The organism is Pseudomonas putida, assembly GCA_041071465.1.
GTDB classification, from domain to species: Bacteria; Pseudomonadota; Gammaproteobacteria; order Pseudomonadales; family Pseudomonadaceae; genus Aquipseudomonas; species Aquipseudomonas putida_P.
The window spans coordinates 519,045-749,730 of the sequence record CP163498.1 but is presented as its reverse complement, the minus strand read 5'-3'; the positions used below and the strand labels follow the sequence as shown (position 1 = coordinate 749,730).

198 protein-coding genes, 5 tRNA genes and 26 pseudogenes (2 of these 229 only partly in view) are annotated in these 230,686 nt (G+C 60.6%); 95 read left to right on the top strand and 134 right to left on the bottom strand.

From position 1 onward, the window contains the following. Positions 1-234, bottom strand: the start of a protein-coding gene (gene rimO, locus AB5975_03490) for a 30S ribosomal protein S12 methylthiotransferase RimO (protein ID XDR20998.1). 1,098 nt of this gene lie to the left of the window's left edge; 234 of the gene's 1,332 nt are visible here — the first part of the coding sequence; its start codon is at positions 232-234; its stop codon lies beyond the left edge, outside the window. 235 nt (positions 235-469) lie between these two features. Here rimO and AB5975_03485 point away from each other — a divergent pair, with 235 nt between their 5' ends. Further along, a complete protein-coding gene (locus AB5975_03485) occupies positions 470-2,380 on the top strand; it encodes a potassium transporter Kup (protein ID XDR20997.1) in 1,911 nt (636 codons plus the stop codon). Between the two features lie 34 nt (positions 2,381-2,414). Here the strand turns inward: AB5975_03485 and AB5975_03480 are convergent, their stop codons facing one another. From AB5975_03480 to AB5975_03460, 5 genes and pseudogenes are all read right to left on the bottom strand, one after another. Next, a complete protein-coding gene (locus tag AB5975_03480) occupies positions 2,415-3,707 on the bottom strand; it encodes a virulence factor family protein (GenBank protein XDR20996.1) in 1,293 nt (430 codons plus the stop codon). Next, a pseudogene (mprF, locus tag AB5975_03475) lies at positions 3,707-6,348 on the bottom strand (bifunctional lysylphosphatidylglycerol flippase/synthetase MprF). Before mprF ends, AB5975_03480 begins: the two are co-directional and overlap by 1 nt. Positions 6,349-6,609: 261 nt before the next feature. After that, positions 6,610-6,686 (bottom strand) — tRNA-Met (locus tag AB5975_03470). A gap of 133 nt (positions 6,687-6,819) precedes the next feature. Continuing rightward, positions 6,820-6,896: transfer RNA gene (locus tag AB5975_03465), tRNA-Met, on the bottom strand. A gap of 133 nt (positions 6,897-7,029) precedes the next feature. Beyond that, positions 7,030-7,106 (bottom strand) — tRNA-Met (locus AB5975_03460). Between the two features lie 221 nt (positions 7,107-7,327). Here AB5975_03460 and dinB point away from each other — a divergent pair. Beyond that, a pseudogene (dinB, locus tag AB5975_03455) lies at positions 7,328-8,384 on the top strand (DNA polymerase IV). 26 nt (positions 8,385-8,410) lie between these two features. Here the strand turns inward: dinB and AB5975_03450 are convergent. The 3 genes from AB5975_03450 to AB5975_03440 all read right to left on the bottom strand — a co-directional run bounded on the left by AB5975_03450 (position 8,411) and on the right by AB5975_03440 (position 12,544). Then, positions 8,411-9,364 carry a hypothetical protein gene (locus AB5975_03450; protein XDR20995.1) on the bottom strand — a complete coding sequence of 318 codons (954 nt, stop codon included), beginning with the start codon at positions 9,362-9,364 and terminating at the stop codon, positions 8,411-8,413. A 20-nt stretch (positions 9,365-9,384) separates the two neighbouring features. Next, positions 9,385-11,100: a proline--tRNA ligase gene (locus tag AB5975_03445; GenBank protein XDR20994.1), complete on the bottom strand. Its 1,716-nt coding sequence runs from the start codon at positions 11,098-11,100 to the stop codon at positions 9,385-9,387. A 160-nt stretch (positions 11,101-11,260) separates the two neighbouring features. Beyond that, positions 11,261-12,544: an OprD family porin gene (locus AB5975_03440; GenBank protein ID XDR20993.1), complete on the bottom strand. Its 1,284-nt coding sequence runs from the start codon at positions 12,542-12,544 to the stop codon at positions 11,261-11,263. A gap of 691 nt (positions 12,545-13,235) precedes the next feature. Here AB5975_03440 and AB5975_03435 point away from each other — a divergent pair. After that, positions 13,236-13,655 carry an HIT family protein gene (locus AB5975_03435; GenBank protein ID XDR20992.1) on the top strand — a complete coding sequence of 140 codons (420 nt, stop codon included), beginning with the start codon at positions 13,236-13,238 and terminating at the stop codon, positions 13,653-13,655. 1 nt (position 13,656) lies between these two features. After that, entirely contained in the window at positions 13,657-13,863 is a 207-nt protein-coding gene (locus AB5975_03430; protein XDR20991.1) for a SlyX family protein, read from the top strand. A 61-nt stretch (positions 13,864-13,924) separates the two neighbouring features. Here AB5975_03430 and AB5975_03425 read toward each other — a convergent pair whose 3' ends face one another. Further along, positions 13,925-14,518 (bottom strand): cold shock domain-containing protein membrane protein, encoded by a 594-nt coding sequence (locus AB5975_03425; protein ID XDR20990.1) that lies wholly within the window; start codon positions 14,516-14,518, stop codon positions 13,925-13,927. A gap of 281 nt (positions 14,519-14,799) precedes the next feature. On the opposite strand from AB5975_03425, the gene AB5975_03420 reads away from it, so the two are divergent. The 18 genes and pseudogenes from AB5975_03420 (at position 14,800) to AB5975_03335 (ending at position 28,371) form a co-directional block, all read left to right on the top strand. Then, positions 14,800-15,273 (top strand): Dps family protein, encoded by a 474-nt coding sequence (locus AB5975_03420; GenBank protein XDR20989.1) that lies wholly within the window; start codon positions 14,800-14,802, stop codon positions 15,271-15,273. Positions 15,274-15,410: 137 nt separating this feature from the next. Beyond that, the gene (locus tag AB5975_03415) at positions 15,411-15,740 is read left to right on the top strand and encodes a ribbon-helix-helix domain-containing protein (protein ID XDR20988.1); all 330 of its coding nucleotides are present in this window, start codon (positions 15,411-15,413) and stop codon (positions 15,738-15,740) included. 92 nt (positions 15,741-15,832) lie between these two features. Further along, entirely contained in the window at positions 15,833-16,054 is a 222-nt protein-coding gene (locus AB5975_03410; protein XDR20987.1) for an FmdB family zinc ribbon protein, read from the top strand. Between the two features lie 93 nt (positions 16,055-16,147). Then, the gene (gene aspS, locus AB5975_03405) at positions 16,148-17,923 is read left to right on the top strand and encodes an aspartate--tRNA ligase (protein XDR20986.1); all 1,776 of its coding nucleotides are present in this window, start codon (positions 16,148-16,150) and stop codon (positions 17,921-17,923) included. 114 nt (positions 17,924-18,037) lie between these two features. Next, positions 18,038-18,784: a YebC/PmpR family DNA-binding transcriptional regulator gene (locus AB5975_03400; protein XDR20985.1), complete on the top strand. Its 747-nt coding sequence runs from the start codon at positions 18,038-18,040 to the stop codon at positions 18,782-18,784. A gap of 126 nt (positions 18,785-18,910) precedes the next feature. Beyond that, positions 18,911-19,434, top strand: a pseudogene (ruvC, locus tag AB5975_03395) (crossover junction endodeoxyribonuclease RuvC). Positions 19,435-19,543: 109 nt separating this feature from the next. Beyond that, positions 19,544-20,161: a Holliday junction branch migration protein RuvA gene (ruvA, locus tag AB5975_03390; GenBank protein ID XDR20984.1), complete on the top strand. Its 618-nt coding sequence runs from the start codon at positions 19,544-19,546 to the stop codon at positions 20,159-20,161. Beyond that, complete coding sequence (gene ruvB, locus AB5975_03385) at positions 20,158-21,204, top strand: Holliday junction branch migration DNA helicase RuvB (protein XDR20983.1); 1,047 nt, start codon at positions 20,158-20,160, stop codon at positions 21,202-21,204. Before ruvA ends, ruvB begins: the two co-directional genes overlap by 4 nt. A gap of 125 nt (positions 21,205-21,329) precedes the next feature. Beyond that, on the top strand, positions 21,330-21,794 hold the full coding sequence (ybgC, locus tag AB5975_03380) for a tol-pal system-associated acyl-CoA thioesterase (protein ID XDR20982.1): 465 nt from the start codon (positions 21,330-21,332) through the stop codon (positions 21,792-21,794). Continuing rightward, positions 21,784-22,478, top strand: a pseudogene (gene tolQ / locus AB5975_03375) (protein TolQ). Before ybgC ends, tolQ begins: the two are co-directional and overlap by 11 nt. 14 nt (positions 22,479-22,492) lie before the next feature. Further along, positions 22,493-22,945, top strand: a complete 453-nt coding sequence (gene tolR / locus AB5975_03370; GenBank protein XDR20981.1) for a protein TolR — start codon at positions 22,493-22,495, stop codon at positions 22,943-22,945. Further along, positions 22,945-24,062, top strand: a pseudogene (gene tolA, locus AB5975_03365) (cell envelope integrity protein TolA). The gene tolR and the pseudogene tolA overlap by 1 nt, the downstream one beginning before the upstream one ends. Before the next feature lie 26 nt (positions 24,063-24,088). Beyond that, entirely contained in the window at positions 24,089-25,360 is a 1,272-nt protein-coding gene (gene tolB / locus AB5975_03360) for a Tol-Pal system beta propeller repeat protein TolB (protein ID XDR22913.1), read from the top strand. A 54-nt stretch (positions 25,361-25,414) separates the two neighbouring features. Continuing rightward, entirely contained in the window at positions 25,415-25,915 is a 501-nt protein-coding gene (pal, locus tag AB5975_03355; GenBank protein ID XDR20980.1) for a peptidoglycan-associated lipoprotein Pal, read from the top strand. 6 nt (positions 25,916-25,921) lie between these two features. After that, positions 25,922-26,728, top strand: a complete 807-nt coding sequence (ybgF, locus tag AB5975_03350; GenBank protein ID XDR20979.1) for a tol-pal system protein YbgF — start codon at positions 25,922-25,924, stop codon at positions 26,726-26,728. 167 nt (positions 26,729-26,895) lie between these two features. Next, a pseudogene (gene queE, locus AB5975_03345) lies at positions 26,896-27,542 on the top strand (7-carboxy-7-deazaguanine synthase QueE). Further along, positions 27,542-28,246, top strand: coding sequence for a 7-cyano-7-deazaguanine synthase QueC (gene queC / locus AB5975_03340; GenBank protein XDR22912.1), 705 nt, complete (start codon positions 27,542-27,544; stop codon positions 28,244-28,246). Before queE ends, queC begins: the two are co-directional and overlap by 1 nt. A 49-nt stretch (positions 28,247-28,295) precedes the next feature. Next, positions 28,296-28,371: transfer RNA gene (locus AB5975_03335), tRNA-Lys, on the top strand. Positions 28,372-28,707: 336 nt separating this feature from the next. On the opposite strand, the gene xerC is transcribed toward AB5975_03335, so the two are convergent. The 5 genes from xerC to AB5975_03310 form a co-directional block, all read right to left on the bottom strand. Next, positions 28,708-29,961: a tyrosine recombinase XerC gene (xerC, locus tag AB5975_03330; GenBank protein XDR20978.1), complete on the bottom strand. Its 1,254-nt coding sequence runs from the start codon at positions 29,959-29,961 to the stop codon at positions 28,708-28,710. Further along, positions 29,958-31,853, bottom strand: a complete 1,896-nt coding sequence (gene mobH / locus AB5975_03325; protein ID XDR20977.1) for a MobH family relaxase — start codon at positions 31,851-31,853, stop codon at positions 29,958-29,960. The genes xerC and mobH overlap by 4 nt, the downstream gene beginning before the upstream one ends. Positions 31,854-31,967: 114 nt before the next feature. Then, entirely contained in the window at positions 31,968-32,894 is a 927-nt protein-coding gene (locus AB5975_03320; protein ID XDR20976.1) for a hypothetical protein, read from the bottom strand. 113 nt (positions 32,895-33,007) lie between these two features. Then, the gene (locus tag AB5975_03315; GenBank protein XDR22911.1) at positions 33,008-33,352 is read right to left on the bottom strand and encodes a type II toxin-antitoxin system RelE/ParE family toxin; all 345 of its coding nucleotides are present in this window, start codon (positions 33,350-33,352) and stop codon (positions 33,008-33,010) included. A 13-nt stretch (positions 33,353-33,365) separates the two neighbouring features. Further along, the gene (locus AB5975_03310; protein XDR20975.1) at positions 33,366-33,647 is read right to left on the bottom strand and encodes a type II toxin-antitoxin system ParD family antitoxin; all 282 of its coding nucleotides are present in this window, start codon (positions 33,645-33,647) and stop codon (positions 33,366-33,368) included. 113 nt (positions 33,648-33,760) lie between these two features. On the opposite strand from AB5975_03310, the gene AB5975_03305 reads away from it, so the two are divergent. Then, the gene (locus tag AB5975_03305; protein XDR20974.1) at positions 33,761-34,111 is read left to right on the top strand and encodes a hypothetical protein; all 351 of its coding nucleotides are present in this window, start codon (positions 33,761-33,763) and stop codon (positions 34,109-34,111) included. 39 nt (positions 34,112-34,150) lie between these two features. Here the strand turns inward: AB5975_03305 and AB5975_03300 are convergent, their stop codons facing one another. Genes AB5975_03300 through AB5975_03280 form a run of 5 tightly spaced genes read right to left on the bottom strand, consistent with a single transcriptional unit; the run spans position 34,151 to position 38,733 of the window. Beyond that, positions 34,151-35,680, bottom strand: a complete 1,530-nt coding sequence (locus AB5975_03300) for a conjugal transfer protein TraG N-terminal domain-containing protein (protein XDR20973.1) — start codon at positions 35,678-35,680, stop codon at positions 34,151-34,153. Then, positions 35,677-36,033 carry a hypothetical protein gene (locus AB5975_03295; GenBank protein XDR20972.1) on the bottom strand — a complete coding sequence of 119 codons (357 nt, stop codon included), beginning with the start codon at positions 36,031-36,033 and terminating at the stop codon, positions 35,677-35,679. The genes AB5975_03300 and AB5975_03295 overlap by 4 nt, the downstream gene beginning before the upstream one ends. A 2-nt stretch (positions 36,034-36,035) precedes the next feature. Then, positions 36,036-37,358: an integrating conjugative element protein gene (locus tag AB5975_03290; protein ID XDR22910.1), complete on the bottom strand. Its 1,323-nt coding sequence runs from the start codon at positions 37,356-37,358 to the stop codon at positions 36,036-36,038. A gap of 59 nt (positions 37,359-37,417) precedes the next feature. Next, on the bottom strand, positions 37,418-38,353 hold the full coding sequence (locus AB5975_03285) for a TIGR03756 family integrating conjugative element protein (GenBank protein ID XDR20971.1): 936 nt from the start codon (positions 38,351-38,353) through the stop codon (positions 37,418-37,420). Next, positions 38,353-38,733 (bottom strand): TIGR03757 family integrating conjugative element protein, encoded by a 381-nt coding sequence (locus tag AB5975_03280; GenBank protein XDR20970.1) that lies wholly within the window; start codon positions 38,731-38,733, stop codon positions 38,353-38,355. Before AB5975_03280 ends, AB5975_03285 begins: the two co-directional genes overlap by 1 nt. A 230-nt stretch (positions 38,734-38,963) precedes the next feature. Here AB5975_03280 and AB5975_03275 point away from each other — a divergent pair, with 230 nt between their 5' ends. Both AB5975_03275 and AB5975_03270 read left to right on the top strand, forming a co-directional pair. Then, positions 38,964-39,245, top strand: a complete 282-nt coding sequence (locus tag AB5975_03275; protein XDR20969.1) for a hypothetical protein — start codon at positions 38,964-38,966, stop codon at positions 39,243-39,245. A gap of 67 nt (positions 39,246-39,312) precedes the next feature. Beyond that, the gene (locus AB5975_03270; GenBank protein ID XDR20968.1) at positions 39,313-39,537 is read left to right on the top strand and encodes a hypothetical protein; all 225 of its coding nucleotides are present in this window, start codon (positions 39,313-39,315) and stop codon (positions 39,535-39,537) included. A gap of 316 nt (positions 39,538-39,853) precedes the next feature. Here AB5975_03270 and AB5975_03265 read toward each other — a convergent pair whose 3' ends face one another. The 23 genes and pseudogenes from AB5975_03265 to umuC form a co-directional block, all read right to left on the bottom strand. Beyond that, on the bottom strand, positions 39,854-40,177 hold the full coding sequence (locus AB5975_03265) for a hypothetical protein (protein XDR20967.1): 324 nt from the start codon (positions 40,175-40,177) through the stop codon (positions 39,854-39,856). A gap of 8 nt (positions 40,178-40,185) precedes the next feature. Continuing rightward, positions 40,186-40,830, bottom strand: a complete 645-nt coding sequence (locus AB5975_03260) for a DsbA family protein (protein ID XDR20966.1) — start codon at positions 40,828-40,830, stop codon at positions 40,186-40,188. Beyond that, the gene (locus tag AB5975_03255) at positions 40,823-41,128 is read right to left on the bottom strand and encodes a hypothetical protein (protein ID XDR20965.1); all 306 of its coding nucleotides are present in this window, start codon (positions 41,126-41,128) and stop codon (positions 40,823-40,825) included. Before AB5975_03255 ends, AB5975_03260 begins: the two co-directional genes overlap by 8 nt. Next, positions 41,125-43,941, bottom strand: a complete 2,817-nt coding sequence (locus AB5975_03250) for a conjugative transfer ATPase (protein XDR22909.1) — start codon at positions 43,939-43,941, stop codon at positions 41,125-41,127. The genes AB5975_03255 and AB5975_03250 overlap by 4 nt, the downstream gene beginning before the upstream one ends. Positions 43,942-44,117: 176 nt before the next feature. Then, positions 44,118-44,567 (bottom strand): TIGR03751 family conjugal transfer lipoprotein, encoded by a 450-nt coding sequence (locus AB5975_03245; protein XDR20964.1) that lies wholly within the window; start codon positions 44,565-44,567, stop codon positions 44,118-44,120. After that, positions 44,545-45,882: a TIGR03752 family integrating conjugative element protein gene (locus tag AB5975_03240; GenBank protein XDR20963.1), complete on the bottom strand. Its 1,338-nt coding sequence runs from the start codon at positions 45,880-45,882 to the stop codon at positions 44,545-44,547. Before AB5975_03240 ends, AB5975_03245 begins: the two co-directional genes overlap by 23 nt. Before the next feature lie 140 nt (positions 45,883-46,022). After that, a complete protein-coding gene (locus tag AB5975_03235; GenBank protein ID XDR20962.1) occupies positions 46,023-46,919 on the bottom strand; it encodes a TIGR03749 family integrating conjugative element protein in 897 nt (298 codons plus the stop codon). Further along, positions 46,916-47,564 (bottom strand): annotated as a pseudogene (locus AB5975_03230) (PFL_4703 family integrating conjugative element protein). Before AB5975_03230 ends, AB5975_03235 begins: the two are co-directional and overlap by 4 nt. Before the next feature lie 8 nt (positions 47,565-47,572). After that, positions 47,573-47,956, bottom strand: a complete 384-nt coding sequence (locus AB5975_03225) for a TIGR03750 family conjugal transfer protein (protein XDR20961.1) — start codon at positions 47,954-47,956, stop codon at positions 47,573-47,575. A gap of 13 nt (positions 47,957-47,969) precedes the next feature. Beyond that, positions 47,970-48,269 (bottom strand): TIGR03745 family integrating conjugative element membrane protein, encoded by a 300-nt coding sequence (locus AB5975_03220; protein XDR22908.1) that lies wholly within the window; start codon positions 48,267-48,269, stop codon positions 47,970-47,972. 66 nt (positions 48,270-48,335) lie between these two features. Then, positions 48,336-48,575 carry a TIGR03758 family integrating conjugative element protein gene (locus AB5975_03215; GenBank protein XDR20960.1) on the bottom strand — a complete coding sequence of 80 codons (240 nt, stop codon included), beginning with the start codon at positions 48,573-48,575 and terminating at the stop codon, positions 48,336-48,338. After that, complete coding sequence (locus tag AB5975_03210) at positions 48,572-48,889, bottom strand: RAQPRD family integrative conjugative element protein (protein ID XDR22907.1); 318 nt, start codon at positions 48,887-48,889, stop codon at positions 48,572-48,574. The genes AB5975_03215 and AB5975_03210 overlap by 4 nt, the downstream gene beginning before the upstream one ends. A 503-nt stretch (positions 48,890-49,392) precedes the next feature. After that, positions 49,393-49,701 (bottom strand): hypothetical protein, encoded by a 309-nt coding sequence (locus tag AB5975_03205; protein ID XDR20959.1) that lies wholly within the window; start codon positions 49,699-49,701, stop codon positions 49,393-49,395. A gap of 18 nt (positions 49,702-49,719) precedes the next feature. Beyond that, entirely contained in the window at positions 49,720-51,189 is a 1,470-nt protein-coding gene (locus AB5975_03200) for a UvrD-helicase domain-containing protein (GenBank protein XDR20958.1), read from the bottom strand. 11 nt (positions 51,190-51,200) lie between these two features. Continuing rightward, positions 51,201-51,950, bottom strand: a complete 750-nt coding sequence (locus tag AB5975_03195) for a TIGR03747 family integrating conjugative element membrane protein (protein ID XDR20957.1) — start codon at positions 51,948-51,950, stop codon at positions 51,201-51,203. A 10-nt stretch (positions 51,951-51,960) separates the two neighbouring features. Then, positions 51,961-54,177: a type IV conjugative transfer system coupling protein TraD gene (gene traD / locus AB5975_03190; protein XDR20956.1), complete on the bottom strand. Its 2,217-nt coding sequence runs from the start codon at positions 54,175-54,177 to the stop codon at positions 51,961-51,963. Position 54,178: 1 nt separating this feature from the next. Beyond that, positions 54,179-54,349: a hypothetical protein gene (locus tag AB5975_03185; GenBank protein ID XDR20955.1), complete on the bottom strand. Its 171-nt coding sequence runs from the start codon at positions 54,347-54,349 to the stop codon at positions 54,179-54,181. A gap of 83 nt (positions 54,350-54,432) precedes the next feature. Further along, the gene (locus tag AB5975_03180; protein ID XDR20954.1) at positions 54,433-54,963 is read right to left on the bottom strand and encodes an integrating conjugative element protein; all 531 of its coding nucleotides are present in this window, start codon (positions 54,961-54,963) and stop codon (positions 54,433-54,435) included. Continuing rightward, on the bottom strand, positions 54,960-55,520 hold the full coding sequence (locus tag AB5975_03175; protein ID XDR20953.1) for a lytic transglycosylase domain-containing protein: 561 nt from the start codon (positions 55,518-55,520) through the stop codon (positions 54,960-54,962). Before AB5975_03175 ends, AB5975_03180 begins: the two co-directional genes overlap by 4 nt. Further along, positions 55,505-56,263, bottom strand: coding sequence for a TIGR03759 family integrating conjugative element protein (locus AB5975_03170; GenBank protein ID XDR20952.1), 759 nt, complete (start codon positions 56,261-56,263; stop codon positions 55,505-55,507). The genes AB5975_03175 and AB5975_03170 overlap by 16 nt, the downstream gene beginning before the upstream one ends. A 10-nt stretch (positions 56,264-56,273) precedes the next feature. Beyond that, on the bottom strand, positions 56,274-56,969 hold the full coding sequence (locus AB5975_03165; GenBank protein XDR20951.1) for a methyl-accepting chemotaxis protein: 696 nt from the start codon (positions 56,967-56,969) through the stop codon (positions 56,274-56,276). A gap of 263 nt (positions 56,970-57,232) precedes the next feature. Then, positions 57,233-58,339, bottom strand: a complete 1,107-nt coding sequence (locus tag AB5975_03160; protein ID XDR20950.1) for an SEC-C domain-containing protein — start codon at positions 58,337-58,339, stop codon at positions 57,233-57,235. Between the two features lie 133 nt (positions 58,340-58,472). Then, positions 58,473-59,640: pseudogene (gene umuC, locus AB5975_03155) on the bottom strand (translesion error-prone DNA polymerase V subunit UmuC). Between the two features lie 448 nt (positions 59,641-60,088). On the opposite strand from umuC, the gene AB5975_03150 reads away from it, so the two are divergent. From AB5975_03150 to AB5975_03140, 3 genes are read left to right on the top strand one after another with little or no spacing between them, the layout of a single operon-like run. Next, positions 60,089-61,576, top strand: coding sequence for a SulP family inorganic anion transporter (locus AB5975_03150; GenBank protein ID XDR22906.1), 1,488 nt, complete (start codon positions 60,089-60,091; stop codon positions 61,574-61,576). A 14-nt stretch (positions 61,577-61,590) separates the two neighbouring features. Beyond that, the gene (locus AB5975_03145) at positions 61,591-62,442 is read left to right on the top strand and encodes a universal stress protein (protein XDR20949.1); all 852 of its coding nucleotides are present in this window, start codon (positions 61,591-61,593) and stop codon (positions 62,440-62,442) included. A gap of 5 nt (positions 62,443-62,447) precedes the next feature. Further along, complete coding sequence (locus tag AB5975_03140) at positions 62,448-62,801, top strand: TraR/DksA family transcriptional regulator (protein ID XDR20948.1); 354 nt, start codon at positions 62,448-62,450, stop codon at positions 62,799-62,801. A gap of 162 nt (positions 62,802-62,963) precedes the next feature. Here the strand turns inward: AB5975_03140 and AB5975_03135 are convergent, their stop codons facing one another. The 6 genes and pseudogenes from AB5975_03135 to AB5975_03110 all read right to left on the bottom strand — a co-directional run bounded on the left by AB5975_03135 (position 62,964) and on the right by AB5975_03110 (position 67,845). Then, entirely contained in the window at positions 62,964-63,947 is a 984-nt protein-coding gene (locus tag AB5975_03135) for an IS5 family transposase (GenBank protein ID XDR20947.1), read from the bottom strand. A gap of 161 nt (positions 63,948-64,108) precedes the next feature. Beyond that, the gene (locus AB5975_03130; GenBank protein ID XDR20946.1) at positions 64,109-65,716 is read right to left on the bottom strand and encodes a hypothetical protein; all 1,608 of its coding nucleotides are present in this window, start codon (positions 65,714-65,716) and stop codon (positions 64,109-64,111) included. A gap of 10 nt (positions 65,717-65,726) precedes the next feature. Next, positions 65,727-66,884 (bottom strand): tyrosine-type recombinase/integrase, encoded by a 1,158-nt coding sequence (locus tag AB5975_03125; GenBank protein XDR20945.1) that lies wholly within the window; start codon positions 66,882-66,884, stop codon positions 65,727-65,729. Positions 66,885-67,003: 119 nt separating this feature from the next. Then, positions 67,004-67,135 (bottom strand): annotated as a pseudogene (locus tag AB5975_03120) (hypothetical protein). After that, on the bottom strand, positions 67,116-67,550 hold the full coding sequence (locus AB5975_03115) for a LexA family protein (GenBank protein XDR20944.1): 435 nt from the start codon (positions 67,548-67,550) through the stop codon (positions 67,116-67,118). Before AB5975_03115 ends, AB5975_03120 begins: the two are co-directional and overlap by 20 nt. A gap of 58 nt (positions 67,551-67,608) precedes the next feature. Then, positions 67,609-67,845 (bottom strand): hypothetical protein, encoded by a 237-nt coding sequence (locus tag AB5975_03110; protein XDR20943.1) that lies wholly within the window; start codon positions 67,843-67,845, stop codon positions 67,609-67,611. A 427-nt stretch (positions 67,846-68,272) separates the two neighbouring features. Here AB5975_03110 and phnC point away from each other — a divergent pair, with 427 nt between their 5' ends. From phnC to AB5975_03065, 9 genes and pseudogenes are all read left to right on the top strand, one after another. Next, entirely contained in the window at positions 68,273-69,100 is an 828-nt protein-coding gene (phnC, locus tag AB5975_03105) for a phosphonate ABC transporter ATP-binding protein (GenBank protein ID XDR20942.1), read from the top strand. Next, positions 69,097-69,960, top strand: a complete 864-nt coding sequence (gene phnD, locus AB5975_03100; protein XDR20941.1) for a phosphate/phosphite/phosphonate ABC transporter substrate-binding protein — start codon at positions 69,097-69,099, stop codon at positions 69,958-69,960. The genes phnC and phnD overlap by 4 nt, the downstream gene beginning before the upstream one ends. An 8-nt stretch (positions 69,961-69,968) precedes the next feature. After that, on the top strand, positions 69,969-70,796 hold the full coding sequence (phnE, locus tag AB5975_03095) for a phosphonate ABC transporter, permease protein PhnE (protein XDR20940.1): 828 nt from the start codon (positions 69,969-69,971) through the stop codon (positions 70,794-70,796). An 8-nt stretch (positions 70,797-70,804) separates the two neighbouring features. Further along, a complete protein-coding gene (ptxD, locus tag AB5975_03090; protein ID XDR20939.1) occupies positions 70,805-71,815 on the top strand; it encodes a phosphonate dehydrogenase PtxD in 1,011 nt (336 codons plus the stop codon). Continuing rightward, positions 71,809-72,678 (top strand): LysR family transcriptional regulator, encoded by an 870-nt coding sequence (locus AB5975_03085; GenBank protein XDR20938.1) that lies wholly within the window; start codon positions 71,809-71,811, stop codon positions 72,676-72,678. Before ptxD ends, AB5975_03085 begins: the two co-directional genes overlap by 7 nt. A gap of 107 nt (positions 72,679-72,785) precedes the next feature. Then, positions 72,786-73,094, top strand: a pseudogene (locus AB5975_03080) (IS5/IS1182 family transposase). Position 73,095: 1 nt separating this feature from the next. Beyond that, positions 73,096-73,562 (top strand): annotated as a pseudogene (locus tag AB5975_03075) (methyltransferase domain-containing protein). A gap of 73 nt (positions 73,563-73,635) precedes the next feature. After that, entirely contained in the window at positions 73,636-73,995 is a 360-nt protein-coding gene (locus AB5975_03070; GenBank protein XDR20937.1) for an MBL fold metallo-hydrolase, read from the top strand. Further along, a complete protein-coding gene (locus tag AB5975_03065; protein XDR20936.1) occupies positions 73,898-75,019 on the top strand; it encodes a rhodanese-like domain-containing protein in 1,122 nt (373 codons plus the stop codon). Before AB5975_03070 ends, AB5975_03065 begins: the two co-directional genes overlap by 98 nt. A 163-nt stretch (positions 75,020-75,182) precedes the next feature. Here AB5975_03065 and AB5975_03060 read toward each other — a convergent pair whose 3' ends face one another. From AB5975_03060 to AB5975_03025, 8 genes and pseudogenes are all read right to left on the bottom strand, one after another. Continuing rightward, positions 75,183-75,638 carry a 2Fe-2S iron-sulfur cluster-binding protein gene (locus tag AB5975_03060; GenBank protein ID XDR20935.1) on the bottom strand — a complete coding sequence of 152 codons (456 nt, stop codon included), beginning with the start codon at positions 75,636-75,638 and terminating at the stop codon, positions 75,183-75,185. Between the two features lie 116 nt (positions 75,639-75,754). After that, complete coding sequence (locus tag AB5975_03055) at positions 75,755-78,721, bottom strand: Tn3-like element TnAs1 family transposase (protein XDR20934.1); 2,967 nt, start codon at positions 78,719-78,721, stop codon at positions 75,755-75,757. A gap of 3 nt (positions 78,722-78,724) precedes the next feature. Continuing rightward, positions 78,725-79,285: a recombinase family protein gene (locus tag AB5975_03050; protein ID XDR20933.1), complete on the bottom strand. Its 561-nt coding sequence runs from the start codon at positions 79,283-79,285 to the stop codon at positions 78,725-78,727. 285 nt (positions 79,286-79,570) lie between these two features. Further along, positions 79,571-80,137, bottom strand: coding sequence for an OsmC family protein (locus AB5975_03045; protein XDR20932.1), 567 nt, complete (start codon positions 80,135-80,137; stop codon positions 79,571-79,573). 14 nt (positions 80,138-80,151) lie between these two features. Beyond that, positions 80,152-80,927, bottom strand: a pseudogene (locus AB5975_03040) (SDR family NAD(P)-dependent oxidoreductase). Between the two features lie 59 nt (positions 80,928-80,986). After that, complete coding sequence (locus AB5975_03035) at positions 80,987-81,571, bottom strand: TetR/AcrR family transcriptional regulator (protein XDR20931.1); 585 nt, start codon at positions 81,569-81,571, stop codon at positions 80,987-80,989. Further along, positions 81,568-82,248 carry a cupin domain-containing protein gene (locus AB5975_03030; protein XDR20930.1) on the bottom strand — a complete coding sequence of 227 codons (681 nt, stop codon included), beginning with the start codon at positions 82,246-82,248 and terminating at the stop codon, positions 81,568-81,570. Before AB5975_03030 ends, AB5975_03035 begins: the two co-directional genes overlap by 4 nt. A gap of 36 nt (positions 82,249-82,284) precedes the next feature. Then, the gene (locus AB5975_03025) at positions 82,285-82,716 is read right to left on the bottom strand and encodes a LexA family protein (GenBank protein XDR20929.1); all 432 of its coding nucleotides are present in this window, start codon (positions 82,714-82,716) and stop codon (positions 82,285-82,287) included. A 106-nt stretch (positions 82,717-82,822) separates the two neighbouring features. On the opposite strand from AB5975_03025, the gene AB5975_03020 reads away from it, so the two are divergent. The 3 genes from AB5975_03020 to AB5975_03010 are packed head-to-tail and all read left to right on the top strand — an operon-like array spanning position 82,823 to position 85,256. Next, a complete protein-coding gene (locus AB5975_03020) occupies positions 82,823-83,509 on the top strand; it encodes an SOS response-associated peptidase family protein (GenBank protein XDR22905.1) in 687 nt (228 codons plus the stop codon). Positions 83,510-83,566: 57 nt separating this feature from the next. Further along, positions 83,567-84,355 carry a hypothetical protein gene (locus AB5975_03015; GenBank protein XDR20928.1) on the top strand — a complete coding sequence of 263 codons (789 nt, stop codon included), beginning with the start codon at positions 83,567-83,569 and terminating at the stop codon, positions 84,353-84,355. Next, positions 84,300-85,256 (top strand): hypothetical protein, encoded by a 957-nt coding sequence (locus AB5975_03010; GenBank protein ID XDR20927.1) that lies wholly within the window; start codon positions 84,300-84,302, stop codon positions 85,254-85,256. The genes AB5975_03015 and AB5975_03010 overlap by 56 nt, the downstream gene beginning before the upstream one ends. Positions 85,257-85,680: 424 nt before the next feature. Here the strand turns inward: AB5975_03010 and AB5975_03005 are convergent, their stop codons facing one another. From AB5975_03005 to pilM, 14 genes are all read right to left on the bottom strand, one after another. Continuing rightward, on the bottom strand, positions 85,681-87,930 hold the full coding sequence (locus AB5975_03005) for an SNF2-related protein (protein XDR20926.1): 2,250 nt from the start codon (positions 87,928-87,930) through the stop codon (positions 85,681-85,683). Between the two features lie 98 nt (positions 87,931-88,028). Further along, positions 88,029-89,468, bottom strand: a complete 1,440-nt coding sequence (locus tag AB5975_03000; protein XDR20925.1) for a DUF6094 domain-containing protein — start codon at positions 89,466-89,468, stop codon at positions 88,029-88,031. Between the two features lie 32 nt (positions 89,469-89,500). After that, the gene (locus AB5975_02995; protein ID XDR22904.1) at positions 89,501-90,100 is read right to left on the bottom strand and encodes a hypothetical protein; all 600 of its coding nucleotides are present in this window, start codon (positions 90,098-90,100) and stop codon (positions 89,501-89,503) included. A gap of 60 nt (positions 90,101-90,160) precedes the next feature. Further along, entirely contained in the window at positions 90,161-90,415 is a 255-nt protein-coding gene (locus AB5975_02990; protein XDR20924.1) for a hypothetical protein, read from the bottom strand. Positions 90,416-90,507: 92 nt separating this feature from the next. Next, a complete protein-coding gene (locus tag AB5975_02985) occupies positions 90,508-91,113 on the bottom strand; it encodes a DUF3275 family protein (protein ID XDR20923.1) in 606 nt (201 codons plus the stop codon). A 60-nt stretch (positions 91,114-91,173) separates the two neighbouring features. After that, positions 91,174-91,584, bottom strand: a complete 411-nt coding sequence (locus tag AB5975_02980; GenBank protein ID XDR20922.1) for a hypothetical protein — start codon at positions 91,582-91,584, stop codon at positions 91,174-91,176. Positions 91,585-91,652: 68 nt separating this feature from the next. Continuing rightward, on the bottom strand, positions 91,653-91,973 hold the full coding sequence (locus tag AB5975_02975; GenBank protein ID XDR20921.1) for a hypothetical protein: 321 nt from the start codon (positions 91,971-91,973) through the stop codon (positions 91,653-91,655). 306 nt (positions 91,974-92,279) lie between these two features. Beyond that, entirely contained in the window at positions 92,280-92,630 is a 351-nt protein-coding gene (locus tag AB5975_02970; GenBank protein ID XDR20920.1) for a hypothetical protein, read from the bottom strand. Between the two features lie 231 nt (positions 92,631-92,861). Further along, a complete protein-coding gene (locus AB5975_02965; protein ID XDR20919.1) occupies positions 92,862-93,287 on the bottom strand; it encodes a hypothetical protein in 426 nt (141 codons plus the stop codon). Between the two features lie 75 nt (positions 93,288-93,362). Then, a complete protein-coding gene (locus AB5975_02960; protein ID XDR20918.1) occupies positions 93,363-93,521 on the bottom strand; it encodes a hypothetical protein in 159 nt (52 codons plus the stop codon). A 53-nt stretch (positions 93,522-93,574) separates the two neighbouring features. Next, positions 93,575-94,147 carry an STY4534 family ICE replication protein gene (locus AB5975_02955; GenBank protein XDR20917.1) on the bottom strand — a complete coding sequence of 191 codons (573 nt, stop codon included), beginning with the start codon at positions 94,145-94,147 and terminating at the stop codon, positions 93,575-93,577. A gap of 324 nt (positions 94,148-94,471) precedes the next feature. Continuing rightward, positions 94,472-94,597, bottom strand: a complete 126-nt coding sequence (locus AB5975_02950; GenBank protein XDR20916.1) for a hypothetical protein — start codon at positions 94,595-94,597, stop codon at positions 94,472-94,474. A 249-nt stretch (positions 94,598-94,846) separates the two neighbouring features. Further along, entirely contained in the window at positions 94,847-95,197 is a 351-nt protein-coding gene (locus AB5975_02945; GenBank protein ID XDR20915.1) for a hypothetical protein, read from the bottom strand. Positions 95,198-96,093: 896 nt separating this feature from the next. Beyond that, positions 96,094-96,534, bottom strand: a complete 441-nt coding sequence (pilM, locus tag AB5975_02940) for a type IV pilus biogenesis protein PilM (protein XDR20914.1) — start codon at positions 96,532-96,534, stop codon at positions 96,094-96,096. A gap of 152 nt (positions 96,535-96,686) precedes the next feature. Here pilM and AB5975_02935 point away from each other — a divergent pair, with 152 nt between their 5' ends. The 3 genes from AB5975_02935 (at position 96,687) to AB5975_02925 (ending at position 99,060) form a co-directional block, all read left to right on the top strand. Beyond that, positions 96,687-96,917: a helix-turn-helix domain-containing protein gene (locus AB5975_02935; GenBank protein ID XDR20913.1), complete on the top strand. Its 231-nt coding sequence runs from the start codon at positions 96,687-96,689 to the stop codon at positions 96,915-96,917. Beyond that, positions 96,892-98,052 carry a tyrosine-type recombinase/integrase gene (locus AB5975_02930; protein ID XDR20912.1) on the top strand — a complete coding sequence of 387 codons (1,161 nt, stop codon included), beginning with the start codon at positions 96,892-96,894 and terminating at the stop codon, positions 98,050-98,052. Before AB5975_02935 ends, AB5975_02930 begins: the two co-directional genes overlap by 26 nt. Before the next feature lie 765 nt (positions 98,053-98,817). Next, positions 98,818-99,060: a hypothetical protein gene (locus AB5975_02925; protein XDR20911.1), complete on the top strand. Its 243-nt coding sequence runs from the start codon at positions 98,818-98,820 to the stop codon at positions 99,058-99,060. Positions 99,061-99,644: 584 nt separating this feature from the next. Here AB5975_02925 and pilV read toward each other — a convergent pair. From pilV to AB5975_02875, 10 genes and pseudogenes are all read right to left on the bottom strand, one after another. After that, the gene (gene pilV / locus AB5975_02920; GenBank protein XDR20910.1) at positions 99,645-100,907 is read right to left on the bottom strand and encodes a shufflon system plasmid conjugative transfer pilus tip adhesin PilV; all 1,263 of its coding nucleotides are present in this window, start codon (positions 100,905-100,907) and stop codon (positions 99,645-99,647) included. After that, positions 100,897-101,841, bottom strand: a complete 945-nt coding sequence (locus AB5975_02915; protein XDR20909.1) for an ATPase, T2SS/T4P/T4SS family — start codon at positions 101,839-101,841, stop codon at positions 100,897-100,899. The genes pilV and AB5975_02915 overlap by 11 nt, the downstream gene beginning before the upstream one ends. An 11-nt stretch (positions 101,842-101,852) precedes the next feature. After that, the gene (locus AB5975_02910; GenBank protein ID XDR20908.1) at positions 101,853-102,368 is read right to left on the bottom strand and encodes a type 4 pilus major pilin; all 516 of its coding nucleotides are present in this window, start codon (positions 102,366-102,368) and stop codon (positions 101,853-101,855) included. 22 nt (positions 102,369-102,390) lie between these two features. Next, a pseudogene (locus tag AB5975_02905) lies at positions 102,391-103,556 on the bottom strand (type II secretion system F family protein). Continuing rightward, on the bottom strand, positions 103,549-104,679 hold the full coding sequence (locus AB5975_02900) for a GspE/PulE family protein (GenBank protein XDR22903.1): 1,131 nt from the start codon (positions 104,677-104,679) through the stop codon (positions 103,549-103,551). Before AB5975_02900 ends, AB5975_02905 begins: the two are co-directional and overlap by 8 nt. Next, a complete protein-coding gene (locus tag AB5975_02895) occupies positions 104,622-105,086 on the bottom strand; it encodes a hypothetical protein (protein ID XDR20907.1) in 465 nt (154 codons plus the stop codon). Before AB5975_02895 ends, AB5975_02900 begins: the two co-directional genes overlap by 58 nt. Positions 105,087-105,098: 12 nt before the next feature. Beyond that, positions 105,099-105,416: a type IV pilus biogenesis protein PilP gene (pilP, locus tag AB5975_02890; GenBank protein XDR20906.1), complete on the bottom strand. Its 318-nt coding sequence runs from the start codon at positions 105,414-105,416 to the stop codon at positions 105,099-105,101. A 188-nt stretch (positions 105,417-105,604) separates the two neighbouring features. Beyond that, on the bottom strand, positions 105,605-106,930 hold the full coding sequence (gene pilO2, locus AB5975_02885) for a type 4b pilus protein PilO2 (protein XDR20905.1): 1,326 nt from the start codon (positions 106,928-106,930) through the stop codon (positions 105,605-105,607). A 12-nt stretch (positions 106,931-106,942) separates the two neighbouring features. Further along, positions 106,943-108,658, bottom strand: coding sequence for a PilN family type IVB pilus formation outer membrane protein (locus AB5975_02880; GenBank protein ID XDR20904.1), 1,716 nt, complete (start codon positions 108,656-108,658; stop codon positions 106,943-106,945). Then, a pseudogene (locus AB5975_02875) lies at positions 108,655-109,793 on the bottom strand (TcpQ domain-containing protein). The gene AB5975_02880 and the pseudogene AB5975_02875 overlap by 4 nt, the downstream one beginning before the upstream one ends. A 276-nt stretch (positions 109,794-110,069) precedes the next feature. Here AB5975_02875 and AB5975_02870 point away from each other — a divergent pair. Continuing rightward, positions 110,070-110,720 carry a hypothetical protein gene (locus tag AB5975_02870; protein XDR20903.1) on the top strand — a complete coding sequence of 217 codons (651 nt, stop codon included), beginning with the start codon at positions 110,070-110,072 and terminating at the stop codon, positions 110,718-110,720. A 140-nt stretch (positions 110,721-110,860) separates the two neighbouring features. On the opposite strand, the gene AB5975_02865 is transcribed toward AB5975_02870, so the two are convergent. The 8 genes from AB5975_02865 to AB5975_02830 form a co-directional block, all read right to left on the bottom strand. Continuing rightward, complete coding sequence (locus AB5975_02865) at positions 110,861-112,825, bottom strand: DEAD/DEAH box helicase (protein XDR20902.1); 1,965 nt, start codon at positions 112,823-112,825, stop codon at positions 110,861-110,863. A gap of 436 nt (positions 112,826-113,261) precedes the next feature. Continuing rightward, a complete protein-coding gene (locus AB5975_02860; protein ID XDR20901.1) occupies positions 113,262-115,172 on the bottom strand; it encodes a type IA DNA topoisomerase in 1,911 nt (636 codons plus the stop codon). Between the two features lie 149 nt (positions 115,173-115,321). Beyond that, positions 115,322-116,317, bottom strand: coding sequence for an Abi family protein (locus tag AB5975_02855; GenBank protein ID XDR20900.1), 996 nt, complete (start codon positions 116,315-116,317; stop codon positions 115,322-115,324). Between the two features lie 169 nt (positions 116,318-116,486). Next, entirely contained in the window at positions 116,487-116,684 is a 198-nt protein-coding gene (locus AB5975_02850) for a CrpP family ICE-associated protein (protein ID XDR20899.1), read from the bottom strand. 421 nt (positions 116,685-117,105) lie between these two features. Further along, a complete protein-coding gene (locus tag AB5975_02845; GenBank protein XDR20898.1) occupies positions 117,106-117,492 on the bottom strand; it encodes a hypothetical protein in 387 nt (128 codons plus the stop codon). Positions 117,493-117,688: 196 nt separating this feature from the next. Beyond that, positions 117,689-118,201: a single-stranded DNA-binding protein gene (locus AB5975_02840; GenBank protein ID XDR20897.1), complete on the bottom strand. Its 513-nt coding sequence runs from the start codon at positions 118,199-118,201 to the stop codon at positions 117,689-117,691. A gap of 13 nt (positions 118,202-118,214) precedes the next feature. Further along, the gene (locus tag AB5975_02835; GenBank protein ID XDR20896.1) at positions 118,215-118,730 is read right to left on the bottom strand and encodes a DUF3158 family protein; all 516 of its coding nucleotides are present in this window, start codon (positions 118,728-118,730) and stop codon (positions 118,215-118,217) included. 26 nt (positions 118,731-118,756) lie between these two features. Next, complete coding sequence (locus AB5975_02830) at positions 118,757-119,482, bottom strand: PFL_4669 family integrating conjugative element protein (GenBank protein ID XDR20895.1); 726 nt, start codon at positions 119,480-119,482, stop codon at positions 118,757-118,759. A gap of 314 nt (positions 119,483-119,796) precedes the next feature. Between AB5975_02830 and AB5975_02825 the strand changes: the two genes are divergently transcribed. Both AB5975_02825 and AB5975_02820 read left to right on the top strand, forming a co-directional pair. Then, positions 119,797-120,156, top strand: a complete 360-nt coding sequence (locus AB5975_02825; GenBank protein XDR20894.1) for a hypothetical protein — start codon at positions 119,797-119,799, stop codon at positions 120,154-120,156. After that, positions 120,111-120,479 (top strand): hypothetical protein, encoded by a 369-nt coding sequence (locus AB5975_02820; GenBank protein ID XDR23066.1) that lies wholly within the window; start codon positions 120,111-120,113, stop codon positions 120,477-120,479. Before AB5975_02825 ends, AB5975_02820 begins: the two co-directional genes overlap by 46 nt. On the opposite strand, the gene AB5975_02815 is transcribed toward AB5975_02820, so the two are convergent. The 17 genes and pseudogenes from AB5975_02815 to AB5975_02735 form a co-directional block, all read right to left on the bottom strand. Then, entirely contained in the window at positions 120,433-120,882 is a 450-nt protein-coding gene (locus AB5975_02815; GenBank protein XDR22902.1) for an A24 family peptidase, read from the bottom strand. The two genes, AB5975_02820 and AB5975_02815, sit on opposite strands and share 47 nt — an antisense overlap. A 262-nt stretch (positions 120,883-121,144) precedes the next feature. Next, positions 121,145-122,443: an STY4528 family pathogenicity island replication protein gene (locus tag AB5975_02810; GenBank protein XDR20893.1), complete on the bottom strand. Its 1,299-nt coding sequence runs from the start codon at positions 122,441-122,443 to the stop codon at positions 121,145-121,147. Beyond that, positions 122,440-123,135 (bottom strand): DUF2857 domain-containing protein, encoded by a 696-nt coding sequence (locus AB5975_02805; protein ID XDR20892.1) that lies wholly within the window; start codon positions 123,133-123,135, stop codon positions 122,440-122,442. The genes AB5975_02810 and AB5975_02805 overlap by 4 nt, the downstream gene beginning before the upstream one ends. Before the next feature lie 32 nt (positions 123,136-123,167). Continuing rightward, a complete protein-coding gene (locus AB5975_02800; GenBank protein ID XDR20891.1) occupies positions 123,168-124,880 on the bottom strand; it encodes a ParB family protein in 1,713 nt (570 codons plus the stop codon). Position 124,881: 1 nt separating this feature from the next. Beyond that, on the bottom strand, positions 124,882-125,229 hold the full coding sequence (locus AB5975_02795; GenBank protein XDR20890.1) for an Arc family DNA-binding protein: 348 nt from the start codon (positions 125,227-125,229) through the stop codon (positions 124,882-124,884). Positions 125,230-125,240: 11 nt separating this feature from the next. Continuing rightward, entirely contained in the window at positions 125,241-126,245 is a 1,005-nt protein-coding gene (yejK, locus tag AB5975_02790) for a nucleoid-associated protein YejK (protein ID XDR20889.1), read from the bottom strand. Beyond that, the gene (locus AB5975_02785) at positions 126,245-126,478 is read right to left on the bottom strand and encodes a hypothetical protein (protein ID XDR20888.1); all 234 of its coding nucleotides are present in this window, start codon (positions 126,476-126,478) and stop codon (positions 126,245-126,247) included. Before AB5975_02785 ends, yejK begins: the two co-directional genes overlap by 1 nt. After that, positions 126,471-126,998, bottom strand: a complete 528-nt coding sequence (locus AB5975_02780; GenBank protein XDR20887.1) for a hypothetical protein — start codon at positions 126,996-126,998, stop codon at positions 126,471-126,473. The genes AB5975_02785 and AB5975_02780 overlap by 8 nt, the downstream gene beginning before the upstream one ends. Before the next feature lie 174 nt (positions 126,999-127,172). Continuing rightward, complete coding sequence (gene dnaB / locus AB5975_02775; GenBank protein XDR20886.1) at positions 127,173-128,519, bottom strand: replicative DNA helicase; 1,347 nt, start codon at positions 128,517-128,519, stop codon at positions 127,173-127,175. Beyond that, positions 128,516-129,214, bottom strand: a complete 699-nt coding sequence (locus AB5975_02770; GenBank protein XDR20885.1) for a DUF2786 domain-containing protein — start codon at positions 129,212-129,214, stop codon at positions 128,516-128,518. The genes dnaB and AB5975_02770 overlap by 4 nt, the downstream gene beginning before the upstream one ends. Further along, positions 129,214-129,459 carry a hypothetical protein gene (locus tag AB5975_02765; GenBank protein ID XDR20884.1) on the bottom strand — a complete coding sequence of 82 codons (246 nt, stop codon included), beginning with the start codon at positions 129,457-129,459 and terminating at the stop codon, positions 129,214-129,216. The genes AB5975_02770 and AB5975_02765 overlap by 1 nt, the downstream gene beginning before the upstream one ends. Then, positions 129,456-129,983, bottom strand: coding sequence for a hypothetical protein (locus AB5975_02760; GenBank protein XDR20883.1), 528 nt, complete (start codon positions 129,981-129,983; stop codon positions 129,456-129,458). Before AB5975_02760 ends, AB5975_02765 begins: the two co-directional genes overlap by 4 nt. Continuing rightward, positions 129,980-130,738, bottom strand: coding sequence for a hypothetical protein (locus AB5975_02755; protein ID XDR20882.1), 759 nt, complete (start codon positions 130,736-130,738; stop codon positions 129,980-129,982). Before AB5975_02755 ends, AB5975_02760 begins: the two co-directional genes overlap by 4 nt. Position 130,739: 1 nt before the next feature. After that, positions 130,740-131,616 (bottom strand): annotated as a pseudogene (locus AB5975_02750) (ParA family protein). A 223-nt stretch (positions 131,617-131,839) separates the two neighbouring features. Continuing rightward, positions 131,840-132,799 (bottom strand): cation diffusion facilitator family transporter, encoded by a 960-nt coding sequence (locus tag AB5975_02745; GenBank protein XDR20881.1) that lies wholly within the window; start codon positions 132,797-132,799, stop codon positions 131,840-131,842. Between the two features lie 82 nt (positions 132,800-132,881). Further along, positions 132,882-134,949, bottom strand: a pseudogene (gene mcpU, locus AB5975_02740) (methyl-accepting chemotaxis protein McpU). A gap of 66 nt (positions 134,950-135,015) precedes the next feature. Then, a complete protein-coding gene (locus AB5975_02735; protein ID XDR20880.1) occupies positions 135,016-136,368 on the bottom strand; it encodes an APC family permease in 1,353 nt (450 codons plus the stop codon). A 444-nt stretch (positions 136,369-136,812) separates the two neighbouring features. On the opposite strand from AB5975_02735, the gene AB5975_02730 reads away from it, so the two are divergent. Then, positions 136,813-138,321: a YdgA family protein gene (locus tag AB5975_02730; GenBank protein ID XDR20879.1), complete on the top strand. Its 1,509-nt coding sequence runs from the start codon at positions 136,813-136,815 to the stop codon at positions 138,319-138,321. A gap of 235 nt (positions 138,322-138,556) precedes the next feature. Beyond that, the gene (gene nadA, locus AB5975_02725) at positions 138,557-139,615 is read left to right on the top strand and encodes a quinolinate synthase NadA (GenBank protein ID XDR20878.1); all 1,059 of its coding nucleotides are present in this window, start codon (positions 138,557-138,559) and stop codon (positions 139,613-139,615) included. A gap of 30 nt (positions 139,616-139,645) precedes the next feature. Here nadA and AB5975_02720 read toward each other — a convergent pair whose 3' ends face one another. Beyond that, on the bottom strand, positions 139,646-141,082 hold the full coding sequence (locus AB5975_02720) for a M48 family metalloprotease (GenBank protein ID XDR20877.1): 1,437 nt from the start codon (positions 141,080-141,082) through the stop codon (positions 139,646-139,648). A 121-nt stretch (positions 141,083-141,203) separates the two neighbouring features. On the opposite strand from AB5975_02720, the gene AB5975_02715 reads away from it, so the two are divergent. Together AB5975_02715 and AB5975_02710 are read left to right on the top strand one after the other, a co-directional pair. Further along, the gene (locus AB5975_02715; protein XDR20876.1) at positions 141,204-141,443 is read left to right on the top strand and encodes a sulfurtransferase TusA family protein; all 240 of its coding nucleotides are present in this window, start codon (positions 141,204-141,206) and stop codon (positions 141,441-141,443) included. 20 nt (positions 141,444-141,463) lie between these two features. After that, entirely contained in the window at positions 141,464-142,534 is a 1,071-nt protein-coding gene (locus tag AB5975_02710; GenBank protein XDR20875.1) for an AI-2E family transporter, read from the top strand. 35 nt (positions 142,535-142,569) lie between these two features. On the opposite strand, the gene AB5975_02705 is transcribed toward AB5975_02710, so the two are convergent. Together AB5975_02705 and AB5975_02700 are read right to left on the bottom strand one after the other, a co-directional pair. Beyond that, positions 142,570-143,043 (bottom strand): peroxiredoxin, encoded by a 474-nt coding sequence (locus tag AB5975_02705; protein XDR20874.1) that lies wholly within the window; start codon positions 143,041-143,043, stop codon positions 142,570-142,572. Positions 143,044-143,054: 11 nt separating this feature from the next. After that, the gene (locus AB5975_02700) at positions 143,055-143,615 is read right to left on the bottom strand and encodes a glycine cleavage system protein R (protein ID XDR20873.1); all 561 of its coding nucleotides are present in this window, start codon (positions 143,613-143,615) and stop codon (positions 143,055-143,057) included. Between the two features lie 259 nt (positions 143,616-143,874). Here AB5975_02700 and dapA point away from each other — a divergent pair, with 259 nt between their 5' ends. The 8 genes and pseudogenes from dapA (at position 143,875) to AB5975_02660 (ending at position 152,025) form a co-directional block, all read left to right on the top strand. Beyond that, positions 143,875-144,762, top strand: a complete 888-nt coding sequence (gene dapA / locus AB5975_02695) for a 4-hydroxy-tetrahydrodipicolinate synthase (protein XDR20872.1) — start codon at positions 143,875-143,877, stop codon at positions 144,760-144,762. Positions 144,763-144,777: 15 nt separating this feature from the next. Further along, positions 144,778-145,899, top strand: coding sequence for an outer membrane protein assembly factor BamC (bamC, locus tag AB5975_02690; GenBank protein XDR20871.1), 1,122 nt, complete (start codon positions 144,778-144,780; stop codon positions 145,897-145,899). Further along, positions 145,900-146,657 (top strand): annotated as a pseudogene (locus AB5975_02685) (MBL fold metallo-hydrolase). 30 nt (positions 146,658-146,687) lie between these two features. Further along, the gene (gene purC / locus AB5975_02680; protein ID XDR20870.1) at positions 146,688-147,398 is read left to right on the top strand and encodes a phosphoribosylaminoimidazolesuccinocarboxamide synthase; all 711 of its coding nucleotides are present in this window, start codon (positions 146,688-146,690) and stop codon (positions 147,396-147,398) included. Positions 147,399-147,489: 91 nt separating this feature from the next. Continuing rightward, positions 147,490-147,579, top strand: a tRNA-Ser gene (locus tag AB5975_02675). A gap of 468 nt (positions 147,580-148,047) precedes the next feature. Next, a complete protein-coding gene (locus tag AB5975_02670; GenBank protein XDR20869.1) occupies positions 148,048-148,908 on the top strand; it encodes an SH3 domain-containing protein in 861 nt (286 codons plus the stop codon). An 8-nt stretch (positions 148,909-148,916) separates the two neighbouring features. Next, positions 148,917-150,806 (top strand): hypothetical protein, encoded by a 1,890-nt coding sequence (locus tag AB5975_02665; GenBank protein ID XDR20868.1) that lies wholly within the window; start codon positions 148,917-148,919, stop codon positions 150,804-150,806. A gap of 10 nt (positions 150,807-150,816) precedes the next feature. Continuing rightward, positions 150,817-152,025 carry a hypothetical protein gene (locus tag AB5975_02660; GenBank protein ID XDR20867.1) on the top strand — a complete coding sequence of 403 codons (1,209 nt, stop codon included), beginning with the start codon at positions 150,817-150,819 and terminating at the stop codon, positions 152,023-152,025. Positions 152,026-152,127: 102 nt separating this feature from the next. Here the strand turns inward: AB5975_02660 and AB5975_02655 are convergent, their stop codons facing one another. Then, complete coding sequence (locus AB5975_02655; GenBank protein ID XDR20866.1) at positions 152,128-152,745, bottom strand: LysE family transporter; 618 nt, start codon at positions 152,743-152,745, stop codon at positions 152,128-152,130. Between the two features lie 188 nt (positions 152,746-152,933). Here AB5975_02655 and AB5975_02650 point away from each other — a divergent pair, with 188 nt between their 5' ends. The 4 genes and pseudogenes from AB5975_02650 (at position 152,934) to AB5975_02635 (ending at position 156,528) form a co-directional block, all read left to right on the top strand. Further along, positions 152,934-153,125 (top strand): YhfL family protein, encoded by a 192-nt coding sequence (locus AB5975_02650; GenBank protein XDR20865.1) that lies wholly within the window; start codon positions 152,934-152,936, stop codon positions 153,123-153,125. Between the two features lie 326 nt (positions 153,126-153,451). Then, complete coding sequence (gene mqo, locus AB5975_02645; protein ID XDR20864.1) at positions 153,452-155,089, top strand: malate dehydrogenase (quinone); 1,638 nt, start codon at positions 153,452-153,454, stop codon at positions 155,087-155,089. A 174-nt stretch (positions 155,090-155,263) separates the two neighbouring features. Continuing rightward, positions 155,264-155,907: pseudogene (locus AB5975_02640) on the top strand (hypothetical protein). Further along, positions 155,907-156,528, top strand: a pseudogene (locus AB5975_02635) (helix-turn-helix transcriptional regulator). Before AB5975_02640 ends, AB5975_02635 begins: the two co-directional pseudogenes overlap by 1 nt. Positions 156,529-156,532: 4 nt before the next feature. Here AB5975_02635 and AB5975_02630 read toward each other — a convergent pair. Beyond that, a pseudogene (locus AB5975_02630) lies at positions 156,533-156,867 on the bottom strand (ArsR/SmtB family transcription factor). Between the two features lie 49 nt (positions 156,868-156,916). On the opposite strand from AB5975_02630, the gene xenA reads away from it, so the two are divergent. Further along, positions 156,917-158,008: a xenobiotic reductase XenA gene (gene xenA, locus AB5975_02625; protein XDR20863.1), complete on the top strand. Its 1,092-nt coding sequence runs from the start codon at positions 156,917-156,919 to the stop codon at positions 158,006-158,008. A 33-nt stretch (positions 158,009-158,041) separates the two neighbouring features. On the opposite strand, the gene AB5975_02620 is transcribed toward xenA, so the two are convergent. The 5 genes from AB5975_02620 to AB5975_02600 all read right to left on the bottom strand — a co-directional run bounded on the left by AB5975_02620 (position 158,042) and on the right by AB5975_02600 (position 164,517). Continuing rightward, complete coding sequence (locus AB5975_02620; protein ID XDR20862.1) at positions 158,042-159,289, bottom strand: NAD(P)/FAD-dependent oxidoreductase; 1,248 nt, start codon at positions 159,287-159,289, stop codon at positions 158,042-158,044. Between the two features lie 2 nt (positions 159,290-159,291). Then, positions 159,292-160,869 carry an aldehyde dehydrogenase (NADP(+)) gene (locus AB5975_02615; protein ID XDR20861.1) on the bottom strand — a complete coding sequence of 526 codons (1,578 nt, stop codon included), beginning with the start codon at positions 160,867-160,869 and terminating at the stop codon, positions 159,292-159,294. Positions 160,870-160,962: 93 nt separating this feature from the next. Continuing rightward, positions 160,963-161,910, bottom strand: coding sequence for a dihydrodipicolinate synthase family protein (locus tag AB5975_02610; protein ID XDR20860.1), 948 nt, complete (start codon positions 161,908-161,910; stop codon positions 160,963-160,965). A gap of 43 nt (positions 161,911-161,953) precedes the next feature. Beyond that, the gene (locus AB5975_02605) at positions 161,954-162,880 is read right to left on the bottom strand and encodes a 4-hydroxyproline epimerase (protein ID XDR20859.1); all 927 of its coding nucleotides are present in this window, start codon (positions 162,878-162,880) and stop codon (positions 161,954-161,956) included. A 23-nt stretch (positions 162,881-162,903) separates the two neighbouring features. Then, positions 162,904-164,517, bottom strand: a complete 1,614-nt coding sequence (locus AB5975_02600) for an APC family permease (GenBank protein XDR20858.1) — start codon at positions 164,515-164,517, stop codon at positions 162,904-162,906. Between the two features lie 260 nt (positions 164,518-164,777). Here AB5975_02600 and AB5975_02595 point away from each other — a divergent pair, with 260 nt between their 5' ends. After that, positions 164,778-165,560: a helix-turn-helix domain-containing protein gene (locus AB5975_02595; GenBank protein ID XDR20857.1), complete on the top strand. Its 783-nt coding sequence runs from the start codon at positions 164,778-164,780 to the stop codon at positions 165,558-165,560. On the opposite strand, the gene AB5975_02590 is transcribed toward AB5975_02595, so the two are convergent. Beyond that, positions 165,548-166,435 (bottom strand): LysR family transcriptional regulator, encoded by an 888-nt coding sequence (locus AB5975_02590; protein ID XDR22901.1) that lies wholly within the window; start codon positions 166,433-166,435, stop codon positions 165,548-165,550. The two genes, AB5975_02595 and AB5975_02590, sit on opposite strands and share 13 nt — an antisense overlap. 141 nt (positions 166,436-166,576) lie before the next feature. On the opposite strand from AB5975_02590, the gene moaB reads away from it, so the two are divergent. Beyond that, positions 166,577-167,116 (top strand): molybdenum cofactor biosynthesis protein B, encoded by a 540-nt coding sequence (gene moaB / locus AB5975_02585; GenBank protein XDR20856.1) that lies wholly within the window; start codon positions 166,577-166,579, stop codon positions 167,114-167,116. Positions 167,117-167,128: 12 nt separating this feature from the next. Here moaB and AB5975_02580 read toward each other — a convergent pair whose 3' ends face one another. Both AB5975_02580 and moaA read right to left on the bottom strand, forming a co-directional pair. After that, on the bottom strand, positions 167,129-168,028 hold the full coding sequence (locus AB5975_02580; protein XDR20855.1) for a bestrophin family protein: 900 nt from the start codon (positions 168,026-168,028) through the stop codon (positions 167,129-167,131). 20 nt (positions 168,029-168,048) lie between these two features. After that, entirely contained in the window at positions 168,049-169,053 is a 1,005-nt protein-coding gene (gene moaA / locus AB5975_02575) for a GTP 3',8-cyclase MoaA (GenBank protein XDR20854.1), read from the bottom strand. A 224-nt stretch (positions 169,054-169,277) separates the two neighbouring features. Here moaA and AB5975_02570 point away from each other — a divergent pair, with 224 nt between their 5' ends. Beyond that, positions 169,278-171,608, top strand: a complete 2,331-nt coding sequence (locus AB5975_02570) for an FdhF/YdeP family oxidoreductase (protein XDR20853.1) — start codon at positions 169,278-169,280, stop codon at positions 171,606-171,608. Between the two features lie 56 nt (positions 171,609-171,664). Here AB5975_02570 and AB5975_02565 read toward each other — a convergent pair. After that, positions 171,665-172,125: pseudogene (locus AB5975_02565) on the bottom strand (Lrp/AsnC family transcriptional regulator). A 92-nt stretch (positions 172,126-172,217) separates the two neighbouring features. Between AB5975_02565 and AB5975_02560 the strand changes: the two are divergent. Continuing rightward, positions 172,218-173,399, top strand: a complete 1,182-nt coding sequence (locus AB5975_02560; protein ID XDR22900.1) for a PLP-dependent aspartate aminotransferase family protein — start codon at positions 172,218-172,220, stop codon at positions 173,397-173,399. 123 nt (positions 173,400-173,522) lie between these two features. On the opposite strand, the gene AB5975_02555 is transcribed toward AB5975_02560, so the two are convergent. Further along, on the bottom strand, positions 173,523-173,759 hold the full coding sequence (locus AB5975_02555; GenBank protein ID XDR20852.1) for a YdcH family protein: 237 nt from the start codon (positions 173,757-173,759) through the stop codon (positions 173,523-173,525). Positions 173,760-174,012: 253 nt separating this feature from the next. Between AB5975_02555 and AB5975_02550 the strand changes: the two genes are divergently transcribed. From AB5975_02550 to AB5975_02535, 4 genes are all read left to right on the top strand, one after another. Then, positions 174,013-175,650: a phosphoethanolamine transferase gene (locus tag AB5975_02550; GenBank protein ID XDR20851.1), complete on the top strand. Its 1,638-nt coding sequence runs from the start codon at positions 174,013-174,015 to the stop codon at positions 175,648-175,650. A gap of 139 nt (positions 175,651-175,789) precedes the next feature. Continuing rightward, positions 175,790-176,923 carry a ribonuclease D gene (rnd, locus tag AB5975_02545; GenBank protein ID XDR20850.1) on the top strand — a complete coding sequence of 378 codons (1,134 nt, stop codon included), beginning with the start codon at positions 175,790-175,792 and terminating at the stop codon, positions 176,921-176,923. Further along, on the top strand, positions 176,920-177,213 hold the full coding sequence (locus AB5975_02540; protein ID XDR20849.1) for a YcgL domain-containing protein: 294 nt from the start codon (positions 176,920-176,922) through the stop codon (positions 177,211-177,213). Before rnd ends, AB5975_02540 begins: the two co-directional genes overlap by 4 nt. A gap of 2 nt (positions 177,214-177,215) precedes the next feature. After that, a complete protein-coding gene (locus AB5975_02535) occupies positions 177,216-178,148 on the top strand; it encodes a D-2-hydroxyacid dehydrogenase (GenBank protein ID XDR20848.1) in 933 nt (310 codons plus the stop codon). Positions 178,149-178,206: 58 nt separating this feature from the next. On the opposite strand, the gene AB5975_02530 is transcribed toward AB5975_02535, so the two are convergent. Further along, positions 178,207-178,800 carry a nitroreductase family protein gene (locus AB5975_02530; GenBank protein ID XDR20847.1) on the bottom strand — a complete coding sequence of 198 codons (594 nt, stop codon included), beginning with the start codon at positions 178,798-178,800 and terminating at the stop codon, positions 178,207-178,209. A gap of 144 nt (positions 178,801-178,944) precedes the next feature. Here AB5975_02530 and AB5975_02525 point away from each other — a divergent pair, with 144 nt between their 5' ends. Together AB5975_02525 and AB5975_02520 are read left to right on the top strand one after the other, a co-directional pair. After that, the gene (locus AB5975_02525) at positions 178,945-179,394 is read left to right on the top strand and encodes a YcgN family cysteine cluster protein (protein XDR20846.1); all 450 of its coding nucleotides are present in this window, start codon (positions 178,945-178,947) and stop codon (positions 179,392-179,394) included. A 41-nt stretch (positions 179,395-179,435) separates the two neighbouring features. Next, positions 179,436-180,644 carry a hypothetical protein gene (locus tag AB5975_02520; protein ID XDR20845.1) on the top strand — a complete coding sequence of 403 codons (1,209 nt, stop codon included), beginning with the start codon at positions 179,436-179,438 and terminating at the stop codon, positions 180,642-180,644. A 70-nt stretch (positions 180,645-180,714) separates the two neighbouring features. On the opposite strand, the gene AB5975_02515 is transcribed toward AB5975_02520, so the two are convergent. Next, complete coding sequence (locus AB5975_02515) at positions 180,715-181,053, bottom strand: YgaP-like transmembrane domain (protein XDR20844.1); 339 nt, start codon at positions 181,051-181,053, stop codon at positions 180,715-180,717. Between the two features lie 229 nt (positions 181,054-181,282). Here AB5975_02515 and gabP point away from each other — a divergent pair, with 229 nt between their 5' ends. The 6 genes and pseudogenes from gabP (at position 181,283) to AB5975_02485 (ending at position 188,977) form a co-directional block, all read left to right on the top strand. Continuing rightward, on the top strand, positions 181,283-182,680 hold the full coding sequence (gene gabP / locus AB5975_02510; protein ID XDR20843.1) for a GABA permease: 1,398 nt from the start codon (positions 181,283-181,285) through the stop codon (positions 182,678-182,680). A 294-nt stretch (positions 182,681-182,974) separates the two neighbouring features. Then, positions 182,975-183,691 carry a GntR family transcriptional regulator gene (locus AB5975_02505; GenBank protein ID XDR20842.1) on the top strand — a complete coding sequence of 239 codons (717 nt, stop codon included), beginning with the start codon at positions 182,975-182,977 and terminating at the stop codon, positions 183,689-183,691. A gap of 62 nt (positions 183,692-183,753) precedes the next feature. Beyond that, the gene (locus AB5975_02500; protein XDR20841.1) at positions 183,754-185,073 is read left to right on the top strand and encodes an NAD(P)/FAD-dependent oxidoreductase; all 1,320 of its coding nucleotides are present in this window, start codon (positions 183,754-183,756) and stop codon (positions 185,071-185,073) included. Positions 185,074-185,256: 183 nt separating this feature from the next. Beyond that, positions 185,257-186,585: an MFS transporter gene (locus AB5975_02495; protein ID XDR20840.1), complete on the top strand. Its 1,329-nt coding sequence runs from the start codon at positions 185,257-185,259 to the stop codon at positions 186,583-186,585. A 73-nt stretch (positions 186,586-186,658) separates the two neighbouring features. After that, positions 186,659-187,552: a dihydrodipicolinate synthase family protein gene (locus AB5975_02490; protein ID XDR20839.1), complete on the top strand. Its 894-nt coding sequence runs from the start codon at positions 186,659-186,661 to the stop codon at positions 187,550-187,552. Positions 187,553-187,565: 13 nt separating this feature from the next. Further along, positions 187,566-188,977: pseudogene (locus AB5975_02485) on the top strand (aldehyde dehydrogenase). Positions 188,978-189,130: 153 nt separating this feature from the next. Here AB5975_02485 and AB5975_02480 read toward each other — a convergent pair. Then, on the bottom strand, positions 189,131-189,601 hold the full coding sequence (locus tag AB5975_02480) for an RNA methyltransferase (GenBank protein ID XDR20838.1): 471 nt from the start codon (positions 189,599-189,601) through the stop codon (positions 189,131-189,133). A gap of 71 nt (positions 189,602-189,672) precedes the next feature. Continuing rightward, positions 189,673-190,044, bottom strand: a complete 372-nt coding sequence (locus AB5975_02475; protein XDR20837.1) for a YajD family HNH nuclease — start codon at positions 190,042-190,044, stop codon at positions 189,673-189,675. 132 nt (positions 190,045-190,176) lie between these two features. Between AB5975_02475 and AB5975_02470 the strand changes: the two genes are divergently transcribed. Continuing rightward, positions 190,177-190,455, top strand: a complete 279-nt coding sequence (locus tag AB5975_02470; GenBank protein XDR20836.1) for a hypothetical protein — start codon at positions 190,177-190,179, stop codon at positions 190,453-190,455. A gap of 141 nt (positions 190,456-190,596) precedes the next feature. Here AB5975_02470 and AB5975_02465 read toward each other — a convergent pair whose 3' ends face one another. After that, positions 190,597-192,639, bottom strand: a complete 2,043-nt coding sequence (locus AB5975_02465) for a S9 family peptidase (GenBank protein XDR20835.1) — start codon at positions 192,637-192,639, stop codon at positions 190,597-190,599. Between the two features lie 92 nt (positions 192,640-192,731). On the opposite strand from AB5975_02465, the gene AB5975_02460 reads away from it, so the two are divergent. From AB5975_02460 to AB5975_02450, 3 genes are read left to right on the top strand one after another with little or no spacing between them, the layout of a single operon-like run. Next, a complete protein-coding gene (locus tag AB5975_02460; GenBank protein ID XDR20834.1) occupies positions 192,732-193,229 on the top strand; it encodes an MFS transporter in 498 nt (165 codons plus the stop codon). A 14-nt stretch (positions 193,230-193,243) separates the two neighbouring features. Next, complete coding sequence (locus AB5975_02455) at positions 193,244-194,017, top strand: class II glutamine amidotransferase (GenBank protein XDR20833.1); 774 nt, start codon at positions 193,244-193,246, stop codon at positions 194,015-194,017. A gap of 9 nt (positions 194,018-194,026) precedes the next feature. Continuing rightward, positions 194,027-194,548 carry a DUF2937 family protein gene (locus AB5975_02450; protein XDR20832.1) on the top strand — a complete coding sequence of 174 codons (522 nt, stop codon included), beginning with the start codon at positions 194,027-194,029 and terminating at the stop codon, positions 194,546-194,548. Between the two features lie 174 nt (positions 194,549-194,722). On the opposite strand, the gene AB5975_02445 is transcribed toward AB5975_02450, so the two are convergent. Beyond that, a complete protein-coding gene (locus tag AB5975_02445) occupies positions 194,723-195,244 on the bottom strand; it encodes a hypothetical protein (GenBank protein XDR20831.1) in 522 nt (173 codons plus the stop codon). Between the two features lie 209 nt (positions 195,245-195,453). Further along, complete coding sequence (locus AB5975_02440) at positions 195,454-196,365, bottom strand: LysR family transcriptional regulator (GenBank protein XDR20830.1); 912 nt, start codon at positions 196,363-196,365, stop codon at positions 195,454-195,456. Positions 196,366-196,495: 130 nt separating this feature from the next. Here AB5975_02440 and AB5975_02435 point away from each other — a divergent pair, with 130 nt between their 5' ends. The 4 genes from AB5975_02435 to AB5975_02420 are packed head-to-tail and all read left to right on the top strand — an operon-like array spanning position 196,496 to position 200,168. Beyond that, the gene (locus tag AB5975_02435) at positions 196,496-197,782 is read left to right on the top strand and encodes an MFS transporter (protein ID XDR20829.1); all 1,287 of its coding nucleotides are present in this window, start codon (positions 196,496-196,498) and stop codon (positions 197,780-197,782) included. A gap of 9 nt (positions 197,783-197,791) precedes the next feature. Further along, complete coding sequence (locus tag AB5975_02430; protein ID XDR20828.1) at positions 197,792-198,571, top strand: 5-oxoprolinase subunit PxpA; 780 nt, start codon at positions 197,792-197,794, stop codon at positions 198,569-198,571. Beyond that, positions 198,568-199,254 carry a 5-oxoprolinase subunit PxpB gene (gene pxpB / locus AB5975_02425; protein ID XDR20827.1) on the top strand — a complete coding sequence of 229 codons (687 nt, stop codon included), beginning with the start codon at positions 198,568-198,570 and terminating at the stop codon, positions 199,252-199,254. The genes AB5975_02430 and pxpB overlap by 4 nt, the downstream gene beginning before the upstream one ends. Further along, entirely contained in the window at positions 199,251-200,168 is a 918-nt protein-coding gene (locus tag AB5975_02420) for a biotin-dependent carboxyltransferase family protein (protein ID XDR20826.1), read from the top strand. The genes pxpB and AB5975_02420 overlap by 4 nt, the downstream gene beginning before the upstream one ends. Before the next feature lie 51 nt (positions 200,169-200,219). Here the strand turns inward: AB5975_02420 and AB5975_02415 are convergent. The 3 genes and pseudogenes from AB5975_02415 to AB5975_02405 all read right to left on the bottom strand — a co-directional run bounded on the left by AB5975_02415 (position 200,220) and on the right by AB5975_02405 (position 203,559). Beyond that, positions 200,220-201,397, bottom strand: a pseudogene (locus AB5975_02415) (VWA domain-containing protein). Between the two features lie 13 nt (positions 201,398-201,410). Then, positions 201,411-202,256 (bottom strand): AAA family ATPase, encoded by an 846-nt coding sequence (locus AB5975_02410; protein ID XDR20825.1) that lies wholly within the window; start codon positions 202,254-202,256, stop codon positions 201,411-201,413. 229 nt (positions 202,257-202,485) lie between these two features. Further along, positions 202,486-203,559 carry a DUF748 domain-containing protein gene (locus AB5975_02405; GenBank protein ID XDR20824.1) on the bottom strand — a complete coding sequence of 358 codons (1,074 nt, stop codon included), beginning with the start codon at positions 203,557-203,559 and terminating at the stop codon, positions 202,486-202,488. A gap of 135 nt (positions 203,560-203,694) precedes the next feature. On the opposite strand from AB5975_02405, the gene cysK reads away from it, so the two are divergent. Both cysK and AB5975_02395 read left to right on the top strand, forming a co-directional pair. After that, positions 203,695-204,669 carry a cysteine synthase A gene (gene cysK, locus AB5975_02400; protein ID XDR20823.1) on the top strand — a complete coding sequence of 325 codons (975 nt, stop codon included), beginning with the start codon at positions 203,695-203,697 and terminating at the stop codon, positions 204,667-204,669. 173 nt (positions 204,670-204,842) lie between these two features. Then, positions 204,843-205,778 (top strand): aspartyl/asparaginyl beta-hydroxylase domain-containing protein, encoded by a 936-nt coding sequence (locus tag AB5975_02395; GenBank protein XDR20822.1) that lies wholly within the window; start codon positions 204,843-204,845, stop codon positions 205,776-205,778. 53 nt (positions 205,779-205,831) lie between these two features. On the opposite strand, the gene AB5975_02390 is transcribed toward AB5975_02395, so the two are convergent. From AB5975_02390 to azu, 3 genes and pseudogenes are all read right to left on the bottom strand, one after another. Further along, positions 205,832-206,989 (bottom strand): ATP-binding protein, encoded by a 1,158-nt coding sequence (locus AB5975_02390; GenBank protein XDR20821.1) that lies wholly within the window; start codon positions 206,987-206,989, stop codon positions 205,832-205,834. 155 nt (positions 206,990-207,144) lie between these two features. Then, positions 207,145-208,796 (bottom strand): annotated as a pseudogene (locus AB5975_02385) (cyclic peptide export ABC transporter). A gap of 36 nt (positions 208,797-208,832) precedes the next feature. After that, positions 208,833-209,282, bottom strand: a complete 450-nt coding sequence (gene azu / locus AB5975_02380; protein XDR20820.1) for an azurin — start codon at positions 209,280-209,282, stop codon at positions 208,833-208,835. Between the two features lie 181 nt (positions 209,283-209,463). Between azu and AB5975_02375 the strand changes: the two are divergent. From AB5975_02375 to AB5975_02350, 6 genes and pseudogenes are all read left to right on the top strand, one after another. Beyond that, positions 209,464-210,446: pseudogene (locus tag AB5975_02375) on the top strand (TauD/TfdA family dioxygenase). 355 nt (positions 210,447-210,801) lie between these two features. Continuing rightward, positions 210,802-216,690: pseudogene (locus tag AB5975_02370) on the top strand (condensation domain-containing protein). A gap of 29 nt (positions 216,691-216,719) precedes the next feature. Then, the gene (locus AB5975_02365; GenBank protein ID XDR22899.1) at positions 216,720-217,094 is read left to right on the top strand and encodes a phosphopantetheine-binding protein; all 375 of its coding nucleotides are present in this window, start codon (positions 216,720-216,722) and stop codon (positions 217,092-217,094) included. A gap of 1 nt (position 217,095) precedes the next feature. Continuing rightward, complete coding sequence (locus AB5975_02360; protein ID XDR20819.1) at positions 217,096-224,916, top strand: non-ribosomal peptide synthetase; 7,821 nt, start codon at positions 217,096-217,098, stop codon at positions 224,914-224,916. A 1-nt stretch (position 224,917) separates the two neighbouring features. Next, positions 224,918-228,220, top strand: a complete 3,303-nt coding sequence (locus AB5975_02355) for an amino acid adenylation domain-containing protein (protein XDR20818.1) — start codon at positions 224,918-224,920, stop codon at positions 228,218-228,220. Positions 228,221-228,273: 53 nt separating this feature from the next. Beyond that, positions 228,274-230,686, top strand: the beginning of a protein-coding gene (locus AB5975_02350; protein ID XDR20817.1) for a non-ribosomal peptide synthetase. 9,416 nt of this gene lie beyond the right edge of the window; only the first 2,413 of its 11,829 coding nucleotides appear in the window; its start codon is at positions 228,274-228,276; its stop codon lies off the right edge, out of view.

Genomic DNA, 230,686 nt, shown 5'->3' with positions numbered 1-230,686 from the left:
GATGACCTTGCCGTTTTCCTTGATCGCTTCGCCGATCACTTCCAGCGACTCGGCCTTGGCGCTGTCGATGAAGCCGCAGGTGTTGACCACCACAACGTCGGCGTCCTCGTAGGTGGGCACGACTTCATAGCCTTCCATGCGCAGCTGGGTCAGGATGCGCTCGGAATCGACCAGGGCTTTTGGGCAACCCAGGCTTACGAAACCTACCTTGGGGGTGGCGGGCGTGGTGGACATGACTAACCTCGGTATTGAATGCAGGTCGCCCGGCCGGAATCGCGGGCGATCTTGACGGGCGCTTTGGGCGCCTCTGATCAAAAAGTGCGCAATTCTAGCGAGCGCAAGAGCGCTTGACCAGCAGAAATACGACGAACGCTGCGCTATGCTTCGCGCCGTTGCGCCAGCGTACCTTCATGGGCCTGGTAGCAGAGTGATTACCAAGGGCCGTGATGGCCGTGTGCGGGAGTGGTCGATGGTTCAGGCAAGCAGTCACGCTGAGGGCGGGCACGAGGGCAAGCAGGGGGCAGCCCGGTCGCTGGGCCTGCTCGTGGCGGCGGTCGGGGTGGTTTATGGCGATATCGGCACCAGCCCGTTGTATACCCTCAAGGAAGTTTTTACCGGCGGTTATGGGGTGCCGGTCAACCATGATGGTGTGTTGGGGATCCTGTCGCTGATCCTGTGGTCGCTGCTGTGGGTGGTTTCGTTCAAGTACGTGATGTTCATCCTGCGCGCCGACAACCAGGGCGAGGGCGGCACCATGGCCCTGACCGCGCTGGCGCGACGGGCCACGGCGGCCTATCCGCGGCTGCGCACGCTGATGGTGATTTGCGGGTTGATCGGCGCTTCGTTGTTTTATGGCGACAGCATGATCACCCCGGCAGTATCGGTGCTGTCGGCAGTGGAGGGCATGGGCCTGGCGTTTGACGGTATCGACCATTGGGTAGTGCCGATTTCGCTGGTGGTACTGGTGGCACTGTTCCTGGTGCAGAAGCACGGTACCGAGACGATCGGCAAACTGTTCGGCCCGATCATGGTCACCTGGTTCGTGGTGCTGGGCGCGCTCGGTGTGCATGGCATCTCGCAGAGCCCGGAAGTGCTCAAGGCCTTCAACCCAGGCTGGGCGGTGAACTTCTTCGTGGTGCACCCCGGCATGGGCGTGGCCATTCTCGGCGCGGTGGTGCTGGCGCTGACCGGTGCCGAGGCGCTGTACGCCGACATGGGGCATTTTGGCCGCAAGCCGATCGCCCGGGCCTGGTTCATCCTGGTGCTACCCGCGCTGGTGCTCAACTATTTCGGCCAGGGTGCACTGCTGCTGCAAAACCCGGAGGCAGCACGTAACCCCTTCTACCTGCTGGCACCGAGCTGGGCGCTGTTGCCGTTGGTCGGGTTGGCCACGATGGCCACGGTGATTGCCTCGCAGGCGGTCATTTCCGGGGCGTTTTCCCTGACTCGCCAGGCCATTCAGCTGGGTTACATCCCGCGCATGCAGATCCAGCACACCTCCAGCGACGAACAGGGGCAAATTTACATCGGCGCGGTGAACTGGACGCTGATGGTGGGTGTTGTGTTGCTGGTGATCGGCTTCGAGTCGTCAGGCGCTCTGGCTGCGGCCTACGGGGTGGCGGTGACCGGTACCATGCTGATGACCACCATCCTGGTGTCGGCGGTGATGCTGCTGCTGTGGAAGTGGCCGCCGGTGCTCGCCGTGCCGCTGCTGGTGGGCTTCCTGTTCGTCGACGGGCTGTTCTTCGCCGCCAACGTGCCGAAAATCGTCCAGGGCGGCGCCTTCCCGGTGTTGGCTGGCGGTGTACTGTTCCTGCTGATGAGCACCTGGAAGCGTGGCAAGCAGATTCTGGTGGAGCGCATCGACGAAGGCGCACTGCCGTTGCCGCTGTTCATCAGCAGTATCCGCATTCAGCCGCCGCACCGGGTTGAAGGCACGGCGGTATTCCTGACCGCACGTTCCGATGCCGTGCCGCATGCACTGTTGCACAACATGCTGCACAACCAGGTGCTGCACAGCCAGGTGGTGCTGTTGACCGTGGTCAGCGAAGACCAGCCACGGGTACCAGAGCATGAGCGTTTCGAGGTAGAGGCCTACGGCGACGGATTCTTCCGTGTGTTGCTGCACTTCGGTTTCATGGATGAGCCGGACGTGCCGGCGGCGTTGAAGCTGTGTCATCTGGATGACCTGGACTTCACGCCGATGCGCACCACCTACTTCCTCAGCCGCGAGACGGTGATCGCGTCGCGGCTGGAAGGGATGTCGCGCTGGCGAGGCAACCTGTTTGCGTTCCTGTTGAAGAATGCCAACGGCAACCTGCGCTTCTTCAACCTGCCACTCAACCGAGTGATCGAGCTGGGAACTCAGGTCGAGATCTGAATGCCAAGGGGCCGCAAAGCGGCCCCAATCATTGTCAGTTCTGCTCAGCCACGCTCGATTTGCCCTGGCGGGTCTCGATCTCGCCAATCAGGCGTTTGGCCAGCGCCGGGTAATTTTCGTCGAAGTGGTGCCCCCCTGGCAGTTTCAGGCGTTCACCTACTGCGGTCTTCTCCGTGCAGCCACTCTCGTCGGTTTCCTCGACGCCATACACACACACCACCTTGGATGCTGGCAGCTTGGCCATTTCCGGCCCGGTTGGCGCTTCCTGACCTTCCTTGCCCAGCCAGCCCTCGACCTCGATCTCGAAGCTGCCACTGCGGGCAAACGCCAGCAACATCACGGCATCGATGCGCTGTTGGTCTTCTGGTGGCAGGCGGTTGTAGATGGCTGGCAACACGTCAGCACCGAATGAATAACCCGTCAGCACGAAGCGCTTGGTACCCCATTTCTGCCGGTAGTGCTGCATCAGTTCGGACAGGTCGGCGGCGCTTTGCTCCGGAGTCTTGTGCTGCCAGTAGTAGCGCAGCGTGTCGATGCCCACCACCGGGTAGCCCAGCTTGGCCATTTCCCCGGCCACGTCGCGGTCGAGGTCGCGCCAGCCACCATCACCGGAGAGGAACAGGGTGACCGTGTCGGTGGTCTGCCCAGCCGGTACCTCGACCACCGGGATGGCCAGGGCATTGCCGTCGTGGCCGACCAGGGCTTGGGTCAGTTGCGCCTTGAGCACTTGTGGCAGGTGGATGTCGTAGTCGCTGATGCTGGTTTCGGCATTGGCCTGGTCGCGCACGAAGGCGGCGCTGGCGTCATCCGGGTTGTCGTTCCAGGCGACACTCCAGTGGCCATGGGCAGCCGATTTAGGCAGCGGTGCCTGGCAGCCGGGTTGTTCGACGGTGAAGTCCACGGAAATTGCCCGGGCCTTGTCATCGTTCTGGCTGGCCAGCCAGCGCCAGGCCTGGGCGGCGCCAGGGCCGATACCGGCTACCAGCGTCGGTTTTTCTGGTAGCGCGGCAAGGGCCTGATCCATGACCTGTTGCTGCTTGCTGCAGTCGTTAGGCGGCAAGATCACCTGCACCAGCTGGGCTTCGCCGGCTTGGCTCAGGTCCAGCAGTTGCTTGTCTGTCAGTGCCTGATCCTGTGGCACGCCGATGGCCACCCGGGCCTTGGGGTGCACGCCTGGGGTAGCCCGGGTGATGCTGGTGTCATTGATGCTCAATTGCTCAAGGCGCGCCTCGGGGGCCGGGCGCGTCCACAGCCAGAACGCCAGCGCACCACCCAGGGCGGCCAGCAGCAAGGGAACCAGCAGGTACAGCCAAAAGCGTCGGGTCATCAACGTTTCACCAATCCAGTCAGGCCGCCTGCGATCAGGGCGGCGGTGTCGGCCAGTGCCACCAGCGGGTCGAGCCCGGCCGGCACGGCCATGTAGCGGGGTTCCCAATCCGGTTGGAATTTGTCCTTGAAGCGGCGAAGCCCCTGGAAGTTGTAAAGCTGCTCGCCACGGCGGAACACCATTGAGCCCAAACGCTGGGTCAAAGGCGCGCCACGCCGTGGTTGCAGGCCGGACAGCGGTACCATGCCCAGGCTGAAACGCCCGTAGTCATGGCTTTTGTAATGCAGGATCAAGCCAATCATCATGAATTCCATGGTCAGCTTTGGCGCCTCGGGGTGCGCACGCATCAGGTCGAGGCTGGCCAGTTCGTTGCCATGGGTTTCCAGCAGGTTGGCGAAAGCCACCGGGCGCCCCTGGAAGCGGATCAGTGCTATGCGGAAATGCTGCAGGTAGTCCGGGCTGAAGCGCCCCAGCGAGAAGCCTTTCTCGCGCACGTTCTTGCCGCCGAGCCAGGCATCGGAAATTTCCTTCAACTCAGCCAGCGGGGCGTGGCCGGGTTCATGGATTTCCAGGGTCAAGCCATCGCGCCCGCCGCGGTTCCAGGTGTAGCGCAGGTCTTTCATCTCCTTGCCCTTGGCTTCAAGGTCGAAGCGGCGCAAGTCGACCCGGGCTTCCTCGCCCAACTTCAGGGCGGTCAGGCCGATGTCCATGTAGAACGGCAGGTTTTCCGCACGTACCTGGTAGAACACCGGCCGGGCGTGGTGCAGGTCGCACAGGTCGCGGAACTGCCAGATCATCTCGGCGCGTTCCTGAGCCGGGCCGATCGGGTCGTACAGCGCCACCAGGCTGCGGCCGCGCCGGGCGTACATGAGGAATGCATTGTCACGCGGGTGGAACAGCAATGCCTTGTCGCCGGTCAGTGCCAGGCCGCCGTCGGGCTGATCGGAGGCCAGCAGGATACGGTTGGCGCGTTGCAGCTCTTCTTCATCGGGCAGGTGGATCACTGGCGGCGCGGTGCGCAGCAGCCAAGTCAGCGCCACGGCAGCCAGCAGCAATGCACTGCCCATGGCGGCGCGCAGGCCCCGCGGGGCGTCGGCATCGAGGGTGAACTGCCACCACAGCTGATGGCTGTAGGGCACATCCTGGTAGGCGAACAGCAGCAGCCACACCGATGCACCTACCGCACAGGCGCTGGCCACCAGGAACACCGGCGAGAAGGGGAGTTCCAGCAGACGGCTGGGGCGGTAGAACGAGCGACGGAACAGGGCGAGCAGGGTGGCGGTGAAGGTCAGCAGGCTGGCCTCTTCCCAATCAAAGCCCTTCAGCAGTGACAGCAGGGCGCCGACCAGCAACAGCACGGTGGTCAGCAGCCAGGCGGCGGACAGGCGCCTGCGCAAGCCCTGTGCCAGCAGCAGGCACAGCACGCCGATCAGGCTGGCGCCGAAATGCGAGGCATCGATCAGCCGGTGCGGGACCAAAAAGCCCATGTGCTCCAGGCGCGTGTCGATCTCGGTGTGGCACCCGAAAACAGCAGCACCACGCCAGACAGGAACACCAGGATCGACAGGATCGGTGCGGCCAGCCCCGAGGCGGCCTTGATGGCCTGTTGCGCGAACAGCAGGCGTCGGGCTTCATTGGCCAACAGCAGCACACAGGCCAGCAGCAGTGGCAGGACCACATAGATCAGCCGGTACAGCAGCAGGGCAGCCGCCAGCGGTGCGGCACCGAGCTGGTCGGCAAAGGCCGCCAACAAAATCGCTTCGAACACCCCGACGCCGCCCGGTACGTGGCTGAGCACACCCGCAGCCAGGGCCAGCAGGTACACCAGCACGAATGCGCCGAAAGGGGGCGCTTCGGGCAGCAGCAGGTACAGCACGGTGGCGGCCGCCGCCACATCCAGCGCGGTGATCAGCAGTTGCAGGGCGGCCAGGCGAGCATCAGGCAGGCGAAGTGTACGCCGGCCCAGTTGAACGAGCAGGTTGTTGGCCAGCGGTTGCTCGGCCAGCCGTCGACGGTATAAGCCAATGACCAGTAAGACGGACGCTATCAGCACCGCGCTGGCGATACCTGCCAGCAGCCCGGGCGCCAACCCCAGTGCAGTCGAAGCCGCCGGCAGGTTGCTCAAGGTCGCCAAAGCGGCCAAGGGCGGCAGCGCGCAGCCCAGTGACAGGCTGGCAAACACGGTCATGCGGGCGACTTCGCCAGCACCAAGCCCCTGGCGTGCATACAGGCGGTAGCGAACCGAGCCGCCGGATAACATCGACAGGCCGATGGCGTTACCGATGGCAAAGGCGCTGAAACCGCCCAGTACCAGGCTGCGTGCTGGCAGCTTCACGCCGGCATATCGGCTGGCCGACCACTCGTAGCCCAGCAGAATCACGAAGCCGACAACCGTTGCCAGCAAGGCACCCAGCAAAGACTGGGTTGGCACGCTGAGCATGGCATCGTGCAAGGCATAGATGTCCAGCTCGCTGAGCAAGTGGCGGCAGGCGATCAAGGCCATGGTGAACAGCAACAGGGTCACGACCAGGCCAATGGGCTGGCGGTAGCGACTCAGGCGCTCAAGCAAAGGCAGACGCTGCACGGCACCGGGCAGCGCCGAGGCGAGCGGCACCGGAGGTTCGGGATTGTGCGAAGTCATGAACAACCCCGGGCGAGTTGCGCGAGGTAAAGGAAAGGTGCGGCCAAGTGGAAGTCCCTTAGGAAAACGTATCCAATGTTACTCCGGCCTCATGCGCTTTCAGCGGCCTGGCAGGGTTAAAGATAGTTCATCCTGGGCACAACGCATCAAGCCTGCGGGTTGGCTTGAAGGGAGGGGGAAACGAGGCGACGAATAACAGGGAGGCATAAAGCAACAAACCCCGCGCTGCTGTTACACAGGCGGGGTTTGTTCTGACGAATATGGTTGCGGGAGCCGGATTTGAACCGACGACCTTCGGGTTATGAGCCCGACGAGCTACCAGGCTGCTCCATCCCGCGTCAGAGGTGCGCATTCTACAGCTTGCTGGTTGGGTGTCAAGCGCCAAGCGTTGATTTTACGAAGTTTTTCGCAAACACTTTTTCGCGGACAAAGAAAAAGGCCACTGTGTAAACAGTGGCCTTTTCTTGAATCTGGTTGCGGGAGCCGGATTTGAACCGACGACCTTCGGGTTATGAGCCCGACGAGCTACCAGGCTGCTCCATCCCGCGTCAGTGGGGCGGATTCTACAGCTTGTGGGGGTATGTCAAGCGCTAAGCTTTGATTTCTCGAGATTTTTTCGAAAACGCTTTTCAGCGGGCAAAGAAAAAGGCCACTGCGTTAACAGTGGCCTTTTCTCGAATCTGGTTGCGGGAGCCGGATTTGAACCGACGACCTTCGGGTTATGAGCCCGACGAGCTACCAGGCTGCTCCATCCCGCGCCTGTGAGATCGAATTCTACGGATTTACTTCCTGGTGTCAAGCAATTGTTTTGGAAAAAGCTTTTTTGTTCAAACCCTTAGCGCTTGAGAACAGTATTCGGCACAGGCGCGGCGGGGCTTTCAGGCCGATTATCGTGTGGCGATGCGGGTGAGCTGTTTCAGTGCAGGGTGCATGCGATACTATCTGTATGAATTTACAGTGCTGACGGTCGTCCATGTCCTTGCGCAAGATCATCCACGTCGACTGCGATTGCTTCTACGCCGCGATCGAAATGCGTGACGACCCGCGCCTGGCCGGGCGGCCCATGGCGGTGGGGGCTCGCCCGATCATCGTGGGGTAATTGCCACCTGCAATTATGAAGCGCGTGCCTATGGGTACGCTCGGCCATGTCGTCGCGGCATGCGCTGAAGCTGTGCCCCGATCTGTTGATCGTAAAGCCGCGCTTTGAAGCCTACCGTGAGGCCTCGCGGGAAATTCACAGCATTTTTCGCGACTACACAGAGCTGATCGAGCCTTTGTCGCTGGACGAAGCTTACCTGGATGTAAGCGACAGCCAGTGGTATTCGGGCAGTGCCACGCGCATCGCCGAGGACATTCGCCGGCGTGTTGCCCGCACCCTGCATATCACCGTGTCGGCGGGGGTGGCGCCGAACAAGTTTCTGGCCAAGATCGCCAGTGACTGGCGTAAGCCCAATGGGTTGTTCGTGATTACCCCGGCTGAAGTGGAGGCGTTCGTTGCAGCCTTGCCGGTGGCCAGGTTGCATGGGGTGGGCAAGGTGACGGCCGACAAGCTGACGCGACTGGGTATCGAAACCTGTCTGGAGTTGCGTGAGTGGTCACGGCTAGCGCTGGTGCGCGAGTTTGGCAGTTTTGGTGAGCGATTGTGGGGGCTGGCGCGGGGTATCGATGAGCGTGCGGTACACAACGACAGCCGACGCCAGTCGGTCAGCGTGGAAAACACCTACGACACCGACCTTCCAGACCTGGCCAGTTGTCTGGCGCGGCTGCCAGAGCTGCTGGATAGCCTGAACGAACGTATTGCCCGCATGGACAACAGTTACCGGCCGGACAAACCGTTCGTTAAGGTCAAGTTTCATGACTTCAGCCAGACCACCATGGAACAGGCGGGGGCGGGCCGGGACCTGGAGAGTTATCGGCAGTTGCTGGGGCAGGCGTTCGCCCGAGGTAGCAAGCCGGTGCGCTTGCTAGGGGTAGGGGTGAGGTTGCGCGACTTGCGCGGGGCGCATGAACAGCTGGAGCTGTTCCCACCTAAATGAATGGGGCTGCAACGCAGCCCCATTTGTTATTGCACGCCTGGATCGGCCACCAACCGGCCGGTGGCCTTGGTCAGCGACTGCAGAAACTCCTGCTGCAGCTCTGGATCGTTGCGGGTCAGCTCGATCAGGCTCTGCTCCATTTCGCTGGCCTCCTCTTCAAGGCCCAGCTCGGACAGGCGCTTGACCCGATGTACCCACTGACCGACATCGTCATCTTCGAGGTCATCGAAGATCAGCTCATGAGCCTCGAGCAGCTTGTTGCGCAGGGTGGCACTGACCAGCAGGCTGGCATCACCTCGCACAGCATTGTCTTCGTCGAGTACCTGAAGGTGCAGGGTGCCGACGTGGTTGAGGTTCTGCTCGGAAAACGGGCTGTCGAGCAGGTTCAGGCGCAGTACGCCATTTCTGTCGGTGGTCAGCTCGTGGGTCATCTTGCCGGCCTTGACCTCGACCAGGCGTTCGCTCCAGGGCACGCTGGTAGATTCCTCGCGCTGGCTTTTCTGCACTTCGCTGATCCCCGCCAGGTTCTGCTGCGCACGGCCGTTGGAAGGCACGTTCATGAACGGGTTGAGCCCGTCCACGCCGTAGCTGAGCCAGTCGTGGGTGATGCTTTGCGGCAGATTGCCCAAGGTGAAGACATTGACCACGTTGGCGCCGACACCAGCCACCACGGCCACTGCACCCAGCGGGATCTCATAGATCTCCCGCCAGGGCTGGTAAGGCGTATAGCGGTCATAGCGACGGGTGACTTCGAACTCGGTGACCTCGAAGCGCTTCTGCTCATGCACGCGCACACGTCGCTGCGGGAGCTCCATCACCTTCGGCTCGCCGACATCGATCTGCAGGGTGTGCTCGAGCAGTTTGCGCTCGACGCGCTCCTCATGGTCGCTGCGCTGGGACATCTGATTGGCGCAACCGCTGACGAGCAGGGCGCCGCACAGTGCGGCGCCCCCCAGGGTAAAGGTACTTCGCTTGAACATGATCACTCGTGCATTGGTTATCAGCGGCGAACGCGGGCCTGCAGGAAGGTCAGCACTTCATTGAGCGGCAGCGCCTGGGCGTCCTGCTCGGTGCGGTGCTTGTACTCCAGGTTGCCGTCGGCCAGGCCGCGATCGCTGACGACGATGCGGTGCGGGATGCCGATCAGCTCCATGTCGGCAAACTTGATGCCTGGGCTGGTCTTCTTGTCGCGGTCGTCCAGCAGCACTTCGAAGCCTGCGGCGGTCAGTTCGGCGTAAAGCTTGTCGGTTGCCTCGCGGACCACGTCGGTTTCATAACGCAGGGGTACCAGGGCAATCTGGAATGGCGCCAGGGCGTCGTTCCAGATGATGCCCTTGTCGTCATAGCTCTGCTCGATGGCAGCTGCGACCACACGGGACACACCGATGCCGTAGCAACCCATCGACAGAACGACCGGTTTGCCGTTCTCGCCCAGTACCTGGCACTTCAGTGCTTCGCTGTACTTGGTGCCGAGCTGGAAGATGTGGCCCACTTCGATACCGCGCTTGATCACCAGGGTACCCTGGCCGTCCGGGCTCGGGTCGCCTTCAACCACGTTACGCAGGTCGGCGACCTGTGGAACCGGCAGGTCACGCTCCCAGTTCACGCCGAAGTAGTGTTTGTCGTCGATGTTGGCGCCAATGCCGAAGTCGCTCATCAGTGCAACCGAACGGTCGATCACCACTTCCAGCGGCAGGTTCAGCGGGCCGAGCGAGCCGGCGCCGGCACCGATGGCGTCGCGCAGTTCGGCGTCGGTGGCCATGACCAGCGGGTCGGCAACCTGCTCCAGCTTGGCGGCCTTGATTTCGTTCAGCTCGTGGTCGCCACGTACCACCAGGGCCACCAGCTTGCCTTCCTCGGCGCCGCGTACGATCAAGGTCTTGACGGTTTTCTCGATCGCCAGGCCGTGGTTTTCCACCAGTTGGGCGATGGTCTTGGCGTCTGGAGTGTCGACCAGGCGCAGTTCCTCGGTAGGGGCTGGGCGCACGGTTTCACGTGGGATGGCCTCGGCCTTTTCGATGTTGGCGGCGTAATCGGAGCTGTCGCTGAAGATCACGTCGTCTTCGCCAGACTCGGCCAGCACGTGGAACTCGTGCGAGTAGCTGCCGCCGATCGAGCCGGTGTCGGCCTGTACAGGCCGGAAGTCCAAGCCCAGGCGGGTGAACACGTTGCTGTACGCCTGGTGCATGCGGTCGTAGGTTTCCTGCAGGGAAGCCTGGTCGGCATGGAACGAGTAGGCGTCCTTCATGATGAATTCACGGCCACGCATCAAGCCGAAGCGTGGGCGGATCTCGTCACGGAACTTGGTCTGGATCTGGTACATGTTGAGCGGCAGCTGTTTATAGCTGGACAGCTCGTTACGGGCCAGATCGGTGATCACTTCTTCGTGGGTAGGGCCGACGCAGAAGTCGCGCTGGTGGCGATCCTTCAGGCGCAGCAGCTCAGGGCCATACTGCTCCCAGCGACCGGATTCCTGCCACAGTTCGGCGGGCTGGATGCTCGGCATCAGCACTTCCAGGGCGCCGGCGGCGTTCATTTCCTCACGCACCACGGCCTCGACCTTGCGCATTACCCGCAGGCCCATCGGCAGCCAGGTGTACAGGCCGGAGGCCAGTTTGCGGATCATGCCGGCACGCAGCATGAGCTGATGGCTGATGACCACTGCGTCGGCAGGGGTTTCTTTCTGGGTGGCGAGCAAATATTGACTGGTGCGCATGGTTAGCCGTGTCGATTGCCTAAGACGTTGAAATAGCCCCGCATTGTACGGGGGTGAAACGAAGGCGTACAGGATGCCCCAGGGCGTGGCACTTGTCAGCCAAGAAAAAGCCCGGCGTGATCGCCGGGCTTTTTCAAGTGCGGGGCACTGCAAGCCAGGCTTACAGGATGCTCAGCGGGTACTCCACGATCAGACGCAGTTCGTCGATCGATGGGGAGCCGTAGTACACGCCATCGCCCGAACGGTAGGTGGCCTGACGTACGCGGAAGCTCAGGTCCTTGGCCGGGCCGCTTTGCATCACGTACTTGACGTCGATGTCGCGTTCCCATTCCTTACCGTCGTCGGTGGTGCGGGTGGAGGCACCGGTACCGCGCACGTAACGGGTCATGAAGGTCAGGCCTGGTACGCCGAACTCGGCGAAGTTCAGGTCATAGCGCGCTTGCCAGGATTTTTCGTCTTCGGCGTTGAAGTCGGAACGGGCAACCGAGTTGGCCAGGAAGATCGTGCCGCCACCGTCCACGCCGTAGGCATAGTCACCGTCGCCGCTGACTTTCTGGTAGGCCAGGGTGAAGGTGTGTGCGCCAATGTTGTAGGCGGCCGAGAGGCTGGCTGCAATGTTGTCCAGTTCGTTGCTGCCGTCGGACTTGCTGACGAATGCGCCGGTCAGGTTGTCGCCGATCGACTTGGTGTCGTAAATGTTGAAGTCGAACACCAGGCCTTGCTTGTCGCTGATCGGCAGCGCCCAGTTGATGTTACCGTACCACTTGCGGAAGTGGTCTTCGACACGCGAGTAGTAAACGCTGGTGCTGAGGTTTTCGGTGATGGCGTAGGTGCCACCAAAGACGTTGGCCTCGGTCAGGTTCAGGCTGTCGTGGTAAGTCTGAGCCTGTGCGTTCAGCGCGGTGAAGTGACCGGCATGCAGGGTCAGGCCATCGATTTCGTTGCTGGTGATCAGGCCGCCTTCGGCAACTTCCGGCAGCAGTCGGCTGTCGTCGGTAGCCAGTACTGGCAGTGCGGTGAACTGGTCGCCGAACTTCAGCACGGTGTTGGAAATGCGCATTTTCACTGCGCCGCCGCCTTCGGAGTAGTCATCCTGCGAGCGACCGTCGGAGCCTTCCGGGAACAGGCCGGTGCCGGCACGGCCTTTGCCGCTGTCCAGCTTGATGCCGAGCATGCCGATGGCGTCGACGCCGAAGCCGACGGTACCTTGGGTGAAGCCCGACTCGAAGGTGCCGAGGAAGCCGAGGCCGGTTTCTTCAACGCGGCTCTGGGAGCCAGACGGGACGTTGCGGAAGTCTCGGCTGAAGTACAGCATGCGGGTTTTGACGTTCAGCTTGCTGTCTTCAATGAAACCTTTGGACTCGTCTTGTGCCGAGGCCATTGCCAACTGCGAGGTCCCTGCCGCAACGGCCAGGGCGATCATGCTCCACTTCATCACGCGCATCGTGATTTGCTCCTTTGGTTTTTAGGAAGAGTACCGCTGCGTCCATGTGTTTTAGTTATATGGGGCAGCTCTTTCTTTTTATGTCGGCGAAAATGTATAGCACGCTGACTGTTGTTGGCGATATGGCTATAAGCACTCTTTGCGGAACTTTTTCGCCATGTCGCTTTTAGATATTTCCATGTCGCAAATCACGCCCCGGTTTAAGGGCCGTACAACGCCAGCGCTGTTCCTGTCACCGTAACAAATCGGTAACTACCGATTCTGGTTGAGGAAACTCCCTGGTAACCAATGCCGCTGTTGTTATTTGTCGCGTACACCTGCCGTTGCAGATGTCGTGCCGACTTGGCGTGAAGTGAATGCAACAAGCGTGCTCAAAATTCACAACACTTCATGAAATTTTCACAAAACCTGCTACCGAGGGTCGGAAAGTGCCGTAAATACGGGCCGAAGGCGGGTTGATGAGATATTGGAGTCGAGAATCATTAAAATTTAAAAAGCTGTCATGAAAGTCAATGTGTTACCGCAACTTGTTCATCCAGAGTCGTTTGTGGGGTGGCAAGTGTGGGAAGGGCGGACAGGCGGCCTCATTTTGGTGCGAAAAGTAGCGCTGTGTTACCGGGAATGTGCAAGGTATCCTTGCAGGCCTGTTTTCCGCTCGATGCGGGATGGTTTTGCCTGAAGGAGATATGCCGTGTTCGTCCTCGATTCACGTTTGCAGCAGGATTCCCTGGTGCTGGGGGAGTTTGCGCTGTGCCAGTTGCTGCTGAGCAAGGATGCCAATTACCCATGGTTCATCCTGGTGCCCAAGCGCGCCGGCATCAGCGAACTGTTCGAGCTGGATGCGGCAGAGCAGCAACAGTTGTGGCAGGAAACCACCGTGTTGGCCGAAGCGCTGAAGACCAGCTACGGCGCTGACAAGATGAACGTGGCAACGTTGGGCAATGTGGTCAGCCAGCTGCATATGCATGTGATCGTGCGCCGGCGCGACGATGCTGCCTGGCCGGCCCCGGTTTGGGGCAAGTGCCCGTCGGTGGCGTACACCGATGATCAGCTGCAAGCCGTTCGCCAGCGCCTGCGCGGGCTGCAATTGGCTGGTTACCAGGAGGCCTGAAATGACACTGGAAATGCGTATGGTGGAACTGGAAACCCGTCAGGCGTTTCAGGATGACACTATTCAGGCACTGAATGACGTGGTCGTCGAGCAAGGGCGGGTGATTGACCGGCTGCAATTGCAGATGGCCGAGCTGATCAAGCGTCATGAAGAGATGGTTGGCCAGTACGGCAGCGAAGGGGAAGAGGCGCCGCCGCCGCATTACTGACTACTGCTTGGGCATGCTCTCCGTGAGAGCGGGCAAGCCCGCGCTCACGGAGAAGGCGGCGTCAGCGTCGGGTTACTGCAACCACGTCTTCGGCCTGCAGGCCCTTGTCGCGGTGCATCACCGAAAACTCCACACGCTGGCCTTCGACCAGGATGCGGTGGCCCTCACCGCGAATGGCGCGAAAGTGCACGAAGATGTCATCACCCGAATCGCGGGAGATGAAACCGAAGCCTTTCGACGTGTTGAACCACTTGACGGTGCCGGTATCACGGCTGCCGACATCTTGTGCCGCGTGTTGGCTGCTGCGCGCTTTACGCGGGGTGCGGGCAAAGCCCACGGCCAGGTGCAGGGCTACGGCCAGCACCGCACAGACCAGGGCAGCCAGGTTGCCCATTTCCGGGCGAGCCAGCAACGTCAGGGTCTGCAGTACCACGGCTACCACCAGCAGGGCGCAGGCTAGATGCTGCAGCTGTTGTCGCGCGCCGCGGTAGTACAGTGGCACGACCGGGGCCAGTACCAGGTTGAGCAGGCCGAGCAGCGCCAGGTAGACCGCGTCGGGTTGCTGCAGGAAGGGTGTCGCATCGGTTTTCAGGCTGGGTATGAGCGATAGCAGCAAAGCTGCCACGCCCGTCACCAGATGGACGATCTTGAACATGGGGTTGGCTCACAGTTGATAAGGCCGATCACAGGAAGAGCTGGTAGCACGGTGCGCATGAGGTGTAGAGCGCGAACACGTGACAGGCCAGCCTATGCACCCGGCAATGACAGTCCGCACGGGTGGCACCGTGCCTATTTAACAGTAAAGCCGCAGCCTACTCAAACCGCAGGCCGCCCGGCGGGCGATGTGTTGCGCCATGTCACATGCGGCATGCGCCAAGTGTTGCTACAGTGGTCGGCGCCCGCTTGAGTCTCAAGCCTTATGGAAAGGGGAACTTCATGGCAATCGATATCGGTATCAGTGAAGAAGATCGCAAGTCCATCGTCGATGGGCTGTCCCGTCTGTTGTCGGATACCTATGTGCTGTATCTGAAAACCCATAACTTTCACTGGAACGTCACCGGTCCGTCGTTCCGCACCCTGCATTTGATGTTCGAAGAGCAGTACAACGAACTGGCGCTGGCAGTCGATTCGATCGCCGAGCGCATCCGTGCCCTGGGCTTCCCGGCGCCGGGGTCGTATGCATTCTACGCGCGGCACTCGTCGATCAAGGAGGAGGAAGGCGTGCCCCCTGCGGACGAAATGATCCGTCAGCTGGTGCAGGGTCAGGAGGCCGTGGTGCGTACTGCGCGCAGTATTTTCCCGGTGGTGGACAAAGTCAGTGACGAGCCGACCGCCGACTTGCTGACCCAGCGCATGCAAGTGCACGAGAAAACCGCCTGGATGCTGCGGGTGCTGCTCGACGGCAAGTAACGGCCATCGTGCAAAAGCCCTGGTCGGCATGCCCGGCCGGGGTCTAGAGGTTGTGCAGGAAGATTTTGCCGCTGCTTTAAGCTCGCGCATCAGCGCTTCATAGGTCGCCTGGTACCTGTGACGAGGAAGTGTGGCGCATGATGCAAGCGAGCAAACGTAGTATTGGCCAGGGGAGTTGGCCCGCAAAACAATGCATCGATCCGTTCAAGGCGGATTTCGACATGTTGCAGGCCCAGCCGGTGTCGCGCTCGGTGCGGCTCAACGGCTTTTCCACGTGTCTGCGCCTGGAGGCCGTCTACTGGGGTATCCTGGAGCGCATCGCCGCTGCCAACCGCTGCTCGGTCAGTGCCGTGTTGTCCTACGTGGACCGCGAAGTGCACCTGCGCCAGGGTGGGGTGCGCAACTTCAGCGGGCTGATCCGGGTCATCTGCGTGGCGTGGCTTCTGAACCCGCCAAGTGCGCGCTGATCGCCTGGCGGGCTGCGCAGTGCTTGCTAACCATATATAATCCCGCTTTTTGCTGCCCCGGCAGCCAGCGTTGTGGTTGACGAGAGACACCCATGCCCCTTTATGACTATCAATGTGCGTCCTGCGAGCACCGCATGGAAGTGCTGCAGAAGATCAGCGCCGCGCCGCTGGTCGATTGCCCGGCCTGCCAGGCGCCGGCACTGAAAAAGCTGCTGTCGGTGCCAGGCTTCCGCCTGAGCGGTAATGGTTGGTACGAAACCGACTTCAAGACCGGGGCGAAAAAGAATCTGGCAGGCGGCGACAAGGCCGACTGAGTTGAATGCTGTGACCGGGTCTTGCAGTATTAGCCCTCCGGGCGGCCAAGGCCTCCACCGAATACACGAATCACGAGAAGCGAAACCACCATCATGATGCGCAGCCATTATTGCGGCCAACTGAACGAGAGCCTGGACGGCCAGGAAGTCACCCTTTGCGGCTGGGTCCATCGTCGCCGCGACCACGGCGGGGTGATCTTCCTCGACATCCGTGACCGCGAAGGCATGGCCCAGGTCGTGTTCGACCCTGATCGCGCCGAAACCTTCGCCGCTGCCGACCGTGTGCGCAGCGAATACGTCGTGCAGATCACCGGCAAGGTCCGCAAGCGCCCTGACGGTGCGGTGAATGCCAACATGGCGTCTGGTGCAATCGAGATCCTCGGCTACCAGCTGAACGTGCTCAACGAAGCAGAAACCCCGCCGTTCCCGCTGAACGAATACTCCGACGTCGGCGAGGAAACCCGCCTGCGTTACCGCTTCATCGATCTGCGTCGCCCGGAAATGGCCGACAAGCTGCGCCTGCGCTCGCGCATCACCAGCAGCATTCGTCGCTTCCTCGACGAAAATGGTTTCCTCGACGTCGAAACCCCGATCCTCACCCGTGCTACCCCGGAAGGTGCGCGTGACTACCTGGTGCCAAGCCGTACCCACGCCGGTAGCTTCTTCGCTCTGCCGCAGTCGCCACAGCTGTTCAAGCAGCTGCTGATGGTCGCCGGTTTCGACCGCTACTACCAGATCGCCAAGTGCTTCCGTGACGAGGACCTGCGGGCCGACCGCCAGCCGGAATTCACCCAGATCGACATCGAGACCAGCTTCCTCGATGAAAGCGAGATCATGGGCTTGACCGAAAGCATGATCCGCAAGCTGTTCAAGGAAGTGCTGGACCTGGAGTTCGGCGAATTCCCGCACATGACCTTCGAAGAGGCCATGCGCCGCTATGGCTCCGACAAGCCAGACCTGCGTAACCCGCTGGAACTGGTCGACGTTGCCGACCAGTTGAAGGATGTCGACTTCAAAGTATTCGCCGGCCCGGCCAACGATCCGAAGTGCCGCGTTACCGCCCTGCGTCTGCCAGGCGGTGCGAGCATGCCGCGCAGCAAGATCGACGAGTACACCAAGTTCGTCGGCATTTACGGTGCCAAGGGCCTGGCCTACATCAAGGTCAACGAGCGTGCCAAGGGCGTCGAAGGCCTGCAGTCGCCGATCGTCAAGAACATCCCTGAAGCCAACCTCAACAACATCCTCGACCGCGTGGGTGCTGTAGATGGCGACATCGTGTTCTTCGGCGCCGACAAGTTCAAGGTGGTCAGCGAAGCCCTGGGCGCGCTGCGTATCCGCCTGGGTCACGACTTCGAGCTGCTGACCTGCGAGTGGGCACCGATGTGGGTCGTCGACTTCCCGATGTTCGAAGAGAACGAAGACGGTAGCTTCACCGCGCTGCACCACCCGTTTACCGCGCCCAAGTGCACCCCGGAAGAGCTGGAGGCCAACCCGGCCACGGCCCTGTCCCGTGCCTACGACATGGTCCTGAACGGCACCGAGCTGGGTGGCGGCTCGATCCGTATCCACCGTAAAGAGATGCAACAGGCGGTATTCCGCCTGCTGGGTATCGAGGCAGAAGAACAGGAAGAGAAGTTCGGCTTCCTGCTCGACGCCCTGAAATTCGGCGCACCGCCCCACGGCGGCCTGGCCTTCGGCCTGGACCGCCTGGTCATGCTGATGACCGGCGCCCAGTCGATCCGTGAAGTGATCGCGTTCCCGAAAACCCAGAGCGCTGCATGCGTCATGACCCAGGCCCCTGGCCTGGTCGACGCCAAGGCCCTGCGCGAGCTGCACATCCGACTGCGCGAACAGACCAAGGTCGAGTAAGCAGTCCCCGGGCGCATCCATATGGATGCGCCTTTGCGTTTCGGCGCAGGTATTCTCCCGTCCCGCCCCGTCATGGGGCGGGGCTGTTTGTGATTCAAAGGATTCGGAGTCGTTATGGCTGGTCATTCCAAGTGGGCGAACATCAAGCACCGCAAAGAGCGCCAGGATGCCAAGAGAGGCAAGGTCTTCACCAAGTGGATCCGTGAGCTGACGGTAGCTGCCAAGCAAGGCGGCCCTGACCCGGCATCCAACCCGCGCTTGCGCCTGGCGCTGGACAAGGCGCTGGGCGCCAACATGAGTCGCGACATCATCGACCGCGCCGTGGCCCGTGGCGCTGGCACCAATGAAAGCGACAACGTCGAAGAGCTCAGCTACGAAGGTTACGGCCCCGGTGGCGTGGCGATCATGGTCGAAGCCATGACCGACAACCGCAACCGTACTGCCGCCGCCGTGCGCCATGCCTTTACCAAGTGCGGTGGCAACCTGGGCACCGACGGTTCGGTGGCCTACCTGTTCGAGCGCAAGGGGCAGATCAGCTTTGCCCCGGGCGTTGAAGAAGACGCGTTGATGGAAGCGGCAATGGAGGCCGATGCCGACGACGTGGTGGCCAACGATGACGGCTCGTTCGAGGTGTTCACTTCGTTCAATAGCTTCTATGCCGTGCGTAACGCGCTGGAAGAGGCTGGCTTCAAGGCCGCTGACGCGGAAATCGTCATGCAGCCGACCACCAGCGCCGAACTTGACCAGGACGGTGCGGAAAAGGTGCTCAAGCTGATCGACATGCTCGAAGACCTGGACGACGTGCAGAACGTCTACTCCAACGCCCAGATTTCCGATGAGATCATGGATAACCTCGGCTAAGGTTGTTTCGTTCGCCTTGAGGGTTTATTCGCGGGCAAGCCCGCTCCTACAGGGACTGCGAGGTCTTTGTAGGGGCGGGCTTGCCCGCGAATAGACCGGTGAAATTGGTAAAACTCCGCAGGTGTTATGACTCTGATTCTTGGTATCGACCCCGGTTCGCGCATCACCGGTTACGGTGTGGTCCGTCAGACCGCCCGTGGTTGCGAGTACGTGGCATCGGGTTGTATCCGCACCGGCAGCGGCGAGCTGCACGAGCGGCTGCAGATTGTTTTTCGGGGTGTCAGTGAAATCATCGCCCAGCACGGCCCGGTGACCATGGGTATCGAGCGGGTGTTCATGGCCCGCAACGCCGATTCGGCGCTAAAGCTCGGCCAGGCCCGTGGCGCGGCCATCGTCGCCGCCGCCGAGGCCGGCCTGGAAATCGCCGAATACAGCGCCACCCAGGTCAAGCAGGCCGTGGCCGGCACGGGTGGGGCCACAAGGAGCAGGTGATGATGATGGTCATGCACCTGCTGAAATTGACGCAAAAGCCACAGATCGATGCCTCCGATGCCCTGGCCATCGCCCTGTGCCACGCTCACACCCGTTCCAGCTTGGTACCACATGGCCTGGCCACGGCACGGCGACGCGGCGGGCGCTTGCGTCTGTAGGCGCTTCATGCGCTGATACATATTTTGTTTGGGTGATGCGTTCACCCGCTGCATTTGCTGATAGGGTTGAGCGGTCTTTGACCGGCTCCCCGAGAGGAAGGATCGGAACGTGATTGGACGTTTGCGCGGCACCCTGGCGGAAAAACAGCCGCCGCACCTGATTATCGACGTCAACGGCGTGGGATACGAACTGGAAGTTCCCATGACCACGCTGTACCGTCTGCCCAAGGTGGGCGAAGCCGTCACCGTGCATACCCACCTGGTCGTGCGCGAAGACGCCCACCTGCTCTATGGCTTTGCCGAAAAGCGCGAGCGCGAGTTGTTCCGCGAGCTGATCCGCCTGAACGGCGTGGGGCCGAAGCTGGCCCTGGCGCTGATGTCCGGGCTGGAAGTGGACGAACTGGTGCGCTGCGTGCAAGCCCAGGACACCTCGGCCCTGGTGCGCGTGCCCGGTGTTGGCAAAAAAACCGCCGAACGCTTGCTGGTCGAGCTCAAGGACCGCTTCAAAGCCTGGGAGACGTCACCGGCCATGTTCACCCTGGTGTCCGACGGGCCGTTGCCGGTCGCCAGCGAGTCCAGCGCCGAGGCCGATGCGGTCAGTGCCCTGGTCTCGCTCGGCTACAAGCCGCAGGAAGCCAGCAAGGCAATCGCTGCGATCAAGGACAAGGCCGGCTTGAGCAGTGAAGAACTGATCCGCCGCAGCCTGAAAGGGATGATAACCAAGTGATCGAAGCCGACCGCCTGATCGCCGCCAGTGGCCGCGACCGCGAAGAGGTCCAGGACCGTGCGATTCGCCCGCTGAGCCTGGACGATTATATCGGCCAGCCGGTGGTGCGCGAGCAGATGGCGCTGTTCATCCAGGCGGCGCGTGGCCGCAGCGAGTCGCTCGATCACACGCTGATCTTTGGCCCGCCAGGCCTGGGCAAGACCACCCTGGCCAACATCATCGCCCATGAAATGGGCGTGTCGGTGAAGAGCACCTCGGGGCCTATTCTGGAACGCCCTGGCGACCTGGCAGCCATGCTGACCAACCTCGAGCCGCACGATGTGCTGTTCATCGACGAAATCCATCGGCTGTCGCCGGTCGTCGAAGAGGTGTTGTACCCGGCCATGGAGGATTTCCAGCTCGACATCATGATTGGCGAAGGCCCGGCGGCGCGTTCGATCAAGCTGGACCTGCCACCGTTCACCCTGGTGGGCGCTACCACCCGTGCCGGCATGCTCACCAACCCGTTGCGTGACCGCTTCGGTATCGTCCAGCGCCTGGAGTTCTACAGCGACAAGGACCTGGCCACCATCGTCAGCCGTTCGGCCAACATCCTTGGCCTGGCCATCGAAGACCTCGGCGCCTACGAGATCGCTCGCCGCGCTCGGGGTACGCCGCGTATCGCCAACCGCCTGCTGCGCCGGGTACGCGACTACGCCGAAGTACGCGGCAAGGGCCAGATCACCAAGGCCGTGGCCGACATGGCGCTGAACCTGCTGGACGTGGACGAGCGTGGTTTCGATCATTCCGACCGCCGCCTGCTGTTGACCATGATCGAAAAATTCGATGGCGGCCCGGTGGGCGTGGACAACCTGGCCGCGGCCATCAGCGAAGAGCGTCATACCATCGAGGATGTGCTTGAGCCGTACCTGATCCAGCAGGGCTACATCATGCGTACGCCGCGCGGCCGCGTGGTCACCCGGCATGCCTACCTGCACTTTGGCCTGAATATTCCCGGGCGCTTGGGGGAGGGTGGTGATTTTTCCGAGCCAGGCGATGAATGACAGATCGAAAGCGACTTTTCGTGGTCCTACCGCTGGCATGCCCAAAGTGCGCTGGCAATAAGACATCAATGAAGAAAAAACAGTTGCCACAGCGGATTGGCAAGCTGAGGAGTAAGCACTAGAGTATGCGCGCGCAAAATCAGCTCGAACCGTTCGCACACCGTTGTCGCGTCTATTACGAAGATACCGATGCGGGCGGCGTGGTGTATTACGTCAACTACCTGAAATTCATGGAGCGCGCGCGCACCGAACGCCTGCGGCACCTGGGCTTTTCCCAGTCGCAACTGGCCGAAGACAACCTGCTGTTCGTGGTTCATTCCAGCGAAGCGCGGTATCACGCGCCGGCGCGGCTTGATGACGAACTGCGGGTGACCGCGCAAGTACTTGAACTCAATCGCGCCAGCTTGCGCTTCGTGCAGCAGGTCTGGCGGGAAAAGGATGACACGCTGCTTTGCGAAGGGCAGTTCCTGGTGGCCGCCGTGCGCGCCGACACTTTCAAACCCCAGCCATACCCCCCCAGCTGCGCGAAGCCTTTATGGCGGACGGCTCGGGTAATCAATCGAATGCAGGAGAATAAGCGTGGAAGCTAACGTCGTCGACCATACCTCCATGTGGAGTCTGGTCAGCAATGCCAGCGTGGTGGTACAGCTGGTAATGCTGACCCTGGTGGCCGCCTCGGTCACCTCATGGATCATGATCTTCCAGCGCAGCACCATGCTGCGCGCCGGTCGTCGTGCGCTGGATGCCTTCGAGGAGCGCTTCTGGTCGGGCATCGACCTGTCCAAGCTGTACCGCCAGGCAGGCAGCAACCCAGACCCGGACTCTGGCGTGGAGCAGGTGTTCCGTGCCGGCTTCAAGGAGTTCTCGCGCCTGCGCCAGCAACCGGGCGTTGACCCGGACGCGGTGATGGAAGGCGTTGGCCGTGCCATGCGCGTGGCCATTTCTCGCGAGGAAGAAAAACTCGAACAGAGCCTGCCGTTCCTGGCCACCGTTGGTTCCACCAGCCCGTACATCGGCCTGTTCGGTACCGTATGGGGCATCATGAACTCCTTCCGCGGCCTGGCCAGCGCCCAGCAAGCCACCCTGGCCACAGTCGCCCAGGTATCGCCGAAGCGCTGATCGCCACCGCCATCGGCCTGTTCGCAGCGATCCCGGCGGTCATCGCCTACAACCGTTTCGCCGCGCGCAGTGAAGTGCTGATCGGTCGTTACTACACCTTCGCCGACGAGTTCCAGGCGATCCTGCACCGCAAAGTGCACACCAGCGAAGAGTAATCAGGTAGAAGCCCATGGCCCGAGTTCGCCACAAACGCAAGCCCGTCGCCGAGATGAACGTGGTGCCCTACATCGACGTGATGCTGGTGCTGCTGGTCATCTTCATGGTGACGGCGCCCATGCTCAACCAGGGCGTGAAGGTCGACCTGCCCAAGGTTTCCAGCGAAGCCTTGCCGCAGGACAACAACGTCCAGATCCTCACCATCTCCATCAAGGCCGATAAAACCTACTACTGGAACCTTGGCAGCGAAGTCGATACCGACAAGCAGATGGACAAGGCCATGACCTTGCCTGACATGACCAATGCAGTGACCAAGATCATTGCTGCCGGCCGTGACCAGGGCAAGCAAACCCAGGTGTTCATTCGTGGCGACAAGGCTGTCGACTATGGCGCGGTCATGGGTGCCATGGGCGGGTTGCAGAAGGCCGGTGTCGGTAACGTTGGCCTGATTACCGAGGCGCCCTGATGCAACAGCGAGAGCCATCCGCCTCGGAAAGCTACTTCTGGCCCAGTGTCTGGGCCATCGGCCTGCATGTGCTGGTGTTCGCCCTGCTGTTCGTCAGTTTTGCCATGACGCCTGAGCTGCCGCCTTCCAAGCCGATCGTTCAGGCTACCCTGTACCAGCTCAAGTCCAAGAGCCAGGCGACCACCCAGACCAATCAGAAGATTGCCGGGGAAGCGAAGAAAACCGCTTCGCGCCAGACCGAAGTCGAGCAGTTGGAGCAGAAGAAGGTCGAGCAGGAAGCAGTGAAGGCTGCGGAACAAAAGAAAGCCGACGCTGCTCAAAAGGCCGAGGAGGCCCGCGAAGCCGCCGAGGCGAAAAAAGCCGAAGAAGCTGCCAAGGCCGCAGAAGCCGCCAAGGCTGCCGAAGCCAAGAAAGCTGCCGAAGCCAAGAAGGCCGACGAGGCGAAGAAGGCTGCCGAGAAGCAGCAGGCCGACATCGCCAAGAAGAAGGCCGAGGACGAAGCCAAGAAAAAAGCCGAAGAAGAGGCCAAGAAAGAGGCCGCTGAAGAGGCGAAGAACAAGCCGCCGAGGACGCCAAGAAAAAGGCAGCCGAGGAGGCCAAGAAGAAAGCAGCCGAGGACGCCAAGAAGAAGGCGGCGGCCGAGGACGCTAAGAAGAAGGCAGCTGAAGAGGCCAAGAAAAAGGCCGCTGCAGACGCCCAGAAAAAGAAGGCACAGGAAGCGGCCCGCAAGGCGGCAGAAGACAAGAAAGCCCAGGCCCTGGCCGAGCTGTTGTCCGACACCACCGAGCGGCAGCAGGCGCTGGCCGACGAGCAGGGTGACCAGGTGGCCGGCGACTTCGACGACCTGATCCGCATGCGCGCGGCCGAGGGCTGGGCGCGTCCGCCTTCCGCGCGCAAGGGCATGACGGTGGTCCTGCAGATCAACATGTTGCCGGACGGTACCATCACCAGTGTCAGCGTGGCCCGTTCCAGTGGTGACGGCCCGTATGACAGTTCGGCGGTGGCTGCGGTGAAGAACATTGGTCGTTTGACCGAGATGCAGGGTATGAAGCCGAGCGATTTCAACCAATATCGTTCGTTCAAGATGACATTTACACCTGAGGATCTAGCGTTGTGATTAAACGTCTGAGAGGACTGCTGGTCATGCTGTGCTGCGTGGCAGGCATGGCGGTGGCAGAGGAAAAGAACATCCTGGTCACCAGTGGCAGTGACCGGGCTACACCCATCGCGGTAGTGCCGTTCGGCCTGCAGGGCGGCAGCGTGCTGCCCGAAGACATCGCCGACATCATCGGCAACGACCTGCGCAACTCCGGTTACTACTCGCCGATTCCGCGGCAGAACATGATCAGCCAGCCGTCGCAGGCCAGCGAAGTGATCTTCCGTGACTGGAAAGCGCTGGGTGCCCAGTACGTGATGGTCGGCAGCATCGTGCCGTCGGGCGGTCGCCTGCAGGTGCAGTACGCGCTGTTCAACGTCGCCACCGAGCAGCAAGTGCTGACCGGTAGCGTGGCGGGCAGCACCGACCAGCTGCGCGACATGGCGCACTACATTGCCGACCAGTCGTTCGAGAAGCTCACCGGCATCAAGGGGGCGTTCTCTACCCGCATGCTGTACGTGACGGCCGAGCGCTTCTCCACCAACAACACCCGTTACACCCTGCAGCGTTCGGACTACGACGGTGCGCGTGCGGTAACCCTGCTGCAGTCGCGTGAACCAATCCTGTCGCCGCGCTTTGCGCCGGATGGCAAGCGTATCGCCTACGTTTCGTTCGAGCAGAAGCGCCCGCGTATCTTCATTCAGAACATCGATACCGGTCGCCGCGAGCAGGTGACCAACTTCGAAGGCCTGAACGGCGCGCCAGCCTGGTCGCCGGACGGTTCGCGCCTGGCGTTCGTGCTGTCCAAGGACGGCAACCCGGACATCTACGTGATGAATGTGGCTTCGCGCCAGATCAGCCGTGTGACTGCCGGCCCAGGTATCAATACCGAGCCGTTCTGGGGTAAGGATGGCAACACCCTTTACTTCACTTCCGACCGTGGCGGCAAACCGCAGATCTATAAACAGTCGGTCAGTGGTGGCGGTGCCGAGCGTGTAACGTTCGTGGGTAACTACAACGCCAACCCGAAACTTTCGGCAGACGAAAAGACCCTGGTGATGATCCATCGCCAACAGGGCTTTACCAACTTCAAAGTGGCGGCACAGGACTTGCAGCGCGGAAGTGTAAAGATTCTGTCTGAAACAAGTCTTGATGAGTCTCCCACTGTCGCGCCAAACGGCACCATGCTAATCTACGCCACCCGCCAGCAGGGCCGGGGAGTCTTGATGCTCGTGTCGCTTAATGGCCGCGTGAGGCTCCCACTTCCTACCGCTCAAGGCGAAGTCAGAGAACCGTCCTGGTCCCCTTACCTGAACTGATTGCGGCGTAATACGTTTTGCTTAACACACTGGGGTTTCATTAGGAGTTTCACGATGGAAATGCTGAAGTTTGGTAAATTTGCTGCGCTGGCTCTGGCCATGGCTGTAGCTGTAGGTTGCTCCTCGAAGGGCGGTGATAACGCAGGCGAAGGCGCTGCTGTAGATCCTAACGCTGGCTACGGTGCCAACACTGGCGCTGTTGACGGTTCCCTGAGCGAAGAAGCCGCCCTGCGCGCAATCACCACCTTCTACTTCGAATACGACAGCTCGGACCTGAAGCCAGAAGCCATGCGCGCTCTGGACGTTCACGCCAAGGACCTGAAGTCCAACGGCAACCGCGTTGTTCTGGAAGGCAACACCGACGAGCGCGGCACCCGCGAGTACAACATGGCTCTGGGTGAGCGTCGTGCGAAAGCCGTTCAGCGCTACCTGGTTCTGCAGGGCGTTTCCCCTGCTCAGCTGGAACTGGTTTCCTACGGCGAAGAGCGTCCAGTTGCCACCGGCAACGACGAGCAGTCCTGGGCTCAGAACCGTCGCGTAGAACTGCGTAAGTAAGTTCTTATGCGTATGTGCCGCCGTGTAGTAACCGTCCTCGCACTCAGCCTGCCGCTCGCGGCCTGGGCTGAGGTCCCTGTAGTAGATGACAACGCAGGCAGCTATCCGCCTGCGGGTTATGGCACGAGCGGCGCCTATGCCGGGTCAGGGGCTTCGGCCCCTGCCTCTGCACAGGGCCAGCTGTTCATGCAGCTGCAACAGATGCAGGATCAGCTTTCCCGCCAGCAAGGCATCATCGAAGAGCTGCAAAACGATGTGTCGCGCATGAAGCAGGAAAACCTGGAGCGTTACCAGGACCTGGACCGTCGCATCAACAGTGGCGCTGCGCCTGCCGCAACCCCTGACAATTCCACCGGTGGTGGTGCGTCCAATGCCGCCCCGGATGCAGCAGCAGGTGCTGCTGCGCAACAACCGGCCGCCAGTAGCGAGCCCGGTGATCCGGCGAAAGAAAAGCTTTACTACGATGCTGCTTTCGACCTGATCAAACAGAAAGACTTCGACAAGGCCAGCCAGGCGTTCAACGCATTCCTGCGCAAGTACCCAAACAGCCAGTACGCCGGCAACGCGCAGTACTGGTTGGGTGAAGTGAACCTGGCCAAGGGTGACCTGCCAGGCGCAAGCCAGGCCTTCGCTCAAGTAAGTCAGAAGTATCCGAAGCACAGCAAGGTGCCCGATTCACTGTACAAACTGGCCGATGTCGAGCGCCGTATGGGGCATACCGACAAGGTCAAGGGCATCCTGCAGCAGGTTATTACCCAGTACCCCGGCACCTCGGCCGCGCAACTGGCTCAGCGTGACCTGCAGAAGCTCTGAGTGTCGTAGTTGCACCGCTCTCAAGAAACCCGCGCCAGTCGCGGGTTTTTTCGTTAGAATCACTGCCCTTTTTTCGTAAACACGCTGCTGCGGATAACGCTATGTCGAGTCCGCAACAGTGCCTGAGGAGGCGGGCAGCCTGTTTAGCTGTCACGCCCGTGGCGAGCATGCAAGACACATTACGCATCACCGAAGTCTTTTACTCTTTGCAGGGTGAAACGCGAACGGCTGGGTTGCCCACCGTATTCGTGCGCCTCACAGGTTGCCCCTGCGCTGCCAGTACTGCGACAGTGCCTATGCCTTCAGTGGCGGTACCCTTCGCACCCTCGATTCGATCCTTGAGCAGGTGGCCGGTTTCAAACCGCGCTACGTCTGTGTCACCGGTGGTGAGCCATTGGCCCAGCCCAACGCCCTGCCGTTACTGCAGCGGCTGTGTGATGCCGGGTACGAAGTGTCGCTGGAAACCAGCGGTGCGTTGGACATTACCGGTACCGACACCCGCGTCAGCCGTGTGGTCGACCTGAAAACCCCAGGTTCCGAAGAATCGCACCGTAACCGCTACGAGAACATCGAGCAGCTGACCCGTAACGACCAGGTCAAGTTCGTCATCTGTTCCCGCGAGGACTACGACTGGGCAGTTTCCAAGCTGATCCAGTACAACCTTTCCGAGCGTGCGGGTGAGGTGTTGTTCTCGCCGAGCCACCACCAGGTGAAAGCCAGCGACCTGGCGGACTGGATCGTTGCCGACAACCTGCCCGTGCGCTTCCAGCTGCAGCTGCACAAGCTGCTGTGGAACGACGAACCCGGACGTTGATTGAGGAGCACCTACACATGATCGATAAACGCGCAGTAATCCTGTTGTCCGGGGGCCTGGACTCGGCCACCGTAGTTGCCATGGCCAAGGCCGAAGGCTACAGCTGCTACACCATGAGCTTCGATTACGGCCAGCGCCATCGTGCCGAGTTGAATGCCGCTGCCCGCGTGGCCCGTGACCTGGGAGTGGTGGAGCACAAGGTGATCGGGCTGAACCTTGACGGCATTGGCGGTTCGGCGTTGACCGACAGCAACATCGATGTGCCGGAAGCCCCAAGTGAGGGCATCCCGGTCACTTATGTGCCAGCGCGCAACACCGTGTTCCTTTCGCTTGCCCTGGGCTGGGCCGAAGTGTTGGAGGCGCGTGATATTTTCATTGGCGTCAATGCCGTGGATTACTCCGGCTACCCGGATTGCCGCCCCGAGTTCGTCGAAGCCTTCGAGCGCATGGCAAACCTGGCGACCAAAGCCGGTGTAGAGGGGCAGGGTTTCCGCATCCAGGCGCCGCTGCAGAACATGAGCAAGGCGCAGATCGTGCAGGCCGGTATGGCCCGCGGTGTGGATTACAGCCTGACCGTTTCCTGCTACCAGGCCGATGATGACGGCCGTGCCTGTGGCAAATGCGACAGCTGCCGCCTGCGCGCCGACGGCTTCAAGGCCGCCGGTGTCGAAGACCCAACGCGGTATTTTTCAAAGGTTTTTTGATGGGGTGTTGATTTCTCGTTAGAAATCAGTATTATACGCGCCATCAAATGGGTCGTTAGCTCAGTTGGTAGAGCAGTTGGCTTTTAACCAATTGGTCGTAGGTTCGAATCCTACACGACCCACCATTATTCACAGCGGTTCGTGAGTGCTGAGAGGGGGCTTGCCACAGCCATGTCTAGTCTTGCAGCCGTCTGGAGCGAACCTTAGGCTCGCTTCGGCGTGATGTCAATATGGAATAGCCCGCCACTTATGGCGGGCTTTTTCGTTCCTGGGCCAAAAAACTCAATGACTTAGGGGATTTGCGGGCTGCTCACCTCCGCGAAACCTCGCTTCGCGACGTCTCCAAAACACGCGCAGCCAAAGGCATGGCGCCAGTTTCCTAGCACCAGTGACCTGGAACAGTTATGTGCTATCTGCCCTGCTTCAGCTAACCATGTAGTGGCTCATTGCCATTCGTCGGTTCAGAACTTCGGGGAGGCACGGGCGTTGTACACAGTGCCTGCGACAGCAGAATGAGATCGAGCAAAAGGTGTAGACCCTGTTGTCGATGCCATCAGGCTGAACAGAAGGCTTGGTTGAAAGAGATCTTCGGGCGGTAGCAAAGCACTGGCACAGCTCTGCCTGAACTCAATCAGCAGACGTTCTGGTGCCGAGCAGCCACCTCCTTGATCATCTTCTTCGATCGTTATTCGTCGACCAGGCTCTGTGCGGGTACCGCTTTCACCAGGACGCGAATTTGGTGCACTACATTCATCCACCCGACGTACAAGCCTCAATGCCCCCTGCTGCATGCTGCGCTCGTGCAGTACGTCTCGCATGTGGTCATAGTCGGCTTCGATGTAGCTCATAGTGGTTGCGATGTTCGAATGGTTCAGCAGGTTCTTGGTCAGGTGGATGTTTCTTTCCGGCTGCTTCATCAGATCGGTTGCAAGCGTGTGCCTGAACCGGTGCGGAGTCATCCGCACCCCGAGCCTGATGATCAGCTTCTTGTACATCGCCTCGACCTGGTCCGAGTTCATTTCATGCCGCTTGTAATGGCGGGAGAAACGATTGACGTTGAACAGCTGGTCATCGGCGGCAAAGCCCGCTCGACGAGCTTCATCGACGAGGCGCTGAATGTGCGGCGCTAGCCCATCCATGATGGGAATGCGAAACTCGCGGTGTGTTTTTTCGGTTTCGCCGCGGACGAGAACCAGCCGTCGATCCCAGTCCACATCCTTGAGCCGGATGCATAGCAGTGCATTCAGCCGTATGCCGGTGTAGTAGAACATCTCGAAAGTTGCCAGCCAGAACCACGCTGGTGTGATTCTGGCCCGGTCCCCAGTCGACTCCTCCTGGTCAGCAAGACTTCTGAGCCACCGCCTTGCACGGACGATCGCTTCGCCGGCAATGATTTTGCTCTGTCGCTTCGGTGCAATTACCGTCGTCTTCTTGAATGGGTTCACATCGGTGTTGGGAAGAATCCCGTACTCGATGCCGTACCCCCATATTGTTCGGAGGTGATTGGAGTAAGTGTTCCAGCTGCGCTTCGACAGACCTCCTTCAATCAGCTTGTTCCTTAAGGCAAGGACGTCCCGTCGATCGATGGTCTCCACATCAACAGCGTTACCGAAGTTCTTTTCCAGCTTCTTCATTGCCGCGCCGTAGATTTTCGCGCTGGCAGGCCGGAGGTCGTGATCGACGAGGTATTCCCGGAGCAATTTCTGGGGCGTCATTCAGCGGCCCCTTCCGTCACTCGTCGCAAGCTTGGGTTGTTCAGGGGCTGCTCAGCAAAGATCAGCTTCGGATCAAGAAGCAAGTAGCCCCTCAGCTGCGTGGTCTTCCGTGGGCCTACTACATCGTAGGTCCAGATGTTCAGCTGCTTGCTGGTTTTCTGGTGGCTCTTCTCTTTCTCAAATGCGCGTTGTACATGCTGCCAGGCCGCTGTCCCCGGTTTACCGACGATCCTCTCAAGCTCCGGGTGCTCAAGCACATATCGCTTGAAGATCCCAGGGGTAACGAGCATTGCTGTGTCGTCGACGGTGTGAATCAGGGCCTTGGTATCGTTGATGATCAATTTGTGGGAGGCGACCCCGGCTTTGAGCCAGGCGATGAAAGCTCCTCCCAGCGAACTACTCGTAGGCATGGTGGTGACATCTTTTATTGCAGCATTCCTTGCTGTGGCTGCTAGAGAATCGTCAGCCGGCTCTACCTCTTCGAGTCCTTGCTGAGGAGGGGAGGCGGCTGCTGAGCCTGGGCTAGCACTTAGCTCTTCTGATGGCGCAGTGATATTACTATACAGTGACAGTAATTCTTCGCGCTCAGATGATCGGATCCCTTCGGTTGGAGTTGGCTGGACTAGGGCTCGAGGTCGTGCCGGCGGTTGAGTTGCATCGCCCGAGGGGGCGACTGGCTCATCCGGTACCGCACAGACGGTTTCCGCACTGGTGCCCGCCTGCGCGACTGTCTCCGGTTCCTGGTCCAGGGTGAGGCTGCCACCGTATAGAGGGGGGCGTTCGTCCGGATTCGGCCAGACGAGTACCGGCGAGACCTTTAAGAAGGTGAAGCTGTTCTTCCAACCGCGGCCGTTATCGATGGTGGCTTTCCAGATCGCCTTATCCTGGGCATTGGTCTGGATGATTGCCTGGTCCTGCAGCATGTTGAAGAACGGAGCATTGGAGGTTGGCACTCCCTCAATACCCTGGGTCAGCAAGTATGCCCGGAGCTGGTCTGCTGCTGGCTTACTCACCAGCCAAAGCGCATCTTGCGTCAGCCAACCATCTGCCGGTCCATCTGGCTGATTGAGCTTGAGTTTTTCTCGCACCAGGAATCGCAGACCGTCGGCCAGTTGTCGCTGCAGCGATTGCTTTGGGGCCGCCAGCGCGCGTTCAGGATTGCCTCCCAGTTGCTGGGCAACGGAAGCTTTATCCGCCTGGATCACCATTTCGCCGAGGATGCCGGCGTGCTCGTACTGGCCGGCGAGAAGGTAGATCAGTTGCTTCCATAATTCAGGGAAACCGCTGAGCCAGTCCAGGATTCCGGTGTCCAGGACTTGCATGTACACAAGAGCTGAAGCAGCCCCGTGCAGTTGGTACTCCCTACCTTTCACATACTTGAACCGGTAGGGGCGGTTGATCGGGCCGTGCCATGGGTGCCATGCGCGGCCATCTTCGAGCTCGACGCGGAGGTCAACAGCGATCTTCCCCAAGTCGTGTAGCAACGCGCCGTAGGCGGCCGCTGCAGTCCAGGCTTCTGCTTGAGCGGATTGGGACTCCGGTGGAGCGCCTATTGGCAGAAGGTGCGTCTGCCGGATCTTTAGGGCATAGGCCACGATCTCCAGGCCGTGGTCCAGGAGTCCGCCAAGGTGGGCATGGTGATGGTTTTCAGAGGCAGGGAGCAGCTGCACCAGCTCAGCGTAGCGCTCGAGCGGTTTAAGGTAGAGGGTATTGAACTGAGCTCGTGAGAGCGAAGCCCGGCGCCAGATGTTCTCCAGGAGCTGCTGACGGAGTGGGCTCTGCAGGAGAGCAGTAGCCTTCGCCGGCAGATGGAAGCCCTGTGGTGAGGCTTCTGGTGTTGGTTTAGCCGGTTTGCGGCTCAACCAGGAGAGGAGTTGCATAGGGTGCTCCATGGGGTGTGCATGGAGCGGGCTTTTCTCTTAATGCCAAGATGGCATCAACGGTAAAGCGAATTCCGAGGGGAACGGATTTCTTGGCAGATGGCCATCATTCGGGAGGGTAGAGGGTCACGTTGTCCCCTCTACGACGATGGTGTGCCCGGAGCTACCCAGCCCAAATTCGTTTCTTGAGCCATTAAACGTTCCAGATGGTGTGTTAAAAGTGAAATTTTCAAATATTACGTATTGATAGACGTTGAAGCCCGAACCGTAAAGGCCATCCTTTCCTCTTGGATACTCTTTGAATTGAACATTGTTGTACTCGGGTTTCAGTAGGCTAACAAATGCTTTTTCGGCATCTGCTATAGTGCGCGAGCTATTAATATCCAAAACCATGTCATCCATTTCATCCTCAGGCGCCCATGTCTGAATAATAAGTGGATCAATGTCGAAGAAGAATAATACGATTTCGTCTGAAACTCGATTCGATGGGGTTGGGTAGCGAATCTGTTCTTCTGTAAGGATCTCAACACGACCTTGATGAGCTTTATTTAGCAGTCGCTCGAAACTATCCTGCTTGTTTGCTATCCCAACATAAAGTAGGTCGTAGTTGCAAACAATGGCGTGATTGTTGAATCCTTGTAAGTTTGGGTTCCCCCTAGATTTTTCCCAGTATACTGAATCGGGGGTATACCAGGTGTGTGAGTGCATCTTCTCACCAGGACCTGGACGGTTGTGTCCGATCTGAATTATTTGGTCGTCCCAGGCCGCATGTACCGCTCCCCCAAGGGGTACATTTGCTTGCAGATTAATATAGCCCCAGTCAACTGTCTCTCCTGCTAACTTAATTTCTATCCGGGCAATGTCATTTACTGTGTCGACGATTCGTACATCGCCAAACTCTGTCCGTGGCCTAGCCCCGATCATGTATAACTTGCTACGTTTAAGCTTTGCGGCGAAAGCTGCATTTGCTTCGTCTCTAAAGTCCTTGCTCATGCTGTTTATGAACGGGGGGTGTACCGTCGCAAGGCGGACCATTTTCCCTAAGAAACTCATCGACTAACTCCTTGACGCCCTTTCAGTTTTTGGGCCCTTTCAGGTAAGGCTTTTACCCTTGTGATCCATTCCATTATCCATTCAAGCCCATTTTCTGTTGAGCCATTTACCCTTTACTGCTGATGCAGGTGTTTCAAATTCTGTGCGACCTCCATAGCATCGTGGAGGACTCGTAGTATCTCAACGATTTGATCTGTCCCAGCTCGGTAGAACACGATATGTCGAGGTCTAATCACGCGGCCGTCAGTCATCTGCAGCACGTTGAATGACAGATGCAGGCTACGAAGGCCCGGGGAAAGCTCATCACGCATTTTGCTGTCTACCGGCGTCGGCTGTTCAGCTAGGGCGAGGAACGTCTGCTGTAGCAGGTCTTGATACCGACTCCTGACGGACTGACCGAGCCTCACCTCAGTGAAGCGAAGCGTATCGGCGATGTCGATGCATGCCTGGGGGGACATGCGAACCATGGCCCTACTCATGCTTTTCGCCCGCCAGTCTTCCAAGATTATTGAGGTAGGCTGCCAGATTGGCCGGATCGATTTCATCGTATTGGCCTGCTTCGACCTGCATGATGCCCACTGATGTTGCGTTGCGCAGCGCTTCGAGTCTGGCTGCCTCAGCTGCTTCATGCTCAAGCAGCATCCGGATGCCTGCACGCACGACCTCGCTGAAGTTCTGGTAACGACCCGTGCTGACTAGGTCATCAATGGACTGCTCCATTGGCTGTGGAACGACGACATTGTGGGTGGCCATGGATGTGAACCTGATGAGTGGTGATGGCGTTTTATGCCATACCCCTTGCGAAAATGCCAAAGCTGTCGTATATCTGATGGCAAGATGCTCTCATAGGGCAAGGAGATTGAATCATGACTGCAGCCGCCAAACACTCGATTGCCTTCCGCTTAGGCCGGGCCCTGGGAGGTGTGGCGCGCTTCTGCATGCATGACTTGAATCCGACAGTCCGTTGGGTTAAGCGGGTAGTCCTCGCCATGGTAATTGCGCTCATTTTAGCCAACTCGATAAGCTGGCTTATGTCGGTGCTGCTGACGGTCATTTCACTTGCTCTCGGCCTGTACGCACTTTCCAAAGCTGACCTGGATAAGGTTGATATGTTCTCCGAGGATAAAGAAGCCCCCTATGGTCGGGACGGAGTTATGGGCTGCCCTCTCAATATGTGGGGCGAGCGTACTGACGGTCTTGATCGGGATCTTCCTTGAAAAGCTTGGTCTCAGTAAAGGACCAAGCTTTTATCAACGCTACTGCCCACCGATTGACTTCACTGCCTTCTGAGCCATTTGTCCCCCTTCGCTGCCAGCTTTTCCTACAGCGTCGGTTCCTTTGGTTAGACCGTTAAGGATCGTCCCTGTTTGCACTCCAGCCCAGCCGAGAGCAACTATCCAGAAGGTCGGGAGGATGATGAACATCGAACCCATGACGAAGTTCAGAATCGCGTCTTGAGTGGTGGTGTTCAAGCCCATCACTGGATCAAAGGATAGGTGTGGTGAGCCCGAACCATACAAAACGTCGATGATTGTGCTGTCGACCCATCTTGCCAGTTGGAACCAAAAGTCTACAAATATTAACGCGAACATTGTTACTGACATGGTCATGGCAACTTTCAGTTGATACGCACCGATTATCAGCACCAGTGGAATGCTGATGACCATGGCCATCTTGAGGAAGGCCACTACCATCGGTAAGGCTTGGCGCACCATGTCCATCGCCGGGAAGAAGGCCAGCGACCCGACGGCGACCCCCAATGTTCCGCCTGCACGTGCAAGGCCGTTCCAGACGGTTCCATCGACCTGTCCACCATAATCGGTGTAGACGTCGCCGTTGACCTGGCTAGAAGGCGACACGAGCTGGCGAATCATCGAGTCGGTGACTTCCTCCTGGGACAGCCACTTTGCCCACCCGAGGAACTGGTTCAGCAAACTAGGATCGACTTGGGCTTTCAGTCGGTCCCGCAGGCCGATGTTCCCGTCAGACCACCACTGTTTGCAAGTGGGATACCCACCACCACCGGTAACCTGGGGCATGCCATCATCTCGTTTCGTGTCATACGGCCAGGATGTACGGGGTGTTCTGGAGTAATCCGTGTCGTAGTAACCAGCCGTGTTCAGCAGGTAGTGGGACCCGATCCAGTTCAGGTCCTGTAGGGCCTTCTGGTCTTTGGCGATCGACCCAATGTCGGGCTGACGCATGAACAGGCGCGCGCGGGAAGGGCCGAAGCAATCATGGGTGAAGTCTGCCACCTCCTGCGCGAGCAGAGGATTGCCGATCCTCATCGCGTCGACCTCCATGCGCATTTGCCTGAGATCTGTACCGCAGGGGATTGCTGCAACAGCGCCGCTATTCAACCCCTTGGACAGCGCGTGTACGAGCGCCCACCACACCGGCACCTTCGCGCTCTTGCCGGCCAACGAGCTGAAGGTGGTGTTCCAGCCTGTCTCCGAGGGCGCCGGCGTCAGTACCTGGCACTGCTTCCCTCGCGCCTGGTCGAACTGCAGAGTGTCAAATCCCACGGAGATGGCTGGCACAGCACACAGTGAAACAACCACATACCCAACGTACAGCTGGGTTTCAATGCGAGCCAGGGACAGCACCCCCTTGTTGCCCTCGTCAGCGCCTTCTCCTCGGACTTTGATCCACTCACGGGCCACGATGATGATAAAGGGCAGGGCGAAAAGGCCCGTGTCCGAAATCATGTCCCAGATCCCGTTGTTGATGATCCACCCTACCAGGGTGAGGTAATACTCGAGGTAGTCGTTCGTATAGAGCGTCATAGGACCTCCGACCAGGTGATTGGCGCCTTCGAGATCTCGATGATCACGAACAACAGGAGTACCAGGAACTCGATCCGCTGAACCCCCTTGGACGACTGATCTTCGTCGCTCCCAGGCAGACGCGCCTTGAGCTTCACCCACGCGAAGACGATGCTGCCATAGAGGGCGAGTCGCCATAGCAACAGTGGCAGGTAATTGCCCTCACGCCACTTCAACCAGGTGTCGAACACGCCCAGATGATTGACCGCGATGACGCCGAGCAACACGCTCAGCAACAGCATCACCACGCTCAATAACACGCCTCCCAGGAGGACTTTGAGGGGGTGGGCTTTTTTCTCGACATCTTCCGCCATGGTCACTCCTTGCCGGCAGGCTTCTGCAGCTGAATCAGGCGATCCTGTTCAGGCGCCGCTTCGTAGATCGAGCGGGAACTTTCGGCGCGCGACTTGCTGCGCTCGATGATCTTCATCGGAGAGTTGTTGGCGAGCTGCTGCCGCATGTCGAGCTCGGTCTTGAGGTTGGTGATGAGTTGCTGAAGCGTGTCGACCTGGCCGAGTGTGGCCTCAACGGCGAGCTTGTTCGCATTCACGTTGGGTTCCTTGCTGCCTGTAATCAGCATGCGCTGCAGCAGCAGACCTTTCTCCAGGACATCAGCCAAGGCGACCTCGGATGCCAGGCGGGAGGCCAACACCGCCTGATCCCGCTCGTCACGAAGGGCAGTAACTACGCCGCGGGTAATGGGGAGGGAGTCACTGCTTGCTTCACGCAGCTTCTCGGAGGTGATCTGGGTCCCGGGCTTCAAGAGCTCCTGCAGGGCCGCGAGCTTCTTGTCGTATGTTTCCTGGATCAGCGGGGTCAAGCCCACACCCGGAGTCGATGTAGTCGTGCATCCTTCACAGGTCTGTAGCTGCTGTTCACCCAGGACCCGGTTTGCGAACTGGGCGGCTTCGGCCGGAGACTCCCAACTGCCGCATACCAGTCCATTGGAGCAGCTGGACTGCGGGATGCTCGAGGTGTCCTGAGCTGCGCGATTGTTGAGGAGGTTGTAGCCTGCTTTGGCAACATCCCCAACCACTTTGATGGGCTGCTGCCCATTGCCACCGGCCTGTTTACCGCCGACCCAAGTCACGCCGTTCGATCCTGGTGCTTGCTCGACCTTGTCGACCACTGCCACGGCATCGTTGCTCGATGCCAGGGCTTGCCCCATCTTCTGACCTTCGGCAACCTTGCCCCACCCCATCTGGCCGCCGGCAATGTCGGCCATCCGTTCGGCCATCGCCCTGCAGGTTCCCTTCGATCGGTCGTAGTCGAGGCGCGCCTGCAGGATCCCGTTGGTCAGCAGGTTGTAGAGGGCGGGATTTGCCCGCTGCAGGATCAGTGCCGGCAACGACGTGACAGCGCCGGTCGCGTTCTGGATGACGCTGCCCATGATCTGTTGGAAGCCCTGTGTTGCGCCGTTCAGCTGGTTCTGCAGGGTGTTGCTGAGGTCCATGTTTCCGCAGACCAGGTTGTTCTGCCAGCCGGCGCCGACGGTGATGCTTTCCATCTGGCCAGCGCTGCCCATCTGGACAGCGCTGCCGCCGCCGATACTGTAGAGCACGTCGTCCCCGATCACGCTGCCCTGGGACTCCACCTTGATTGGGTCGGCGGCCTCAGCCATACACCAGGTACTGCCCATGCCAGTAGCGAGAATGATGGCGATGGTAAATTTGTTCATATAGCTCTCCAGGTCTTATCTCATTGGAAGTCAGTGCTTCCCAGGAAGGTCTGGCCTTTGCGCTGGCAGCATGAATAGGGCCGCCACAGGGCCCAGGCATAGGCTTCGTCGACTGCATCGGCATTCGGGCCAGGGGAGGGGAACACGGCGCAGGTAGGGCTGATGGTTGGCGTCAGCTCCTGCCACTTGCCTGTGCTGGCATCACCTTCTTTCAGTTCCCCGGCAGGCCAGTAGCCAGGCTCCGGCAGGGAGCGCATAGGCAGGTATACGTGGGGTTGTCCTACCCGCGTCGTGATGTCACCGGCACGCTGGGCGATGACTGCACCGGCCTTGAAGTCGTCGACCTGGTGGATGAACCCGCTCCGTGGGTAGACGCTCCCCCACATGTCGGCCGAGAGAAGTCCACCGACCTCCCGCATGCCGGGGATCAGGGCCTCTGGATAGACGGATTCGGGAACCCCGTACCGCCATGCGAGGGTGTCCAGGGTGCTGAGCATGTAGGGCACGTAGGGGGTCGTCGCGCCGTGGCAGGAATAGCCAAAAGAGCTTACAAATCGGCTGAATACCGCAGCTCCAGGGTGGCCGATGACGTCAGCCTCCTTGAACTTGGTGATGTTGTTCTCGGCGTTGTGGTTGGTAGTCCCATCATTACCGGCTTGCGCCGTCGCATTCGGCGCCCCCATGGGGCTTACCTCTGTCCACGGATTCCCCCCTGTGTTGGCATAGGCGGATACCACTGCGTCCGGAATGTAGTGCCGGACTTTGGTTGAGGTTTTGACCGTGCAGCCAACGGGTGTGCAGAGCAGCCAGTAGCAGATGCCGACTACTTTGTATTCCAAGCAGGTAGGCGAGGTGGTGGAGGCGAGAATCGCCGCTGAGCTGATGGCCGCGTAGGCTGAGAAAGGTAGCGCCGAGGTTAGAAGCCCAGCCAAGGTGAGTCGCGAGATTCGTCTCATCATCGTCCCCTTGCCTGGTTGATTGCCTGAATGGCAGCAGCCACGTCGGGTTGGCCGTAGATCACAAACCGGCGATCGACAACGACTGCCGGCACCTTCGAGACCCCAACACTCCAGGCATCGGCATTGCCCTGCTGAGCGGCAGCTAGCTGTTGCATAAGGGCAGCTCCGGCCGGCGTGCCCATTAGTTGCCTAGCGGCGAGCGCGGCTTGGTGCGGGTTGGGTGGTAGCTTCCTGGACAACTGCTCCTCGATGCGCTGTTGATCATCGAGCTTGATGACACGCACATCTGCCGGTACGGAGGTGAGTGGGTGCGCCGCGTCTGTGATGGCCCAGGTCTCGGCATGCGCGGTACCGGTGGCCAGCGCGGCGACGAACAACGGGATCACTCGCGATGAAGGCGGGGGATATTGAACATGAGGCTGCACCTGAAGTGGGGACGGGTACAGGAAAACGGATCGGCCCGCCAGGCGCAGTAGGAAATAGATATCTGACGGTACTTGGATTTCTCGGTGAATCCCCACACGGGCGTAAGCGAGGCGTTTTCGGTCTGGCAGACTCGTTGAGGTGACTCCATACTGCCCGGATCAGCACTTACACTGGAACGGACATGCGCAAAAGAGGACAAGTATTCTGGGAGTGGGCGGATCCCGATCTGCACTTCAGGAACTTCGATGAGCGGATGGCCGACGGCTCCCTCATTAACATTCAGGTGCGGGTCTCTCGCGAGCACCTGACTCAGCTATTTCTCGGTATCTATGCTCTGGATGGAAAGCTTTTGCTCGAAGAGGGCCATATGGACTGCAAAGGGCAGACTATGACGGCTGCGATGACCTGGGCCCTTAAACGCGCTCATTCTTGGATTGAGAGCGATAAACTCGCCAACCGATAAGCGGTTGATGGCGCTCAGGTGGCACTGGAGTATTTTCTATACCGGTTTGACGCAAGGAGGCAGGCTGGTGAAGGACGCCATACCCACCAACCAAGAAGTGGCGGCCATTCTTGGGATTGATGAGGCATCGGTTGAGAAGTTTCGGCAGGAGACCCATCGCCTGCAGGATGGCGCGTGGCTGGTGCAGTTTGCCTATTGGATGCCTCAGGAACTGCGTCAGGGTCTCACCGGTAGTTTCACGCTGACCATCACACTTCCTCCAGATCCTCATGATCGTCGAGAGCGTGAGTGAGTTGTGGGTATCCGGTCGCTGATGCCCAAGTCACTGCGGCGGATGATCGGTTTCGAAGTATTACTGCCTCCATGACATCCCGCTGCAGTTCACAAATATCGTTGTTGAGTTGCGTCACGGAGGCCGACAAGCCGACGGCATCGTGTGAGTCGGATAGCTGCTGATAGAGCTTTTCAAGTTGAACACTCAAAAAGCTGTGTCTACTGGCGAAACCTTGTAGTTCCATCATCCCGTTCACCTCCACAATCACACCGACAGAGACTGGGCGAAGGGAAGTCCGTTCCCCTCGGATCTCAGGTCGTTACAAGAATGTGAACTAGTCGAACCATTCCTCGTCACCTGGATCAAGTTCTTCCAGGTTCATATCGAGCTGCAGCTCGATCACGGTCCCGGGCGCTGGGGCATACCAGTCGACTATTACGAACCGACCTTTGCCTGTGGTCGCGTCATAGTCCATGAGCACGCAGTCGTCGTTCCACTCCTGGAGAGCCCAGCTCAGCTCATCGTGTGAGGGGAATTCTTCCCCGGTCGACTCAAGCTGAAACCATCCATGGCCAGAGCCTGCGCTTGGGAAGAACCTGCTTGGTAGATTGCTTTCTTCGTCATTATTGTCGATGCGGGAGACCGTGATCTTGATCATTACCCTGGCTACTCCTTGCTCGCAGTGGCCTGGGCTGCGAGGTCATCCACGACCGACAGCAGTGTGGCGCTATCCACGGGACCTTCCAGGCGCATGCTGTGCCCCGTCAAACTGTCGGTGACCTCGATCGTAGGGGTAGCGGCAATGCCCCGGCCCTTGGCCACAGCCAATTGCTGTTCAATGGCTGCTCGGATATCCAGTCTTGTCCTCGCGCAAGTGGAAAGACCTTCTGCAGAGATGCCAGGTACCTCCAACTCATCAGCGAGCCCCTGGCCATTGCCACGTGTGCGCAGCAGGACCTGGTCGATCGCTTCCCAGAACGCCGAAGCCCCGCCCAATGAACCCGCGCATTGAACGAGCCTTGCCTCTGATACTGCTGCAGGGCCATGACTATCGAGAGGGAAGTGATGCCAAGCGAGCTTCACGTTCTCTTGCTCGCTCACCCATCGCTTCAGTTGTGGCGTGTATGCCCTGCAGTATGGGCATTCCAGATCGGCGTACTCCGTGATCACCCAGCGGGCACTGGACGGACCGAAATACCAGGTCTCATCGGCGGGGCGTGCGCTGTTGTTCTTTGCCAGCAGCCAGCCAGCGCCGAGGCCAGTGATCGCGATGATGCCGACCACGATGAGTTTGAGCCTGTTCTTACGCATGCTCATCCCCCCGAGCATGAGGGGGGACCTCAGGCTGGCCGAGCTTCTGCAGGGCGGCCTGTAGATCGTGAATGGCTCCGTCAGGCTGAGGGTGCTCCTTCAGCCACTCATCCAACACGGACTGAACCAGCGGAATGATGTCGCGACGATCGAGGGCGTTATTTTTGATCTGTTGCAGCTCGTCAATGAGCACTGGTGCGCAAACCGACAATGACTGGAGTGTGTCGTGCCCGGGCTCTTTGAGCAGCTGGGTCAGGCTATCAATGATGTTCTGGGTCAGGGTATTCATGACTCTCATGCCACGCGCTCCACGGCCTTCTTTGATTCGGGTAAGGTGATGGGATAGGGAGTGATACCGCGTTTGTGGTCCAGGTCCGCGGCCACCTGCAGTGCTGCGTGTAGCTCATCGCAGCCGAGCGCCTGCATGGTTTCGTAACGCTGCCGCTTTTCTTCTGGCTCGGTCATGGCCAGAGCAAGGCACAGGCTGGGTGGCACCACACGGAACAGCATCTCGATCCGCTTGGCCAGGACGATGCCCTCGGTGAACTTGCCGTTTTCCTTTCGTGCCGAGAGCATCATCGTCTTCTGCGCCGGCGTGAGCTCACGAAAACGCGCGATTTTCTCCACCTCGTCAGGCGGCATGTTCAAGCAGATCCACCACTCGATCATGTTCAGCAGGGCGGATGCTTCTGGAGGGATGTCGTCAACGTTCTGGGTTGCCATCCAGTACCAGGCACCTAGTTTTCGCCACATCTTGGTGATCTTCACCGAATACGGGGAGAGCAGTGGCACCTTCAATGGGATGTGGCCTTCGTCGGTGAAGGCAATGAGTGGTCGGCCTTTGAACTGGTCCCGCTCTGCGATGTTGTTGATGGTGTTCAGCAGGGAGATGTAGGCGATGGCCATCTGGGCTTGATAGCCCTCACGAGCGTAGGTGGCCAAGTCGACGATTGTGATGTCAGCTTCCGGCCAGGCGGTACCAGGACGGTTGAACATCTCAGCCTCGGTGCCCATGGTGAACATCCCCATGGCCTCGGCCATCTCCATGAACCGGTTGCGCCGGCTTTCAGGGAGCTTGTCGTCGCTGGCCATCGCCTGCAGCGCTGCGCTGATGTCTTCAGTCAACACCGGACGGTTTTTACTTACGCACAGCTCGGCGGCGTTGATGATGCACTGCCGGATGGCACTGCGGTCGGCCCGAGTGAGTCGCGCATCCTCCTTCGATTCGCCGCCAGTGATCATCAGGCGGGCTGTGATCTCCAGCTCGCCCAGGATGTCCCTCTGTTCGTCCTCCATCCCCGCCAGTGCGTCGGTCAGGTGCTGGTCCGATGCATCCACGTCCGAGGCATCCAAGACCTTGACCTGGTCCTTGTTTTTTACGAGCTGCACGGCGTCGACGAACGGGGCGAGGCTCACGCCGCTACCCGGAGCGAGCCGTACCCGGTTGACGGTCAGGCCAAGCCGCTTGGCGAAATCGCCCAGCAGGCCGAAGCTGTTGCCGGCCTCGATGATGAAGAGTCGAGGGCGGTAGAGCGCAATGGCCTGCATGATCAGGTAGTTGGCTGTGGCAGATTTACCCGCGCCGGTGGGGCCGAACAAGAACAAGTGCGCGTTCATTTGTCGGTCGAGCTTGTTCAGCGGATCGAAGGTCAGCGCTGCCCCCCCTCGATTGGAAAGGGTGAAGCCCGGGTTACCTGTGCCAGTGGAGCGCCCCCAGACTGGAGCCAGATTGGCGATGTGCTGGGTGAACATAAGCTGGGTGTACCAATCCAAGGCGCGGTTTTCATTCGGGTCGAAGTTGCATGGCAACCAGCGCAGGTAGCTGTTTAGAGGAGCTACCTCGTCCTGTGACTGGACTGGTTGCATGCCGGCGCCGAGGAGCACGTTGCACAAGCTAGTCGTGCGCTCCTCGAGCACGGCTTTATTCTGACCACGGAGGAAAAACGCGACACTTCCCCGGTAGAGCTTGTGCTTTCGTCCGAGAAGGGACCGCGCCGTTTCAACGTCATCCCGGGTGTGACTGGACGCCTGGGTATCCCCGATAGCCTTCCTGGATAGCTGTTCGAGATGCCCTTCCAGCAGATCCTGCGGGGTCGGCACCATGGTGATGCACAACACGGTATCCTCCGGCAGCCGGTCGAACAGCGAGTTCAATGAGTCGGCCTGCTTGGTCTCACCGGTCAGATGCCCAGTGAGGGGGGCATTTTTCAGGCGATCCAGCATCACAACCCGGTGCGGCATGCCGTCGAACGACCAGAGACCGCTGTCGATATCCGAGCGCGGTTCTCTGTAGAACAAGTTCTCCGAGAAGTCGGTGCCGCTCGCCACCGGCAGCTCACCCTCTTGCAACTCGCGGGCTGGCTGGCACACCTCTTCGTAGAAACGTCGGATATCGCGCTCAGTCGACCCCAGGTGATCTGGGTGTGGATTGAACCAGCCTACGAGCCAACGCTTGATCGCATGGCCATCCATGCGTTTGGTTGTCACGCCGGCGTTGGCCAGGGATCCTTTAAGACGGTCGCAGATCGCTTTGAGGTAGGCGGCAGGCTCCTGGCCGCGCACCACGACGTCCTGTTTCTTTACTCGGCGATACACCACCAGGCGGACTTTCCGTGTCTGACCACGCCACGGGAGGTTGCTGACTGCCGTGTCGACGAACAATCCACCTGGCTTGGAGATAGACTCGAGGTGGTGGCGGAACAGCGCGAGGTAGAGCTTGGTGAAATCCGTGTTCTCAGCCCGGGGCTGGACGTAGGCCTGGAGTTTTTGCAGGTAGTCGGTCCAGTCCGTTTCGTCCTGGGCATAAAGCTGCACTACCCAGTGAGAGCTCTCGAGTTCGTCGAAACTGTCCTGCAGGACACCTTGCAACGCATCGCGAGCTTGTTGAAGCCAGTCGTCGGAGCGTCCCTCGGTCCCGATCGGGATCAACTCGAAAAACGCCGCCCTGGAAATGCCATCCTCGAGGAGCATGGCCTCTTCCTCGGGCAGGTATTCTGCCCATGGCAGCATGTCCACGAACGACGGGTTGACCTCGTATATCCTCGCCACGTCAGTTTTTGTCGCCGGCCGACGTTTAGGGTTTTGCCAGTCGATGGGTGAAGGGATGCCCATGGACTCCAGGCGAGCTATGTACCGGTCATTCGCAGCCTGGCGGTCTTCTTCGTTGATGACAGTACTGGCTGTTGCGGGATAGTCGTCGACAAGGTCGGTATCGGTTGTCGGCTGGCCGAGCACGGGCTCGATAGGCGTTGCAGGGCCTTTGCCCAGCAATTTGCTTATGAACTGCATCAGTACTCCTCCGTCCGCTCGCCTGGCATGGCGTACTGCACGCGTTGATACATCGGGAACACCGTGGTGTACCCCGGGACTGGGACTGGATCCGTACCAGCCAGGTGTGGGAACACGTACATCACCAGATCAGGGTTCGGGAGGCGCTTGAACTGGCTGTAAATTTCGTTCTGGGGCGTGCGGTTGAAGGCGTCAGCACTTGCCTGTTGGCGGGCCACCTGAGCCTCATCGAGCGGTCGGCGCAGCTCTTGGCGCGCATCCAGCAACATTCTGCTGTTGGAACTGCCAGAGCTCCCGCCAGACGTGCCGTGTTGCCACACGTCCATCATGTTGGCTTCCCCGTGGGGGAGCAGCTCGTCTTTGTCAGTCGTGCATCCGCCTAGAATGAGGGCGAGCACGAGCCAGGCGCCGGCCTGCAGGCGGGGCTTAGTCAAGGTTTGCGGATACATGGTTGGCTCCGGCGTTGTAATCGACCTTGCGGCCTTTGATCTCGTAGTCGATGGCGAGCTGCTGGTCCAAGTGGACGGCGACCTTCGCCCCGGGCTGTACGTACACGGCGGCGAAAGCTTCGCCGTAGAGCTTGTTCATCCAGGAGCGGATGTCGCTGACCCCACCGGTCAGAATCGCGCCCATGGCGGAGTTCCCCGAGGAGCCCGTGGTCCCGAATGAAGTTCCTCCGCTGCTGAAGGTAGTGGAGCTATTTTGCTCATCAGCCTTCAACAGTTTGGCGATGCCGGCGCCCGCGGCCGTCACCAGGGACTGGTTGGTCAAGTACTCCTTGGCGTTGGATCGGCGCTCGCCGGAGATGCAAGGAATGCCGTAGGAGTCGCTGATCCAGCCGAGTCCGCCCTGGATCGCTGGCTGCCCGTTACCGTTGCTGCTGTTCTGGTTGTTGTTCTGGCTGCCGTTGGCCTCTTCTGCCGGGGCAGGGAACGATCGGACCGTGCCATCTGCGAAGACGAACGTCAGGCTCCGGACTTGCCCGCGCACGCAGGACAATGTCCAGTCGCCTGATGCGGTACCGCTGGCAACAGCACCGACGACGTCAGGTATCTCGATGCCGTTTGCGGTGAGGTTGTCCGGACCGATCAGGACCTTGAAAGGGAAGGGATCATTGACTGTTCCATCGATCGGTACGCGGCCAATGAGCGCCGACATGGCCACCGACCCCATCAAGGTCGAGTTCTGGGGCAAGGTATAGGCTTTGCGTACTTGCTTGCGGGCATCCTGGGGAGACAAATCAGCGCCGACGTTCTGGGCCGTCGCGCTGAGAACTGTTTGGCCTTTGTCCAGGGTGCTCCCAAAGCTGGTGGGAAAATTGAAGCTACTGGCCGTCTGGGCGGAGCCGGGCTGAAGGGGTTTACCGCTAGCGTCCAAGGCAGTGGCATCGGTGGGTTCAACCCATACGAGTCCATTGGACTTCGTCCCTTTGTCGAAACCCGCGCCGTCACCTGGCATCACTCCGAGCCCAATGGGGAGGTCCTGCCCAGCGGCATTTGGGTTCTGCGATAGGTTATCCAACTGACGCTGGAACTGGTCCAACAGGCCCACGCTTTGGTTCTTCACCTGCTCCTGCAGCTCGCCCTTCGCATCATTCAGCTTGTTGTCGACATTCTGATCTATGCGCGAAAGCCGGAGCTGGAGCTCTGCATTCTGGTCCTTCAGTTCCTTGTTGTCGGTCAGCACCTTCGCGATCTGGTCTTTCACCTCCCGACTTTCAGCGACCACCGTGCGGAGGGTGTCGGCCGGAGTATCACCGTCCACCCCTAGCTTGCGTGCGGTGTCGCCTCCGATGATGATCGGTTTATCTTCAGGAGCCTTCGGCTCCTCTTTTTACTCCCCCCTTGAACACGATGATGAGCGCGCCGATCAGCACGGGGATGAGCAGGTACTTGAGGAGTGGATTACTTTTCAGACTGCCCACGGCGCCCTCCTGCTTTCGGATCAATTTGGCTGACCGAAGACGGCAGCAGGGCCTCTTTCAGCCCCTTTCCTTGTGTGACCAGGTAAAGCGTGGTGGTATCGCTGGCATTTCCACGAGCTCCGAGGTACGGGTGCTGGAATGTCGCCGTGGAGAAGTTGCCCATCAGCTCTGTTGCATTCATCGTCAACTGCTGGGCACTCAGGTTTCTGAGTTTGACTGCCGTGACATAGCTGTTGTCGAGGCGCCAAGCCCCCAGCACCGATGCTTCCACCGGTAATACCGGCAACAAGGTGCTGAGGTCCAGGGCTCGATCAACACGCACCTGGCTGATGCCGGCGACAGGCTCAACGGTCCGGAGTGGGGCGTACAGCATTTGCGCCGCATAGCGGGTCAGGGCCACCGGCGCAGGTGTCTCATGTCGCGGTGCCGGCGGAACATCCTCCTCCTCCTCCTCCGACGTCGCGGATCGCTTCGTCGGAGCTCGCGTCGAGGTGGTATCGCCGTAGTAGGTAGAAGGGGCCGCGCCGGCGACGATCTTCGCGGGTTCGAGCTTGGCTTGGCCCTCTGCCGCTGGTGTCGCGGCAATATCCACCAGCATGATCTCGCCAGTGGCCACATTCTGCAGTTGCAGCCTGGTCGGTGGAATTTCTTGGCTGGCCAGCAGGTAGACGGCGCCGCCAGTGCTCTGGACCCGCAGTTGGCCAACAAGCTGCGGAGGCATGCCTACCCGCACGTTCTGGTCGACGAACACAATGCGCTCTTGACCGACAATTAGCGGGATTGCCATGGGGATACGGTCCCACAGCAGCAGCTCTACCGCTTTCACATTGGCAACTGCAGAGAGGCCCAGAACAAGGAGGCACGCGCGCAGATTCATGGTTTCACCCCGGCTGCTTGCAGATCAACCTCGATGCGCTGCGGGTTGGACGCATAGCAGTTCCACATCAACCCGAACGGATTTTTCTCTGGATTGACGTCGGCCCGGACGATGGACAGTGGATAACGCGTCATTGCACGCTTGACCCGCTCGCCGTTCACCGACTCGTCAGCGAGTAGATCCAGATTGACTGTCCAATCGTTGATTCCGATTTCTTCCACGCGTAGCACGCCAGGGTCGGTCAACCCGTGGCCCGGGATTTCTGAGACATTCCGTTCACGGCGGCGCAGCTCACCGGCGTTACGGCGCATCTCGTAGTCTTTCTGCAGGTACTCCTTGCAGCCAGGGGTCACGTAGGACGCCAGACGCTCGATGTTGTCTTGGTAGTCGTCGTCCCCGTTCTTCTCCCAGCGCTGCATCTGCTGGAAGATAGAACCCGAAGGCATACACGTTTTCTGGTGGCACCTCCCACCATTTGCGAGTACTGCCGGAGCGGAGGTCCGGCGGCACATGCACGGTCAGGTCTTCGGGGGCTTTGTGCCAGCCGTAAAACGCGAACAGGCTGACTGCGCCCAGCACAATTACCGCGATTCGCAAGCTGAGAATGTGTGCTTGCTGAGCATCCACTCGTTTTCGAAAACTCATGAAGATTCCTACTTTCCTGTACGACGGCATGTCCACGCTCCCTTCCGGATGACCAACTGGGGGCCACCGAGGAAGGGGAGGTGTTGAGCCTTGTAGAACTGGAGCTGGCGGTAAAACCATGTATCCGGGCGGCCGCGTTTCATCTTCCGGAGGATCCGGCTTGCCACGGTCAAGCCCAGAGCTCCACCTACAAGAGCGCAAGCGATGAAGAGAGCTGGGTTGCCGAACAAGAACGACACGGGGATGCCCAGAATCACGCCGGCCCCTCCACAAGCACCGACCGTTCCCCACATTTCATCCGCAGTGAGACCTCCCATGACGATGGGCTGCCTATTAAGGTTGTGGGGAAGGAAATCGAGCGTTCCATCCTTCAGGTAAGTGGTCTCAGCCATATCGCATCACCAGTTAGAGGACGCCAGTAGCTTTGGTGACCATGAAGATGCCGACGCCGATCAGGCAGATCCCGACCACAGCGGTGAGCCCCAGGTCTCGCCACTTTTTCTTGCCCTCATGGATATCGTGGTAAACGCCGTAGGCATGGGAGGCGACCCCCACCATCATGGCTCCGAGCAGGAAGAGACCGATCAGCATGAAACCGTCGTAACCGTAGTTCTGGATGGTTTGCAGCCAGCTGGTTCCCTCGCCGCGTGTTGGGGCTTGTGCTCCTGGTAATGCGGCAGCGGCAATGATTGGGTGCAGGCCCATAATCAATGCGGCGGCGCCGGTGAGTGACTTGGTGATGGTGCGGATAGACATCGGTTAGCTCCTTGGCTAGCTGAGAACGAGTGTGGCGAGGATCAGCAGCAGGACGATGACCTTGACGGTCGACGCGGCTGCAATGTTTCTGTCGATGTTCTGAGTCGCCCAGCCCCGGTAGATGCTGTACAGCGCCCAGGCACCCCACAGGGTCGACAGTGCGATGACGGTGCCTACGAACAGCACGGTGCTGGCCTGGGGGGTGACCCCGCTTGCAGCGTTGAAAGCTGCGACTTGAGTGCCGCTCATGCTCATGGCATCCGCCCGCCGGTGAGGGTGTATTTCCCAGCCAGCTCTGCCGGATCTCGCGGCTGTGCGCGACTTGGGGTCAGGTATTCTTGCAGGCCCTGGCGAACGCGCTGGATGTCGCCAGCCAGACGTTCATAGTCGAAGTAGTAGCGCTGGCCAGGTTCGCTGGCGATCGTGGCGCTGCGCCGCGCCGAGTCCTCCAGCGCGTTCAGCTGCCGGATCATCACCTCGATGTTGGCCTGTTCTGATGCACCGGCCGCCTGAGCGCTCGGTATTAGTGAAAAGCCGCCGCTGACGCTGATCAGCGCGCCAAGCAGGATTCGGCGAGGAGATACAAGGAGGAGGGATGGCTTGTTCACGGCTGGGCTCTGGGGCAACTGACTGTGGGCGTCAGAATGCCGAGACCAGGTGGAGGGGCGCCTCAAGAAATACTTATCTGAGGTCCGTAGAATTTTTTCTCTAAGCCGGTCACGCTTTGGTGAAGTGGATTGATCCACTTTGGTAGGGCGATTGAACGGCCCAGACCGATTACAATGAGCCGAAGTTAAGCCAAGGAGTAGGCATACGGGAAAAACTGATCTGTGGGGGAGTCTTATGCCGCGGAAAACCACCAACTCGCCGGTGTTTGAAGCTTGGGTATCGGACTTTCTGGGTGCCCGTTTCCGAGATGAAGGTTGCTACGACAAAGCGGTTTTGGCCGCCGAGATGCTTCAGCACCGACGAGAGGTGAGCTCAGTGGAGCTGGTCGAGATGGTCAGGAGGGCCAACGCCATGTTGGCCCTCCTTCCAGGGCATGATCATGAAGCCTAAAGCGCCTGATTGGTCAGGCTACTGACTCGCGCTTGAAAAAGAGCAGATATCCGACCGGCATTGGGAACCCGTAGGACCAGGCCTGGGCATTTTGATTGCCCACTTTGATCTCGCCCCGGCACACTGGCTGGGTGCTGACGAGTTCCCAGCCTTGGGCTCCGAGCTCGAGCATCTTCTTCTGCAGTTGCTCCTCTTCTGCCAAAAGAGACGCAACATCGGGCTCAAGCGTCTGTTCTGTGCTCTTAAATATCCAAGCGCCGCTAGTCGCGTTTTTGAATGGAATAGCGACATAGTCAGCGCGGTGTTCGAATTTCTTGCTCATAGTGACTCCTTTATTTAATCAGCCGCGCGCTTGACGCGCTCCTGGGGCGAGAGCGTCCACGTAGCGTTCCATGATGGACAGCACCAGACTGTTGATGGCGAGGATCTTCATCGCCCGGGTGACGGCAACGTACAGGAGGTTCAACTCATCATCTCGTCGACCTGGATCGATGTCAGGTGAGAGCGGGTCCGACGTGAAGTCGTCGAAGAGCCCGACGAAGTCCCACTCCAGGCCTTTCGACTTGTGGGCAGAGGTGAGGGTGATAGTTGCATCCAGCTCTTGGTCCACGGTGCATGAGCGCAGGGCCAAGATTCGCTGAGGCAGATCCGGATACATGTTGATGATCTTGATGGACCGGATCATCTCGCTGTCCTGGCTAACCTCGGCGATTTCCACGTACTGGCCATAGTCTCGGTAGTCACGGAGCAGCTTTTTGTTCTGGACCAGATCGCGCTGTTGGCGACTGAAATAGAACAGATCCTCGAGGTCGCGTACTGAATAGCTGTCAATGCCGCCAACCCAGTAGATTTTGGGCTTCTCGGTGACCAGGCACAGTGCGTTTTCAATCACCCCGATAACGGTCCGATGAATGTATGTCCTGTGCGGCAGCCCGGCCGGCAACGCCTTCTTCACCAATGTCTTCTCGCCCAGTCCCTGCAGCTTCCTGGTTTCTCCCTTGTAGGACAGGATGATGTTGGCGACATGGGCGACTGCAGGCCCAAATCTGAAGCTCTGGGTCAGGTAGTGCTTCTCCGCCCCGGCCATCCAGCTGGCATTTAGAGCGTCTTCCGCCCCTCGAAAGCGATAGATCTGCTGATGACGATCACCCACGGCCACCTTGCGAATACGCTGAATGCGCACAATGTCAGCGATGACGGGGTTTACGTCCTGTCCCTCATCGAGCAGGACACAGTCGAAGCGCTGGCTCAGGTCGGGTTTGCTCAACTGGTACAGCTTCAGGTATCCGTCATGCGTGATCTGCACCGCTGTGTCCTGCAGGTCAGTCATGCGCTTCCAGATGCTCATCGCTGCTACCAGCGCCTGGTTCAGGTAGCGCTCCTGGGCGGAGGTAAGCATCGGGCGGTCACGGAACCGTGGAAAGTGGCAGCGCTCGATCAGGTCGTCGGCGCTGGCCATATAGTTGTTGAGGGTGGTTAGCACGTCCCTGACCAGCTCCCAGTCCTGCGTATCAAGCGCTCGGGCGATATCGGTCAGTCGCAAGTTGTTGGTCTGCTTATGGCTGAACTGTGTGCCATAGACGGCGTAGGCCAGGCCGTGCGCAGTTTTGTTCACCACGTTGCGCGGAAATCGGCCACGCGCGGCGATCTCGACCGACTTGTTGTAACAGAGATAGAGAATCCGCAGACGGGTGTGGTGTTGCGCGTAGCCCACCAGCGTTGTGGTCTTGCCACTGCCAGCGCCGGCCTGGATAAGGAGTTTCGGGGCTTCCGACTGGATGATTGGCGACTGCTCGTGTGTCCATTGCATCGTTCTCTTCCTCACAAATACTTCTTGAAGCTCGCGGCCGTAATGCTCACGGACACCCCGAGTAAGGCAGCGCAGGGGAGTAGTACCAGCAGTGGGCTGATGCTGATCGGGAGCGCCAAGTAGAAAGTCCAGGGGAAAATGGCCAACGGCAACATCGTTGCCCGGGCCTTGTGGTACAGGTAGCTGGACTCTCGGCCGGCACCAAATTTACGGAGGTCTCGCCGCACCAGCCCGTCGACCAGGCCTGTGAGTGCAGCCATGGCAAAAAGCGGTACCGTCATCAGCAGCACGACCAGGCGGACGCAAAACACCAGGACGGTAAAGAGGGCAGCCAGGGCATAGTTCTGTACCGTTGTGACGCTCTGCGCGGCCCAATAGCGCATGTCCAGCTCGTTACGGGGACCGGCTTGAGCGATCGACTCCATGCTCTGGACCCAGCTAAGCATCCCGGTCTTCACGACCAGCCAGTCGTAAGCTTCAGTGACCAGCCAGGTCGCGGTGCGCCCGGGTTCTTGGACGACAGCGCTATGGACCAGCCCCTTGGACAACCAGCCGACCTCGCTGACCAGCATTTGCTGACCGTGCCGCCACCCGGCCTCTGGCCAGAAGAAGTACAGGCATACCCAGTCGACCACGATGGCGAGGAACAGCGAGCTGAACATTACGCCGATGAAGGTAATCGGGAACCAGAAGATCTTGCTGAACAGCGATTCCTGTCGCTCTTGCTGCTGTTCGGCCTTCTTTGATACGTCATCTGCCATTGGCTACACCTCAAGCTGCATCATCGGTGGCCACCTGGCGGAAATCTTCAACCAGGTCTTCGGGCAAAGCTGATTTCAGCTCTTGATAGCCAGGGGCTTCCCACCAATCGTTCGAGGACGCTGCCGATCGCCGCATGCCGGCGGCCAGCTCCTGCAGGTTGCCGGGCATGACCTCATCTGGGTCGTTCGCGGGGAGCGGCATGCGGATTTTCCACAGATTCCCACCTTCGATGAGCGCGAAGGCCTGTCCCTTCGGCAGTCCCACCACGTGGGCCGGCTCAATCATCGGCACACTCGCCAGCTGCACCTGGTCGTGCGAGCTTGAGGTGAACGCGGTTTTGCCGTTGACCGAGTCGTTCGCGCTGCTCGCCGGCGTGCTGTTGTAGATCTGCACTTTTGGTAGCTGGTTGGTCAGCAGCTCAGCGGTCGCGGTTTCTCGAACACGCAACATGAATAGGTTGTTGAAGTTACCGATCACCTGGCCGGCTTTCGCCTTCGAGCCGATCTTCGCTTCGATGTCACTCATCGTCTGGGTGTAGGCGGTGACCTGGATGCCGGCACCACCGGCCTTATTCACCATCGGGATGAATTCGTCCCCGATGAGCTCGTTGAACTCGTCAGCGTGGAGGTTGATGCGTACCTTGCCCCCAGCCATATGCCCCGGCAGGCCGTCGTCGATGCCGTGCTTGTAAATGTGGCCTGCAACAGAGACCAAGTCACTGAACATCGAGTTGCCCACGGCCGCACTGACTTCGGTGTCGGATAGTGCATCGAGGCCAACATATACCACGGCGCGTTTTCGGATCACTTGCATCCAGTCGAAGATGGGACGCTCATCGGCGAGGTCCAGGTAGTCGGGGGCAAGCAGTTCAGCGATACGCCCAGTGGTGAGCTTTTCCAGGAGTGGCAGCAACGATGCGACGATCTTGTCGAAATAGGTCTTGTCGTAGCGGACAGCGCTGCGCAGGCCATCCATAACCGAATCGTTGATGCGCTTCTGGGTCAGGTACATGTCGATGGCCACCACGCGCAGCGGGCGGTCTTTCATGGCGAAAGACAGGTTCTTGCGATCGATCTTGCCTTCAAGCTCGACAATGGTTTGCCAGGCCTTCGGATCATGTTCAGCGAAGTACTTCTGTGCGTACTCAATGAACAGCTCGTCGATATTGATGACGTGCCGGCGGATCTGCTCGTAGTCAGGGCGACGGCCGAGCGCGACAAGCGACTGGGCGATGATATTGACGAACCGCCAAGCGAACTCCCGAAATGCTGCAGAGTTACCCTCGCCGGAGAGCTGACCAGCGATGCGAGTGGCCACCTCGCTGATTCGGCCGAAGCGGCCGATGGCGTTGTAGCGAGCGGAGATATCCGGCCATCCCAGATGAAACACGTAGAACTCGTCGAGGCGCCCGGCGCGCTTGCACTCGACGTACATGCGCTTGAGCAGGTCGGCATCGCCCTTCGGATCGAAAACGATCACGACCTCGTGGTCGGCCTGTTCCTCTACTCGCCGGCGCCGGCTCCATCGATGGGAGGTTTGGCTCCGTCGCCCCATGCGGACTCGCGGCCCGCGGCGATGCGTTCGGCGAATGTCCTGGGTGATGAACACTTCCGCCAGGCGAGTCTTGCCTACCCGTGTGGTGCCCAGGACCAGTGTGTGGCCCACGCGCTCACCCAGAGGGAGACTGACATTCTGCTCATCTGGTTCGATCCCGTGCAATCTGGGCAGGCCACCCACTGGTGGGAGAGGCCGAGCGGGGTTCCAGTTGGAATCCCAACCAGTGAGTTTTGTGATCAGTTTCAGTGGGAAGGGGGCGAACTCTAGGCGTTCCTCCAGCCAGCGCGCCCGTTCATAAAGGTTCGTCGGTTCGACGTATGCCGCGAACTGAGGGAGGTAGGTGTCGGCCAGGCGCTGTGTGTGCTTCTGAGTCCACCGGAACCCGCGTCCGATGAACAGGCGCTCGTTGCTGATCGGCATTTCAGCGCTGGTCATGGTGTAGTGGGGAAGTCGCCTGAGGTTCGCCTGATACCTTAGGACCCTCCGCGCCTGCAGCAGCCGAATGGTGCCCAGGTAGATAAAACCCAGCGCGGCGACAATTCCAAATAGTGGGGTCAGCGCAAAAGCCCAGGGCGCGCAAATGCAAAGCGAAGCTGCCACATAGCAGACCGCAGTAGTGAAAAGCTCTACCGGCGGCCGGAGCAGAGATTCAAGGGTGTATGTCGCCATCTCAGGTCCTCGCGGTGTATGTCATGGCGTCGACTTCCGCACGCGCTTGCTCAACCTGGTCCGGTGTCAGCCGTTCGGCCAGGCGCTGGGCGAATGCGTGTTCGTTGAGCTCGGAGATTCCTGTCAAGCGAGCACCGTACAGCTCGCTCACATGGCGAACCTGCTCAATCATTTGCTCCCGGCCGGGCCGGTGTAGGGGATGGCTGATGATCAGTGTGAACACTGGCGATAGTCGTGTTGGGCGCATCCCGGTTCTCACTGCTGAAGGGTTGTAGCTGTGATCAGCACCGGGTAGTGCTGCAGCCCCAGGCGACCAGCAATATCGCTGGCAGGTACAGGCATCACCTGCAACCCAGGTGCCCAGCGGCGGATCTCTTGCAGTCGTGCAGCGTTGCTGACATTCACAGCAAGGCCTACTGCCTGCAGGCCTTGAAGTGCCGACAGCTTCTGCTTGAGCCAGGCCTGCGACGTTGGATCATCCCCAACGATGAACATCGGCTGCAGACCTGCTGCGTTGATCACTCGTCCATGTACTGGGCCGGGGCTCAGTTCTGGAGTCGACACCGGAAATGCCCCGCCCGCCCGGACGCCAGTCACAACTGGGGTGGTGTGCGTAGGCTCGGGATCAATGTCTTGGTAGTAGGACAGTGCGGATGAGCCGCCACGGTCCTCCACCACGGTGAGCACCGCTTGCTGATCAGCATTGCAGGGCAGAGCCAGGCTGCTCACGATCGCGAGGGCCAGGGCCTGCACGGCGTGTGATCGCCGGGCGTGGGGATATGTCATGGGGTCACTACCTCGAATTTGATGCCGGTGACCCGGCTAAGATGTTTCGTGAAATAGCTACGGTACTTCGCGGCCGGCGCCCCCCCGGCAGGGCGGTGATACCGCCCCGCAGCATCGATCCAGGTTCCACCCTTAGCCTTTTGTTCAGCCAGGATCTGAGCGGTCACCGCCAGGTTCTTGTATGGATCCAGGCCTTCGCAGGGATAGCGGTAGCGATGCCCGTTGAAGCGAATATTTGTTTGTCCCAGCCCCACGTCGACTCGAGCGGGTCCAGCCTTAACAATCGCTATCATCAGAGCTTGGCAAGCGTCTGCTCGTGTGGCGAAGCGGTAGCCGGTTCCGGCAACATTCAACGTCCAGGGCCACGGCACAAGCTGCCCGCGCAATCGCGTCCCGCTTTCCTGCAGTGCCACCGAATAGAGCACAACGGGCGGGACCCCGTGTCTGATGCCGATCGCCTTGTAAGCTGCTGGCGGATCTTCTACACCCCATGCGTTGCCGGCGAGCAGAACCACCGACAGAACGTAGAGCCGCCACCCGCTCACTGACGACGCCATGATCCATTCACCTGTGTTACGGCGGCTGGCAGCGAGCCACCGAGCCCGAGGCGAACCCAGCGGCCCTGGTCATGATTCAGTGTGATCAGACGGCTTTTAACGCTGGACGGGTCAATACCCGCGAGAATTGCCCAGCGGCGGATCCTTTCATCGTCTTGCTGGCTGCCGACGAAATACAGATCAAACGGCGTCTGTGACGCCTGCAGCCGTTTGACCTGGTTGATACAGGGTAGGCAGTCGTCTTTGACGAAGAGTGCCATGCGCCCGTTGCCCTCCAGAGCTGGGCCGCTCCCGGATCCGGCCTGGCCCGAAGGGGTGGTCGAAATCTCAATGGCTTTGATGCCTGGGAACATGCGCTGGTACGCCTCGTCGTAGGCTCGCTGGTAGGCGAGCTCCCGATCGACTCGTTGGCGCTCTGCTTGGACCTGCAGCTCGGCGAACCGGCGTCGTTCGCTCTCTGATCGGGCCTCGATTCCCAGCGCGGTGAGAGGGTCAAGCCCTGGCGAATACACCCCCCGGGGTCCCTGCATTACCTCTTGATATCGTTCGTACTCCTTGGGGGTCAGTCCCCACTCCTGCGCGGCTCTATCATCGAGCTTGTTCTGGGACAGGGTGCTTTCGCTGGTGAGCTGTTGAACACTGGAGGCGGCCCCTCCAGCGGCGGAAGGAAGCGGCGCGGCCTCAATGCCAATTGCGGTAAACGCGCAGGCGCAGGCGATGGCTCGAACGATCGGTAGATTCATGGTGCTTTACTCATGGCTGGATGCTCAGGGTTCGGGTTGTTCCGCCGGCGTCGAAGGTTGCGGTCCGTTCATCTACAGCCCTGAGGCGCCAGTTGCTGCCGCTGACCACTTCGCCAGGCCGAATCAGGTAGATCTGGCTCAGCCGCGTGCTACCAGTGGGGGCAACAGACAGGAAACGCTCTCCGCCTCGGTATTCGAGGCCGACCATCTGAAAGGGCGGAGGATCTTGCGGGATTGGTGGGGCTTTAACCGGTGCGGGCTTCGCCTTCGGTTTGGAGGAGGTTTTGGGGGCTGGTGCAGTCGCCTGAGCCTGAGGCTTGCTCATTTTCTGCAGTTTGCCGTCGAGCGACTCAAGGTCGGCTTTCAGTACTAGGAGATCGCCCGCAGTCGCGGAAGAGCGAGTGGCTTCAGCTGCAGCCTCGTGGGCCTGCGATGCTGTGGCCTGCACAGCATCGATCCGGCTCGAGAGCGCTTGCTGGCTTATACGGAAGTCTTCCATCGTGACCAGGGGTTTGCCTGACACATTGTCGAGCCGATCGTCGATCGCGCTCACCCTGTTCTGGAGTGCATCGATCGAGACTTTTTCTGCTGCTCCATTCACGGCGCGAGACAGAGTCGACAGCTGGTACTGCTGGAACGCGATGATGGCGCCCAGGATGAGCAGGCCCATAGCAAGGGGCAGGTGTTTTCGGATCGGCAGTTTCATGGGTGTCCTCTCGAAGCCGAGTACACCCTCGCGCAACCATGATCCTGATTCAGCAGAAAATACTTAGCCCGCCGGCGTGGAATTTCTCGATCGATGTCGAAGGGCAAACCCTCTGTTGGCGAGCGCCGGGACTGAAAAGCCCCTCGTACAGTCCAGCGCCCTCTGCCGCCCTCGTGCGCTCACAATGAGCATCATGGAATACGCCGATCCTTCAAAGTCCTGGCAGCCGCGGGTTCCATCTGCTCAGTTTATGATGGCTGGATCTAAAGCGTGGGGTTCATTGATACATTTATTATTGCAGGGAAGTGCAGTGGGCGGTCGATGTTTATCGAGTTGCCATCGGTGTGGGTTTCTACACCTTGCGAGTACATATTTTTTATCAGGGCTTGTGTGCCGTTATCCAGTGATTCCCACCAGCTTGGTGAAATGTAGAAGTTCTCTATTAGTAACACCATAAAGGCCGCCAGGCTGTCGGCTGTTAGTTTCTTGTCCAAGAATTGTCTTATCAGTTTGTTGCAGGTCAAAGAGTGTTCTGAAAGCCAGGATAAAACAATGAAGCCTTTGCCGTCACTAGCGAATGAATTAATGGTCATGTAGTCCGGCATGTCGCCAGGAATGCTTGTTATCTTCTGGGCTTCATATCCATCAAAGTCGAATGTCGGGCCAACTATAGCACTTCCCATTATCGGTGGTGGGGATTCAAGTGTGAATACGGCGTAGTTTAAGTCGCTGTAGTCGCCCGTGACTAACATAGTGTCTAGCTTTGATTTTATGTGTTTTAGGTCGCTTGTTGTTAAGGAGTTATTATTCCCGAGTAAGGCTGATGCATTCTGGATTACGACCTGTTCAGCCAGGCTCTTTCCCCTGTCTAGGATCCTCATGAAATCAAAGGTTTTTGAGGCGTACTCTTTGCTGAAGATCTCTCTGGAAATGCCTCTGTACATAATCAGGAAGCAGTGTGATGGTACAGGCTTGAACGGTTGGTCTTCGATTGTTGAGAATAATTTTTTATCATGGCTGGCACAGAAGCCTGTAAAAGTCGAGGCGCTATTTATACCCACCTCGCTCAATTTTATTTTTGGCGGGATATTAACTTTTAGTTCTATCGATATTTTTAATACGTGCCCGTTTCTAGCTATCGCCTTCAGAGATGAGCTTTTTGAGACGGTGTGGGCATTTATTATCCCGCCTGAGCACTCGTGCTGCAATGATTGCGGTACGCTACATTTTTTATTTTTCTTGAAAGAGCCAAGGGTTTGCAAGACAGTGTGTGCTGCTACAGGTGGTTGGCGATCAATGTCTAGGTGGCAGTGTTTAAACTTCTTCCCAGATTTGCACCAGCAACGTTCATTTCGCCCTGGAAGTTTCATGGAATTCCTTATTGATCTAGTATGCCGTGTTGGTGATGAATTTTTTGAGAGCATATACACTGGATGCTAATTTATCCAGTTGGCAATGCCAATTAAGTATGCGCGTGTGCTCTCCCAGACCTTAACTAGTTATTCACTTACAGTAAACCCGCCACAGCTCATCCAACCTTGTTGTGAACGACTGGCTCAAGAGCTCTCGACGCATACCCCACTCTGGGCTTCGGGGGACGTTGGCAGACCTCAGTGTGCCTTTGCCGTACCGAAGGTTTATGCCATCCATAACCGACATCAGGCGATCGCAGGCAACTGGCTGCGTTGACGCGAACAGATCGTCAGTGAATTCACCTGGTTGCCGTAGATCGAGCAGCAGCACCTCGGCTTTGCTGTAGCGGTACCCGTCCTGGTAGACCTTCTCCACAGCCTCAGTCGCTGCCCGCGTGAGCAATAGAGTGTCGCTCGTGGGGTAAGGCAGTTCAACCAGCGCCCCTTTCGCCAAATGCAGTTCGTTGGGATTGAACATGCCTGTGCGGATCGACACTCGCATGCGCTTGCACACCGATCCCTGGGCGCGCAGCTTTTCGGCTGCTCGCGCTGCATAGGTCGCTACCGCCTGCTTGATTGGTGTCAGTTCGGTCATTTTCTTACCGAACATCCGGCTGCAGCAGATCTCCTTCTTCGGCGGATCAGCCTCATCCAGTTCGAGGCACGGCGTGCCGGCGAGCTCGCGCGCTGTCTTTTCCACCACCACGCTGAACTTGTCACGCAGCATCCGCGGATCTGCCTTCGCTAGGTCCATGGCCCTGCAGATGCCCATCGCCTCGAGGTGTGCCGTCATCCGCCGGCCAATGCCCCAGACCTCTTTCACCTCAGTGTTGCGCAGTACCCAGTCGCGCTTGAAATCATCAGTGATGTCGACCACCCCACCCGTATGCGCCTGCAGCCGCTTCGCGGTGTGGTTGGCGAGCTTCGCCAGAGTCTTGGTTCGGGCGATCCCCACACCGACAGGGATGCCAGTGCAGCGCAGCACCTTGGCGCGTACCTCCCGGCCGAATTGGGTCAGACTCCCCTGCACGCCAGTGAGATCAGCGAAGCATTTTATCGATCGAGTAGACCTCGGCCGCAGGCACCATCGATTCGATCAGCGACATAACCCGCTCGCTCATGTCGCCATACAGCGCATAGTTGGACGAAAATGCCACGATGCCATGCCGCCGCAACTTCTCCTTGGCCTGGAAATAGGGCTCGCCCATCTTCACGTACGGCTTGGCGTCGTATGACCTGGCGATTACACAGCCGTCGTTATATCTGAATGACCCTAACAGTTAGTTGAGTGTAAGATATTGATTTATAAGCAAATTAACTCCCTAACATTTTTTTGATTATTTTCCTTCGTTCCTGATGGCGATACTCCTCGACTAAGCCTATTTCAGACGTGGCTTCGCAAAGCAGGGCGGCGGATCGCAATCGACGATAGCTTCACTGTATACTTTTGGCTCCGCATACCCCTTGAGCTACAGGAACACCAGCATGACTGTACTCCAAACGCTCTACTGGCAGCCTACGCCGCCTTAGCGCTACGCCCCCTCGCAACAACCTCGCCTCCGCCAGTTTCGCTGGCGGCTGCGTACTGCTGTATGCCCGGTTCTTACACCCAAAGCGCACAGCAAAATAATCCTCACAATTTGAATTCGTATCGACGCGCTCGCCATTTTCCTGGCATGCGTGCGGTGCATTGCTTTGGATATTCTGATGCTACAAACACTCAAACAAACGTGGTTTTCCAACGTCCGTGGCGACGTGCTCGCGGGGATCGTCGTCGCACTTGCGCTGATCCCTGAAGCCATCGCTTTCTCTATCATTGCGGGCGTCGACCCCAAAGTTGGTCTCTACGCCTCATTCTGTATCGCCGTGGTGATCGCCTTTGTCGGTGGCCGCCCAGGCATGATTTCAGCCGCGACAGGGGCCATGGCACTGCTGATGGTGACCCTGGTCAAGAACCATGGTCTTGAATATCTGCTGGCCGCCACGCTGCTGTGTGGCGTGTTGCAAATTGGTGCTGGCTACCTGAAGCTCGGCTCGCTGATGCGCTTCGTTTCGCGCTCGGTGGTGACCGGCTTCGTCAATGCACTGGCGATCCTGATTTTCATGGCTCAGCTGCCCGAGCTGACCAATGTCACCTGGCACGTCTACGCCATGACAGCCGCAGGCCTCGGCATCATCTACCTATTTCCCTATATCCCCAGGATCGGCAAGCTCATCCCATCGCCACTGGTGTGCATCATCGTGCTGACCGCAGTCGCCATGTCGGTTGGGCTGGATATCCGCACGGTCGGTGATATGGGGGAACTGCCGGATACGCTGCCAATCTTTCTCTGGCCTGACGTGCCGCTGACGTTCGAGACGTTGGCCATCATCTTCCCTTACTCGGCAGCGCTGGCCGTGGTCGGTCTGCTGGAGTCGATGATGACCGCGACTATTGTCGACGACCTGACCGACACCCCCAGCGACAAGAACCGCGAGTGCAAGGGCCAGGGCGTGGCCAACATTGCTTCGGGTCTGATCGGCGGTATGGCCGGCTGCGCGATGATTGGTCAGTCGATCATCAACGTGAAATCCGGCGGTCGTTCTCGTCTGTCCTCCCTGGCCGCAGGTGTATTCCTGCTGCTGATGGTGGTGTTCCTCGGCGACTGGCTGAAGCAGATCCCGATGGCTGCGCTGGTGGCAGTGATGATCATGGTGTCCATCGGCACCTTCAGTTGGGATTCGCTGCGCAACCTGAAGAAGCACCCGTTGTCGACCAACATTGTCATGGTCGTCACCGTTGTGGTCGTGGTGGCCACCCACAACCTTGCCTTCGGCGTGTTGGCCGGCGTGCTGCTGGCCGCGATGTTCTTCGCCAACAAGGTTGGCCATTACATGGCGATCAGTTCTTCGCTGGACGAATCCGGCGAGCATCGTAGCTATAACGTCACTGGCCAGGTGTTCTTCAGCTCGGCAGACAAGTTCGTCGCGGCCTTCGACTTCAAAGAAGCCCTGAACAAGGTAACCATCGACCTGAATCGCGCCCACTTCTGGGATATCACCGCAGTTGCTGCCCTGGACAAGGTGGTTATCAAGTTCCGCCGCGAAGGCACCGAAGTTGAAGTGTTAGGTCTCAACGAAGCGAGCGCCACTATCGTGGATCGATTCGGAGTTCACGATAAACCCGACGCCATTGATCAACTCATGGGCCACTGAGAAGGAGAACAACGATGACCCAAGTAATTGCCTGTATCGACGGTTCCACCTCGGCTCCAGCTGTGTGCGACTACGCAGCCTGGGCCAGTCTGAGCCTGGAAGCCCCGCTGACCTTCTTGCATGTGCTGGATCAGCGCCAGTACCCAGTTGCGGCCGACTTGAGTGGCAATATCGGCCTTGGCAGCCGCGAGCATCTGCTCGATGAGCTTGCTTCCCTGGATGAACAGCGCGGTAAGTTGGCCCTGGAGCAGGGGCGGATCATGTTAACGGCCGCGAAAGAGCGGGCCATGACGGATGGTGTGACCGCGCCGGAGTCCAAGCAACGTCATGGCGATCTGCTGGAAAACCTGCAAGAGCTGGAAAGCGAAACGCGCCTATTGGTCATCGGTCGCCAAGGCGAGTCTAGCGGCGGTCTGAGTCAGCATGTCGGAAGCCAGCTGGAGAGCGTGATTCGTATCATGCACCGGCCAATCCTGGTCACCCCGGCCAACTTCCAAAAGCCCGAGAGCGCGATGCTGGCCTTCGATGGCAGCGCTACTACCCGCAAGGGTGTGGAGATGCTGGCGGCCAGCCCCCTGCTGAAGGGGCTGCCGATCCACCTGGTGATGGTTGGGCCAGTGAACGACGAATCGTCCGCGCAGCTGGACTGGGCGCAGAAAGTGCTGCTCAACGTCGGATTCACTGTTCGCGCCGAGACCCTGAACGGCGAGATAGAGCCTACCTTGCACGCCTATCAGAAAGAGCACGGCATCGACCTGCTGGTGATGGGGGCCTACGGTCATTCGCGCATCCGTCAGTTTCTGGTCGGCAGCACCACGACCAGCATGCTGCGCACCACCACTGGCCCACTGTTGCTGCTGCGCTAACGGCCATGGACGACGCCCTCGATCTTGCCCATTTCAAGACCCTACTGGAACAGCGGGCTGCCGAGCTGGATCGGTTGCTGGAAGACGCTGAGTCTCGCTCGCAATCGGTGGAGTTGGATCAAAGCAAGGTAGGGCGTCTGTCGAGGATGGACGCACTCCAGCAGCAAGCGATGAACGATGCCATCCGCAGTCGGGCGCAGCATGAACGCGTCCGCCTCCAGCTGGCCCTCAAGCGTTGGCACGAGGGCGAGTATGGCTGGTGTAACCAATGCGGCGAGTTGATCGCCTCGGGCCGCCTGGAATTCGATCCGGCCACGCCGTTGTGCATCACCTGTGCGAGCCGCGCCGAGTCGGATTGAAACCATGACAGCTCGTGACGTCAGTCCCAATTAACGAGGCTTCTAGGGATTCTCCGAACAAGTTACCCACCAGCCGCAAATGGACGGCTTGGAGATGCCGAAAACCCCGATTTTCAGCCGCTGATTATTGGAAAACCAAGGCATAGCCTTGGTTTTCTGCCCTCACGGGCGCACCTCTCCCGCAGCAGGCAATAATTGCCGGCGCACCATCCACAGATTCGACAGCGCGAACAGTGTGGTCAATTGCGCCGTATTCTTGGCCAGGCCACGGAAGCGGGTCTTCACATAACCGAACTGACGCTTGATCACCCGAAACGGATGTTCGACCTTCGCACGTACCTGGGCTTTGGCCTTCTCGATCTTGCGCCTGGCCTTGTACAGCGCACTGCGTTTGCTCAAATGCTTGTAGGTGCTGCGTCGCGCAGCGATCTGCCAGATCACTTGCCGACCGTCGTGCTCAGGCCGTTTCTCTACGCCGGTGTAACCGGCGTCAGCACAGACAACGTTCTCGCCACCGTGCAACAGATGGGCAACTTCCGTCACGTCAGCCACGTTGGCGGCTGTGCCATGGACATGATGTACCAGGCCCGATTCTGCGTCGGCTCCGATATGCGCTTTCATGCCGAAGAAGTACTGGTTGCCTTTCTTCGTCTGGTGCATTTCAGGATCGCGTTTGCCTTCCTTGTTCTTGGTCGAACTGGGTGCGTGGATGATAGTAGCGTCGACAATGGTGCCCTGGCGCAACGACAGGCCCTTGTCTCGCAGATAATTGTTTATGGTTTCCAAAATGCCCGCCGCCAACTGATGCTTCTCCAGCAGGTGCCGGAAGTTCATGATCGTCGTGTCTTCGGGGATCGGAGCGCTGAGCGTCAGACGAGCAAACTGGCGCATCGAAGTAATCTCGTACAGCGCCTCTTCCATGGCTGGATCACTCAACGAGAACCAGTTCTGCAACAGGTGAATGCGCAGCATGGTTTCCAGTGGATACGGCTTGCGGCCACCGCCAGCCTTAGGGTAATGCGGCTCGATCAACGCCACCAACCCGCTCCACGGCACCACCTGTTCCATCTCGGCCAGGAAACGCTCGCGACGGGTTTGCTTGCGCTTACCGGCGTACTCGAAATCGGAAAAGCTCATCTGGCTCATGGGATGGCGGGCTTGTAGAGGGCAGTTGGACGGAGGGCTATTTCAGCACAGGTCAGATGGCCTGTGCTGACTTGATCGGAGAATCCTTAGACCATTCGCTGAAACTGGCTGTGCGATGAGGACATCATATGCCTTTAACACCGCATTCGTGGTTCTTATGCTCAAATTTCGCCGCCCAATTTTTTCTTCATGAACTCGATTTTTTTAGCCCAGAACAAGTGCGGAGATGACTCAGCCTGAGCCCTTGCTTGCGAAACCAATGCAAGATCAAACTTCTGGGTGAAATCATCTATCAATCGAATATAGTCAAACTGACGCTTGCGCCATGCGCCCCACTCGTCCGTGAGAAAGTATTCGACTTCTGCATACAAGAATTGTTGGTAGCTGAACAGCCGGTATAAGTCCTCCAAGGTGCCTACAATTGCATAGCTAGGGCAACCGAGGCAGTGGATGAATTCAGAACAATGATTGACGCCATCCTTTGGTGCCAGACTACCGTAAAGGCTATCTTTGCAGCCGCCTGGTGGGGTTGGTATAACGTTTATGCCACGTAGTTTGTCCGGAAAAGCCTCCCCAACAAATGTCGCCCCGTCGACCTTGATCTCATCGTTGATTTTCAAATAGTGATTATCGGCGACACCAGGGGTATGACCCATAACGGAGGAAACTTCTATAATGTCGCCACCGCTCAGTTTCCACAAACGGCTTTCCATAGTCTTTCGCAGCCGACTAAGCGTGACATTTAGCCGATTGCCTTGATCATCCTGAAGCGCATGACGCTCACAAATGCTTTTTGCCGTGACATATAAAGCACCGGGTGTAAGGGTAACGATGTCGTTCGAGCGGCCAGGCTGGCCCGAGCGATATAACCACACACATGAAGATATTTCATCAGGTGCCAGTGCTACGAGTGGCTTAGAAATCTCCAGCGCCTTATTGAGGACTGCCACCCCATCCAGGGGAATAGCACTGTACTCATCTAGCAGATTAGTCTGACGGATTGTTTTGCTCTGTGCGCCTTTACCTCGACGTTTGACGGTAGTAATCAACCTGAGATTAGGAATAAATGGGTGAGGCTGTAGGGCATCCCTTTTCATCTCCAAGAGCGGCGTAGTATTGATTCCAGACCTTGCCGCAGTAATTAGTAGCAATACAGCCATCGCCTCCGCGCCATTTCCAAGGAATGTACCCTTATGGATGGCAATAAGATCTGACTTCAAAGCGCCAATCAGCCTTTGCATTTCACCCAAGGTGAGCGGATCTGCATCTTTAGTGCTCTGCGAATTATTAGGAAATGGATTGAGGGGCAAAAGATCGTCAAGATTAACTTCAATAAATCCATATTCAGCCAAAACAACAACTAACGACTTGAAGCTAGTATAGTAATTCTTGGCTGTCGAGCCGTTAGGGTATTTTAGCCTCAGCCAAGAGATGTATCGATCCAAGTGGCTTTTGGTAAGACTGTTTGGCGTTGCAGGTGGCGACTTGACCGAACCTCCACTCAAGAAATTTATAAAAAATCTCAGCCCGTTCGTAGAGTAACCAATCAAGGTCGTCACTGAGAAGTTTCCTCCTTGTAGCAAAGCTTTGATAACGTGAAGACTTTGAATTGCCCAAGCGTCGAAGCCCAAGCCTAAATATTTCGTATGATCGAGTTGCCTGTGGTTTCTCGGGTTTCTCGGCAGGTCAATCTTGATATCATCTTCGACAGCCTCGAATCCTTTTGTAACCGACCGCATAACCGCCTTGTAGCTTTTTTGCCGAGCCAATGGTGCTACCTCAAATACGCGAAACCGAATCAGTCATAAACATCATGTCAATTTCGTCCTCGTGAGCAAGGACGGATTGGGCTTCAAGCTGGTTTATGAGATGCAAATAGATCATAGTTGTTTGCACATCTGAATGCCCCAGCCTATCTCGGACATACAACAATGGCTCACCTTCAAACTCTTTGCTTTTTCGAAGAGCAAGCAAGGTATAAGTCCCATAGGTGTGGCGTAGCATGTGGGCCCGAACATAGAAACCGCACTTTCTTTCATAGGACTTCATAACGTCCACTACGGAATCTTTTGAATAATGCCTGCCTTCATTAGTCAGCAGCAGCGCGGTAACACGTCCATCACCATTGGACTTACGAACCTCTCGTTGGTGAAGGGAGTAAGACCACATGCTCTCCATCAACGACCATGGCACGTCGATAGTTCTAGGCCGGTCGTACTTGATATGCATGTCTGAAGGATCAAGAGCAACACTGATCATTTGCCTTGGGCGCAGTCCCTTCTTCAACCTGGGGTTGAACACATATTTGAGAGGAAAAGACCTCGCTTCACAGGAGCGAAGGCCGGTACGCACCATGAGGTGGAACAATATCTGGTGGCTTGGATCGGTATCCAGGGCAAGGCATACCTTGACTTGATCCTTGGTCAGGAATTTGGTCAAGCGCTTTCGGTCGCGAACCATCACCGAAACTTTCGTGCTCTCGGCTCCGGGCAGAGCGATATGACTGAGAAGACCGGAATGTTGGGCAACTCTTACCCTTTTCTCACCGAAGGGCAGCACAGTTATCAGGTTGCGCTGCTTAGCCCATCGGTAGAACCTCACGATCAAGGCCAGACGATTGTTCACCGTGCCGGGATCAAGTGCTAATTCTCCGCTCGACCAATCCCTGTACCTCGACAGAGCACTCAGACCGTGAGCCGGGCTTTCCTCGTCCCAGCCCAATCCATTGGCTTCCAGGAAGGCAAAGTAATCATACAGACGCCGTCCATAGGCTTCCCAAGTCAAATCGCTTAGGGCCTCACCTGACTCGATAAGCGTGTGCCAAAGGAAGGATTGAGCTGGCTCGACTGGCCATCCCTCTGACCCAATCAGCAACGGAAAGCCTTCAAAGGATCGACCTGCTAATGCTAGGTCTTTTGTTGCGAATACCAGCCTCATGCCGCTGCCCTAAAACACTTCCAATGGATTGCCTTATGAAGCCTGGAAACTGCTGTTCCAGAGGGGTTCAGAAGGTGGCGCGGACTCTACAGGATTTACTAACGATTCCCACCCCTCAGATCGTTATTGGATAAAACGACGACAGGCCGTCCCCTAAGCTCTGGCCGGAAAAGCACCTCCACCGAGGCAAAGCAGTTATTACAGTCGATAAGCGCAAAGGAGGGGCGGGGTTTACCGGCTACGTCGACCATGACGGTTGAAACTCCAGATGACGATGCCGAAGGTGTCGACCTCTTCGAACTCACCGACAGTGATAGGGGGGTACAGGGGATTCTCCGAAGACAAGACCTTGCAGCCGTTGACCAGATCTAATCGCTTAACGATCGGCTGGTTGTTCACATAAACGACGACGATGTCGCCCACCTCTGCGTCGAGTGACCGGTCGATCACGAGCAATGTGCCGTGGTAGATGCCAATACCGGACATGCTGTCGCCTTCGGTCTCGGCCAACCAGATATGAGGGGCTCGGAGGTTCAGCAGCACGTCGAGCGATATCGGTGGTTCGTAGTAGTCCGCAGCAGGGCTTGGGAAGCCTCCCTGGACCGTTCCGGAAAGGACGCTTACCAGAATGTTTGTTTCGACGTCGGTACACCTTCGGAGACGCATAAACGGCACTTCACTGTAACTGTACGCATATACAGTAACGCGCCCGGCACTCAAATTTCTAGAGCATTCGGTCTCCGGATCCAGGGCTCAGCGCCGTATCGATTGCATAAGCATAAGCGGCGTCGGCCAGCTCCTGTCTTTCCCGGCGCTCCGCGTCGTCAATGAGATCAAGGCGATAGAGGGTGTCGAGATGCGCACGGAGCGCGCCATAGCGGAATGCTATGTCGCCGGCCGAGGTCAGCTGCTCAATCTCTACATCCCAAATGGCCAGCTCCTCGATCAATGTCGTCGCCATGGCTTGTCCTGGCGAAGCTTGATTAGAAGCTGCAGAACCAATCCGACGCGGCGTACTCGGCGTCGGCGAAGGTCATCTGCTTCATCGGGAAACTCGGTGGGTGGAATCCGGGTATTTTGCCAAAATCTGGAAGTCTTCTTCAGAGTTTCCCTAGTGTGCGCTCTCTTGCTTGGATGGCATTACGTTCTGGCCCAACGTTACTGTAGCGAATCCGCAGCAGTATCAATCAAAGCCTCCTGTATCCCGCGTGAAGAAAGACGCTACGTTGCGCCCGTTCTTCCACGGCTTCGCTTGCCGCCCCGCTACGGCAGATTCGAAGTATTCATCGAAATGTCATCCTTTAGAAGCAGTGCGGTAACAAGGAATTTCTACCCTTTGCATCGCGAACCGCAATTGTGCGGCCAGCAATATTGCGAAAGGTGAACAAATGACGCCCCATCCGATACAGGACGCCGTGCTGCGGGTCGACCGGTTGAGCGTCGTCTATCCAGGCGGCGTGACAGCCCTACGCGATACCTCGATTGCATTTCGGCGTGGTGAGTTCACCGTGCTGCTTGGTCTCTCGGGCGCAGGCAAGTCGACCTTGCTCCGTAGTCTCAATCGACTCGTCACGCCCACTGGCGGCAGTGTCACCAGCGAACTCGGTGAACTCGGCAGCGGCTCGGCCTTGCGTCAGCATCGTCGGCGTACCGCCATGATCTTTCAGCACCACCAGCTAATCGAACGTCAAAGCGCACTGGCTAATGTGCTGACCGGTCGGCTGGCCTTTCACAACACGCTCCGCTCGCTGTTTCCTCTGCCGCGTGCCGATCAGGAGATTGCGCTCAGTTGCCTCGCTCGGGTCGGTCTGGCAGACAAGGCGCTAAGCCGGGTGGACAAACTGTCCGGTGGCCAGCAGCAGCGGGTAGGCATCGCGCGTGCGCTAGCGCAACAGCCGGCGATCATTCTGGCCGATGAGCCGGTAGCCAGTCTCGACCCGGCCACTTCGGTCCGTGTTCTCGGATTGCTGCGCGACATCTGCAAGGAAGACGGCATCACCGCCATCGTTTCGCTGCATCAACTCGAATATGCCCGCCGCTTCGCCGATCGCGTCGTCGGGCTGGCCGATTCTCAGATCGTTTTCGATGCCGCGCCCTCGGAACTCACCGATGCGCAGCTTGAGCGCATCTATGCAGGCCGCTCTACGACTCAGCCAGCGAATGCTCCGGCTGAACCACCTGTCATGCTCGAACCTTCACAGGAGATGTCCCGATGAAACGCTTATCCGCGCTCTTATTGACTTGCTTGCTGTCCGCTGTTTCAAGTTTGTCCGCCCTAGCGGCCGATGCCGATCCGGATGTGCTAAAGGTTGCCCTGCTGCCGGACGAAAACGCCTCCGAGCTGATCAAGCGTAACCAGCCGCTGAAGGATTATCTGGAAGAGCATCTGGACAAGAAGGTGCAGCTGATCGTAACCACCGACTATTCCTCGATGATTGAGGCGCTGCGCTTTGGCCGTATCGACCTGGCGTATTTCGGTCCGCTGTCCTACGTCATGGCCAAAAGCAAAAGCGACATCGAGCCCTTCGCTGCCATGGTCATCGACGGCAAGCCGACCTATCGCTCGGTGATTATCGCCAATGTGGCGTCAGGCGTGAATGAGTATGCCGACCTTAAGGGCAAGAGAATGGCCTATGGTGACCGGGCATCGACGTCCAGCCATTTGATTCCCAAAACCGTGCTTCTTGAGACGGCCGATTTGACGGGTGGGCAGGACTACGAACAACATTTTGTGGGCACGCATGACGCCGTTGCCGTCAACGTGGCGAACGGCAACGCCGATGCGGGTGGGCTGTCGGAGGTAATTTTCAATCACGCAGCCGAACGTGGCCTGATCGATCCGAGCAAGGTGAAAGTACTTGGTTACAGCGGCGAATACCCCCAGTACCCCTGGGCGATGCGTTCGAACCTGAGCCCCGAGCTGAAAACCAAGGTGCGGGATGTATTCGTCGGTATCGACGATCCCGAAGTGCTGCGCAACTTCAAGGCCGAGGCCTTCGCGCCAATCACCGACGCCGACTACGATGTGATCCGCAACATGGGATCGCTGCTCGGCCTCGACTTCGCCACGATGTGAGCACCGATATGTCTTCTCATTACGACGTGCAGGCGCTGCCTGCAGAGCAACGCGAGCACATCCTTCGAGGCTTTGGCCTCGGTTGGTGGCGCCAGCTGGGGCAGGTGGCGATTGTATTCGGAGTGGTGCTGTTGGCCTGCTGGTACGTGGGGCTGCTCGATGCCACCACGCTGCTGAACGGGCTGCCCTCCATCGCGACCCTGGCAGGCGAGGCCATGCCGCCAGACTTTTCGGGCTATCGAAGCTGGATTCGCCCCTTGATCGACACCTTGGCGATGAGCATCGCCGGTACGGCCATCGCAGTGGTGTTCTCGCTGGTGGTGGCCTTCGTTGCAGCGCGCAATACGGCGCCGCACCCCCTTGTGTTCGGTGTTGCCCGGGTGCTGCTCAATGCCCTGCGGTCGGTGCCGGAGCTGATCATGGGCATCATCTTCGTTGCAGCCGTAGGGTTCGGCGCCTTGCCGGGCGTGCTTGCCCTGGGTCTGCATTCGGTCGGCATGGTCGGCAAGTTCTTCGCCGAGGCCATCGAGCACGTCGACGAAGCGCCGGTGGAAGCCGCTCGGGCGGCGGGGGCTACGCCGATGCAAGTGCTGCTGCACGCGGTTTTGCCACAGGTGACGCCGCAGTTCGCCGACGTGGCGATCTACCGCTGGGAATACAACTTTCGCGCCTCCACCGTGATGGGCATGGTTGGCGCCGGCGGTATCGGCTTCGAACTCATGGGCTCGCTGCGCATCATGCAGTACCAGGAGGTTGCAGCAATCCTGCTGGTCATCCTGGCCATGGTCACGCTAGTAGACGCCTTCAGTGGCGTGCTGCGCAAACATTTCAAATAGGACAAACCATGCTGCCGAAACTCGTTATAACTCACCGAGTACACGATGAGATCCTGCAACTGCTGGCGCCACATTGCGAGCTGATGACCAACCAGACCGACAGCACGCTGACGCGCGAGGAAATTCTGCGCCGCTGCCGCGATGCTCAGGCGATGATGGTGTTCATGCCCGATCGGGTCGATGCAGACTTTCTTCAAGCCTGCCCTGAGCTGCGTGTAGTCGGCTGCGCGCTCAAGGGCTTCGACAATTTCGATGTGGACGCCTGTACTGCCCGCGGGGTCTGGCTGACCTTCGTGCCTGATCTGTTGACCGTCCCGACTGCCGAGCTGGCGATCGGACTGGCGGTGGGGCTGGGGCGGCATCTGCGGGCAGCAGATGCGTTCGTCCGCTCTGGCGAGTTCCAGGGCTGGCAACCACAGTTCTACGGCACGGGGCTGGATAACGCTACGGTCGGCATCCTTGGCATGGGCGCCATCGGACTGGCCATGGCTGATCGCTTGCAGGGATGGGGCGCGACCCTGCAGTACCACGAGGCGAAGGCTCTGGATACACAAACCGAGCAACGGCTCGGCCTGCGCCAGGTGGCGTGCAGCGAACTCTTCGCCAGCTCGGACTTCATCCTGCTGGCGCTTCCCTTGAATGCCGATACCCAGCATCTGGTCAACGCCGAGCTGCTTGCCCTCGTACGGCCGGGCGCTCTGCTTGTAAACCCCTGTCGTGGTTCGGTAGTGGATGAAGCCGCCGTGCTCGCGGCGCTTGAGCGAGGCCAGCTCGGCGGGTATGCGGCGGATGTATTCGAAATGGAAGACTGGGCTCGCGCGGACCGGCCGCGGCTGATCGATCCTGCGCTGCTCGCGCATCCGAATACGCTGTTCACTCCGCACATAGGGTCGGCAGTGCGCGCGGTGCGCCTGGAGATTGAACGTTGTGCAGCGCAGAACATCATCCAGGTATTGGCAGGTGCGCGCCCAATCAACGCTGCGAACCGTCTGCCCAAGGCCGAGCCTGCCGCATGTTGAATCCGGTCTGGCTGAAGAGCCTGGTAGCGATCGTTCAAACAGGCAGTTTTCAGAGCGCGGCGAGGGCGTTGGGGCTGGCCCAGCCGACGGTGTCGCAGCACTTGCAGAAGCTTGAAGAGCAGGTCGGCGTAACGCTGGTGCAGCGCAGTCGTAGCGGCTGCCAGCCTACCACACGGGCGCTGGCCTTCATGCCGCATGCGACCGCCTTGCTCGACATGCACGCCCGGGCGCTAGAAGCCCTGCATGGCAATCGTGAGCGCGTCGGGGCCAGCTCCAACATCGGCACCTACCTTCTCCAGCCATTCGTGCGCAACTATCTGACGACCGCAAATGAGAGGGGCGAGGTGGATCTGCGCATCGCCGCCAACCCGGATGTGGCCGACCAGCTACTGGCGGGCCAGCTCGACGCCGCGATCATGGAATGGTGGCTACCTCACCCCGACTTCGAACACCGCCTCTGGCGGGTCGAGCCGCTGGTGCTTATCGTCAGCCCCGACCATGCGCTGGCTGAAGCAGGGTGCATAGAACGTGATCGTCTGGTGGACCTGCCGATGCTGGGAGGTGAACCGGGTAGCGGTACCGGACGGCTTCTGACCGAATACTTTGGCGAACTGGGCGTGCCTCGCAGCGGTATGCAGCTAGGCAGCACCGAGGCAGTCAAACAAGCAGTGAGGGCGGGACTCGGCGTGTCGTTGGTGATGGCTTCCGCAGTACAAGACGAAGTTCGCAGTGGCGCGCTGGTAGCTCTTCCCATCCCGGGGCTTGAAAAGCGTCTCCAACTGATCTGGCGCAAACCTCCCGGAAATCTGCACCCGCCGGGATTTGTGCGGCACTTATTGGAGGAGGCAGATCTAGCTGGATAAGGTGATGGATGGTTGCGATCCAGCGCTTGGCTTGTCAGCCTAGGGAAACTCTGAAAAAGACTTTCTGATTTGGCAAAATACCGCGACCCCACCCACCGAGTTTCCCGATGAAGCAGATGACCTTCGCCGACGCCGAGTACGCTGGCAAGCGCAAGCAAACCCGCAAGGAGTTGTTCCTGATCGAGATGGATCGGGTGGTGCCGTGGAAGGGCTTGATTGCTTTGATCGAGCCACATTATCCGAAGGGTGAAGGTGGCCGTCCGGCCTACCCGTTGATGGCGATGCTGCGTGTGCATCTGCTGCAGAACTGGTTCGGCTACAGCGATCCAGCGATGGAGGAAGCGCTGTACGAAACCACGATCCTGCGCCAGTTTGCCGGGCTGAACCTGGAGCGCATCCCCGACGAAACCACCATTCGACGACCTGCTGGAGCTGTACTGCGGCAACGGCAACTTCACTCTGCCGCTGGCCACCCGCGTGCGTCGCGTGCTGGCCACCGAGATCAGCAAGACCTCGGTCAACGCGGCGCTGGCCAATATCGCTGACAACGGCATCGACAACATCGAGCTGGTGCGCCTCTCCGCCGAGGAGCTGACCCAGGCGCTGAACGAGGTGCGGCCGTTCCGCCGCCTCGCCGATATCGACCTGAAGCGCTACGATTTCGGCAGCGTCTTCGTCGACCCACCGCGCGCCGGCATGGACCGGACACCTGCGAACTGACCCGTCGCTTCGAGCGCATCCTCTACATCTCCTGCAACCCGGAAACCCTGGCGCAGAACATCGCCCAGCTGGCCGACACCCACCGCATCGAACGCTGCGCGCTGTTCGACCAGTTCCCCTACACCCACCACATGGAATCCGGGGTGCTGCTGGTCCGCAAGTGACCCGCTGCGATTGAACGCCGGCGGCCAACCGGCGCTCACATCCGTAACCCTCACGGATTACGGAGGCACACGCATGCTGGTATTCGAGTCGATCTACACCGAAGGTCTGGCGCAGATTTCCTATCTGGTGGGCGACAGCAAGGCCGCCGTCGCCGCGGTGATCGATCCGCGGCGCGACGTCGAGGTCTACCTCGACCTGGCGCGCGACAAGGGCCTGCGCATCGCCTATGCCATCGAGACGCACATCCACGCCGACTTCGTTTCCGGCGCCCAGGCGCTGGCCGAACGCTGCGGCGCCGAGATCATCGGCGGACTACGCCTTCGGGCTGCGTCAGGTGGACGACGGCGAGGTGCTGGAACTGGGTCAGGTCAGCCTGGAAGTGCTGCACTCGCCAGGCCACACCCCCGAGCACATCTCGCTGCTGCTACGTGACAGCCAGCAGGGCGAAGCGCCCTTCGCGCTGTTCACCGGCGATACGCTGTTCAACCTCGACGTCGGCCGCCCCGACCTGCTCGGCGAGGACAGCACCAAGCAGCTGGCAGCGCAGCTCTACGCCACGCTGTTCACCCGCTACCTGCCGCTCGGCGAACGCATCGAGATCTACCCCTGCCACGGCGCCGGCTCGGCCTGCGGCAAATCCATCGGTGACCGTCGCCACTCCACCCTCGGCAACGAATTGCTGTTCAACCCGGCGCTGAACCAGCGCCGCACCGAGCAGGAGTTTGTCGACTGGCTGCTCGACGGCATGCCCGAGCCGCCGCGCCACTATGCGCGGCTCAAGCAGCTCAACGCGCGCCCGCTCGAACGCCTGCATGGCCCGGCGCTGCCACCGCCGTTGGCGCCGGAGGAGTTCCGCCAGCGCACCGCCGATCACGATGCCGTGCAGCTGGTGGATGTGCGCTCGATCCTCGCCTTCGGCGGCGGCCATGTGCCGGGTGCGCTGAACATCGCGCTGCGCGACGAGTTCGCCAGCTGGGCCGGCTGGATGCTCGACGACCAGCGACCGATCTACCTGATCGGCGAGGACAGTGTGGAGGTCCACCAGGCGACGCTGCAGCTCTATCGCATCGGCCTCGACCAGGTCGCCGGCTACCTGCGCAACGGCATGACCGACTGGCAGAACGCCGGCCTGCCGCTGGCGTGCGTCATGCAGTGGACGGTGCACGAACTCGACCGCCGGCGCGGCGACCCCGAGGTCCAGGTACTCGACGTGCGCTCCCCCGAGGAGGTTGCGCAGGGCCGCGTGCCCGGCGCGCGGCATGCCTTCGTCGCGCACCTGCCGCAGCATCTCGAGCAGCTGGACCGGGACGGCATCGTCGCGGTCTATTGCGGCAGCGGCTATCGCGCCTCGATTGCCGCGAGCCTGCTCAAGCGCCACGGCTTCAACCGGGTCGCCAACGTGCCCGGTTCCTGGGCCGCCTGGCGCAAGCATGACCTGCCGGTGGCGCAGCGCTGAATTCGCCGCGGCACGATCCGCATCAGCTGAAGAATGGCCAATCGCTTTTTCCACCGGCCAGAGGCACAGGTACTGCCGGATAAGGCTGCGCCGTTATCCACCCTACGCCCCGTCGATCACCCGATGCGCAGGGTGGATAACGGCCAGCGGCCTTTCCCACACGTCAGTATTCGACTTGCAGTTCGGCGCTGCGCGGTTCGGCTTGGCAGGCCAGCGCCCAGCCCTGACGCACCTCGCTTTCGCTCAGCACCTGGTTGCTGCGCATGCTCACGCTGCCCTCCACCACCCGGCACTTGCAGGCGGCGCAGACACCCGAGCGGCACGCGCTCGGCGGTTGCAGGCCAGCCTGTTCCATGGCCTCCAGCAGCACCTCGCCGCGCGGCACGTCCAGCTCGTGACGGCGACCGTCGAGCGCGACCCGCAGGCGGCTGCGGCGCCCGCCCGGTGCGGCCGTCGGCGCTGCGGCGGCAAAGCGTTCCAGATGGATACGCGCCGCATCCACACCCCGCTCGCCCAGCGCGGCACCCGCGGCATCCATGAACGGTTGCGGCCCGCAGATGAAGGCGTCGGCGGCTGACCAGTCAGCGATCTTCGTGGCAATCGCCGGGCCGCTCGGCACACCCTGCTCGGCATCGAGCCAGATGCGCAGCTGCAGGCGATCGGGGTAACGCGCAGACCACTCGGCCAGCTCCTCGGCAAAGATGGGGGCTCGCAGAATTCGGAAAAAATCGTACGCTAAGGTTTTCCGGGCATCCGTAGGGGCCGAAACTTCCCGTCTTCCAGTCTGCGGCTCTGCCGCCAGACGTAATCGCCGGTGAGGTTGATGTGCTCCCAGCCCAGCGGCGACAGGAATTGCAGCAGCTCGCCGTCCACCGGCTTGCCGGCCTCGACCAACCCCTGGGTGGCGCGCTCCAGGTACACCGTGTTCCACAGCACGATAGCCGCCGTCACCAGGTTGAGGCCGCTGGCCCGGTAGCGCTGCTGCTCGAAGCTCCGATCCCTGATTTCCCCAAGGCGGTTGAAGAACACCGCCCTGGCCAGCGAGTTGCGCGCCTCACCTTTGTTCAGGCCGGCATGCACGCGGCGGCGCAGCTCAACACTTTGCAGCCAGTCTAGGATGAACAGCGTGCGTTCGATCCGGCCCAGCTCGCGCAGGGCCACGGCCAGGCCGTTCTGGCGCGGATAGCTGCCGAGCTTGCGCAGCATCAGCGAGGCAGTGACGGTGCCCTGTTTGATCGAGCTGGCCAGGCGCAGGATGTCGTCCCAATGGGCGCGGACGTGCTTGATGTTCAGGGTGCCGCCGATCAGCGGCCGCAGCGTCGGGTAGGTCTGCACGCCCTGCGGCACGTACAGCTTGGTTTCGCCGAGGTCGCGGATGCGCGGCGCGAAACGGAAGCCCAGCAGGTGCATCAGGGCGAAGACGTGATCGGTGAAGCCGGCCGTGTCGGTGTAGTGCTCCTCGATCCGCAGGTCGGACTCGTGGTACAGCAGGCCGTCGAGCACATAGGTGGAATCGCGCACGCCGACATTCACCACGCGGGTGCTGAACGGCGCGTACTGGTCGGAGATATGGGTGTAGAACAGCCGTCCCGGCTCACTGCCGTACTTCGGGTTGACGTGTCCGGTGCTCTCGCCCCGGCCGCCAGCCCGGAAACGCTGGCCATCGGAGGATGAGGTGGTGCCGTCGCCCCAGTGGGCGGCGAAGGCATGCTGGTACTGGTGGTTGACCAGCTCGGCCAGGGCCGCCGAATAGGTCTCGTCGCGGATGTGCCAGGCTTGCAGCCAGGACAGCTTGGCGTAGGTCAGACCGGGGCTCGACTCGGCCATCTTGGTCAGCCCGAGGTTGATCGCATCACCGAGGATCGCGGACAGCAGCAACGTCCGGTCTTTGGCCTCGGCCCCGTCCTTCAGGTGGGTGAAGTGGCGGCTGAAGCCCGTCCAGTCGTCCACGTCCATCAGCAGTTCGGTGATCTTGATGCGCGGCAGTAACTGACTGGTCTGGTCGATCAGCGCCTGCGCCCGATCCGGCACCGCCGCATCCAGCGGGGTGATCTTCAACCCGGACTCGGTGAGGATGGCATCGGGCAGCTCGTTGTCCTTGGCCAGGCGGGCGACAGTGGCCAACTGCTCGTCCAGCAGCTGCAAGCGCTCTTCCAGATACTGGTCGCTGTTCGGGTTGATCGCCAGCGGCAGGGCCTGTTCCCGCTTGAGCGCGGCGAACTTCTCGGCCGGCAACAGGTAGTCGTCGAAGTCGCGGAACTGCCGCGAGCCCTTGACCCAGATGTCGCCGGAGCGCAGGGCGTTCTTCAGCTCGGACAGGGCGCAGATTTCGTAGAAGCGCCGGTCGAGGCCTTCCGGGGTGATCACCAGTGGCTTCCAGCGCGGCTTGATGAAGGCGGTGGGAGCATCGGCCGGCACCTTGCGCAGGTTGTCGGCGTTCATCTCGCGCAGCGTCTGCACGGCTGCCAGCACGCCCTGCGCGGCCGGGGCGGCGCGCAGCTCCAATACCTCCAGCAGAGCCGGCGTGTAGCGGCGCAGGGTGGCGAAGTTCTCGCCGACCAGGTGCAGGTGGTCGAAGCCCTCCGGCCGGGCCAGCAGCTCGGCTTCGCTGACGCTCTCGGTGAACTCGTCCCAGGGGATCACCGCCTCGATGGCGGCATAGGGGTCGCTGCCGGCTTCCTTGGCCTCCAGCAGCGCCTGGCCGATCTTGGAGTACAGGCGCACCTTGTCGTTGATCGCCTTGCCCTGCTTCTGGAACTGCTGCTGATGCTTGTGCTTCGCGCCGCTGAACAGCTTGACTAGGATGCGGTCGTGCAGATCCACCAGCTCATCAATCACGGTTGCAGTGCTCTCCAGCACCACGGCGGCCAGGGTCGCATAGCGCCGCTGCGGCTCGAACTTGCCGAGGTCTTTGGGCGTCATCTGCCCACCCTCGCGGGCCAGCTTGAGCAGGCGGTTCTGGTGGATGTGCCGGCCCAGGACTTCGGGCAAGTCCACCAGCTGAAATGTCTTCAGCCGCTCGATGTGCTCAAGCATGTGCCGAGAGTTGGGTTTCAGCGGTGCCTGGCGCAGCCAGGTCAACCAGGTGATGCTGCTGCCGGCCTTGAGCTTCAACAGCTCGTCCAGCTTGGCCCGATGCGAGTCCGTGAGCGGTTCAACCAGGGCGCGGTAGACCCGCCGATTGGCCCGTGCAATGGCCTCCGAGCAAGCCCGGTCGATCACGCTCAACGCCGGCAGGATGCGTCGCTTCTGCCGCAGGCTCTCCAGCGCCTGGCCGGCCAGCAGCAAGCCCTTGTCGGTCTGCTGGGCCAGTTCGGTCAGCTCGCGCACCAGGGCGCGGAAGTCGGACAGGCCGAACGGGGCCAGTTGAAGGTAGGTGCGCAGTTCCTGGGCGTGCTCGCGACGGGTCACATCGCGCTCGCCGTACTTCGTCCAACTCGCCGGATCGGTCTGGACTTGCTTGGCCACCCACAGGATGACCGGTTCGGGCAGCTCGCTGTCAGTGCCCAACGCATAGCCGGGGTAGCGCAGCAGGCAGAGTTGCACGGCGAAGCCGAGGCGGTTGGCGTCGCCGCGCCGCTGACGGATCAGCGACAGGTCGGAGTCGTTGAAGGTGTAGTAGCGGATCAGGTCATCCTGGCTTTCTGGCAACGCGAGCAGGGTGCCCCGCTCCGTGGCCGAGAGGATCAAGCGACGCGGCATGTGTCAGTCGTCCGTGCGGAGGTACTGGTAGAGGGTTTCCCGGCTGATGTTGAACTCGCGGGCAAGCTGCGCCTTGGGCTCGCCGGCCGTCGCTCGCTGCCGCAGGGTAGCAGCCTGCTCATCGGACAGGGCTTTCTTGCGGCCCCGGTACGCGCCACGCTGCTTGGCCAAGGTGATGCCCTCACGCTGCCGCTCGCGGATCAGGGCGCGCTCGAACTCAGCGAAGGCCCCCATCACCGACAGCATCAGGTTGGCCATCGGCGAGTCCTCGCCAGTGAACACCAGGCCCTCCTTCAGGAACTCGATGCGCACGCCGCGTTGAGTCAGCTTCTGTACCAAGCGACGCAGGTCATCGAGGTTGCGGGCCAGCCGGTCCATGCTGTGCACCACCACTGTATCGCCTTCGCGGACGAAGCTCAGCAGCGCTTCGAGCTGGGGGCGCTGGGTGTCCTTGCCCGATGCCTTGTCGGTGAACACCTTGCTCACCTGTGTCTGTTCCAGCTGGCGTTCCGGGTTCTGGTCGAAGCTGCTGACCCGGACGTAGCCGATGCGGTGCCCCTGCACGATGTCTCCTTGGTTGAAGGCGGCTTAAGTGCTCCTTCTGTTCCGTTGTGCCTCAAACCCCGTTTCTGTCAGGCTGAAATCTATGACCTTCGCAGGCATGTGTCAAAAATGCGAAAGATGACTCTATTCTGACTAAGCGGCGCGGCCCTGCCTGACATCCAGTTAGGGTATACCTCAAATTGACACTGCGTATTCCAGAGAACGTGATGACGGAAGGTTGAACCTTCCGTCATAGCGCATCTGGTTTGGCCTCCCGTCAGCCAACCACGGGAAACACTGACTCGATCATTGGAGAATGGTCAGCTTGGCCTTGAGATCAATGGCTCTCGCGAAGTTGTGGTAATTCGGCGATGTTCGCTGCACCTGCGCGTGCAATGCTTTCAGCGCCGCCGAATCCGCCGACGACTCCATTTCGACCTCATACTCGACCTGGTCGTACCCTGGATTGATCCCAGGATCGATTCCAAGAAAACCTCTCAGATCGAGGCTTCCCTTCGTGCGGATAGTCAGCGATTGCAACTCGATGTTCATTGCCGCCGCATTTGCCGCGTAGGTTGCAGTCATGCATGCGTTCAACGCAGCCAGGATCAATTCTTGTGGATTAGCGGCCGTGTCGGTACCGAGCAATTCTGCCGGTTCGTCCGCGTCGATGACAAAGCCGCGCGCCAAGGCCGTGTCACCTAGTACGAGCGGCATGGTTCGCGCACGCGTCCGGGTGCCACCCTCCCAGGTTGTCACGACGCCGAACGTCGCGATGCCTGCGGCGGGCTTTGCTGCGACCTGATCTGCAAACTCACGCAATGCGCCGACGTTGATCCCGTTGCCGGGAGTTCCTTTAATGTTTGTGTTCATTTCTCGTTCCCCCATTATGTGTTACGCCCGGCCATCACGCCGCCGTCAACGTCCCAGATTGCGCCCGTCACCCATGCTGCCTTGTCCGACAACAGGAAGAGGATGACCTCGGCGACGTCTTGTGGCGTCCCAACCCTGCCGATTGGGTGGAAGCTGTTGAATCCCTGTAAGGCGCCATGAACCTCGGCCTTGGGTATGAATCCCTCGTAAATCGGCGTTTCGACAACCGCCGGAGAAACGGCATTGACCCTGATTTGTTTGGATGCCAGCTCCATCGCAAGGTGCTGGGTCAGCGAATGCAAACCTGCTTTTGCCATCGAATACGCGGACGACGGCGTAGCCGCAATCGCCTGCTTGCCCCACATCGAGCCGATGTTCACAATGGCGCCGGGACGCTCGCTGGCCACGAGATTGGCCACGACTTTTTGTGTGATGAAGAAGAACGCTTTATTCAACGTCAAATATTGTTCGTAATCACTTTCCGTGTGCTCAAGAAACGCCTTCGGGAAGAACACCCAGCCGCGTTGACCAGAAGATTGATGTCCTTGTGGTGTTCATCGATGGTATGCAGGAGTCGCTTCACATCTTCGGCTCGCGAGAGATCGGCAGTCAGGGCGGTCACGGTGCCCAACGACGACAGCGCCTTGCGGGCCTCTTCGGCCTTGTCTTCACGGTGACCGACGATGACGACGCTTCCGCCTTGCTCAAGAACCATGCGGGCAGTTTGCAGTCCCATCCCGCTAGTGCCGCCGATGACCAACAACTTCTTGCCATTAAATTCAGTACTCATAATAATCTCCTTAACTACCAACTAAATGGTAGGGTTGTGTTGCAAAAAAAGTGCCGACCTCAGGTCAACACGGTGGAAAGAAAAGTGTTTCCAACTTCGGCCGGTCCGCGTGACGACCGCATGCCACGGCCCACCATCATCGAGCCTTCCAACGCGCACAAGAATGCCTCTGCGAGAGCCTCTGGGGTGGAATTCGAGGTGATCAGCGCGGCACGCTGACCATCGGCAACGACAAGAGTCAACCAGTCGAGATTGACTTTAAAGAATCGCTCGACCTCGCTCACAACGGCGTCCGGCAGCGAGTCCGACTCGGCACCCAACATGCCGCAGACACAAAGGCGCCGGTCCTTGGCGAAGGTGCGTTCGAAAAGTGCCGCATACGCAGTTAGCCTGTCAGGCGCTTTCGCATGCTGCCCTTCGATGCTCAGCAACTCCTCACGAAACCGGTGCGTGTAGCGCTGTGCGACCACGGCCACGAGTTCACCCTTCTTGGGAAAGTGGTGGTGGATACTTGGTTTTTTGATGCCTACCAACTGGGCCACGTCGTCGTATGAGAAGCCGTTGTAGCCGTGCTGCTGTACCAACCCTTCAGCGGCATCGACCACCCGCTCGGCGGTCGGCGAGATTTCGGAGAAATGCTTCATGCAAGCGCCTCATTTGATTCGGCGACTGGCAGGTGGCCTGTCTTGACCAGGATGGTGCAGCCTGTATTGCTGAAGGGACGGTGAGCACTCAAATGCGGACTGCGCATCCATGTGCCGGTAGGGTAGCTTCCGAACTCATCCTCAAAGACGCCTTCCAACACATAGATTTCTTCACCGCCGTAGTGACGATGCGAATTGAATCGTGTCCCCGGGGCCCAGCGCACCAAAGCCGTATGTTGTGTGTCGAACTCAGAAAGTGGCATCACCGACAGACCCGGCACGAGGCCTGGAAACCAGGGGCCGTTACGGGTGTCGACCACGGTGCGTTGGCTGTCGGCTAGATCAAGATGGCGCAGCTTGACGAACAACGTGCAACCCGTCGCGGAGCTCGGTGCATGCGAAGAACCTGGTGGATTCTTGATGTAAGTCCCAGGCCCGAAGGTCCCGGATTCGTCGCTGAATTCGCCGTCCAGGACCAGAATCTCCTCGCCCAAGTCGTGCTTATGATTTTCAAAAGCGGAGCCCGGCGCGTATCGCACGATCGAGGTGGCACGCGCCACTTCGTCGCCATCACGCTCCAGTAACTGGCGTTGAATCCCGGTCGCTGGCGAATCGACCCACTGTAAGCTTGAAGGCTCGACGACAACACGCTGCGAAAGATCTGAATTGAGTTTCATGGCTTTATTTCATCTACCGACTACTTGGTAGGTAAGTTATAAGATCCCGATTTGTTTGTCAAATAGCTTTCGCCATTTTCTTTCATCCATTGAAAAAACAATGAATTGGTTACAAGAACTCGCGAAGCTTAGCGTACGATTTTTTCCGAATTCTCTATCGTCCCCATAAAGGCGTTTGCAGACGGGCTCGGTGTTGATCGCGGCGATCACGATATCGCCGTGCTCGGCCTCCCTACTGCGGTCTACGATGAGAAGATCGCCCGAGAAGATCCCGGCGCCCTGCATGCTGTCGCCCTCCACCTGCACCAGATACACGTGAGGTGCACGCAGGTCGAACAGCTCGTCGAGGGAGATGTGACGCTCCAGGTGATCCGCCGCTGGCGAAGGGAACCCGGCCGGCACACGGAAGGAGTACACCGGCAGCAGCATAAGGCCGCCCGTCGGCGCGCCCAGGAAGGTGATGGTCATGGCAGATCAACTCAAAAGGATATCTGTATATTTATACAGTAAACTGTCAGAGCGTTCCTACGTCAATGCGCGGATGCCTGGCAGCCGACAAACGAGCGAGGTGGGTATGTGTGGGAGGTACTCGATCTACGAGAGCATGGACGACTACCTGCGGCAGTTGGCCCTCGATCTGGTGGTCATCAACGGATATGACCATGAGCGGATCAACCGTTACAACGTGGCGCCTTCTACTCGCGTGGAGGTGATAAGGCCCGCCCCGGGAGGACTGAACGTCGATCGGGTGAAGTGGGGATGGTCGCCTTTCTGGGCGAAGGGGAAGAGGGTCGACCCGATCAATGCGCGGGCCGAGACGGTGATGACAGGGAAGTTCTTCAAGTCGCTTTGGCCGAATGGCCGAGCCTTGGCGCCGGCCAATGGGTGGTTCGAGTGGATACCCGATGTTGCAGATCCGAAGCGCAAGCAGCCTTACTACATCCAAGCGGCGGACGGTAGGTCATTGTTTTTCGCGGCGTTGGCCGAGGTTCATCCAGGGCTGGAACCAGATGAACGCAGTGGCTTCGTTATCGTGACTGCTGCGGCTGATGAAGGTTTGGTGGATATCCATGATCGTAAGCCGTTAGTGCTTACTCCTGAGCTTGCCCGAGAATGGATTGATCCAGGCATAACAACTGAACGGCTGGCAGAAATAGTCCAAACAGGCTGCCGGCATAGTACCGACTTTCAATGGTTCCCAGTGAGCAAACAGGTCGGGAATGTTCGCAATCAGGGGCCGGAGCTGATAAAACCGGTTTAACCGTTTTGGGTAAAGTCGGACAAAATACACATATCTGTAAATATGCAAGGTGATCGATTGAAAATAAAGGTTGGTAGGGTCCGCGATTACTTGGTTGCCACACTGGAAAATACCCAGGCTCACGCAAATGAAGCCCCTGAGCTCATGCATTTGATTGCTGAGATGGATGATATTTTTCACGATGAGATTTTCTCTATTCCGCTCTCACAAGAGCCGACAGCAAACTTGCTTATGATAAATGCATATACCATGCTTCTGGCTGGGATTAGAGAGGCCTTGTCTGGGCATGTTGTTTGCGTTTTTCCAATAGTTAGAGCTGCGTTAGAGTCTGCCTGTTACGCTTATCTCATAGCAAATGACGCTACCAAGGCTGATGTTTGGCTTGAAAGACATTCGTCGGATAATGCTGTAAAGAGGTGTCGGAATGTATTTACTGCTAAAAAAGCTGTGGATATTTTAAAGTGCAGTGATCCGGTGATGGCCGATTATGTCTGGGGGTATTACGAGGCCTCAATAGATTTTGGTGCGCACCCTAACACCAAGTCTGTGATTGGTCATCTGTCTGACTCCGGGTCGGTTGGAGAAGGTTTGCATGGGTTTGAGCTTACTAGCGTGTACGGAGAAAATAGCTGGCAAGTCAACCACGCCTTGTTTGTCTGCGTTGAGGCAGGGCAGGCCATCGCGTATTTAATAGCGGCCTCAATCGCAAATCACCCTTTGATTCACGAGCGTAGTACAGTATTCCAAGGCTGGGTAGATGCCAAAAATCGGATGGTTGAGGAGCTAACTGGTGAAGCTTGCGATCGCAGTACGCCAGTCTATTCTTCCGTTAGCCCGCCGCTTTGACTACATCGAAGAGGTTGCTATGCTGAATATAAGTGAGAATGCATTCAGGGATTATATATTCAATAACCATAGAGAAGATTTTTCCTCTTTGATTGCAGGGCGGAGGGAGCCGGTGGAGTGGTACGGCGAAGAATTTCCACCGCTTCATTTCTTGCTACGCCGAAAGGTTGAACGTGCCATAAATGAAATTCTGGATCAGCTGGAAGAATTGGTCTTAACGGCTAAGGAGCTACGGCTTGAAAAAAATGGTCCTCATCCGACTCGCGTGGATCTTTTTGGGTGCTCAGAGTCTACGGGCATCACTATCATCGAGTTGAAAAAGTCGCAGCAAACCGAACGCCAAGCTTTTACTGAACTCTTAGCCTATGCAAATCACTTCTGCTCGATATTTCCTGGAGTTAACGAGACGGCAATCACCACTGTGTTGGTTGCGCCGATGGAGACCAGAACGGTAAAGGATGCATACGTTCAAGAGCTATTGCTGAATAAGAAGAACATTGTATCTCTTATTCCTTCTTGTCAGGATGGGCGCTATTGTCTTAATGTATTTTACCCTGATGAGAATTACTACAAATGGTTCGAGAATAACGTATTCAATGATCACTCCATGACCTGTGTGACCATGTCGTTTCCGCTGATTAAAGGCTGGATAGACTCTGAATATAGCGAGCCTCCGCAGTACGCAAAAGATGCGCTGAATCAAATAAGCAACTCTATTGCGCAGGTTTTAGAGTCCAAAGGGTTCCATTCTATAGTTTATGCCTCTCAGAAGTGGAGCGAGATCGCGGGTCTATTCCCCTATCCTAATATGATTGTTGTGGCGGCAATGAATCCATTTTCTTCGGTGAGAACGTATGCTGAGGATGATGAGATAGGGGAAGATCTGCACCCGGGAGGCTGACTGAAGTTCAGTTAATTTATAACCAGCTAACCAAAGACGGTCAGCGCTTTAACTGGCTTGAGACGATGGAAAGTGACTTTACCGGTCGTTTGATTCGAGCCGTCCGCGATCAGCTGGAGTTCTGCCTTCTGAATGATTCGCGATCAATACATGTCGAAACTGGACTGCCGGATTGGTATGGGTTCAAGACGAGTATGGTGGATGCGGTATTTACACACAATTTGGAGGCGCATACTACTGGGCTCTTGAGGGAAGTGTATACTGAATATGTTTGTTATCTATATGAAACTGGCCAACAAGAAGTGATGTTTGGTTATCAGATGTTAACTCCGTTTCTCGCAGTGTGGGAGATTTGTCGTGGCTTCGGTTACGAATCGGAGTAATAGCATTCAGGGAAAAAGGCCACCGATTGGTGGCCCTTTTTTCATGTAGCTATAAGCTGTCTAGCAAGAGCCATTTCAACAGAGTCCCCATCCTGGTTCAGTGAGTCGAGCCCGGATTCCGGTACATCGCCCGAAGTGCTCTGCGCCACCGCGATCTTCTTGGCCATCAGTTGCAGGCAGGTAATCTGCGAGCTGCCGGCGTAGCCGAAGAAAATCACGCGGACCGGATGTTTCTGCCCAATCCTCCACGACCGCCGCGCGGCTTGCTGTAGGGTGTACACGTTGTACCCCGTCTGCAGGAACGCGATGGTTGGGAAGTCCAGCAGGTCCAGCCCGGTCTTGACCAGCTCCGGGTTGGTGAGCAGCACGTCGATACCGCGGTCGACCTGGTCGAGGATCCAGTCCTCGCGCCGAGCCGTTTCAACCGTGGCCCGCAGTACCGCAACGCGCAGACCGGCCTGCTCGAGGACCTTCTTCAGCCTGGACGTGGTATCGCGCGTCCCGCTGTAGACGGTGTATGCAAGGACCTTGCGGCCTTTCGCTTTCTCCTCGAGGCATAGGTTCAGCAGCGCCTGCTCCTTGGGCATCAGTTCATCGTCGCCGAAGAGCGCCGGCACAAAGGCTAGCGTGTCTCGGGTGCGAGGATGTTTGACCATCTCCGATCGGAAGCAGCAATCCGGCCAGGCCAACAGCACATTGAGCACCACTCCCAGAAGGGTGGTGTCTCTCCGGGCCAGAGCCTGGCGGAGTTCAGCTGTCAACGTGGCCGCCAAGCGCAGGTAGGCCGAGGCCTGCTCCGGCGCCATGGGCACGTCGATGAATTCCTCCTGGTAGCTGGGCAGCACATTGCCGCCGATATCCTTGAGTTTCAGGAACACGGTGAATGGCAGCACGAACCGGTGGATGCCTTTAGGGCCGAAGCCTGGGGCCTTCACGGTGCGTACCGACAGCTTCTTGCCCTTGGCGGTCTTGTGCGAATCGCCATCGCGCTCGGTGTAGATGTCCTTGAGCACGCCGTGATCGCGCATGAACGACATGGCTGCAGGCGCCATGCTGCCGCGTGCGTTGGGTCGGTAGCCGTCCTCGATCATGCGCTGGGTGAGGATGCGGAACAGGAGGTAGAACAGGTCGTCGGCGTAGCCCCCCATCAAGGTCCCGGTGAGGAGCAAGGTTTTACGCGCCTTCGCGGCCAACACTCCCATGGCCTGGCCTTGGGCCGAGCCGCTGTTCTTGTACTCATGCCCCTCGTCGACAACCAGCAGGTCGAAGAAGCCATCGGGTAAGTAGCGCTTGATGAACTCTGTCGGCTGGTAGCCGCCTTCGCCGAATCCGAACTCGATGTTGGCCATCGCCCGCTCCATGCGTTTGGCCTGGCGGTCGCTGAAGACGAAGTTGCCTTTCGCGTCCATCAAGTTGATGAACTCTGAGACGTTGTCCACCAGCATCGAGGCCAGAAAGTCCTCGCCGAAGTCGTTCAGCAGCCGGTCCGCCCGGACCGGGCCGATCGTCGGTATCCGGCACATCGACTTCAGGATCGTCGAGCGTCGGTCCCCACCATCGGCTTTGCCTGGGCGCATAAGCGTCCAGAGGGCAGCGTTGCAGGCCGTGCAGTTGCGACGGCGATCACCGCGCTCGAATTCGTCCACGGTGACCAGGTTGCCCTCCAGGTCCTCGAGGACCTGGCCACAATCTGGACATGCTGCCAGCAGCTGGCCACCTGCAGTACGCCGTTTCCAGCAGGCGAGTCGCCAGTGGAAACCCATCCGCATCCTGACTCGGCCGAGAATGAAGAACTCCGGCCGGCCGTCGTAGGTTTGCCCCGACTGGTCACGCAGCTTGAGCAGCTTGACCAGCGTGTCCGGGCCGTTCAGTACCCAGACGCGGGCGTCTGGCGTGGTTTCCAGGATCTCACGTCGCCACTTGTAGACCAGGTGGGGCGGTGAGATGACGAGTGTCCGACGGTAGCCTGATGCATGCATCACTGCAGCGACAGCGATGGCCATCATCGTCTTCCCGGTACCCATCTCGGCGTTGATGATCGCGGCTTGCTCGTTGCGATCGAGCAGTAGCGCCGCAATAGCTTGGACAACCTCAGCTTGCGCCACGAATGGCGTTCGCTTGAGGTTCGCCATCACGGCCTGCCGCTGTTCGTTAATGCTGCCGGTGTAGACCGGAGGGTTGGAGCGGTTGAGAGATTCCAAGAGCTCGTCGCCGAACTCGTCGATGAAATCGGTCAGGTTGATATTCAGGGGGGAGTTGGCCGAGGCGGCCGCCTGGGTCAGTGCGTTCATGTGCATCTCCTGCAGGGAAAACAGGGCATGCACAAACCCAGACGGGTATGGACATACCCTGTGGGTTGGTGTGGGGTGGGGAGCTGTTGTGGCGCTGGTCAGTAGTCGCTGGGAAGTAGCAGGGTAGTGGAGCTGCGGTCGGCTTCGGTGATGATCCAGAGCCTGGACTCGTCGCCGGCGTCGATGTCGTAGCTTGAGAACAAACGGTCTCCATGGGTAAGCGCGAGCTGATTGGAGGATCGATCGTCATCGCATAGCTCACCCCAGTCGCCAGCAAGATGGCGTTTCAGCGCGGGAGTAGGGTTGAGCTGCCCGGTTTCGACCAGATGGCTGACAGCAGCGGTCATCATGATCTGCCCCGGGTTGAACAGCGGCGTTGCAACTGACTGGTCGGTTGCAGGCGTTTCGTCGTTGCTCGCCGGTGAGGAACTGATGATCAGCACCTGGCCGTGGTTCACCGAGGAAGGTGTCATTTCCCAGGCGCGGATGATCGGAATGAACCGGTCGGTGAGGATCCTGACTTCTGAGACGTTACCCTTCTCGTCCTCAGTGAATTCGGTCTTGCGCACCTTGTCCTTGTAGGTATCACCCTTCACGACCAAGGTCCGCCCCGACTTCGAACGTACAACACCGGAGATTGCGCCGGCGGCCAGGGCCAGTGCGAGGTGCCAGCGTGAAAGCTCGCGGACAGGGGCTCGGGGTTGAAGCCCGGTTTTCCCGAAGTGCAAGTTGAAGTCTGGCCAGAGGCCCCGCAACCGCAGGATCTCGGAGGCGAATTGCTCCGGCTCCAGGGTAATGCGGTAGAAGTGCTCCAGCTCGCTAGCAGCTGACGGGACGAGGTACGGCTCCCATGTCCAGTTGGCTGGGATCTCCTCAGCTTGCTCCTGGCCGGCGCCGATCGCCTGCAGGCGAGACCTCACCTGGTTGGTGGAAACCCGGGCCAGGTCCTGCCGACGTACACGGATGCCGAAGATCACCACCTGTTTGAAGGTGGGGTCTGCAGCACCGTATACACGCATTTCGGTGAAGTGGTTGCTCAGCCATCCAGTGAACTCGTCGTCCAGCACGTAGTGAGGAACGATGAGCACCATGACGCCGCCGTACTGCAGAAGCGGGAGGCAGCGTTGATAAAAAGCTTTCTCCAAGCGCCGGCGGCCGCTGCCTTGGTACTGGGATGCACCGGAGTGATCCGCGACGAGGTCACCGTAGGGTGGGTTGAGCCAGAGCAAGCCGAACGACTGGCGGCTGATCAAGGTGTCGAAGAGGTCGCTGTGCAGCACCCGATCGAGCAGGCCACGCGCGTGATCCGCGCGTTCGCGATCGTACTCGACGGCGAATGCTTGGACCTGGTCGCGGCCCAGGAGGTGAGCTGCTTCAGCAAGGGCAACACCCTCGCCGGCGCAGGGGTCGCAGATCCTCATCCTGCCCGAGGTGGCGGGAGTGAGCGCCTGCAGCGTGCGTTCGAGCGTGATCTCATCGGTGGGGTAGTAGCCGTTGCGGGCAAAGTTGCGCGCCAGGCGCGGAAACATAAGGGCCATAAGCGTTCCTTGAGTCATAGGTGAGCCCAGGCCTACGCCTGAGCTTCGATAGTGAGTTCGCCGCGACGGATCAGCTCTCCGAGGGAGGGCTCGAGCACGTCGAGCTGAAGAGCGAGCCGCCAGGCGCAGACGTTGCCGATCGCCCCGGGTAGGGCAGTCAGCATGCGGTGCTGGGTGAGGACTTCCATCACGGGCTCGTGCCAGTGGGGGAGAAGGGGAAGCGGGCAGGTCTCGATCACCAGTGGCCAAAGCCGTTGGTGAGGGGCTTCATTGCGCTCCAGGAGGGCAAAAGCGAAGTGATTGGCTTGGTCGGGCACCGAAGCGCGCCGATCGAACAGCCAGAGGTGCAACATGCTGCCGAATAGGGTGCCGCGGAATTGCCGTGTGGTGCGCTTTTCCAGTAGGTCATGGTTAGGGAAAACGGGAATGCTCCGCCCGTCGACGAGAATGTGGAACTGCTCGATGCCATTCTCTTCTCGGCCAAGTGTGAGCCTGGCCAGAAACTCCTGCAGTGCGGTGTCACGACCCCAGGCCGACATGAACACCAGGTTGCGTTGCTCGTCGCACACACAGGCGTCGACGTACAGGTCCGGGCATTCTTCGATCTGGAACAAGGGGGATGGGTGCATGATGGCCTCCGTAGTGGAGGCGTCCGTCCCAGAGGGCGGAAGCCCCCCGGGGTGGTCTGGTGGTTAGTTGAAGGTCCTGGTGTCTGGATCGAACACCACGGGTTTCTCATTGTGCAGTGGCCCGTGACCAGCAAGGAAAATCTGGATGCGATACTGGTCACGCAGGCGGATAGCGGCCTCCGCCTGGTCCAGTGTGAGCTCCAACTCCTCGATGAACAGGTCGACGAGCTCCTCGTCAGTCGACACCTCGTTGTTGGACAGCTGGTCCTCGATGTTCGCGAGGGTTTGTTTGCTCAAGTTGCTGAAGATGGCGTTCATGGTGGTGCTCCAGGTAGAGAATGGAGCCCCCCGAGGAGGCCCCTCAGGGTGCGTGGTTCAGGTTGACCACGGCAGTGGTGTGGCAGGGCGCTTTAAAGCGAGGCCCTGGTCCAGGTTTGAGTTTTGAAGTCCATGGTGAAACCGAGCTGGTCCAGTCGGGTGCATTGGGCGCGAAGCCGTTGTCGGTCAACGGTAGTGTCGAGCCTCACGGTTTCGCCCAGTGGCCACACCGTGCCAAACAGCTCGGCATCGATGTCGTTCGTGCTTGGTGGTGCCGTTGGACTCATCCCGAAGGGCTCATCCGAGGCGAAGGCATCAGTTTGGGGCCGTCGCGCCGGTGTATTTGGAGTCCGACGTGGCGGTATCGGTGTGGATGGTGGCCCGTCCTCTTCAAGAGGGTCAGGGACGTTTGTTGGCAGGTGTTCTTCGTCCTCGCGACTGAGACCTGTGACATCCTCCAGGGTCATGCCCTCAAGTTCAGCCCTGATCTCAACAACGAGTCGACCGCCGTGCGAGTAGTACGAAGGTCGAATCTGCTTGATTGCGAAGTCACCTCGGTATTTACCCTCCTGGTACTGATCCAGGAGAGCATCCTTGATGGTGAACTCACCGATCGAGGTACTGAGGCGGCCGACGTTGAAGAGCCCGAGTCGACCGGAGATGGTGCGGATGGCCAACTGGCCGGTGATGGAGATCATGTGCGCTCCCCGTAAGGCATGGGGAACACCAGCGGGTGCTCCCCGCGAGGTGGAAGGTGATCAGTAGTCGAACAGAGGCAGACCGTAGAGAACGTTGCTGTTGGGGTCGATGACCAGGAACCTCACTTCAGCCTGAGCGGCAAGGGTGAGCACTTGGATGGTCTCCTCGCTGAAACCCTCGGCGGCTTGCAGAGCTTGAAGTGTCGACAGGTCGTACCCCCAGTGCTGTCCCAGATGTTGGTCGGTCCAGGGCGTACTGAGAAGTTTGAAGCCGATGGCGTCACTGTCGGGCAGGGTGAAGCACTCGAAATGAAGCAGAGCTGTATCAGCAGTTTCTACGAGTGCCTGCAGCTCCTCCCAGTCCTCCTCGGGCAAGTGTGCCGAGGCGATCTCGAACGCTTGGCTGTAGCAAGGATGAGGTACAGGGTGATCGCCGGTAGCGATGTGGAATGGGTTGGGTGATTGTGCCATGTGGCGTGCTCCTGGTTGAGAGAAGCCACCCAGAGGGTGACCCCTCTGGGTGAGTAAAAATGGCTGTGTCAGGCGGGGTCTGCAGTGTGCTGCAGCTGGATCTGGATGTAGGATGGCTCGTCCTCGGGGGTCACGATTTGCAACATGAGGGCGACCCAGTCACGGTCGCGGCCGGTGTGGCGCTTCGTGTACACACCGAAGGACAGAGCACTGGCCTGAGGCTGCTGCTTGAGCTCTTGCCACGCCGCCTGGACGACAGTGGCGAGGCGTTGGCTCATCTCGGCCACCCGCATGGGGTTTTCGAGATAGACCGCCCGCATCCAAGCCGGGTTGTCCAAGACTACAGGAAGGGTGAGGTATGCCTCGGATGAGGCGGGGGAAAACGACATATGAGGTCTCCAAATAAAGCGAGGCCTCGTCCGCGAGGATGAGATCCCCGCAGGTAGGTAATGTAGAAGGCACTCCATCACTGGGTGATGCGATCGCGCTGCCGAGTGCTCGGCGATCTTGGGTGGGTTGGCGCAACGCGCTGGAGCCTTAAACCCTGGCTCCGGGAGGCACTGTCAACGACAGTGAACCAATACGGAATTCGTTTCCCGGACTGTAGGCTGAGGCCTCACAGTTGCCAGGTGTCTGCTTTGAAAGTCCCCCGAAGGGATACCCTTCGGGGTGGAGGACTGGTGATACAGGGTGGGTCAGATCATGTCTTCGTAGATCTCTTCCCAGAGGTTGGAACTAGCTTCCTGTACAGCGCGGTAGTGCTCATCATCGAGCTGGAAGCCTTGCCGTTCTGCCTCACGTTTGAACAACTGGTCGTGAGGAAAGGTGAGAGCTGCATACTGATCGCGCAGCGTAGTGAGCAGGCTCATCTCGTACAGTTCGAAGTGTTGGCCACAGCGATCCAGGGCGAGGTTCGAGCTAGCTTTGATTGAGTCCGCGAACCGCCGCTCAAGCACGTCTACGCGGATGAAGGCCCCGGCAACTCGTTTCTCGAAGGGATTGGTGATGAACATGACGCCATTGAAGACTTGGGTGGCTTCAGACATGGTGATTCTCCGATGAGGGGGTCACCAACCCGCTCGGGTGATGTACCCGATAAGGTTTATAAGAGCGCAGCCGAAGGATGTCTGGTTGTTACAGCACGATGGCATACGTCGCATCGATTGGTACGTAGAGGAGTTCGAAATTTCGCTCGAAGTTCAGCGGAGGCATGATGTCTCTCCATTGAGGATCATCAGCCAGATCGGGTGATGTTCCCGATACGGTTAAGTGAAATGCTACAGATCATTCGGATCCATAAGACCCTGTATGACCCTGATAAGGCATGTATTAACCCGAAGATCCTTGGGAGTTATCTCGCCTCGGGCATAGGCCATGTCAGCTAGATGGTATTCACGGCCGCTGAGTTGCGCATAGACATCAACAAGACGATATCTGTCATTTGACAGTTCATCATCCGTGATTGACCAGGATGAGGCGAAGTGAGGAAGCAGCTTGGCGTAATCGCACCACTGCATGTTCGTGTAGTCTGGGATTCGCACCCCGTTATCATCGATCTCACAGCCCAGATGCGCGAATGAGGTCGAGTAGTACAGCCTAGGTTTCTGACCCTGGTTACGCAGCTCCTGAATATCTGAGCGCGCGGTAGCGAAGTCAGGGAAGCACTGCTGAATATCTCCAGCGACAGTGATGCAGTAGGGCATGGCGAAGTCCTTTGTGAGGAAAACGCCTCCCGAAGGGGATCGTCGTCCCCTATTGGGTAGGAATCAGGTTAGTGATCAGTGGGGGAGCGCAGTCGGGACTGTGCTGGCTTTGCGGTTGAGCACGTTAATCGCGAAACCGCTCAGCCCAATGAAAGCGCAGGCACCGAAAACAATGTCGCCGAGGATTACAGCGGCGACCAGGATTAGAAGGTTCAACGCGAACAGGATTTTCATGACTGCCTCCTTGGCAGAATATGAAGGCGCTGAAATCAGCGCCTTGATAGGGGTTATGCAGCCTGGTTGGCTTCCTTGGGAAGATCATTACCGAGGACAGGGTCGAGTTGCTCACCGAATTGGTCGGCGACTGGCTGTCCCTGATTCACGGGTTGCTCAGGTTGTTCCTGATTCAACGTTTGATCAACACCAGGTTGTCCCTGATTGTCAGTGGGCGGGGTGGCATTTTTCGGCTTCGCTTCGTAAACCAGCTTGCCGTCAACTTTGATCCAGCCGATGAAGAGCAGACGGCCTTTGAGGCTTGCGCCGGCCTGGCCCTTCTTGTCGCCTTTATCATAGGTGAAAGCGTCAGCCCAGATGTCGCCGATTCGGAAGGAGACGAGCACCTTCTTTTTGGCTTCAACGGCCTGCTGGCAGCGTTTAACCAGCGATTCTGCCTCAGCACCGACAACGTTGCAGTCGATGTAGGAATACTCGGCTTTATCAGTCGCGCCGTGCAAAGCTGCAACGGTGACACAGGTGAAGGGCTTGCCCTTGCGGGGGCTTACTTCACGGATACGGTTGAGGTAGCCGATGCCAGTGGTGTGCAGGTCGAAGAATTTGGCTTCGTTGGATTGGTTGCTCATGGTGATTCTCCAGTTTCAATAGCGAAAGCGGAGAAACACTTCGCCCATGGGGGAAAGTATTCCCCGCGTGGGTTGGGATGTAGCAAGTTGGGTGGGCTTCCATCAATCTCTCGATTGATCAATCGCGCTTCCGGAAGCTTGGCGATTTTGGGGAGATCAACACCGCAGTGGGTGTAGCAGTCTTTCAGATCATGACTGCTCGGGCTTGGGTTACTGACGACGTCAGCAGCTCACGGTCACAAGGATGGAAACGGAGAAACACATTGTCAAGCCCTGAAAGAAAAAAACCCTCCAGGTGGAGGGTTAAGTAGGGAAAATCGATGATCAATGTGCTCGAAGAATCTTCTGGCACCGGCGTTTGATATTAGGCCAATCGGCCCAAACTGCCATGCCGACGCAGATGACGAGCAGGGCGGTGAACATGAGGATGCCGAATGTGGTTTGGCTCATGTCATTCCTCCGGGGTGAGGTAAATGCCTGTGATCCAGATTACAACACCTACCACGAGGGCGAAAGCGGTCAGGAGACGGCTAGTGCTGAGGAAGATACCTACGAGGGCGGCGGCAACGGCCGTCGTTCCGATCTTGCGAAGGTCGTCTGCCACAGCGGCACGTTTTTTTGAAACCATGGCGTTCCTTTGATCGCCAGGCCCTCACCTTGCCAGGTGGGGTGCCTGGCACTGGGTGAGGTTGGAGGGAGTTAGATCGCAACTGGAGCTATGAGGTCGTTCAGCGGGCCCATACGCAGCTCTGATGCTTTGGGTTTGCTCGGCTTGCGCTGACGGGTACGGCGCTTGGTCGGTGGTACCGCTTTGGTGTTGTTTTCGAACCACTGGTTCAGATCAACACCGCGGCGTGCGAGGGTTGGAATGCGGCAAAGCTCATCCCAGTCGCTGCGGGTGGGTGCTATGTTCGCGAGTTGTACAACAGGCCGAACATGTGCTGGGACTACTGGGGCTGGACGTTTCATGGCGCGCAGGAACTCACGGGTGAGGGTGCCGAGCGCGTAGCCAAAACGGAAGCCGATGGAGGGTGCGGACATTGCGGTCATGGTGTTTCTCCTGCGGTTAAAAAATGCGGAGAAAACACTGTCCCTAACGGGGAAATGTATTCCCCGCTGGGTTTGCGGAAGGAGCTTCTATCGACGGAGGTCGACCGGTCGTGCTACCAGAAGCTAAACGACCTTGGGCTGGTGGATCACACAGACTTCGTGCTGCAGCATTACGGATCCGAGCTGCATGGGCATGTTGCTGACGACGTCAGCAGATCACGGCTTAATAATCGGAGCGGGGAAGGGTTGTGTCAAGCGGAGGGGGAAAGGGGGAGAGATGGAGGGAGAAGTCCGGCTGGATCAGCCCTTGAAAGGTGACCCAGCCGTGGTTGAAAAAAAAAGTTGAAGGAGCCACCTGTGTCGGAATCGTCGATCCCTGGGCATTGATCGTTTCGACTCTCATCACCTGGCCATTCTCGTGGCTTTGGCCAGCAAACATGAGGCACGCATCCGCGCACAAAAGGAGCCCGGCTTATCGCCGGCGGGCCACCGGCAAAGGAGAGAAGTACCCATTGGGTAGCCTCATGGACCTTCGACAAGTCCATCAGGCTACCCAAGGGGAAGGAAGAGGAGGGGCCACATTACCAATGTGGCCCTTGGATCAAAGAAGCACCGAACCTCTTGAAACTCTATGTGCCTGTGAACTCGATCATCACGAGTTAGACGGCTGCGCGACTAGAGAGAGCAGGGAGACACAGGGAGAGCTTTCAACCAGATCCGCACGCCCTTCCCGGAGCTATAGCGTGCTTACGGTTTGGTGTTGAGGCGAACCACAACACCTGGGCGCTACTGATGACCGTCAGTAGCCAGCGGGGTTGAACCAAAACTGATGTCATTATGGGTTGTACCATGGCCGGGATGCAAGGCTCGTAGGCTTTTTCGCGAGGCGTCAACTGTCAATAGACCGCAACGACTGCCCCCTCTGGGACGGGCGCTGGAACGGCTATGGCCATGTTACCCACCTTCGGTGAGAACAACTGGCCAGACCTCTTCACACCAACGGTGGCGGACTCAGTGCGCTCGGTCAGTGCAGCCGGCAGGCCGGCAGGAACCGTTCCCGCGATGTAGGTGTAGGACACACCACTCACGATGTATGTGGCGATCCCGCTTTGCTTGGTGTACCAGCTTGGAAGGTTCAGGGATGAGTCCGTCGGTGCTCCAGTGAACCCAGGGTTGGTCCGGGCATACTCTGCTGCGGCCGAGCGGTAGATCAACATACTCCGGCTGAGGGCATCGATCGTGGCCTGCTCAGTCACGGCCTCATCGGTGTGCTGCACCTGAGTGAAGATGCCTCCTGCCACGATCAGCAGGGTCATAGCGATCCAGTAGATGTACATGAGGAAATCCTGGGGGATGAGCGTTGTGGACTATAGTCCGCTGACGATTATAGTCAACAACCCGAAAATTCTGACCTTTGATCTCGTGATCTCGGGTTGGACTTTTGGAATTACAACCAGACTCTTCGAAAAAGCACAATCATGCATTCGGCATGGTGCTGGCCGAGCTGCGCACTGCTCGGGGCATCTCGCAAGAAAAGCTGAGCTTCGAAGCTGGTGTAGATAGGTCGTACATCAGTCTGCTTGAGCGTGGCCACAAATCTCCAACCCTGGATACCGTTTTCAACCTTTGCTGCGCATTGGAAATCCAATTCGACCAGCTGGCCAGGCTGCTGCAGGCCAAACTGGAAGAGTTGAATGACCCAGGACATGACGCTCGCTGAAGGCCTGACCCTTTATCGACAGAAAGTCTCCGTACTAAAGAAAGGCTTTGTACAAGAGAGTTACCGTATCTCAAGTCTGCTTAAGTCGAAGTATGCCGACAAGAACATGCGTGATTTTCGAAGCCCTGATATCGCTAGTCTCCGCGACGAGCGTCTCTTGCAGACCAACCCTAAAACGGGTTTACCCATATCACCATCTACGGTGCGCCTGGAAATGTCGCTGCTGTCGAACGTGTTCGACATTGGCCGGATCGAGTGGGGGGTGTGCGAGTCGAACCCGGTCTCGAACGTACGCAAACCGAAAGCAGCACCTGGCCGAGATCGGCGACTAACTGCCCGCGAGGAGCGCCAGATCATGCGTTATTGCCATGCGCATCCCACACCAGACCTCTATGTCCTGGTTGTGCTGGCGATCGAGACAGCTATGCGCCAGGGGGAACTGTTGAAGCTTGAGTGGGAGCACATCAGCCTACAGCGGCGAATTGCGCACCTCCCCGATACCAAGAACGGATCGAAGAGGGATGTGCCCCTGAGCCTCAAAGCTCGTGATGCGTTGATCCAGCTCGGGGCACGGACGAAGGGCAAGGTGTTTGGCTATACCGCTAATGGGTTGAAGTCGGCCTGGCGCATCATGCTGCAACGGCTGGACATCAAGGACCTTCATTTCCACGACCTCCGGCATGAAGCCTGCTCGCGCCTCTTCGAGCTCGGCACACTCGACATTATGGAAATTGCTGCGATCAGTGGTCACAAGAGCCTGGCGATGTTGAAGAGGTACACCCACTTGAAAGCGTCCCGATTGGTGAAAAAGCTTGAGGGGAACAAGCACCGTGGCCAGCAGGTGATCATCAATCACCTGGTGCCGTATCCTGCTGTCGTTTCGGAAACACCCAGCGGCGTCACCGTGCGGGTGCTCGACTTCGATGGTGTACAAGGCGCTGGGGGTACTGCAGAGTTGGCAAAGCGAGTGGCGGAAGATGCGCTGCTACGTCATCTGATGGTGTCGTTAAGGGACAAGGAGCCTATTCCAGCTCCTGATCAGTATCTGGAGCAGGTTAACGAGGGCGAAATAATCATGCTCGACCCGTTGAGCCAGAATTGCCCCTCAGATGGGGCTCACACTTTTTTGCGGTGATTAGGTGATGTCTTGAGATTGCCCAGGCCTTGTGGATTGGGCATCTTGGGGCAATCCTATTTTGCCAATCCGGTGCTTGGAAAGCAGTGTCGGCAAGGTTTGGGGGAGCATATACAGGAGTTGGGTCAATGACCGAATCAGGATGTGGTATTGCCAACCCCCAAACAGGTGCATGTAGTTGTCCGTTGGGATTTTCCTCAAACCTCACAGGTTTCAGTTACGCAGGTGCAACTCCATACTATTGGTATCACGTTTGCCAAAAGTAACCATCTTGCCAATCCGGGGTGTGGAAATCGGGCGGTTCTGCAGATGGTGTAGGTTCTGGCTTTATGACTGGGATAACCGGGCAGTACGTGAATAGATTTACCGGTGGATATAGCTGCCCGACGGGACTGGTTCCAAACCTGATCGGAGGTGTCCAGATAGGTGGCTGTAATCCATGCCTAACTTACTCTTGCAGCAAGCCTTAACAGGTTTGCCAATCCGGGGTGTGGACAGCCGCCGGCTCGGGCGAGCTTGGCGGATGGCAAATCGGCATTAACGGCAATACTGGGTACAGCGGCACCGGTAGCGTAACGGGTAGTCTGTTTTCTGGAACCATCAAGTGTCGGTCCAATGTATGCGGTGGTTTCGGATACGTGTTCTGTGGCAGTAGCGTCAGCTGTGCTGTGGCGAATGCAGGGGTCCTTACCCATTACAATTTCTATGGGTACACGGTTGGGGTTAAAGACCTACCAATAACCTCATCGATAAGGGAGTGGTGAGATGAATAGTTTGGATTTTCTCGTTTTCATCAAGGCCACTATTTCCAGCTTGAGCTCACAGCATGCTCTTCTTGAGCAGTTGGCGACCAAAGAACACTCTGAGGCTGTTGCAGAGTCTGCTAAAGCATTAGAGACTTTGCGACAGATTTCTCGAGGCTTGGCCGATTCCGACCAAATTTCGTCACTAGACCAACACTTGAACAACTTATTAAAACTACAAGGCCAGGCAAGCAGTTCGACGTAACGCATAACCATCTTGCCAATCCGGGGTGTGGGCTGGCAGTGGTGATAGAAAACTTAAACATGAAGTTAGTCCAGCAAACACCTGGTATGCCGCCAACCAAGTTTGCGGTTCCAAGGGTGAGAAATGGCATTTGGCAAGCCTGTCGGAAATGCACATTTTGAGATCAATGGGGCTCAATAATGGAGTCTATTACTGGACTAGTGAATGGGGCTCGGCAGCGGCCTTCACTTTCCGCCTCAGTGACGCAGCCTTAGATATAGCTTCAGGTGGAGCAGCAGTTCCATTCTTTTGTGTCCAATAGGTTTGCCAATCCGGTGCGTGGCGGCAGGCTGCAGCAAAATTTGAGCTGACCGCCGAATACATTGCCGGCTACCAACAAACAGTCCGCATGATTGCGAGCACTGAAGGATTCTGCTTTCCCACCCTGATCAGCATGGCTTCTTTGAATAACTACGATAGTTATTGGGGGAAGATTTACATAGGGGCTGATGGTTTCTGGTATCTATCAACTGCTGATAGCTCATACCCAAGAGGGCAAAGTATGTACGCGCGATGCGTGCGATCCTAGTAGCAGCTTCAGGCGTCTAGTTACATGCGATCACATAGCTACATGCACCGCCTGGGTTGAATGCACCTTTGTCATAGAAGCCACAGGTTACGATCCGATTGCTATCAGCGTAAGCGTAATTACCGCCAGCATAATCGGGTCTCGGGGCAGGGTGAGGGTTTGACGCATCGGAAGCCGACCAAGTACAGCTATCTTGGGTACTGCCGCTTGGAAGAGGGATTTGCTGGCCGTGGGTGATAAATCCAGTAAGAACCTTTCCACCGCCAGCTGAACGCCACACCCCGGATTGGCAAGAAGGTGTGAGGCACTGGCAGGTAAGGGGCGCGCCCAGGTTGTTTTTCGACTGGATGCCGATCTTCGGGCACGCCTGTCCTTCAACAGCGGTGCTCTCGATATCCAGATACTCCCCAACTGTCACACGTCCGTCCGCCTGCAGTGTCCCGCCGCGGATTTTTCCGCCTGTCAACAGGCCCTTGTCGTTAAGAACCCTGACCCAGTCTGCATCAGCTTGGTAGATGCCGCCCCCCCACTTCTCGTTCACCCACCCAGTGTCGTTCTGGCTTCTGAACCAGCCGTCCTTACTGGTGATGTCGCTCGTCGCGGTGACCGCGCGGGCATTGTTGATGTCGTTGCCACCCATATCGATCGCGGTGTTCATCCGGTTGTATTCAGGGTGGCCTGGGACAGCGTTGCGGTAGAGGTAGTCGTTGGCCAGCTCGCCGTCCATCAAGAAGAGCGCGCTCGCGGTATGTCCCTGCCCAGGGTTGATGCCGTAGTTGCTGAGCGCCACTTCCCATCCACCTCGCACACCCTGGATGACTCCGGGCTTGAGTGACGATATGAATCCGCCCGGCCCGCCAAGATGCTCAGCGATGGTCCGAATGCCGAGTTCCGGGATGACCTGGCCACCGGTGGTCACCACAATGGCCTCGAGCTGGTTAGCGTTGAGGCGCCTGGCCAGGCCGACGATGGTCTGGCCGAAGCTATTGGTCGAGCTGAAGCCCGCCGGCAGATATTTGGTGTTTTGCATCATGTCTACGGTGACCTGGACAGGCGTAGTCGGGCCAGCATTGCTGAGCACCACGGAGTAGTTGTCCTTGAGGTACTTGGCAAAAGCGTCAGCGACAGTCCGCTGGTGTTCCGCGGCGATCCGGTAGTCCTGCTGGTTGCCGTAATTGAGCATCCACCAACCCGCGAGAGACAGCATGATGCTCATCACTATCAGGCCGAACAGGCCATCAATGGTAAAAAATCCAGCCTGCCCGCGTTTACTGGCCATGCCAGAGACTCCTGTTCGATTGGGTGACGATGTCTTGCTCGATCATCTGAAGATGTCCGCTGCGGATCTTCTCGCGGATGGACGGCGCGTCATCCAGGGTCAGTGACAGCGTTTGGAGTGTGAGTCGCGGCTGTCCGTGGTCTGGACGGAGGAGGGTTTGGTGAATGACCACAGTCAGCCCCTGTGAGAGCACCTCCAGGGCATTCGGCATGATGGGCTCGGCAAGTACAGCCAGGCGCTGGATGGAGCTCCCGATGCTGCCGCCGTGCCCAGTGGAGAAAATGAGATGGCCATTGATGGATGCTTTGATGACTTCAGCGGCAGTGGCCGTGTCTCGAACTTCACCGACCAGGATGAGGTCAGCGCGAGTTCGAAGAGCGCGTATCAGCGTTTCTGAATAGCCGCCTTGCATACGGGAAACCGGCAACTGGATGCAGCGGCCAGAGCCATGTTCGCCTTGGAGGAGCGTTTCCGGCGGGTCTTCTACAGTCAGGCCCAGGCCGCCGCGTGATGTCAGGCGGGCCTTCACCGCCGAGGCAGCACTGCTGGTCTTGCCGGTGCCCATCTCACCAGCGAAGTACACCAGGCCCCGGGTTTCTTCGGCGAGCAGGCACTCGTAAATATGGTCCGGTAACCCAAGATCCTCGAGAGGGATGATGGTTGCTCTTGACCGATTCAGCACAAAAAACGGCTTAGTGAAGACGTCCAGGTTGTACGTCACTCGCAAGAGCACGCGATCCTCTAACACGAGGGCGAATTCAGGCTCACGTGTTGTCTCGTACTGATGCAGACACCGCGCCCTCAGTTCCTGGATCTCGGTCAACCACTCCGGAGGAGCGGCGGCCTTGCGGGGCTGACCTGCCAGCCCCTTCACATCGGCAAAATCATGGCCAAGATAGAGGTCCACGAACTCAGCATCTGCAATCAAGCTCACGCTGGCAGCCTTCAGTAAGTAGTCCAGGAGATCGAGTTCATTTCGTTGGAGCAGCTTGTTGTAGCGGCGGCGGGAAGGACCTCGCCACTGGTTGCCGAGCCACCATTGATGGCGGTGGTGGTCTGCTTGTCCTTGGCGATCTTGGTGGTCAGCGTGATGCAAGCCGCTTTGGGGACGTTGCTCTCGGAGAGGGTGAAGGTCATGCCATTGCTCACAAGCGTGACGGCGCCGTTCCACTGGTTGGTCAGGGTGGTGCCCGAAACGCCCATTGAGCCGGTTCCGTCGATAGCGATCAGCGAAGGCACGAGATTAGTCCCCGATGTGCCATATCCAGAAGATCCCTTCAGCTTTTTGGCGTTGGTGATGATGGTGGTGATGTTGCTTTGCTCTACAGCGGCATCGGAACTCCCCAGCATCTTGTAGCCGATCCAGGCGATGAAACCTAAGGCGATGGTAATGAGCATGATCCACATCACGCCGTCGATGGACAGGAAGCCACGTTGGTTTTTTGGGGTAGAGAGTGTCATTGGTTGCCTCTGGGCTGTGTGCTTAGTGTTGGATTGAGTCCATCAGGCCTATGGCCAGCTGGAAGATGCCGACCATCACGAAGATCATGAGCAGGCCCATGATTACTGCGGATAGGGCTGTAAGGGACTTCGAGACCGTTTCCACCCGCTTGAGCATTTGCTCGAGCCAGCGATTGGCGAACCTCTCCATCGATGCGGCGAAACTTTGGCGTGTGGCCAAGACCTGCAGGAAATGGATGGCCATCGGATCCGGGAACTGGTGCCCGGCTAATTTGAGTGCTGTACCGAAGTCTTTACCCGAACTGACGCCGTAGTTGATGGCGTCGATCCTTTCTCGCAGCCAGGGAGAGGCGCTCCGGCTGAGAATGCTGAGCGCACTCAGTTGGCCCACCCCGGCGCGGAGCATCACTGACATGTTCAGCAGGAAGATTGAGCCGTGCAGGACTTTGTAGATTGACCAGGGGGGAATGCCTTCGAGCCGCAGCCTGGTGGTCTGCAGTAGCAAGCTGAGCTGCGTTTTCCAAACCGGGCTGTTCGGTCGAACCTGCAGGCCGCAGAAGTATGGGAGGGTCACGAACGAGACGACGACCAGGGTCAGCACGACTGCAACGATCAGAAGTCCGTAGTTCGTGACTACCTTGGAAATTACATAGAGCAGACTTGGGATGCCGGTCCACAGCTCTGGATCTTGCCGCTGAGCCATCGACGGCACCATCCAGGTGGCGATGACATACAGCAGCGCCCCCATGAGGCTCCAGGTAATCGATGGAAGCGCTACGACGGAGACAACCAGGCGAGAAATGCGTTGGCGGGCCTCGATGAGCCGAACGCAGTCCCGGAAAGCCTCCACAAGGTTGCCGGTTTTCTCCCGGTATCGACCAGGGAAGCCTCGTCATATGGCAAATGGCTCCTGCAGGCGTCGGCGAGAGATTTTCCTCCCCGCACTAGCATCGCCACCTGACCACAAATGACTGACACGGGATGCATCGTTTTACCGTCATTGCTGAACGCCTTGGCAACGGTCTCCAGTGCTTCTTCGATCGGGATACCGTCCTCCAGGACGCCCATCAGGCTCTCGTAGAACTGGATTCGCTCGTTCTTCCCAAACTGCTTTGCATAGAAGGTGACCGCCCAGCCCTGGGCGGCCTCCCGTACACCTGTCCAGAAGTCCTGAAGCAATTCAAACATCGGATTGCTCCATCAGCTGCCTGTCGAAGTCGAGCGGCCCAGCGAAGAGCTCGGCATCGCGTGGGTCTACTATCCCGCTGGTGACTTTCATGATCCCGTGGGCGATCTTGGTGATGCCACCCATCTCGTTGACCCAGTACCTGCGCGCAGCGCTTGCACCGCGCTTGGTGAACGTATCCATGAGCTTGACGTTGGTCAGCAAGGTTTCGGCGATAACGGTGCGATCGACGACCCCAAGGTTCCTGCACTTGCTACAACCTTCACCGACCAGATTGACTTGGTCGACGATCTGCAGCTGCTTCAGCCGGGCGAAGAGATCCTTGCTGATGCCGTGGTTATGCTCACGCAGCGGGATGCGGCAAGCAGGGCAGAGCACCGGCACTAATGACTGGTTAGCGATCCCAGTGGTCAGCAGTGGATCGGTGACCAGGTAATCAGCCACGCCCATGTCAATCAGGCGCTGGATGGTGGCGATCACGTTGTTCGTGTGCAGGGTTGACCAGCTCTGGTGACCAGTCATGGCGCCGGTGTACGCCGCCTGGGCTGACGCCAGGTCGCGCAACTCACCGTACATGAGGACATCTGGGTCAAGCCGTACGGCATTGGTAATACCGTCACCCCAAGTCTCGCCGGCGTAAATCGGTGACTGGTTAGCCTTGAGCGGATACTCAGGGGGATGCTCGAGCGTGAGGATGTGCCTGGAGCCACCAGTCTCGTCATACAGCGCGTTGAGATTGACCTGCAGGGTCTTGGATTTTCCGGATCCTGTTGGGCCAGTAATCAGGTTAAGTCCGTAAGGCAGGCTCCGCAGTCTTCTGAAGTGCTCGATCTGCTGAGGCAGGAAGCCGAGCTCTTCGAAGCTCTGCTTGGAGGTATCGTCGTACAGCAGACGCATCACCATCAGCGGGCCATCCACCAGCGGCCGGGTTGCAACCCGAGCGCCGTACAAGCCCAGTTGGTCGACAAACTTACGGCTGACGCGGGCATCCTGAGCGATGTGGGGCTGGTAGTAATCGCCAGAAACATCGCACATGCTGTTGTACAGAGCAGCGCAGAATTCACGCCCTACGTCGCTCTTTTCCTGGCGTACCTCCTGAAGGACCCCATACAGCCGATACTTGATCCGGGTGACATCGTGCGAAACGACGATGTGAACATCACTGGCGCCGCGCCGGTGGGCGTCCCCATGAACTCCACCACCTGGGCTTGGCGCTGGGTTTCGACAAGTGCCTTCATGCCCCTCGACGCCGAGGCTTGATACAGCGTCTTGATCTCAGTCATCGAGGCTAAGACCACTTCGTAGTCAATGCCTTTGTGCTCAAGCTGGTCCATGAATGCCATCACGTAGGGGTCACTGACGTGTTGGGGAGAGATGTACAGCTTCCCATCGGCGGTCATGGCCAGGACCTGGCGCAAGTCTTCCTTAATCGCATGAGGGCCGCCTGGGGCGGTCAGTACCGCCACTGGCAACGGCGCCAAAGTCAGTTCGGCAGGCTCAAGATCGACGGGCTCTGCGGATAGCTCGGTCATGGTCAATACTCCTCAGGGTTGGCCGGGCAGGAGGCCGGGGAGGCTCTGTTGTGGCTGAGATACCACCCGGTTACCGAATCCAAGTGGGTATCGCTTTCCCTCCTTGGTCAGCACGACCCCATCGAGCGTGATCTGTTGGACCCGGAAACCGTTCGGCAGCTCGCTGCCAGGCTTGGCGTCAAGCTCGCTGCCGTCGCTGTAGATCAGGCTTGCCCGTAATTTCTGTCCGGAGCCGCTGATTTCTTTCACCACCGGCAATGCCGATTGGCGCGGCCCTGAGGATGTAGCCGTCATGGCGGGAGTGAGCCCGACAGTAGGAAACTGCGTCACTGGCTGGGGGGGGGCTGGGTAGTGTGCCGTTTGCCTCGAGCTCTGCCTTCGCGCGTTCGGCTTTTGCCTTGAACAAGATGGTTTCGCTCTGCACCTTGCCGAGCTCGCCGACGCTGATGGCTGAGAGATCTGTCGCTGTCTGTGCTCCGGCAATTGGCATCCAGAGCGTGAGCAGGATCAGGCTGAAGTTATTTCGCATACAGGACTCCTGTGACTGACCAGATCAGGTGGTCGGCCTTGTATTCGGTCTTGATCTCCTGCAGGCGCAGCCCTTGGGTTGGAGCGCCATTGAAGGAGTCGTAGGGCAGCACGCCAGAGGTGTACGACAGCTGGTACTGCTGCCACTGGGGAGGCGGCGGCGGAGGTGGCGTGGGTTGACCTGGCAGAGCAGGTTCCTGAGGCGTAACAACGGGGATCGGTTGCAACTGCGGTTCCTGAGAGAAACCATGGAACCAACTGGTCAAATTCTCCAGAGCATCTCTGGCCTCAATGAGGGCGTCGTCACCGGCAGCATCAAGGGAAATGTCGAATTTCAGCAGCCCGGTCTTACCCTGATTGATGAACTCCGGGCGGATAGAGAAGAGTTCTGCGACAGCCATCGTGAACTCGTGAGCGGTGCTGTTACCTGCGCGTTCGTAGGTCGCAATAACCTGTGAACTGTTGCACTTTGCCTCCATGAAGGGCCAGCCGCGGATACTCAGCGGCAATCGGTTCATGAACCTGCTGCAGGCCTCAACGAAATCGGTGACCGAGGGCTGTTTCGCCCAGGGGTGCTCCAGCGCCTGGATGGGTTGTTCCGTGCCTGTTTGCCTCTGCAGCTCGGCCAGCTCCTCGAGGCGTTTCTTCTCCGCCTCGATGGCAGCTTGACGCGCGATCTCTGCCTGATGGGATTTCCATTGTGACCAGGCCAGTAGCCCTCCACCGATCAAGAGGGCCACCAGGAGCAACTGAGCCAGCTCAGGCTTGGACATACCGAACACGAGTGGACGCAGCCGGTATTCACGCTTGAGCCGGGACGGCTGGAGCAGCTCATCGATGTCGATGAGGTCGCCGCCCATGCCAAACTCGGTTGGTAAGAACTCTCGCTCAAACTGGATGCCGCGACTGCGTTGCTGCAACACCCGTTTACGGACTTCCGATGCCGTGGCAATCAGGTCGCAACCCGGGATGATCCTGCCCTCATGGACAGCGACGATGGCATAGCGATCTTGATCGGCGTCGACGGCCCAGGCAGCAATCCATGAATCACCGAGCTGGCCAGCCAAGGTCGCAGCCAGCGAGTACATGCCTTTGTGAACGTCAGCGGAGCGGGAAACAAAGCCCGCCTGGATCATGAGCGACGTTCTTCGGATAGCCACGATGTCCAGGCCGTGCTCATGGCCATACTGACGGGCTTCCTTCATGTAGCTGGTCATGTTGCCCAGGGGCGTCCAGAGCATGCCAGTGACGAAGACACGCCCCCGGTGCTGGATGGTCTGCACCCGGCTCGAAGGTTTGTGTGTATCGGTGTTCATGAGCGCCGCCACTTACAGGTTGTCCGGGAGGACGATTGGTGTCACCAGTACCACCAGGGCGCTGTGGGACGTCGAGCGGGTTCGCCCACCGCCCAAGCCAAAGAAGCTAGGACTGCCAACGCCGGATTTACGGGCGTCATCCCCGTTCTCGTCGAACCCAGTCAGAATCAGTGTCTCACCGCTGCGCAGACGGACCTTGGGCGCCACGTTCTTGGTGTCGTAGTCCGTGGTCTGGACCTTGGAGTCGTTGCTCTCGAAGTCCTTGAAGATTGGCTTGCTGCTGATGCTGAGGGTGATCATCAGCAGCATGTTTTCTTTGTCCAGGAGCTTGGGCAGCAGCATCATGTTGAAGCCACTGGTGATCGTCGCCGGTGTCAGTGCGGTGCTGGAACCGACGGAAGCGGTGGTGGTGGTCGAGCTGGAGGCGACATAGCTTTGGACGTTGCCGATCTGGATCGGTGCCGGCTGCAGGTTCAGCGTGGTCACCGATGGCGAGCGCACTTCGGAGACGCGCCCCTGTTCTGACAGGGCTTGCACGACGGCCTTGGAGCCTGCCCACGGAGAGCTGGACGTATCCAGAATGCTGCCGCTGGCAGAGATCGCCTCGGAACTGATGCCGGCGACGGTGTTGCTCAGGCCGAAACCCCATTTCCCGGAGATGGACTTGTAGACAGCGCTCCAGTTGACAGCCGTCTGGTCGCTGTCGCTGAAGTTAACCTCGTAGACCTTGACGTTGAACAGCACCTGTCGAGTGATGCTGCGGTTGGTATCTTTCAGGTAGGCCGAAATTCGATTCAGCACCTCCGGCCGGTCGCTGACGGTGAGCGTGCCGGTAGAGCGAGAGAGATACAGCCGCCCTGGAGGCTGCATGCTGAGCATGGCCTTGACGTTGCTCTCGATGTCGCTCATCAGTGAGGTTTTGTACGTCGACTTGGTGCTCTGGTTGCTGCCGGATTCACCCGTGGCTCCTCCCGAAGATGTCGAAGAGCCCGAGTCGCCGTTGCCGGTGGAGGTCAGCAGGCCCGACTTGACGGTACTCTCGATCTCCAACTCGTCGCCGAATGTCCAGACGTCGAAGGTGCGGGTGTCGAAGTAGGTAATGCGCACGCCCTGCAGCTCAGGGTCGAAGTGCCACGACAGCCCCAGGCGTGAGGTGGCCTGGTTAAGCAGCCCGGAGGTTTTGCCGTTGTAGTTCAGGCCGGAGATCAGTCCTCCGCTGCCGAGGCCCAAGTCGAATGAGCTTGCGCTGCCAGGCATTGCCCCCGCCATGCCATTTGGCAGAAGACCCGCTAGGCTGTCTGGATCAGGTACAGCCTGAGCGGCGCCGCGAGCGGTAGTGCCGGCAGACTTCGAGGAGAGGATCCCGGGGTTCAATGCGTCAGGCGCTACAATGACCTGCAGCCCGGTTTCCTTGGTGATCAGCTGAGCCACGTCGGTGATCGACACTGGGCCTGCAGGCCGATAGGCAATGTCACGGTCCAGGCTGAACGGGAGCCCGCGCCTGGTCACCAGCGGCTCAGTGGAAACCCAGGGCTTGTTGCTGAAAACGACCGTGTCGCGGTTTTGTTGTGGCTGCTGGTTCTGCAGGAACTTGGTGTACTGGCCAGCCGTGCGGCCCTGGAACTCTGCTCGGTCGAACGACTCATTAACCCGTTGCACGGCACAGCTGCTCAGCAGGGCCAAGGCGATCGGGGTCAATGCCCAGCGGACCCAAGAAAACTTGTTCATTTCTTCTTCCTCTCAGCGACGTACAAGACGCTCTGGGAGCCTTCGCTACCGTCGACGACGAAGGATCGCGGGGCATTGTCGTAGAGCGGGAACAGCTGCTTAATGGCTTCCTGGAACGGGCCTTCGAAGTGCAGCGGTGCCTCGATCGGATAGTTGAGGTCTTCCTGGGCCCAGATCACCCGCCACCGGGCTTTTTTGGCCCATTCTTCAACGGTATCGCGCAGGGTTGATCCAACTTCGGCCGTCCATACTTGGGGCAGCGGCCGGGGTGGTGTGGCGGGCTTGACCTCGATGGCCGGGGCCACCACTGCTGTAGTGGTCACGGCAGCCGCTGGCTTGGATGCTGCAAGTTGGTTGGGCGCATTCGGTGCTGGGGACGCAGGTGTCGAAGGTTTAGCCGCGGTGGTTACCATCGCAGCCGGGATAGAGCCATCCTTGGCGGGTGCCATTGGGGGAGCGCGGGAGCCACTGCCGCTGGGGCTGCGACAGCGGGTGTAGTCGTGGAGATGGGGGCGGGAGTCGGCACTGCGGCGACGACTACGCCTGGCGTCGAGGCTGGTGTGGCGGGGCTGGTTCCAGGAGCCCGCGCTTTGTCGGCGTAGAGTTGGCCTGCCGGCGTCGACGGGGTTGGCAATTGGTAACCGGGGCGAAGCACGAAGCACACCTGACGGTTCACCTCATCGACTTTCACCTGCCAGGCCGGGCCCGCGAGGACCTGCAGGGTGTTTCGCAGAGTCATTGGGCCGAGCTTGTACTGGGCTGCTGGCAGAGGTCGGGTGTACAGGATGTTGACGTGTTGCGAGCTGGGCGGGCAGAGGGCGTAACCTGACCGGTCGACCACGTAGAGCATGGCGTCCCGAACGCTGGGGTTCATGCTCGATGGGATGGTCACGTCGATGATCTGTGCCATCAGGTCGCGCTGGCTCGCGTCGGGTTGGGTGCTCACCAAGGTGTAGCGGCCATACCGAACGACGGGTTCCTTCTCCGGACTTGCTCCGTTCGGGTAGATGTCCGGAGACAGCCATTCGGGATTGCGGCTGCTATCGAACGCCGGCTTCGGCGGCTGCTCAGCCTTCTGAATCGCACAACCCGCAACGAGTGCGGCGAGCGAGAGAGTGGTCAACTGCCTGATCATGAGGCCCCCTGTAGTCATTGAAGGCAACGGTGACAGCCGATAGCTTTCCGCGCAGCTGGAAATCAATATCTCGCAGGACCAGATTTTTCCGGTGGGCTGATGAGTTCGTGCAACGGGTTGTCTTGGGTGCCCTCGGCAGCGGCCAGGGGGGCATGATTTTCTTGGCGTAAGGCTGATCGGCCTATCGCTGAGAGTATCTCTTGGCCTAAAGTGCATTTCATCACCGCCCAGGTCGGCGATCATGTCCGCTTCAATACCAAATTAAAAAAGATAACCATGAAAGAAACACTAGGTAGGTTGTATTTGTGGCAAATAGCACTGGCTAGGGTTTTGGATCTCCTGGCGCTTATGCAACGAGTAGACCGCTTCTGCAGAACTGGAAGGCCAAAAAATATTACTGAGCTGTATGATCAGGAACGTCGCAGATTAAAAACTGGTCTGCGACTTGAGGGCGAGGCATTAGATAGTTTTGAATCAGAGCATGGCTCCTTGTTTCCTGATGTTCACGATGTTCACCTTATTGATGAATTAATCACAGAAGAAATCATTATAAAGTTGTGCACTATTTTTAATTCTGGTTGGGGTAAACCCGGGGTTATTGCGGGAAATAAGAAATCGTTTTGGGAGCCGATTGTCGCTGAGGTGATTTCTGAGGCCTTCTCAGGTGACGTTAAAGTCAAGTTTTATGAGTTTCTAGAGGCCGCGAAGGGATACAGAGACAAGCATGGTGCCCACTTTGATCACGAAAGCTTCAACATGACTCATGGGGACAAAGAAATCGGTGAGGATGGGGTTATCTACAGCGTAGGATGGACCAGCGCCTTACTGACTTTTGATTGGGTTTTTGTGAATGAGACCCTGCCAGTATTTGCTAAGGCGTTGAACTCCTATATCGCCAAGTTACAGAGAGACGCCGGTATAATCTGATGGCCCATGTTTGGCAGCAATGCATCGGCCTGTTTTCCAAGGATTTAGGTTGGTAGTAGTCATTGGGTTCACGTTGAAAGGGTTAAGTTTCGGAGCTATATCATTCATGAGCTCAAACTGTGATTCCCAAGCGATCCTACTTATTGGATAGTCGCTGCAAGCATTGCCTTGGCCAGCGCGTCCTGCTGCTCTTCCGGCTCAATGAGCTCCAAGCTGACTTGGCGCTTCGCTAAGAGCATCTGCCAGAGCTGCTGATCGATGCTGTTCTCCACGAGGGGGATCTTCACGATCACCGTCCTGAGCTGACCATTCCGGTACGCCCGGTCCTCGGCCTGATCCTGTTGTCCGGGTGTCCAGGGCAGGCCCAGGAAGAAGACGTAGTTGGCGGCCGTGAGGTTGTTGCCGGTACCGGCGGCTTGGGTGGTGCAGATGAAAGCCCTGCAGTCGGGGTCGCCCTGGAACTTGTCGATCGCCTTCTGGCGTTTGGTGAGTGTGTCACTGCCGACCAGGGTGACGTTCCCGATACCGGCTGCATCGCACAGCTCCTTGAGGCGCGCGACGGTGGGTTTGAACTCGCAGAACAGGATGACCTTGTCTTCGGGGTCCAGCTCGCCCAGCAGGTCCATAGCGACTCTGACCTTCACCTGTTCCAGGTAATGGCGAAGCGCGCCGAGCCTGGCAAAGATGGGCCTGTCCTCGAGGCGAATGCTGTCGTACTTCTTCCGCTCCTCCACCCCCATCGCCACGGGCAGCAACTGCCGGTGCTTACCCTTGAGCCCGGGCAGAACGTCTTTGCGCCGGCGAAGCATCCAGTCGCCCAGTTCTGCCCGGAGGTTTTGCCGGAACTCTGGGCTGCCGGCGAAGCGTTCGCAGAAATCGCTGAGGGGCAACTGGCCGACCGGGTGCCCCGATAGACGTAGCAGGGTGTGCAGCTCTGTCTCGCGATTGAGGACAGGCGTGCCTGTCAGCAGATAGCGATTCGGCACCTTGGCTGCGATATCGAAGCCATGGCGTGTACGCTCGGCAGTCGGCTCCTTCAACTGGTGCGCCTCGTCGACCACTAGAACGTGGTAATGCTCAGCCAGCAGCACGTAGTCGCCGAGACGCTCGTAATTGATCAGCATCCATTGGACCAGCGGGTCGTGCTTCTGCACAGCGACTGTCGCGTCGGGGTAGACCGCCAGGATTTCGCGCTGCCAGTTGATCAGCAACGAGGAAAGGGTCACCACCAGGATCGGGCGACCGGCTGCACTGATATGCGCCGCGATAATGGCCTGGCGCGTCTTGCCGAGGCCCATATCATCAGCCAGCAGTGCGCTGGTGCGCTGGAGCAGGTGAGCGATGCCAGCAGGCTGGTGATCGAGCAGGGAATAGCCGACCAGGGCCTGGGCGATCGTGGCATCTGAGAACTCGGTGCGTTCAATCGGCGAGACGGCAGCGAGGTAGATGTCGTTGGAGCTCTCCTCACCGCTGGCGGCTGTCGAGGGTTCCTGAGGAGCACCGCCCAGGCTGATGCGTGGAATGTCTGCTGCTGGAACCACAGAGCCATCGCCCAGGAGCTCCTGTACCACGTCCAGGATCTCGAACTGCTCCTCCACAAGACCGAGCTCCAGGACCAGGTTGCTGCGCAGGATTTCGGCGGTGGCGTTGACTCGCCACGAGCTGGATTTGCCCAGGAACACTCCCCGCATCCGGCGGGCCACTGCAACTACTCCAGGATGATAATCTCCGGACAGCAGCACACCGCCGTCGGCGAGCGGGGCAATTCGCAGTAGCATTCCCGAGATGAACGCGTCCCGGCGTGGGTTGGCCAGCGCGCTCTCGATCTTCTGGCGGAAGGCCTGCCATGACTCAGTGACCTTGCCACCGGCCAGCTCGATCAGCTGGTGGTACACCAGGTCCAGCTCGTCGATGAGCTTGGCCTTGGGCACGCGCCAGTAGCGGCAGAGCGGGTGATCACTGCGGCGAATGAAGAACCCGCTCCGTGCGAACATGACCTTGTTTGCGCCTTCAATGTAAGGCATGAGGATGCCCATGTCGTAGCCGTCGAATACGGCGGCTTCGAGCAACACTGGTTGGCTATTGAGGAGGCGTGGCCGTTTCAATTGGCGTCCGCGCTCTTGGACTTCATCGGCACAGTCTGGTCCAGGTGGTAGGCAGGCACCCATCGGGTTAAGAGTACTGAGCCATGAAGCGACCCTCCCTGGCCACTGATTACGTACGCCGCAGGCTCTGAGCCCTTCGGCACACGTCTGCGTTCCTGCTTCCAGTACCCAGCGGTTTTGATGTCGTCAGGTTGTAACGGCCAGCACGACTCGCCTGGCCGGGATTCATAATGAGGGACCTTCGGATTGTCCGCCTGCTCGGCCTTCAACCGGTCAATGACTTTCTTGGAACGGGCCACAAGCACCTCCGGGAGGATGAGTAGTCAACTCGTCATCATTCAAGGTGCGCCTACCCGCACCCGTAAGAGCGAGCAGATTGGCAGTTGGGGGAAACCTGCTACAGGAGAAATGGATTACCGCCTTCGAAACATTTCGCCTACATGCCCCTGGGCTTGGTCATATCAGGTTTGTCGCCCACTGTGGGGTAGCTCACGCGGCAGTTGTTCGCTTTGAACCCGGTGCATCCCCAGAAGTCGTAACCGCCATCGCCGCGCTTCTGTCGGCGCGCGAGAGGCATCCCGCACTTGCCGCAGGAGTAGCCGTCCTGGGCGCCCGATGAGGATTCAGGCGACCGCGCCTTCATCGCCACTGTGGGCGCCTGTCGGAGGCTTTCCAGCTCACTCTGGAGGTGCTCGTAGAACTTGGCGACCACAGGGCCGTACCTATCCTCACCGCGGGCGATTCGATCCAAGTCCTTCTCCAGCGTGCTCGTGAAAGCCAGCTCGAGGAAGCTGAATCGGCCTTCCAGCTGGGCGACGGTAGCCTCTCCCAGCGGTCCTGGTACCAGCTTGCGCTTTTCCTCGACGACCAGGCCCTTGCTGGTGATGTTTTTAACGATCGCGGAGAAGGTGCTGGGCCTGCCAATCCCACGACGCTCCAGTTCCTTGATCAAGCTGGCCTTAGTAAAGCGCCCTGGCGGTTTGGTCTTCTGGTTCAACACCTCGCCCTGGAGTACGTTGAGGATCTGCTTAGGTTGCAGCGCCGGCACTGGATTTTTGGGCAGGTCGGTCGACTCCTCATCCGTGTCGTCTTGCTGCAGGAGCTTCATCCAGCCGAGATAGGCTACCGAGCTACCCGTCGCAGCGAAGCGCAGCGGCCTTTGATCCGGCCCCTTGGCCAGCAACTTTGCGGTACGCACGTCGTAGATGGCATCGGCGAGCTGGCTGGCCAGTGCGCGGATCCGAATGAGCTTGTACAGCGCCTGTTCATCGGAAGACTCTCCCGCAACCTCATCATCCCAAGCGGTTGGCGCGATCGCAGGGTGACCTTCCTGTGCGCTGTCTGCTGCCTTGAACGTCCGGCGTTCGTCTACAACGTCGAGCCCCTGGCGTCGTGCGACAGCCTGGATGTCAGGCATGGCCTCATCGGCCAGGTTGGGGTTGTCCGTCCGGTGGTATGTGATGACACCCTGCTCGTACAGGCGTTGCGCAATCTGCATCGTCTTGTCGGGGTCCCGCTTCAACGCCACGCTGGCGGCTTGCTGCAAAGTGGACGAAATGAACGGTGCGGGCGGCGGACGCCGCTTCTTGCCGTCTTCGCACGATTCCACGATAACTGCACGGGTGGCGGCGACCCGGGCGGCGAGCGTGCCGTCCTGGACGTAAGGGTGTTCTTTGCTGGCAAAATCCGGCACCGGCTGCCATGCGGCAGTCCAGGCCAAGCTGGAAGCTTCGTCCCTGAAGGTCAGTTCTGCGCCGAAGTGGTGGATGACCTTGAAGTTGCGGATCTCCCGTTCGCGCAGTACAACCAGGTAGAGCGCAGGTGACTGTACACGGCCCGCAGACGTGGGTTGCCCCATGACTCGGCGCAGCTCCTGAGTGACGGGGTAGCCCACCAAGCGGTCGAGCACCCTACGGCACTGTTGTGAAGCAACGAGCTGGCCGTCGATCTTGCGGGGGTTAGCCAAACCCTCCCGCACACGATTCTGTGTGATTTCATTGAAGGTGACGCGCTTGTACTCGCTGATGCGCAGCGCCTGCTGAATGTGCCAGGCGATGCTTTCACCTTCGCGATCCGGGTCAGTGGCAATATAAACCTCGGTGGCGTCCTTTAGCGCCTTGCGGATCGTGCTGACGTTGCGGGCACTCTTGGGCAGCATCTCGTACACCGGCCGGAGGTTCTTGAGCACCCCAGTGGTGATCATCGTCTCGTCCATCCCCTTTTCAGGGAGGTCTCGGATGTGGCCACCAGTGGCTACAACCGTCCATTGCTCGCCAGGCCGGATCTTCTTCATCATGGGCCCTAGCTTCTTCAGCTTGCCCGGTGCCTCGATGATCATGAGTTTCATAAGGTGACCCTGAACAGTTCGAACAGAGCGCACTCTTGCCGCCGGCCGGAGGCGGCACAACGCGAAATGGTCAACTGAAAGGGCGGGAATTCGTTGGGATTGCTTTTATGAATTGCGTGATGAGGAGTGGTGCAATTTAGTCTCCTTGATCAGATTCCAAAGAGCTTCCTGGGGAATCCAGCTTCTGGAAGCCCAAGTGAGGAGAATTGGCAACCAGGCAAGGAGGGCTTAGAGTCGAGTAGATCTGCGACCTGTTTTATCCAGCTTGAACTTGGCCCCAAGCGTTGAACAAGCAGCCAGATGACGCTGATTAGCCCGAATATTCGAGATCGGGCATTTTGGTCAAGCGCCAGGTTTTGAAAATAAGGGTTGTCAAGAACGGAGAGCGGGTTGGCCGCTACTTGGTTCCAAATACGAGTATGATGTGCGCACCTGTTGCGCAAGGTATTTATCTCTCGTAGCCACTGAGTTAGCACGTGGGTATCACTAATACCTAGTCGAGCCGCAATGCGATTTTGATGGTTGCCTTTGAGGATTTCGAAGTATTTCGATAGTGTACCAAAATCCCATGCCTCCACAGCTACCCAGAACGGAATAGCTTTGTGCGCGCGTCTATGCCATTCAATGGAGTCTTCTTGGCTACGATCCAACAGATTTTTTTGGCGTTTTTGCCACTCTAACCAAGTATTTCGTTTTTGGTTAGTTTTGCGGTCATTCCAGTCTTCGGTCTGTTTAGGGCGAATGAACTGCGAGTCCGTATACGCCATTGGTGAGTGGTAGCCAACCTCGTGAGCAATTACAGTCCTGACCTGGATCTCAATCCGTTCAATCGCGTCAAGCATGAGTTGTCTAAGTTTCTTATCAAAAAGATAAAGATCGACGGCGTCATTGAAGGTTGTGTCAGGTAGAAAATTGCTTTTTCTACGCGGTTTGCGTGTTACTTGGCAGATAAGGACATTCTGTTGCTCGTCCCTATCAAAGTCGCGCGCGGGCTGCCAGTAACCACTGAGCCGATAATAGCCGATCTGTGAAATCTTCCGTTCTGCTCGGTTGGGGTCAGGTACGAGCATGCCTCTGGTAATCAGTAGCTCAACCAGTTCGGAATAATTTTTGAATGGCTTAGGAGGGGCTAGCTGCTGCAACATCCATGTTCCAGATAAAAGAAGGCCCAAACATAATACTGGACAAAGCCAGCACCAGAGGTTCAGGCGCGATTGGGCGGTGATTCTAGGGAGAAGGCGGAGGGGTGTCAAGACAAAATCAGCAGGTTGGCTGTGAAGGCCACCGCAAGCTGGAGGCTGTAAGAGCAAGAGGTCAGAGGCTGAGGATGAGCTGCTGGGCTCGATTGTACCCTTTAAGCCAAGAGGCCAACATGGCGGGGTGCTTGTAGGGACAAGCATACACGGGCAGCCCTTTCTCGGCGGCTTCCACTCCGGCAGCCTCCACCGCAGGATGGGGGTTGTTGAACTGGCGCCTATCCGCTTTTCGCTCCTGGGCCACTACATGCTGCATCGAATGCTCCTCATCAGTGCCCCTGCACCTGCCGGGCAGATCACGCCTCAAACATTCTTGATACCGGAAGCCTCGCGACAAGGCGCTTTTTTCGACTCCAGTAGCTAATTTTTAAACACGTTAGCAGCTGTAGGGTGGAGATGCCTTCAGGAAATGGTAATTTGCCAATGCGACGATTTCAACCGCCTCCTGACCTGGGCAAGCGCTGCTTGCAGCGCCCCTTCGGCCACGACTTGCCGTCCTGGTTGCGGGAGCTTCCCGAGGCGCGCGACCCTGGGCAGTAGGTTCTGGCCGCCAGGAGTTGTGTGGCATCTGACGCCAAGTGTCGAGTGGGCGGTCGCGTCGATCTGTTCTGGCTCCCAGAAACTTCACGAATGGCGGCGGAAAAATTAGGCCCCACACCAATGCCCGTGTGCCAGACCTAGTGGGGAATCATGCTTGAGCGGTAGAGTGCCGACCAAGCCAGCAGCGTCGCGCTGGGGTCCTCCAATGCGGCACGAACCATCACCTCAGCGTGTTGGCCTGTGATGTCGCAAACTGCCTGCCCAAGTCGCAGGAGCTCAGCCGTCACTCCTGCATCCCGGGCCTTGGTCGCAAACTGATACTCCTCGGCCTGCCCATACTCAAAGGTGGCCTTGAACTGGGAGCGAAGCATTTCGATGGCCTTCACCTCAGCCTCGGGCAGGAGGATGGTTTCGCCGTCGCAAAAGACCTGGGGAACGCCTTCGAGAGCATGTACGGCTTCCATGTAGCGCGAGGAGTCTACCGTCGCTTTGACGGATGGATATTCCGGGTAGTCGTGGTGCACGGGACGTTACCTCGAAGCGGAAATAGGTGGCGAGGCGCTGTCCTTGTCATCGGCAACTTCACGAACGGCGCCTGAAAAATGCCTGCCAAGATGTAGTTGGGTTTCTACGGCGAAGCTTCATCGAAGGGAGGGGTAGCTCGTAGTGACATCCTTGTCACCAGGAGCTTCGCGATGTGGCGCGCCAAATTAAGGGGGGCTACAGAGGGATGTCGTCGTCAAAGCCTTCGCCGTAGTGGCGCATGTCCTCGGGGCTCGGCTGAGGCACGTTTTGAGCCTGGCCACCGCTGGTCTGACTGCGCGCCTGACCCTGCGGTTGGTTGGTCGGACGCTGACCGCCGCCGCCGCCAGACAGAGATACGTGCTCGATGCGATGTGGAAGAATCGCGATCCGGCTGGCTTCGACCTTGAGCGCAGACACCTCCTGGCCACTTTGTTTATCCGTCCAGCTGTCCATGATCGCGCGGCCAATCACCACAACGCGCATGCCCTTCTGGAACAGCGCTGCGAACCGCTCGGCATCCTGGTGCCACCATTCGACGTTGGCCCAGAAGCCACCACGATCCTTGTAGCCACCCTGGCCATCAGGGATCGAGTTGTCGAACATCACATTGAGTCGCAGCATGTGCCGCGGATCTTTGTTGCCGTTGGCGAACGACCGGTGCTCGGCAGCGTTGCCGACGTTGCCTTCCCAAACTACTGGTGTACCCATGGTGTATCTCCGTTCAGTGTTGAGGTGGGTTCATGACCTGCTGCAGTCGAGCCTGATATTCGGCCTCGGCCTGCCCCATTTTTTCTGCGCACTCGGCGGCCTGTTTGCCGATTGAGTGGATGAGGCTGATCTGCATGTTCAGGGTGATTCGGTGTTGCTCCAGGGCAAACAGGTCCTGCAGCAAGTGGGTTGGTGTTTTGGGGGCGTGGATCATCTGGGCCCATACGCCGACACCCATGCGCCGACCTTGCACGCTTTGCCAGCGAAGAAAGGTTGTGCCAGCCGCTGTGTTTTGCTCGATGAGCCTGACGGGCAGCAGGGCGAATGGATGTTGACGGACCTGGGCCAGCACTTCCTGGGTAATGGCGCGCAACCCTGCCTCCAGCGATGCGCAATGCTCCGCCAACTGGATCAGCTCCCCCTTACCTTTAAAGGGCTTTAAAAGGCCTTTTAGTGAGGCACTCTGTTGCAGCGCCTGATAGGCACCCTGTTGCAGCGGTTTGAAGGCACCCTGTTGCAGGGCCTCCATGGGTTGGGGGTCCAAACGCATCAGGATCAGGCCTCGCCTTCGAGATCGTCATCCAGATCCTCGACCGGGTCTGCGGAACCACGGCGGATGGGCGGGGCAAAGTTCGACCTGCGGGTGCCTTCCAGGATGTCCTGGGGGATGTCGCCGTAGCGCTTGTACATCTCGCGCGCGTTTTCAGCCCGTGCATTGTTGGCGGCGAAGTCGTCACGCGATGCACCGGAGAATCGATGGAGCTGGGCCAGTCCAAAAAGACTGCGCAGCAGGTGAGCACCCTCGTCTATCCAGATCTCGCCATCGCGGCGGCCGATCATGGCGACGTGCTGAGCCAGCAGGATGCGGCGGACGACTTCGTCGTATTGAGTCAGTAGATGGACGCCCTTGAAGCCCAGCGGGTTGGAAATGAAGAGTGGCAGCTTCAGCGGTTGAATGGAGAGGTTCTCACCGATTTCGAGCGCCTTGGGCAACTGGGCCATCACTTCATCCAGGCGGCTGTCGATGGCCTTCAGGGCATCGTCCACTTCCTGAATCTTCTCTTCGATCCTGATCATCCACCAGTCCGAGTATGGGTCGTCCTGGGCCGCTCCACGGTCGATCTGGTTGATCTTGAGGCAGAAGCCCGCCAGCCCGAGGATGCTGTGTTTGTCATCGGTCTTCTGGCGGCCCAGCCAGATTCGGGCAGCATGGTGGGTGTGGAGAGTCAGCTGGACCTGGCTCCTGAGGGAGCCGATGTTGAGCTGATAGTTGTCAGCCATGGACATGGTTTCCTTATATAAGGTGGGTGAACGATGTCCATGCTGCTTTTAGGCTGTTGGGCGCGCAGTAATAAATGAAGAACCCGGGGTGCTGGATTTGTCATAGTCGGCGCACACCATCCTGGTGTTGCGGGCCGCAACACTCCCAGGTGGTGCCGGTGACAACACTCGATCGGGCTCACGGCGGTGCCGGTGCCGGTGAATGATGCGGGCCGCATCACTGTCAGGTGGTTCCAGTGGAACCACTCGACCTGGCTCGCGCCGGTGCCGGTGCCAGTGAATGATGCGGGCCGCATCACTATCAGGGGATTCTGGTGGAACCACTCGACCCGGCCTCGGCGCCGGTGTCGAATCAGGTGAGTGATGCGGGCCGCATCACTATCAGGCGATTCCAGTGGAATCACTCGACCTGGCTCGCGCCGGTGTCGGTGCCGGTGAATGATGCGGGCCGCATCACTGTCAGGTGGTTCCAGTGGAACCACTCGACCTGGCTCGCGCCGGTGCCGGTGCCAGTGAATGATGCGGGCCGCATCACTATCAGGGGATTCTGGTGGAACCACTCGACCCGGCTCGCGCCGGTGCCGGTGCCAGTGAATGATGCGGGCCGCATCACTATCAGGGGATTCTGGTGGAACCACTCGACCCGGCCTCGGCGCCGGTGTCGAATCAGGTGAGTGATGCGGGCCGCATCACTATCAGGCGATTCCAGTGGAATCACTCGACCTGGCTCACGGCGGTGCCGGTGCCGGTGAATGATGCGGGCCGCATCACTGTCAGGTGGTTCCAGTGGAACCACTCGACCTGGCTCGCGCCGGTGTCGGTGCCAGTGAATGATGCGGGCCTCACTATCAGGGGATTCCGGTGGAACCACTCGACCTGGCTCGCGCCGGTGTCGATGCCGGTGAATGATGCGGGCCGCATCACTCGACTAATGGTCCATGGGTTATTAATCAATGAGTTAGAATCACAAATGCGCTCCAGCCTGCGGCGGAGATGAACGGACCAAATGGAATTCTTGCGTCGGTAGATCGCTTTCCCAGGAGTATGAGAAGCATTGCGGCTAGACCTGCACCTAGCAGAGAGCAAACTACAGTCCAGCCAAGTACCTGTAGGCCACCCCACGCACCCATCAATGCCAACAGCTTAATGTCGCCTCTACCGATGCTTTCTCGGCCAGTGATTAGTCCGGTTAGTTGACTCACAGACCAGAAGAAGCCAAAGCCAACGACACACCCCCAAAGAGCGTCCTGCAGTACCGTGAACAGTCCGAAGGAGTTGAGGACTAAGCCGGCCCAGAGTCCTGGTATTACCAGCGAATCCGGCAGTAGGTGGTGCTCACTGTCGATCAAGCTCAAAGCCAGAAGCATCCAGGTAAACAGCAGGGCACAGAAGGCCTGCATAGTTGGCCCAAAATGCATTGTCACCACGAGTGACAACGCAGCGCAGCTAATCTGCGCGGTCCAGATTACTCGCGAAGGGGTTCTGGCCGGTTGAAGGTCGGAATGTTTCTCTGAATCCAGCCCCAGCAGTTCCCGTGCATCCCGCTGCCATTGGCGCTTGAGGAGTGCAGGTAGGCAGCAAGCGCCCCAGGTACAAACGCGGCCCGCCAGCATACCAATCACAACAGAGGCAAATCCCAGGGTGATCGTAGAACCCATCCAATCACTCATCGGTGGGCTCCACGCGGCGTCGAGGGTCAAGCAGGGCCTGCAGCGAGGTCAGCGCGGAATTTGCTGTCTGCATCGCAGTCGCTGTCGGTGCCGGCTTGGGAACGGCGGGCTGAGTGGGCCGTGCTACCACGCTGGCCGCTGGCGATGACGTCGGAGTTGCAGCAGGCGCTGTAGGGCTCCACTCTGCGTTGAAGTCACCCCGTATGGCCTTGCCTGCAAGGCTCGTCAGGTACGCGAGGGGCTTGGCGACACTCCCGCTAGTACAGCGATGCTTCCACTGGTTGATCACCGCCTCTCGGAGATTCTCCGGTACCGGCCCCATGATCTCACGTGCCTTCACACGGTCCTCTGGCTTGAGGAGATCTAGGGCAAGTAACCAGTTCACACCTGCACTCTCGCGCGGTTGTACAGAGCTTTTAGATACAGACTTGTCTGTATTTGTATACGTACTAGCTGAGTTCGGAATCCGAACTGAGGGTGAACTCAGTGGTTTCAGGCTGAGTTCGGAATCCGAACTGAGGGGGAGGGCCCCCTGTTTCGCTGAGTTCGTACTGAGTTCGGATTCCGAACTCAGTCCATCCACGGCTAAGTCTTGCTGAGTTCGGATTCCGAACTCAGGCGCAGGCAGTGCATTTTGTTTGGTTTCAACTGCCCAGGTCTGGGCGTTCAGTCGATCGCTAATCGTGTCAATGCGCGAGGGAAGTCGTCGCCCAACGTCTGGATCGCTGGTGAATTCTCTCCAGGTAATTGCCGCGATGTCCTTGATCGCTTTGTTCTGATGCTCCATGGATTGCATCAGCAAGGTCATATAGTCCTTGTCGAACTCCAGGGCCTCCGCCGGCGTGACAGGCTCGTCGTGTAGGAGGTAGACGTTCCCCTGAACCTGGCCGTTGATCTCATTCCGCACCGTCCGGCCCAGGCTTAACCAGCGGGTCAGACGGAGCACCGTCAAGGCTTTTGCCACGGTTTCTCTAGAGGCGTGTTTACCTGGATTCATGCCGAGGTAGGGCCGCAGTTGGTCATAGGTGGGGAAAGCCGTGATTCCATCTTCATTGACCAGCAGTCGAAAGACTTGCCAGCAATTGCGTTCCAAGGGGGTCAACCGATTGTCGAGTAGGAGTTTACGCGGGACCGTTTCATGCGGATTTCCGCTGAAAATTATCCCGGAGTAGGGTGTAGCAGGCGCTGCAGTAGGGGCGGTGTCCTCAGCTCTCTTCTTCTGCACATGGGCCTCGAGTTGCCCCGAGGCCGAATCTAGGAGCGTGGAAATCGGGAACCGTGTGAGCTTCATCTTCTCTGATCGCCTTCTCCAGGATGGATAGAGGCGGTGCCGCTTTCATCGACATGACGTAGGCCGCCCTCATCCAAAAGGGTGAGCTGTCGTCGCTCAGTGACTCGGGAGCGTTCAGTGCTGCCTGGATACAAGCCTTGTTCGACCCACTGAGTGATCCGTGACCAGATCTGCGCAAGCGTGAGACCGTCCGTGCTCAGCTCCTCGGCAACCAGCATGGCCACGTCGAGCATGGCCAAGCTGTCCTCGAGCTCGACGCGGTGCTCATCCATCAACTTGGTCCAGCGATGCCAAATATGGTGATCCTGATCTTCAGAGAGCTCTGGCCATCGACCGCGTGGGGCACGCACCCCAATGACGGTACGCTGCAAGGCTATCTCTTGAGGTGTGAGCCCGAAGAACTTGCCGAGCAAGCTGGTCGTGGCCCCCAGCCGGATCGCGCGCTCGATAAGCCGAGTTTCCTCTTCTGTACGCGCGGCGCCGGTCAGCAGCTTGAGGATCATTGAGCTGTTGATTGACACGTTGACCCATGAAACAGGGGTATTGCGGAGCAAACTGAGGACTGTTGGGTGCTGGATCTGGCCCAGCACCTCTGGTTCAACTCCCATCTCTACACAGCGCTGAAGTTGACCGTTACGCATGAGGTCAAGCAGCTGTGAGAGAACCGCTTCGTTAAGTGTTGACTTGGACATTGAGACTCCCTCCCATTCATCTCATCGAGTGTTCAGTTGTCCTGGACTGGCGAGGACCGTTTGAACTCTTCGATTTCCAAGTCGATCAGGCGTCGAGCCAGCCGAATGATGCGGAATAACTTGACCAGCGCACCGTCACTCAAACGACCTTCGTCACCTGGTGCCTGCTCAGCACCCAGAGGTTGGCCCAGCAGCAGTTGGCCCAGGCCGGCAGCAAACTCAAATTCGCCCAATGCACTGGCAGGGTTTGGTTGCTCGTTCAGCATCTTGAGTGCGATAGCCATCGCACCGCTCAATGACTGAAGCAGTGTCAGCGTATGTTGAGCTGTTGCAGTGACTTCAACTTCGGTCTCCGGCTGTTTGTACTTGAACCCGATCCCTCCATCGATTACCTGGATATCGCCAGGGCCGTTGACAGATTCGAGGATCTCCACGGCCAGTTGGGCTACCTGGTTGCGCAACTCGCCAGGTTGGTCAATCTGACGCTCGATGTACCAGAGGTCGGTAATGGGGTGCAGTCCGCCGGCTTGCACGGGGATGGCGACCAGGCAGTTCGAGTTGAAATCGGGCAGCGTTTCCCCGCTGAGGGCGGCAACCTTCGCTTTTGTCTCGATCACCCGCTGGCTGAGGTTCGTTGGGGACGCGATATGCCCTGCAATCCGTTCCTGCTCTTGCTCTGGTGTGAGCGAAGCTCCCGGCATTGGAGCAGCTGGCTGGTGGGGAGGCTGAGAAGGCTTCGGCGAACTCCCAGTAGCTTCAGGTAGCTGTTGCGATGCCGGTACCGGTACCGGTGAAGCTGTACCAGTACCCAAAAGACTGGCGGGATGATTACTGGACTTGCCGGTACTCGGCACTTCTACCACTGGCGTTGAGCGACGGAGCTTATCCTGCTGCTGGGTAATCTCCAGCAGAATGTCCTCGTAGCCGAGCTGCAGCGATTTTTTCATCGTGCCGATGAGCTCGTCCTGGAAGCGCTGGAACAGGAATTCTTCCGCTTCTCCCTCGAACTGGGCAAGGACGTCCTGGAACAGCATTTCGAAGTCAACGCCTTCATTGCTGTAATGCTTGTCCCAGCAAGCCAATGCAGATTTTCTCAGCGCGATTATTTTCGTGATCCGGTCGATACCGAGACCGGAGTAGAGCAAACCAGGCACTGCAGGCAGCAAAAATTGCAGGGTATCCAGCATCCTGCTGATATGGGACTGAGAAATAGGGTACCCATCTTTAGATAGGCGTCGAGCGAGCTCGCGCTGGGAAATGGTCTCGCCGCTTTCCTCCTCATAAAGCGCCTTCGCTCGACCCACCGCGACAGCTCTCTCGATGAATTTGAGCTCACCTTTGAGATCCTCGGCCAGGTGACCGGTGAGCATCACGATCTCGCCTCGGATCTGATCCCATGGGCGGAACAGAACATTAATCCTCTGAAACCTTTCGTCGCCAGTTTCCTGGAACAGCTCCTTCAGAATTGTGATTCGCGTGTTCCCACCGTTGCGGATCCGGTATTTTTCCTCTCCAGGTCTGCGTGTTACAGGCGGAGGGGTGTCGAGGCCACGGTGGCGGATCGACTCCTTGAGTTCATCGTATCGTGGGTTGCGAGTGGTACGAGGGTTATCCTCCCAAGGGAGGACCTGCTCGACAGTCAGCACCAATGGGGTGTCCGCGATAGGGTCACTCATGGCCGCGGTGGTGCCTGTAGGGGTGAAGCCTGGAGCGAGAAGCTTGGCTTTGAGGTCTGTAGCGGCCATCTCAAGCTCCTACCGCAGCAACGTGCGGGTGAGCCAGAGGAGAGTGGCGAACCAGGTGCAGCACTTCCTGAATGTCGTCTTGAGTTGGAACAGCATTTTGCAACAGGCGATCGATGATCCGGTATGCGCGGGTCAGCTCGGATCTCAACTCCTCTGCGTTGGCGCCGTCGCCCTGGGCTTTCTGCGCCGGCTCAAATTGACCGTTGAGTAGCGATTGCTCGAGGCGATCGATGATTTCGCTGTTCATGGAACGATGGTTCTTGCGGGCGACTTCTGCCACTTGTTCACGCATGCCATTCGGCAGGCGAACCACGAACTTGTCAGCGGTACGGGAATTGGTTGCGTTCATGGTGGTTCTCCTTACTGGCGGCGTTTGAGTTGGTCGGTGAGCTGAGTGGGCAGGTTCTTGATCGTCAGCGAGCCGGTGTCGGCGTCGTAGGTGACGTTGGAACCGAGCAGGTGCGCCTCAAAGCTGATCGACAGACCTTCGGCGCGGCCGGTGAAACGGCGGAACTGGTTGAGTGTGCGCTTATCGGCCGGGATCTCAGGGGATAGGCCGTAGTCGCTATTGCGGATGTGGTCGTAAAACGCCTGAGGGCGGTCTTCATCGAGAGTCTGGGACAGCTCTTGAAGAGAGAGGGGCTGCCCCAGCTTCGTTTGGGTGGTGGCATAGTCGAGCAGCGCGTGGGTTTTCTCCCGGGCGCTTTCTTCTGGGAGATCCTCTTTCTCGACGTAGTCGGTGAATGCCTTGAGAAGCGTGCGGGTTTCACCTGGCCCGTCGACGCCTTCTTGGCACCCGATGAAGTCGCGGAAGTAGTCCGAACTCTTCCTGCCGTTTTTGCCTTTAACGAAGGAAATGTACTGCTTCGAGTTAGGGTTGTTGCGCCACTCGCTCAGGTTGATCCGGGCCGCGCAGGAGAAGTTGCTGGTGTCCAGGTAGCGAGAGGCTACAACATTAAGATCACCGTCCAGGCTGACGGTTTCGACCTGCTGGAGGACAGCGATCATCAAGTACTCAGTCAAGCCTTGTTGGTAATGGCTGAAGAACACGTGGCCACCGGTGGACAGGTTGACCTCTTCAAGCAGTTTCTGCAGGTGTTCGACAGACACACGGCTGAAGCTGGTGAAGTCTTGCTGCTCCTCCAGGTACTGTTTCAGCCAACCGCTGAATGGGTACGCACCCGACTCCCCATGGAAGAAGCCCCACGCTTTGCCTTGCTTGGCGTTGTAGCTGTCGTTCAGGTCGCCCTGGAGACTCACGATAGCATCGGACGGTGGGAGCTCAGTGTCACGGGCATGAAGGACGGCGGGGCTGCCGTCGGGCTGCTTGTCGAGCTGGTGAATAATTACGTGTCGGATCGGCATTATTGAATCCCCCGCGAGGAGCTGTTTTGGACTTCCGCACGTCGAAGCAACGCCCGGGTGTTGCGCTCGGAACGGTGGTCGCTAGGTGTGCAGGAAGTGAAAATCGGTGCGAAGCCGGACTTGCTGAACTTCAGGTGGCCGCTATTGGACCTGGAGAGAGTCCAGCCCTCGGAGAGGGCAAACTCAGCAAGCCGGCGGACACTGTCGTGGGCGCCGCGAAGAAGGTTACGCATTGGATCCGGCCTCCTTCGGGCAAAGTGCATCACCCGCTTGGATGGCCACGATTTCCGGGGTGCAGCCCGGATATTGGGTGGCCAGGTCGGTGAGGAACTCACGTGCAGTCTCGCGCGATCCAGGAATCCGGAAGACCACGGTGCAGTGATGAGCCTCGTCCACGGAGCTGGTCAGATGGGGGGTTACTGCAACCTTCAGACCGCAGCTCAGGAGGTGCCTTGGTACCCATACTGACCAGAAGTAATTGGTCAGCAGGGCTGGTTGGCCAAGGAGGGTCGCTGCCAGCGTTCCAGCATCATGGCTTTCCAGCTCGACGTACTGCAGCTGTGCAAGCTCTTGCAGAGCCTCATTCAGCTCAACAGGCACCGTGGTTTCACCGAACTGGGTGAGCCGTGAGACAACCTGGCTGAGAGCATCCAGCCAAACCGCGTTTACGCCAGACTGGTGCGCGAATGCCAAGGCCGATTGGTCGGTGTTTGCGATTGCAGGGATCGAAGGGTAGATCTGCTCAGCCTGCATTGGGCACCTCCGAGAGAGGAACGGGGTCATAGCTGCCGCAGACCGGGCATACCAGAACCTCTGCCTCACCTTCAGGGGTATGCTCAGCAGGATGCACCTGCCGTACCTGATGAAGCGCGAAGTGCCGGCCACAGTTAAGGCAGCCATGCGTAATCAGATGGGATTCTGTGAGCGTCATGCGGCAGCTCCTTGCCAATGGTCAGCAGTGAGGTTTGCGAAGCGAGTTTGGTTGGCGATAAAGGCTGCGCGTACATAGCCCGTAGGCCCTTGGCGTTGTTTGCCGATAATCAGCTCGGCAATCCCCTTGAACTCGGTGTTTTCGTTGTACACCTCGTCTCGGTACACGAAGAGGATGATGTCGGCGTCTTGCTCGATCGCTCCGCTGTCGCGCAGATCGGCGTTGACTGGTCGTTTGTTCTGACGTTGCTCCAGAGCCCGGTTGAGCTGAGAAAGAGCTACGAAGGGGCAGTTGAATTCCTTCGCGATTCCCTTGAGGGAACGAGATATCTCGCTGATCTCATTGGCCCGGTTCTCTTGCCCAGGGCAGCGCATGAGTTGCAGGTAATCCGCCATGATCAAGCAGGGCCTCCCAAAGCGCCGGCTAGCGCGTCGAACCTTGGCGCGCATCGCAGCAGGAGTGAGGTTTGCACTGTCATCGATGACCAGACGGTTGCCGTATGCGCTCATGCGATGCACGGCGGCGGAGAGTTTGGGCCAGTCCTCGTCCTGCAACTGACCGGACAGGAGCCTGCTCAGGTCGATGTGGCCCAAAATTGCCAGCATTCGGTAGATGAGGGCCTCGGTAGGCATCTCCATGCTGAAAACCAGCACGATCTCGTCAGGCTTACTGTTCAGCGCGGCATCTACGATGCTCAAGCAGAACGAGGTCTTGCCCATGGATGGGCGCGCGCCGACGATGATCAGGTCTGCTGGCTGCAGGCCGCGCGTCATTTCATCGAGATCGGTGATGCCTGTTGGCACCCCCGTTACGGTCACATGACCGTTGAAATTCGCGTCGATCTTGTCGACGACAGAGAGCAGTGCCTCGTTCATGTTGGCGAATTCACGTACAACGCGACCTTCGCCCAGCGCGAACAGCTTCTGCTCGAGCGTGTCCTGAACCTCCGCCGCGTCAGCAGCAAGTTCAGCTGCATCCCGTGTCCCCTGGAAACACAGGGACATGATGCGACGAAGGTGTGCGCGATTACGCACGATCTCCGCATACGATTGGATATTCGCTACAGACGGGGTGTTCTTGGCCAGCTCTGCCAGGTAGGAAAGTCCTCCAACCTCCTCGGGGACGGCCATCTGCTCGAAAATCGTGACCACGTCGAAAGGGCTGTTTTTCTCTGACAGTTCTTGGATAGCGGTGAAAATCAGCCTGTGTTCGCCCCGAAAGAAGTCATCTGCCTGCAGTAGGTCACCGACGAGATCCCAGGCTTCGTTGTCCAGCATCAGCCCGCCCAGGACGCCCTGTTCCGCCTCCATGGAGTGAGGAGGTGAATAGCTCAGGTCGGTCATCTGGCACCCCCGTGGGAAATGCCAGGCTGTTCGGTGCGGCCAACTCCGTGGTGGAGCTGAGCATGCCGGCCTTGCCGAATACCTGCGTACAGAGAGCTACGATCGTGGCCTTTGGCTTCGCTTGGCGTGATGTCGCTTTGCTTCAAGTCAGGGTGATGCACGGTCAAGTAGGCCGTGATCTCAGCCTTGATCTCCGGAGCCAGGTCACCCGCGAACTCTCGAACTTTGTAGGCCACTGCTCCAATCCAACCCTCCGCAAACAGTTGGCCGCGGCGTCGTTTGGTCTTCAGCTGGCACCGTTTCTGCTGCGAGACATGCTCGCGACGTGCTTTCTGTAACTGCAGGACGAGGCTGCTGTAGGCATAGGCAGCCAGATCCGGACCGATACCCTTGCCCAGGAACTTGAAGCAGTAACCCTTCAATGGGTGGTAGTAAGAGAGGTGGCTGCAGTCGAATGCGGCTGCACATGTTCCGGCGAGGGCATGCAACCAATCCGCTGGGGATCGACGTGTGCCCGTGGGGATACTTGCTTCAAGAACTTGGCTGGCCCGCAGTTCGTCTGCGTCGATGTTGTACTGGGCCATGAGCGAGCGGGCCTGGCGCAATGCGATTGCTGCCTCGTTCGTGTTTGCCCCTGGGCTGTTGGCCAAGGCCATCAGCTTGGTGACTTTGTCGAGGATCTTCTGCTTGTCCATCAGGAGCCCTCCCCAAGTTGGCGAGGTTGTCCACGCATAGCTGATGCGATCAGCACCAGGAGATTCAGCGTCCCGACCGTGCCGAGCGCATAGGCCGAGTAGACCGAACCCTGCAGAGCGATTTCGGCGAGCGGGGCTTTGAAGATCGAACCCAAGCCATAGGCGGTCGCCAGTGCCACAGAGCAGTTCATGAGGTACAGGCAAAGCGTGCCAGCGAACTGGGAAATAGAGGCAGGATTCATCATGCAGCCTCCGCGCGATGAGCCTTCGAAGCCGCTAAGGCCGCTTTGTAACTGGCCTTGGCGTCTTTCTTGGTCTTGCACCACTCGCCCGTAGCACGGCTTGAGCTCATGCGACAGCCGGACTCTATAGAGATCAGGCTGCCCACTTCGCTGTAGCCGAATGACTTACAACGATGCTCAATCGTGGGTTTTTCGATCCCGAGCCATTCGTGAAACTCAAGCCCGCTGTCTGCATCCAGAAACTCGTCATACCGAGTGAGTTTTGGTAGCGGAGGGAGGCTGGTCTCTGCGAAGTGCTGGCCCTGACTCGTAGCGCGATAAACAACTTCATCCTGGGGACAAAAAGCTGGAGGCTTTCCGCACGACATGAGCCCTGCTGCGACGAGCACGTCGAGCTGTCGTGCATCGCTGCAACCTGGGCTTGTGAGAAAGTAATTGCGGCTAACTGTGCGCCGGTGTCTGTTTTCGGCGGACAGACCCAAGGTGTGCCAGAGAAGGTCGAGCTGCTGTTGGCTGACGTTGTTCATGCTTGGCCCTCCTGCTTCGCCCCATCGGGGGAGAGAGCCTCTTTCCACAGGCGCAGGGTCTCGCGTTCGTCTGCTGTCAAGGCAGCCAGGCCAACAGCTTCGGCCACTTTCTCCTGCAGGAGTCGCAGACGTTCCTCAACCGACGAACCATCGTCATAAGCAAGGTGGCTGGTCAGGTCGCTGATCATGAAGTAACGGAGTGTTTGGATATTCCCGACCCGGTGTTGCTCAGGTGAGGCCCCGTAGAGTCGATCAGGCGTCTTCAGATCGCTCCTGACGTAGAGGTTGAATTCAGATGGGTTGTAGGAGGTATGGAACTGTCGTGCACGATTCAGGATGAGTGCAGCCTTGATCGTCTCGAGCCGTTCTTCATGGGTTTCGGTGGGCAAGGGGAATGTACGCGCAACGAGCTGCTTCGCCAGTGCATCACGGGCATCTTGCCGGCGTTTCGTGTCCTTCTCGGTCCGAACAAGTTTTTCCTTGGCATGAGTAACGTTGTTGCCGATGGATTCAACCAGGCGCGATGCGTCGAGCAGAAGCTGCCGTTGAGCATCGGTCAGGTGCTCTCCGAGTTTTCCGAGTAGCCCAGACTCTTTATTCCAGTGATACCCGAACTTGCGCAGATCACCTGCGATGGAGGTGAGCCGGGTTTGGACGCTGCGAAGGTCCTTGGCGGAGTGCGTTCTCCCGAGTTGCAGAACCAGTTCGGTAGTGATGTCGCTGGCATCGGTGATGACGATGGGTCTCTTGGCCATCTCAGCGCCCTTCTTTGACGATTTGGGCTACACGCTCTTCGGTCATTGCCTCGAAGCGGTCCGTCCACTCAGGGAAGGCCTCGATCGCCAAGCTGCGGATGATGTTCAGCGCCGCCGGCGACTTACGGTTCGAAGGTTGACGATATTCAAGCCGATGCGCCGGCACGCCTTGGCTCGCGGCTTTCTTGAAGATGACGGCATCTGGAATGATCGATTGCAGGACGGTGTAGTCTGGGTTCCCGTCGAAGATTTCACGGACGGTGCGGTGGATCTCGCGCGCGTCAGCAGTTTCATCCAGGCCGTTGATGATGATGTTGATGTGGGGAATGGTGAGGCCGAGACGAGCGTAACTGCGCAGGCCATCCATCATATGGATGGTTCCACGGCTGAATTCGCGCGCGGCCAACATGTTCGGGGGGAGGGGGAGAGGATGATATCAGATGCAAGAACGACCATCTCCAGCATCGCAGAGCGGGCGCCCTGGGTGTCAAAGAGGATGAGATCGTAATCGGCATCGAAAGCCGACATCAGGTTGGCTAGTCGCAGTCTGCCATCAGGCGCCTGCAGTATGAGGTTGTTGAGCTGGTTGTTGGCATCGTTCGAAATGATGACGTCGAGATTCTTGATCGACGTGCGGGAGATGATCTTGGCCGGGTCGGTCTCGTTGTACGACAGCAGCTCGAAAATGCCGCCCGGGGCAGTGTACTCCAGGGGGAAATAGGAGGATGCGGAAGGCTGGACGGGTCCAGATCGATGAGGAGGGTGCGCAACCCAGCGTCTGCTGTGAATGCCCCCAGATTGGTGGAGCCGGTGGATTTACCGGTGCCGCCTTTGGTTGAAACCTTACCTGCTCGTTTTGCTTTCTTCGGATGTGTCATTGCCATGCCTCTAATGTGGATTTCATTAGAGGCTGCGTGCCTAGGCGCGGAATGGTGCTGAAAACCCCTCCCTAGGTGGAATTATCGGCCTAGATCCCAATTGTCTTTTAACCAATTGGTCGTAGGTTCGAATCCTACACGACCCACCACACGCAATACGTCAAAGCCCGCTACCAGTAATGGTCGCGGGCTTTTTCGTTTTCACAGGCCTTGTTCAGCTGGCTTACTCAGCCCATTCCGGGTCCCCGGTAAACACCACCGTAATCCAACGGTCAGGCCCTTCGCCACCTACCGCATCGCCAATCTCGTTGCGCCACGCATCCCATTCTTCGATGGTCTTCGCAGCCATGCCTTTTGGCACGATGAAATACAGCTCGATTTCCCGCGAGCGCCCGACCTTGGCGACATAGGCGCGGTAAGACTGCAGCCCGTGGCGGGCGACGAAGGCCTTGGCCACTTCATCTACATGCAGCTTGAGGTCGCCGGGGGTGACCAGAAAAATTTCCGATAGCGCCTGGCGCACCACCGACAAGGGCAGCGGTACGATCACCAGGCACACCAGCGCCAGCACCGCCGGGTCGATGTACGGCGACACCCATTCCAGCGAAGTGCCCTGCACCGCGTAGCCAAAGCAGAAGGCGATCAGCAGGGCGGCGGTGATGCTGGCCGACATCACCCAGCCCTTGACGTCCATGCGCACGAAGTCCGATTGCAGCTTGCGGTTGGCGCGCGCCTCGACGACGGCGATGGTCACGCAGGTGATCACCGTCAACACCGCGTAGACCATGGCAATGCCGAACTCCAGGTGACGGCCGCCTTGCAGCAGGCTGCTGACGGCGTTGATCAGTGCGTAGATGGCTACGCCGCTGAGCAGGATGCCGTTGAGTGCCAGCACCATCGGTTCCAGGTGCCAGAAGCCCATGGTGAAGCGCTCGCGCAGCTTGCGCGACATTTGCACGCTGGTGGTGTGCGAGGTGATCAGCTTGACCACCACCAGCGACAGACCACTCATGCTGGCGTCGACCAGCGAGTACACGCCGTCGAACACGATGGAGAACGAGCCGGAGGCCAGGCCGAAAGCGATGCCGATGGTGGCGATGAACAGGGTGACGGCAATCGAGGTGCGTAACAGGCCCTGTTCGCTGGTGATGTCAAAAAAGGTGGATCTGGTTGCGGTTTGCATGAGTTGTGCTCAGTAAAAACGATAGTGCTGTGGCGCCTGTAAGGGCTTGCTGGCGGGCAAACCCGCCAAGAAACCCTACAGGCTAGACGCGAAATTGCTCCATCAGCGCCTGCTGCTGATTGGCAAGCCGGTTCAGCGCCTGGCTGATGCGCGCCGATTCGTCAGCCTGGCCAGCCAGTGATTCTGTCACATCACGGATGCCGGCCACGTTGCGGTTCACTTCCTCGGCCACCGCGCTCTGCTCCTCAGCCGCCGAGGCAATTTGCAAGTTCATGTCGCTGATGACCGCCACCGCCTCGCCAATTCGCTGCAGTGCCGGCAGCGCCTGCTCCATGCGCGCGGCGCTGTCCTGGGCCTGGCGCTGGCCTTCATGCATGGCACCGACGACATCCTGCGTGCCTTGCTGCAGGCCTTCGATGACCTGGCGAAATTTCCTCCACCGACACCTGCGTGCGTTGAGCCAGGCCGCGCACCTCGTCGGCGACCACGGCGAAGCCACGCCCGGCTTCGCCGGCACGAGCCGCTTCGATGGCGGCATTCAGTGCCAGCAGGTTGGTCTGCTCGGCAATGGTACGGATCACCTCCAGCACCGAGCCGATCTGCCCGCTGCGGCCTTCCAGCGCACGCGCTTCGTCCATGGCTGTGTTCATGCCGGCGGCCAGTCGATCGATGCCTTGACGCGTGCTGCCGATCAGTTGCAGGCCTTCCTGGCTGGCCTGGTCGGCGGCGCGTGCGGCCTGGGCCGCCTGCGAGGCGTTATGGGCGACATCCAGGGCAGTGGCGCTCATTTCGTTGGCCGCCGTGGCCACCTGTTCGATTTCGCGATGCTGTTGCTGCATGCCGTTGCTGGTCTGGCTGGCGATGGCGGCCGACTGGTCGGCGGTGCCGCGGGCCTCCTGCAGTGAGCCTTTGACTTGGGCGATGACTGGCTGCAGCTTGTCGAGGAAGCGGTTGAACCAGCCGGTGAGCTGGCCCAGTTCGTCCTGGCGGGCGTAGTCCAGGCGACGGGTCAGGTCGCCTTCGCCGCTGGCGATGTCTTCCAGGCGTGCGGCCACGGCCAGGATTGGCCGAGTAACGCCGCGTGCGGTCAGCCACACCAGCAGCAAGCCGACCACGGCTGCGCCCAGGCCGATCAGCAGGCTGGTGAGGTTGGCGCGTTGGTTGTGCGCGTCCAGGCGCTGGTTGAGTGCGGCGGCAGGGGCCTGCAGCACGCTTTCCGGCAGCTCCAGCAACACTTGCCATGGGGCTGCGTCAGGGATTGGTGTGAAAGGCTGGGCCACGCGCAGCAGGCCGTCGGCTACTGTGTTGTCCATGGGCTTGCCGAGCGTCGTGTCGTCGCGGCTGTTACCGGCCAGCAGGCCGGCGGCGCTGGCGATACTCACCTGGCCCTGGCCATCGAACAGCTCGCGGCGGCCGTCCACGCTCAGTTGCTGCAGGTTGGCCAGGCCGATGTCCAGGCCGACTACGCCGACCACCTTGCCGTGCTCCAGCAGCGGCAAGGCGATGCTGGTCATCAGTACTTGGCGGCCGTTGACCTCGTCGAGGTACGGTTCGAGCATGCAGGTTCTGCCGGTGTCCTGCGGGCAGGTCAGCCAGCGGTTTTTCGCTGCGCCGTTGCTGCCGATACTGGCATCGCCAAGCATCGTTTCCGGCATGGCTTCCAGTTCCAGGGTGCCGGGGGTTGGTTGCGACCAGTAAAGCGAAAAGCGTCCGCGCTCATTGCTGCCCATGGCGTCCTGGCCGAGGTACTGGCTGTCTTGCTGGTCCAGGGCATCGGGCTGGAATACCAGGTACAGGCCGATCACATCCGGGTTGCCGGCCAGGCTGGCACGCGCCTGGCGGGTCAGTTCGGCGCGCAGGTCGCTGCCGCCACGGGCCTTCAGTACCTGTACCAGGCGGGCAAAGCCATTGCCGTATTGGTAGGCGTCCATGAAGTAGCGCTGTATTCGCAGGGCCTGGGTTTGCGCATGGGCCTGCAGGCGCAGGCGGGCGCTGCTGTCGAGCATGGCGGTGTTGGCCTGGTTGACCAAGGCAGCGCTGCGTTGCGCCTGGGTCAGCGAGGTGGCCACCAGCAAGGCGACGATGGCCAGCAGACACAGGCCGGCAAGCAAGGTGATCTTCCATTGGATGGAGAGGCGACGCAGCGGCATGAGGGCTTTCCTTTTCGATCAAGTACAACGCCCGCGATCAGGCGCGGGCGTTGTCAGCAGCATGGTTCATTCGGCGATGTAGTTGGGCGGTGCCGCGCGGAAGGCTTTGGTCAGCCAGCCAAGGTAAATCAGGCCAAGCGCGGCCCAGATGCCGCCAAACATCAGTGAGTGCGCATTCAGGTCCAGCCACAGCGAGACGATGATGCAGAAGCCGATGGTGGGCAGCACCAGGTACTTCAGCTGGTTGGCCAGCCCCTTGCGGTTGCCTTCGCGCAGGTAGCAGTGGTTGATCACCGACAGGTTGACGAAGCTGAACGCGACCAGGGCGCCGAAGTTGATGATCGAGGTGGCGGTCACCAGGTCGAAGAAGATCGCCGACAGGGAAATGATCCCCACCACGGCAATGTTCAGCACTGGCGTCTTGTAGCGTGAATGCAGGCGGGCGAAGACGCTGGCCGGGATGACGTTGTCGCGGCCCATCACGTACAGCAGGCGCGACACGCTGGTTTGCGAGGCCAGGCCCGAGGCGATGGTGTTGATCACGGTGCAGGCGATGAAAATCGACTGGAACAGCTTGCCGCCGACGTACAGGGCGATTTCCGGCAGGGCCGCTTCCTGGTCGTGGAAGCGAGCCATGGTCGGGAAGTAGGCCTGGATGAAGTAAGAAACGGTGATGAACACCACGCCGCCGATCAGTGCGGTGAGGAAGATCGCACGGGGGATGGTCTTGGCCGGGTCGCGGGTTTCTTCGGACAGGCAGGTGACCGCGTCAAAGCCCAGGAACGAGAAGCACAGGATGGTCGCACCGGCGGCCAGGGCGCTGAATTGGGTCTGGCTGTCGGCGAACGGCATCAGGCTCCAGGCGGTACCCAGCCCTTCACCGTGGTCCAGGCCGCGTACGCACAGGTAAATGAATACGGCAATGATCGCCACCTGCACGCCCACGAACAGCAGGTTGAAGTGCGCCACCAGGTTGACGCTGCGCATGTTGATCAGGCTGATCAGGGTGACGAAGCCTGCTACCCACATCCACTCCGGCACTTCCGGGAACATCGCCGAAAGGTACAGTTTGGCCAGCAGCGCGTTGACCATCGGCAACAGCAGGTAGTCCAGCAACGACGACCAGCCGACCAGGAAGCCCACGTGCGGGTTGATCGCCTTTTGGGTGTAGGTGTAGGCCGAGCCTGACTGCGGGAAGCGCTTGACCAGGGTACCGTAGCTCACGGCGGTGAACAGGATCCCGGCCAGTGCCAGAATGTAGGCGCTGGGTACGTGGCCGGCAGTAATCCCGCTGACGATGCCGAAGGTGTCGAACACGGTCATCGGGGTCAGGTAGGCCAGGCCGATGATGATCACGTGCCAGAGGCGCAGGGTTTTGCGGAGTTGGCCGTTGCCGGTAGCGCGGTGGTCAGGCTGCATGCTGGCATGGCTCCTGGTGCTGGGCGTAAACGGCGGGCACGGTGTATTGCGCATGCGGCAGGGGCGAGCGGGTGGGCTCCATATTGTTCACCTTTTATGTTGGAGCGGCGGAAGGCGCGGGGAGAGCGCGCAAAGTGGTGAAAATAAAAAACGATGGGTAGGTGGGTGTCAAGTTAAACATGACAAGATGTTACTGAATTGAAATATTTATCAATTTTTAAGGGTGTTTGTTCGGTTTTTGCGCGGTTTTTTGCGGTTTTGATCAATTTGAATGTTCGTAAAAATTAACGAATGTTGCCCTTCTGGCAGAGTGGTCAGATGCTTCCGGAAATGGTTTTTCTCGATCCGGGCCGGCCCTCGACTTCTACCGCAGTGGTACTCTTCGCTTTCTGCGTGGCCTCTGGTCGCCATCGAAGCCCTTACGGACAGCAATCGGTTCTATTCATGAAGAAATCAGTTGGCATCCTTTCCGGCCTGGCGATCGCCATTGCCGTCGCAACCACTGCTGGCGCCTGGTACACCGGCAAGCAGCTGCCTGCCGAGCTGGACAACGCCCTTGCCCGCAGCAACGCCGACCTCAAGAAGGCCCTGGTCAGCACCGGCGGCAGCATGAGCATCGAGCGGGTGTCGCTGGAGCAGCATTTCTTCAGCAGTACCGCCCAATACCGGCTCAAGGCCCGCGACATCAATGTGGGTGAGGGCGAGGTGATCAATTTCGACGTAGGTGTGACCGATCAGATCGAGCACGGCCCGTTCCCCTGGTCGCGGGTGAAGGCGCTCAAGCTGATGCCTGTACTGGCAGTTAGCAACAGCACCTTGCAAAAGGACGATGCCACCGCGCCGTGGTTTGCCGCCGCAGGCGAGCAGGCCCCGGTCAGTGCACAGACGAGCCTGGGATACGACGGCAATGTGGTCAGCCAGGTCCGACTGGCACCGATCAAGCTCGACGAAGCAGATGGCAATAGCCTCGATTTCTCGGGTATGCAGTTTGAAGCCAGTGGCGACAAGGAAGGCAAGGCTTCGAAATTCCACGGGCAGGCCGACCGTTTCGTGATGAAACTTGTGCGCGATGATCAGCCGCCTGCCACATTCGAACTCAACGGCCTGACGGTTGGTGGCAACCTTGCCGCCACCGAGCACGACGCCATCTACGTGGGTAACGTCGACCTGGCGCTGGCCGAAACCAAGGTGACCCTGGGGCCGAAACAGCAGGTGCTGTTGATCAAGGGCCTGGAGCAGAACGCCGTGCAAAGCCTCGACGGCCCGGACACCGTGGGTGGCCGCGTGGAGTACAAGGTCGGCGACATCACCTGGGATGGCCGTGCGGTAGGCAAGGCGCAGATGGCGGTGAGCGCTTCCTCGGTCAACGCCCCGGCGCTGCAGGCATTGTCGAAGTGGTACCAGGCACACTTGCCGGAATTCGAGGCCGCCTCCGCAGCCGGCCAGCCAGTACCGCAAATCCAGATGGACGACGCCGAAAAAGCCAGGTTCCAGGGCGACTTGCAGAAACTCCTGGCTGCCAAGCCCAAGGTCGCGGTAGAAAACCTGTCGTTCAAAACGGCCAATGGCGAGAGCCGCTTCAATCTGTCGATGGGCTTCACCGCCCCGGCCAGCTTCGACCTGCCGCCGGACCAGTTGAGCAAGCAGATGATCACCGAGGTTAAGAGCAAGTTGTCGCTGTCCAAGCCGATGATCGGTGACCTGGCGACCCTGCAGGCACTGCTGGACGGCCAGACCGACGCCCAGGCGATTGCCATGCAGTCGGGCCAGGCGGGGGAGATGGTCGGCATGATGGCGCTGCAGAGCGGCATGGCGACTGTCGAAGGCAACGATGTGGTGAGCAGCCTGCACTATGCCGATGGCATGGTCGATTTCAACGGCAAGAAGATGACCGTGGAAGAATTCGCCATGCTCATGGCCGCACACCTGGCGGCATTGTCGCCGCAGGAGTGATCGATTGAACCTGCACAGGCCTCTTCGCGGGCGAGCCCGCGAAGAGGCCTGTGCAGGCAAAACAAAAACCACTTTAGAAATCGCTGGATTGTCTGTAGCCTTCGGCCTCCGATAATAATCCGCGCCCGCAGAGGGCCGTGGCGGCCAGTGTGCCGTCCGGCACCCTTAGCCGATCTGCCAGGGCCGGGTGATACACTCGATTTGACGCGCACGCGCGCCTGCAGGTCCAGCGATCATGACCCAGATTTCCGAACGCCTGTTGGTTCAGGCCCACCTCGACGCCAAGCAGCCCAATCCGCTGACAGCCGAGCAGGAGGCCGAATACCGTGCGGCCATCGCTGCCGAGCTCAAAGCCCAGAATGCCGTGCTGGTTGCCCATTATTACTGCGACCCGGTTATCCAGGCGCTGGCCGAAGAAACCGGCGGCTGCGTGTCCGACTCGCTGGAAATGGCCCGTTTTGGCAAGAACCACCCGGCCGAAACCGTGATCGTGGCCGGTGTGCGTTTCATGGGCGAGACGGCGAAAATTCTCACCCCCGAAAAGCGCGTGCTGATGCCGACCCTGGAGGCCACCTGCTCGCTCGACCTGGGCTGCCCGGTAGAAGAATTCTCGGCTTTCTGCGACCAGCACCCTGAGCGCACCGTGGTGGTCTACGCCAACACGTCCGCTGCGGTGAAAGCACGTGCCGACTGGGTGGTGACGTCGAGCTGTGCGCTGGAAATCGTCGAAAGCCTGATGGACAACGGCGAAACCATCATCTGGGGGCCGGACCAGCATCTGGGCCGTTACATCCAGAAGCAGACCGGTGCCGACATGCTGCTGTGGGACGGTGCCTGCATCGTTCACGAGGAGTTCAAGTCGCGTCAGTTGGCCGACATGAAGGCGCTGTACCCGGATGCTGCGATCCTGGTGCACCCCGAGTCGCCGGAAGCGGTGATCGAGCTGGCCGACGCGGTCGGGTCCACCAGCCAACTGATCAAGGCTGCTCAGACGCTGCCGAACAAGACCTTCATCGTCGCCACCGACCGCGGCATCTTCTACAAGATGCAGCAGCTGTGCCCGGATAAAGAGTTCGTCGAAGCGCCTACCGCCGGCAACGGCGCGGCATGCCGCAGCTGCGCGCACTGCCCGTGGATGGCGATGAACACCCTGGAGCGGGTGCTGGACTGCCTGCGCAAGGGCGGCGATGAGATTTTCGTCGACCCTGCGCTGGTGCCCAAGGCGATCAAGCCGCTGAACCGCATGCTGGACTTTACCCAGGCGGCACGCCTGAAGCTGTCTGGTAACGCCTGAAAATGCTGGGCGCAAAGCGCCCCCGGATTCTCAGCGCCCCATCATTTCCCGAACCATGCGCTGCTGCTCCATGATCTCGCGCTGGCGCTGATCGATCTGCGAGGCCAGTGGGAAGTTGCCGCCCGCCCGGCGCTTGGCGTAGTCCAGCTGCTGAATCGCCTGGTCAAAGTCCCCAACCAAGGTGAAGTACTCGGCCCGCGCCCGGTGCAAACCAATGGTATTGCCCGACAAACCGCGTACTTCGGCCATGTCGTACCACACATCCGGGTCGTCCGGTCGGCTCTTGACCAGCTCGTTCAACACCTTCTCCGCCTCGGCAGGCTTGTTTTGCTTTACCAGCAGGTCGGCACGCACTTGCTTCAGCGGGTAGTTGCCCGGGTACAGCCCCTGCATTCGCTCGGCCCGCTGTTGTGCATCGGCCAGGCGATTGTTGGTAATGTCCAGGTCGATCTGTGCCAGGTTGTAGGTGATGTCGTTCGGCGCCTTGGCCAGCAGCGGCTTGAGCAACTCGCGCGCCTCGTTCAGCTGGCCGCCCTTGATCTGTGCCAGGGCCAGGCCGTAGCGCGCGGCGTCCAGTTTCGGGTCTTCGTCCAACTGGGCGCGAAAGCGCTTGGCGGCAAGCCCTGGGGTGCCTTCGTAGGTCAGCGCCACCCGAGCACGAATCAGCTGGTAGCGCATGCTGTCTTCTATGCCGCCTTTGGGCGCCTGGTCGGCGCGGTTGCGGGTGTCGGCGATACGCGATTCAGTCACCGGGTGAGTCAGCAAGAACTCCGGCGGCTTGGCGTCATAGCGATACTGGCGTGCCAGGCGCTCGAACATGGTCGGCATGTTGCGCGGGTCGTAGCCGGCCTTTTCCAGGTTCTGGATGCCGATGCGGTCGGCTTCCTGTTCGTTCTGCCGCGAAAAGCGCCGTTGTTCCTGGATGGCCGCTGCCTGGGTGCCGGCGATCATGCCGATACCCGCATCGCCAGCGCCACCGGCGGCCAGCACGATGCCGGCCAGCAGTGCAGCCATCATCGGCAATTGCATGCGTTGCTGGGCTTCGACGCCGCGGGCGAAGTGGCGTTGCGACAAGTGCGCCAGTTCGTGGGCCAGAACCGAGGCGTATTCCCCTTCGGTCTGAGCGTTGAGGAACAGTCCACCGTTGACCCCGACGATTCCACCCGGCGCGGCGAAGGCGTTGAGCTCGCGGCTGTCGATGAGGATGAACTCCAGGCGCCGGTCCTGCAGCTGGCTGGTCTCGGCCAGCTTGTACACGCTGGTTTCGACGTAGTCCTTGAGCTGTGGGTCGTTGAGCTGGTTGACCTGGCCGCGCAGCAGGCTCAGCCAGGCGCGGCCCAGTTGGTGCTCTTGTTGCGGCGAAACGATCGCGGAACTGGCATCCCCCAGTGATGGCAGGTCGTCAGCATGGCCGGGAAGGGCCATCAGGCAGGCCAGCGTCAGCAGGGTAGGGCGCAGTAGATTCATGCATGAAGCTCGCGTCGGTCAAAGATACCTACTGTAGCGGGCTCACACGTTGGCGACCAGTGGCGCTATTCTAGCCGGCCCTGTCAGCAAGCAGTCTGGCAACGCCTTTGGAGACCCCGCGATGAGTGACACCCTGACCTGTGACGCCGAACTGGACGCCAGCGGGCTGAATTGCCCCTTGCCACTGTTGAAGGCAAAGATGGAGCTCAACCGCCTGGCTAGCGGTGCGGTACTCAAGGTGATCGCCACTGACGCAGGCTCGCAGCGCGACTTCCGCACTTTCGCCCAGTTGGCCGGTCATACCCTGCTGCAGGAAACGGCCGAGGCCGGCACCTACACTTACTGGCTGCGCAAGGCCTGAGTCTTTTCCAAGGATCGTCAATGTTCAAAGTGCTTCGCGACTGGATGCAGCGCTACTTCTCCGATGAAGAAGCGGTGGTGCTGGCGGTCCTGTTGTTCCTGGCTTTTACTGCGGTACTGACCCTGGGCGGTATGCTCGCGCCGGTGCTGGCCGGCATGGTGCTGGCGTTCCTGATGCAAGGGCTTGTCAACGCCCTGGAGCGTGTGCGAGTCCCTACGCGGCTGGCGGTGATGCTGGTGTTCGCCCTGTTCATGGGCGCGCTGGCGGTATTCATGCTGGTGCTGGTGCCGCTGCTGTGGCACCAGTTGATCACCCTGTTCAACGAGTTGCCGGGCATGCTCGGCAAGTGGCAGTCGCTGTTGCTGCTGTTGCCCGAGCGCTACCCGCATCTGGTGTCGGACGAGCAGGTGCTGCATGCCATCGAATCGGTACGCGGTGAAATCGGCAAGTTTGGCCAATGGGCGCTGACCTTTTCGCTGTCCAGCCTCCCGCTGCTGGTCAATGCCATGATCTACCTGGTGCTGGTGCCGATCCTGGTGTTCTTCTTCCTCAAGGATCGCGAACTGATCGGCCGCTGGGTCAGCGGCTACCTGCCCAGCCAGCGCGCGCTGCTTAACCGGGTGGGCAGCGAGATGAACCGGCAGATTGCCAACTACATTCGCGGCAAGGGTATCGAGATCCTGATCTGCGGCATCGCCACCTATATCGCCTTCATCAGCCTGGGGCTCAACTACGCCGCGCTGCTGGCGTTGCTGGTGGGGCTGTCGGTGGTGGTGCCTTACGTGGGGGCGGTGGTGGTGACCGTACCGGTAACGCTGATCGCGCTGTTCCAGTGGGGTTGGGGCGACCAGTTCATCTACCTGATGACGGTGTACGCGATCATCCAGGCGCTGGATGGCAACGTGCTGGTGCCGCTGCTGTTCTCCGAGGCGGTGAGCCTGCACCCGGTGGCGATCATTTGCGCGGTATTGCTGTTTGGCGGGTTGTGGGGGTTCTGGGGGATCTTCTTCGCGATTCCGCTGGCGACGTTGATCAAGGCTGTGCTGGATGCCTGGCCGCGACATGAGCCGAGTGTGTCACCGATGCTTTGAATGTGAATGGGGCTGCAATGCAGCCCCATTCAATTTCAAGCCTTGTTCAAGGCTTGGGCAGCGGCCAACACGGCATCCACATGCCCGGGCACCTTCACCCCACGCCATTCCTGGCGCAGCACACCGTCCTTGTCGATCAGGAAGGTGCTGCGATCTACGCCCATGTATTCCTTGCCGTACAGCTTCTTCAGTTTGATCACGTCGAACAGCTGGCACAGGGCCTCGTCCTTGTCGCTGATCAGCTCGAAGGGGAAGCCTTGCTTGGCTTTGAAGTTTTCGTGCGACTTGATGCCATCGCGCGATACGCCGAACACCACGGTATTGGCTGCGGCAAAGGCGTCATGCTGGTCGCGAAAGCCCTGGCCCTCGGTGGTGCAGCCTGGGGTGCTGTCCTTGGGGTAGAAGTACACCACCACTTGCTGGCCCTTGAGTTCGGCCAGGCTGACGGTTTGCCCGCTGGTAGCCTGGGCCTGGAAGTCGGCAACGGGTTGGTCGAGTGCTACAGCCATGGTCGGTTTCCTTACATTGGGTTCTGTGGACGCCATGGCTCGATCAACGCATCGAGGTTCAGGGCATCGGCAAAGTCCAGGAACTGGTCGCGCAGCCAGCTGATCTGCGTGCCGGCCGGCAAAATCACGGTGAACTGGGCGTTGAGCATGCTGCTGCCGGTTTGCGGCGCCAGGTAGGTGTCGCAGGTCATGGCTTCCAGCTCGACGCGGTGATCGAGGAAGAACTGGCACAGCTCATTGATGATGTCCGGGCGGTAGGCGGCGCTGACGTAGGCCACGTATGGCAGGGCCTGTGGGCGCACTTCCTGGTCGGCGCTGCGCACCACGTCCAGGGTCAGGCCGTGCTTCTTGCCCAGGCCTGGCAGGGTGGACTCCAGGCGCGCCAGGGCGTCCCAGCTGCCGCCCACCTGCAGCACCAGGGCGCTGGTCTCGCCGTGGCGGCTCAGGCGCGAGGTGACCACCGCGCAGCGGTTTTCGAAGGCAGCGCGGCTGAGGACGTTGGCCAGCTCCATGGGGTTTGGGCCCAAGGCACTGATGACAAGGAATTGTTCGCGGACGGTGGGGGTGGACATGCAGCATTCCTAAAGCGATGAGCGGTCGGCACAGGACGGGCAAAAGCCTCCTGTCGGCAGTGCCCGGGGCTCGCATGCGAGGTCTTGGACGCTGGCGGGGAGCAAGGTCGACGGCCCGGCGGGCCGCGCTGCACCGATCAAAGGATCAAGGGTAGCGAAATAAGGCGCCGAGGGGAATGCTCCGCCCGCCTGCTTCGCTTGTGCAAGGCCGATGCCCCCAGTACCATTACCGCTCTCTTTTTCCGGCAGGAGCAGTTACATGATTGCGGGCAGTATGGTGGCATTGGTCACACCCATGGATGCACAAGGGCGTCTTGATTGGGGCAGCCTCGACAAACTTGTAGACTTCCACCTGGAAAACGGCACCCATGCGATCGTCGCTGTCGGCACCACCGGTGAGTCCGCCACGCTGGATGTCGAAGAACACATCCTGGTCATCAAGCACGTGGTCGAGCGCGTCAAGCACAGCAAGAAGCCGATTCCGGTCATCGCCGGCACCGGTGCCAACTCCACCGCCGAAGCCGTGCACCTGACCCAGAACGCCAAGAATGCCGGCGCTGACGCCTGCCTGCTGGTCGTGCCGTACTACAACAAGCCGACGCAAGAAGGCCTGTACCAGCACTTCAAGCACATTGCCGAAGCCGTCGACATTCCGCAGATCCTCTATAACGTACCCGGCCGCACCTCCTGCGACATGCAGGCCGAGACCGTGATCCGCCTGTCGACCGTGCCGAACATCATCGGCATCAAGGAAGCCACCGGCGACCTGGTTCGCGCCAAGGCCATCCTCGATGGCGTCAGCAAGGACTTCATCGTCATGTCCGGCGACGACCCGACGGCCGTCGAGCTGATCCTGATGGGCGGCAAGGGCAACATTTCGGTCACCGCCAACGTCGCCCCGCGCGAAATGGCCGACCTGTGCGAGGCCGCCCTTGAGGGCAATGCCGAGAAGGCCCGCGCAATCAACGAAAAACTCATGCCGCTGCACAAAGACCTGTTCTGCGAAGCCAACCCGATCCCGGTGAAATGGGCGCTCGTTGAAATGGGCCTGATGCACAAAGGCATTCGCCTGCCACTGACCTGGCTGAGCGAAGGCTGCCACGAAAAAGTCCGTACTGCCTTGCGCCAGTCCGGCGTACTGGTTTAAGAGGAAGTACACCGCATGAAGCGACTGGCTGGTCTTTCCGCCCTTGCCCTGATCATTTCCAGCACCAGTGGGTGTGGTTGGCTGTGGGGCGAGGATGGCTATTTCCGCGACCGTGGCAGCGACTACCTGCAGGCGCACCCGACCGCGCCCATGCAGCTGCCGCCGGACGCCAGCAACGTCAAGCGTCTTGACCCGCTGCTGCCGATTCCGCGTAACGTTGCCGACGATAATGTTGCTGGCGAGTTCGAAGTGCCGCGCCCGCAACCGCTGACCGGCGGTGCCGCCCAGGTCACCGACTACAGCCTGCAACGCAGTGGCAGCAGCCGTTGGGTACTGGCCCAGCATTCGCCAGCCGAAGTGTGGCCGGTAGCGCGCCAGTTCTTCGAGGACAACGGCTTCCGCATTGCCGAAGAACGCCCACAGACGGGTGAGTTCAACACTACCTGGCAGCGTTTCGATGAACTGTCGGCATCGCTTGGCCAGCGTCTGGCCAGCACTGCCAGCAGCGGTGACAGCGAAGTACGCGTACGTGTGCGCATGGAGCCTGGCGTGCAGCGCAACACCTCCGAAGTGTACGTGGTCAGCGTCGAGCGCCCGGCTGGCAGCACGGCCGACCCTGCGTTCCCGTCCTCGTCCAGCAACACCGGTGCCGATGCCCTGCTGGTCGACGAAATGCTTGCCAGCATGAACCGCAGCGCCGAGAAAGGCGGTTCGGTGTCGCTGCTGGCCGCGCGCGATTTCGACGCGCCAAGCCGCGTCAGCCTGAGCGAAGACGGCAGCGGCAACCCGGTGCTGTACCTGGGTTCCGACCTGGACCGCGCCTGGTCTGGCGTGGGCCGTGCCCTGGAACAGGGTGGCGAGTGGCGTGTCGAAGACATCAACCGCAGCTTGGGCCTGTACTACATCAACCTGTCCGAAAAGCCTGACGACAAGCAGAACCAGCCTGGCTTCTTCAGCCGCATGTTCGGCAGCGAGCCGACCAAGGAAGAGCGTGAAGCCCGTGCCGAGCGCTACCAGGTTCGCCTGAGCAAGGTGGGTGAGAGCGTGCAGGTCACGGTCGAGAAAAACATCAACACCGTGGCTCCGGCCGATGTCGCCCGCCGCGTGCTGAGCGCCATTCAGGACCACCTGGGCTAAGTGCGCTTCGCGGTACTCGGAAGCGGTAGCCAAGGGAACGGCACGCTGATCGCCAGTGGTGACACGTTCATCCTGGTCGATTGCGGCTTTTCCCTGCGCGAAACCGAGCGGCGCCTGGCGCTGCTCGGTGTGTCCGCGGCCCAGCTCAGTGCAGTACTGGTCACCCACGAACATGCTGATCATGTACATGGGGTCGGCTTGCTGTCACGGCGCTACAATGTACCGGTCTACCTCAGCCAAGGGACCTTGCGCGGCATGCGCAAGCCGGTGGAGGTGGCCGGTTTTCTCGCTTGTGGCGAAAGCCTGCGCATCGGCAGCCTGGAAGTGACTGCGGCGCGGGTCGAGCACGACGCCTACGAGCCATTGCAATACGTGGTCAGTGACGGCCAGCGACGCTTCGGCATGCTTACCGACCTGGGCTCGTACGACGCGTTGCTGCTGGAGCGCTACCAGGGCCTGGATGCACTGCTGATCGAGGCCAACCACTGCCGCGACCTGCTGGCGCGCGGTCACTACCCGGCCTTTTTGAAGCAGCGGGTAGGGGCATGCAAGGGCATTTGAACAACCACCAGGCCGCGCGCCTGGTGCACGAGTTGGGCTGGAGCAACCTGCAACACCTGGTGCTGGCCCACCTCAGCAGCAAGAACAACCTGCCACACTTGGCCCGCCAGTGCTTCGTCGATACCCTCGGGTGCGACCCGGACTGGCTCCAGGTGGCGAATCAGGAACACGGGCTCGACTGGCGCGAAATCGCCTAGCCCAACACCTCAAGCAAGCGGAGCCCAATCATGGAAAAACGCGACGAACTCTACCGCGGCAAGGCCAAATCGGTTTTCAAGACCGACGACGCCGACCGCTTGATCCTGCTGTTCCGTAACGACACTTCGGCGTTCGACGGCAAGCGTATTGAACAACTCGACCGCAAAGGCATGGTGAACAACAAATTCAATGCCTTCATCATGCAGAAACTGGAAGAAGCCGGCGTGCCGACCCAGTTCGACAAGCTGCTGGGCGACAACGAGTGCCTGGTGAAGAAACTGGACATGATCCCGGTCGAGTGCGTGGTGCGCAACTACGCCGCCGGCAGCCTGGTCAAGCGTCTGGGCGTGGAGGAGGGCATCAAGCTGGAGCCGTCCACCTTCGAACTGTTCCTGAAGAACGACGAGAAGGGCGACCCCTTCATCAACGAATCCCACGTTGTTGCGTTCGGCTGGGGCACCGCCGAGCAGTTGGTCGAAATGAAAAAGCTGTCGCTGAAGGTCAACGAAGTGCTGAGCAAGCTCTTCGATGACGCCGGCCTGCTGCTGGTCGACTTCAAGCTGGAGTTCGGCGTATTCCACGGCCAAATCGTGCTGGGCGACGAGTTCAGCCCGGACGGCTGCCGCCTGTGGGACAAGGAAACCCGCAAGAAGATGGACAAAGACCGCTTCCGTCAGGGCCTGGGCGACGTGATCGAAGCCTACGAAGAAGTTGCCAAGCGCCTGGGCGTGCCGCTGTAAGCGGCGCGTTCACGCAAGCGCCTGATACCACGCGATTTTTTTTAAAAAAAGGTTTGCGTTTTAAAAGAACGCTGGTATGATGCGCGGCATTGGAGAGATGCCGGAGTGGTCGAACGGGACGGATTCGAAATCCGTTGTACTGGCAACAGTACCTAGGGTTCAAATCCCTATCTCTCCGCCATACAAGATGAAGCCCCTGGAAGCGAAAGCTTTCAGGGGCTTTTTCGTTGTGCCTTGTTTTGCATCATTCCAAATTCAGCATCATTCAGCAGTGCCTTGGTCCTTTCGCGAAACAGAGCCGCTCCTGCAACTATGTCGACTAAGCCGAGACAGAGCGGTTTCTCGCAACATTTTGTCTTGAACTGTCAACGGCACCTTGCGCTACAATGCGGGCCTCTAATACGCCACTCACGCCCAGGCCAAACGCCGTAATGATTACGCGCGCTGGGCGATGACCTCTTCCTGACATGGATTCGTTGGATGCTTCGCGCCGTACTGGTCTTCCTCTACGCCCTTCGTTCGACGGCTAAATTGCCGTCCGCGTCCAGTGCTGCCAGCTCACTCATAAAACCGCACAACGTCGAATGCTGCCGCCAGATCCTGGCTGCGGTACGCGGCTGTGCGCCCCACCGAAAATGGAGTGCTCCACTTGCGTAAGAAATTCGTCGCGTCCCTTCTGGCGGTCGCCATCGCCTCTACCACGGCCTGTGCACAGCTCGGGATCAGCAAAGAGCAAGCGGGCACCGTGATTGGTGGCCTGGCCGGTGTGGCCATCGGCTCGACCATGGGCAGTGGCAACGGCAAGATCGCCGCAGCCCTGATCGCCGGTGGCATTGGTGCCTACGTGGGCAACCGCATCGGTCACATGCTGGACGAGAAGGACCAGCAGGCCCTGGCGCTGCGCACCCAGGAAGTGTTGAGCCAGCAGCAGGCTACCGCCAGCGCCCAGCCAGTTACCTGGAAGTCCGACCACTCGGGTGCTACCGCGCAGATCGTGCCGGGCAAGGAATACACCCAGACCAAGAAGGTCGAGGTCAAGCGCGCGCCGAAGATCCAGGCGGTGCCGTCGATGAAGTTGATCAACGAGCCCTACGTGACCGTCAGCGACAACCTGAACGTGCGTGCCGCACCCAACCAGAGTGGCGAGAAAGTTGGCAGCCTGAAAAACCACACCGAGTTCACCGCCGTCGGCTCCACTGGTGACTGGATCCTGGTCGGGCGCAAGGGCGTGACCGTGGGTTACGTGCACAAGAACTACGTCGAGCCCAAGGCGCAGGCCGTGGCCAAGCGTGTGACGCCAGCGGTAAACCTGGACGAGCTGGACGTTGCCGCCAGCAAGGAAACCCAAGGCTTCGACCTGGATTCGGTGCAGTCGCTGCCGACCGAAACGGTCGCCGCCGAAGCCGCCTGCCGCCCGGTCACGGTCAGCCTGAAATCGCAAAGCGGCCAGACCGAGCAAGAGCAGAACACCTTCTGCAAACAAGCCAACGGCACCTGGGAACTGATCTGAGGAACTCCATGAAAAAGCACGCGCTCGCGTTGGCTGTGGTCGGCGCTTGTGGTCTGGTACCGCAGGCGTTCGCCCACGAGCTGGCCTTCTCGAAGAAAGAAAACATCAAGGTCGAAGTACCTGGGGACGCCGCCACCTGGTGCAAACCCGAGGTCGAGCTGACCATCACCCGCCCGGCCTGGGACAAGCAGGAGCTGCTGTCGGGGCTGCTGACCAAGCTGCCGTTCGTGTTCGCCAAGGACTGCGCGACCGCCAAGGTGAGCTGGAAGGCGGTTGATGCCAAGGGCAACCTTTACGCCAGCGGTTCGGGCAATGCCACCAACCTGGGCCTGGTGACCCTGGCTGTCGCGCCTGCCGCGGCACCAGCTGCATCAGCACCAGCACCAGCACCAGCACCTGCTCCGGCCGTTGCTGCCCCGGCCCCGGCTGCACCCGCTGTACCTGCGCCAGCAGAAGCCCCGGTAGCCGTTGCCGCTGCGCCGGCGCCTGCTGTAGTTGAACCAGCGCCTGCAAAAGCAGAGGTGGCCCCGGCCCCGGTGGTTGCTGCAGAACCCGCGCCAGCCCCCGTTGCCGAAACCCCGGTAGCAGCCCCAGTCGCACCGCCTGTTCCAGCACCTGCTGCTGCGGTAGCCGCTGCCCCAACCTCGGACTTCGGCCGCGCCGTGGTCCTGCAAAACCGCAACCTGATGCAGGTAACGGATGGCACAGGCTGCAAATGGGTGCTCAGCACCTCGATCATCAGCGACGGCGACACCCTGTCGTTCGGCACTACCCCGGTGATGCCGTGCCCGGCCTCCGGCTTTGGTGAAGGCAGCTTCGAAAAAATCAGTTGGAAGGCCGTTGGCACCTACCGTGGCGACAACTGGACCCGCGTATACGCTCACCCCAGCGGGCTGATCTTCAACAAGAACCTCGAATCTGCAGTGAAGGACAAGGCTGTTTCCTACCTCACGGCGGATGCTGACCAGGCCGCGTTCCTGGTGGGCGAGATCCCCAGCCGGCAGATGAAGGTGTACCTGACCTTCACCCGTTCCAGCTACGGCGTGCTCCGCCCGTTCAGCAGCGATCCGTACTACGTTGCCGTAACGCCTGACGAGTCGTTCGCCCTGGACGCGGCCAAGTACAAGGAAGCCGCGCTGGAAATCTTCGACCTGATCAAGGCCACCTCGCCGACCACCACCGATGTGGCCAACCTGTTCATCGTCAAAGATATTTCGGCGATTACGAACAGCATGTGGGGCAACGACGCGCAGAAGATCACTCGCAACCGCATCGGCATCACCCGCCAAGGCCTGTTCTTCGATGTGCGCGAGGGTGCCAACTGGGCGGTTCAACGAGAGCAGCAGCGTGTGCGTGAAGAACGTCAGCGTCAACAGGAGCTGGCCCGCGTGCACACCCGAGTGCTGGAACGCTACCAGCAGCTGCAAGACGGCATGAGCGACTTCAAGGGGCGCGAAACCGAGGCGCTGGCGCAAATGGCTGGCATCAAGGTGCGTTTCGCTTCGCCGTTGGCGCAGCAAGACCCTGCGACCTCGGCCCGCGTTGCGCCAATGATGGTGCACGTTACCGGCAAGAAGGGCGATTTCTACACCCTCGACTTCCCGAGCAAGGGCCGCCTGGTGGCGGACGAGGAGTACAGCGAAGGCTGGTACGTGACCCAGGTCGCCAACGCCACACCGTACTACCCGCTGGACGATGGCCGCGCCGTGCCCACCTACCGTGCCTACAGCGCAGGTGAGCCCGAGGCCTGCCAGCAGGACCACTGTGCCGACCGTGTGTCGTTCGGCGCCGTGCTGGCCAAGGAATTCCCCAACGCCGGTATCGATTTCAGCTGGACCCCCGAGGTCTCCCAAAAGTACGTGAACGACTGGAACAACGCTTCCGCCATGGTCCAGTGAGGCAAACACCATGATCAAACAGATGAACAAGAAGCAGCTGCTGATTGGCGGTGTAGCCGCGGCGGTGCTGGTGCTCGGTGGTGGCTATGCGATGGTCTCCAGCTCGGGCAAGAAGGCTGCGCTGGCCTACTACGAGGACTTCAAGGAGCGCTATTTCCTTGAAGATGTACTGTCTGAGGGCGACATTTCCTATTCGGCGTTCTCTGGCAACCTGACAGTCGCCGACCCCGAAATCCGCGTCGCTGCGGCCCAGACCAATGGCGCCCAGCAGTTCATGCGCGGCCTGACCGGCTTGATGGAATCGGCTCGCGGTGGTTCGCCGGAGGAGGGCTTGGCAGGTTGGGCCAAGTACCAGCTCAATGTCAGCCGCAATGTCGCCGGCATATACCTCAAAGCCGATGCGCTGAAACTGGCCCATGACGGCGACAGCAAGGACGGCACCCTTCACATCCAATTGCTGGGCATGCAGATGGCCAACCCCTTCGTTGCCAGCAAGGGCGCCGAAGTGGTGCTGGTGGCTGATGTCAGCGACGAGATCCAGCCGCGCGCCGAGCTGGCCGCCAATGGCCGGGCCACTGAGTCGAGCTTCGATTGGGGTGCCAACATGGCGGTACGCCAGCCGGTTACTGGCGCGTTCCTGGTCAGCAGCACGGGTGATTTTGGCACCACGGTCGACTTGGATTTCACCCTCACGCGCTCCAGTGATGGTGAAGGTTCGATGGCGTTTGTGGTAACCCACCGTAACGATGGCTCCAAGGTGGGTGAGATCGTACGCAAGGCCGACTTCCAGTCGCTGCCGGAGCTGGACGATGTCGAAACCCAGCTCAAGAGTGCCTTGAGCGCCATGTTGATCGGGGCATACAGCCCGTACACCGGCCAGGCCGTTTTGGCCGAAGCGGTAAGTGGCTTTGCGCGCAAGGCGAAGGTGGAGAACTACAGCGTGAGCTACAGCGGCTTCAAACCGCTGAAAGAGGCTTACAGCGACTTCCAGCAGAGTGTACCGAAGGCGAAGTTCGCGGCTTTCTGCGAAGAAGTTGGCTTGTCGTCGTGGAGCAGTGATTTCGGCGCCAAGGGCAAGAACCACAGCGATTCGGAATGTGCCATTGGGCAGAAGCTGGTCGAGGAAGGCAAGTTCGAAGAGCAGTACACGTTCAAGGAAGGCAAGAGCCTGTTTGCGGCGTTGTTCGTGAGCAAGGCATATCAGCTGGAAACCAATTGATTGGGTAGTCGCTGATTGAACAAGCCCCCGGGAACTGTGAGTTGCCGGGGGCTTTTTTTTGCTTTGGAATTTTGGGGCCGCATGGGGCGCGCCCGAGGGGCCTCAGCGCATGGCGGCCAATTTAATGCCAAACCCCACCAGACAAATGCCCGCCAGCCGCTCGAACAGGTTGCTGATCCTTGGGTTGGCGCGCATGCGTTCGGCCAGTCGGTGAGTCAGTACCACGGCAATCAACCCGTACAGGAACGTGATCACCGCCACCGTCGCCGCCATGAAGCCAAAAGTCACCAGCCCCTGGTGTTTCAATGGGTCGATGAACAGTGGGAAGAATGCCATGTAGAACATGATCGCCTTGGGGTTGAGCAGGGTGATCAGCATGGTCTGGCGCAAGTACTGGCCGTTGTCCATGCGGCTGGTGCGTGGCGCGTCACCTGGTTTGCTCAGCAGCATGCGCAGGCCGAGATAGGCCAGGTACGCAGCGCCCGCCCACTGCACCACATGGAAGGCTGCCGGGTAGGTGGCCAGCAACGTGGCGACGCCGGCTACTGCCAGCCACAATAGCACCTGGTCACCGACGATCACCCCACAGGTCGCAGCCAGGCCTGCTTTGATACCGCCTTTGCCAGTGGCGGTGATCAGCGCGAAATTGCCCGGGCCGGGAATGGCCAACAGAATGATGAAGGCGATGACGAATGCGCCGTAGTCGGTAACGCCAAGCATGGTGAACTCCTGTAGGGCAGTGCAAAGGCAGAGTATGACTATCGTCGCCAACGGCGTGCTTTACAACCGGTTGTTGCGTCTTCGCAAAGCATCAATGCCACCCGCGACTTGGATCCAATGCTCAGGTTCTGTATCATCCCGGCGCCATCAGACGATGGCCGAAGATGATTCATTTAAAGGACTGAGTAATGAAAAAGCTGTTCAAGGCCACCGTAGCCGTTGCTGTCGTTTCGGGTGTTGCCCTGCTGTCGGGTTGCACTGGCCAGGTTTACAACCAACCAAAAAACTGCACCTACGACTACCTGTTCCACCCTTCGGTTTCCATCTCCAAGATCATCGGTGGCTGCGGCCCAATCGATAAACTGCCTCAGCAGCAGTAATCTTGGCGGTACCCTGATCGCGACGCTTGCGGCGTGATCCAAGGCCCCCGGTCATGCAAATGGCCGGGGTTTTTGTTTTTGGCGTGGCATTCTGCCGCTGGGGCAACCCGTCGCCTTGACGCAAGGACCTGCAATTTGTTTGTGCTGGCATTTCAGATACAATCGGAAAAACGATTCAGCCTTGTCGGTCAATTCGACAAAAGCCCGGGTCGTTTTTTGGTTCTCTGGCTGCTGAACAATGATCAACAACAAGCCTGCGCTGAAGAACACGCTTTACCGGGGCCAGCCACAGGCCCTCACTCTGTTCTCCTGACTGGAATTGATCAATGTTCAAGAAAGCTGGCAAGACCTTGCTGGGTCTGGCTGTCGCTGCAAGCGTCATGCAAGCGCACGCCGTAGAAACCAAGAAAGTAGACGTGCTGCTGGTCGGCGGCGGCATCATGAGCTCCACCCTGGCCGTGTGGCTGCACGAGCTGGAGCCAAGCTGGTCGATGGAAATGGTCGAGCGCCTGGACGGCGTGGCCGAAGAAAGCTCCAACGGCTGGAACAACGCCGGTACCGGCCACTCCGCGCTGGCCGAGCTGAACTACACCCCGGAAGACAAAGACGGCAACGTCAACATCACCAAGGCCATCGAAATCAACGAAGCCTTCCAGATCTCCCGCCAGTTCTGGTCGTGGCAGGTCCGCCAGGGCGTGCTGAAGAACCCGCACTCGTTCATCAACACCACCCCGCACATGAGCTTCGTCTGGGGCGATGACAACATCAAGTTCCTCAAGAAGCGCTACGACGCACTGCAGGCCAGCCCGCTGTTCCGCCCGATGCAGTACTCCGAGGACCACGCGCAGATCGCCAAGTGGGTCCCGCTGATGATGGAAGGCCGCGACCCGAACCAGAAGCTGGCCGTGACCTGGACGCCAATCGGCACTGACGTCAACTTCGGCGAGATCACCCGCCAGTTCGTTGGCCATCTGCAGACCCAGAAAGGCTTCGACCTGAAGCTGTCCAGCGAAGTGCAGGACATCACCCGCAACAAGGACGGCTCCTGGCACGTCGAGTACAAGAACCTGAAGGACGGTACCGAGTCGGCCACCGACGCCAAGTTCCTGTTCATCGGTGCTGGCGGTGGCGCACTGAAGCTGCTGCAGAAGTCGGGCATTCCGGAAGCCAAGGAATACGCAGGCTTCCCGGTGGGTGGTTCGTTCCTGGTGACCGAGAACCCGACCGTGGCCATGCAGCACATGGCCAAGGCCTACGGCATCGCCTCGACCGGTGCGCCACCCATGTCGGTACCGCACCTGGACACCCGCGTGCTGGACGGCAAGCGCGTGATCCTGTTTGGCCCGTTCGCCACTTTCTCGACCAAGTTCCTGAAGAACGGCTCGTACCTGGACCTGCTCAGCAGCACCACTACCCACAACGTGTGGCCGATGACCAAAGTCGGTATCGAGCAGTACCCACTGGTCGAGTACCTCGCTGGCCAGCTGATGCTGTCTGACGATGACCGCTTCGAAGCGCTGCGCACCTACTTCCCGAACGCCAAGAAGGAAGACTGGCGCCTGTGGCAGGCCGGCCAGCGTGTACAAATCATCAAGCGTGATGCCGAGAAGGGCGGCGTACTGAAGCTGGGCACTGAAGTGGTAGCCTCCGAAGACCGCACCATCGCGGGCCTGCTGGGTGCATCGCCAGGTGCTTCGACTGCTGCGCCGATCATGCTGAACGTGCTGGAAACCGTGTTCAAGGAGAAGGTCGCTACCCCAGAGTGGCAGGCCAAGATCAAGGAAATCGTGCCCAGCTACGGCACCAAGCTGAACGACTCGGCAGCGGCCACTCAGAAAGAGTGGAACTACACCGCTGAAGTGCTGCAGCTGGAGAAACCGCCGGTGATCGACGCCAGCGTCGACTTCGGTGGCGCTGCTGGCCAGCCGGTCGAGAGCAAGCCTGAGAACGACATGGCGCTGTAATCAGCAGCCTTGTCGTGATCCAAAGCCACGGGGGTGACCTCGTGGCTTTTTTGTTGTCTGTTTGGGCCTGTTCGCAGGAAACCGCTGATCGGAAACCTGTTCGTCGACCAATAAAAACATATTTTGATGCTTAAATTAATCTTGTCAGTCGATCCCCTCCAGGAGGGTGCCGTCATGAATACCAAGATTGCCGCCTTACTGCTGCTGGCCCTGTGCGCCCAGCCGGCATGGAGCCAGAGCTACGCCTACTCCAGCACACCCCCGCCACCAAACCCGCCGAATCCGCTGCAATGACCACGCGCATGGCCCTGCGCGACCTGTGGGTCGAGCACATCTTCTGGGTTCGCAACTACGCCGTGGCCAACCAGGCCGGCAACGCCAAGCAGGCTGAAGTCGCCGCCAATGAGGTGGTCAGCGACGCGACCCGAATCGCCAACAGCATCGCGCCGTTATACGGCCAGCCCGCTGCCGACCAGTTGCTGAAACTGTTGGCCGGCCACTGGGGCGCGATCAAGCACTACAGCGATGCCACTGTGGCCAAGGACAAGAAGGGCCAGCAAGCTGGCGTCGACGAGCTGACCAGCAATGCCAAGGCCATCGCGGCGTTCCTGGCCAAGGCCAACCCAAACCTGCCCGAGGCGACCCTACTTACATTGCTCAGCGCCCACGGTGGCCACCATGTGACGCAGATCGATCAGTTGGCGGCCGGTGACTATACGGGCGAAGCGCGCACCTGGGGGATGATGCGCGAGCATATTCTGACCCTGTCCGATGCCATCGCTGCGGCGCTGGTCAAACAGTTCCCGGACAAGTTCTGATGCTCGAGGGACTGGGCCGTACCCAACAGGACCTGCTCCACGCGTTGCTGCACCAGCCAGCCGGCATGAGCATCGACGACCTGGCGCAAGCCCTGGCCATTACCCGCACGGCGGTACGCCAGCACCTGGCCGCGCTGGAGCGTGATGGCCTGGTCAAGCGCGGCGCCACCCGGCCTACCGGGCGGCGCCGGAGCAGTTGCATGAGCTGACTGATCTTGCCCGCGAGCAGTTTCCCCGGCAGTACCCGCTACTGGCGAATCTGCTGATTGGTGAGGTGGCAGGGTTGCTAGGCCAGGAGGCACTGCTGGCGCTGATGCGCCAACTGGGGCGCAAGCTGGCGGCGGACCTTGAACACAAGGTGGTGGATGAAGCACGCATCGTCGAGCACATGAACAATGCCGGCTATGAAGCGCAGGTGTTCTTCCGCTCGGGGGGGCGCCGCAGATCGTGGCGCACAATTGTGTGTTCCATCATTTGGCCAAGGCGCATCCGGTGGTGTGCGAGCTTGATCTGGCGCTGATCGGGGCGCTGGGTGGGGCCGATGTCAGCCATGAGGAGTGCATGCTCAGGGGAGGGCAGGTGTGCCGGTTTGCGCTGGCCCATCCAGAACCGGCAGGCTGACAGGTCACACCTGGCGCAGTATGCACGCCAGCAACCCAGGGAACCGCTCATCCAGCATTTCGCTGCGCAGTGAATTCATATGGGTAGTGCCCACATTGCGGGTTTGTACCAACCCAGCATCACGCAAAACGCGGAAGTGGTGGGACATGCTCGACTTCGGCCGCCCCCGTCCAGTTCGCCACAGCTGGCCTCTGCCACGCCGGCCAGATGGCGGACGATTTCCAGGCGCACGGGGTCGCTGAGCGCATAGAGCAGGCGTTCGAGGATCAGGTCTTCAGGGTTGGGATGTTTATAGGCTCGCATGCCCGACATGATAACGGGGGTTTCATTAATTGCCATAGTTCGATTATGATCGAACAACAGTATTCAAATGAACCCGGAGTTTCCCATGTCCGCACTGTTCGAACCCTACACCCTCAAAGACGTCACCCTGCGTAACCGCATTGCCATTCCGCCGATGTGCCAATACATGGCCGAAGACGGCATGATCAACGACTGGCACCACGTGCACCTGGCCGGCCTGGCCCGTGGTGGTGCCGGCCTGTTGGTGGTCGAGGCCACTGCGGTGGCGCCGGAAGGGCGCATTACCCCCGGTTGTGCCGGTATCTGGAGCGATGCCCACGCCCAGGCCTTCGTGCCAGTGGTGCAGGCCATCAAGGCGGCAGGCTCCGTGCCGGGTATCCAGATCGCCCACGCCGGGCGCAAGGCCAGCGCCAACCGCCCATGGGAAGGTGATGATCATATTGCCGCCGACGATGCCCGTGGCTGGGAAACCATTGCCCCGTCGGCCATCGCATTTGGCGCGCATCTGCCGAAAGTGCCGCGCGAGATGACCCTGGACGACATCGCCCGGGTCAAGCAGGACTTTGTCGATGCCGCTCGCCGTGCGCGCGATGCCGGCTTCGAGTGGATCGAGCTGCACTTTGCCCATGGTTACCTGGGCCAGAGCTTCTTCTCCGAGCACTCCAACAAGCGTACCGATGCCTACGGTGGCAGCTTCGACAACCGTAGCCGCTTCCTGCTGGAAACCCTGGCCGCAGTGCGTGAAGTGTGGCCGGAAAACCTGCCGCTGACCGCGCGTTTCGGTGTGCTGGAATACGATGGCCGCGACGAGCAGACCCTGGAAGAGTCGATCGAACTGGCGCGCCGCTTCAAGGCCGGCGGCCTTGACCTGCTGAGCGTGAGTGTCGGTTTCACCATTCCCGAGACCAACATCCCGTGGGGCCCGGCGTTCATGGGGCCGATTGCCGAGCGTGTGCGCCGTGAGGCGAAGCTGCCGGTGACTTCGGCGTGGGGCTTTGGCACACCGCAGTTGGCGGAAGCGGCTTTGCAGGCCAACCAACTGGACTTGGTTTCGGTAGGGCGTGCGCACCTGGCCGACCCGCACTGGGCGTACTTTGCAGCCAAGGAGCTGGGGGTGGAGAAAGCCTCCTGGACCTTGCCGGCGCCGTATGCGCACTGGCTCGAGCGTTATCGCTGAGTGATGCCGGGGGCCGCACAGCGGCCCTCGAATCTAGAAGCGATCCAACCGGTAGGCTGCCATCTCATGCCCACGGGCCCGCTCAGTCAACCGCCCCATCCATTCCGCCGTCACCGCTGCTTGGGTCAACCCCAGGTGCTGATGCCCGAACGCCAACAGCACCCGCCCATCACACACCCGGTCGATCACTGGCAATGAATCTGGCAACGAAGGCCTGAAGCCCATCCACGGTGTCGCCCCTTCGACGCTCAGGTCTTGTCGGAACAACCCCTTGCTCAGCCGGTGCAATTGCCACGCCCGTTGCATGCTCGGCGGCGCCTCCAACCCGGCGAACTCCACCGTGCCAGCCAGGCGCAAGCCTTCGGCCATGGGCGTCATGATGAACTTGCGTTCAAGCGAGGTGACTGCAAACGGCAGGCGCTGGTGCTCACCCGGCAACATCAGGTGGTAGCCGCGCTCTGTGTCCAGCGGTACCCGCTTGCCAGTCAGCGCGGCGGTCAGTTTCGCAGAATGCGCACCACAGCTGATCAGCACCTGGCGAGCATCGAGCGTGCCCTTGTCGCTGGCCAGGCTGACCCCGCCACTGTGCAGTTGCCCACCCTCGACCTGCGCCTGGACAAAGCGCACGCCACTGGCCTTGGCCGCTTCGAACAGTTCGCACACTACCCGGTACGGGTCGATGAAGTGCCCGGTCTTGGGGAAGAACAGCCCGCCCAGCAATGATGGGCTCAATTGTGGCGCCGCTTCGCGCACGGCCTCGGCCGACCAGAAACTCACCGGTACCGCCTGCTGGCGCATGCGTGCGCGCAACGCCTCCAGCGCCTGGCGCGACTCGGGCCGTTCGAACACCAGCAACGAGCCATCCTCCTGGAACAGTTCGCTGCGCCCGATTGAGCCCAGCAACCGCTGCCAGGCGCCCAGGCTGCCTTCGTTCAAGGTGCGGATGCCCGCCACGCTGCGCTGGAACGGCGCCGCTCGCAGGTTGAGCAGCAGCCGGGTGAACCACGGCATGGCCTTGGGCAAGTACTTCCAGTCCAGGCGCAGCGGGCCCATCGGGTCTAGCAGCATGCGGGGCAAGCGCTTGAGGATGGACAGGTCGGCAATCGGGAACACTTGTTCAGTGGCCAGGTGCCCGGCATTGCCATAGGACGCGCCAAGGCCTGGCGCCTGGCGGTCGATCAGCGTTACCCGGCGGCCCTGACGGGCCAGCTGCAGGGCGCAGGCGACGCCGACGATGCCGGCGCCCACCACGGCGATGTCGGTTTCAGCGGTTTCGACCATGCTCAGCCTTCCCGTTTACCATCAAGCAGGCGCCGCAGCCGCAGCGGGTTGCCGTGCTGCAACGCGTGCGGCAGCAGCGCATCGGGGAAGTCCTGGTAGCACACCGGGCGCAGGAAACGCAGGATCGCTGCCGTGCCCACCGAGGTGGTACGGGCATCGGAGGTGGCCGGGAATGGCCCGCCATGCACCATCGCATCGCACACCTCGACGCCGGTCGGCCAACCATTGACCAGTATGCGCCCGGCCTTGCGCTCAAGGGTCGGCAGCAGGGCGCGGGCGCTGTCGATGTCGGCCTCGTCCAGCTGCAGGGTGGCGGTCAGTTGACCTTCAAGGTGCTCGGCTACCTGGCGGACCTGCTCGTCACTGTCGCAGGCCACGATCAGCGACGCTGCGCCGAACACTTCAGCCTGCAACGCCGGGTCGGCGAGGAAGGCCTCGGCCTGGGTCACGAACAGCTGTGCCTGGCACTGATTGGGGCTGTGGCTGGCCGGGCCGCAGGCGGTGGCCTGGGCATTGGCGTTGGCCGCAAGCGCAGCGACGCCGGCCTGGTAGGCGTCAAATATGCCCGGCGTGAGCATGGTTTGCGCAGCAGCCTGCTGCACATGCCCACTGGCTGCCGCGACAAACCGCTGCAACGCCGGCCCCTGGCGAGCGATTACCAGGCCGGGGTTGGTGCAGAACTGGCCGGCGCCTTGGGTCAGCGAAGCGACGAAACCTTGTGCCAGTGCTTCGGCACGGGCCTGCAGCGCGGCGTCGAACAGAAACACCGGGTTGATCGAGCTCATTTCGGCATACACCGGGATTGGCTCCGGGCGCGCCTGGGCGGCCTGGCACAGCGCCACGCCGCCACTGCGCGAGCCGGTAAAGCCAACGGCTTTGATACGCGGGTCGCTGACCAGGGCAATGCCCACTTCGCGACCCGAGCCGTACAGCAGCGAAAACACACCGGCTGGCAAGCCGCATTGTTTCACGGCTTGCGCCACCGCCCGGCCGACCAGTTCGCTGGTGCCTGGGTGGGCGCTGTGGGCCTTGACGACCACAGGGCAGCCAGCAGCCAAAGCCGAGGCCGTGTCGCCACCGGCCACCGAGAAGGCCAGCGGGAAGTTGCTGGCGCCGAACACGGCTACCGGCCCCAGGGCCACCTGGCGCTGGCGCAGGTCGGCGCGCGGCAGTGGCTGGCGTTCGGGCAGGGCGTTGTCGACCCGCACATCCAGCCATTCGCCAGCCCGTACCACTCGGGCGAAGGTGCGCAACTGGGTGCAGGTGCGGCCACGTTCGCCCTGTATGCGTGCCTTGGGCAGGCCGGTTTCGGCCACGGCGCGGTCGATCAGGGCATCGCCCAGTGCCTCGATCTGCGTGGCGATGGTTTCGAGGAACTGTGCCCGTTGTTCGAGCGAGGTTTCGCGGTAGGCATCGAACGCCGCCCAGGCCAGGGCGCAGGCCTGGGCCACGTGTTCGCCGGTGCCGCCCAGGTAGGCCGGTTCCAGCGCCTGGCCGGTGGCCGGGTCAATGGCGCGGATGGCTTGGCGGCTGCCGGTTACTGGCGTCTGGCCGATCAGCAGGTTGCCTGTCAGGGTCATGGAGCCTCCTTGGGAATCGATTGCAGGTGCATGGGGACTGCTTGCAGTGTGGGTGCGGGCGTACCCGCGCCCACAGAGCAAGCAGTGGCTGCATCAGGCCAGGTTCTGCTCGGCCGACCAGCTGGCGTACCAGCTACGGAACAGCGCGTATTGCTGCTCGGCATAGTTGCGCTGGGCGTCGGTCAGCACGTCGGTCTGGTTGAAGTGCAGGCTGTACTCGGTGTCGCCGTTCAGCACCATCAGGTGCTTGTAGTACAGCACCAGGTCGCAACCTTCATCGAACGACGACAGCACGGCCAGTGCCGCCTCCAGCTCGCGCGCCAGGCGGCGGGCACGGGCGTCGCCCTTGGCCGCCTGCTTGCTCAGGCTCACCAGCTGCAGCACTTCACGCGGCAGGGCGTTGCCGATGCCGGTGATGGCGCCGGTGGCGTTGCAGTTGACGAAGCCGTGCACCACTTGGGTATCCACGCCGACCATCAAGGTCACATCGTCGTCCTTGGAGGTGATGTGTTCGGCGGCATAGCGCAGGTCGGCGCCACCGCCGAATTCCTTGAAACCGATCAGGTTGGGGAACTCGCGGCGCAGCTCGAAGAACAGGTCGGCGCGGGTGGCGAAGCCGTAGTACGGGCTGTTGTAGATCACCGCTGGCAGCTTTGGTGCGGCGGCGAGAATGGCCGAGAAGTGGTGCTTCTGGGCGATCAACGAAGCGCCGCGGCTGAGCACGCGGGGGATGACCATCAGGCCGGCGGCGCCGACGCTGGCTGCGTGGGCGGCATGAGACACCGCTTCACGGGTGTTCACCGCGCCGGTGCCGACAATGGTTGGGATGCCGGCGGCCACCAGGCGCGCCACGCCTTCCTGGCGCTCGGCCTCGGTCAACAGTGGCCAGTCACCCATCGAACCGCAGTACACCACGGCGCTCATGCCGGCTTCGATCAGTTCGCGGCCTTTGCGCACCAGGGCGTCGAAGTCCGGCTTGCGCTCGGCGGTGCACGGGGTCATCAGGGCAGGCATGGTGCCGGTGAAGATGTTGTCGGTCATTGTTATCACTCCTAGCAGTATTCAGTCGGAAAAAGGCCGAGGGTCAGATGCCCCAGGCGAAAGGGTCCTGTTCGTCGATCAGCAGGGTGCTGTCGGCGGTCATGTAGGCGCGGCCGGTGATGAACGGGCGAATGCGCTCGCCGTCGCGCTCGTAGCGGCCATGGAACTGGCTACCGGTGATACTGGCCTGCACCCAGGTCTGGCCTTCGGCAAGCTTGCCGTCGGCGGCCAGGCAGGCCAGCTTGGCGCTGGTGCCGGTGCCGCACGGCGAGCGGTCGTAAGCCTTGCCGGGGCACATCACGAAGTTGCGGCTGTCGGCGTTGGCGTCGTCGGCGAACAGCTCGACGTGGTCGATGGGGGCGCCGTTTTCGCCGGTGATACCCTGGGCTTCAAGGGCTTTGAGCATGGCCCAGGTGTACTCGGTCAGCGCTTCGCGGTTATCCAGTTCGATGCGCTGGCCATGCTCGGAAACGAGGAAGAACCAGTTGCCGCCCCAGGCGATGTCGCCGCGCACCACGCCATGGCCGGGCACGTCCACCGCCACCTGCTGGCGGTACCGGTAGGAGGGCACGTTGCCCACGGTGATGGCGCCGTCTTCATGCAGGGTGGCGCTGACCTGGCCGACCGGGGTGTCGATCTTGTGCTCGCCCGGCGCGATCAGGCCCAGGTGCTGCAGCGAGGCCACCAGGCCGATGGTGCCGTGGCCGCACATGTTCAGGTAGCCGGCGTTGTTGAAGAAGATCACCCCGCAGGTGGCGTCGGCCGACACCGGCGGGCAGTACAGCGCGCCCACCAGCACATCGTTGCCGCGTGGCTCCAGCAGGCAGGCCTTGCGCCATTGGTCGTGCAGCTCGCGCAGTTCGTCACGCTGTTCGGCCATGCTGCGGCCGTGCAGTTGCGGGAAGCCCCTCATCACCAGGCGGGTGGGTTCGCCGCCAGTGTGGGAGTCGATGACGTGAATCTGTTTCATGGGCTTGTCCCTTGCGTAAAAGATCAGGAAGCGACGGCAGCGGGGCGGCTGGGATAGGTTTCAGCGCTGGCTTCGCTTTCGTCTTCACCTTCCAGGCGTACCAGGTGGGCAGGTACGCCAGTCGCAGCGCCCCAGTAGTAGATGCCCAGCGCGCAGGCGGCCACGGCCAGGGTGTCGAACGGGTGGGCTAGCACGCCCAGGCCGCCAAAACTGCCCAGCCACGACAGCAGGATGGTCACCGCGTAGAAGCCGATCAGCCACGCCGACGAGCGTACTTGCTGGGCCAGCGACAGGTGTTGGGTGGGCACGAAGCGGCCGCACAGCAGGTACAGCACGAACATCACGATCTGCAGGGCCAGCAACCACGACACGGTGTTCCAGCCCGACCAGTACACGATCAGCGCGGCGATGATGAACGACAGCGGGCCGAGCACGCCCATGCCCTTGACCCGGAACGGGCGCGGCATGTCTGGCGCGTTGCGGCGCAGGGCGGCGACGGTGACCGGGGCGACGGCGTAGCTCAGTACCAGGGCAGCCGATACCACGTTGATCAGCGCTTCCCACGATGGGAACGGCAGGGTCCAGAACACCGACAGGCCAAAGGTCAGCCACAGTGCCGGGCGTGGGATGCCGGATTCTGCGTCGATGCGGGTGAAGTACTTGAAGAAGGTGCCGGTCTGCGCCCAGCCATAGACCACGCGCGGGGTGGCGTTCATGTAGATGTTGCCGCAGCCGCTGGGCGAAATCACCGCATCGGCCACCACCAGGTAGGCCAACCAGCCCACACCCAGGGCCAGGGCGATATCTCGGTAGGGCAGGGCCAGCTCCTTGGTCACGCTGGCCCAGCCGTTGGCCAGCATTTCGGTGGGCACACTGCCAAGGAAGGCCAGTTGCAGCAGGGCGTAGATGGCGGTGGACAGCAGCACAGACAAGATCAGCGCGATCGGGATGGTGCGTTGCGGGTTCTTCACTTCGCTGGCCACCGAAATGATCGGCGTCAGGCCCAGGTAGGCGAAGATGATGCCGCCCGCCGACACGGCCATTTCCACGCCGGACAAGCCGAATGGGGCAAAGCCCTGAACCTCGAAGTTTTCTGGTTTGAAGAAGGTGAACAGCACGCCGATCACCAGTAGCGGCACAATGAACTTGAACACGCTGACCAGGTTGTTGGCCTTGGCGAAGGTTTTCACGCTGCGGTAGTTGAGGAAGAAGAACAGCCCCAGCAGGGCGAACTGCACCAGCCAGCCGAGTACGGTCGGGTCACTGGAGCCGGCCTTGGTCAGCCCGGGAAACCAGGCGGCGGCGTATTGGCGTGAGGCGACCACTTCGATGGCAATCAGGCTGGAAAAGGCGATCAGCGTGATGAAACCCATCAGGTAGCCCAGCAGTGGGCCGTGCGAATACACCGGGTAGCGCACCACGCCACCGGCACGGGGCAGGGCGGCGCCTAGCTCGCAGTAGACGATGCCCAGCAGCAGTACGGCGAACCCGCCAAGGAACCAGGAAAGGATGCCAGCCGGGCCAGCGATGGCCGAGACGTGGCTGGCGGCGAACAGCCAGCCGGAGCCGAAGATGGCGCCTAGGCCGATGAAGGTGAGGTCCAGCAGTGATAACTGTTTTTTGAATTTGCCTGACATGGGTTCGCCTTTTTGTTGGTTATTGGATAGGCAGGTCTGATGTCACGAGATGCGGCTTTTTGGGCCGCGCTCTTGTAGGACTTGGGCGGCTTGCGTGGGGCATAGAGTGAACCGGTCGGGTCGGCGGTTCTTGATGGTTTTCTGCAGAGGGGGTGACGAAATCGGCACAGTTGCAGAAAAACGATGGCAAGGCGCACAGCTGGACGATAGGCTGAAAGCCACACTGCATAAGGGCCGGCACAGCCAGCAGAGAACCGAAGATGACCGTCAACCCCTTGGCCACCCTCTACCATTCCCTCGACCAGCACCGCCCCGCCACCCTCGAGGCCTTGCTCGCCGGTGTATCGCTGCTGCTGCCGATTCTCGACGCCATCCCCAACGCCGCCATCTTCATCAAGGACCCGGCTGCCCGTTACGTACTGGCCAACGACACCCTGGTTCAGCGCTGCGGCCTCAAGCGCCTGCAGCCGTTGCTGGGCAAGACCAGCGCCGAAGTGTTTCCGGCACAGCTGGGCCCTGGCTACACCGAGCAGGACCGTCGCGTTCTCAAGGAGGGGCTGGTACTGGAAGACCAGTTGGAGCTACACCTGTACGGCAGCCGTGAACCGGGCTGGTGCCTGACCCACAAGCGCCCGTTGTACAACCAGGCGGGCGAGATCATCGGCCTGGTTGGCATTTCGGTAGATTTGCAGTCAGCCGCCGACAGCCACCCTGCCTACCAGCGCCTGGCCGCGGTGGACGAGCATATTCGGCGGCATTTCCACCAACCGATCAGCATGGGCGAGCTGACCCGCATTGCCGGCATTTCCGTGGCCCAGCTGGAGCGCTACTGCAAGCGGGTGTTCCACCTCACGCCCCGGCAGATGATCCACAAGGCGCGCCTGGAGCACGCCCACCGCTTGCTGCATTCGGCGCTACCGATCACTGAAGTGGCGATGTGCTGCGGCTACACCGACCACAGCGCCTTCAGCCGCCAGTTCAAGCAACTGACCGGCTTCACCCCGCGCCAGTACCGCCAGGCGACTGCCGATCAGGTGGCTTGAAACAGCCCGCGCGCTTCGGCAAAGCATTGTTCGGCAATTGCCGAGCGCGGCTCGCTGCGGCGCAGCAGCAAACCGACCGGGCTATGGATGGCGGCGTCGGCCACCGGCAGGATACGCAGGTGTTCGCTGAGGTCTTCCAGGCCGCAGTCCAGTGGCATGATCGCGCAGCACATGCCGGTGTTGATCGCCTGGATCAGCTGGAAGCTCGAGTCGCTCTCCAGCACCGCATTGGGCTCCAGGCCACGGCTGCGGAAGCTCAGGTCCAGCGACTGGCGGTAGTGCATGCCTTTGCTCAGCAGCCCTAGCGGAATGTCGCCGAGTTCGTCCCAACGCAGCGTGTCGCTGGCGAACTGGAAGTGCCGAGTGTCGTGCAGCAGGCCCATGGTGGTCGTGCCCAGCTCGATCACGTCGAAGAAGCTGGTGTTGACCTGGTCCAGGTAGCAGATACCCAGGTCGAGCTGGTTGCGGCTGAGCCCGTCGATGACCTGCTCCGAGCTCAGCGAGCTGAGCTGAAAGTGCAGTTCGGGGTACTTTTCGCGCAGCGGCAGCAGCAGGTGCATGGGGTTGAAGCTGGCCAGCGGCACGGTGCCCAGGCGCAGGCTGCCGACCACCTGGCCGCGGCAGCTGGCGGCCTCGGCCTGCAGGCCGTCGTGGGCGGCGAGCAGGGTGCGGGCCCAGGCCAGGATGCGCTCGCCGGCCTCGGTGAAACCCTCGAAGCGCTGGCCACGCTTGACCAGTACCAGGTCCAGTTCGTCTTCCAGGTTGCGCAGGCGCATGGACAGCGTCGGCTGGGTGATATGGCACAGCGCCGCGGCCTGGCCGAAGTGGCGGGTCTGGTCGAGGGCGATGAGGAACTTGAGCTGCTTGATGTCCATGGAAGTGCCTGGCGTCTGGTTGTGCAGACCATAACCTACGTCTGCGATAGATGTCATTGATCGGCCGGTACGCCATATCGATTGGACGCACCTGGGGCCATGCCTCTAGCGTGGTGACAATGCCATTCAAGGAGCTTCACCGTGCGCGTCCAACCCGATGCGGTCTTCGTACCGCTGAACATCGCCGTGCTGACTGTCAGCGACACCCGTACCTACGACAACGATACTTCCGGCGAGCTGCTGGCCAGCCGCTCGGTAGAGATCGGCCATCGACTGGTGGCGCGGGCACTGCTCAAGGACGACCTGTACAAGATCCGCGCCCAGGTGGCTACCTGGATTGCCGATGAGCAGGTGCAGGTGGTGCTGATAACCGGTGGTACCGGCTTTACCGGGCGCGACAGCACGCCAGAAGCAGTCGAGTGCCTGCTGGATAAGCGTATCGATGGTTTTGGCGAGCTGTTCCGGGCGTTGTCGATTCTCGATATTGGCAGCTCGACCGTGCAAAGCCGGGCCCTGGCCGGGTTGTCCAACAGAACCTTGGTATGCTGCCTGCCGGGCTCCACCGGGGCTTGCCGTACCGCGTGGGAGGGGATTTTGGCAGAGCAGTTGGATGCCCGACACCGGCCCTGCAACTTCGTCAAACACCTGCTGCCGATCGAGGCCTGTGCAAGCCGGGGCTGATGCTGCTGCCTGTCAGCTCAACACATACCCCACCGGCAACAACGCCGGTGGTAACTGCTGTTCCCCCAGCCCCGCCAGCACATCCCGTTCCACCGTGCGCACCAGGGCATCGGTCGGCAGGTCGTTCTCATCCCGCCCGAATGGGTCTTCCAGTTCGTTGCCAATCGCATCCAGCCCGAAGAAGGTGTACCCCACGATGGTGGTGAACAACGGCGCCAGCCAGCCCAGCGGCTCGGCCAGGGCAAACGGTAGCAGAATGCAAAAAATGTAGATGGTACGGTGCAGCAACAGCGTGTAGGGAAACGGCAAGGGGGTGAACTTGATCCGCTCGCAAGTGGCCTGCACTTCGGTCAGGCCCACCAGGCGTTGTTCCAGCAGGCTGTAGCGCCAATCACTGATCTGTTGTCGTTCGGCCAGGCGTGAGCAGTGCTCGCCTATTTCACGCAGGATACCGTCGCACACGTTGTGCGGGCTGATCGTCTCCGGCCGGGCCAGCCAGGGGCGAGCGGCCGCCAGGTCGTCCTCGTTACGCAGCCGGGCATTCAGTGCATGGGCATAGCCGCACAGGCTGCGCAGCAGCTCGGCTCGCAACTGCTGGTCGGCAATGACCACGCTTTCACGCACGAACGAACGCGTTTCGATGATCAGCTTGCCCCAGGCCTTGCGCCCCTCCCACCAACGGTCGTAGCAGGCGTTGTTGCGAAAGCTCATGAAAATCGACAGCGACAGGCCCAGCAAGGTGAATGGGGTGGCGCTGACCGGGTAGAAAAACGCCGGGAAATGCCGCTCGACCAGCACGATCAGCGCGGCCAGCAGGGTGACCATCAGGCAACGCAAGGCAATGCGTTTGACGATCGACCCCTTGAGGGTGAACAGCACACGCAGTACATCGGGGGTGGGGTGGACGATCATGGAAATCCAGAGGCGGCTGCTCAGCCGCCGGTCATGTTCATGAAGCGCAGGATCTGCACCTCGCCGCCGACTTCGAAGTGATGGCGGTAGGGCTTGAGGTGCAGCGAATCGCGGATGGCCTTTTCCAGGCGCTCGGGGTTGCCTGGGTGGGCGCGCAGCACGTGCTTGAGGTCTACCGAATGTTCGTTGCCCAGGCACAGCAGCAGGCGGCCTTCGACGGTGAGGCGCACACGGTTGCAGGTGGCGCAGAAGTTGTGGCTGTGCGGGGAAATGAAACCGACCCGGGTGTTGGCCGCTTCGGCCAGGCGCCAGTAACGGGCCGGCCCTTGGGATGACTCGGTCGATTCGATCAGGGTGAATTGCCCTGCCAGGCGTTCACGTACTTCATCGCTGGAGCAGAACGATTCGCCGCGCTCATGTTCGCTGATGGTGCCCAGTGGCATTTCTTCGATGAAGGTGATGTCCAGTTCGCGGTCGATGGCAAAACGCACCAGGTCGACCAGTTCATGGTCGTTGCGGCCTTTGAGTACCACGCAGTTGAGCTTGGTGCGTTTGAAACCGGCCTGGCGTGCGGCGTCGATGCCAGCGACCACCTGGGCCAGGTCGCCGGTGCGGGTCAGCTGTTTGAAGCGGTCGGTATCCAGGCTGTCGAGGCTGATGTTCAGGCGCGTGACGCCTGCGTCGAACAGTGGTTGGGCCAGGCGCCCGAGTTGCGAACCATTGCTGGTCATGCACAGCTCGCGCAGGCCGGGCAGGGCGGCGATGCGCCCGCACAGCTCGACGATGCCCTGGCGTACCAGGGGCTCGCCGCCGGTCAGGCGGATCTTGCGGGTGCCCAGGGCGACGAAGCGCTCGGCTACCTGGAACAGTTCTTCGAGGCTGAGGATTTGCTGGCGCGGCAAAAACTGCATGTCTTCAGCCATGCAGTACACGCAACGGAAGTCACAGCGGTCGGTGACCGACATCCGCAGGTAGTCGATTTTCCGGTTGAAGCCGTCGATCAGGGCCCGGCTGTTCTGTTCCACGTGCGCGCTCGAATGGGTTGGGACACAACTCCAAGCTATAACCTGGCCGCAGGGCCGTCAAATTGCTTTGCCCGACTGATTGATCAATGGCCTCTATGACGGCCACACGCGGGTTTCAGCCGGTGATCGAAACCGCTTATCACGCCGTAAGATCTTTCGATTGGACGCCCCCGCCCCACGCTCAATAGGCTGGAAAAAAGCATCGAAGCGTGAGGATTCATCGCATGAGCCAGGACGAACACATCAGGGACTACAAAGGCGCCGCCGCCGGCTGGGGTGCGCTCAAAAGCGTGACCAAGAGCTGGCTGGGCAGCGAAAATGCCTTCAAGAACCTGCGGGCCATGCTCAAGACCAACCAGAACGGCGGCTTCGATTGCCCCGGCTGCGCCTGGGGCGAGTCACCGGAAAGCGACATGGTCAAGTTCTGCGAGAACGGCGCCAAGGCAGTCAACTGGGAGGCCACTGGCCGCTCGGTGGACCCGGCGTTCTTTGCCAGGTACAGCGTCAGCGCGCTGAAGGAACAGACCGACTACTGGCTCGAATACCAAGGCCGTCTCACGCACCCAATGCGCTACGACGCCGCCACCGATCACTATGTCGAAACCACCTGGCAAGAGGCCTTCGAGCTGGTCGCTCGGCACTTGCGTGCGTTGCAGTCGCCGGATGAGGCCGAGTTCTACACCTCGGGCCGGGCCAGCAACGAGGCGGCGTTCCTCTATCAGCTGTTCGTGCGCGCCTACGGCACCAACAACTTCCCCGACTGCTCGAACATGTGCCACGAAGCCAGCGGCGCGGGCATGTCGGAAACCCTTGGCGTGGGCAAGGGCACCGTGGTGTTCCACGATCTGGAGCTGGCCGACGCGATCTTCGTCATCGGCCAGAACCCCGGCACCAACCACCCGCGCATGCTCGAACCGTTGCGCGAAGCGGTCAAGCGCGGGGCCCAGGTAGTCTGCTTCAACCCGTTGAAAGAGCGTGGCCTGGAGCGCTTCCAGCACCCGCAGCACCCGTTCGAAATGCTCAGCAACGGCTCCGAGCCGACTTCCAGCGCCTACTTCCGCCCAGCCTTGGGTGGAGACATGGCGGCCATGCGCGGCATCGCCAAGTTCTTGTTGCAGTGGGAGCGCGACGCCCAGGCCAAGGGTGAACCGGCGGTGTTCGACCACGCCTTCATCGCCGAGCACACCAGCGGCGTCGATGACTACCTGGCAGCGGTCGACGCCACCACCTGGGAGCATATCGTCAAGCAATCCGGCCTGACCCTGGCCGAGATCGAGCTGGCCGCGCGCATGTACCGCAAGGCCGAGCGGGTCATCATGTGCTGGGCCATGGGCGTCACCCAGCACCGCCATTCGGTGCCGACCGTGCAGGAAATCGTCAACCTGCAGCTGCTGCGCGGCAACGTCGGCAAGCCCGGTGCCGGCCTGTCGCCGGTGCGTGGCCACAGCAACGTGCAGGGCGACCGCACCATGGGTATTGACGAGAAACCCAAGGCGGCGCTGCTCGATGCCATCGAAAAACGCTTCCAGTTCCGTGTGCCGCGTGCCCACGGGCACAACGCGGTGTTGGCGATCAAGGCCATGGAAGAGGGGCGGGCCAAGGTGTTCGTCGCCCTGGGTGGCAACTTTGCCCAAGCCACCCCCGACACTCCGCGCACCCACGCGGCACTGCAGAACTGTGCGCTGACCGTGCAGATTTCCACCAAGCTCAACCGCTCGCACCTGGTCACCGGCCGCGATGCGCTGATTTTGCCGTGCCTGGGCCGTACCGAAATCGACCTGCAGGCCGAAGGGCCGCAAGGCGTGACCGTGGAAGACACCTTCAGCATGGTGCACATTTCCAACGGCCAATTGCGTCCACGCTCGCCGCACATGCGCTCGGAGCCGTGGATCATTGCCGGCATGGCCAAGGCCACGCTGGGCAACCAGCCGATCGACTGGGAGTATGCGGTGGCCGACTACAACCGCATTCGTGACATGATTGCCGATGTGATCCCTGGTTTCACCGGTTTCAACGAACGCCTCCATAGCCCAGGCGGTTTCCACCTGGGCAACACTGCCGCCGATCGCAACTTCCGCACGGCCACGGGCAAGGCCCGCTTCATGCCCCACGCGCTGCCCGAAGAGTTGGTCAACGCCAAGGTACTGGCCCGTGGTGACAAACCCGACCTGATCCTGCAGACCCTGCGTTCGCATGACCAGTACAACACCACCCTCTATGGCCTGGACGACCGCTACCGCGGGGTGTTTGGCCTGCGTGAAGTGGTGTTCGTCAACGAGGCCGACATCCGCCGCCTAGGCTTCGAGCCGGGCGAGCAGGTGGACCTGGTGTCGCTGTGGGAGGATGGCGTTGAGCGACGGGTGTCGGGCTTTCGCCTGGTGGCGTATGACGTGCCCGAGGGGCAGGCAGCTGCGTACTACCCGGAGACCAACCCGCTGGTGCCGTTGGAAAGTTATGGCGAAGGGACCTACACCCCGACCTCGAAATTTGTGGCGATCAAGGTTGAGAAAGCCAAGGCGGGGAACCGGATTGCGGCGGTGTTGGCAGCGGATTGATGGGTTGCCTGTACCGGCGTATTCGCGGGCTTGCCCGCGAAGAATCCAACGCCGATTCAGGCGCGATGCACGGGGTAAGCCGTGGTGTATTTCATCTGCTCCATGGCAAAGCTGGAGGTGATGTTCGACAACCCATCGGTACGGGTAATCAGCTTTTTGTAGAACCGGTCATACGCCGCGATATCCCCACCACCACCCGCAGCATGTAGTCCCAATCCCCTGACATGCGGTAGAACTCCATCACTTCTTCGAACCCCGTCACGGTCGCGGCGAACTGCTCCAGCCAGGCGCTGTCGTGGCGCTGGGTCTTGAGCTGGACGAACACGGTAAGCCCCAGCCCGAGCCGTTCGGGGTCGAGCAGGGCGACACGGCCGAGGATGTAGCCGTCTTCCTCCAGGCGCTTGACCCGCTTCCAGCACGGCGTGGTGGACAGGTTGACGGCCTCGGCCAGGTCCTTCAGCGAGATTGAAGCGTCGCGCTGAAGCAGGGTGAGAATGTGCTGGTCGAAACTGTCCATATCGCGCGCTGGCCGTGCAGAAAAATATTTCACAGATTACCCCAAGCCCAGACGATTTGGGTTATGCGATAGTGGCGACTTTCACTCTGCCAATGGGCCTGACCATGTCCGAAAAGCCGCGCAATTTCGCCACCCGCACCATTCACGCCGGCGAGCAGTTCAGCGTCGCCGATAACGCCATTTTCCCGGCCATCGTCACCGCCAGCTCGTTCACCAAGCGCAGCCTGGACGACAAGCCGGAATATTCCTACAGCCGCGTCGGCAACCCGACCCGGCATGCCTACGAAACCTGCGTTGCCGCCCTGGAAGAAGGTGTGGGCGCAGTGGCCTGCGCCTCGGGGGTGAATGCCACCGCGACCGTGCTGGAGCTGCTGCCCAAAGATGCTCATGTGGTGGTGATGAACGGTGTGTACGGTGGCACCTTCCGCATCATGGAAGACTACCGCAGCCGCACTTCGGGCCTGACCACCACCTACGTCGACCTCAACGACCTCGAGGCCGTGGCGGCTGCGATCAAGCCGCAAACCCAGCTGATCTGGATCGAATCGCCGACCAACCCGCTGCTGCACCTGGTCGACATCAAGGCGGTATGCGACCTGGCCAAGGCGCGGGGTATTCTGACCTGTATCGACAACACCTTCTGCTCACCGTGGAACCAGCGCCCGATCACCCTGGGCGTGGACCTGGTGATGCACTCGGCCAGCAAATACATCGGCGGCCACTCCGACCTAACGGGTGGTGTGGTGGTGGCAGCCAATGATGCGCTGCTGGCGCGCCTGCGCCGTATCAGCATGGCGATTGGTGCGGTGCAGGGGCCGTTCGACTGCTACCTGGCCCTGCGCGGTCTGAAGACCCTGGATGTACGCATGGAACGCCAATGCGCCAATGCCTTGCAAGTGGCCCGCTTCCTCGAAAGCCACGCGCAGGTCGAGCAGGTGTATTACCCAGGGTTGGAAAGCCACCCACAGCATGCGCTGTGCAAGCGTCAAATGCGCAGTGGCGGTGCGGTGGTGGCGATGAAGGTGAAGGGCGACCGCGCTGCGCTCAACCGCCTGATGGAGGCACTGCAGATTTTTGTGCTGGCCGACTCGCTGGGTGGGGTGGAGAGCATGATCAACCACTCTTGGAGCATGTCGCACTGCTCGTTGAGCCCTGAGCAGAAAGGGGTGATGGGGATCAGCGAGAACCTGCTGCGGCTGTCGGTGGGGATCGAGGACTACCGCGACCTGGTCGAGGACCTGGATGGGGCGCTGAAAGCGCTGGTTGCTGTGTAAGGGCAACTGGCTTCTTCGCGGGCTTGCCCGCTTCCACAGGTACTCCACAGGTCTTGAGGGCCGTGGTGACTCTGTGGGAGCGGGCGAGCCCGCGAAGAGGCCGGCAGGTTCAATGAATGCCCGTCAGGATTTGGGCGGATGAATGATCCGTTCGATCTTGTCCTTGATCAGTAACCTTTCCTTGCGCAGGCGGTTGACGGCCTCGTCGTTGGTGCCGTTGCCTTCGGCGGCGACCACCTCCTTGTCCTTGGCGTTGTACTCCTTGTGCAGTTTGTGCAGGTCGTGGTCCCTGTCTATGAGCGCCTGGAATGCATCAGCGGTAACGTGCAGGTCAGCGAGCAGATCATGCGGAACTGGCATTTCTTCACCTCTGTCAGGGTTGTCGGTAAGGTCCTGACCACTGAGGATAGCTGCCTTTGCGCAGGCTTGTAGCGGCCGCCCAGCCTGAATGGCAGCTGAATGGCTTTCAGGTAATTGATAAAAGACGCGCCTTCACGAAATTGTTACCGACTTTTTCACGAAAAATTGATGACGCGCTTTCTAGAGTTCGCCCAACTTTCCCACGGTGCCAATTGGCCTGGGGGTTGATAATCACTCTTGATTGCGAACACTGATGCTCAACTTCAAATCCCTGCGGACTGAATGGGTCACGCTGCTGGCCAGCCTTTACCTGCTGATCGGCTTCAACATGTTCCTTTGGGGGCATCTGCAAGAGATTGTGCCCGCCGGCCTGTCGGGGCTCTGGCTGAGCCTGGCGTTTGCCGTGCTGATGCTGTTCGCTTTCAATCTAATCCTCACGTTGTTTGCCTTCCGCTATGTATTGAAGCCGGTACTTATCGTGTTGTTCATGAGTGGCGCGGGTGTGGCTTACTTCATGAATCAGTACGGCGTACTTATTGACTCTGGCATGTTCCGTAATATGGCCGAGACCAATGTTGCGGAAGTGCGCGACCTGATGTCGTTCAAGTTTGCCGCCTATATTCTGCTGCTGGGCGTACTGCCTTCGGTTCTGTTGTGGAAAGCGCCGATCGCCTACCGTGCCTGGCACCGCGAGCTGCTGGGCAAGCTGGTGGTCAGCGGTGCCTGTGTGGTGGCCCTCGGCTCGGTAGCGTTGGTCAATTATCAAGGGTTGTCGTCGCTGTTTCGCAATCACCATGAACTGCGCCTGATGCTGACCCCAAGCAATATCGTCGGGGCCTCCATTGGTTATGTCAGCGAGCGTGTCGGTACCGCCTCGCGCCCGTTCCAGAATTATGGCGAAGATGCCAAGCGTGATGCAGCCTGGCAAAAACATGAGCGCAAGTCGCTGACCGTGCTGGTGGTTGGGGAAAGTGCCCGGGCAGACCATTTCGGTGTGCTGGGCTACGACCGCGACACCACGCCGAACCTCGCCAAGCAACAGGGCCTGCTGGCGTTTTCCGACGTGCACTCGTGCGGTACGGAAACGGCGGTCTCGGTGCCGTGCATGTTCTCTGGCATGACGCGCAAGGACTACGATGCCCGCGTGGCCAAGAACCGCGAAGGGCTGCTGGATATCCTCCAGCGTGCCGGCCTGGCCGTGCAGTGGCGTGACAACCAGTCGGGTTGCAAGGGTACCTGCGACCGGGTGCAGTTCATCGATGTCAGCAACCTCAAGGACCCGCAACTGTGTGCCAATGGCGAATGCCATGACCAAATCCTGCTGCAGGGCCTGGACGAGCTGATCGACAACCTCGACAAGGACACCGTGCTGGTGCTGCACCAGATGGGCAGCCACGGCCCCGAGTATTTCAAGCGCTACCCCAGTGGCGAAGAACGCTTCACCCCGGTGTGCCAGAGCAACGCGCTGAACCAGTGCAGCGAGCAGGAAATCATCAATGGCTACGACAACACCCTGGCCTATACCGACAAGGTGCTGGCCTCACTGATCGACACCCTGCGCAGCAAGCAGGACAAGGTCGACACGGCGATGATCTACCTGTCCGACCATGGCGAGTCGCTGGGTGAGTACAACCTGTTCCTGCACGGCACGCCGTACGCCATTGCCCCTGAGCAGCAGAAGCACGTACCGCTGCTGACCTGGTTCTCCGACAGCTACAAGGAAGACTTTGGCATCGATACCGACTGCCTGGCCAAGCTCAGCGATGCCCCGCTGTCGCAGGACAACCTGTTCCATTCGATGCTCGGCCTGTTGCAGGTGCGCACCGAGGTCTACCGGCAGTCGCTGGACATGTTCGCCAGTTGCCGGCCTTGGCTGGCGGCCAAGCGCTGAAACGAAGCGCGCTTTCCGTGGGCGCGGGCGTGCCCGCCCCCACATAACTGCACCACTGATCGATATCAAGGATGGCCCGGGTTTCACCAGCAGTGCCCGCGCCGTATATACTGCGCGCCAATGTTAGTGGGAGAGCCTTGTGGCCATCGAAATTCACTGGATCCGTGACGACCAGAGCCTGGCCGAACACTGCCGCGACTGGCACCAACTGCCCTTCGTCGCCGTCGATACCGAATTCATGCGGGTCGACACCTTCTACCCTAAAGCCGGGCTGATCCAGATCGGCGACGGCCAGCGGGCCTTTTTGATCGATCCATTGCTGATCGGTGACTGGCAACCTTTGGCCGACTTGCTGGAAGACAGCGGTGTGGTCAAGGTGCTGCACGCCTGCAGCGAAGACCTCGAAGTGCTGTTGCGCCTGACCGGCAAGCTGCCCCAACCACTGTTCGACACGCAGTTGGCCGCCGGTTACCTGAACCTGGGCTTCTCCATGGGCTATTCGCGCCTGGTGCAGGACGTGCTGGGCATCGAACTGCCCAAGGGTGAAACCCGCTCCGACTGGCTGCAACGCCCGCTCTCGGAAACCCAGGTCAGCTACGCTGCCGAAGATGCCGTGCACCTTGCCGAATTGTTCACCGAGCTGCGCCCGCGTTTGAGCGACGACAAGTACACCTGGGTGCTGGAAGACGGCGCCGAGCTGGTGGCCGCGTTGCGCCGTGAAGTCGAGCCCGAAACCCTGTACCGCGACGTGAAACTGGCCTGGAAGCTGGCGCCTCAGCAACTGGCCGTGCTGCGTGAGCTGTGCGCCTGGCGCGAGCGCGAAGCACGCCACCGCGACGTGCCGCGTAACCGCATCCTCAAAGAGCACTCGCTGTGGCCCATGGCCAAGAGCCAGCCAAACAACCTGTCGGCGTTGGCCAAGATCGACGAGATGCACCCGCGCACCATTCGTCAGGACGGAGAGTTTCTCATCCAGTTGATCAAGCGCGCCGCCAGCCTGCCCGCCGAACAATGGCCGCAGGTGTTGCCCGAGCCGCTGCCGATCGAAGCCGCTGGCATCCTCAAGCAGCTGCGTGCCATCGGCCAGGCCGAAGGCGAGCGCCTGGGGATTGCCCCTGAGCTGATGCTGCGCAAGAAAACCCTGGAGGCGCTGCTCAAGAGCGGTTACCCCCATGGTCCTTATCAACTGCCCGATTCGCTGCGCGGCTGGCGCCGTGAGCGTATGGGCCAGGCCCTGCTGGACAACCTTGCAGGTGCCGGAGAGATTCGATGAAACGCATTTGCTCGATCTACAAGAGCCCACGCAAGAACGAAATGTACCTGTACGTGCTCAAGGCTGACGGCCTGGAGCGCGTGCCCGAAGGCCTGCTGCCGTTCTTCGGCACCCCGATGCACGCGTTCGACCTGGTGCTCAGCCCTGAGCGCAAGCTGGCCCGCGAGGACATCACCAAGGTGCTGGAAAACCTCGACAACCAGGGCTACCACCTGCAGATGCCGCCGGCGGAAGACGAGTATATCGAGCACCTGCCCGAAGAGCTGCTGCGCCGTAACGACCCGGTCTGATCATGCGTGTACTGATTGCCGAGCATGATCATGCTCGATACGCCGAGCTGTTGCGCGCAGCCGCACCTGAAGTGGAAGTCTTGACCAGCGGCGACTCTGCCGAACTGGCCCGCCTGGCGCCTCAGTGCCCGGTGTGGCTGGGCCAGCCGGACCTGCTGGCAAGCCTGCTGCGCCAGGGCCACAAACCGGGCTGGATGCAGTCGACCTGGGCCGGTATCACGCCGTTGCTGGCCGATGGCCTGCCGCGTGATTACCGCCTGACCCGTGCAGTGGGCATCTTCGGCCAAGTGATGGCCGAATACATGCTCACCTACATGCTTGGCCACGAGCGCGAGGTGCTGTCGCGCCTGGTCAGCCAGGTCGAGCGGCGTTGGGATGACCGCCCGGGGCGCAGCCTGGAAGGGCGCAAGGTGCTGGTTGTCGGCACAGGCGACATTGGCCAGCGTGTGGCCGAGTTTCTGCAGCCGTTTGGCGTGGTGCTGTACGGGGTTGCCAGCAGCGCCCGTGAACAGGCGCCGTTCGTCGAGGTGGCGGCGCTGGCCGACCTGCCGCGCATGGTTGCCCAGGTCGACTACGTGCTCAACCTGCTGCCGGACACGCCGGCCACTCATGACCTGTACGACGCGGCGCTGTTCAAGTGCTTCCAGCCCTCGGCCTTGTTCATCAATGCCGGGCGCGGGGTGGCGGTGGTCGATGCCGACCTGGTAGAGGCGTTGAAGGAAGGCCATCTCGCCGGTGCGGTGATCGATGTCTGCCGGCAGGAGCCGTTGCCCAAGCAGCACCCGTTCTGGACCGCATGGGGCTTGCTGCTCACCGGGCACAGCTCGGCACCCACCTCGCCTGCGGCGATGGTGCGGTTGTTTGTCGAGAATGCACGGGCTTATGAAGCGGGGCAGGGGCTGCGTGGCGAAGTGGACTTCGCTCGGGGCTACTGAATTCTGTTGTCTGTACCGTCCTTTTCGCAGCACACGGCCGGTACAGCCAACCCCTAGCTTACAGGCTGAAATCGCCCTCGGCCGCCAGCTCGCTCAACGGCTTGCGTGGGCTCGGTACTTCACGCGCCTGCAGCGCCTCGTCCAGGCTGGCCTTGTCACCCAGCTTGCCGATCGCCACCATGGCATGCAGCACATAGCCTTCAGGAATCTTCAGTTCCTGACGCGCCAGGTCCTGGTCGAAGCCGGCCATGCCATGGGTATGCCAGCCGCTGATGCTGGCTTGCAGCGCCAGGTGCCCCCAGGCGGAGCCGGTGTCGAAGGTGTGCCACAGCGCCGGTTTTTCTTCCGTAGCGCCTGGGGCCGCGAACGTGGTCTTGGAAATGACCAGCACCAGTGCCGACGCCTGTTGCGCCCAGCTACGGTTGAACGGCACCAGCAGGCTCAGATAGCGCTCCCAGCTCGGCGTGTCACGGCGGGCATAAAGGAAGCGCCAAGGCTGCGAGTTGTACGCCGACGGTGCCCAACGGGCGGCTTCAAGGAAGCTCAGCAGGGTTTCTTCGCTGATCGGCTCGGCGGTAAAGGCGCGTGGCGACCAGCGGTTGATGAACTGCTCGTTGATGGCGTAATCGGCAATGCGGGGGTTGGCGCTCATGGCGGCTCCTGCAAACGGACGGGAAAAGCGCACGCTACTGCGTCCCGTCGCGACTGACAAGCGGTCTGGCTTTGCCGAAGGCCAGGCTCTAGACTGGCGCCGCCGCGCGCCGTGGCCCCAAGATGAATGCAGGAACCCCGTGTGATGATCGCTGAAAACGCGCCGTTCTGGCAGCGCAAGACCCTCGAACAACTCAGCCCGCAAGAGTGGGAGGCGCTGTGTGACGGCTGCGGCCTGTGCTGCCTGCAAAAGCTCGAGGACGAAGACGACAACAGCGTCTATTACACGCGCATCGCCTGCAAGCTGCTGGACCTTGATTCCTGCCAGTGCAGCGACTACCCCAACCGCTTCGCCCAGGTGCCGGACTGCATCCAGCTCACCCCAGGCAAGGCCGACCAGTTCAAGTGGCTGCCGAGTACCTGCGGCTACCGCCTGGTCAGTGAGGGCAAGGACCTGCCAGCCTGGCATCACCTGGTTTGCGGCGATCGTCAACAGGTTCATGAACAGCGCATTTCCCAGTCGGGGCGTATGCTCAGGGAGCAGGATGTGCACGAAGACGACTGGGAAGACCACCTGATCTTCCGCGCCAGCTGACCGGCGCGGCCCGCTGCCACGGGGAAACAAGGAGTTTCTGTATGCGTTGCCAGCTGTTCTTGCTGTTGGGCCTGATGGCCAGTTCGCCAGCCTGGGCGAAAAAAGTCGACCTCGACTACCAGGTGCGCCTGCTGCCTGCCAGTGGTCAGGCGCAAGTCCGCGTGACATTGGCCGACGGCAGCGCCGTGCGCAGCCTGGACTTCGACCTGGGCAAGGCCGGTGCCTACAGTGGCTTCCAGGCAGATGGCCAATGGCAACTCAAGGGCCAGCGTGGTGTGTGGCAGCCGGCGGCGGGCAAGACCAGCCTCAGCTACCGCGTGCAGTTGGACCAGAAACTGACCAGTGGCGCTTATTCATCGCGCATTACCCCGCATTGGGCGCTGTTTCTCGGCGATCAGCTGATACCGCCTGCGCGTCTCGATCAGCAGGATGGCACGGAGCTTGTGGCGCGCCTGGCTTTCGACCTGCCCGAAGGGTGGAAAAGCATCGAAACCTCATGGCCGCGTATTGGCAAGGACAAATTCCGCATCGACAACGTTTCGCGCCTGTTCGATCGCCCGACCGGCTGGATGCTGGCCGGTGACCTGGGCAGCCGCCGTGCCCGCCTGGGCGATACCGAAGTGACCGTTGCCGCGCCGGTGGGGCAGGGCATGCGGCGTATGGACAGCCTGACCTTGCTCACATTCGTCTGGCCGCAATTGCAGGCAGTGTTCCCGCGCAATCCGCCAAAGCTGCTGCTGGTGGGGGCGCGTGACGGCATGTGGCGTGGGGCGATGGCGGCCCAGGGTTCGCTGTACCTGCACAGTGCTCGGCCGATGGTCAGCGAGAATGGCAGCAGCCCGTTGCTGCGCGAAGTGGTGCAGCTGTTTGCGCAGATTCATGGGCGCGACGGCAATGACTGGTTGGTAGAGAGCCTGACCGATTACTACGCCAGCGAGTTGCTGCGCCGTTCCGGTGGTGTAAGCGATGACCGTTACCAGGCCTGGCAGGCCCGCCTGAGCAAGCAAGGCGCCAAGGTCACCCGGCTCAAGGGCGAGCGCACAAGCCCGGCCCAGGTGGCCCGTGGGGTGATCTTGCTTCAGGCACTGGACAAGGAAATCCGCATTCACACCCAGGCCAAGCGCTCGCTGGACGATGTGGTGCGCGGGTTGATGCGCCTGCCCAGCGTCAGTACCGAGGACTTCGTGCAGATCAGCGAGAATGTGCTGGGCCGGCGTTCCGAGGTGTTGCAGAGCAAGGCGTTGCGCTAGGCACTTTTGTTACCTGTACCGACCTCTTCACGGGCCTGCCCGCGAAGAGGTCGGTACAGGTAAAGCAGATTCAGCTGTCGGCCAACGGATCCTTCCCGGTTACCGTCACCCCTCTGGTCGCCGCCCTGGCACTGGCCTTCAACACCTCCAGTTCTGCCGCGCTGCGCGCTATATCCGAACGCAACCGGTGGTATTCCTGCCGATGCCGCTGCCACCAGGCCTTGGTTGAGCAGTGCCCGCTGACGCCGCGTGCTACCGCAATGCCGCCCACCACCATTTGCAGCAAGCCGACCAGGCCACCATGGCGCAGCCCCTTGCTGAACATCAGCGCTCCGCCAGCCAGCGAGCTGACCCGTTCCAGGCCATGAACATTGTGCTGCGACGTCGCAGCAGAGTGGATATCGAACATGGCAAGACCTCCGTGTGAAATGTCTGCAGGTGACCTGCAGGAAGTCGCCGGCGTTCAATCGGGGCGCCCGGCGGTGGCAATGTCATCTATGGTCAACTCCGTGGCGGATCCAGGCAACTTGACCGCCCCCTTGCTGGCGTACCGTGACCGGGCGCGAAGCTCATCCACGCTGGGTTTCGATCCAGGAGCTTCACGTCCCCCCACAAAGAAAACAAAAGCAGGGATCAGGATGACAATGACAAGCGCGAGTGGCGCCGGCAATCAGCTGGCGCAAGGCTTCAAGCAACGCCATGTGACCATGCTCTCCATCGCCGGGGTGATCGGTGCCGGGTTGTTCATCGGCTCCGGGCACGCCATCGCCGCGGCCGGCCCCTCGGCCATCGTCGCCTACGCCTTGGCAGGTGCATTGGTGGTACTGGTGATGCGCATGCTCGGGGAAATGGCAGTCGCCAGCCCCGATACCGGCTCGTTCTCCACCTACGCCGACCGCGCCATCGGCCGCTGGGCCGGCTTTACCATCGGCTGGCTGTACTGGTGGTTCTGGGTGCTGGTGATTCCCATCGAAGCCATCGCCGCTGGCGTGGTGCTCAACAACTGGTTCCCGCACATCGATGCCTGGTTCTTTGCCCTGAGCATGACCGTGCTGCTGACCGCGACCAACCTGTTCAGTGTGGCCAAGTACGGCGAATTCGAATTCTGGTTCGCCATGCTCAAGGTCATTGCCATCGTCGCGTTCATCGCCCTGGGGGCAGCGGCGCTGGCCGGTGTGTTGCCTGGGCGTGAAGTCAGTGGGCTGCCACGGTTGCTGGAGCAGCAGGGCGGGTTTATGCCCAATGGCTGGACGGCGATTATCGGCGCCTTGCTGACCACCATGTTCAGTTACCTGGGTACCGAGGCGGTGACCATTGCCGCCTCCGAATCGAAAGACCCGGCACGCAACATCGCCAAGGCTACCCGTTCGGTCATCTGGCGCATCAGCGTGTTCTACCTGCTTTCGATCTTCGTGATCATCTCGGTGGTGCCATGGAACGACCCGCTGCTGCCCGTGCAGGGCTCCTACCAGCGAGCGCTGGAAATCATGAGCATCCCCTACGCCAAGCAGTTGGTGGACATCGTCGTGCTGGTGGCGGTGGCCAGCTGCCTGAACTCGTCGATCTACATCTCGTCGCGGATGCTCTACTCGCTGAGCAAGCGTGGCGATGCACCGGGCTTCATCCAGCGCACCTCGAAGGTTGGCGTACCGCGTGCGGCGGTGATTGGCAGTACGCTGATCGGCATGTTGGCGACCATCGTCAACTACTTTGCCCCGGCTGAGGTGTTCGCCTTCCTGCTGGCCAGCTCCGGTTCGATTGCCTTGCTGGTGTATCTGGCGATTGCGTGCTCGCAACTGCGCATGCGCGCGATCCTGCAGCGGCAGAATGTCGAGATCGCTTTCCGTATGTGGCTGTACCCGTGGCTGACCTATGCAGTCATCGGCTTCATCATCTTTGCCCTGGGCACCATGTTTGTCATGCCCAAGCACCGCATGGAGGTGTCGCTGACTCTGGCACTGGCGCTGGTGATTCTGGTGCTGGGGGTGGTTACCAGCAAACGGCATGCGCGGCGGGAGGCCTTGGCAACCGCGTAACGGGAAATGTGACTGGAAGGGAGCCACCTGCTTGCAGGTGGCTTTTTTGTTTGTAGCGGCGAAGAGGCCGGCACATTGTGCGCACTTGTCTTGTCTGGAGAGTTTTTTGTCCGGTTTGGCAATGCAGCCTCAAGGGTGTTTAATCTCCCCCGGAAACCCGCTGGAACCCTTATAAACAAAGGCTCAGACAGATTTCGCCGTTCATCGAAAATGCTGTAGACACATTGTCTAACAGTACCCTATAGTCGTTATACAAATAGTAGACACAGCGCTATGACAACAAAGAAGGCCGCCATGAAAGCCACCGTCCAACCACTCGCTGCAGAAGTGCCGCAGGACCGCAAAGCCGTCCTCGCCGAAGCGCTGCGTCGCCGGATCCTGAGCATGGAACTGGCCCCGGGCGCCGTGGTGGATGAATTGGCCCTGTGCGACGAATTTGGCCTGTCGCGCCCCCCTGTGCGCGAGTTGCTGCGCCAGATTGCCGCCGAAGGCTACATCGAACTGGAAGCCAACCGCGCGCCACGCGTCGCCGCCATGAACCACGAGTCGCTGCACAGCTTTTACGTTGCCGCCCCGCTTATCTACGTGGCCACTACCCAGCTGGCCGCCACCTATGCCAGCGCTGAAGAAATCGCAGTGCTCAAGGCTATCCAGGCCCAATTCCGCCAGGCCATCGAAGAGCGCGACGTGGAAAACCGCGTGCTTTACAACGACGCCTTCCACCTGGAAATCGGCAAGATGGCGCACAACGATTACCTGATGCCAAGCCTGCGCCGCCTGCTGATCGACCACACCCGCTTGGGCAAGATCTTCTATCGCCACCCGACCACCGACGACATGCAGCGCGACCTCGAGCTGGCGTGTGAACAGCACGAACAAATGATCCAGGCCATCGAGCGCCGCGACCCGCAAGCCGCAGGCCAGCTGGTGCGTGAGCACTTCGAGCTGTCGCGCCGGCGCATGGCGGAGTACGCCGCGCCGCAAGGGCTGGATGTGCCGATTCAGATTTGAGTTACACAGGTAAGCCCCGCCGGTGCTGACCATTCGACGACTACAAGAACCAGGTTTGTGACATGACAAGAATAAGTTCGTTACCCGCCGATGATGCCACCTGTGGCTGGTATCACCTGAGCAAGCCCCGCACGCCAAGGCCGGCCCACAAGGGCCGCAGCCAGGCGCGTTGGGTGGTGGTCGGCGCCGGTTTCACCGGCCTGGCTGCCGCGCGGCAGCTGGCAACGAACTTTCCGCATGACGAGATCATACTGGTCGAGGCCCAGGAGGTCGGTTATGGCACCTCCGGGCGCAATGCCGGCTTTGCCATCGACCTGCCGCACGATATCGGCGCCGAGGACTACATTGGCGACATCGCTATCGCCAAGACCGTGCTCAAGCTCAACCTGGGTGGCCAGCAGTACCTCAAGGACCTGATCGAGCGTTACGCCATCGAGTGCCAGTTCCGCCACTGCGGCAAGTACCAGGCGGCCATCGAAGGCCGCGGTATTGCCGTGCTGGATGCCTACCGCCGGGGGCTGGACAAACTGGGGCAACCCTACGAAGTGGTCGAGGGGCGCGACCTGCCTGAGCACATCGGCACGGATTTCTACCGCAAGGGCCTGTTCACGCCCGGCACTGCCTTGCTGCAACCTTCGGCGTTGGTCAAAGGCCTCGCCGACAGCCTGCCGTCCAACGTCTCGTTGTACGAGCACACCCCGATCACCGACGTCGAGTACGGCGACAAGGTGGTGCTGCGCCACGCCCACGGTTCGATCACCGCCGACAAGCTGGTGCTCACCACCAACGCCTTCGGCATGAGCTTCGGCTTCCTCAAGGGCCGCATGCTGCCGGTGTTCACCTACGGCAGCATCACCCGGCCGCTGACCGAGGACGAACAGGCACGTCTTGGCGGCAAGCCCTACTGGGGCGTGATCCCGGCCGACCCGTTCGGCACCACCATGCGCCGCACCGTCGACAACCGCCTGTTGATCCGCAACAGCTTCAGCTACAACCCCGACGGGCGCAGCAATGGCAAATACCTGGAGCGCTTCGTCCAGCGCCACCGCGAATCGTTCGCCCGACGCTTCCCGATGTTGCCCAATGTGAACTTCGAATATACCTGGGGCGGTGCACTGGCATTATCGCGCAACCACATGGGCTTCTTTGGCAAGTTGGCGCCCAATGTTGTAGGTGCACTGTGCTGCAACGGCCTGGGCGTTACCCGTGGCACCGTTACCGGCAAGTTGCTGGCCGACTGGCTGGCTGGCGACAAGCACGAGCTGATCGAGTTTTTGCTCAATGCCCCCGGGCCCTCTGCAAACCCGCCGCAACCCCTGGTTTCCCTGGGGCTGAACGCCAACCTCATGTGGGGGCAGTTCCGCGCTGGCAAAGAAAGCTGATCGTCAGCTGAGTTAGGCCAATAGAACATTTACGTCGGCATTGGTTGGCCGGCACGGGCGCGGCTTGCCCGAACTTGATGATCGAGATGCGCAGTTCGATCACCCGGGGCTGAAGGCGGTTTTCAGTTTCGCGGACGCGCTCGCCTTGCAAATGTGCATGTAGCAGAAATGGTAGGAACAATAATGACAAGTCCGAATGTTTCGATTGAAGATGTACCGATCAACAACTTCCACCAGTGGCTGACCCTGCGCTCCGGTGGCGGCTCGTTCGTCGACGGCTATGTACTGAGCATCATCGGCGTGGCCATGGTGCAGATGTCCGCAGGGCTCAACCTGACCAGTTTCTGGCAGGGCATGATCGCCGCCTCGGCGTTGATCGGCATTTTCTTCGGTGGTTTCTTCGGCGGTTGGCTGACCGACCGCTTCGGCCGCAAGCGCGTGTTCTTCGTTGGCCCGACCTTGTTCATCCTGGCTTCGGTCGCGCAGTTCTGGGTCGAGTCGGCGCTGGTATTGTTCCTGCTGCGGTTCGCCATCGGTATTGCCGTGGGTATCGAATATCCGGTCGCCACGTCGCTGCTGGTGGAGTTCCTGCCCAGGAAGAACCGTGGCCCGCGCCTGGCTACCCTGACGGTGTTGTGGTTTGCCGGCGCCGCCACTGCCTATCTGGCGGGTGAGGCCATCCTTCGCCACGGCGGCGACGATGCCTGGCGCCTGGTGCTGGCCAGCGCCGCAGTGATCGGTGCGCTGCTGTTCGCCATCCGCCTGGGTACTCCCGAATCGCCACGCTGGCTGATCAGCAAGGGCCGCTCGGCCGAGGCCGATGAGGTGATCAAGCGCGTCTACGGCCAGGGGTTTTCGCTGAGCAACCTGCCGGAAGAGCCCAAGACCCGCAAACTGTCGTTCCTCAGCCTGCTGCACTCCGGCTATGGCAAGCGCATGTTGTTCGTCACCATGTTCTGGACCTGCTCGGTGATCCCTGTGTTTGCGGTGTACGCATTCGCCCCGAAAGTGCTGGGCGCGCTGAACCTCAAAGGTGACTGGGCATCGATCGGCTCCATTGCAATCACCTTCCTCTTCGTGGTCGGCTGTATTGTGGGCACCCGCCTGCTCAACACCATCGGCCGGCGCACCACGCTGTTGCACAGCTTCTTCTGGTCGGGGTTGGCGCTGCTGGGCCTGGGTGCCTTCAGCAACGGCAACGAGATGCTCATCCTGGTGCTGTTTGGTGCCTATGCCTTGTTCATCGGTGGCGCCCAGGTGCTGCAGCTGGTGTACCCCAACGAATTGTTCCCCACCGAAATCCGTGCCGGCGCCGTGGGCGTGGGCACCTCCATGTCGCGGGTCGGTGCCGCCGTCGGCACCTGGCTGGTGCCCATCGCCCTCGATAGCTACGGCATCGGCGCCACCATGTACGCCGCCGCTGCCGTGACCTTCGTCGGCCTGGCTTTCTCGGTTGCCCTGGCCCCGGAAACCCGCTCGCTGAACCTGCAACAAGCGGCTTCGCTGAGCTGAAACCCTACAACCCGCCGCAGCGTCTTTGCGTTGCGGCCTTCACAACACTGAGCAACGCACTGGAGAACCTACCGTGAAATTCGAAGGCATCTACACCCCGGCAATCACTCCGCTGGCTGCGGACGGCTCGATCGACAAGGCGGCGTTCGCCGAGGTCCTCGAATACCTGGTCGAGTCGAAAGTCCACGGCGTCATCATTGGCGGCTCCACCGGCGAGTACTACGCCCACACCACCCAGGAGCGCATCGACCTGGCTGCCCAGGCCAAGGACGTGCTCAACGGCCGCCTGCCGCTGATCGTCGGCACCGGTGGCATCCGTACCGAAGATGCGGTTGCCTTCGCCCAGCACGCCAAGGAAATCAAGGCTGACGCGCTGCTGGTCGGCACCCCACCGTACGCGCTGCCGACCCAGCAGGAAATCGCCCTGCACGTGAAGGCTGTCGACGCTGCCGCCGGTCTGCCGATCATGCTCTACAACTACCCAGGCCGCATGAGCGTGAGCATGGGTGAAGCATTCTTCGACGCCGTGGCCGACGTGAAGAACATCGTCGCCATCAAGGAAAGCTCCGGTGACATGGCCCAGCTGCACCGCCTGGCCATCCATCGCCCGAACATCCAGCTGTCGTGCGGCTGGGACGACCAGGCCCTGGAGTTCTTCGCCTGGGGCGCCCAGAGCTGGGTCTGCGCCGGTTCCAACTTCATCCCGCGCGAGCACGTGGCCCTCTACGAGGCCTGCGTGATCGAGAAGGACTTCGCCAAAGGCCGCAAGATCATGGCCGCCATGATGCCGCTGATGGACTTCCTGGAAGGTGGCAAGTTCGTCCAGGCCATCAAGAACGGCGTGGCCCTGAATGGCTTGAAAACCGGCGGCGTGCGCAAGCCGCTGTACGACCTGGATGACGCCGAGAAGCAAGCACTCAAGCGCGTGGTCACCGAGCTGAAAGCCACCATCGCCCAGATCAAATAAGGAGGCCGGAAAAATGGCTGAATTGCTGAGCAAGGAACAATACGCGGCCATCGCCGCCGAACTGCAACTGCGGACCAAGGCCTTCATCGACGGCGAATTCCGCGATGCCATCTCGGGCAAGACCTTCGTCACCACCAACCCGGCCACCGGCAAGCAACTGGCCGAGGTCGCCGCCTGCGACGTCAACGATGTCAACGTCGCCGTGGCCGCTGCCAAGCGTGTGTTCGAAGCAGGCACTTGGTCGAAGATGCAGCCCAGCGACCGCAAGCACGTGCTGCAGAAGTTCGCCCAGTTGCTGGAGGACAATGCCCACGAGTTGGCCGTGCTGGAAGCGTTGGACAGTGGCAAGCCGGTCAGCGAGTGCCAGACAGTCGATGTACCGGAAACCATCCACACGCTCCGCTGGCACGCCGAGCTGATCGACAAGATCTACGACGCCACCGCGCCGACCGGCAACGCAGCCGTCACCATGGTGGTGCGTGAAGCCATTGGCGTAGTCGGCCTGGTGCTGCCGTGGAACTTCCCGCTGCTGATGCTGGCCTGGAAGATTGCCCCATCGCTGGCTGCCGGTTGCTCGATTGTGGTCAAACCGGCCAAAGAAACCACCCTCAGCGCCCTGCGCGTGGCCGAGCTGGCCCACGAGGCCGGCATCCCGGCCGGTGTGTTCAACCTGGTGCCTGGCGGTGGCCGCGAAGTGGGTGAGGCCATCGGCCGGCACATGGATATCCCGATGGTCAGCTTCACCGGCTCGACCGACACTGGCCGCCTGTTCCTGAAATACGCTGCCGAGTCCAACCTCAAGCGCATCGTCCTGGAGCTGGGTGGCAAGAACCCGGCCGTGGTCATGAACGACGTCGAGGACCTGGACGAAGTGGCCCAGTTCGTCACCGCAGGTGCGTTCTGGAACATGGGGGAGAACTGCTCGGCCTCGTCGCGCCTGATCGTGCACAAGGACGTGAAGGACGAGCTGCTGAGCCTCATCGCCAAGCACCTGAAGGGCTGGAAGCTGGGCGACCCGCTGGACCCGGACAACCGCCTGGGCGCCATGGTCAGCAAGTCGCATTTCGAGAAGGTCAAGTCGTACCTGGAATACGCTGCCGAGCAAAAACTCAGCATCGTTCAGGGGGCGAAACCGAGGACGGCGTGTTCGTGCAGCCGACCATCGTCGACAACGTTGGCCGTGACAACAAACTGTTCGTCGAGGAAATCTTCGGCCCGGTGCTGAGCGTGACCAGCTTCGAGACCATCGACGAGGCGATCGAGCTGGCCAACGACACCGTATACGGCCTGGCGGCTTCGGCCTACACCGGCAGCTTGCGCAATGCGCTGCGCCTGTCGCGTGAAATCCGCGCGGGTGTGGTCACAGTCAACTGCTTCGGCGAAGGTGACGTGACCACGCCGTTCGGTGGCTACAAAGAGTCTGGCTTTGGTGGGCGCGACAAGTCCATCTGGGCCCACGACCAGTACACGGAGCTGAAGACCATCTGGATCAACGCTTCGTGATTCGAGCAAGACCGGTGCTGTTCTGACGGAGCTCAGCACCTGGCCGCCCCTGCTGTTGCAGTGGCGGCCTTTTCATTACTTGAACTTGGGCCCCGAGCGGGTATTCAGCCCTTTGGCCAAACGGTCATACAGCACCACGTTCACCGTCGCTGCCAGGTTCATGCAACCCTCGGTCGGAATGTAGATAGTCTCTTCACACCACCCCCGCACTTCCTCGCTCAACGAACCATCCTCCGGCCCGAAGATGTAGATGGCCCGGTCCGGGTGGGTATATTCCGGCAAGGGCCGCGCACCTTCCACCAGCTCCACCGCCACTGGCGTGCAGCCCAGCGGGATGATGCGCTGCAGATCGTCGATGCCGATCAGCGGGATGTCGTAGTGCACGCGCTTGGTGTCGGTGACGAAGTCACGCGCGCGCTCATACCGTTTGCCGGTGTAAAACACCGAATTGACGCCATAGCAGCCCGCGGCGCGCATCACCGAGCCGACGTTTTCTGCCGACTTTGGGTTGAACAGGCCGATGCAGCTGTATCGTTTGTTTGCCACGTACCGGGGCCCTTCGCGAAAAAAGCGCGATTATACGGGCTGCCCGGTAGCTGCGGGGGGCAAATCGATGGTCAGTCTTTCTTCAGCATGCCCGCAAGACCAGCGAACGGGTTGTGAGTGGCCTTGGCGATGCTCGGGGTGCTGGTGGAGCCTTCGCTGAAGTACTGCTGGTCGGTGTAGCGCGAGTGCTCGTTGTCGTGGCAGTAAAGGCACAGCAGCTCCCAGTTGGAGCCGTCCTGCGGGTTGTTGTCGTGGTTGTGGTCGCGGTGGTGCACGGTCAGCTCGCTCAGGCGCTTGCCGGCGAACTCGCGGGCGCAGCGGCCACAAACGTGCGGGTACATTCTCAGGGCCTTGTCGCGGTAGCCCATTTCCTTGTCGCGCTTGGCGTCGGCCAGAATGCGGTCGAGGCGCGCGGTGGCGGCGGCGGAAGAGGTGGAGCTCATGGTGTTTCCTTTGTTCTGATCAGGCAGATGACGGTTATGTCATTGAGTCTAGCGCGCTTGCAGGGCAGGCGGACAGGCGAAAGCTTTGATTTAGGCGTAGGCTGTTGGAAGGTTCCCGACAGGAGGTTGCTGATGTTTCACGCGATCCTCACCGCGCTGTTGCTGGCAGGCTGGCCCCTGGCCGAAGCCGCCAGCACGCCACCCCGGCTCACTACCCCGGTACCCGGCGCACCCGGTACGCCGACGCCTACGCCATACCCGCAGATAACCCCGAGTACGCCGCCCAAGGCTTATGACAGCCAGCCGGGGGCGCCGCTGTTGCCACCGATGCCGGTGCCCGGGCCGCCGAAGGACCAGCCATTGCCGGGGTTGCGGCCAGAACCGCCGAAACCGGCGGTGGATGATGATTGATATAGCAGACGTGTGTGGCGGTGGTTTTTGGGGCTGCTTTGCAGCCCATCGCGACACTAGGCCGTTTCCACAGATACCGCGCAGGACTCGTGTGGGAGCGGCCTTGTGTCGCGAAAGGGGCGCAAAGCGCCCCTAGCTATCTCAAACGATACCCAGCTCGCCGAATACGAACGCATATTCCAGCGCCACATCCTTCAGCCCTTGGTATCGCCCGCTCATCCCGCCATGCCCTGCGCCCATTTCGGTCTTGAGCAGCAGCAGGTGGTCGTCGGTCTTGCGCGTACGCAACCGCGCCACCCATTTGGCCGCTTCCCAGTACTGCACGCGGCTGTCGTTGTAACCCGCCACCACCAGCATCGCTGGATAGTCCTGGGCCTTTACGTTCTCATAAGGTGCATACGCCTTGATGCGCTCGTAAACCTGCGGTTCCTCTGGGTTGCCCCATTCGTCGTATTCGGTCACGGTCAGCGGTAGCTCGGGGTCGAGCATGGTGTTGAGCACGTCGACGAACGGCACTTCGGCAATCGCGCAGCGGAACAGCTCGGGGCGCAGGTTGAGCACCGTGCCGATCAGCAGGCCGCCGGCGCTGCCGCCGCTGATGGCCAAGCGATCGGCAGCCGTCACGCCTTTGGCGATCAGGTGCTCGGCGCAGGCGATGAAGTCGCTGAAGGTGTTGTGCTTGTACTCCTGCTTGCCCGCGCGGTACCAGGCTTCACCCAGTTCACCGCCGCCGCGCACGTGGGCGATGGCAAAGGCCACGCCACGCTCCAGCAGGCTCAGGCGCGCATGGGAGAACCACGGGTCGAGGCTTTCCCCATAGGCGCCGTAACCGTACAGGTACAGCGGCACGGTCTTGCCCTGGTCGCGGCGACGGCGTACCAGGCTGATCGGCACCTGGGTGCCGTCCGCCGCAGTCGCCCACAGGCGCTCGCTGACATAGTCATCGGCATCGAACGCACCCAGCACCGGGGTTTGCTTGAGCACAACCTGCGCGCCCGTGGCCAGCTCCAGCTGGCGCACCTGGGCCGGGCGATTGAGGGCTTCGTAGCGCAGGCGCACGCGTGTGCTGACGAACTCCAGGCTGTCCTGTACGTACAGGCTGTAGGCGGCGTCGGGTAGCTCGACGCGATAGGCCGACAGCCCCTGCGGGCGTACTTCGATGATTGGCAGGCCGCCTTCACGCAGGCTCAGGGTGAGGGCGCTGGCATTGAGGCTGAGGCCTTCGAGCATGATTGCGTCGCGGTGCGCCACCAGCACCTGCCATTGCTCACGGCCTGGCACTGGCGCGACAGGGGCATGGTAAAGAGCGAAGTTGATGCCGTCCTGGTTGGTACGGATGAACCAGCGCCACTCGCCGTCGAGCTGGCCATGGTCGGGGAAATATTCATGGCCTTCGACACGCGGCGCCAGGCAGGTGAACGGCGCCTGCGGGGTTTCGGCGTCCAGTACCCAGGCTTCGCTGGTGGTCTTGCTGTTCAGCAGCAGCACCAGTTGGCGCTCGGAGCTGGTGCGATAGCAGTGCAGGAAGAAGCGCCCGTCGGGCTCTTCGAACACGGTCTGCACGGCGTCAGTGCCCAGGGTGTGGCGATGCAGGCGCCATGGCCGATGGGTGTCGTCCAGTTCGGCGAAGAACAGCGTTTGGCTGTCGTTGGCCCAGGTCAGGCTGCCGTCGCAGTCGTCGAAGGGCAGGGGCGTGACGCTGCCACTGGCCAAGTCCTTGACGTACAGGGTGTAGATTTCGTCGCCGCTGGTGTCGAGGCTGTAGGCCAGCAGGCGGTGGTCGGGGCTGACGTTGAACGCCCCCAGCGACAGGAAGCCGCCATTGGCCAGGGCGTTGGGGTCGAGCAGCAGTTGCTCCTGGCTTTCATCGACGGTGTTCGAATCGTCGGCAGGGCGTGGGCAGCGGTAGTGACGTGGGTACTCGTCGCCGGCGGTGGTGCGGGTGTAGTACAGGTAGGGGCCCCAGGGCGACGGCAGCGACAGGTCGGTTTCCAGGATGCGACCCTTGATCTCTTCGAACAACTGCTCACGCAACGCTGCCTGGTCGGCCAGGCAGGCTTCCTGGTAGGCGTTTTCGGCTTGCAGGTAGGCGAGTACCTCGGGGGTGTCGCGCTGTTGCAGCCAGGCGTACGGGTCGGCGGCGTTATCGGCGTGGGCGATGGGCGGCTGAGGCTTGTTGGGCATGGGTGATCTCTTGGCTGGGGACAGGCAAACACTGTCTGCGCCCGGAAAAGTGTTTATCATAGGCATCTCTTTGCCTGGCTTGCACGAACACCATGACCGAGAACGACTACACCTTCGCCTGGGGCCTGTACGCTGTGGCCGCGCTGGGCTGCCTGCTGGTGGGCTTCAAGCTCACCGGCTGGATGTGGCGCTGGCTGCGCGAACCGCTGCGGGTGGTGCTGGCGGTGCTGCTGCTGACGCCGACCATCGTCGACCCGGTAAAGGACAGCTTCGCCCCGGCCATTGCCATCACCGCGTTGGACGTCGCCTTCAAGGTCGGTAACAACGCCTGGCGAGCAGTGTCCGACTTCGCCATGTATGGCTTGATCGCCTTTGGCCTGTATTTCCTCTTCGTGCTGCTGCGCTGGCCGCTTGAAAAACGCGCCCGTGAGCGCCGCGCGCAGGCCGAAGCCGCCGCCAAGCGCCAAGCGGTTGAAGATGATGCAGTCGTTGCCCATGCGCCGCTGGCCGCTGAGCGCGGCGACCGTTACCGTGACGCCCCGCCCCCAGCCGCCCCGCGTGGCGGTGGCCGGGTCGAGCCCCGTCTGTAAACGGAGACACGCCTATGTGTGAACTGCTGGGCATGAGTGCCAACGTCCCTACCGACATCGTTTTCAGCTTCACAGGCCTGATGCAGCGCGGTGGGCGCACCGGCCCTCACCGTGATGGCTGGGGTATCGGCTTTTACGAAGGCCGTGGCCTGCGCCTGTTCCAGGACCCAGCCGCGAGCAGCGAATCGGAAGTGGCCAACCTGGTGCAGCGCTACCCGATCAAGAGCGAAGTGGTGATCGGTCATATCCGCCAGGCCAACGTCGGCAAGGTGTGCCTGTCCAACACCCACCCGTTCGTGCGGGAAATGTGGGGGCGCAACTGGTGCTTCGCGCACAACGGCCAGTTGGGCGACTTCAAGGGCCAGGCCAGCTTCTACCGGCCGGTCGGTGATACCGACAGCGAGGCGGCTTTCTGCGACCTGCTCAACCGCATTCGCAGTGCCTTTCCAGAGCCGGTGCCGGTGGAACAGCTGCTGCCGGTGCTGGTCGAAGCCTGTGCGGGTTACCGTGGGCAGGGCGTGTTCAACTGCATGCTCAGTGACGGCGACTGGCTGTTCTGCTTCTGCTCGACCAAGCTGGTGCACATCACCCGGCGAGCGCCGTTTGGCGCTGCACGCTTGAAAGATGTCGACCTGATCGTTGATTTCCATACCGAAACCACCCCCAACGACGTGGTCACGGTGATCGCCACCGAGGCCCTGACCGAAAACGAGACCTGGCACCGCTACGAGCCGGGTCAGTGGGCGCTGTGGCGCCACGGCGAATGCGTGGCGCACGGCCAAAGCTAAGGACGCTGCATGTTCAGAAGTTACCTGCGGTTGCTGCTGTTCACCTTCGGCCTGCTGGCCGGCATTCAGGTCCCGGGGCTGGTCAAGGACTATAGCCAGCGGGTCGAGGCGCACCTGTTCGAGTCGCGCGAGGCGCTCGACGGGTTTCGGCAAACGGCTGAGCGCTTTTTCAAAGGCGACCTGCAGGCGTTGCTGCAGCATTACCGCAGCAGTGACGACCCGGTGTTCAACAGTGATGCCAACAGCATCGAAAGCCTGATGATCCGCAACGAACTGCTGGAAAACGAATGGCAGGCGCTGCAAGGGCCGTGGGCCGAGCGTACCTGGCATGTGCTGGTGCAGGCCGACCCGCAGTTGCGCGAAGAAACCCTCAATGGTTACAGCTACCAGATTTTGCTGGTGCCCGAGGCGATTGGCTGGGGCGTTGGCGCAGGGTTTGTGCTGGCCTTTGTGGTCGAAAGCCTGTTGCTGGGGATTGGCTGGGTGATCCTGGGTGGGCGGCGCAGGGCGGTGAAAGAAAGCTGGCGCTAAGCTGCGCGCAGCGCCCCCTGGGCTTTAGCAATGATGCCTAGATTGTCGGGCCGGCGACACTCTCTGGCTCCATGACCTGCAGGCCGTGGCCGGGCCTCTCATGCGAACGCAGTCGTCAGGACAAGGCGGTCGCATGAAAGCCATGTTGTAATTGGAGAAGGAAACTGCATTTCATCACGTTTTGTCCGTGGATGATTTAGCAATATCCAAGAACTCAAAATTGCAGGATAGTTTGAACTTGGATGTTTCCTTGTTTGTTTTGGGAGGGGCATTTTTCAGGGGGGCGGGCATGTCTGGCGTCCTGCTGTGCTCAGCCTCGAAACTGCCAGAAACATCGGTAATCTTGAGGTTTCCCATTTTTGTATCAAACTTTACTGTTCCAACCATGCTGCCGGCAATCATGCCGTCATAAATGCATTTGACGAAGATATTATTGTTGAAATCGCTGGTCGAGTAAACTCCATCCGGAAGTCCTTTTTTTATAGATACGACGACGCGATCAAACGGTTTGTCTAGAATGGCGACACCTCTCCAATAGTTCGCATCACTGATAGTTAAATATACATCGATAGGTTTGAGAGGCGCTTCTCGTCCGAGTGGCCATTTCATCTTGCCTTTGAACTTTCCGGGGTGGCTGTCGGATGATTTGGGCTCACCGTAAAATGGATCCTCAAGCAGTTGCCGTTCACTTTTCATGATCGTTCACTCTACGCTGGTGTGCAGTAGTTGCACGAACGGTAAACTACGCGGCATAACCCGAATTTACTACTGGCAGAATTATCAGGTGCGGAGTTTGGCGTTTTCTCTGCTGGAACCGCCAGTTCAATCGTTTCCACAGGACTTGGGTGGCAGCCATTCACGGGATGAGAACCGTATGCGGTGGTCCAAAAACCACGCTGGTCGTATCAGAAGAGCATTATCCGCTGCCCCCCCACATCCCGCGCATACGCTTCCAGCACCTGTCGACAAACCCCAACCACCTCATCCACCAACGCCACCCCGGTCTGCCACGCCACCACCAGCTCCAGGCTCGGCGGCGGTTGCAGCCCCTCCAGCAGCACCAACTCACCCCGGCCCAGCTCGGCATCCACCAGCGCTGGGGGCAATGCGCCAATGCCAAAACCGTCGCGCAACAGCCGGGTGATCGCCGCCACCGAGTTCACGCAGTTCAACCGCGGCGCTTCTGCGCCCGCAGCTTGCAGCAGGCTCAGCACCTCTTGGTGCGGCCGTGAGTTCTTCGAGAAGGTGATGATGCGCTCGCGACCAAGCTCGGCCAGCGAGGCATAGTCCCGGTGCTGGTGCGAGCCGGCAGCCACTACCCAGCCCATCGGGTAGCGCGCCAGGTCGAGGCTGCGGATGGACTGCTCGCGCAGCAAGTCGGTCTGCAGAATCACGTCGAGAAAACCCTTTTGCAACTGCTCGCGCAGGTTCAGCGCGGTGTCGGCCACCAGCTCGATTTCCACCTGTGGGTAGCGCTCGGTCAGTTCCGCCACCAGCGCGCTCATCCAGGTGTGGATTACCGTGTCCATCACGCCAATACGAATTCGCCCGACCTTGGCCCGGTCGCTGTCCAGCGACTGCTTCATGGCCTTGGCGGTTTCCAGCATGCGCTCGGCATATTCCAGCACCTTGCCACCTTCCGGGGTCAGGCTGACACCCCGGGAATCGCGCAGCAGCAGTTTTACGCCCAGGTCGGCCTCCAGCGCGGCAATGCGGCTGGACACCGAGGCCTGGGTGGTGAACAGCTTTTGCGCCGTCAGGCGGAAGCTTTTGAGCCGGGCGACCCAGACGAAGGTTTCGAGGAAGCGAAGGTTCATGATCAGTTTTTCTTGTTCCAGACCGGCGGTTTTTATCGTTGGACTCAAGCGTCGCGGCCTCTGAACAATGGTGCCCAGGCCGCGACGCTTTATGTCGCCCATAAAACAATACCAACAAGCCGAGGCATCCATGAACCCCACCGGCGTGCAGCAGCAGGTCAGTTCCCCCCCTTCGTCCGGGCCCTTCGCCTGGTACCGCGACATCGACAAACAGCAACGGCGCACCTTCTGGAGCTGCAAGATCGGCTATGGCCTGGACGGCATGGACACGCAGATGCTCAGCTTCGTCATCCCCACGCTGATCATGCTGTGGGGCATCACCACCACCGAAGCCGGGTTGATCCACACCAGCACGCTGATCGCCTCGGCCGTGGGTGGCTGGGTGGCCGGTATTCTTTCCGACCGCATCGGCCGGGTACGCACCCTGCAGTTGACGGTGCTGTGGTTCGCCTTCTTCACCTTCCTGTGCGGCTTCGCCCAGAACTATGAGCAACTGCTGATCGCCCGCACCTTGATGGGCTTTGGTTTCGGCGGCGAATGGACCGCCGGTGCGGTGTTGATCGGCGAAGTGATCCGTGCTCAGGACCGAGGCAAGGCGGTTGGCATGGTGCAGTCCGGCTGGGCCATCGGCTGGGGCCTCACGGCGATTCTCTATGCGCTGCTGTTCTCATGGTTGCCGCCAGAGCAGGCCTGGCGTGCACTGTTCCTGCTGGGGCTGGTACCGGCGATCTTCGTGATTTTCGTTCGCCGCCTGGTCAAGGACCCCGAGGTATACCGCGAGGCCAAGTCGGTGGAAAACGCCGAGGCACCTTCGCACTTCTACGAAATCTTCGCACCGGGCATGCTCTGGACCACTGTACGTGCGTCCCTGCTGACCACTGGCGCACTGGGTGGGTACTACGCCATCACCTCGTGGCTGCCGACCTTCCTCAAGAACGAGCGCGGTCTGAGCGTGCTGGGCACGGGTGGCTACCTGGCCATGGTGATCGTCGGCTCGTACGTGGGTTATGTGGTCAGCGCGTACTTGTCCGACCTGCTGGGGCGCAAGAAGAACTTCATCCTGTTCGCCGTGGGCTCGTTCGTCATCGTGCTGCTGTACACGCAGATGCCGGTCAGCGATGGGGTGATGCTGTGGCTGGGCTTCCCGCTGGGCTTCTTCGCATCGGGTATCTTCAGCGGCATGGGCGCATTCCTGACCGAACTGTTCCCCACGCGCATCCGGGGTTCGGGGCAGGGTTTCTGCTACAACATCGGCAAAGTCATTGCGGCGCTGTTCCCATTGCTGATCGGCATGCTCGGCCAGAACGTGCCCCTGGGCCTGGGTATCGGCGTGTTTTCTGCGGTGTCCTACGGCATTGTGATCGTGGCCGCCTTGAGCCTGCCGGAAACACGCGGCAAACAGCTGCTGGCGCGGTAAGGTAGGCCTATGAACAACAACAAGGGAGACCGCGTGGTGGAACGCCTGCTACTCAATTGCGACATGGGCGAGAGTTTCGGCAGCTGGCGCATGGGCCTGGATGCCGAGGTCATGCCTTATATCGATTGCGCCAATATCGCCTGCGGCTACCACGCTGGCGACCCCAGCATCATGCGCCGCACCGTGGCTTTGGCGTTGGAGCACGGCGTGACCATCGGTGCGCACCCGGCCTACCCGGACCTGGTCGGCTTCGGCCGCCGCTCCATGGCCTGCAGCCCCGAGGAAATCCGCGACCTGCTGCACTACCAGATCGGTGCGCTGGACGGCATCTGCAAAGTGCTGGGTGGCCGCGTGGCCTACGTGAAGCCCCATGGTGCGCTGTACAACGACATGATGGCCGACCCGCTCAAACTGCGCACGGTGCTGGAGGCCGTGGCAGCCTACGACAGCACCCTGCCGCTGATGTTGATGGCCACCGCCGACAACCGGGCCGCCCAGGCCTTGGGCGATGAAATCGGCGTACCGCTGTGGTTCGAGGCGTTCGCTGACCGCGCCTACACCGCCAGCGGCCACTTGGTATCGCGCCGCTTGCCGGGTGCGGTGCATCACGACCCGGCGCTGGTGGTGGAGCAAGCCGTGCGCCTGGCCCGTGGTGACACACTGGTAGCGGACGATGGTAGCGCCCTGCGCCTGCAGGCAAGCACGCTGTGCGTACATGGCGATAACGACAGCTCGGTGGCGGCGGTGCGGCAGATACGCCAGGCCCTCGATGCCTTGGAGCCGCGATGAAAGCGCGCATTGAAGTGGTGGCCATCGACAGCCTGATGGTGCGCTTGTTCGACCGTATCGACGAGGCCAACATGCCGTGGATGCTTGCAGCCAGCCAGCGTTTGAGTGCAGCGTTCGGCGAGCATCTGCTGGACCTGGTGCCGTCCTACACCACGCTGATGGTGCAGTTCGCCCTGCCGCCTGGCGAGGCGAGGGCACTGATTGATCAGGCGCTGGAAGGTTTGCAGCCCGACGCCGGCGGCGGCGGGCGCCGACATGAGATCCCGGTGTGGTACGACGCCAGTGTCGGCCCTGAACTGCCTGTGCTGGCGGCCCGTAGCGGGTTGACTGAAGCCGAGGTTGTTCACTTGCACAGCGAACGTGATTACCCGGTTTTTGCTTTGGGGTTCGCCCCCGGTTTCGGTTTCATGGGCCTGGTGGACGAACGCCTGGCCAGCCCACGCCTGAGCACCCCGCGCAAGCGGGTGGCGGCGGGTAGCGTGGGCATTGCCGAGCGCCAGACGGCGGCGTATCCGGCGGTATCGCCGGGTGGCTGGAACCTGATCGGGCGTACCCCGGTGCGCTTGTTCGACCGAGAGCGTGAGGGCTACAGCCTGTTGCAACCGGGTGATCGGGTGCGTTTCGTGCCGGTTTCGCGTAGTGAGTTCCTGGCCTTGGGCGGTGATGTGGAGGCGCAAGGATGACGCAGTTGAAGATCGAGGCCAGTACGCCGTTGTGTCAGTTGCAGGACGCCGGGCGTTTCGGCGTGCGCCATCTGGGGGTAACCCAGGGCGGCGCGTTGGACTGGGTGGCGATGCACTGGGCCAACTGGCTGCTGGGCAACCCGTTGGCGGCACCGGTGGTCGAGGTGGCGCTGGGGGGCTTTTGCGTGGTGGCCGAACAGGATTGTGTGCTGGCGCTGGCCGGTGCCGACCTGGACGCGCGCGTCGATGATCAGCCGATCGCACCTTGGCGCAGCTTTGCCCTGGGCCAGGGGCAGCGCCTGACCCTGAAGCAGCCCAGGCAGGGTGTGCGGGCATACCTGGCGGCACCGGGTGGGTTCATGGGCGAGGATGTACTGGGCAGTTGTGCCACGGTGGTCCGTGAAGAACTGGGTGGCATCGATGGCCAGGGTGCCGCGTTGGCTAAAGGCCAGGCATTAAGTTTCACCGGCAGCGATGCAACCCTGCGCGAGGTGCCGCACGCACTGCGTCCACAGTACCCGCAAAAGCCTGTACTTGACCTGGTGATGGGCGCGCAGATCGGTGAATTCAGCGGTACCAGCCTGTTCGAGGCCTTCAACCGGGAGTGGACACTGGACAGCCGGGCGGACCGCATGGGTATCCGTCTGTTGGGGCCGCAGCTGGTCTATCAGGGTGCACCGATGATTTCCGAAGGGATACCGCTGGGGGCGGTGCAGGTACCGCCGGATGGGCAGCCGATCGTGTTGCTCAATGACCGGCAGACCATTGGCGGTTATCCGCGGCTGGGGGCGTTGACGCCGTTGGCGCTGGCGCAGCTGGCGCAGTGCATGCCAGGGGCGGTGGTGCGGTTCAAGGCGGTGGTGCAGGACGAGGCTTGGCGGGAGCACCAGGTTTACCTGGACCGTTGGCGGTGAGGCTGCCAGCCCTTTCGCGGTAAACCCGCGAAAGGGCCCATAAAGGCTGCATCACTTGGACAGATACCGCATCCCTTCCTCCAACCCCTGCAAGGTCAACGGGTACATCTTGTCCTCGATCAAGTCCCTCACCAGATGGGTCGAAGCCGTGTAATCCCAAGCTTGCTTCGGATACGGGTTGATCCAGATGATCTTCCTGAATTTCTCCATGAACCGCTGCATCCACACGTACCCGGCCTCTTCGTTCCAGTGCTCCACGCTGCCACCTGGCTGGGTGATTTCGTAGGGCGCCATGGCCGCGTCGCCGACGAAAATCACTTTGTAGTCGTCGCCATACTTGTGCAGCAGGTCGAAGGTGGAATACCGCTCCGAGGTGCGGCGCAGGTTGTTCTTCCACACCGACTCGTAGAGGAAGTTGTGGAAGTAGTAGTACTCCAGGTGCTTGAACTCGGTTTTACAGGCTGAGAACAGCTCTTCGCAGACCTTGATGTGGGCGTCCATCGAGCCGCCGATATCGAACAGCAACAGCAGCTTGACGGTGTTGCGCCGTTCCGGGCGCATCTGGATGTTCAGCAACCCTGCGTCACGCGCGGTGTGGTCGATGGTGCCGTCGATGTCCAGCTCTTCGGCGGCGCCTTCACGGGCGAACTTGCGCAGCCGGCGCAGGGCCAGCTTGATGTTGCGTGTGCCCAGTTCCACCTGATCGTCGAGGTTCTTGTACTCGCGCTGGTCCCACACCTTTACCGCTTTGCCTTGGCGTTTACCGGCCTCGCCAACGCGAATGCCTTCGGGGTTGAAACCGCCGAGCCGAACGGGCTGGTGCCGCCGGTACCGATCCACTTGTTGCCGCCAGCGTGGCGTTCCTTTTGCTCTTCAAGGCGTTTCTTGAATGCCTCGATCAGCTTGTCCAGGCCGCCCAGCGACTGGATCTGCGCGCGTTCCTCCTCGCTCAGCGAGCGCTCGAACTCCTTGCGCAGCCAGTCTTCGGGGATCAGTGCCTCGATATGCCGGTCGAGGTTTTCCAGGCCTTTGAAGTAGGCGGCAAAGGCCCGGTCGAACTTGTCGAAATGGCGTTCGTCCTTCACCAGGATGGCGCGGGCGAGGTAGTAGAATTCGTCCATGTCGGCGAACACCACGTGCTTTTGCAGGGCCTGATGCAGGTCCAGCAACTCGCGTACCGATACCGGCACCTTGGCCGCACGCATTTCATTGAACAGGTTGAGCAGCATGGCCCGGCTCCTGTCAGCGGTTGCCGCGCCGGCTCATGAAGGCCAGGCGCTCGAGCAGTTGCACGTCCTGCTCGTTCTTCACCAGCGCACCGGCCAGCGGCGGAATGGCCTTGGTCGGGTCGCGTTCGCGCAACACCGCTTCACCGATATTGTCGGCCATCAGCAACTTGAGCCAGTCGACCAGCTCGGAGGTGGACGGCTTTTTCTTCAGGCCCGGCACTTTGCGTACGTCGAAGAACACATCCAGCGCCTCACTGACCAGCGACTGGCTGATGTTCGGGTAATGCACGTCGACGATCTGCTGCAAGGTGGTGCGGTCGGGGAAGGCAATGTAGTGGAAGAAGCAGCGGCGCAGGAAAGCGTCCGGCAGCTCTTTTTCGTTGTTCGAGGTAATGATGATGATCGGGCGTTGCTTGGCCTTGATGGTCTCGTCGATTTCGTAGACGTAGAACTCCATCTTGTCGAGTTCTTGCAGCAGGTCGTTGGGGAACTCGATGTCGGCCTTGTCGATTTCGTCGATCAGCAGAATCACCCGCTCTTCGGCCTCGAAGGCCTCCCACAGCTTGCCCTTTTTCAGGTAATTGCGCACATCGTGCACCTTGTCCACGCCCAACTGCGAATCGCGCAGGCGGCTGACTGCGTCGTACTCGTACAGCCCTTGGTGGGCCTTGGTGGTGGACTTGATGTGCCAGGTGATCAGGCGAGCGCCGAACGAGGCGGCCAACTGCTCGGCGAGCATGGTCTTGCCGGTGCCCGGTTCACCCTTGACCAGCAGCGGGCGTTCGAGGGTGATAGCCGCATTTACCGCCAGTTTCAGGTCGTCTGTGGCGACGTAGTCGCGGGTGCCTTCGAACTTCATCGGTTTGTCCTCTGTTGTAAGCCTGTACAGGCCTCTTCGCGGGTAAACCCGCTCCTACACAGAACGGCGCAAGCTTGAGGGCTGCGCGGTCCTGTGCAGGAGCGGGTTTACCCGCGAAGAGGCCGGTACAGGCAACACATGAATTTATTTGTCACCGACTATAACGCGGGGTTAGGCAACTGAAAACGCAGACCGGGTATTCAGTCCCTGAATGCCCCGTCACGCCGACTCAGTCGGCATCCGGCGCCCCCCGCTCATACCGGGCATTGAACGCCTGGATAAACCCGTTGCGCAGGATCTGCAAGAACGCCTCGAAGGCGCTGATATCCTGCTTGTGCACGCTGCCACTGAGTTCCACGCGGGTGGCGAACTGGTTTTTCGGCTGGTTCTTCAGGACCGTCTCGGTCGCACCCACCAAGGCCTCCCACACCGAGCGGAAGAAGCCCTTGTCCTTTTTTTCGACGTCCTGTTGCCAGTCGAACACGTCGACATCGCGCAGCAGCGGCTTTATATAGCCATTTAGCCGGCCGTTTTCCGCCTGGGCCTCGATCACCACGTCACCATGCCCGGCATTGAAGTCGAACTTGCCATAGGCGCTGGCAAAATCATTCAGTTTGCGCAGTTCGATGCCGGTAGCGCGAAGCCTGAATTTGAAGTCATCGAAATCACTGAACGGGTCGAAGGTGGCACGGCTTTCTACCTTCGCATCGCCCGCGATGAGCGCCGTACCTTCGAAACTCGCATCGCGACGGCCTTTTTTGTCGCGAACATTGGTCAGGTTGCGGATGTTGGCGTTCAGTTGTGTGGCCTTGAGGTCGACCGGTGGTTTGGAGTTGAAGTTGCGGAAGGTCAGCACGCCGTTGTCGATTCGCACTTCGTTGAGGGTGATGGGCAGCAGTTTTTCCAGCTGCTGGCGCCAGTCGGTGCCCCGGCCCGTCTGCGATGCCTGTTTGCTGCCACCGTCGACGAAATTCAGCTCGGGGCGCACGAAGGTCACTTCGGCCACCACCGCTTTGTCGTACCACAGCGAACGCCAACTCACCGAAAGGTCGATCAGCGGCGCGTCGAGAAACGGTACCGGCACCTTGCCGCTGGTCTTGACGATTTTCAGGCCATTGATCTGGTATGCGCCGCGCCACCAGGCCAGGTCCACATCGGCTACCTGGCCGCGGTAGTCACCCATGTCGGCCAGTTTGTCGTTCAGGTAGTCGCGCACCAGGTAGGGCAGGGCCAGGTGCAGGGCAACCAGCAGCACGATCAGGCTGCCCAGGCCCAACAGCGGCCAGCGATAACGGGCTCTCATCGGAGCGTCTCCAAGGCAGGATGTGCGGTTGACCGCGACGCGCCCCGCTGAGTTCGAACAGGCTTTACGGGCCATCGGCCGGGGCTTACCCTTGAGGTCTTTCCCTGCTTTTTTTTCATGCCAAGGACCCCTGCCATGAGCCGTATCTTTGCAGACAACGCCCATTCCATCGGCAACACGCCGTTGGTGCAGATCAACCGCATCGCCCCTCGCGGTGTGACCATCCTTGCCAAGATCGAAGGGCGCAACCCAGGTTATTCGGTCAAATGCCGCATCGGCGCGAACATGGTCTGGGACGCCGAGAGCAGCGGCAAGCTCAAGCCGGGCATGACCATCGTCGAGCCTACCTCGGGCAACACCGGTATCGGCCTGGCCTTCGTTGCCGCTGCCCGTGGCTACAAGCTGATGCTGACCATGCCCGCTTCGATGAGCCTGGAGCGCCGCAAGGTGCTGAAGGCGCTGGGCGCCGAACTGGTGCTGACCGACCCGGCCAAGGGCATGAAGGGCGCCATCGAGAAGGCCAACGAAATCGTCGCCTCCGACCCCGCCCAGTACTTCCTGCCGGGCCAGTTCGAAAACCCGGCCAACCCGGCCATCCACGAAAAGACCACAGGACCGGAGATCTGGAACGATACCGACGGTGCGGTTGACGTGCTGGTGGCGGGCGTGGGTACCGGTGGCACCATCACCGGTGTATCGCGCTACATCAAGCACACCCAGGGCAAGGCGATCCTCTCGGTGGCCGTGGAACCCGTTTCGTCGCCGCTGATTACCCAGACCCTGGCCGGCGAAGAACTCAAGCCCAGCCCGCACAAAATCCAGGGCATTGGCGCCGGTTTCGTGCCGAAAAACCTCGACTTGTCGATCGTCGACCAAGTGGCGACGGTGACCGACGAAGAGTCCAAGGCCATGGCCATTCGCCTGATGCAGGAAGAGGGCATCCTGTGCGGCATTTCTTGCGGTGCGGCCATGGCGGCGGCCGTGCGCCTGGCCGAAAAGCCGGAAATGCAAGGTAAGACCATCGTCGTAATCCTGCCCGATTCGGGCGAGCGTTACCTGTCGAGCATGCTGTTCAGCGACCTGTTCAGCGAGCAGGAAAACCAGCAATAATCGGCGTTGCCGCTGATCCGGCGCAAGGTTGGGCGGCCTGGTTTATTGCAAAATCTTCATCAATGCGATCCCGCCCGGGTTGTTTTTACCTCGGCGGGATCGGTTTATGATGGCAGGATGATTTTTTGGAGAGCAGGCCGCGCAGCCCTGGCTCTTCCCCAAGGAGTGAAAGCATGACCTTTTCCTTTGCAGCCAAGGCGGGTGTCTTGCTGGTGTTTTTCGGCAGCGTGCTGTTCGTGCACCTGCGCGGCAAGGCCCGCCTGCCGGTGTTGCGCCAGTTCGTCAACCATTCGGCGTTGTTCGCCCCCTACAACGCGTTGATGTACCTGTTTTCCGGCGTGCCGTCCAAACCCTACCTGGACCGCCAGCGCTTCCCAGAACTGGACGTGCTGAAAGACAACTGGCAGGAGATCCGCGAAGAGGCCATGCGCCTGTTCGACGAGGGCTATATCCGCGCCGCCGAAAAGGACAACGACGCAGGCTTTGGCTCGTTCTTCAAGAAGGGCTGGAAGCGCTTTTACCTGAAGTGGTACGACAAACCCCTGCCGTCGGCCGAAGCTTTGTGCCCGCGCACGGTCGAGCTGGTCAGCAGCATCCCCAACGTCAAAGGCGCGATGTTCGCCCTGCTGCCCGGCGGCAGCCACCTGAACCCGCACCGCGACCCATTCGCAGGCTCGCTGCGCTACCACCTGGGCCTGTCCACGCCCAACTCCGACGCCTGCCGCATTTACGTGGATGGCCAGGAATACGCCTGGCGTGATGGCGAAGACGTGATGTTCGACGAAACGTACGTGCACTGGGTCAAGAACGAAACTGACGTTACGCGGGTGATCCTGTTCTGCGACATCGAGCGCCCACTGAGCAGCCCGCTGATGACCCGCATCAACCGCCAGGTCAGTGCCTTCCTCGGCCGTGCCACCGCGCCGCAGAACACCGACGACGAGCGCGTGGGTGGGATCAACCAGGCGTATGCCTGGAGCAAGCGCTTCAGCAACAAGATCAGCAGCCACGTGAAGCAGTTCAAGCGCGCCAACCCCAAGGCCTACCGCGTGCTGCGGCCGGTGCTGGCGGTGGTGGTGGCTTACGCACTGTACCGCTGGTTGTTCTGATTGCGGCCTGCGTAGAGCGCCAGATTGATGGGGCGCTCTACGTACAGGAACCTTCAGCCAAGCCCTTCCAGCAAGCCATCAGCGCGGACCAGATCGACGATTACCTGCTCATCTACCGCGTATACGCCCCGTGATGCCCTCCACACCAGATGCTTGTCCTGCAAGGCGATGAGCGCTTGCTGAACCCCCGGCACCTCGGCCTTGATTTCGCTTTCCTGCACACCCGCCCGTTCCATCGCTTTGGCGTACAGTGCCAGGGTTGGGGCCTCAAACGGTGCGTATTCATTACCCTTTACGCACATGACGCGTAGAACGGCGGATTGAATCGGAGTGAGGCTGTGGATCACCTTTTTCAGGTTCGCGTTAAGGTCATTGGCTTGCGCCTGAACAAGCTCTCGGAACCGTGCCGGTACGGCTTCGGGCTCGATGCTGAAGTCGAAGCGTATTTCATCTGCTGCCGCGCCCAGTAACTCAGGGCGGTAGCCGCTTTCTTTGAACAGTTGGAACACCTCTACCGGGTCGAGTGCGCAGGGGAGATCGATGTTGGCGCAAAGCCAGTCGATGAAGTCCTGATCCAGCGTTGGGAACTGCACCATCGCAGCGCCGAAGAACGCCTGATCTTTGCTATTGCGCAGCATGGCCAGTTTGTCCCGGTTCGAGCCCGTGCAAACGATGCGCAACCCATGGTGCTTCGAGCTGTTGAGTTCGTCCCGGGCCGCTTTGAGGGCGAACAAGGCTGCTATTCCCTGGTCGGTCGTGATTGCATGTTGCGCCTCGTCGATGATCAGCACGATGATCTTGCGTGATTCGTCGGAGAGCGCGACCAGCGCACTGGTGAGATCGACATCTTGCCCCAGCCCGATCTTGTCCACGCTGAAATTCAGGCCACCTACGGTTACCTTCTCCATGCCAGTGGACTTTGCCAGCCGCGTAATGAAGCCTTCGTTACGCCCGAGCGCCTCACGCACGGTTTCCACGATGACTTGGCCTGGGTCTTTGGTCAGGTCTTTCCAGAGGTCGGCGTACAGCACGATTGCCTGCGCAGCTTCGAGAGCGGGTCGAAGGTCTTCGCGTGCAAAGGTGGATTTACCGGTACGCCTGGGGGCCGCCAGAAACACCCCCGAGCTTGCTGCACTGCCCACGGCAACTTGCATGATCAATTTCGACAGCCGCGATGCTAGCGCTGGGCGGTGATAGACGGTTTCCGGCATTACGGCCTCCCATACAGCTTTATAGTCAATTATAGAGTGATTATAGAGCTATTATAGGCCGTATGAGAGGCGTGGTTTATAGGCAATTATAGGTCGACTATAGATCGATTATAGGGAGCGTAAAGGTGATGGGGCGCATAGCGCCCCTCGGTCACTCAAGCCGGCTCTAATGCCTCGACCACCTTCCCACGGCTCAGGTGCACCACCTTGTCCGCCGTATCGAAGTACCGGTCATCATGCGAGATCACGATGATGGTCTTGCCCAAACGCTTCAGGTCCGGCAACAGCTCGGTGTAGAACACCCGGCGGAAGGTTGGGTCCTGGTCCGCCGCCCACTCATCGAACACCAGTACCGGCCGCCCATCCAGCCAGGCATTGACCAGCGCCAGGCGCTTGCGTTGCCCGGTCGACAAGTCGGTGGTGGTGAAGGCGCCATCGCGTACGCTGACCTTGTGGGCAATTTCCAGCCGTTCCAGGTAACGCGTGGCATCGCTGGGCAGGCTGTGCTCGTGCTCGGGCAGGTCTTCGAACAGGTAGTAATCGGCGAACACGGTGGTGAACAGCTGGCGATAGTCGTCCAGCGCCTCCGGGCCGACGGCCTTGCCGTTCAGGCGCACTTCACCGCGTTGTGGGCGTACAGGCCCAGTAGCAGCTTGATCAGCGAAGTCTTGCCGCAGCCGTTTTCCCCGACGATGAACAGGATTTCGCCCGGTTCGATGCTCAGGTTCACAGGCCCAACGCGAAACGGCTCGTTGCCGTCCACGGGTGGGTACGCGTATTCGACGTTGTGCAGCTCCAGGTGCGCGGTAGCCGGGGTTTCGCGCTTGACCGGCGGCTCCAGCAGCAGGTGCGGTTCGGGCGAGGAGAAGCGTTCGGACAGGTCGGCTATACGGCGGAACGCCACCTGGGCGCGGCCGAGGATCGGCAGGTTGCCGATCAGCGTTTCCAGCGGGCCTTTCATGTACAGCAGCACCAGCACGAAACCGCTCATCACCGCCGGGTCATTGCTCGGCCACAGCGATTGCAAGGCCAGGGTCAGGCCGATGACCACGAAGAACAGCATCGACCCCAGGCTCTTGGCCGCCACGAAGATGTTGATGGCGCGGATGTGAGTGTTGGCGATGAAGTCGGCGGTGCCCTGGATGTTGCGCGTCAGCATGGCATGGCGGCGACGGCGGTCGATGCGCAGCTCCTTGGCCCCTTCGGCAATGGCCGAATAGTGCTTCTGCAGGTTGTCTTCGGCATCGCGGGCGGCGTTGAAGCCAGCCACGCCTTTTTGCCGTGCCACGTACTGGATGCCGCTGCCGATGCCGATGGCTGCCAGGGTGATGAGGAAGATCGGCCACGACAGCCACGCCAGGTAGGCCATGCAACCGGTTACCGTGGTGAGCGAAATGGCCAGCGGTGCAAAGGCGAAGGCAAAGTCGCTGATGGTGTCGACGTCGCGGGTCAGCACGGGGATCAGGCGGTGGGTGCGGTAGCGCTCGATCTGCTCGATCGGTGCCGACAGCACCTTGGCGCCCAGGTCCTTGCGCAACCGGGCAATGACCTTCTGGCCGACGTAGTTGGTGCCGCTGTCGGCCGCCACGCTACTGACCAGGGCCAATACACAGAGGCCGGCAAAGGCCAGGATCACACCCTGGCTCATGCCGCCTTCAGCGTGCAGGCCCTGGTTGACGGTGGCCAGCAGCGCAGTGACGGCCAGGCCGCCGACCATGCCCAGCAGCACCGAGACGATGACCGCCGGGCGGTAAGGTTTGAGCAGGCCCAGCAGTTCGCGGATGGCCCCGGGGGAGGAGGTTTTCATGAAGCGTGATCTCGCTGGTGAAAGTGGGGGGCGGGGTCAGCTACCAAGGGTCAGGGTGCCCTTCATCAGGGTGCTGTGGAACGGGAACGAGCAGTAGAAGCTGTAGTCGGTACCGGCCTTCAGCGCCTTGGTATCGAGGGTGACGCTGTCCTTCTCGCCACCACCGATCAGGCGGGTATGAGCGATCACCCGTGTGTCGCCAGGCTTGACGTAGTCCTGCGCCTCGCCGGCCTTCAGGCCGTCATCCAGTACGCCCTGCATGTCGGCCTGGGTGCTCAATACCCAGTTGTGGCCCATCACGTTCTTGGGCATGTCGCCTGGGTGGGTGAGGGTAACGGTGAACGTGGTGCAGGTTTTGGGCACGCTGATGGCGGCCTTGTCGAAGGTCATCTGGTCGGTGCCGTGGATTTCCATGGCGCATGGCTCCGCCGACCAGGCGGCAGGGGCCGTGGCGAGCAGGGCTAGGAGCAGAAGCTGGCGAGTCATGTACGGTTCCTGGGCGATAAAAGGGTGCACATCGTTCAGACGAACCGGCACGCGCTGGCTTTACCTGTGAGTGCTGCCCTGGTGAATTTCCCGCGGGCCCGCTCGTTCACCTAGTCAGGCGCCGTGATGGCGCACAACCCGATTTCGCCGCCAACGCGGCCCTGGCTTGAGGTGACCGTACATGAGTGAACTGCTGAGCTTTGCCATCGAACCGCTGGACGCTGCGCGCGGCAACCTGCCGCTGCTGGTGCGCGCACCGGAGCCGGGGATCGACCTGCTGGAGGCTTTTACCGAATTGCAGCCGCTGGTGGATCGGCACCTGCTGCAGGCTGGCGGCATCCTGTTCCGCGGCTTCGAGGTGGGTGGCGCCGAAGCCTTCCGCCAGTTTGCCGCCTCCTTCGGTCACCCACTGCTCAACTACGAGTTCGGTTCTACCCCCGCAGCAACGTGACCAAAGGCGTGTACACCTCAACCGAATACCCGGCGCACCAGAGCATTCCCCTGCACAACGAGCAGGCCTACACCCTGGAATGGCCGATGAAGATCTGGTTCTACAGCGTCATCCCCGCCGAGACCGGCGGCGAAACGCCAATTGCCGATAGCCGCGAGGTGTACCGACGCATGCCGGCGCGCATTCGCCAGCGCTTGGAGGAGAAAGGGCTGATGTATGTGCGCAACTATGGCAACGGCCTGGATGTGGAGTGGTCGCAGGTGTTCAACACCGAAGACCCGCGCCAGGTCGAGGCGTACTGCCGGGCGCATGCCATCGAGTGCATCTGGAAGGACGACGGCGAGCTGCGCACGCGCCAGCGCTGCCAGGTGGTGGCGCGCCATCCGGTAACCGGGGATGACGTGTGGTTCAACCAGGCCCACCTGTTCCATGTGTCGAACCTGCAGCCAGAGGTGCGTGAATCGCTGATGGACATTGTCGAGGAAGAGGACCTGCCACGTAACGTGTATTACGGCGACGGTACGACCATCGAGGATTCGTTGCTCGATGAAGTGCGCGGGGTGCTGGATGAATGCACCATCAGCTTCCCCTGGCTGACAAACGATGTGCTGATGCTCGACAACATGCTCGCGGCCCACGCCCGCTCGCCGTTTACCGGTAAGCGCAAGGTGGTGGTGGCGATGGCCGAGGGGCACAGCGAGGTGTTGGGCTGATAGGTGTTTGTCGTGGGAGGTGCAGCGCCTGTGAGATCGAGCGCCGCCCGCGCGGCGCTCGATCTCACAGGCGCCAAATTCCCAACGGCGGGCCCCTGGTGGCCCTGCTTCAATCCCCCCTAAATCAGCCCCCCATGCCTTCGTCTGACAGTTACCGCTCGACTGCCAGGACACCGCTCGACATGAATGCTGATCAAACGCTCAAGCTCGCCCGCCGCTTCATCGAACTCAGCCCCGACAAGCGCCGCCTGTTCCTCAAGGCGCTGCAGGGCGAGGGCATGGATTTTTCCGTGCTGCCGATCGCGCACGGGTGGAGGTGGCCGAGCGCGACCAGCTGTCGTATGCCCAGCGGCGCATGTGGTTCCTCTGGCAGCTCGACCCGCAGGGCGCAGCGTACAACCTGCCGATGGCCGTGCGCCTGCATGGTCCACTTGACCTGGCCGCTCTACAGCAGGCTTTCGATGCCCTGGTGGCGCGCCACGAAACCCTGCGCACTCGGTTTGTCGCCGACGGCGATGACGTGCGCCAGCAAGTAGACGCCGTGGCTGCTCCGTTGCAGCTGCGCCAGGACGCCTTGGCCAGCTTGGACGAAACCGCCCGCCAGGCCGCGGTCGAACGCATCGCCGAAGCCGAAGCTCTGGCCCCGTTCGACCTGGCCAGTGGCCCATTGCTGCGCGTACGCCTGCTGCAACTGGCCGCACAGGAGCATGTACTGCTGCTGACCCTGCACCACATCGTCGCCGACGGCTGGTCGATGAACGTGCTGATCGATGAATTCCTGCACCTGTACGAGGCCGCCGTAGCCGGCACCGAGGCCACACTCGACGCGCTGCCAATCCAATATCGCGACTTCGCCCTGTGGCAACGCAGCTGGCTGGAGGCTGGCGAGCAGGAGCGCCAGCTGGCCTACTGGCAGGCCCGCCTGGGCGAGGACCATTCGCCGCTGGAGCTGCCACTGGATCGTGCCCGCCAAGGCCGGCCCAGCTACCGGGGCGCGCGCCACGAATTCCCCGTCGCCGCAGACGTTGCCGAGCGCCTGCGCGGTGTGGCGCGCAAGCACAACGTCACCCTGTTCATGGTGTTGCTGGCTGCCTTCAAGCTGCTGTTGCAGCGCTACAGCGGTCAGGCCGCGATCCGCGTCGGCGTGCCCATCGCCAACCGCAACCGTGCAGAAGGCCAAGGGCTGATTGGCTGCTTCATCAACACCCAGGTGCTGCACACCGAGATCGACCCGCTGCTGGATATCGCCGGCCTGCTGCAGCGCGTGCGCGAAACCGCCGTGGGTGCACAAAGCCACCAGGACTTGCCCTTCGAGCAGTTGGTCGAAGCCCTGGACCTGCCGCGCAGCAGCGAAAGCCCGCTCTTTCGTGTGCTGTTCAACCACCAAGCGCAGGTGGCGGATGTGCAGGCCATCGAGACTCGCTCCGGCCTGAGCCTGGCGCCCATTGCCCTGGAGAAGCACAGCGCACGCTTCGACCTGGCGTTGGACACCCACGAACGCGCCGGGCAGTTGCATGCCGCGTTCACCTACGCGACGGATGTATTCGAGGCGGCCACCATCGAAGCCCTTGGCGAGCAGTGGCTGGCGCTGGTGCAGGCGCTGGCTGCCGAAACGGCTGGTGCTGTAGGCGAGCTGGCATTGCCGGGTCTGGCCGCAACCCTGGGCGCCCCCGCGCAGGCCGCCGAGTCGCCCAGTGTGCAGCAACGCTTTGCTGCAGCCGCCAGTCGTCACCCCGAGCGCATCGCGGTAGTGGCTGCGGGCGAACAGGCGAGCTTCGCCGAACTCGATGCCCGCGCCGAGGCCATTGCCAGCCGCCTGGTCAAAGCCGGGGTAGGGCCAGACACACTGGTTGGCGTACTGGCCGACCGCAGCGTCGGCATGCTCGCCAGCATTCTGGGGGTACTCAAGGCGGGGGCGCCTACCTGCCGCTGGAGCCCGAGCAGCCGGCTGAGCGCCTCGCCTACATGCTGACCGACAGCGGCACCCGCCGGGTGCTGGCCCCCGGTAACTGGCAGGCCGAGTTGCCCGCGGCTGTGCAGCACCTTGACTGGGCGCAAGCGGGCAACGGCAGCGTCGCACGCACCGCGCCGGCTGCGGCAAACCTGGCCTATGTGATCTACACCTCTGGCACCACCGGCCAGCCCAAGGGCGTGGCGATCAGCCACGGCGCCCTGGCCAACTATGTCGATGGCATGAGCGCGCGCCTGCCTGTCGAGCGAATCCGCAGCATGGCCCAGGTCTCGACCCCGGCTGCCGACCTTGGCCACACCATGCTGTTCGGCGCACTGTGCGGCGGCCACACCTTGCACCTGTTGCTGCGCGAACAGGTGCTGGATGCCGAAGGTTTCGCCGCGTACCTGGCCGAACACCAGGTGGATGCCCTGAAGATCGTGCCTTCACACCTGGAGGCCATGCTGGTGGCTGGCCGCGCGGCGCTGCCGAGCCAGTGCCTGGTATTGGGTGGCGAGGCCATCAGCCCAGGCCTGCTGGGCAAGATCCGCCAACTGGCCCCGGCGCTCAAGGTGTTCAACCACTACGGCCCGACCGAAACCACCGTCGGCGTGCTGGTTGCCGAACTGAGCGAACAAAGCAGCCTCGGCCAGCCGTTGGCCAACACCCGCGTGGCAGTGCTTGACCGCTGCCTGCAGCCACTGCCGGCCAAGGCCAAGGGCGAGCTGTACATAGGCGGTGCAGGCCTTGCCCGTGGCTACCTGAACCGCCCGTCGCTCACTGCTGAGCGCTTCGTGCCCGACCCGCACGGCAGCCACGGCCAGCGCCTGTACCGCAGCGGTGACTGGGTACGCCAGGGCAACGACCTGCAATTTGCCGGGCGTATGGATGGCCAGGTGAAGATCCGTGGCTACCGTGTCGAGCTGGCCGAAATCGAAAACCAGCTGCGCGCACTGGACGGTGTGGCCAATGCCCTGGTCCGCGTGCAGGGCCAGGCGCCGCAATTGCAACTGGCTGCCTGGCTGGTGCCCAGTGAAATGCCTGCCGACTGCCAGGCCTGGCAGGATTCGACCCGCGCCACCCTCAAAAGCCGGCTGCCCGAACATATGGTGCCGACCCACTTGATGGTGCTGGAGCACCTGCCGGTCACCGCCAACGGCAAGGTCGACGTCAAGGCGCTGCCCGAGCCGGTCGCCACCCTGCAGGCCTACCAGGCACCAGAGAGCCCGCTGCAAGTGCAGTTGGCAACGATCTGGGCCGAAGTCCTGCAAGTGCCGCAGGTTGGCCTGACCGACAACTTCTTTGCCCTCGGTGGCCATTCGCTGCTTGCAACCCAGGCCGTATCTCGCGTGCGCAAGCAGTTGGGCGTAGATATCCCGCTGCGCACCCTGTTCGACACCGTCGACCTGCTGGCCTTCGCCCAGGCGGTGGCGGAGGGCGAGAAGGGCACGGGCCTGGACATCGAAATCCTCGACCGCCAGCAGCCGCTGCCGGTGTCCCGTTCGCAGAACCGCCAGTGGTTGTTCTGGAAGCTCAACCCACAAAGCCTGGCCTACAACACGCCGATGGCCGTGCGCATGCAGGGCAACCTCGATCGTTCGGCGGTGCAGGCCGCACTGGATGCACTGGTGGCCCGCCACGAGTCACTGCGCACGGTGTTCGTCGAAGCCGACGGCTTGCCGTGGCAGCGCATCCTGCCAGCCGCCACGGTGCCGATCGGCTTCGAAGACCTCAGCGGCCAGGACCACGCGGCGCAGCTGCGCAAGCTGGAAGCCGAAGCCTTTGTCCCGTTCGACCTGGAGCATGGGCCTCTGCTGCGTGCCCGTCTGTTCAAGGTGAATGCGCAAGAGCACCTGTTGTCGCTGACCCTGCATCACATCGTCTCCGATGGCTGGTCGATGAGCCTGCTGGTGCGCGAGTTCGCTGCCGTCTACAACGCGGCGGCCACAGGCCGGCAGCAGACCATCGAACCCTTGCCGGTGCAGTACGCCGACTTCGCCGCGTGGCAGCGCAAGTGGCTGGCCGAAGGGCAGATGCAGGCGCAGATCGATTACTGGAAGGCCCGCCTGGAAGACGACTTCGAAGTGCTCGAACTGCCCGCCGACCGCATTCGCCCGCAGGTCAAGAGCTACCAGGGCAGCCGCTTCGACGTGCGCCTGCCGCTGGCCCTGACCGAGCGCCTGCGGGCCCTGGCAGTGGCGTCCAACGCCACGCTTTTCCATGTATTCCTGGCGGCCTATGCCATCGTACTGTCGCGTTACAGCCGCAAGGACACGTTGAACATCGGGGTACCCGTCACCAACCGCAACCGCCTGGAGCTGGAGGGGCTGATCGGCTTCTTCATCAACGTGGTGGTAGCCCGCATCGGCGTCGATGGCAGCCAGCCGTTCCCGCAACTGCTGGCGGCGATCAAGGAAACCACCTTGCAGGCTCAGGCCAACAAAGATGTGCCGTTCCTTGAAGTGGCCGAGGCGCTGTACCCGGACCGCGACCAGGGTGTGAACCCGTTCTTCCAGGTGCTGTACAACCACTTGCGCGACCTGGGTGAGCAGGTATCCAGCGATGCCCTGCACGGCTTGCAGGTCAAGGAAGTGGACCTGCTGGAGCCCGGTGCGCAGTACGACATCTCGCTCAACACGCTGGAACGTTCCGATGGGGTGACGGCCTCGTTCAACTACTCCACCGACCTGTTCGACGCCGCACGCATCGAACGCATGGCCGGTCATTGGCAGGCGTTGCTGGAAGCTATCTGCGCCGAGCCGCAGCGCTGCATTGGCGAGCTGGGCTTGCTAGGCAGTGCCGAACACCAGCAACTGACCCATGGCTGGAACCCGGCGTCGCAGGCCAGTAGCGGCCTGTGCGCACACCAGTTGCTGGAGCACCAGGCAAGTCTGCGACCAGACGCTGTGGCGTTGATCTTCGACGACCAGCAAATGACCTACGCCGAGCTCGACCGCTGCAGCAACCAGCTGGCGCATCGTTTGCGGGCGCTGGGCGTGGGCCCGGACCGTCTGGTCGGCGTGGCTGTCGAGCGCGGCCTGCGCATGGCCCTGGCGCTGGTTGCCATCCACAAGGCGGGTGGCGCTTATGTGCCGCTGGACCCGGACTACCCGCAGGAGCGCCTGGCCTACATGGTCGAGGACAGCAGCATCGGTTTGTTGCTGGCCGACGTGCCTTCGCGTGAACGCCTGCAGTTGAGCACACCGCTGCCCTGCGTGGTGCTGGAGCCGGGTAACGACTGGCTGAGTGCCTGGCCTGCCGAGCCGCTGGCCAACCTGGCCGCGCCGGAGAACCTGGCCTATGTGATCTATACCTCCGGCTCCACCGGCATGCCCAAGGGCGTGGCCATCGATCACCATGCCTTGTCGGTGTTCTGCCAAGTGGCTGGTGACTATTCGCGGCTGAGCCCGAATGACCGCGTGTTGCAGTTCGCCACCTTCAGTTTCGACGGCTTCATCGAGCAGTTCTTCCCGCCGCTGGCCCAAGGCGCTTGCGTCGTGCTGCGCGATCTGCGGCTGTGGGACACCGCGACTCTGCTGGATGAAATCAACCGCCACGATGTCACCGTAGCCGACCTGCCAGCCGCCTACTGGCGTTTACTGGCACTGGAGCGCCGCGCACCGGAAGCCTATGGCCGGCTGAAGCAGATTCACGTCGGTGGCGAGGCGGTGCCAGAAGACGCCCTGCGTGCCTGGCTGGCCGATGGCCCAACCGCAGTGCGCCTGTTGAACACCTATGGCCCGACCGAAGCCACCGTGGTCGCCACCACCTATGACTGCTCGCAGATGACCCCGCAGCAGATCAGCCAGGGTGGCGTACCCATTGGCCGTGCCATACCAGGCCGCAGCCTGCATGCCCTTGACGATGGCCTGGCGCCAACCCCGGTGGGGGTGCCAGGCGAGCTGTTCATCGGCGGGGCAGGTTGCCTGGCACGCGGTTACCACCAGCGGCCATCGCTGACTGCCGAGCGCTTCATCCCTGACCCGTTCGACCCGGTTGGCGGCGGCCGCCTGTACCGCACCGGTGACCTGGGTTGCTATGACGAAAACGGCCAGCTGGCCTATCGCGGCCGGGCCGATCACCAGGTGAAAGTGCGCGGCTTTCGCATCGAACTGGGCGAGATCGAGCAGTACCTGCGCGCGCACCCGGACGTGCGCGAAGCCACTGTACTGGCCATCGACCTGCCTGCGGGCAAGCAGCTGTGCGCCTATGCCGTGCCGGTTGAAGGCCATGACGGCGACCTGCGCCTGGCCTTGAAGCACTACCTCAAGGCCAGCCTGCCGGACTACATGATTCCGTCTTATCTGGTGACCCTGCCGAGCATGCCGCTGACCCCAAGCGGCAAGCTCGACCGCAAGGCCCTGCCGCTGCCTGACCCGAGCCAGCCGCAGCATGACTACGAGGCGCCGCAGACCGAGCGGCAACAGCAGTTGGCCAATATCTGGGCGCAATTGCTGAGCGTCGCCAGGGTCGGCTTGAACGACAACTTCTTCGAGCTGGGCGGCCACTCCTTGCTGGCCGCCCAGGCAGTGTCGCGGATCAACGTCGAGCTGGGGCTGGACATCCCACTGCGGCTGATCTTCACCCACCCCGAGTTGCGCGCCTTCGCCCTGGCGCTGGATGAACAGGCCCTGTCGCTGACCGACGATGGCCTGAGCGATATCGAAAAAATGATGAACGCATTCACAGAGGCCTGACATGGAACTCACTGCAGCACAACGCATCGCCCAACGTTTCGTCGGCCTCCCCGTGGAGCAACGCCAGCAGATCCTGGAAAAGATGCAGGCCAGCGGGCAGAGCTTCCGCCTGCTGCCCATCGTGCCGGCACGCCAGGGCCTGGCACGCATTCCGCTGTCGTACGCCCAGCAGCGCCTGTTGTTCCTCTGGCAACTGGAGCCCGACAGCCCGGCCTACAACGTGCCCATTGCCGTACGCCTGAAAGGCGCACTGGACCAGGCGGTGCTGCAACAGGCGCTGGACGCGCTGGTGCAGCGCCACGAATCGCTGCGCACGCGCTTCGCCTCCGTGGAGGGTGAATTCCACCAGGAAATCCTCGACCCGTGCCCGCTGCCCCTGGAGCTGGTGATGTTCGACGGCGAGCCCGACGCAGCATCGCTGAGCGTGGCCGTGGACGCGGCCCTCAAGCAGCCGTTCGACCTGCTGAGCGGGCCGCTGCTGCGGGTGACCTTGCTGCGTGTGGCGGACCAGGAGCACGTACTGGCGCTGAGCATGCATCACATCATCTCCGACGGTTGGTCCAGCGATGTGCTGGTGCAGGAGTTCATCCAGCTGTACACCGCCCTGGCCGAGGGGCGGCAGGCCGATTTGCCGGCTTTGCCGATCCAGTACGCCGACTACGCCATCTGGCAGCGCGCCTGGCTTGAAGCCGGTGAAGCACAGCGCCAGCTGGCCTACTGGCAAGCGCAGTTGGGTGACGAGCAGCCGGTGCTGAGCCTGCCACTGGACTTCGAACGCCCGGCCACGCCAAGCCAGCGCGGTGCGGTGGTGCGCGTGGATATTGCGGGCGAACGGGCCGAGGCCCTGCGCAGCCTGGCACGCAAGGGCGGCCACACGCTGTTCGTGCTGGTACTGGCGGCCATGGCGGTGGTGCTGTCGCGCTACAGCGGCCAGGCCGACATCCGTATCGGTGCACCGAATGCCGGGCGTAACCGCAAGGAACTGGAAGGCCTGATCGGCTTTTTCATCAACACCCAGGTGCTGCGCGTGCAGGTGGACGAGCGCGCCACTTTCACCGCACTGCTGGAACAGGTGAAAGAGGTGATCGGCGGCGCCCAGTCGCACCAGGAGTTGCCGTTCGAGCACCTGGTCGACGCCTTGTTGCCTGAGCGCAACCTGGCCCACAACCCGCTGTTCCAGTTCAAGATCAACCAGCATGTGGCCACCAGTGAGGCGGGGCGTCAGCGCCTGGGCGCGCTGGAGGTGGAAGGCTTTGCCCGTGACGGCGGCGATGCTCGCTTCGACTTGGCCTTCGACTTCGCCGACAAGGCCGACGGTATCGAAGGCTACTTCACCTTCGCCACCGACCTGTTCGAGCAGGCCACCATCGAGCGCATGGCGGTTTCGCTGCGACAGGTACTGGAGGCACTGGTCCGCGACCCGCAGCAGGCGATCGTCGATTGCCCGGAAGTACCAGTAGTGTTGCCAATGGCCGGACAGGCCTATCCACAGGGCGACTTCCTGGGGCTGTGGCGCCAGGCAATGGTTCAAGGCCAGGCGCGCGGCGGCGTGCGTGCGGGTGACCGGTTCATGACCCAGGCCGGGCTGGAGGCCGGGTCCAACCGCCTGGCCAATTACCTGCGCCAGCGCGGTGTTGGCGCAGGCAGCGTCGTTGCCTTGTGCCTGCCGCGCTCCATCGAATGGGTCAGCGCCTTGCTTGCGGTGCTCAAGACCGGTGCGGCCTACCTGCCACTGGACACCCAGCAACCGCAGGAGCGCCTGCAACAACTGCTTGCCGACAGTGCTGCCACAGTGCTGCTGCACGAGCCAGGTGATTCGCGTTTCGTGGGCCTGGATGGCCTGCAGGTGATTGCCTGCGACCACAGCGCCTGGGCAACCTGCAGCGACAGCCCGCTCGACGTGGCAGTCGCCCCCGAACAGCCGGCTTACCTCATCTACACCTCGGGCTCGACCGGGCAGCCGAAAGGCGTGGTGATCAGCCATGGGGCGCTGGCCAGTTATACCCAGGCGGTGCTGGAGCGCCTGCAATTGCCGGCAGAGGCAAGCATGGCAATGGTCTCCACCACGGCGGCCGACCTTGGCCATACCGTGCTGTTCGGCGCCTTGGCCTCGGGCCGCCTGCTGCACTTGCTGCCACAGGAATTGGCTTTCGACCCGGATGGTTTCGCCAGTTACATGGCGCAGCACCAGGTTGGCGTGCTGAAACTGGTGCCGAGCCACCTGCAAGGCTTGCTGCAAGCAGCCCGCGCTGCCGATGTGCTGCCTGGCGAAGCGCTGATCCTTGGCGGCGAAGCATGCAGTTGGGGCCTGTTGGAAAAGATCCGCGAGTTGCGCCCTGGTTGCCGGGTGATCAACCACTATGGCCCGACCGAAACCACGGTTGGCGTGCTCACCTTCGAGCCCGGCCAGCCCGTGCCAGGCTGCCGCACGGTGCCGGTCGGCCGCCCACTGGGCAACGCTAGCGCGCAGGTGCTGGATGGCTATCTCAACCCGCTGGCGGCGCATGTGCCCGGCGAGTTGTACCTGGGCGGGCAGGGCGTAGCCCAGGGTTATCTCGGCCAGCCTGGGCTGACGGCCGAACGCTTCGTGCCCACCGAGGACGGTGCCCGCGTGTACCGCACCGGCGACCGTGCGCGGCTGACTGCCGATGGCCTGATCGAGTTCATCGGCCGTGCCGACGACCAGGTGAAGATTCGTGGCTACCGCGTGGAGCCGGGCGAAGTGGCTCGCCTACTGGCGGGCTTGCCCGCAGTCCGTGAGGCCGTGGTGCTGGCCCTGCCGCTGGACAGTGATGCCGAGCGCCTGCAACTGGTGGCTTATGTGGTCGCCGAGGCTGGCGTCACCGAGCAGCAACTGCTGGCACAGTTGCAAGCACGCTTGCCTGAGTACATGGTGCCGGCACAGATGCTGCTGCTCGAACGCCTGCCACTGACCGCCAACGGCAAGCTCGACAAGCGCGCACTGCCGGCACCGGGCGCTGTCAGCCGAGGCTTCGTGGCGCCGCAAGGTGAAATCGAAGAGAAGCTGGCCGCCGTATGGGCCGATGTGCTCAAGCTGGAGCGGGTCGGCAGCAGCGACAACTTCTTCGAGCTGGGCGGCGACTCGATCCTCAGCCTGCAGATCATTGCCCGGGCCAAACGCCAGGGCATCAAGATCACCCCCAAGCAGTTGTTCGAACAACAGACCATCGACCAACTGGCGCAGGTGGCCAAGCGTATCGAGGCCAAGCAGCCAGCGGCGGCGCTCGTGGACACGGCTCTCAGCGGCGAGGTAGCCCTGCTGCCGGCCCAGGCGCGGTTCTTCGAGATGGATGTGGCGCAACCGGCGCACTGGAACCAGTCGGTACTGCTCAAACCCGCCAGCCCGGTACAGTTGCAACAGCTGGAGGCCGCCTTGCGTGCGGTGGTCGAGCAGCATGATGCCCTGCGTCTGCGCTTCACCCGTGGCGATGGCCAGTGGCGGGCACGCTTCCAGCCGTTGGGCAGCGCACCGTTGCTGCACCAGCGCCAGTTGGCTGCGCTAGGCGAGCTGGATGCTGCCGGCAACGAGGTACAAGCCAGCCTGAACCTGGAACAGGGGCCATTGCTGCGTGCCGAACTGTTCGATTTCGCCGATGGCCAGCAGCGTTTGCTGCTGGTGGTTCACCATCTTGTGGTCGACGGCGTGTCGTGGCGGGTGCTGCTGGAAGACCTGCAAGAAGCCTACAAGCAATTGCTGAACGGCCAGGCCGTAAACCTGCCCGCCAAGACCGCTGCAGTACAAACCTGGGCCGAACGCCTGGTCGCCCACGCCGGCAGCCCTACGCTGCAAGCCCAGTGCGACTACTGGTTGCAAGCGCTGGCCGACAACAATGCCGAATTGCCACGCGATAATCCGCAGGGCAGCCTGGACAATAGCCATGCCCGCACCGCCGCTACACGGTTGGATGCCGAGCGCACTGCCAAGCTGCTGAAGCAGGCTCCGGCAGCCTACCGCACGCAGATCAACGACCTGCTGCTGACCGCACTGGCGCGCACGCTGTGCCAGTGGAGCACGCAAGACAATGTGTTGGTCCAGCTCGAAGGCCATGGCCGCGAAGACCTGTTCGACGACCTCGACCTAAGCCGCACCGTGGGCTGGTTCACCAGCCTGTTCCCGGTGCGCCTCACGCCGGGCGTGGACCTTGGCCAGTCGATCAAGGCCATCAAGGAGCAACTGCGCGCCGTACCGGACAAAGGCATTGGCTACGGCCTGCTGCGCTACCTCGGCGATGCCCACGTGCGTGGGCAACTGCAACGCGCCGCCCAGGCCCGTGTCACCTTCAACTACCTGGGCCAGTTCGATGCCAGCTTTGCAGGTGAGGCTGGCGCACTGTTCACCCCAAGCGGCGAAAGTGCGGGCCGCACTCAATGTGCAGGCGCGCAGCTAGGCAACTGGCTGAGCATCACTGGTCAGGTGTATGGCGGCGAGCTGTTCCTGGAATGGACCTACAGCGCCGACGTGCACCACCCGGAAACCATCGAAGGCTTGGCTAACGCCTATGAACTGGCCCTGGTCGAGCTGGTCGAGCACTGCTGCGATACCCGCCACCAGGGGGTGACCCCGTCGGACTTCCCGCTGGCCGCGTTGACCCAGGCGCAACTGGACAGCCTGCCGCTGGCGGCAGCGCAGATCGCCGATGTTTACCCCCTGTCGCCCATGCAGCAGGGCATGCTGTTCCACACCCTTTACGACCAGCAGGCCGGCAATTACATCAACCAACTGCGCGTGGAAGTGCAGGGGCTGGATGTGCAACGCTTTCAGCAAGCCTGGCAGGCCACGCTGGACGCCCACGACATCCTGCGCAGCGGTTTTGTCCTGCAGGGTGAGCTGGTGCAGGCCGTACAGGTGGTGCGCCAAGCCGTCGACCTGCCCTTCAGCGAGCACGACTGGCGCGGCCAGCCTGCCCTGGAGCAAGCCCTGCAGACGCTGGCCGAGGGTGAGCGCCAGCGCGGCTTCGACCTGGCCGCCGCGCCGCTGCTGCGTCTGGTTCTGGTGCGCACCGGCGATGCCAGCCACCACCTGATCTACACCAACCACCATATCCTCATGGACGGCTGGAGCACTTCGCGCCTGTTGGGTGAAGTGCTGCAACGCTATGCAGGTGTGGCGCCGCAAGCGCCGGCCACGCATTACCGCGACTACATCGCCTGGCTGCAAGGCCAGGACGCAGCCGTTGCCGAAGCGTTCTGGAAGGCCCAGCTTGCCACGCTGGACGAGCCGACCCGCCTGGCCCAGGCCATTGCCGGCAGTGCTGGCGCCGGTGGTAGTGGCTACGGCGACTACCGCCTGGCCTTCGACCGCGTGCAGACCGCACGCATCGAAGCCTTCGCCCGGGCCAATCGGGTCACGGTCAACACCTTGGTGCAGTCTGCGTGGCTGCTGTTGCTGCAGCGCTGCACCGGCCAGGCCAGCGTGTGTTTCGGCGCCACCGTGGCCGGGCGCCCAGCAGACCTGCCAGGCGTGGAAGAGCAGATCGGCCTGTTTATCAACACCTTGCCGGTGATCGGCGCGCCGCGTGCCGAGCAGCGCGTGGCCGAGTGGATCGGCCAGGTGCAGGCCGGCAACCTGGCCGTGCGCGAGTTCGAGCACACGCCGCTGTACGACGTGCAGCGCTGGGCGGGGCAGGGCGGCGAAGCGCTGTTCGATAGCATCCTGGTGTTCGAAAACTACCCGGTGGCCGAAGCGTTGCAACAGGGCGCGCCGGGTGGCCTGCGCTTTGGCGACGTCGCGGTGCAGGAGCAGACCAACTACCCGCTGACCCTGGTGGTGGAACTGGGCGCCACCTTGTCGATGCACTACAGTCACGACCGTGCGCTGTGGAGCGACGAGACGATCGGCCGCCTGGCTGGCCACTTTGCCAACTTGCTGCAGGCGCTGGTCGAGCGTCCAGATGCCGTTATCGGCGAGCTGCCAATGCTGGGCCAAGCGGAACAACAACGAATGGTCGAAGGCTGGAACGATACCCAGGCCGCGTACCCGGATGAGCGCAGCATTCATCAGCTGATCGAGGCCCAGGTGTTCGCCACCCCGGACGCCCCGGCGCTGGTGTTTGGCGAGCAGAGCCTGAGCTATGCCGAACTGAATGGCCGTGCCAACCAGCTGGCGCACAAGCTGCGCGAACAGGGCGTTGGCCCCGATGTGCTGGTGGGCATCGCCATGCAGCGCAGCCTGGAGATGGTCATCGGCCTGCTGGGTATCGTGAAAGCCGGCGGCGCTTACGTGCCGCTGGACCCTGAGTACCCGCAGGACCGCCTGAGCTACATGTTCGACGACAGCGGCATTGCCTTGCTGCTGACCCAGTCGCACCTGCGCGAGACCCTGCCGATTCCAGCCGGCCTGCGCAGCCTGGACCTGGATACCGAGGACCTGAGCAGCTATAGCGATGCCAACTTAAACTTCGACGTGGCGCCGCTGAACCTGGCCTACGTGATCTACACCTCCGGCTCCACCGGCCGCCCGAAAGGCGCCGGCAACAGCCATCAGGCCCTGGTCAACCGCCTGTGGTGGATGCAGAAGGCCTATGGCCTGGACGCCAGCGACAGTGTGCTGCAGAAGACCCCGTTCAGCTTCGACGTGTCGGTGTGGGAGTTCTTCTGGCCGCTGATGACCGGTGCCCGCCTGGTCATGGCCCAGCCGGGTGCTCATCGCGACCCGCAATTGTTGGTGGAAACCATCAATCACCATGGCATCAGTACGCTGCACTTCGTGCCGTCGATGCTGCAGGCGTTCATGACCCACGAAGCGGTCGAGAGCTGCGTCAGCCTCAAGCGCGTGGTGTGCAGCGGTGAAGCGCTGCCGGCCGAGCTGGCGCGCCAAACCTTGCAACGCCTGCCAGCGGCGGGCCTGTACAACCTCTACGGCCCGACCGAAGCGGCCATCGACGTCACTCACTGGACCTGCCAGCCAGACGAAAGCATCAGCGTGCCGATCGGCCAGCCGATCGACAACCTGAAAACCCACATCCTGGAAGGCAGCCTGCAACCCGCCGTGCGCGGCAGTGCCGGCGAGCTGTACCTGGGCGGCGTGGGCCTGGCCCGTGGTTATCACCAGCGGCCAGCACTGACCGCCGAACGCTTCGTGCCGGACCCGTTCATCGACAACGGTGGCCGCCTGTACCGTACCGGCGACCTGGCGCGCTACCGCGCCGACGGCGTGATCGACTATGCCGGGCGTATCGACCACCAGGTGAAGATCCGTGGCCTGCGCATCGAGCTGGGCGAGATCGAAGCGCGCCTGCTGGAGCTGCCGAGCGTGCAGGAAGCCGTGGTGCTGGCCCAGGACGGGCCGAACGGCCAGCAACTGGTGGGCTACGTGGTGCCTGCCGACAGCACGCAAGACCAAAGCGCATTGCGCGACAGCCTGCGCGAGGCCCTCAAGGTTGGCCTGCCGGACTACATGGTGCCGGCGCACCTGCTGCTGCTCGGCAAGCTGCCGGTGACGCCGAACGGCAAGCTGGACCGCAAGGCCCTGCCGCAGCCGGATGCCAGCTTGCTGCAGCGTGAATACGTTGCTCCACAGAGCCAGCTGGAGCAGCAGATCGCGGCGATCTGGGCGGATGTGCTGAAACTGGAAAGGGTTGGGCTGACCGATAACTTCTTCCAACTCGGCGGGCATTCGCTGTTGGCCACACAAGCGGTGGCGCGCCTGCAGATGGAACTGGGGGCCGAGACACCACTGGCCCTGATTTTCCAGACCGACAACCTACGCGATTACGCCGCCGCGGTCAGCGCTGCAAGCACTGACCGCACGGCTGACCTGGACGAGTTCCACGACTTCATGAATGAGCTTGAGGCAGTTTGAGATGAGCACCGATACCCGCAACACCGACCTGGTTCACCGCTTCATTCGGCTGCCACTCGAGCAGCGCAGGCTGTTTCTGGAAAAGCTGGCCTCCAAGGGCAGCAGCCTGGCGCAGTTGCCCATCCCGCAGGTGCGTGGGGAATTTGCGCAACTGCCGCTTTCCTTCGCCCAGCAGCGACAGTGGTTCCTGTGGAAGCTCGACCCGAACAGCGCGGTGTACAACATCTCTTCGGCCTTGCGCTTCAAGGGCGAGCTGGACCGGGCCGCTCTGCAGCGTGCCTTCGACACGTTGCTGGTCCGGCATGAAGCGCTGCGTACAACCTTCAGCCAACAGGGCGAGAAGGTGGTACAAGTGGTTCACCCGAGCCTGCCATTGACCGTGGCCTACGAGCACTTGAACGGTGCCGGCGAACATGCCCTGCGCGAGCAGGTGGAGCGTGAGGCCCGTCAAACCTTCGACCTGGAAAACGGCCCATTGCTGCGGGTGAAACTGCTGCAATTGAATGCTCAAGAGCATGTGCTGGTGTTGGTGCTGCACCACATCATTGCTGACGGCTGGTCCATGCCAGTGATGGTGGAAGAGTTGGTGCGCCTGTATGCAGCATACAACCAGGAGGGCGACGTGCAGTTGCCTACCCTGCCGATCCAGTACGCCGACTATGCTATCTGGCAACGCAGCTGGATGGAGGCCGGTGAGCAGGAGCGGCAGCTGGCTTACTGGACCGCCCAACTGGGGGGCGAGGCCCCCGTGCTGGAATTGCCGACGGACCGCCCGCGACCTACGGTCAGCAGCCTTAAGGGCGAGCGGCTGGCGATCGACCTGCACGAGCAGCAAGCACATGCACTCAAACAGTTCGCCCAGCAACAGGGCGTGACGCCATTCATGGTGCTGCTGGCCAGCTTCCAGACCCTGTTGCACCGTTATTCGGGGCAATCTGATATCCGCGTCGGAGTGCCGGTGGCCAACCGCAACCGTGTGGAAACCGAGCGCCTGGTGGGGTTGTTCGTCAACACCCAGGTGCTGCGCGCCGAGTTCGATGTGCAGATGTCTTTCAGCGAGTTCCTCGGCCAGGTCAAACAGCGGGTCGTCGAGGCCCAGGCTCACCAAGACCTGCCGTTCGAACAGCTGGTAGAGGCCCTGCAGCCAGAGCGTAGCCTTAACCACAGCCCGCTGTTCCAGGTGATGTACAACCATCAGACCCAGGCCCAGGGCGAGCAGCACAGCTTGCCGGGGCTGGAAGTGCAAGCCGTGGCGTGGGACAACCATACCGCCAAGTTCGACTTGACCCTGGAAACCTACGAGCATGACAAGGGTATTGGCGCGGCGCTGATCTACGCCACCGACCTGTTCGATGCTTCGACTGCTCGCACGTTCGCCCGGCATTGGCAGAATCTGCTGACGGTCATCATTGAACAGCCTGCTCAGCGCATCGCCGACCTTGCCCTGCTGGACGATCATGAGTATCAGCAGATCGTCGAAGGCTGGAACGCGACCCTGGCCAGCTACCCTGATGACAGCTGTATTCACCAGCTGTTCGAAGCACAAGTGACGAAAGCCCCAGATGCGCCAGCGCTGATTTTTGGCGAGCAGACGCTGAGCTATGGCGAACTCAATCGCCGGGCCAATCAACTGGCGCACAAGCTGCGCGAGCAGGGTGTCGGCCCGGATGTGCTGGTGGGCATTGCCATGCAGCGCAGCCTGGAGATGGTCGTGGGCTTGCTGGCTATCCTCAAGGCGGGTGGCGCCTACGTGCCGCTGGACCCGGAATACCCGCAGGACCGTCTGGAATACATGCTCGATGACAGCCAGGCGATCCTGCTTTTGTCAGAGACCAGCCTGATCACGCGCATGCCTGCGCAGTTCCAGTCGCGTACGCTGCTGCTCGATCAGTTGACGCTCGACGGCTACCCGGATACTGACCTGGCCTGTTTGACCACCGCCCGCAACCTCATCTATTGCATCTACACATCAGGCTCCACCGGCAAGCCCAAGGGGGTGCAAATCGAGCACCGCAGCGTGGCGGCCCTGATCGGCTGGTCGCTGTCGGTATACAGCCAGGCGGACCTGTGCGGTGTGCTTTTCTCCACCTCGATCTGCTTCGACCTGTCGGTATGGGAGCTGTTCGTCACCTTGTCGGCTGGTGGCTATGCGGTGTTGGCTGCCAACGCCCTTGAACTGCCTGACCTGGCGGCCAGGGACCGGGTGCGGCTGGTGAATACCGTGCCGTCGGCCATCAAGCAGCTGTGCGAAACCGGCAACATTCCGCCGTCGGTAAAAATCATCAACCTTTGCGGCGAAGCGCTAAAGCAGTCGATCGTCGACGATTTGTACCGCTTGGAGCATGTGAGCGATGTGTACGACCTTTACGGCCCGTCCGAGGACACTACCTACTCTACCTGCACGCTCAGGGCCGCTGGCGGCAAGGCCAATATCGGCCGGCCGTTGGACAACAGTGCAGCCTATGTGCTGAGCGGCGGCTTGCAACCTGTGCCGGTGGGGGCGGTAGGCGAATTGTACCTGGCCGGTGCCGGGTTGGCCCGTGGTTACCTGAAACGCCCGGGGCTCAGTGCTGAGCGGTTCTTGCCCAACCCTTTCGATGAGCAGGGCGGGCGTATCTACCGTACCGGTGACCTTGCCCGCTATCGCCCCGACGGTGTGCTGGAGTACGTCGGCCGGGTGGATCATCAGGTGAAGGTCCGCGGCTTTCGGATCGAACTGGGTGAGATCGAAACCCGCCTGCAGCAAGAGGCGGTGCGTGAAACCGTGGTCATGGCCATCGACGGGCCGGCGGGGCAACACCTGGTGGCCTATGTCGTGCCTACCGATGCCCGCGTGATGGCCGATGTGGCCGCACAGGAGACGCTGCGTGAAAACCTGCGGGCTGCGCTGCGCAAGAGCTTGCCGGAGTACATGGTGCCCTCCCACCTGGTGCTGATGGACAGACTGCCACTCACGCCTAACGGCAAGCTGGACCGCAAGGCGCTGCCGCGCCCGGACACTGCCCAGCTCGCAGAGGCCCATGTGCCGCCGCGTACGCCGCTGCAGCAGCAGGTGGCCGCTATCTGGGCCGATGTACTGAAAATCGAACGGGTTGGCCTGAACGACAATTTCTTCTTCCTTGGCGGGCACTCGCTGATCGCCACTCAGGTGACCGGTCGCGTCCAGGAGCAGGCGGGGTTGGCGGTCAGCCTGAAGGCACTGTTCGAAAACCCTGTGCTTGGCGACTACTGCACGCAGTTGGAGCAACTGGCACCGCTGGCGGACCCGTTCAGAACGAACTGGCTAAATCCCTGGAGGCCTTGAAACGTCTATCTACGGAGGAAATTGAAAAGCTGCTTTCTTAGGAGATTTTTACTGTGCAAGAGCTGCTTGAGTCTGTAAAGCTACTGTCCACCAAAGAGCGCCAGGCCCTGGCAGCCTTGCTCAAGCAGCAGGGGGTGAACCTTTATGGCGTCACCCCGATCTTCAAGCGTGAGCCTGAAGCCTCCCTACCGCTGTCGTATGCCCAGCAGCGGCAGTGGTTTCTGTGGCAACTTGACCCTGGTGCACCGACGTACAACGTCCCGGCTGCGCTGCGTCTGCGCGGCCGCTTGGATGCCGAGGCTTTGCAGCGCAGTTTCCAAGCCTTGATCGCCCGCCACGAGACCCTGCGTACACTCTTCAGGGAAGAGGCGCAGGGTACCGTCCAGGTCATTCACCCCGAAATCACCTTGGTGCTCGACATCCTGATGCTGCAGAGCGCCGCTGAGCGTGACGTGCTGGAGCAGGTGCAGGCCGAGGCGCGTCGCCCATTCGACCTGCAGCAGGGGCCGCTGCTACGGGTCAAGTTGCTGCGCCTTGCGCAGGACGAGCATGTGCTGGTGGTGACAATGCATCACATCGTCTCCGATGGCTGGTCGATGCCACTGATGATCGACGAGCTGATGCAGCTGTATGCGGGATACAGCCAAGGTGAAGGCGTGCAGCTGCCAACGTTGCCAGTGCAATATGCCGACTATGCGATCTGGCAGCGTCAGTGGATGGAGGCGGGTGAGCAAGAGCGCCAACTGGCGTACTGGAAGGCGCAGCTTGGCGATGACCAGCCGGTGCTTGAGTTGCCGACCGACCGCCCACGTGCTGCCGCCAATAGCCACCGTGGCGCCCGGCACGAGGTTCGGCTGCCGGACGCGTTGGTGCATTCACTCAAGCAGCTTGCCCAACAGCAGGGTGCGACCTTGTTCATGCTGCTGCTGGCCAGCTTCCAGACATTGTTGCACCGCTATAGCGGGCAGCCGGACATTCGCGTCGGGGTGCCGGTTGCCAACCGTAATCGGGTAGAAACCGAGCGGCTGATCGGCTTTTTCGTCAACACCCAAGTGTTGCGCGCTGAGTTCGATCTGCAGATGACCTTCAGCGAGTTGCTGGAGCAGGTCAAGCAGCGAGCGTTGGGGGCGCAAAGCCATCAGGACTTGCCCTTCGAGCAACTGGTCGAGGTTTTGCAACCAGAGCGTAGCCTGAGCCACAGCCCGCTGTTCCAGGTGATGTACAACCACCAGATGCAGGCCAAGGGCAAGCAACGCAGCGTGCAAGGGTTGCACGTGGAGGGGCTGAGCTGGGATCACGACACGGCCAAGTTCGACCTGACCCTGGATACCTTCGAATACGAACACAGCCTTGGCGCCGCGTTGAGCTACGCGGTCGACCTGTTCGATGCTGCCACCATCGAGAAGATGGCACGGCACTGGGTGAACCTGCTGGAGGCCATCGTTCGCCAGCCTGGGCAGCGGATCGTCGAGCTGCCGTTGATCGGCCAGCAGGAGCAGCAGCAGATCCAGCGCGCCTGGAACCCGGCGCTGGCCCACTACCCGGCAGAGCGGCCACTTCACCAACTGATCGAAGCCCAGGTCGAGGCCGCCCCAGATGCCGTGGCGCTGGTGTTCGGTGAGCGTTCCCTGAGTTACGCCGAGCTCAACCGCCGCGCCAATCAACTGGCACACAAACTACTGGAACTGGGCGCCGGGCCGGATGTGCTGGTTGGCCTGGCTGTGGAGCGCAGCCTGGAAATGGTCATCGGCCTGCTGGGCATACTCAAGGCTGGCGCTGCCTATGTGCCGTTGGACCCAGAGTATCCACAGGACCGTCTCAGCTACATGTTCCAGGACAGCGGCATTCATCTGTTGCTGACCCAGCAGCATTTGCGTGATGCGCTGCCAGTACCGGCAGGGGTGAAAACCCTTGTGCTGGATGGCCACGCCGGCCTCGCGGGCTACAGCGACGCCAACCCCGTGTGCCGAGTGACCCCGGACAACCTGGCCTATGTGATCTATACCTCCGGCTCAACCGGCAAGCCCAAAGGCACGCTGTTGCCACACCGCAATGTGGTACGCCTGTTTGCGGCCACCCAGCACTGGTTCAACTTCGATGCCAGCGATGTGTGGACGGTGTTCCATTCCTACGCCTTCGACTTCTCGGTGTGGGAGTTGTACGGCGCGTTGCTGTATGGCGGTAAGGCAATCATCGTACCCAAGGATGTGGCGCGCTCCAGTGAAGACTTCCACGCATTGCTGGTTCGCGAGCAGGTCACCGTACTCAACCAGACACCTTCTGCGTTCAAGCCGCTGATCCCGGTGGCCTGCGAGGCGATGAAAGCGGGGCAGGGCCTGGCCCTGCGGCACGTGGTGTTCGGTGGCGAAGCCCTGGAAGTGAGCAGCCTGAAGCCTTGGTTCGAGGTATTCGGCGACCGTCGGCCGCGCATGATCAACATGTATGGCATCACCGAAACCACCGTGC

Bases quoted from the DNA above. Each gene is read 5' to 3' on its own strand.
- AB5975_03485 (XDR20997.1), top strand. From the start codon at position 470: ATGGTTCAGGCAAGCAGTCACGCTGAGGGCGGGCACGAGGGCAAGCAG.
- AB5975_03480 (XDR20996.1), bottom strand. From the start codon at position 3,707: ATGACCCGACGCTTTTGGCTGTACCTGCTGGTTCCCTTGCTGCTGGCC.
- AB5975_03450 (XDR20995.1), bottom strand. From the start codon at position 9,364: ATGTTCAAGCGAAGTACCTTTACCCTGGGGGGCGCCGCACTGTGCGGC.
- AB5975_03445 (XDR20994.1), bottom strand. From the start codon at position 11,100: ATGCGCACCAGTCAATATTTGCTCGCCACCCAGAAAGAAACCCCTGCC.
- AB5975_03440 (XDR20993.1), bottom strand. From the start codon at position 12,544: ATGCGCGTGATGAAGTGGAGCATGATCGCCCTGGCCGTTGCGGCAGGG.
- AB5975_03430 (XDR20991.1), top strand. From the start codon at position 13,657: ATGACACTGGAAATGCGTATGGTGGAACTGGAAACCCGTCAGGCGTTT.
- AB5975_03425 (XDR20990.1), bottom strand. From the start codon at position 14,518: ATGTTCAAGATCGTCCATCTGGTGACGGGCGTGGCAGCTTTGCTGCTA.
- AB5975_03420 (XDR20989.1), top strand. From the start codon at position 14,800: ATGGCAATCGATATCGGTATCAGTGAAGAAGATCGCAAGTCCATCGTC.
- AB5975_03415 (XDR20988.1), top strand. From the start codon at position 15,411: ATGATGCAAGCGAGCAAACGTAGTATTGGCCAGGGGAGTTGGCCCGCA.
- AB5975_03410 (XDR20987.1), top strand. From the start codon at position 15,833: ATGCCCCTTTATGACTATCAATGTGCGTCCTGCGAGCACCGCATGGAA.
- aspS (XDR20986.1), top strand. From the start codon at position 16,148: ATGATGCGCAGCCATTATTGCGGCCAACTGAACGAGAGCCTGGACGGC.
- AB5975_03400 (XDR20985.1), top strand. From the start codon at position 18,038: ATGGCTGGTCATTCCAAGTGGGCGAACATCAAGCACCGCAAAGAGCGC.
- ybgC (XDR20982.1), top strand. From the start codon at position 21,330: ATGCGCGCGCAAAATCAGCTCGAACCGTTCGCACACCGTTGTCGCGTC.
- tolR (XDR20981.1), top strand. From the start codon at position 22,493: ATGGCCCGAGTTCGCCACAAACGCAAGCCCGTCGCCGAGATGAACGTG.
- tolB (XDR22913.1), top strand. From the start codon at position 24,089: ATGCTGTGCTGCGTGGCAGGCATGGCGGTGGCAGAGGAAAAGAACATC.
- pal (XDR20980.1), top strand. From the start codon at position 25,415: ATGGAAATGCTGAAGTTTGGTAAATTTGCTGCGCTGGCTCTGGCCATG.
- ybgF (XDR20979.1), top strand. From the start codon at position 25,922: ATGCGTATGTGCCGCCGTGTAGTAACCGTCCTCGCACTCAGCCTGCCG.
- xerC (XDR20978.1), bottom strand. From the start codon at position 29,961: ATGACGCCCCAGAAATTGCTCCGGGAATACCTCGTCGATCACGACCTC.
- mobH (XDR20977.1), bottom strand. From the start codon at position 31,853: ATGGAGCACCCTATGCAACTCCTCTCCTGGTTGAGCCGCAAACCGGCT.
- AB5975_03320 (XDR20976.1), bottom strand. From the start codon at position 32,894: ATGAGTTTCTTAGGGAAAATGGTCCGCCTTGCGACGGTACACCCCCCG.
- AB5975_03315 (XDR22911.1), bottom strand. From the start codon at position 33,352: ATGTCCCCCCAGGCATGCATCGACATCGCCGATACGCTTCGCTTCACT.
- AB5975_03310 (XDR20975.1), bottom strand. From the start codon at position 33,647: ATGGCCACCCACAATGTCGTCGTTCCACAGCCAATGGAGCAGTCCATT.
- AB5975_03305 (XDR20974.1), top strand. From the start codon at position 33,761: ATGACTGCAGCCGCCAAACACTCGATTGCCTTCCGCTTAGGCCGGGCC.
- AB5975_03300 (XDR20973.1), bottom strand. From the start codon at position 35,680: ATGACGCTCTATACGAACGACTACCTCGAGTATTACCTCACCCTGGTA.
- AB5975_03295 (XDR20972.1), bottom strand. From the start codon at position 36,033: ATGGCGGAAGATGTCGAGAAAAAAGCCCACCCCCTCAAAGTCCTCCTG.
- AB5975_03290 (XDR22910.1), bottom strand. From the start codon at position 37,358: ATGGGCAGTACCTGGTGTATGGCTGAGGCCGCCGACCCAATCAAGGTG.
- AB5975_03285 (XDR20971.1), bottom strand. From the start codon at position 38,353: ATGAGACGAATCTCGCGACTCACCTTGGCTGGGCTTCTAACCTCGGCG.
- AB5975_03275 (XDR20969.1), top strand. From the start codon at position 38,964: ATGCGCAAAAGAGGACAAGTATTCTGGGAGTGGGCGGATCCCGATCTG.
- AB5975_03265 (XDR20967.1), bottom strand. From the start codon at position 40,177: ATGATCAAGATCACGGTCTCCCGCATCGACAATAATGACGAAGAAAGC.
- AB5975_03260 (XDR20966.1), bottom strand. From the start codon at position 40,830: ATGCGTAAGAACAGGCTCAAACTCATCGTGGTCGGCATCATCGCGATC.
- AB5975_03255 (XDR20965.1), bottom strand. From the start codon at position 41,128: ATGAGAGTCATGAATACCCTGACCCAGAACATCATTGATAGCCTGACC.
- AB5975_03250 (XDR22909.1), bottom strand. From the start codon at position 43,941: ATGGGCATCCCTTCACCCATCGACTGGCAAAACCCTAAACGTCGGCCG.
- AB5975_03245 (XDR20964.1), bottom strand. From the start codon at position 44,567: ATGTATCCGCAAACCTTGACTAAGCCCCGCCTGCAGGCCGGCGCCTGG.
- AB5975_03235 (XDR20962.1), bottom strand. From the start codon at position 46,919: ATGAATCTGCGCGCGTGCCTCCTTGTTCTGGGCCTCTCTGCAGTTGCC.
- AB5975_03225 (XDR20961.1), bottom strand. From the start codon at position 47,956: ATGGCTGAGACCACTTACCTGAAGGATGGAACGCTCGATTTCCTTCCC.
- AB5975_03220 (XDR22908.1), bottom strand. From the start codon at position 48,269: ATGGGCCTGCACCCAATCATTGCCGCTGCCGCATTACCAGGAGCACAA.
- AB5975_03215 (XDR20960.1), bottom strand. From the start codon at position 48,575: ATGAGCATGAGCGGCACTCAAGTCGCAGCTTTCAACGCTGCAAGCGGG.
- AB5975_03205 (XDR20959.1), bottom strand. From the start codon at position 49,701: ATGAGCAAGAAATTCGAACACCGCGCTGACTATGTCGCTATTCCATTC.
- AB5975_03200 (XDR20958.1), bottom strand. From the start codon at position 51,189: ATGCAATGGACACACGAGCAGTCGCCAATCATCCAGTCGGAAGCCCCG.
- AB5975_03195 (XDR20957.1), bottom strand. From the start codon at position 51,950: ATGGCAGATGACGTATCAAAGAAGGCCGAACAGCAGCAAGAGCGACAG.
- traD (XDR20956.1), bottom strand. From the start codon at position 54,177: ATGGCGACATACACCCTTGAATCTCTGCTCCGGCCGCCGGTAGAGCTT.
- AB5975_03185 (XDR20955.1), bottom strand. From the start codon at position 54,349: ATGATTGAGCAGGTTCGCCATGTGAGCGAGCTGTACGGTGCTCGCTTG.
- AB5975_03180 (XDR20954.1), bottom strand. From the start codon at position 54,963: ATGACATATCCCCACGCCCGGCGATCACACGCCGTGCAGGCCCTGGCC.
- AB5975_03175 (XDR20953.1), bottom strand. From the start codon at position 55,520: ATGGCGTCGTCAGTGAGCGGGTGGCGGCTCTACGTTCTGTCGGTGGTT.
- AB5975_03170 (XDR20952.1), bottom strand. From the start codon at position 56,263: ATGAATCTACCGATCGTTCGAGCCATCGCCTGCGCCTGCGCGTTTACC.
- AB5975_03165 (XDR20951.1), bottom strand. From the start codon at position 56,969: ATGAAACTGCCGATCCGAAAACACCTGCCCCTTGCTATGGGCCTGCTC.
- AB5975_03160 (XDR20950.1), bottom strand. From the start codon at position 58,339: ATGAAACTTCCAGGGCGAAATGAACGTTGCTGGTGCAAATCTGGGAAG.
- AB5975_03150 (XDR22906.1), top strand. From the start codon at position 60,089: ATGCTACAAACACTCAAACAAACGTGGTTTTCCAACGTCCGTGGCGAC.
- AB5975_03145 (XDR20949.1), top strand. From the start codon at position 61,591: ATGACCCAAGTAATTGCCTGTATCGACGGTTCCACCTCGGCTCCAGCT.
- AB5975_03140 (XDR20948.1), top strand. From the start codon at position 62,448: ATGGACGACGCCCTCGATCTTGCCCATTTCAAGACCCTACTGGAACAG.
- AB5975_03135 (XDR20947.1), bottom strand. From the start codon at position 63,947: ATGAGCCAGATGAGCTTTTCCGATTTCGAGTACGCCGGTAAGCGCAAG.
- AB5975_03125 (XDR20945.1), bottom strand. From the start codon at position 66,884: ATGAGGCTGGTATTCGCAACAAAAGACCTAGCATTAGCAGGTCGATCC.
- AB5975_03115 (XDR20944.1), bottom strand. From the start codon at position 67,550: ATGCGTCTCCGAAGGTGTACCGACGTCGAAACAAACATTCTGGTAAGC.
- AB5975_03110 (XDR20943.1), bottom strand. From the start codon at position 67,845: ATGGCGACGACATTGATCGAGGAGCTGGCCATTTGGGATGTAGAGATT.
- phnC (XDR20942.1), top strand. From the start codon at position 68,273: ATGACGCCCCATCCGATACAGGACGCCGTGCTGCGGGTCGACCGGTTG.
- phnD (XDR20941.1), top strand. From the start codon at position 69,097: ATGAAACGCTTATCCGCGCTCTTATTGACTTGCTTGCTGTCCGCTGTT.
- phnE (XDR20940.1), top strand. From the start codon at position 69,969: ATGTCTTCTCATTACGACGTGCAGGCGCTGCCTGCAGAGCAACGCGAG.
- ptxD (XDR20939.1), top strand. From the start codon at position 70,805: ATGCTGCCGAAACTCGTTATAACTCACCGAGTACACGATGAGATCCTG.
- AB5975_03085 (XDR20938.1), top strand. From the start codon at position 71,809: ATGTTGAATCCGGTCTGGCTGAAGAGCCTGGTAGCGATCGTTCAAACA.
- AB5975_03070 (XDR20937.1), top strand. From the start codon at position 73,636: ATGCTGGTATTCGAGTCGATCTACACCGAAGGTCTGGCGCAGATTTCC.
- AB5975_03055 (XDR20934.1), bottom strand. From the start codon at position 78,721: ATGCCGCGTCGCTTGATCCTCTCGGCCACGGAGCGGGGCACCCTGCTC.
- AB5975_03045 (XDR20932.1), bottom strand. From the start codon at position 80,137: ATGAACACAAACATTAAAGGAACTCCCGGCAACGGGATCAACGTCGGC.
- AB5975_03035 (XDR20931.1), bottom strand. From the start codon at position 81,571: ATGAAGCATTTCTCCGAAATCTCGCCGACCGCCGAGCGGGTGGTCGAT.
- AB5975_03030 (XDR20930.1), bottom strand. From the start codon at position 82,248: ATGAAACTCAATTCAGATCTTTCGCAGCGTGTTGTCGTCGAGCCTTCA.
- AB5975_03025 (XDR20929.1), bottom strand. From the start codon at position 82,716: ATGACCATCACCTTCCTGGGCGCGCCGACGGGCGGCCTTATGCTGCTG.
- AB5975_03020 (XDR22905.1), top strand. From the start codon at position 82,823: ATGTGTGGGAGGTACTCGATCTACGAGAGCATGGACGACTACCTGCGG.
- AB5975_03005 (XDR20926.1), bottom strand. From the start codon at position 87,930: ATGAACGCACTGACCCAGGCGGCCGCCTCGGCCAACTCCCCCCTGAAT.
- AB5975_03000 (XDR20925.1), bottom strand. From the start codon at position 89,468: ATGGCCCTTATGTTTCCGCGCCTGGCGCGCAACTTTGCCCGCAACGGC.
- AB5975_02990 (XDR20924.1), bottom strand. From the start codon at position 90,415: ATGAACGCCATCTTCAGCAACTTGAGCAAACAAACCCTCGCGAACATC.
- AB5975_02985 (XDR20923.1), bottom strand. From the start codon at position 91,113: ATGATCTCCATCACCGGCCAGTTGGCCATCCGCACCATCTCCGGTCGA.
- AB5975_02980 (XDR20922.1), bottom strand. From the start codon at position 91,584: ATGGCACAATCACCCAACCCATTCCACATCGCTACCGGCGATCACCCT.
- AB5975_02975 (XDR20921.1), bottom strand. From the start codon at position 91,973: ATGTCGTTTTCCCCCGCCTCATCCGAGGCATACCTCACCCTTCCTGTA.
- AB5975_02970 (XDR20920.1), bottom strand. From the start codon at position 92,630: ATGTCTGAAGCCACCCAAGTCTTCAATGGCGTCATGTTCATCACCAAT.
- AB5975_02965 (XDR20919.1), bottom strand. From the start codon at position 93,287: ATGCCCTACTGCATCACTGTCGCTGGAGATATTCAGCAGTGCTTCCCT.
- AB5975_02960 (XDR20918.1), bottom strand. From the start codon at position 93,521: ATGAAAATCCTGTTCGCGTTGAACCTTCTAATCCTGGTCGCCGCTGTA.
- AB5975_02955 (XDR20917.1), bottom strand. From the start codon at position 94,147: ATGAGCAACCAATCCAACGAAGCCAAATTCTTCGACCTGCACACCACT.
- AB5975_02950 (XDR20916.1), bottom strand. From the start codon at position 94,597: ATGAGCCAAACCACATTCGGCATCCTCATGTTCACCGCCCTGCTCGTC.
- AB5975_02945 (XDR20915.1), bottom strand. From the start codon at position 95,197: ATGACCGCAATGTCCGCACCCTCCATCGGCTTCCGTTTTGGCTACGCG.
- pilM (XDR20914.1), bottom strand. From the start codon at position 96,534: ATGTACATCTACTGGATCGCTATGACCCTGCTGATCGTGGCAGGAGGC.
- AB5975_02935 (XDR20913.1), top strand. From the start codon at position 96,687: ATGGTGCTGGCCGAGCTGCGCACTGCTCGGGGCATCTCGCAAGAAAAG.
- AB5975_02930 (XDR20912.1), top strand. From the start codon at position 96,892: ATGACCCAGGACATGACGCTCGCTGAAGGCCTGACCCTTTATCGACAG.
- AB5975_02925 (XDR20911.1), top strand. From the start codon at position 98,818: ATGAATAGTTTGGATTTTCTCGTTTTCATCAAGGCCACTATTTCCAGC.
- pilV (XDR20910.1), bottom strand. From the start codon at position 100,907: ATGGCCAGTAAACGCGGGCAGGCTGGATTTTTTACCATTGATGGCCTG.
- AB5975_02910 (XDR20908.1), bottom strand. From the start codon at position 102,368: ATGACACTCTCTACCCCAAAAAACCAACGTGGCTTCCTGTCCATCGAC.
- AB5975_02895 (XDR20907.1), bottom strand. From the start codon at position 105,086: ATGACCGAGCTATCCGCAGAGCCCGTCGATCTTGAGCCTGCCGAACTG.
- pilO2 (XDR20905.1), bottom strand. From the start codon at position 106,930: ATGAACACCGATACACACAAACCTTCGAGCCGGGTGCAGACCATCCAG.
- AB5975_02880 (XDR20904.1), bottom strand. From the start codon at position 108,658: ATGAACAAGTTTTCTTGGGTCCGCTGGGCATTGACCCCGATCGCCTTG.
- AB5975_02870 (XDR20903.1), top strand. From the start codon at position 110,070: ATGAAAGAAACACTAGGTAGGTTGTATTTGTGGCAAATAGCACTGGCT.
- AB5975_02860 (XDR20901.1), bottom strand. From the start codon at position 115,172: ATGAAACTCATGATCATCGAGGCACCGGGCAAGCTGAAGAAGCTAGGG.
- AB5975_02855 (XDR20900.1), bottom strand. From the start codon at position 116,317: ATGTTGCAGCAGCTAGCCCCTCCTAAGCCATTCAAAAATTATTCCGAA.
- AB5975_02850 (XDR20899.1), bottom strand. From the start codon at position 116,684: ATGCAGCATGTAGTGGCCCAGGAGCGAAAAGCGGATAGGCGCCAGTTC.
- AB5975_02840 (XDR20897.1), bottom strand. From the start codon at position 118,201: ATGGGTACACCAGTAGTTTGGGAAGGCAACGTCGGCAACGCTGCCGAG.
- AB5975_02835 (XDR20896.1), bottom strand. From the start codon at position 118,730: ATGGAGGCCCTGCAACAGGGTGCCTTCAAACCGCTGCAACAGGGTGCC.
- AB5975_02830 (XDR20895.1), bottom strand. From the start codon at position 119,482: ATGGCTGACAACTATCAGCTCAACATCGGCTCCCTCAGGAGCCAGGTC.
- AB5975_02815 (XDR22902.1), bottom strand. From the start codon at position 120,882: ATGCAGGCCTTCTGTGCCCTGCTGTTTACCTGGATGCTTCTGGCTTTG.
- AB5975_02810 (XDR20893.1), bottom strand. From the start codon at position 122,443: ATGAAGCTCACACGGTTCCCGATTTCCACGCTCCTAGATTCGGCCTCG.
- AB5975_02805 (XDR20892.1), bottom strand. From the start codon at position 123,135: ATGTCCAAGTCAACACTTAACGAAGCGGTTCTCTCACAGCTGCTTGAC.
- AB5975_02800 (XDR20891.1), bottom strand. From the start codon at position 124,880: ATGGCCGCTACAGACCTCAAAGCCAAGCTTCTCGCTCCAGGCTTCACC.
- AB5975_02795 (XDR20890.1), bottom strand. From the start codon at position 125,229: ATGAACGCAACCAATTCCCGTACCGCTGACAAGTTCGTGGTTCGCCTG.
- yejK (XDR20889.1), bottom strand. From the start codon at position 126,245: ATGCCGATCCGACACGTAATTATTCACCAGCTCGACAAGCAGCCCGAC.
- AB5975_02785 (XDR20888.1), bottom strand. From the start codon at position 126,478: ATGCGTAACCTTCTTCGCGGCGCCCACGACAGTGTCCGCCGGCTTGCT.
- AB5975_02780 (XDR20887.1), bottom strand. From the start codon at position 126,998: ATGCAGGCTGAGCAGATCTACCCTTCGATCCCTGCAATCGCAAACACC.
- dnaB (XDR20886.1), bottom strand. From the start codon at position 128,519: ATGACCGACCTGAGCTATTCACCTCCTCACTCCATGGAGGCGGAACAG.
- AB5975_02770 (XDR20885.1), bottom strand. From the start codon at position 129,214: ATGGACAAGCAGAAGATCCTCGACAAAGTCACCAAGCTGATGGCCTTG.
- AB5975_02765 (XDR20884.1), bottom strand. From the start codon at position 129,459: ATGATGAATCCTGCCTCTATTTCCCAGTTCGCTGGCACGCTTTGCCTG.
- AB5975_02760 (XDR20883.1), bottom strand. From the start codon at position 129,983: ATGAACAACGTCAGCCAACAGCAGCTCGACCTTCTCTGGCACACCTTG.
- AB5975_02755 (XDR20882.1), bottom strand. From the start codon at position 130,738: ATGGCCAAGAGACCCATCGTCATCACCGATGCCAGCGACATCACTACC.
- AB5975_02745 (XDR20881.1), bottom strand. From the start codon at position 132,799: ATGCAAACCGCAACCAGATCCACCTTTTTTGACATCACCAGCGAACAG.
- AB5975_02735 (XDR20880.1), bottom strand. From the start codon at position 136,368: ATGCAGCCTGACCACCGCGCTACCGGCAACGGCCAACTCCGCAAAACC.
- AB5975_02730 (XDR20879.1), top strand. From the start codon at position 136,813: ATGAAGAAATCAGTTGGCATCCTTTCCGGCCTGGCGATCGCCATTGCC.
- nadA (XDR20878.1), top strand. From the start codon at position 138,557: ATGACCCAGATTTCCGAACGCCTGTTGGTTCAGGCCCACCTCGACGCC.
- AB5975_02720 (XDR20877.1), bottom strand. From the start codon at position 141,082: ATGAATCTACTGCGCCCTACCCTGCTGACGCTGGCCTGCCTGATGGCC.
- AB5975_02715 (XDR20876.1), top strand. From the start codon at position 141,204: ATGAGTGACACCCTGACCTGTGACGCCGAACTGGACGCCAGCGGGCTG.
- AB5975_02710 (XDR20875.1), top strand. From the start codon at position 141,464: ATGTTCAAAGTGCTTCGCGACTGGATGCAGCGCTACTTCTCCGATGAA.
- AB5975_02705 (XDR20874.1), bottom strand. From the start codon at position 143,043: ATGGCTGTAGCACTCGACCAACCCGTTGCCGACTTCCAGGCCCAGGCT.
- AB5975_02700 (XDR20873.1), bottom strand. From the start codon at position 143,615: ATGTCCACCCCCACCGTCCGCGAACAATTCCTTGTCATCAGTGCCTTG.
- dapA (XDR20872.1), top strand. From the start codon at position 143,875: ATGATTGCGGGCAGTATGGTGGCATTGGTCACACCCATGGATGCACAA.
- bamC (XDR20871.1), top strand. From the start codon at position 144,778: ATGAAGCGACTGGCTGGTCTTTCCGCCCTTGCCCTGATCATTTCCAGC.
- purC (XDR20870.1), top strand. From the start codon at position 146,688: ATGGAAAAACGCGACGAACTCTACCGCGGCAAGGCCAAATCGGTTTTC.
- AB5975_02665 (XDR20868.1), top strand. From the start codon at position 148,917: ATGAAAAAGCACGCGCTCGCGTTGGCTGTGGTCGGCGCTTGTGGTCTG.
- AB5975_02660 (XDR20867.1), top strand. From the start codon at position 150,817: ATGATCAAACAGATGAACAAGAAGCAGCTGCTGATTGGCGGTGTAGCC.
- AB5975_02655 (XDR20866.1), bottom strand. From the start codon at position 152,745: ATGCTTGGCGTTACCGACTACGGCGCATTCGTCATCGCCTTCATCATT.
- AB5975_02650 (XDR20865.1), top strand. From the start codon at position 152,934: ATGAAAAAGCTGTTCAAGGCCACCGTAGCCGTTGCTGTCGTTTCGGGT.
- mqo (XDR20864.1), top strand. From the start codon at position 153,452: ATGTTCAAGAAAGCTGGCAAGACCTTGCTGGGTCTGGCTGTCGCTGCA.
- xenA (XDR20863.1), top strand. From the start codon at position 156,917: ATGTCCGCACTGTTCGAACCCTACACCCTCAAAGACGTCACCCTGCGT.
- AB5975_02620 (XDR20862.1), bottom strand. From the start codon at position 159,289: ATGGTCGAAACCGCTGAAACCGACATCGCCGTGGTGGGCGCCGGCATC.
- AB5975_02615 (XDR20861.1), bottom strand. From the start codon at position 160,869: ATGACCCTGACAGGCAACCTGCTGATCGGCCAGACGCCAGTAACCGGC.
- AB5975_02610 (XDR20860.1), bottom strand. From the start codon at position 161,910: ATGACCGACAACATCTTCACCGGCACCATGCCTGCCCTGATGACCCCG.
- AB5975_02605 (XDR20859.1), bottom strand. From the start codon at position 162,880: ATGAAACAGATTCACGTCATCGACTCCCACACTGGCGGCGAACCCACC.
- AB5975_02600 (XDR20858.1), bottom strand. From the start codon at position 164,517: ATGTCAGGCAAATTCAAAAAACAGTTATCACTGCTGGACCTCACCTTC.
- AB5975_02595 (XDR20857.1), top strand. From the start codon at position 164,778: ATGACCGTCAACCCCTTGGCCACCCTCTACCATTCCCTCGACCAGCAC.
- AB5975_02590 (XDR22901.1), bottom strand. From the start codon at position 166,435: ATGGACATCAAGCAGCTCAAGTTCCTCATCGCCCTCGACCAGACCCGC.
- AB5975_02580 (XDR20855.1), bottom strand. From the start codon at position 168,028: ATGATCGTCCACCCCACCCCCGATGTACTGCGTGTGCTGTTCACCCTC.
- AB5975_02570 (XDR20853.1), top strand. From the start codon at position 169,278: ATGAGCCAGGACGAACACATCAGGGACTACAAAGGCGCCGCCGCCGGC.
- AB5975_02560 (XDR22900.1), top strand. From the start codon at position 172,218: ATGGGCCTGACCATGTCCGAAAAGCCGCGCAATTTCGCCACCCGCACC.
- AB5975_02555 (XDR20852.1), bottom strand. From the start codon at position 173,759: ATGCCAGTTCCGCATGATCTGCTCGCTGACCTGCACGTTACCGCTGAT.
- AB5975_02550 (XDR20851.1), top strand. From the start codon at position 174,013: ATGCTCAACTTCAAATCCCTGCGGACTGAATGGGTCACGCTGCTGGCC.
- AB5975_02540 (XDR20849.1), top strand. From the start codon at position 176,920: ATGAAACGCATTTGCTCGATCTACAAGAGCCCACGCAAGAACGAAATG.
- AB5975_02535 (XDR20848.1), top strand. From the start codon at position 177,216: ATGCGTGTACTGATTGCCGAGCATGATCATGCTCGATACGCCGAGCTG.
- AB5975_02530 (XDR20847.1), bottom strand. From the start codon at position 178,800: ATGAGCGCCAACCCCCGCATTGCCGATTACGCCATCAACGAGCAGTTC.
- AB5975_02525 (XDR20846.1), top strand. From the start codon at position 178,945: ATGATCGCTGAAAACGCGCCGTTCTGGCAGCGCAAGACCCTCGAACAA.
- AB5975_02520 (XDR20845.1), top strand. From the start codon at position 179,436: ATGCGTTGCCAGCTGTTCTTGCTGTTGGGCCTGATGGCCAGTTCGCCA.
- AB5975_02515 (XDR20844.1), bottom strand. From the start codon at position 181,053: ATGTTCGATATCCACTCTGCTGCGACGTCGCAGCACAATGTTCATGGC.
- gabP (XDR20843.1), top strand. From the start codon at position 181,283: ATGACAATGACAAGCGCGAGTGGCGCCGGCAATCAGCTGGCGCAAGGC.
- AB5975_02505 (XDR20842.1), top strand. From the start codon at position 182,975: ATGAAAGCCACCGTCCAACCACTCGCTGCAGAAGTGCCGCAGGACCGC.
- AB5975_02500 (XDR20841.1), top strand. From the start codon at position 183,754: ATGACAAGAATAAGTTCGTTACCCGCCGATGATGCCACCTGTGGCTGG.
- AB5975_02495 (XDR20840.1), top strand. From the start codon at position 185,257: ATGACAAGTCCGAATGTTTCGATTGAAGATGTACCGATCAACAACTTC.
- AB5975_02475 (XDR20837.1), bottom strand. From the start codon at position 190,044: ATGAGCTCCACCTCTTCCGCCGCCGCCACCGCGCGCCTCGACCGCATT.
- AB5975_02470 (XDR20836.1), top strand. From the start codon at position 190,177: ATGTTTCACGCGATCCTCACCGCGCTGTTGCTGGCAGGCTGGCCCCTG.
- AB5975_02465 (XDR20835.1), bottom strand. From the start codon at position 192,639: ATGCCCAACAAGCCTCAGCCGCCCATCGCCCACGCCGATAACGCCGCC.
- AB5975_02460 (XDR20834.1), top strand. From the start codon at position 192,732: ATGACCGAGAACGACTACACCTTCGCCTGGGGCCTGTACGCTGTGGCC.
- AB5975_02455 (XDR20833.1), top strand. From the start codon at position 193,244: ATGTGTGAACTGCTGGGCATGAGTGCCAACGTCCCTACCGACATCGTT.
- AB5975_02450 (XDR20832.1), top strand. From the start codon at position 194,027: ATGTTCAGAAGTTACCTGCGGTTGCTGCTGTTCACCTTCGGCCTGCTG.
- AB5975_02445 (XDR20831.1), bottom strand. From the start codon at position 195,244: ATGAAAAGTGAACGGCAACTGCTTGAGGATCCATTTTACGGTGAGCCC.
- AB5975_02440 (XDR20830.1), bottom strand. From the start codon at position 196,365: ATGAACCTTCGCTTCCTCGAAACCTTCGTCTGGGTCGCCCGGCTCAAA.
- AB5975_02435 (XDR20829.1), top strand. From the start codon at position 196,496: ATGAACCCCACCGGCGTGCAGCAGCAGGTCAGTTCCCCCCCTTCGTCC.
- AB5975_02430 (XDR20828.1), top strand. From the start codon at position 197,792: ATGAACAACAACAAGGGAGACCGCGTGGTGGAACGCCTGCTACTCAAT.
- pxpB (XDR20827.1), top strand. From the start codon at position 198,568: ATGAAAGCGCGCATTGAAGTGGTGGCCATCGACAGCCTGATGGTGCGC.
- AB5975_02420 (XDR20826.1), top strand. From the start codon at position 199,251: ATGACGCAGTTGAAGATCGAGGCCAGTACGCCGTTGTGTCAGTTGCAG.
- AB5975_02410 (XDR20825.1), bottom strand. From the start codon at position 202,256: ATGAAGTTCGAAGGCACCCGCGACTACGTCGCCACAGACGACCTGAAA.
- AB5975_02405 (XDR20824.1), bottom strand. From the start codon at position 203,559: ATGAGAGCCCGTTATCGCTGGCCGCTGTTGGGCCTGGGCAGCCTGATC.
- cysK (XDR20823.1), top strand. From the start codon at position 203,695: ATGAGCCGTATCTTTGCAGACAACGCCCATTCCATCGGCAACACGCCG.
- AB5975_02395 (XDR20822.1), top strand. From the start codon at position 204,843: ATGACCTTTTCCTTTGCAGCCAAGGCGGGTGTCTTGCTGGTGTTTTTC.
- AB5975_02390 (XDR20821.1), bottom strand. From the start codon at position 206,989: ATGCCGGAAACCGTCTATCACCGCCCAGCGCTAGCATCGCGGCTGTCG.
- azu (XDR20820.1), bottom strand. From the start codon at position 209,282: ATGACTCGCCAGCTTCTGCTCCTAGCCCTGCTCGCCACGGCCCCTGCC.
- AB5975_02365 (XDR22899.1), top strand. From the start codon at position 216,720: ATGCCGCTGACCCCAAGCGGCAAGCTCGACCGCAAGGCCCTGCCGCTG.
- AB5975_02360 (XDR20819.1), top strand. From the start codon at position 217,096: ATGGAACTCACTGCAGCACAACGCATCGCCCAACGTTTCGTCGGCCTC.
- AB5975_02355 (XDR20818.1), top strand. From the start codon at position 224,918: ATGAGCACCGATACCCGCAACACCGACCTGGTTCACCGCTTCATTCGG.